This is a genomic window from Rhodococcus sp. AH-ZY2, assembly GCF_030916465.1.
Lineage (GTDB): Bacteria > Actinomycetota > Actinomycetes > Mycobacteriales > Mycobacteriaceae > Rhodococcus > Rhodococcus ruber.
The window spans coordinates 1,187,131-1,417,816 of record NZ_CP126458.1; the positions used below are offsets into that span (position 1 = coordinate 1,187,131).

The 230,686-nt window shown below is 69.9% G+C and carries 205 protein-coding genes, 3 pseudogenes, 1 riboswitch and 1 other annotated feature (1 of these 210 cut by a window edge); of the genes and pseudogenes, 111 read left to right on the forward strand and 97 right to left on the reverse strand.

The annotated features are described in order from the left end of the window. Together QNA09_RS06570 and QNA09_RS06575 are read left to right on the forward strand one after the other, a co-directional pair. Window positions 1-364, forward strand: partial view of an MFS transporter gene (locus QNA09_RS06570; RefSeq protein ID WP_017681877.1) — the final stretch only. The gene continues 977 nt to the left of window position 1, outside the view; only the last 364 of its 1,341 coding nucleotides appear in the window; its start codon lies off the left edge, out of view; the stop codon is at window positions 362-364. A gap of 3 nt (window positions 365-367) precedes the next feature. Continuing rightward, on the forward strand, window positions 368-2,338 hold the full coding sequence (locus tag QNA09_RS06575) for an FAD-dependent monooxygenase (protein ID WP_248957497.1): 1,971 nt from the start codon (window positions 368-370) through the stop codon (window positions 2,336-2,338). Window positions 2,339-2,397: 59 nt separating this feature from the next. Here the strand turns inward: QNA09_RS06575 and QNA09_RS06580 are convergent, their stop codons facing one another. The 5 genes from QNA09_RS06580 to QNA09_RS06600 all read right to left on the reverse strand — a co-directional run bounded on the left by QNA09_RS06580 (window position 2,398) and on the right by QNA09_RS06600 (window position 6,528). Beyond that, complete coding sequence (locus QNA09_RS06580) at window positions 2,398-3,417, reverse strand: alpha/beta hydrolase family protein (RefSeq protein ID WP_064065903.1); 1,020 nt, start codon at window positions 3,415-3,417, stop codon at window positions 2,398-2,400. Window positions 3,418-3,838: 421 nt separating this feature from the next. Beyond that, window positions 3,839-4,369 carry a flavodoxin domain-containing protein gene (locus tag QNA09_RS06585; protein WP_017681874.1) on the reverse strand — a complete coding sequence of 177 codons (531 nt, stop codon included), beginning with the start codon at window positions 4,367-4,369 and terminating at the stop codon, window positions 3,839-3,841. A gap of 57 nt (window positions 4,370-4,426) precedes the next feature. Further along, window positions 4,427-5,275 (reverse strand): alpha/beta fold hydrolase, encoded by an 849-nt coding sequence (locus tag QNA09_RS06590; RefSeq protein ID WP_238424135.1) that lies wholly within the window; start codon window positions 5,273-5,275, stop codon window positions 4,427-4,429. Further along, window positions 5,272-5,793, reverse strand: coding sequence for a flavodoxin domain-containing protein (locus tag QNA09_RS06595; protein ID WP_010592353.1), 522 nt, complete (start codon window positions 5,791-5,793; stop codon window positions 5,272-5,274). Before QNA09_RS06595 ends, QNA09_RS06590 begins: the two co-directional genes overlap by 4 nt. 81 nt (window positions 5,794-5,874) lie before the next feature. Next, entirely contained in the window at window positions 5,875-6,528 is a 654-nt protein-coding gene (locus tag QNA09_RS06600; protein ID WP_017681872.1) for an SDR family oxidoreductase, read from the reverse strand. 158 nt (window positions 6,529-6,686) lie between these two features. On the opposite strand from QNA09_RS06600, the gene QNA09_RS06605 reads away from it, so the two are divergent. Then, window positions 6,687-7,394, forward strand: a complete 708-nt coding sequence (locus QNA09_RS06605) for a type 1 glutamine amidotransferase (RefSeq protein ID WP_010592351.1) — start codon at window positions 6,687-6,689, stop codon at window positions 7,392-7,394. Between the two features lie 88 nt (window positions 7,395-7,482). Further along, window positions 7,483-8,130, forward strand: coding sequence for a dihydrofolate reductase family protein (locus tag QNA09_RS06610; protein ID WP_010592350.1), 648 nt, complete (start codon window positions 7,483-7,485; stop codon window positions 8,128-8,130). A gap of 10 nt (window positions 8,131-8,140) precedes the next feature. Here QNA09_RS06610 and lhgO read toward each other — a convergent pair whose 3' ends face one another. The 3 genes from lhgO to QNA09_RS06625 form a co-directional block, all read right to left on the reverse strand. Next, complete coding sequence (gene lhgO, locus QNA09_RS06615) at window positions 8,141-9,346, reverse strand: L-2-hydroxyglutarate oxidase (protein ID WP_010592349.1); 1,206 nt, start codon at window positions 9,344-9,346, stop codon at window positions 8,141-8,143. A gap of 109 nt (window positions 9,347-9,455) precedes the next feature. After that, window positions 9,456-10,652 (reverse strand): FAD-dependent monooxygenase, encoded by a 1,197-nt coding sequence (locus QNA09_RS06620; protein ID WP_017681870.1) that lies wholly within the window; start codon window positions 10,650-10,652, stop codon window positions 9,456-9,458. Window positions 10,653-10,689: 37 nt separating this feature from the next. Continuing rightward, window positions 10,690-11,940 carry an aromatic acid/H+ symport family MFS transporter gene (locus QNA09_RS06625; RefSeq protein ID WP_248957498.1) on the reverse strand — a complete coding sequence of 417 codons (1,251 nt, stop codon included), beginning with the start codon at window positions 11,938-11,940 and terminating at the stop codon, window positions 10,690-10,692. 48 nt (window positions 11,941-11,988) lie between these two features. On the opposite strand from QNA09_RS06625, the gene QNA09_RS06630 reads away from it, so the two are divergent. From QNA09_RS06630 to QNA09_RS06645, 4 genes are all read left to right on the forward strand, one after another. Beyond that, window positions 11,989-12,831, forward strand: coding sequence for an IclR family transcriptional regulator (locus QNA09_RS06630; RefSeq protein ID WP_248957499.1), 843 nt, complete (start codon window positions 11,989-11,991; stop codon window positions 12,829-12,831). A 124-nt stretch (window positions 12,832-12,955) separates the two neighbouring features. After that, on the forward strand, window positions 12,956-14,026 hold the full coding sequence (locus tag QNA09_RS06635; protein WP_010592345.1) for a cupin domain-containing protein: 1,071 nt from the start codon (window positions 12,956-12,958) through the stop codon (window positions 14,024-14,026). A 6-nt stretch (window positions 14,027-14,032) separates the two neighbouring features. Further along, window positions 14,033-14,854: a fumarylacetoacetate hydrolase family protein gene (locus QNA09_RS06640; protein WP_010592344.1), complete on the forward strand. Its 822-nt coding sequence runs from the start codon at window positions 14,033-14,035 to the stop codon at window positions 14,852-14,854. 10 nt (window positions 14,855-14,864) lie between these two features. Next, window positions 14,865-15,581, forward strand: coding sequence for a maleylpyruvate isomerase family mycothiol-dependent enzyme (locus QNA09_RS06645; protein WP_283108483.1), 717 nt, complete (start codon window positions 14,865-14,867; stop codon window positions 15,579-15,581). Between the two features lie 88 nt (window positions 15,582-15,669). Here QNA09_RS06645 and QNA09_RS06650 read toward each other — a convergent pair whose 3' ends face one another. Next, window positions 15,670-16,026: an excalibur calcium-binding domain-containing protein gene (locus QNA09_RS06650; RefSeq protein WP_010592342.1), complete on the reverse strand. Its 357-nt coding sequence runs from the start codon at window positions 16,024-16,026 to the stop codon at window positions 15,670-15,672. 203 nt (window positions 16,027-16,229) lie between these two features. Here QNA09_RS06650 and QNA09_RS06655 point away from each other — a divergent pair, with 203 nt between their 5' ends. Then, a complete protein-coding gene (locus QNA09_RS06655) occupies window positions 16,230-16,592 on the forward strand; it encodes a hypothetical protein (RefSeq protein WP_040275664.1) in 363 nt (120 codons plus the stop codon). A 57-nt stretch (window positions 16,593-16,649) separates the two neighbouring features. Here QNA09_RS06655 and QNA09_RS06660 read toward each other — a convergent pair whose 3' ends face one another. The 3 genes from QNA09_RS06660 to QNA09_RS06670 are packed head-to-tail and all read right to left on the reverse strand — an operon-like array spanning window position 16,650 to window position 19,108. Next, entirely contained in the window at window positions 16,650-17,315 is a 666-nt protein-coding gene (locus QNA09_RS06660; protein WP_017680492.1) for a response regulator transcription factor, read from the reverse strand. Then, window positions 17,312-18,787 carry a cell wall metabolism sensor histidine kinase WalK gene (locus tag QNA09_RS06665; RefSeq protein ID WP_248957501.1) on the reverse strand — a complete coding sequence of 492 codons (1,476 nt, stop codon included), beginning with the start codon at window positions 18,785-18,787 and terminating at the stop codon, window positions 17,312-17,314. The genes QNA09_RS06660 and QNA09_RS06665 overlap by 4 nt, the downstream gene beginning before the upstream one ends. A gap of 9 nt (window positions 18,788-18,796) precedes the next feature. Then, window positions 18,797-19,108: a hypothetical protein gene (locus QNA09_RS06670; protein WP_248957502.1), complete on the reverse strand. Its 312-nt coding sequence runs from the start codon at window positions 19,106-19,108 to the stop codon at window positions 18,797-18,799. A 78-nt stretch (window positions 19,109-19,186) separates the two neighbouring features. Between QNA09_RS06670 and QNA09_RS06675 the strand changes: the two genes are divergently transcribed. Further along, window positions 19,187-19,963, forward strand: a complete 777-nt coding sequence (locus tag QNA09_RS06675; protein WP_248957503.1) for an alpha/beta fold hydrolase — start codon at window positions 19,187-19,189, stop codon at window positions 19,961-19,963. A gap of 96 nt (window positions 19,964-20,059) precedes the next feature. On the opposite strand, the gene QNA09_RS06680 is transcribed toward QNA09_RS06675, so the two are convergent. The 3 genes from QNA09_RS06680 to QNA09_RS06690 all read right to left on the reverse strand — a co-directional run bounded on the left by QNA09_RS06680 (window position 20,060) and on the right by QNA09_RS06690 (window position 29,182). Further along, window positions 20,060-21,925, reverse strand: a complete 1,866-nt coding sequence (locus QNA09_RS06680) for a 3-oxoacyl-ACP synthase III family protein (protein WP_010592337.1) — start codon at window positions 21,923-21,925, stop codon at window positions 20,060-20,062. A 50-nt stretch (window positions 21,926-21,975) separates the two neighbouring features. Next, the gene (locus QNA09_RS06685; RefSeq protein WP_010592336.1) at window positions 21,976-22,809 is read right to left on the reverse strand and encodes a 3-oxoacyl-ACP reductase family protein; all 834 of its coding nucleotides are present in this window, start codon (window positions 22,807-22,809) and stop codon (window positions 21,976-21,978) included. 889 nt (window positions 22,810-23,698) lie between these two features. Next, entirely contained in the window at window positions 23,699-29,182 is a 5,484-nt protein-coding gene (locus tag QNA09_RS06690; RefSeq protein WP_248957572.1) for a carboxyl transferase domain-containing protein, read from the reverse strand. 808 nt (window positions 29,183-29,990) lie between these two features. On the opposite strand from QNA09_RS06690, the gene QNA09_RS06695 reads away from it, so the two are divergent. The 9 genes from QNA09_RS06695 (at window position 29,991) to QNA09_RS06735 (ending at window position 44,507) form a co-directional block, all read left to right on the forward strand. Then, window positions 29,991-30,443, forward strand: coding sequence for a GyrI-like domain-containing protein (locus QNA09_RS06695; RefSeq protein WP_010592333.1), 453 nt, complete (start codon window positions 29,991-29,993; stop codon window positions 30,441-30,443). 53 nt (window positions 30,444-30,496) lie between these two features. Next, a complete protein-coding gene (locus tag QNA09_RS06700) occupies window positions 30,497-32,344 on the forward strand; it encodes an acyl-CoA thioester hydrolase/BAAT C-terminal domain-containing protein (protein ID WP_248957504.1) in 1,848 nt (615 codons plus the stop codon). 70 nt (window positions 32,345-32,414) lie between these two features. Continuing rightward, entirely contained in the window at window positions 32,415-33,593 is a 1,179-nt protein-coding gene (locus QNA09_RS06705; protein WP_119699578.1) for a hypothetical protein, read from the forward strand. Between the two features lie 131 nt (window positions 33,594-33,724). Beyond that, window positions 33,725-34,192, forward strand: a complete 468-nt coding sequence (locus QNA09_RS06710; protein ID WP_010592330.1) for a hypothetical protein — start codon at window positions 33,725-33,727, stop codon at window positions 34,190-34,192. Between the two features lie 115 nt (window positions 34,193-34,307). After that, complete coding sequence (locus QNA09_RS06715) at window positions 34,308-35,360, forward strand: zinc-dependent alcohol dehydrogenase family protein (RefSeq protein WP_017680486.1); 1,053 nt, start codon at window positions 34,308-34,310, stop codon at window positions 35,358-35,360. Further along, complete coding sequence (locus QNA09_RS06720; RefSeq protein WP_308072330.1) at window positions 35,360-35,926, forward strand: hypothetical protein; 567 nt, start codon at window positions 35,360-35,362, stop codon at window positions 35,924-35,926. Before QNA09_RS06715 ends, QNA09_RS06720 begins: the two co-directional genes overlap by 1 nt. A gap of 225 nt (window positions 35,927-36,151) precedes the next feature. Continuing rightward, entirely contained in the window at window positions 36,152-38,311 is a 2,160-nt protein-coding gene (locus tag QNA09_RS06725; RefSeq protein ID WP_162919288.1) for a hypothetical protein, read from the forward strand. Between the two features lie 170 nt (window positions 38,312-38,481). Further along, entirely contained in the window at window positions 38,482-41,304 is a 2,823-nt protein-coding gene (locus QNA09_RS06730; RefSeq protein WP_119699580.1) for a PD-(D/E)XK nuclease family protein, read from the forward strand. Continuing rightward, a complete protein-coding gene (locus QNA09_RS06735) occupies window positions 41,301-44,507 on the forward strand; it encodes an exodeoxyribonuclease V subunit beta (RefSeq protein WP_119699581.1) in 3,207 nt (1,068 codons plus the stop codon). The genes QNA09_RS06730 and QNA09_RS06735 overlap by 4 nt, the downstream gene beginning before the upstream one ends. Window positions 44,508-44,523: 16 nt before the next feature. On the opposite strand, the gene QNA09_RS06740 is transcribed toward QNA09_RS06735, so the two are convergent. After that, window positions 44,524-45,744: a patatin-like phospholipase family protein gene (locus tag QNA09_RS06740; RefSeq protein ID WP_119699582.1), complete on the reverse strand. Its 1,221-nt coding sequence runs from the start codon at window positions 45,742-45,744 to the stop codon at window positions 44,524-44,526. Window positions 45,745-45,830: 86 nt separating this feature from the next. Then, window positions 45,831-46,898 (reverse strand): TIGR03842 family LLM class F420-dependent oxidoreductase, encoded by a 1,068-nt coding sequence (locus QNA09_RS06745; protein ID WP_010592326.1) that lies wholly within the window; start codon window positions 46,896-46,898, stop codon window positions 45,831-45,833. A 175-nt stretch (window positions 46,899-47,073) separates the two neighbouring features. Here QNA09_RS06745 and QNA09_RS06750 point away from each other — a divergent pair, with 175 nt between their 5' ends. Then, entirely contained in the window at window positions 47,074-47,742 is a 669-nt protein-coding gene (locus QNA09_RS06750; protein WP_010592325.1) for an HAD family phosphatase, read from the forward strand. 44 nt (window positions 47,743-47,786) lie between these two features. Here QNA09_RS06750 and QNA09_RS06755 read toward each other — a convergent pair whose 3' ends face one another. Both QNA09_RS06755 and QNA09_RS06760 read right to left on the reverse strand, forming a co-directional pair. Then, window positions 47,787-48,767, reverse strand: coding sequence for a hypothetical protein (locus tag QNA09_RS06755; RefSeq protein WP_048773054.1), 981 nt, complete (start codon window positions 48,765-48,767; stop codon window positions 47,787-47,789). Between the two features lie 154 nt (window positions 48,768-48,921). Beyond that, complete coding sequence (locus QNA09_RS06760; protein ID WP_119699583.1) at window positions 48,922-50,457, reverse strand: hypothetical protein; 1,536 nt, start codon at window positions 50,455-50,457, stop codon at window positions 48,922-48,924. Between the two features lie 76 nt (window positions 50,458-50,533). Between QNA09_RS06760 and QNA09_RS06765 the strand changes: the two genes are divergently transcribed. Then, window positions 50,534-50,800 (forward strand): hypothetical protein, encoded by a 267-nt coding sequence (locus QNA09_RS06765; RefSeq protein WP_010592321.1) that lies wholly within the window; start codon window positions 50,534-50,536, stop codon window positions 50,798-50,800. Window positions 50,801-50,827: 27 nt separating this feature from the next. On the opposite strand, the gene QNA09_RS06770 is transcribed toward QNA09_RS06765, so the two are convergent. Beyond that, on the reverse strand, window positions 50,828-50,986 hold the full coding sequence (locus tag QNA09_RS06770) for a hypothetical protein (RefSeq protein WP_003936233.1): 159 nt from the start codon (window positions 50,984-50,986) through the stop codon (window positions 50,828-50,830). Window positions 50,987-51,129: 143 nt separating this feature from the next. Between QNA09_RS06770 and QNA09_RS06775 the strand changes: the two genes are divergently transcribed. Together QNA09_RS06775 and QNA09_RS06780 are read left to right on the forward strand one after the other, a co-directional pair. Next, entirely contained in the window at window positions 51,130-51,930 is an 801-nt protein-coding gene (locus tag QNA09_RS06775) for a DUF429 domain-containing protein (protein WP_248957506.1), read from the forward strand. A gap of 55 nt (window positions 51,931-51,985) precedes the next feature. Beyond that, on the forward strand, window positions 51,986-52,903 hold the full coding sequence (locus QNA09_RS06780; RefSeq protein WP_248957507.1) for a pseudouridine-5'-phosphate glycosidase: 918 nt from the start codon (window positions 51,986-51,988) through the stop codon (window positions 52,901-52,903). Between the two features lie 68 nt (window positions 52,904-52,971). Here the strand turns inward: QNA09_RS06780 and QNA09_RS06785 are convergent, their stop codons facing one another. Next, on the reverse strand, window positions 52,972-53,388 hold the full coding sequence (locus tag QNA09_RS06785; protein WP_010592318.1) for a CoA-binding protein: 417 nt from the start codon (window positions 53,386-53,388) through the stop codon (window positions 52,972-52,974). A gap of 201 nt (window positions 53,389-53,589) precedes the next feature. Between QNA09_RS06785 and QNA09_RS06790 the strand changes: the two genes are divergently transcribed. Beyond that, window positions 53,590-54,381, forward strand: coding sequence for a hypothetical protein (locus QNA09_RS06790; RefSeq protein ID WP_010592317.1), 792 nt, complete (start codon window positions 53,590-53,592; stop codon window positions 54,379-54,381). 132 nt (window positions 54,382-54,513) lie between these two features. Continuing rightward, entirely contained in the window at window positions 54,514-55,434 is a 921-nt protein-coding gene (locus QNA09_RS06795) for a phosphodiesterase (protein WP_010592316.1), read from the forward strand. Here QNA09_RS06795 and QNA09_RS06800 read toward each other — a convergent pair. From QNA09_RS06800 to QNA09_RS06825, 6 genes are read right to left on the reverse strand one after another with little or no spacing between them, the layout of a single operon-like run. Next, window positions 55,418-56,401, reverse strand: a complete 984-nt coding sequence (locus tag QNA09_RS06800; protein ID WP_374121869.1) for a dioxygenase — start codon at window positions 56,399-56,401, stop codon at window positions 55,418-55,420. The two genes, QNA09_RS06795 and QNA09_RS06800, sit on opposite strands and share 17 nt — an antisense overlap. Next, window positions 56,398-57,486, reverse strand: a complete 1,089-nt coding sequence (locus tag QNA09_RS06805) for a maleylacetate reductase (RefSeq protein WP_210062683.1) — start codon at window positions 57,484-57,486, stop codon at window positions 56,398-56,400. The genes QNA09_RS06800 and QNA09_RS06805 overlap by 4 nt, the downstream gene beginning before the upstream one ends. Window positions 57,487-57,489: 3 nt before the next feature. Beyond that, on the reverse strand, window positions 57,490-59,289 hold the full coding sequence (locus tag QNA09_RS06810; RefSeq protein WP_248957508.1) for an FAD-dependent monooxygenase: 1,800 nt from the start codon (window positions 59,287-59,289) through the stop codon (window positions 57,490-57,492). A gap of 34 nt (window positions 59,290-59,323) precedes the next feature. Next, window positions 59,324-59,776: a MaoC family dehydratase gene (locus QNA09_RS06815; RefSeq protein ID WP_010592312.1), complete on the reverse strand. Its 453-nt coding sequence runs from the start codon at window positions 59,774-59,776 to the stop codon at window positions 59,324-59,326. Then, entirely contained in the window at window positions 59,773-61,356 is a 1,584-nt protein-coding gene (locus tag QNA09_RS06820) for a class I adenylate-forming enzyme family protein (protein WP_040275718.1), read from the reverse strand. Before QNA09_RS06820 ends, QNA09_RS06815 begins: the two co-directional genes overlap by 4 nt. A gap of 25 nt (window positions 61,357-61,381) precedes the next feature. Beyond that, on the reverse strand, window positions 61,382-62,629 hold the full coding sequence (locus QNA09_RS06825; protein WP_248957509.1) for an FAD-dependent monooxygenase: 1,248 nt from the start codon (window positions 62,627-62,629) through the stop codon (window positions 61,382-61,384). A 201-nt stretch (window positions 62,630-62,830) separates the two neighbouring features. Between QNA09_RS06825 and QNA09_RS06830 the strand changes: the two genes are divergently transcribed. Both QNA09_RS06830 and QNA09_RS06835 read left to right on the forward strand, forming a co-directional pair. Further along, window positions 62,831-63,628 (forward strand): IclR family transcriptional regulator, encoded by a 798-nt coding sequence (locus tag QNA09_RS06830; protein ID WP_248957510.1) that lies wholly within the window; start codon window positions 62,831-62,833, stop codon window positions 63,626-63,628. A gap of 28 nt (window positions 63,629-63,656) precedes the next feature. Further along, window positions 63,657-64,280: a TetR/AcrR family transcriptional regulator gene (locus QNA09_RS06835; RefSeq protein WP_010592308.1), complete on the forward strand. Its 624-nt coding sequence runs from the start codon at window positions 63,657-63,659 to the stop codon at window positions 64,278-64,280. A 29-nt stretch (window positions 64,281-64,309) separates the two neighbouring features. Here QNA09_RS06835 and QNA09_RS06840 read toward each other — a convergent pair whose 3' ends face one another. Further along, window positions 64,310-65,953 (reverse strand): helix-turn-helix domain-containing protein, encoded by a 1,644-nt coding sequence (locus tag QNA09_RS06840; protein ID WP_010592307.1) that lies wholly within the window; start codon window positions 65,951-65,953, stop codon window positions 64,310-64,312. 220 nt (window positions 65,954-66,173) lie between these two features. Between QNA09_RS06840 and QNA09_RS06845 the strand changes: the two genes are divergently transcribed. From QNA09_RS06845 to hcaB, 7 genes are all read left to right on the forward strand, one after another. After that, window positions 66,174-67,430 (forward strand): NAD(P)/FAD-dependent oxidoreductase, encoded by a 1,257-nt coding sequence (locus QNA09_RS06845; RefSeq protein WP_248957511.1) that lies wholly within the window; start codon window positions 66,174-66,176, stop codon window positions 67,428-67,430. A 115-nt stretch (window positions 67,431-67,545) separates the two neighbouring features. Then, on the forward strand, window positions 67,546-68,403 hold the full coding sequence (locus QNA09_RS06850) for an alpha/beta fold hydrolase (protein WP_248957512.1): 858 nt from the start codon (window positions 67,546-67,548) through the stop codon (window positions 68,401-68,403). A gap of 22 nt (window positions 68,404-68,425) precedes the next feature. After that, a complete protein-coding gene (locus QNA09_RS06855) occupies window positions 68,426-69,328 on the forward strand; it encodes a VOC family protein (RefSeq protein ID WP_248957513.1) in 903 nt (300 codons plus the stop codon). Further along, window positions 69,321-70,652, forward strand: a complete 1,332-nt coding sequence (locus tag QNA09_RS06860; RefSeq protein ID WP_010592303.1) for an aromatic ring-hydroxylating dioxygenase subunit alpha — start codon at window positions 69,321-69,323, stop codon at window positions 70,650-70,652. The genes QNA09_RS06855 and QNA09_RS06860 overlap by 8 nt, the downstream gene beginning before the upstream one ends. Beyond that, a complete protein-coding gene (locus QNA09_RS06865; protein WP_248957514.1) occupies window positions 70,649-71,209 on the forward strand; it encodes an aromatic-ring-hydroxylating dioxygenase subunit beta in 561 nt (186 codons plus the stop codon). Before QNA09_RS06860 ends, QNA09_RS06865 begins: the two co-directional genes overlap by 4 nt. 11 nt (window positions 71,210-71,220) lie before the next feature. Next, entirely contained in the window at window positions 71,221-71,595 is a 375-nt protein-coding gene (locus tag QNA09_RS06870) for a bifunctional 3-phenylpropionate/cinnamic acid dioxygenase ferredoxin subunit (RefSeq protein WP_248957515.1), read from the forward strand. Further along, window positions 71,582-72,379 (forward strand): 3-(cis-5,6-dihydroxycyclohexa-1,3-dien-1-yl)propanoate dehydrogenase, encoded by a 798-nt coding sequence (gene hcaB / locus QNA09_RS06875; protein WP_026137689.1) that lies wholly within the window; start codon window positions 71,582-71,584, stop codon window positions 72,377-72,379. The genes QNA09_RS06870 and hcaB overlap by 14 nt, the downstream gene beginning before the upstream one ends. A 76-nt stretch (window positions 72,380-72,455) precedes the next feature. On the opposite strand, the gene dmpG is transcribed toward hcaB, so the two are convergent. The 3 genes from dmpG to QNA09_RS06890 are packed head-to-tail and all read right to left on the reverse strand — an operon-like array spanning window position 72,456 to window position 75,273. Further along, entirely contained in the window at window positions 72,456-73,481 is a 1,026-nt protein-coding gene (gene dmpG, locus QNA09_RS06880) for a 4-hydroxy-2-oxovalerate aldolase (RefSeq protein ID WP_248957516.1), read from the reverse strand. Next, complete coding sequence (locus QNA09_RS06885; RefSeq protein WP_040275751.1) at window positions 73,478-74,455, reverse strand: acetaldehyde dehydrogenase (acetylating); 978 nt, start codon at window positions 74,453-74,455, stop codon at window positions 73,478-73,480. The genes dmpG and QNA09_RS06885 overlap by 4 nt, the downstream gene beginning before the upstream one ends. Then, entirely contained in the window at window positions 74,452-75,273 is an 822-nt protein-coding gene (locus tag QNA09_RS06890; RefSeq protein WP_040275753.1) for a 2-keto-4-pentenoate hydratase, read from the reverse strand. Before QNA09_RS06890 ends, QNA09_RS06885 begins: the two co-directional genes overlap by 4 nt. A 171-nt stretch (window positions 75,274-75,444) precedes the next feature. Between QNA09_RS06890 and QNA09_RS06895 the strand changes: the two genes are divergently transcribed. Both QNA09_RS06895 and QNA09_RS06900 read left to right on the forward strand, forming a co-directional pair. Further along, on the forward strand, window positions 75,445-76,227 hold the full coding sequence (locus QNA09_RS06895) for an IclR family transcriptional regulator (protein WP_308072333.1): 783 nt from the start codon (window positions 75,445-75,447) through the stop codon (window positions 76,225-76,227). A 117-nt stretch (window positions 76,228-76,344) separates the two neighbouring features. Continuing rightward, a complete protein-coding gene (locus QNA09_RS06900) occupies window positions 76,345-77,289 on the forward strand; it encodes a DUF1214 domain-containing protein (protein ID WP_308072335.1) in 945 nt (314 codons plus the stop codon). A gap of 71 nt (window positions 77,290-77,360) precedes the next feature. Here the strand turns inward: QNA09_RS06900 and QNA09_RS06905 are convergent, their stop codons facing one another. The 12 genes from QNA09_RS06905 to QNA09_RS06960 form a co-directional block, all read right to left on the reverse strand. Continuing rightward, on the reverse strand, window positions 77,361-78,851 hold the full coding sequence (locus QNA09_RS06905; protein WP_308072336.1) for a stealth family protein: 1,491 nt from the start codon (window positions 78,849-78,851) through the stop codon (window positions 77,361-77,363). A 286-nt stretch (window positions 78,852-79,137) separates the two neighbouring features. Further along, a complete protein-coding gene (locus tag QNA09_RS06910; protein WP_308072337.1) occupies window positions 79,138-79,986 on the reverse strand; it encodes a hypothetical protein in 849 nt (282 codons plus the stop codon). After that, complete coding sequence (locus QNA09_RS06915; protein ID WP_040275759.1) at window positions 79,976-80,758, reverse strand: hypothetical protein; 783 nt, start codon at window positions 80,756-80,758, stop codon at window positions 79,976-79,978. The genes QNA09_RS06910 and QNA09_RS06915 overlap by 11 nt, the downstream gene beginning before the upstream one ends. Next, window positions 80,751-83,024 carry a hypothetical protein gene (locus tag QNA09_RS06920; RefSeq protein WP_210062695.1) on the reverse strand — a complete coding sequence of 758 codons (2,274 nt, stop codon included), beginning with the start codon at window positions 83,022-83,024 and terminating at the stop codon, window positions 80,751-80,753. The genes QNA09_RS06915 and QNA09_RS06920 overlap by 8 nt, the downstream gene beginning before the upstream one ends. Then, complete coding sequence (locus QNA09_RS06925) at window positions 83,021-83,368, reverse strand: hypothetical protein (protein ID WP_010592290.1); 348 nt, start codon at window positions 83,366-83,368, stop codon at window positions 83,021-83,023. Before QNA09_RS06925 ends, QNA09_RS06920 begins: the two co-directional genes overlap by 4 nt. Before the next feature lie 65 nt (window positions 83,369-83,433). Further along, window positions 83,434-84,570, reverse strand: coding sequence for a DUF3322 domain-containing protein (locus tag QNA09_RS06930; protein WP_308072340.1), 1,137 nt, complete (start codon window positions 84,568-84,570; stop codon window positions 83,434-83,436). Continuing rightward, window positions 84,567-87,866 (reverse strand): ATP-binding protein, encoded by a 3,300-nt coding sequence (locus QNA09_RS06935; RefSeq protein ID WP_308072342.1) that lies wholly within the window; start codon window positions 87,864-87,866, stop codon window positions 84,567-84,569. Before QNA09_RS06935 ends, QNA09_RS06930 begins: the two co-directional genes overlap by 4 nt. Further along, on the reverse strand, window positions 87,863-88,468 hold the full coding sequence (locus tag QNA09_RS06940) for a DUF4194 domain-containing protein (RefSeq protein WP_040275769.1): 606 nt from the start codon (window positions 88,466-88,468) through the stop codon (window positions 87,863-87,865). Before QNA09_RS06940 ends, QNA09_RS06935 begins: the two co-directional genes overlap by 4 nt. Beyond that, a complete protein-coding gene (locus QNA09_RS06945; protein ID WP_308072345.1) occupies window positions 88,465-89,976 on the reverse strand; it encodes a DUF3375 domain-containing protein in 1,512 nt (503 codons plus the stop codon). Before QNA09_RS06945 ends, QNA09_RS06940 begins: the two co-directional genes overlap by 4 nt. Window positions 89,977-90,071: 95 nt before the next feature. Beyond that, a complete protein-coding gene (locus tag QNA09_RS06950) occupies window positions 90,072-90,704 on the reverse strand; it encodes a DUF3558 domain-containing protein (RefSeq protein ID WP_308072346.1) in 633 nt (210 codons plus the stop codon). Beyond that, window positions 90,701-91,033: a hypothetical protein gene (locus tag QNA09_RS06955; protein WP_010592283.1), complete on the reverse strand. Its 333-nt coding sequence runs from the start codon at window positions 91,031-91,033 to the stop codon at window positions 90,701-90,703. Before QNA09_RS06955 ends, QNA09_RS06950 begins: the two co-directional genes overlap by 4 nt. Before the next feature lie 172 nt (window positions 91,034-91,205). Beyond that, window positions 91,206-92,489: a hypothetical protein gene (locus tag QNA09_RS06960; RefSeq protein ID WP_052455379.1), complete on the reverse strand. Its 1,284-nt coding sequence runs from the start codon at window positions 92,487-92,489 to the stop codon at window positions 91,206-91,208. Window positions 92,490-92,828: 339 nt separating this feature from the next. On the opposite strand from QNA09_RS06960, the gene QNA09_RS06965 reads away from it, so the two are divergent. Continuing rightward, window positions 92,829-93,992, forward strand: a complete 1,164-nt coding sequence (locus QNA09_RS06965; protein WP_308072347.1) for an HNH endonuclease — start codon at window positions 92,829-92,831, stop codon at window positions 93,990-93,992. 38 nt (window positions 93,993-94,030) lie between these two features. Here the strand turns inward: QNA09_RS06965 and QNA09_RS06970 are convergent, their stop codons facing one another. The 3 genes from QNA09_RS06970 to QNA09_RS06980 all read right to left on the reverse strand — a co-directional run bounded on the left by QNA09_RS06970 (window position 94,031) and on the right by QNA09_RS06980 (window position 97,830). Beyond that, window positions 94,031-95,749, reverse strand: coding sequence for a plasmid pRiA4b ORF-3 family protein (locus tag QNA09_RS06970; protein ID WP_308072348.1), 1,719 nt, complete (start codon window positions 95,747-95,749; stop codon window positions 94,031-94,033). A gap of 129 nt (window positions 95,750-95,878) precedes the next feature. Beyond that, window positions 95,879-96,673: a replication protein gene (locus QNA09_RS06975; RefSeq protein WP_308072465.1), complete on the reverse strand. Its 795-nt coding sequence runs from the start codon at window positions 96,671-96,673 to the stop codon at window positions 95,879-95,881. Between the two features lie 221 nt (window positions 96,674-96,894). Further along, window positions 96,895-97,830 carry an SDR family oxidoreductase gene (locus QNA09_RS06980; RefSeq protein ID WP_308072350.1) on the reverse strand — a complete coding sequence of 312 codons (936 nt, stop codon included), beginning with the start codon at window positions 97,828-97,830 and terminating at the stop codon, window positions 96,895-96,897. Between the two features lie 112 nt (window positions 97,831-97,942). Between QNA09_RS06980 and QNA09_RS06985 the strand changes: the two genes are divergently transcribed. The 3 genes from QNA09_RS06985 (at window position 97,943) to QNA09_RS06995 (ending at window position 101,905) form a co-directional block, all read left to right on the forward strand. Continuing rightward, window positions 97,943-99,787, forward strand: coding sequence for a TerD family protein (locus QNA09_RS06985; RefSeq protein ID WP_308072466.1), 1,845 nt, complete (start codon window positions 97,943-97,945; stop codon window positions 99,785-99,787). A 392-nt stretch (window positions 99,788-100,179) separates the two neighbouring features. Beyond that, window positions 100,180-100,557, forward strand: coding sequence for a very short patch repair endonuclease (locus tag QNA09_RS06990; RefSeq protein ID WP_308072351.1), 378 nt, complete (start codon window positions 100,180-100,182; stop codon window positions 100,555-100,557). Between the two features lie 64 nt (window positions 100,558-100,621). Further along, window positions 100,622-101,905 carry an ATP-binding protein gene (locus tag QNA09_RS06995; protein ID WP_308072353.1) on the forward strand — a complete coding sequence of 428 codons (1,284 nt, stop codon included), beginning with the start codon at window positions 100,622-100,624 and terminating at the stop codon, window positions 101,903-101,905. On the opposite strand, the gene dcm is transcribed toward QNA09_RS06995, so the two are convergent. Then, on the reverse strand, window positions 101,902-103,551 hold the full coding sequence (gene dcm, locus QNA09_RS07000; RefSeq protein ID WP_308072355.1) for a DNA (cytosine-5-)-methyltransferase: 1,650 nt from the start codon (window positions 103,549-103,551) through the stop codon (window positions 101,902-101,904). The genes QNA09_RS06995 and dcm overlap by 4 nt on opposite strands. On the opposite strand from dcm, the gene QNA09_RS07005 reads away from it, so the two are divergent. Then, a protein-coding gene (locus QNA09_RS07005) for an IS3 family transposase (protein WP_119699219.1) occupies window positions 103,492-104,765 on the forward strand; the annotation gives its coding sequence in 2 pieces (ribosomal slippage) (window positions 103,492-103,768 and window positions 103,768-104,765; 1,275 coding nt in all). The genes dcm and QNA09_RS07005 overlap by 60 nt on opposite strands. After that, window positions 103,764-103,895, forward strand: a sequence feature (AL1L pseudoknot). Its footprint overlaps the gene before it by 132 nt. A gap of 27 nt (window positions 104,766-104,792) precedes the next feature. Here QNA09_RS07005 and QNA09_RS07010 read toward each other — a convergent pair. Continuing rightward, window positions 104,793-105,350, reverse strand: a complete 558-nt coding sequence (locus QNA09_RS07010) for a DNA cytosine methyltransferase (protein WP_308072356.1) — start codon at window positions 105,348-105,350, stop codon at window positions 104,793-104,795. Window positions 105,351-105,859: 509 nt separating this feature from the next. Beyond that, window positions 105,860-106,746 (reverse strand): annotated as a pseudogene (locus QNA09_RS07015) (IS5 family transposase). Window positions 106,747-106,978: 232 nt separating this feature from the next. On the opposite strand from QNA09_RS07015, the pseudogene QNA09_RS07020 reads away from it, so the two are divergent. From QNA09_RS07020 to QNA09_RS07055, 8 genes and pseudogenes are all read left to right on the forward strand, one after another. Further along, a pseudogene (locus tag QNA09_RS07020) lies at window positions 106,979-107,854 on the forward strand (ATP-binding protein). Between the two features lie 665 nt (window positions 107,855-108,519). Further along, a complete protein-coding gene (locus QNA09_RS07025) occupies window positions 108,520-110,526 on the forward strand; it encodes a Z1 domain-containing protein (RefSeq protein WP_308072357.1) in 2,007 nt (668 codons plus the stop codon). 18 nt (window positions 110,527-110,544) lie between these two features. Continuing rightward, window positions 110,545-111,743 (forward strand): IS3 family transposase gene (locus QNA09_RS07030; protein WP_141764068.1). Its coding sequence is split into 2 segments (ribosomal slippage): window positions 110,545-110,800 and window positions 110,800-111,743, totalling 1,200 coding nucleotides; the frame shifts between segments, so codons are not numbered across the junction. A gap of 145 nt (window positions 111,744-111,888) precedes the next feature. Continuing rightward, a complete protein-coding gene (locus QNA09_RS07035; protein ID WP_308072358.1) occupies window positions 111,889-112,494 on the forward strand; it encodes a hypothetical protein in 606 nt (201 codons plus the stop codon). Beyond that, window positions 112,491-113,489, forward strand: coding sequence for a PD-(D/E)XK motif protein (locus tag QNA09_RS07040; protein ID WP_308072360.1), 999 nt, complete (start codon window positions 112,491-112,493; stop codon window positions 113,487-113,489). Before QNA09_RS07035 ends, QNA09_RS07040 begins: the two co-directional genes overlap by 4 nt. A 2-nt stretch (window positions 113,490-113,491) precedes the next feature. Next, window positions 113,492-115,507, forward strand: coding sequence for a hypothetical protein (locus tag QNA09_RS07045; RefSeq protein ID WP_308072362.1), 2,016 nt, complete (start codon window positions 113,492-113,494; stop codon window positions 115,505-115,507). Further along, window positions 115,504-116,397 (forward strand): hypothetical protein, encoded by an 894-nt coding sequence (locus QNA09_RS07050; protein ID WP_308072363.1) that lies wholly within the window; start codon window positions 115,504-115,506, stop codon window positions 116,395-116,397. The genes QNA09_RS07045 and QNA09_RS07050 overlap by 4 nt, the downstream gene beginning before the upstream one ends. Next, complete coding sequence (locus QNA09_RS07055) at window positions 116,394-117,569, forward strand: hypothetical protein (protein ID WP_308072364.1); 1,176 nt, start codon at window positions 116,394-116,396, stop codon at window positions 117,567-117,569. The genes QNA09_RS07050 and QNA09_RS07055 overlap by 4 nt, the downstream gene beginning before the upstream one ends. A gap of 10 nt (window positions 117,570-117,579) precedes the next feature. Here the strand turns inward: QNA09_RS07055 and QNA09_RS07060 are convergent, their stop codons facing one another. Continuing rightward, entirely contained in the window at window positions 117,580-119,211 is a 1,632-nt protein-coding gene (locus QNA09_RS07060) for an IS1634 family transposase (protein WP_203011628.1), read from the reverse strand. Between the two features lie 344 nt (window positions 119,212-119,555). Between QNA09_RS07060 and QNA09_RS07065 the strand changes: the two genes are divergently transcribed. From QNA09_RS07065 to ribB, 13 genes are all read left to right on the forward strand, one after another. Next, window positions 119,556-119,663 (forward strand): hypothetical protein, encoded by a 108-nt coding sequence (locus QNA09_RS07065; RefSeq protein WP_308072366.1) that lies wholly within the window; start codon window positions 119,556-119,558, stop codon window positions 119,661-119,663. Between the two features lie 753 nt (window positions 119,664-120,416). Next, on the forward strand, window positions 120,417-121,469 hold the full coding sequence (locus QNA09_RS07070) for a LacI family DNA-binding transcriptional regulator (RefSeq protein WP_308072369.1): 1,053 nt from the start codon (window positions 120,417-120,419) through the stop codon (window positions 121,467-121,469). 127 nt (window positions 121,470-121,596) lie between these two features. After that, window positions 121,597-122,682, forward strand: coding sequence for a pyrimidine utilization protein A (gene rutA, locus QNA09_RS07075; RefSeq protein WP_308072370.1), 1,086 nt, complete (start codon window positions 121,597-121,599; stop codon window positions 122,680-122,682). A gap of 73 nt (window positions 122,683-122,755) precedes the next feature. Further along, complete coding sequence (locus QNA09_RS07080; protein WP_308072371.1) at window positions 122,756-123,724, forward strand: carbon-nitrogen hydrolase family protein; 969 nt, start codon at window positions 122,756-122,758, stop codon at window positions 123,722-123,724. After that, entirely contained in the window at window positions 123,721-125,373 is a 1,653-nt protein-coding gene (locus QNA09_RS07085) for an amidase (RefSeq protein ID WP_308072372.1), read from the forward strand. Before QNA09_RS07080 ends, QNA09_RS07085 begins: the two co-directional genes overlap by 4 nt. Further along, window positions 125,366-126,859: an MFS transporter gene (locus QNA09_RS07090; protein WP_308072373.1), complete on the forward strand. Its 1,494-nt coding sequence runs from the start codon at window positions 125,366-125,368 to the stop codon at window positions 126,857-126,859. The genes QNA09_RS07085 and QNA09_RS07090 overlap by 8 nt, the downstream gene beginning before the upstream one ends. Further along, on the forward strand, window positions 126,856-127,494 hold the full coding sequence (locus QNA09_RS07095; RefSeq protein ID WP_029542763.1) for an isochorismatase family protein: 639 nt from the start codon (window positions 126,856-126,858) through the stop codon (window positions 127,492-127,494). The genes QNA09_RS07090 and QNA09_RS07095 overlap by 4 nt, the downstream gene beginning before the upstream one ends. Before the next feature lie 209 nt (window positions 127,495-127,703). Then, window positions 127,704-128,882 carry a sugar ABC transporter substrate-binding protein gene (locus tag QNA09_RS07100; RefSeq protein ID WP_237210960.1) on the forward strand — a complete coding sequence of 393 codons (1,179 nt, stop codon included), beginning with the start codon at window positions 127,704-127,706 and terminating at the stop codon, window positions 128,880-128,882. Continuing rightward, window positions 128,869-130,407 carry a sugar ABC transporter ATP-binding protein gene (locus QNA09_RS07105; protein WP_308072374.1) on the forward strand — a complete coding sequence of 513 codons (1,539 nt, stop codon included), beginning with the start codon at window positions 128,869-128,871 and terminating at the stop codon, window positions 130,405-130,407. Before QNA09_RS07100 ends, QNA09_RS07105 begins: the two co-directional genes overlap by 14 nt. Further along, entirely contained in the window at window positions 130,407-131,438 is a 1,032-nt protein-coding gene (locus QNA09_RS07110) for an ABC transporter permease (RefSeq protein ID WP_203011599.1), read from the forward strand. The genes QNA09_RS07105 and QNA09_RS07110 overlap by 1 nt, the downstream gene beginning before the upstream one ends. A 24-nt stretch (window positions 131,439-131,462) precedes the next feature. Then, window positions 131,463-131,966 carry an NADPH-dependent FMN reductase gene (locus tag QNA09_RS07115; protein WP_017680420.1) on the forward strand — a complete coding sequence of 168 codons (504 nt, stop codon included), beginning with the start codon at window positions 131,463-131,465 and terminating at the stop codon, window positions 131,964-131,966. Then, the gene (locus tag QNA09_RS07120; RefSeq protein ID WP_017680419.1) at window positions 131,963-132,448 is read left to right on the forward strand and encodes a flavin reductase family protein; all 486 of its coding nucleotides are present in this window, start codon (window positions 131,963-131,965) and stop codon (window positions 132,446-132,448) included. Before QNA09_RS07115 ends, QNA09_RS07120 begins: the two co-directional genes overlap by 4 nt. 5 nt (window positions 132,449-132,453) lie before the next feature. After that, on the forward strand, window positions 132,454-133,665 hold the full coding sequence (ribB, locus tag QNA09_RS07125; RefSeq protein WP_203011855.1) for a 3,4-dihydroxy-2-butanone-4-phosphate synthase: 1,212 nt from the start codon (window positions 132,454-132,456) through the stop codon (window positions 133,663-133,665). 90 nt (window positions 133,666-133,755) lie between these two features. On the opposite strand, the gene QNA09_RS07130 is transcribed toward ribB, so the two are convergent. The 3 genes from QNA09_RS07130 to QNA09_RS07140 form a co-directional block, all read right to left on the reverse strand. Further along, window positions 133,756-134,379, reverse strand: a complete 624-nt coding sequence (locus tag QNA09_RS07130; RefSeq protein WP_119699612.1) for a DUF3558 domain-containing protein — start codon at window positions 134,377-134,379, stop codon at window positions 133,756-133,758. Further along, window positions 134,376-134,708, reverse strand: a complete 333-nt coding sequence (locus QNA09_RS07135; RefSeq protein WP_017680414.1) for a hypothetical protein — start codon at window positions 134,706-134,708, stop codon at window positions 134,376-134,378. Before QNA09_RS07135 ends, QNA09_RS07130 begins: the two co-directional genes overlap by 4 nt. A 1,224-nt stretch (window positions 134,709-135,932) precedes the next feature. After that, on the reverse strand, window positions 135,933-136,970 hold the full coding sequence (locus QNA09_RS07140) for an HNH endonuclease (RefSeq protein ID WP_119699614.1): 1,038 nt from the start codon (window positions 136,968-136,970) through the stop codon (window positions 135,933-135,935). Window positions 136,971-137,670: 700 nt separating this feature from the next. Between QNA09_RS07140 and QNA09_RS07145 the strand changes: the two genes are divergently transcribed. The 3 genes from QNA09_RS07145 to QNA09_RS07155 all read left to right on the forward strand — a co-directional run bounded on the left by QNA09_RS07145 (window position 137,671) and on the right by QNA09_RS07155 (window position 140,582). After that, complete coding sequence (locus QNA09_RS07145; protein ID WP_244213237.1) at window positions 137,671-138,621, forward strand: excalibur calcium-binding domain-containing protein; 951 nt, start codon at window positions 137,671-137,673, stop codon at window positions 138,619-138,621. A gap of 211 nt (window positions 138,622-138,832) precedes the next feature. Then, on the forward strand, window positions 138,833-139,171 hold the full coding sequence (locus tag QNA09_RS07150; RefSeq protein WP_244213238.1) for an alpha/beta fold hydrolase: 339 nt from the start codon (window positions 138,833-138,835) through the stop codon (window positions 139,169-139,171). Window positions 139,172-139,484: 313 nt separating this feature from the next. Continuing rightward, window positions 139,485-140,582, forward strand: a complete 1,098-nt coding sequence (locus tag QNA09_RS07155; protein WP_119699617.1) for a protein kinase — start codon at window positions 139,485-139,487, stop codon at window positions 140,580-140,582. A gap of 31 nt (window positions 140,583-140,613) precedes the next feature. Here QNA09_RS07155 and QNA09_RS07160 read toward each other — a convergent pair whose 3' ends face one another. The 3 genes from QNA09_RS07160 to QNA09_RS07170 all read right to left on the reverse strand — a co-directional run bounded on the left by QNA09_RS07160 (window position 140,614) and on the right by QNA09_RS07170 (window position 142,113). Continuing rightward, window positions 140,614-141,063, reverse strand: a complete 450-nt coding sequence (locus QNA09_RS07160) for a hypothetical protein (RefSeq protein WP_119699618.1) — start codon at window positions 141,061-141,063, stop codon at window positions 140,614-140,616. Window positions 141,064-141,160: 97 nt separating this feature from the next. Beyond that, a complete protein-coding gene (locus QNA09_RS07165; RefSeq protein WP_017680415.1) occupies window positions 141,161-141,784 on the reverse strand; it encodes a DUF3558 domain-containing protein in 624 nt (207 codons plus the stop codon). Then, window positions 141,781-142,113, reverse strand: a complete 333-nt coding sequence (locus QNA09_RS07170; RefSeq protein WP_017680414.1) for a hypothetical protein — start codon at window positions 142,111-142,113, stop codon at window positions 141,781-141,783. The genes QNA09_RS07165 and QNA09_RS07170 overlap by 4 nt, the downstream gene beginning before the upstream one ends. 243 nt (window positions 142,114-142,356) lie before the next feature. On the opposite strand from QNA09_RS07170, the gene QNA09_RS29175 reads away from it, so the two are divergent. The 5 genes from QNA09_RS29175 to QNA09_RS07190 all read left to right on the forward strand — a co-directional run bounded on the left by QNA09_RS29175 (window position 142,357) and on the right by QNA09_RS07190 (window position 145,902). Continuing rightward, entirely contained in the window at window positions 142,357-142,653 is a 297-nt protein-coding gene (locus QNA09_RS29175; protein ID WP_082752459.1) for a type VII secretion target, read from the forward strand. Beyond that, window positions 142,650-144,029 (forward strand): hypothetical protein, encoded by a 1,380-nt coding sequence (locus QNA09_RS07175; protein WP_234420180.1) that lies wholly within the window; start codon window positions 142,650-142,652, stop codon window positions 144,027-144,029. The genes QNA09_RS29175 and QNA09_RS07175 overlap by 4 nt, the downstream gene beginning before the upstream one ends. Then, window positions 144,026-144,337 carry a hypothetical protein gene (locus QNA09_RS07180; RefSeq protein WP_048772945.1) on the forward strand — a complete coding sequence of 104 codons (312 nt, stop codon included), beginning with the start codon at window positions 144,026-144,028 and terminating at the stop codon, window positions 144,335-144,337. Before QNA09_RS07175 ends, QNA09_RS07180 begins: the two co-directional genes overlap by 4 nt. Next, a complete protein-coding gene (locus QNA09_RS07185) occupies window positions 144,337-144,621 on the forward strand; it encodes a hypothetical protein (protein ID WP_048772943.1) in 285 nt (94 codons plus the stop codon). Before QNA09_RS07180 ends, QNA09_RS07185 begins: the two co-directional genes overlap by 1 nt. Window positions 144,622-144,687: 66 nt before the next feature. Then, window positions 144,688-145,902, forward strand: a complete 1,215-nt coding sequence (locus QNA09_RS07190) for a GNAT family N-acetyltransferase (protein WP_010595782.1) — start codon at window positions 144,688-144,690, stop codon at window positions 145,900-145,902. A gap of 88 nt (window positions 145,903-145,990) precedes the next feature. Here QNA09_RS07190 and QNA09_RS07195 read toward each other — a convergent pair whose 3' ends face one another. The 4 genes from QNA09_RS07195 to QNA09_RS07210 form a co-directional block, all read right to left on the reverse strand. Further along, a complete protein-coding gene (locus QNA09_RS07195) occupies window positions 145,991-146,671 on the reverse strand; it encodes a DedA family protein (protein ID WP_040275827.1) in 681 nt (226 codons plus the stop codon). 56 nt (window positions 146,672-146,727) lie between these two features. Beyond that, window positions 146,728-147,876 carry a serine hydrolase gene (locus tag QNA09_RS07200; protein ID WP_017680408.1) on the reverse strand — a complete coding sequence of 383 codons (1,149 nt, stop codon included), beginning with the start codon at window positions 147,874-147,876 and terminating at the stop codon, window positions 146,728-146,730. A gap of 105 nt (window positions 147,877-147,981) precedes the next feature. Continuing rightward, on the reverse strand, window positions 147,982-148,167 hold the full coding sequence (locus QNA09_RS07205) for a hypothetical protein (RefSeq protein ID WP_124258589.1): 186 nt from the start codon (window positions 148,165-148,167) through the stop codon (window positions 147,982-147,984). Continuing rightward, window positions 148,157-148,609: a DUF5994 family protein gene (locus QNA09_RS07210; protein WP_010595785.1), complete on the reverse strand. Its 453-nt coding sequence runs from the start codon at window positions 148,607-148,609 to the stop codon at window positions 148,157-148,159. The genes QNA09_RS07205 and QNA09_RS07210 overlap by 11 nt, the downstream gene beginning before the upstream one ends. A 190-nt stretch (window positions 148,610-148,799) precedes the next feature. Here QNA09_RS07210 and ppk2 point away from each other — a divergent pair, with 190 nt between their 5' ends. From ppk2 to QNA09_RS07225, 3 genes and pseudogenes are all read left to right on the forward strand, one after another. Further along, window positions 148,800-149,747: a polyphosphate kinase 2 gene (ppk2, locus tag QNA09_RS07215; RefSeq protein WP_010595786.1), complete on the forward strand. Its 948-nt coding sequence runs from the start codon at window positions 148,800-148,802 to the stop codon at window positions 149,745-149,747. 135 nt (window positions 149,748-149,882) lie between these two features. Continuing rightward, on the forward strand, window positions 149,883-150,053 hold the full coding sequence (locus QNA09_RS07220; RefSeq protein ID WP_308072376.1) for a hypothetical protein: 171 nt from the start codon (window positions 149,883-149,885) through the stop codon (window positions 150,051-150,053). Window positions 150,054-150,086: 33 nt separating this feature from the next. Next, a pseudogene (locus tag QNA09_RS07225) lies at window positions 150,087-150,775 on the forward strand (alpha/beta fold hydrolase). 13 nt (window positions 150,776-150,788) lie between these two features. Here QNA09_RS07225 and QNA09_RS07230 read toward each other — a convergent pair. Beyond that, window positions 150,789-152,876, reverse strand: coding sequence for an elongation factor G-like protein EF-G2 (locus tag QNA09_RS07230; protein WP_119699619.1), 2,088 nt, complete (start codon window positions 152,874-152,876; stop codon window positions 150,789-150,791). Window positions 152,877-153,025: 149 nt separating this feature from the next. Here QNA09_RS07230 and QNA09_RS07235 point away from each other — a divergent pair, with 149 nt between their 5' ends. The 3 genes from QNA09_RS07235 to QNA09_RS07245 all read left to right on the forward strand — a co-directional run bounded on the left by QNA09_RS07235 (window position 153,026) and on the right by QNA09_RS07245 (window position 156,176). Beyond that, window positions 153,026-154,099, forward strand: coding sequence for an alpha/beta hydrolase family protein (locus QNA09_RS07235; protein ID WP_010595789.1), 1,074 nt, complete (start codon window positions 153,026-153,028; stop codon window positions 154,097-154,099). Window positions 154,100-154,195: 96 nt separating this feature from the next. Continuing rightward, on the forward strand, window positions 154,196-155,620 hold the full coding sequence (locus QNA09_RS07240; protein ID WP_010595790.1) for an aldehyde dehydrogenase family protein: 1,425 nt from the start codon (window positions 154,196-154,198) through the stop codon (window positions 155,618-155,620). An 88-nt stretch (window positions 155,621-155,708) separates the two neighbouring features. Beyond that, on the forward strand, window positions 155,709-156,176 hold the full coding sequence (locus QNA09_RS07245; RefSeq protein WP_010595791.1) for a hypothetical protein: 468 nt from the start codon (window positions 155,709-155,711) through the stop codon (window positions 156,174-156,176). Between the two features lie 74 nt (window positions 156,177-156,250). On the opposite strand, the gene QNA09_RS07250 is transcribed toward QNA09_RS07245, so the two are convergent. Continuing rightward, the gene (locus tag QNA09_RS07250) at window positions 156,251-156,547 is read right to left on the reverse strand and encodes a chorismate mutase (RefSeq protein WP_010595792.1); all 297 of its coding nucleotides are present in this window, start codon (window positions 156,545-156,547) and stop codon (window positions 156,251-156,253) included. A 412-nt stretch (window positions 156,548-156,959) separates the two neighbouring features. On the opposite strand from QNA09_RS07250, the gene QNA09_RS07255 reads away from it, so the two are divergent. After that, window positions 156,960-157,772, forward strand: a complete 813-nt coding sequence (locus QNA09_RS07255) for a hypothetical protein (protein ID WP_010595793.1) — start codon at window positions 156,960-156,962, stop codon at window positions 157,770-157,772. A gap of 114 nt (window positions 157,773-157,886) precedes the next feature. Then, entirely contained in the window at window positions 157,887-159,071 is a 1,185-nt protein-coding gene (locus tag QNA09_RS07260) for a thiolase family protein (protein WP_017680402.1), read from the forward strand. A gap of 63 nt (window positions 159,072-159,134) precedes the next feature. Here QNA09_RS07260 and QNA09_RS07265 read toward each other — a convergent pair whose 3' ends face one another. Further along, complete coding sequence (locus tag QNA09_RS07265) at window positions 159,135-160,691, reverse strand: long-chain-fatty-acid--CoA ligase (RefSeq protein ID WP_064066415.1); 1,557 nt, start codon at window positions 160,689-160,691, stop codon at window positions 159,135-159,137. A 113-nt stretch (window positions 160,692-160,804) separates the two neighbouring features. Beyond that, window positions 160,805-162,079 (reverse strand): hypothetical protein, encoded by a 1,275-nt coding sequence (locus QNA09_RS07270; protein WP_119699620.1) that lies wholly within the window; start codon window positions 162,077-162,079, stop codon window positions 160,805-160,807. A gap of 493 nt (window positions 162,080-162,572) precedes the next feature. Between QNA09_RS07270 and QNA09_RS07275 the strand changes: the two genes are divergently transcribed. Together QNA09_RS07275 and QNA09_RS07280 are read left to right on the forward strand one after the other, a co-directional pair. Beyond that, a complete protein-coding gene (locus tag QNA09_RS07275; RefSeq protein ID WP_010595798.1) occupies window positions 162,573-163,067 on the forward strand; it encodes a MarR family winged helix-turn-helix transcriptional regulator in 495 nt (164 codons plus the stop codon). Then, window positions 163,060-164,850 (forward strand): long-chain fatty acid--CoA ligase, encoded by a 1,791-nt coding sequence (locus QNA09_RS07280; RefSeq protein WP_119699621.1) that lies wholly within the window; start codon window positions 163,060-163,062, stop codon window positions 164,848-164,850. Before QNA09_RS07275 ends, QNA09_RS07280 begins: the two co-directional genes overlap by 8 nt. Before the next feature lie 43 nt (window positions 164,851-164,893). Here the strand turns inward: QNA09_RS07280 and malQ are convergent, their stop codons facing one another. Genes malQ through QNA09_RS07295 form a run of 3 tightly spaced genes read right to left on the reverse strand, consistent with a single transcriptional unit; the run spans window position 164,894 to window position 169,497 of the window. Further along, window positions 164,894-167,020: a 4-alpha-glucanotransferase gene (gene malQ, locus QNA09_RS07285; RefSeq protein ID WP_119699622.1), complete on the reverse strand. Its 2,127-nt coding sequence runs from the start codon at window positions 167,018-167,020 to the stop codon at window positions 164,894-164,896. 48 nt (window positions 167,021-167,068) lie between these two features. Further along, a complete protein-coding gene (locus QNA09_RS07290) occupies window positions 167,069-167,734 on the reverse strand; it encodes a response regulator transcription factor (protein WP_010595801.1) in 666 nt (221 codons plus the stop codon). Then, window positions 167,731-169,497 carry a sensor histidine kinase gene (locus QNA09_RS07295; RefSeq protein WP_228287166.1) on the reverse strand — a complete coding sequence of 589 codons (1,767 nt, stop codon included), beginning with the start codon at window positions 169,495-169,497 and terminating at the stop codon, window positions 167,731-167,733. The genes QNA09_RS07290 and QNA09_RS07295 overlap by 4 nt, the downstream gene beginning before the upstream one ends. Window positions 169,498-169,644: 147 nt before the next feature. On the opposite strand from QNA09_RS07295, the gene QNA09_RS07300 reads away from it, so the two are divergent. After that, window positions 169,645-171,309: a protein kinase gene (locus QNA09_RS07300; RefSeq protein WP_010595803.1), complete on the forward strand. Its 1,665-nt coding sequence runs from the start codon at window positions 169,645-169,647 to the stop codon at window positions 171,307-171,309. A 52-nt stretch (window positions 171,310-171,361) separates the two neighbouring features. Here the strand turns inward: QNA09_RS07300 and QNA09_RS07305 are convergent, their stop codons facing one another. Both QNA09_RS07305 and QNA09_RS07310 read right to left on the reverse strand, forming a co-directional pair. Beyond that, window positions 171,362-172,744: a hypothetical protein gene (locus QNA09_RS07305; RefSeq protein WP_119699623.1), complete on the reverse strand. Its 1,383-nt coding sequence runs from the start codon at window positions 172,742-172,744 to the stop codon at window positions 171,362-171,364. Window positions 172,745-172,895: 151 nt separating this feature from the next. Further along, window positions 172,896-173,891, reverse strand: a complete 996-nt coding sequence (locus QNA09_RS07310) for an alpha/beta hydrolase (protein WP_010595805.1) — start codon at window positions 173,889-173,891, stop codon at window positions 172,896-172,898. Between the two features lie 290 nt (window positions 173,892-174,181). Between QNA09_RS07310 and QNA09_RS07315 the strand changes: the two genes are divergently transcribed. Then, complete coding sequence (locus QNA09_RS07315) at window positions 174,182-175,555, forward strand: wax ester/triacylglycerol synthase family O-acyltransferase (protein ID WP_017680394.1); 1,374 nt, start codon at window positions 174,182-174,184, stop codon at window positions 175,553-175,555. Between the two features lie 6 nt (window positions 175,556-175,561). Here the strand turns inward: QNA09_RS07315 and QNA09_RS07320 are convergent, their stop codons facing one another. The 4 genes from QNA09_RS07320 to QNA09_RS07335 all read right to left on the reverse strand — a co-directional run bounded on the left by QNA09_RS07320 (window position 175,562) and on the right by QNA09_RS07335 (window position 178,866). Then, on the reverse strand, window positions 175,562-176,350 hold the full coding sequence (locus tag QNA09_RS07320; protein ID WP_010595807.1) for an ABC transporter ATP-binding protein: 789 nt from the start codon (window positions 176,348-176,350) through the stop codon (window positions 175,562-175,564). Further along, window positions 176,347-177,141 (reverse strand): ABC transporter permease, encoded by a 795-nt coding sequence (locus QNA09_RS07325; RefSeq protein WP_026137675.1) that lies wholly within the window; start codon window positions 177,139-177,141, stop codon window positions 176,347-176,349. The genes QNA09_RS07320 and QNA09_RS07325 overlap by 4 nt, the downstream gene beginning before the upstream one ends. Continuing rightward, window positions 177,122-178,150 carry an ABC transporter substrate-binding protein gene (locus QNA09_RS07330; RefSeq protein WP_308072378.1) on the reverse strand — a complete coding sequence of 343 codons (1,029 nt, stop codon included), beginning with the start codon at window positions 178,148-178,150 and terminating at the stop codon, window positions 177,122-177,124. The genes QNA09_RS07325 and QNA09_RS07330 overlap by 20 nt, the downstream gene beginning before the upstream one ends. Then, a complete protein-coding gene (locus QNA09_RS07335; RefSeq protein WP_017680393.1) occupies window positions 178,147-178,866 on the reverse strand; it encodes a TenA family protein in 720 nt (239 codons plus the stop codon). Before QNA09_RS07335 ends, QNA09_RS07330 begins: the two co-directional genes overlap by 4 nt. Continuing rightward, a riboswitch (TPP riboswitch) is annotated at window positions 178,859-178,957 on the reverse strand. It overlaps the preceding gene by 8 nt. A gap of 112 nt (window positions 178,958-179,069) precedes the next feature. Between QNA09_RS07335 and QNA09_RS07340 the strand changes: the two genes are divergently transcribed. The 5 genes from QNA09_RS07340 (at window position 179,070) to QNA09_RS07360 (ending at window position 182,781) form a co-directional block, all read left to right on the forward strand. After that, window positions 179,070-180,611, forward strand: coding sequence for a carboxylesterase/lipase family protein (locus tag QNA09_RS07340; RefSeq protein WP_010595811.1), 1,542 nt, complete (start codon window positions 179,070-179,072; stop codon window positions 180,609-180,611). 134 nt (window positions 180,612-180,745) lie between these two features. Further along, window positions 180,746-181,480, forward strand: a complete 735-nt coding sequence (locus QNA09_RS07345) for a FadR/GntR family transcriptional regulator (protein ID WP_064066354.1) — start codon at window positions 180,746-180,748, stop codon at window positions 181,478-181,480. Further along, entirely contained in the window at window positions 181,477-182,148 is a 672-nt protein-coding gene (locus tag QNA09_RS07350) for a sterol desaturase family protein (RefSeq protein ID WP_119699624.1), read from the forward strand. Before QNA09_RS07345 ends, QNA09_RS07350 begins: the two co-directional genes overlap by 4 nt. Before the next feature lie 123 nt (window positions 182,149-182,271). Further along, window positions 182,272-182,481: a DUF2945 domain-containing protein gene (locus QNA09_RS07355; RefSeq protein ID WP_010595814.1), complete on the forward strand. Its 210-nt coding sequence runs from the start codon at window positions 182,272-182,274 to the stop codon at window positions 182,479-182,481. Window positions 182,482-182,502: 21 nt separating this feature from the next. After that, window positions 182,503-182,781 carry an MGMT family protein gene (locus QNA09_RS07360; RefSeq protein WP_225222916.1) on the forward strand — a complete coding sequence of 93 codons (279 nt, stop codon included), beginning with the start codon at window positions 182,503-182,505 and terminating at the stop codon, window positions 182,779-182,781. 239 nt (window positions 182,782-183,020) lie between these two features. Here QNA09_RS07360 and QNA09_RS07365 read toward each other — a convergent pair whose 3' ends face one another. After that, entirely contained in the window at window positions 183,021-183,671 is a 651-nt protein-coding gene (locus QNA09_RS07365) for a hypothetical protein (RefSeq protein ID WP_010595816.1), read from the reverse strand. Window positions 183,672-184,127: 456 nt separating this feature from the next. Between QNA09_RS07365 and QNA09_RS07370 the strand changes: the two genes are divergently transcribed. Together QNA09_RS07370 and QNA09_RS07375 are read left to right on the forward strand one after the other, a co-directional pair. After that, complete coding sequence (locus tag QNA09_RS07370) at window positions 184,128-185,258, forward strand: hypothetical protein (protein ID WP_010595817.1); 1,131 nt, start codon at window positions 184,128-184,130, stop codon at window positions 185,256-185,258. 18 nt (window positions 185,259-185,276) lie between these two features. Then, the gene (locus QNA09_RS07375) at window positions 185,277-188,111 is read left to right on the forward strand and encodes an FtsW/RodA/SpoVE family cell cycle protein (protein WP_308072379.1); all 2,835 of its coding nucleotides are present in this window, start codon (window positions 185,277-185,279) and stop codon (window positions 188,109-188,111) included. Here QNA09_RS07375 and QNA09_RS07380 read toward each other — a convergent pair whose 3' ends face one another. From QNA09_RS07380 to QNA09_RS07390, 3 genes are all read right to left on the reverse strand, one after another. After that, entirely contained in the window at window positions 188,112-189,101 is a 990-nt protein-coding gene (locus QNA09_RS07380; RefSeq protein WP_308072382.1) for a rod shape-determining protein, read from the reverse strand. Window positions 189,102-189,273: 172 nt separating this feature from the next. Next, window positions 189,274-189,552, reverse strand: a complete 279-nt coding sequence (locus QNA09_RS07385; protein WP_010595821.1) for a GNAT family N-acetyltransferase — start codon at window positions 189,550-189,552, stop codon at window positions 189,274-189,276. 162 nt (window positions 189,553-189,714) lie between these two features. Continuing rightward, window positions 189,715-190,236: a hypothetical protein gene (locus tag QNA09_RS07390; RefSeq protein WP_119699625.1), complete on the reverse strand. Its 522-nt coding sequence runs from the start codon at window positions 190,234-190,236 to the stop codon at window positions 189,715-189,717. Between the two features lie 128 nt (window positions 190,237-190,364). Here QNA09_RS07390 and QNA09_RS07395 point away from each other — a divergent pair, with 128 nt between their 5' ends. Further along, a complete protein-coding gene (locus QNA09_RS07395) occupies window positions 190,365-190,682 on the forward strand; it encodes a hypothetical protein (RefSeq protein WP_010595823.1) in 318 nt (105 codons plus the stop codon). 22 nt (window positions 190,683-190,704) lie between these two features. Here QNA09_RS07395 and QNA09_RS07400 read toward each other — a convergent pair whose 3' ends face one another. The 6 genes from QNA09_RS07400 to QNA09_RS07425 are packed head-to-tail and all read right to left on the reverse strand — an operon-like array spanning window position 190,705 to window position 193,961. Continuing rightward, entirely contained in the window at window positions 190,705-191,328 is a 624-nt protein-coding gene (locus QNA09_RS07400; RefSeq protein WP_040275862.1) for a Type 1 glutamine amidotransferase-like domain-containing protein, read from the reverse strand. A gap of 11 nt (window positions 191,329-191,339) precedes the next feature. Then, the gene (locus tag QNA09_RS07405) at window positions 191,340-192,212 is read right to left on the reverse strand and encodes a maleylpyruvate isomerase family mycothiol-dependent enzyme (RefSeq protein ID WP_119699626.1); all 873 of its coding nucleotides are present in this window, start codon (window positions 192,210-192,212) and stop codon (window positions 191,340-191,342) included. Further along, a complete protein-coding gene (locus QNA09_RS07410) occupies window positions 192,209-192,649 on the reverse strand; it encodes an HIT family protein (protein ID WP_017680384.1) in 441 nt (146 codons plus the stop codon). Before QNA09_RS07410 ends, QNA09_RS07405 begins: the two co-directional genes overlap by 4 nt. Before the next feature lie 4 nt (window positions 192,650-192,653). Further along, window positions 192,654-193,424, reverse strand: a complete 771-nt coding sequence (locus tag QNA09_RS07415; RefSeq protein WP_017680383.1) for an NAD-dependent deacylase — start codon at window positions 193,422-193,424, stop codon at window positions 192,654-192,656. A gap of 4 nt (window positions 193,425-193,428) precedes the next feature. Continuing rightward, on the reverse strand, window positions 193,429-193,599 hold the full coding sequence (locus tag QNA09_RS07420) for a hypothetical protein (RefSeq protein WP_010595828.1): 171 nt from the start codon (window positions 193,597-193,599) through the stop codon (window positions 193,429-193,431). Further along, window positions 193,596-193,961, reverse strand: coding sequence for a DUF488 domain-containing protein (locus QNA09_RS07425; protein ID WP_017680382.1), 366 nt, complete (start codon window positions 193,959-193,961; stop codon window positions 193,596-193,598). The genes QNA09_RS07420 and QNA09_RS07425 overlap by 4 nt, the downstream gene beginning before the upstream one ends. Window positions 193,962-194,220: 259 nt before the next feature. Here QNA09_RS07425 and QNA09_RS07430 point away from each other — a divergent pair, with 259 nt between their 5' ends. The 4 genes from QNA09_RS07430 (at window position 194,221) to QNA09_RS07445 (ending at window position 197,855) form a co-directional block, all read left to right on the forward strand. Next, a complete protein-coding gene (locus QNA09_RS07430) occupies window positions 194,221-195,333 on the forward strand; it encodes a Re/Si-specific NAD(P)(+) transhydrogenase subunit alpha (RefSeq protein WP_102030811.1) in 1,113 nt (370 codons plus the stop codon). Further along, complete coding sequence (locus tag QNA09_RS07435; RefSeq protein ID WP_010595831.1) at window positions 195,334-195,681, forward strand: NAD(P) transhydrogenase subunit alpha; 348 nt, start codon at window positions 195,334-195,336, stop codon at window positions 195,679-195,681. Beyond that, window positions 195,678-197,108: an NAD(P)(+) transhydrogenase (Re/Si-specific) subunit beta gene (locus QNA09_RS07440; RefSeq protein WP_010595832.1), complete on the forward strand. Its 1,431-nt coding sequence runs from the start codon at window positions 195,678-195,680 to the stop codon at window positions 197,106-197,108. Before QNA09_RS07435 ends, QNA09_RS07440 begins: the two co-directional genes overlap by 4 nt. A 123-nt stretch (window positions 197,109-197,231) precedes the next feature. Beyond that, a complete protein-coding gene (locus tag QNA09_RS07445) occupies window positions 197,232-197,855 on the forward strand; it encodes an NADPH-dependent FMN reductase (protein WP_010595833.1) in 624 nt (207 codons plus the stop codon). On the opposite strand, the gene QNA09_RS07450 is transcribed toward QNA09_RS07445, so the two are convergent. The 4 genes from QNA09_RS07450 to pdhA all read right to left on the reverse strand — a co-directional run bounded on the left by QNA09_RS07450 (window position 197,852) and on the right by pdhA (window position 202,417). Then, entirely contained in the window at window positions 197,852-198,958 is a 1,107-nt protein-coding gene (locus QNA09_RS07450) for an MFS transporter (protein WP_244213250.1), read from the reverse strand. The two genes, QNA09_RS07445 and QNA09_RS07450, sit on opposite strands and share 4 nt — an antisense overlap. 96 nt (window positions 198,959-199,054) lie before the next feature. Then, window positions 199,055-200,323 carry a dihydrolipoamide acetyltransferase family protein gene (locus tag QNA09_RS07455; protein WP_010595836.1) on the reverse strand — a complete coding sequence of 423 codons (1,269 nt, stop codon included), beginning with the start codon at window positions 200,321-200,323 and terminating at the stop codon, window positions 199,055-199,057. Window positions 200,324-200,333: 10 nt separating this feature from the next. Continuing rightward, on the reverse strand, window positions 200,334-201,317 hold the full coding sequence (locus QNA09_RS07460) for an alpha-ketoacid dehydrogenase subunit beta (protein WP_010595837.1): 984 nt from the start codon (window positions 201,315-201,317) through the stop codon (window positions 200,334-200,336). Beyond that, window positions 201,314-202,417: a pyruvate dehydrogenase (acetyl-transferring) E1 component subunit alpha gene (pdhA, locus tag QNA09_RS07465; protein WP_010595838.1), complete on the reverse strand. Its 1,104-nt coding sequence runs from the start codon at window positions 202,415-202,417 to the stop codon at window positions 201,314-201,316. Before pdhA ends, QNA09_RS07460 begins: the two co-directional genes overlap by 4 nt. Window positions 202,418-202,584: 167 nt before the next feature. Between pdhA and QNA09_RS07470 the strand changes: the two genes are divergently transcribed. Beyond that, window positions 202,585-203,055, forward strand: a complete 471-nt coding sequence (locus tag QNA09_RS07470) for an Lrp/AsnC family transcriptional regulator (protein WP_010595839.1) — start codon at window positions 202,585-202,587, stop codon at window positions 203,053-203,055. A 116-nt stretch (window positions 203,056-203,171) separates the two neighbouring features. Here QNA09_RS07470 and QNA09_RS07475 read toward each other — a convergent pair whose 3' ends face one another. From QNA09_RS07475 to QNA09_RS07485, 3 genes are all read right to left on the reverse strand, one after another. Then, window positions 203,172-204,344, reverse strand: a complete 1,173-nt coding sequence (locus tag QNA09_RS07475) for a thiolase family protein (protein ID WP_017681728.1) — start codon at window positions 204,342-204,344, stop codon at window positions 203,172-203,174. A gap of 93 nt (window positions 204,345-204,437) precedes the next feature. After that, window positions 204,438-204,914, reverse strand: coding sequence for a thioesterase family protein (locus tag QNA09_RS07480; protein WP_010595841.1), 477 nt, complete (start codon window positions 204,912-204,914; stop codon window positions 204,438-204,440). Next, complete coding sequence (locus tag QNA09_RS07485; RefSeq protein WP_119700294.1) at window positions 204,911-206,092, reverse strand: benzoate/H(+) symporter BenE family transporter; 1,182 nt, start codon at window positions 206,090-206,092, stop codon at window positions 204,911-204,913. Before QNA09_RS07485 ends, QNA09_RS07480 begins: the two co-directional genes overlap by 4 nt. Window positions 206,093-206,179: 87 nt before the next feature. On the opposite strand from QNA09_RS07485, the gene QNA09_RS07490 reads away from it, so the two are divergent. Next, window positions 206,180-207,016: a sulfurtransferase gene (locus QNA09_RS07490; RefSeq protein WP_102030809.1), complete on the forward strand. Its 837-nt coding sequence runs from the start codon at window positions 206,180-206,182 to the stop codon at window positions 207,014-207,016. A 10-nt stretch (window positions 207,017-207,026) separates the two neighbouring features. Here QNA09_RS07490 and QNA09_RS07495 read toward each other — a convergent pair whose 3' ends face one another. From QNA09_RS07495 to QNA09_RS07505, 3 genes are read right to left on the reverse strand one after another with little or no spacing between them, the layout of a single operon-like run. Beyond that, window positions 207,027-207,851, reverse strand: a complete 825-nt coding sequence (locus tag QNA09_RS07495) for a shikimate 5-dehydrogenase (RefSeq protein ID WP_017681726.1) — start codon at window positions 207,849-207,851, stop codon at window positions 207,027-207,029. Between the two features lie 46 nt (window positions 207,852-207,897). Next, a complete protein-coding gene (locus tag QNA09_RS07500; protein ID WP_372462642.1) occupies window positions 207,898-208,599 on the reverse strand; it encodes an HNH endonuclease family protein in 702 nt (233 codons plus the stop codon). A gap of 48 nt (window positions 208,600-208,647) precedes the next feature. Further along, window positions 208,648-208,974 (reverse strand): hypothetical protein, encoded by a 327-nt coding sequence (locus QNA09_RS07505; RefSeq protein WP_010595846.1) that lies wholly within the window; start codon window positions 208,972-208,974, stop codon window positions 208,648-208,650. 146 nt (window positions 208,975-209,120) lie between these two features. Here QNA09_RS07505 and QNA09_RS07510 point away from each other — a divergent pair, with 146 nt between their 5' ends. From QNA09_RS07510 to QNA09_RS07540, 7 genes are all read left to right on the forward strand, one after another. Then, window positions 209,121-211,928 (forward strand): DEAD/DEAH box helicase, encoded by a 2,808-nt coding sequence (locus tag QNA09_RS07510; protein WP_208643868.1) that lies wholly within the window; start codon window positions 209,121-209,123, stop codon window positions 211,926-211,928. Beyond that, on the forward strand, window positions 211,925-212,683 hold the full coding sequence (locus QNA09_RS07515) for an SWIM zinc finger family protein (protein ID WP_010595848.1): 759 nt from the start codon (window positions 211,925-211,927) through the stop codon (window positions 212,681-212,683). Before QNA09_RS07510 ends, QNA09_RS07515 begins: the two co-directional genes overlap by 4 nt. A 189-nt stretch (window positions 212,684-212,872) precedes the next feature. Next, window positions 212,873-214,378 (forward strand): CoA-acylating methylmalonate-semialdehyde dehydrogenase, encoded by a 1,506-nt coding sequence (locus tag QNA09_RS07520; protein WP_010595849.1) that lies wholly within the window; start codon window positions 212,873-212,875, stop codon window positions 214,376-214,378. A gap of 13 nt (window positions 214,379-214,391) precedes the next feature. Further along, window positions 214,392-215,546, forward strand: a complete 1,155-nt coding sequence (locus QNA09_RS07525) for an isobutyryl-CoA dehydrogenase (RefSeq protein ID WP_119699629.1) — start codon at window positions 214,392-214,394, stop codon at window positions 215,544-215,546. After that, the gene (locus QNA09_RS07530) at window positions 215,543-216,604 is read left to right on the forward strand and encodes an enoyl-CoA hydratase/isomerase family protein (RefSeq protein ID WP_040275886.1); all 1,062 of its coding nucleotides are present in this window, start codon (window positions 215,543-215,545) and stop codon (window positions 216,602-216,604) included. The genes QNA09_RS07525 and QNA09_RS07530 overlap by 4 nt, the downstream gene beginning before the upstream one ends. Before the next feature lies 1 nt (window position 216,605). Then, entirely contained in the window at window positions 216,606-217,514 is a 909-nt protein-coding gene (gene mmsB, locus QNA09_RS07535; RefSeq protein WP_010595852.1) for a 3-hydroxyisobutyrate dehydrogenase, read from the forward strand. After that, window positions 217,511-218,287, forward strand: a complete 777-nt coding sequence (locus QNA09_RS07540; protein ID WP_010595853.1) for an enoyl-CoA hydratase — start codon at window positions 217,511-217,513, stop codon at window positions 218,285-218,287. The genes mmsB and QNA09_RS07540 overlap by 4 nt, the downstream gene beginning before the upstream one ends. Before the next feature lie 56 nt (window positions 218,288-218,343). Here the strand turns inward: QNA09_RS07540 and QNA09_RS07545 are convergent, their stop codons facing one another. Then, the gene (locus QNA09_RS07545) at window positions 218,344-218,871 is read right to left on the reverse strand and encodes a MarR family winged helix-turn-helix transcriptional regulator (protein ID WP_010595854.1); all 528 of its coding nucleotides are present in this window, start codon (window positions 218,869-218,871) and stop codon (window positions 218,344-218,346) included. Between the two features lie 177 nt (window positions 218,872-219,048). Here QNA09_RS07545 and QNA09_RS07550 point away from each other — a divergent pair, with 177 nt between their 5' ends. After that, entirely contained in the window at window positions 219,049-219,594 is a 546-nt protein-coding gene (locus QNA09_RS07550) for a protein-tyrosine-phosphatase (protein ID WP_010595855.1), read from the forward strand. Here the strand turns inward: QNA09_RS07550 and QNA09_RS07555 are convergent. Genes QNA09_RS07555 through QNA09_RS07565 form a run of 3 tightly spaced genes read right to left on the reverse strand, consistent with a single transcriptional unit; the run spans window position 219,579 to window position 222,750 of the window. After that, window positions 219,579-220,727, reverse strand: coding sequence for a sulfotransferase (locus QNA09_RS07555; RefSeq protein ID WP_017681719.1), 1,149 nt, complete (start codon window positions 220,725-220,727; stop codon window positions 219,579-219,581). The genes QNA09_RS07550 and QNA09_RS07555 overlap by 16 nt on opposite strands. A 59-nt stretch (window positions 220,728-220,786) precedes the next feature. After that, entirely contained in the window at window positions 220,787-221,587 is an 801-nt protein-coding gene (locus QNA09_RS07560; RefSeq protein ID WP_308072383.1) for an SDR family oxidoreductase, read from the reverse strand. Further along, window positions 221,584-222,750 (reverse strand): hypothetical protein, encoded by a 1,167-nt coding sequence (locus QNA09_RS07565; RefSeq protein ID WP_203011616.1) that lies wholly within the window; start codon window positions 222,748-222,750, stop codon window positions 221,584-221,586. Before QNA09_RS07565 ends, QNA09_RS07560 begins: the two co-directional genes overlap by 4 nt. 83 nt (window positions 222,751-222,833) lie before the next feature. Here QNA09_RS07565 and QNA09_RS07570 point away from each other — a divergent pair, with 83 nt between their 5' ends. The 7 genes from QNA09_RS07570 (at window position 222,834) to QNA09_RS07600 (ending at window position 230,551) form a co-directional block, all read left to right on the forward strand. Beyond that, a complete protein-coding gene (locus QNA09_RS07570; protein ID WP_010595859.1) occupies window positions 222,834-223,748 on the forward strand; it encodes an IclR family transcriptional regulator in 915 nt (304 codons plus the stop codon). 179 nt (window positions 223,749-223,927) lie between these two features. After that, window positions 223,928-224,845: a sulfate adenylyltransferase subunit CysD gene (gene cysD / locus QNA09_RS07575; RefSeq protein WP_064066608.1), complete on the forward strand. Its 918-nt coding sequence runs from the start codon at window positions 223,928-223,930 to the stop codon at window positions 224,843-224,845. After that, complete coding sequence (gene cysC, locus QNA09_RS07580) at window positions 224,845-226,680, forward strand: adenylyl-sulfate kinase (RefSeq protein WP_119699630.1); 1,836 nt, start codon at window positions 224,845-224,847, stop codon at window positions 226,678-226,680. Before cysD ends, cysC begins: the two co-directional genes overlap by 1 nt. Continuing rightward, window positions 226,677-227,792, forward strand: coding sequence for a 3'(2'),5'-bisphosphate nucleotidase CysQ (locus QNA09_RS07585; protein WP_010595862.1), 1,116 nt, complete (start codon window positions 226,677-226,679; stop codon window positions 227,790-227,792). Before cysC ends, QNA09_RS07585 begins: the two co-directional genes overlap by 4 nt. A gap of 51 nt (window positions 227,793-227,843) precedes the next feature. After that, the gene (locus QNA09_RS07590; protein WP_010595863.1) at window positions 227,844-228,839 is read left to right on the forward strand and encodes an MBL fold metallo-hydrolase; all 996 of its coding nucleotides are present in this window, start codon (window positions 227,844-227,846) and stop codon (window positions 228,837-228,839) included. A 13-nt stretch (window positions 228,840-228,852) separates the two neighbouring features. Next, window positions 228,853-229,233 (forward strand): limonene-1,2-epoxide hydrolase family protein, encoded by a 381-nt coding sequence (locus QNA09_RS07595; RefSeq protein ID WP_010595864.1) that lies wholly within the window; start codon window positions 228,853-228,855, stop codon window positions 229,231-229,233. Between the two features lie 148 nt (window positions 229,234-229,381). Continuing rightward, the gene (locus QNA09_RS07600; protein ID WP_308072385.1) at window positions 229,382-230,551 is read left to right on the forward strand and encodes an MFS transporter; all 1,170 of its coding nucleotides are present in this window, start codon (window positions 229,382-229,384) and stop codon (window positions 230,549-230,551) included. Window positions 230,552-230,686: the final 135 nt, after the last annotated feature.

Here is a 230,686-nt window from a genome sequence, read left to right on the forward strand (position 1 = left end):
CCTGTTCTTCCCGCTGATGGACACCGCGATGCTGCCCGTGATGCTCGTCGCGATGGTCGCCCTCGGCTTCGTCCTCGGTGCCTGCGCCGGACCCCAGTCCGCCCTGTTCGCCGAGTTGTTCCCCGCCCACATCCGGTACAGCGGCGCGTCGCTCGGCTACCAGATCGGGGCGATCCTCGGCGGCGGCCTCGCCCCCATCGTGGCGACCTCCCTCTTCGCGGCCTTCGGCACCTCGCTCGCCGTCACCGCGTACTTCGTGCTGATCGCGCTCGTCAGCCTGGTCAGCATCCTCCTTCTCCGTCACCCGCACGACCCGGCGGTCGCGGTGGCGCAGTCCCGTCGGTCCGAGCAGGAAGTGGCCTGAGACATGTCGACCTACTACCAGCCCCGCAAGTACCCCGCCTCCGACTTCGCGTCGATGCAACCCGACGCCGAGGCGCTGCCCGTGGTCGTCGTCGGAGCCGGACCCGTCGGCATGGCCGTCGCCCTCGGCCTCGCCCAGCGCGGCATCCCCGTGACGATCCTCGAGGCGGCAGACCAGGTCTCCTTCGGCAGCCGTGCCATCTGCATCTCCCGGCACAGCCTCGAGGCCGCCGCACGTCTCGGCTTCGGCGCCGAGCTGGAGAAGATCGTCCTGCCCTGGGTCGGCGGCCGCAGCTTCTACCGTGACCAGCAGGTGCTGCACTTCCGGATGCCGCAGCGCGAGTTCGACGTGCGACCGCCGATGATCAATGTCTCGCAGTCCGAGTACGAGCAGATCGTCGTCGACACCATCGAGCAGAACCCGCTGATCACCCTGCACTGGCAGGCGAGCATCGCCGGCATCCTGCGCGACGACGACCAGGTGACCCTGGAGGTCGACACCGCCTTCGGCAAGCGCCACCTGCGGGCCGCGTGGGTCGTCGCCGCCGACGGCGGCCGCAGCCGCATGCGTGAGCTCGCCGGTCTGCGACTCGAGGGCACCAACTACGAGGGCCGCTACGTCATCGCCGACATCCACTGGGAGTCGGAGCTGCCCGCCGAGCGGATGGTCTGGTTCGATCCGCCCAGCAACCCCGGCTCGACGATCATCATGCACAAGCAGCCGAAGAACATCTGGCGCATCGACTACCAGCTCGATCCGTCCGAGGACGCGGAGATCGAGACCCGCGAGGACGCCATCCGGGCCCGCATCACCAAGCACCTGGACTGGCTGCAGAACGACCTGCCCTGGACGCTCGAGTGGCACGGGTTCTACAGCGCCCGCGCCCTCGCGCTGCGCGAGTTCACCCACGACCGCCTCCTCTTCGCCGGCGACGCCGCGCACCTCGTGCCGATCTTCGGCGTGCGCGGCCTGAACTCCGGCATGGAGGACGCCGAGACCCTGGCCTGGCAGCTCGCCGCCGTCGTCCACGGCAACGCCGACCGCGCGCTGCTGCAGGCGTACTCGATCGAACGACACGACGCGTGGGAGCAGAACGTCGCCAACGCCGGTAAGTCCACGCTCATCATGTCCCCGGGCACCCACGGCTACCGCACCACCCGCGATGCCGTGCTCGCGCTCGCCGTGAACCGCCCCGAATTCGGGGAACTGATCAACCCGCGCCAGTCCAGCGCCACCCACGCCCGCCTGTCGCCGCTGACCTGGCCCGTCGCGGAAGGCCTGACCGGGGTCCTGCCCGGCGACCCCGTCGAGGACCGCCGCGTGCGGGTCGCCACCGCCGGCGGCGGCACCGAGTCGTCGCTCAACGCGGTGCGCGGCAACGGGTTCGCCGTCGTGGGCTTCGGTCTCGACGCCGCCGGCAGCGCCGCGCTCGCGGCGGCCGCGGCCGACCTCGCCGCCGCGCTGGCGCCGGAGAGCGTGCGTGCCGTCGTCGTCGGTGCCGACGGTTCCGGTGCCGACGGTTCCGGTGCCGACGGTTCCGGTGCCGACGGTTCCGGTGCCGACGGTTCCGATGATGTCACGGTGCTCGACGCGCCCGACCTGGCCGAGGCGCTGGGCGCGACCCCGGGCGAGGCCTTCGTGATCCGGCCCGACGGGCTGCTGCTGTGCCGGGTGCCGGTCGGCGACCTGTCCGGCGTCGCCGCCGCGCTCCGCGCCGGCACGGCCCCCGAGGGACCGGCGGTTCCCGCGCGCCCGGCGCAGATCCTCACAGAGGGCGAGCAGCGTCGTGAGAACGTCTGGCTCGGCCTGTCCGACGCGCTCGACCAGGTCGATCCGTCCGACCGGGAAGGGTTCTTGGTGCGGCTCGCGCTGCAGCTCGGGTCGCAGGCCGGTCACCGCGAGTTCGAAGAAGCCATCGCAGCGGCGACCGACACGTCGCCGGTGTCCGCCCGGGAACTGGCGCCACAGGCCTGATTCCGTCCGGCGGCGGCGCCGGCGCCCGGCGATCCCGGGCGTCGGCGCCGTCGTGTCTCTCAGGCACCCACCGAGGCACCGAGCATGGGCCACGCGCGGTGCAGGTCCTCCTGCCAGTAGCCCCACGAATGGGTACCCACGGGCCGGAAGTCGACGGTGGCCGGGATGCCGAGCTCGGCGAGGCGGCGGGCCAGCTGGTGTGTGCACTCGTTGGTGGCGGCCTCGATGATGCCTCCCACGACGACCTGTTCGGCGAGGTTCGCCGGGTCGCCGCCGACGTTCGGATGATCGAGCCGGTCGTACGGACCGGGCAGCCCGGTGCCGTTGGACAGGTAGATCTGTGTTCCGCGTAGCTTCTCGGCGTTGACGTACGGGTCGTTCGCCACCCATGCGGGATCGCCCTCGGGTCCCCACATGTTGTCGGTGTCGCCTCCGCCGCGCACCTCGACGACGAGCTCGACGTAGGTCCGGCCGGGACGGGTGCTGGTCTGGGCGCAGCCGCTGAACGCGCCGACCCCGCGGTACAGCCCCGGTGCGGACTGCACGAGGCTCAGGACCGACGTTCCCGACATCGACAGTCCCGCAATGGCATTGGCTCCCGTGGTGCCGAGAGCCGCGTCGACGATCGGCGGCAGCTCGCGGGTCAGGAAGGTCGTCCACTTGTTCCGGCCGAGGACGGGGTCGTCCTGCTTCCAGTCGGTGTAGTAGCTGAACGCGCCGTCGAGCGGCAGCACGACGTTGACGTCCTTGTCGGCGAAGAAGTCGGCCACGTCGGTGCGGTCGAGCCAGGTGAGGGTGCCGCCGTCGCCGCCGCCCGCGCCGGCGAGCAGGTAGAGCACCGGGCGTGGGGCGCCGGTGTCCCGCGGCGTCAGCACGGCCACCGGGATCACGCGCTGCATCGACGCCGAATACACGAACAGGGTGCGCTGCCGGGCGCCGTGCTCCTCGACCCGCTGGATGTACGAGCCGCCGGGATCGGGTTGGGCGGCCGCGGGTGCACCGACGACGAGGGCGGCCCCGGCCAGGACGGCCGCCAGCGCCGCGGTCGTTCGCGAGCGGGACGATCGCGCACGGCGCATGTGAGTCACCTTCGAGGGTCGGCGGGTCCCGGATCTTCGATGCTGCGACGGGAGAGGGTCCGCACGGGGCGTGTGCGGACCCTCGCTTCTCCGATGATCAACTACCGAGACTGTCCAGCAGGCGCTTCAGGATTTCTCCGAGGTCGAGGGAGCCGAGCAATTCCAGAATTTGCGCTGACATGCGAGTCCTTCCGTTCGATGTGCGGGTGTCCGCTCCATGTGTAACACGGGGCGCGGGCGTGTCGCAGGCGTACGAAGATACCGATCAACCTGTTTTGGCGATCGTCGTATATCGTCGCTGTTCAGGGCGTTCCGCCGGTGAAATACAATTTCTGCCGGACCCGCGCGAAGATGCGCCGGAAAATAGCCGAAATGTGCCTTTCGCGTGAAATACGAGGTCGACCGGAAACGTGATTTTCGGCTACGGCCGGTCGATATTCCGGATGATCCGGGCGGCGAAGGCATCGATGTCGGCCCAGTCCCGGTGATCGCCGTATCGGCCGCCGGCGAGGCGGAACACCACCCGGCCCACGATCCCCGGCCACTGCTCCGGCTCGATCGCGCCCGCGAAGGCCCGGTACTCGCGCACCGTCGCCGTCGCCCGCAGCGTCGCCGCCACCTTCGGTTCCTTCATCTTCGGCCGCACCCAGCCGGCGAGCCGCCCGGAGATCATCGCGCTCGTCGCACCGATGGTCTGCACCGAGAACAACCACGCGGGCTTGCCCGCGAGGTGCGCGCGATGCAGATCCGCGAATCGGGCGGCGGGAGCGAGCCACTGCCCGTTGTGCACCGAGCTGCCGAGCACGACGGCGGCATGGGCCGACGGATCGACCGGCTCGGCGAGATCGTGCAGGTCCGCCTCGTGCCCGGCCTCGGTGAGCCGCTGCGCGATCCGTTCCGCCACGCCGCGCGTCGCCCCGTACGCCGTCGTGTACGCGACCAGTACCTTCACGTGCGCTCCCTCCGCCGGCCTGTCCCGATGATCATCCGGCCACGCCGGACGTGCCGATTATCCGGCCGCGACGGAGGGTGGCTGCCACGTCTCGGGGAAGCCCGGCGCGTCGGGCGTGTCGAGGAAGCTCGACGCGTCCCGCACCCACCGGTCGCCGGTCATCACGCCCAGATGGCCCACCCCGGGCCGGACGACGGCTCGTCCCCGCGGCACGGCGGCCGCCACCTCCCGGAACAGGTCGGCGCCGTAGAACCCGTCCCGGTCACCGCCGAGCACCAGCACCGGACACGTCACCTCGGCGAGCCGGGCGGTCACGTCGAACCGGTCCTCGGCGTCGACCACGACGAGGAAATCGTCGTACCCGTGCCGGGCCCCCGACGGCTCGAGCAGCCATCCCAGCACCCACAGCAGCGCGCGCGACCATCGCCGCGCCCCCGTCGTCGCCGCGAGTTCCGCCATCGCCCGCCGCGGGTGCCCCGCCCGCACGGCCGCCGCGGCCCGACGCTGCACGTCGCGGCCCGGGCCGAGGTGGGCCGCCGAGGCCACGAGCACCAGCCGGCGCACCAGCTCCGGATGGTCGAGAGCCAACTGGAGCGCGACGCTGCCGCCGGTCGAGATGCCGAGCGCATCGACCGGACCGGGGAAGCGGCCGGGCATCGCCACCGCGTAGTCGCGGGCGAGATCGGCCATGGTGGTCCCCGGCGGCAGGCCCGGCCGGCGGTTCACCCACCACACCCGCCGCATCGTCGTCCAGGGCGCGATCTGCGCGAGCTGGGTGCGCCGGTCGAAGCCGCGGGGCAGCCGGTGGTGAGTCGACAATCCGGGCATGAACAGCAGGGGCGGGCCCGTCCCGGCGCACAGGTAGGGCATGCCCGAGTCCCAGGCGCCCTCCTGTGTTGCGATCACGCCAGCGCCCGGACGATGCTCCGCGCCCAGTCCTCGATCTCCTGCCAGTCCCGGAAATCTCCTTCGGGCAGCAGCTTCCGGCCGGCAGGAAGCTTGCGCATCACCCGCGCCCCGACCCCGAGCGTCTTCGGGTCCAGCGCGCCGAAGAAGACGTGATGCTCCCGGGGTGCGATCGCATCGGTCAGCTCCGGCAGTTCCCGCGGGGCCGCGCTCTCCCGCACGTTCTGTCCCTGCTCGTCGACCTCCTCGGTGCCGAGCGGTCCGCTGGTGAACAGCCAGACCGGGCGGGCGACGAGCCCGTCGCGGTGCTCGCGGACGAATGCGCTCGCCGCCTTCTCCCAGTGCCCCAGGTACGCGGAACTGCCGACGACGCACGCGTCGTAGTCGTCCACCGAGGTCGCAGCCGGGAGCTGCACCGTGTCCGCCGTGTGCCCCTCCGCCCGGATCACCTCGGCGATCCGCTCCGCGATCCCGGCGGTGGCGCCGTGCCGGCTGGCGTACGCAACGAGAACCTTCATGGTGGTGCCCCTGTCGTCGAGCCCCGATACTGCCGACGGTGTCCACGATCGGCCTCGCCCGCGGCGTCCGTCAAGGGCGGCTCAGCCGAGCGCGTCGAGGACGTCCCCGATCGGGGTGTCCCCGTTGTTGAACTCGATCGTGCGTCGCACCGTCGCGGGCCGGTGCAGTACCGCGGCCGCGACCGCCGCCACATCCGCCCGCGAGACCTGTCCCTTGCCGGCGTCCGGGCCGGTCTCGATCCGGCCGGTCGGCGGATCGAGGGTCAGCGCGCTCGGGCCCAGAATCGTCCAGTCCAGGTCCGTGCCGCGCAGGTGCGCGTCCGCGGCCGCCTTCGCCTCGGCATACGCGTAGAAGCCGTTGTCCTCGGGAACGCCGTGGTCCGGGCCGGCCCCGAAGTACGACACCATCACGTAGCGGCGGACCCCCGCACGCTCGGCCGCGGTCATGGACCCGATCGCCGCGTCGCGGTCCACGGCGTACGTGCGCTGCGGGTTGCCGCCGCCCGCGCCCGCCGACCACACCACCGCGTCGTGCCCCTCGAGCAGCGGCACGAGGTCGTCGACGCCGAAGTGCTCGACGTCGGCCACGACCGGCGTCGCACCTGCGGCGCGCACGTCGTCGGCGTGGTCGGGGTTGCGGATCACCGCGGTCACCTCGTCGCCGGCGTCGGCGAGCAGCCGCTCGAGGTGCAGGGCCACCTTCCCGTGGCCGCCGATGATCACGATCCGTGCCATGTCGAATCCTTCCGTCGCGGGCCCGCCCGTCGGGCCGCCTTCCCCCATCGCACCACGGCGACGGTCGTCGGTGGGGGAGCACCGACGGCGACGTTCGCTCACCGAACGTTCACGCTCCGGGCACCCGCGGGGCAACGTGCAGCGGGCATGCTGAGGCGATGAACCCTGTCGTCCTGGAACTCCGCCACCTCGACTGCGAGGGCCCGGCCGCGTATCTGCCGGTGCTCGAGCAGTACGTGCAGGTCCACACCGTGCGGCTCTGGCGCGACCCGGTGCCCGCCGCGCTCGACTACGCCGCCGTCGTGGTCATGGGTGGCCCGATGGGCGTCGCCGACGCCGCGACGGTGCCGTGGCTCGGCGAGGAGATCGCCTACCTGCGGGCGGCCGTGGCCGCCGGCATTCCGGTGTGGGGGGTGTGCCTCGGCGCCCAGCTGCTCGCCGCGGCCCTCGGCGCCGACGTCCACACCGGCCCCGTCCCGGAGGTCGGCGTGGGCGAGGTGGAACTCGCGCACGCCTCGGCCGCCGACCCGGTGTGGGGCGAGCTGCCGTCCACCTTCCCGGTGCTGCAGTGGCACGCCGACACCTTCGACCTGCCGCCGGGCGCCACCCTGCTCGCCTCGTCGCGGGCCTACCCGAACCAGGTGTTCCGGCACGGGAGCAGCTACGGGGTGCAGTTCCATCTCGAGGCCGATGCCGACCAGCTGGCCGACTGGCTCGCGATCGACGAGTACCGGGCGTCGCTGGAGGCGACCCTCGGGGCCGGGGCGGCCGACGCCGTCGCCGCCGACCTGCGGTCGGTGCAGCCCGAGACGCTCGCGCACGCCACCGCCGTGATGAAGCGGTGGCTCGAGACGTACGTCGTGTGAACGGACGGATCCCTCGTGCGCCGATGAGTTTGCCCGCCTCGCGGAGTCCGAACCTGTGCAATGCTGTCGACAGTGCAGGAGGTGCCCGGTGGATCAGCTGGTGAGGGTTCAGAACTTCGCCGTCTCGGGGGACGGTTTCGGAGCCGGGGAAGGCCAGAGCCTCGAGCGGCCGTTCGGGCACGCGGACCCCGGTTCGATGTTCGCGTGGGCCGGCGCGACCGCGAGCTGGCCCAACCGTACCGATCCGGGCGGGAGCCGGGGCCTCGACGACTACTTCACGCGGGACTTCGCCCGCAACATCGGTGCCGAGATCATGGGCCGGAACAAGTTCGGTCCGCAACGGGGGCCGTGGCAGGACCACGACTGGCGCGGCTGGTGGGGCGGCGAACCGCCCTTCCACACCCCGGTGTTCGTGCTGACCCACCATCCGCGACCGTCGTTCACGCTGTCCGACACGACGTTCCACTTCGTCGACGGCGACCCGGCCACGGTCCTCACGCAGGCGCGGGAGGCGGCGCAGGGCAAGGACGTCCGGCTCGGGGGCGGGGCCACCACCATCCGGGAATTCCTCGACGCGGACCTCGTCGACACCATGCACGTGGCGGTCGTACCGGCGGTGCAGCTCGGAGCCGGGGTGCGCCTGTGGGAGTCGCCCGACGAGCTGCTCGATCGGTTCCACCTCGAGGTCGTGCCCAGCCCGAGCGGCGTGATCCACCACCTGTTCTGGCGACGGTGACACCGGGGCGTCAGGTCCGCAGGCCCGCCCGTTCGAGGGCCGCGTCCACGAGGTACTCGGCGATCGCCATCGACGACGTCGCGCCGGGGGAGGGCGCATTGCGCAGGTGCACCACCCGCCCGTGCCCGGTGATGACGAAGTCGTCGACGAGCGAGCCGTCGGCGTCCATTGCCTGCGCGCGGATCCCCCGCGGGCCCGGCAGCACGTCGGCGACGGTCAGTCCGGGCACGTACTTCGCGGCCTCGGCGACGAACCGCCGGATGCTGACCGCCGTGCGCAGCTCGCGCATCGCGGCCGGGACGTTGCGTGCGGCGAACCTGCGGAAGCCGGGGAAGAGCACGGCGTCGCGCAGGTCCCGCAGCGACCTCGACCGGCCGTCGTACGCTTCGCGTCCCGGCGCCAGGAATGCGTTGGGCCCCAGCATGATCGCCCCGTCGATCCGTTTGGTCAGGTGGACCCCGAGGAACGGGTACCGCGGATCGGGCACCGGATAGATCAGTCCGCGCACCCGCCCGGCCACGTCGGGCCGCAGCAGGTGGTAGTCGCCGAGGAACGGCACGATCGCGGGCGTCGCGGGGTCCCCGGCGTCGTGGGCGAGCCGGTCCGACTGCAGGCCCGCGCACGTGATCACCAGGTCGAAGCCGTCCGTGCCGGTGCCGGTGCCGACGAGCACCTCGTCGCCGCGGGGGCGGATCGCCGTGACGGGTGTGGCCAGGCGGACGGTGCCGCCCGACGCCGTGACGTCGTCGGCGAGGGCGGTGGTCACCGCGACGTAGTCGACGATCGCGGTGTGCGGGGAGTGCAGCGCGGCGATGCCGCGCGCGTGCGGCTCGATGTCGGTGATCTCCTCCGGCCCGATGCGGCGGATCCCGGGCACGCCGTTGGCGACGGCGCGTTCGTGGATGGCGTCGAGCCGGTCGAGCTCGCTCGCGTCGAGTGCGACGACGATCTTGCCGCACTCGTCGTACGGCAGGGCGCGGGCGGCGGTGAACTCGGCGAGCAGGTGCACCCCGCGCCGGCACAGGCGCGCCTTGAGGCTGCCGGGCGGGTAGTACAGCCCGGCGTGCACGACGCCGCTGTTGTGACCGGTCTGGTGCGCGGCGAGCCGGGGCTCCTTCTCGAACAGCGTGACGTCGGCGCCGTGCGTCGCCAGCTCGCGCGCGGTGGCGGCCCCGATGATCCCCCCACCCACGACGGCAGCCCGCAGTGACCCCATGCGCGCCAGCCTACGAGCCCGTGGCCGAATGTCACACCGGTTCGATTCAATCGAACCGGTGTGACATTCGGCCCGCGCATTCGGGCGATCGGACCGGCGACGGTGGGAGTCAGCGGTGGCGGTCGGAGCTGTAGCCCCAGAGCCAGTCGGTGTACTTGTAGCTCGACGTGTCGCGGGTGCGGAACAGCTCGTTGCGGGCCTCGCGGCCGGCGCCGTCGAGGTGCCACAGGTCGCCCCACATGCGGCCGGTGGTGAGGATGCGGTTGCAGCGCGGGGCGCGTTCGGCGTTGACGTCACGCAGGATCTGCGGCCAGTTGGCGTTGTCGCCCCGGTAGTCCTCGGCGGCGTAGTCGGCCAGGCACTTGGCGTCCTCGAGGGCCATCACGGCGCCGGAGGCGAGGTACTGCAACGGGGGATGGGCGGCATCGCCGAGCAGGATCATGCGGCCGTCGACCCAGTTGTCGATCGGGTCGCGGTCGAACATCGGCCACCACCGGTCGGTCCACAGGTACTTCAGCGCGGTCTGCACGCTCTCGTGGCAGTGGTCGTAGGCGTGCGCGAGTTCTTCGGGGCTGCCCCACTTCTCCTCGCCGCGCAGGAAGGCGGGCGACTGGAAGACGGCCACCTGGTTGAGCATCTCGCCCTGGCGCAGCGGGTACTGGATGAAGTGGCAGCGCGGGCCGATGTAACCGACGACGTCCTCGATCTCCTCCTCGAGGGGGACCTCGTCCATCGGGAACGTGCCGCGGAAGGCGACGTACCCGGAGCCGACCGGCTTGTCGTCGGACAGCTTCGGGCGCAGCCGCGAGTGCAGGCCGTCCATGCCGAGGGCGATGTCGCCGACGTGCTCCTCGCCGCTCTCGAGGATGACGCGGACCTTGTCGCCCTCGGTGACGACGTCGTGCACGGCGGCGTCGGTGCGCAGGTCGGCGCCGGCCCGGCGTGCGGCCTCGACGAGCACCGAGTGCAGATCGGAACGGTGCACGACGAAGTACACCCCGCCGTAGTGCTGCTGGTAGTCGTGGCCGAGGTCGACCTTGGTGAGGATCTCGGCGGTGACGGCGTCGCGGAAGACGAGGTTCTTCGGCAGGACCCCCTTGGAGATGACCTCGTCGTAGACGCCGAGCGCCTGGAGGATGCGGGAGCCGTGCGGGCCGATCTGCAGTCCGGCGCCCACCTCGCCGAATTCCGACGCGCGCTCGAACAGCGTGACCTCGGCACCCCGGAGGGCGAGGGCGAGGGCGTTGGCGACGCCGCCGATGCCGCCGCCGGCGACGAGAACCCGGGCGTCCTTCAGATCGGACATGACACTCCTTGTGATCGGTATCGGGATGAGGGGTGGATCAGTGGGCGAGGATCGGGCCGCGCGGCGCGTCGTTGCTGACGGGGAATCGCTTCCACACGACGGTCAGCAGCAGCGAGGCGATCAGTGCGCTCACGGCGAAGAGGATGAAGTTGGAGTTCGCGCCCAGCCCGGCGGCGAGCAGCCAGCCGCCGATCTGCGGGGCCGCGACGGCGCCGATCCGGCCGACACCCAGAGCCCAGCCGAGCGCGGTGCCGCGCAGGTGGTCGGGGTAGTAGGAGGCCACCGCCGCGATGATCAGGCACTGCGTTCCGTGGGTGCCGACGCCGGCGAGCACGAAGATCGCGTACACGATCGCGGTGGGCGGGGAGAGCAGCAGGGCGAGCAGCGCGACACCGGCGACGAACGCGGCGACGATGCTCGTGGGCACGGTGCCGAACCGCACGCCGCCCCACGCGGTGATGAACGAGCCGGCCACCGCGCCGAGGTTCAGCGCGAGCGCGAAGGTCAGGGCGCTGCCGAGGTCGGTGCCGGTGTTCTGCATGAGCTTCGGCAGCCAGGTGCCCAGGCCGTACCAGGCGAGCAGCGTCACCACGGTGACGAGAGCGAACATGACGCTGATGGTCCGGAACCGCGACCCGAGCAGCTCGCGGAAGCCGCCGCCGGTGGGGGCGTCCGTCTTGGAATGCGTGTCGGGCAGGTACTTCAGCGCCAACGGCACCAGGACGAACAGGGGCACGAGGGCGAACAGGAACATCGGGCGCCAGCCCCAGTGGGGAATGACGGGGATGCCGAGCAGGGCCGCGACGGACCCGCCGATCGGCACGCCCGACATCATCATCGTCGCGACGGCCGCACGCCATCGCGGCGGGACCAGTTCGGCGGCCAGCGCGTTCGACGTGGGGACCAGGCCGCCGAGGCCCAGGCCGGCGATCAGCCGCATCGCCCCGAACATGATGGGGCCGGTGGCGACGGCGCAGAGCGTGGTGAACACCGACAGCACCACGACGCAGCCGATGACGGCCTGCTTGCGGCCGATCGCGTCGGACAGGCGCCCGGCGAGCACCGCGCCGATCATCATGCCGAGGAAGGCGAGGCTGCCGAGGGTGCCGGCGGTCGCGGCGCTGATGCCCCACTCGTCCTGGAGGCTCGAGATGACGTTGCCGTAGACGATGAGGTCGTAGCCGTCGAAGACGACGAACAGCCAGCAGACGATCACGGCGAGCGCTGTCCCGCGATGCAGGACGATCGTGCGGTCGCCGGTGGCGACGGCGTCGGGGGAACTGTGCATGCTTCTACCGTGATGCGCCCCACTCCGCCGCTGCAATAAAGTTCTGTTGTGCAGAAAAAACCGCCGGCGCCGAAGAGGGCGTCCAAGACCATCACCCGGCCGTCGTACGCGCTCGAGTCGGTGGACAACGCGCTGCGGCTGCTGCAGATGCTCCGCGACGTCGGCGCGCTGCGGCTCAAGGACGCCGCGGAGGAACTCGGGACGGCGCCGTCGACGGCCCACCGTCTGCTCTCGATGCTGGTCTACCGCGGGTTCGCCGTGCAGGACGAGAAGCGCCGCTACCATCCCGGGCCGGCGATGGGGGTGGGGCCCGCACAGCAGGGCTGGACGCGCGAGCTCGCCGACCTCAGCAGGCCGCACATGGAGGCGCTGGCGATCCTGACCGGCGAGACGATCAACCTCGTCGTCCGGGTGGGGTCGCAGGCCCGGTTCCTCTACTCCGCGGAATCCGAGTCGATGCTGCGGGTCGGCGACCGGCAGGGCCAGGTGCTTCCCGCGGAGCTCACCGCCGGTGGTCGAATCCTGTTGGCGGAGTTGCCGAGACAGACGCTGGAGCAGCTCTACCTGCGACCGCCCGAGGAGCCGCACGTCGATCCGCGCCCGACGGTGGGCTACGGGGTGGACCGCCGGCTCGCCCCCGGCGAGTTCGAGGTGTTCCTCACCGAGCTCGAGGCGGCCCGCAAGGTGGGGTTCGCCGTCAACGTCGAGCAGACGGAGGAGGGGGTCGCCGCGTTCGGCGTCGCCGTCCGCAACGGGCACGGGCGGGCGATCGCGGCGCTCACGGCGGCGGTGCCGATCACGCGCTACCGCCAGCACCTCGACGGCTCTCTCGTCTCCCGGATGCGGACCGCGATCCGGGGGATCGAGGTCGAGGTAGCGCACATCGAGTGACGCGGGGCGATGCGGCACGGATCGGGCCTCGGATTCCGTATAGCAGAATTGCATGGGCGGCGCGGGACCGGGCGACCTACGTTGAGAGCAACGCCGCAGGTGTCCCGCTTCACGAGGAGAGGTCATGACCGCAACCGAGAACACCGATCCCGAGCTGCAGCAGCTCTACACGGACTTCGAGGCCGAGCACCTCAACCCGCTGTGGACCCAGCTCGGCGACCTGATGCCGATGGTGCCGACGTCGAAGGCCGTGCCGTTCGTGTGGAAGTGGTCGACCCTGTACCCGCTCGCTCAGCGGGCCGGTGACCTCGTCCCTGTGGGCCGCGGCGGTGAGCGGCGTGCCATCGCCCTGGCCAACCCCGGACTCGGCGGCGTCCCCTACGTCACCCCCACGCTGTGGGCGGCGATCCAGTACCTCGGACCCAAGGAGACCGCGCCCGAGCACCGGCACTCGCAGAACGCCTTCCGGTTCGTCGTCGAGGGTGAAGGCGTGTGGACCGTGGTCAACGGCGATCCGGTGGCCATGTGCCGCGGCGACTTCCTGCTCACCCCCGGCTGGAACTTCCACGGGCACCACAACGAGACCGACCACCCGATGGCGTGGATCGACGGCCTCGACATCCCGTTCGTCAACTACACCGACACCGGGTTCTTCGAGTTCGGATCCGACGGCGTGACCGACGAGTCCACCCCCGACGTCTCCCGGTCCGAGCGGCTGTGGGTGCACCCGGGCCTGCGCCCGCTGGTCGGTCTCGACGCCAAGGCCAGCTCGCCGATCGCGTGCTACCGCTGGAAGTACACCGACGCCGCGCTGAACGAGCAGCTCGCCCTCGAGGACGAGGGCTACGCCGCCACCCCCGAACCGGGCCATGCCGCGATCCGGTACACCAACCCGACCACCGGCGGCGACGTCATGCCCACCATCCGCGCCGAGTTCCACCGGCTGCGGGCCGGCGCCCACACCCGCACCCGGCGCGACGTCGGCTCGACCGTGTTCCAGGTCTTCGAGGGCGAAGGCCGGTTCCACCTCGGCGGCACCGACCACGACGTCACCAAGGGCGACATGATCGTCGTGCCGTCCTGGGTGGAATGGTCGCTCGAGACCGACGGCGGCGTCGACCTGTTCGCCTTCTCCGACGCCCCCATCGTCGAACGCCTGCACTTCAACCGCACCTACATCTCCGAAGGAGCCTGACCCGACATGCGACTCGCCACCCTCCGCCTCGACGGCACCACCGCCGCCGTGCGCGTCGATTCCGACACCACCGCCACCGTCGTCGACGGCTACGCCGACCTGTCCGCACTGCTGGCCGACCCGACCTGGAAGACCGTCGCCGAGCAGGCCGCCGGCCGCACCGTCGACCTGACGGACGCCGACTACGCGCCGGTCGTGCCCAACCCCGGCAAGATCGTCTGCGTCGGCCTGAACTACGCCACCCACATCAAGGAGATGGGCCGCGACCTGCCCGAGTATCCGACGCTGTTCTCGAAGTTCAAGGAGGCCCTCACCGGCCCCTACGACGACGTGATCGTCCCCGAGTACGCCGCCGGTCAGCTCGACTGGGAGGCCGAGCTGGCCGTCGTGATCGGCAAGCAGGCGTACCAGGTGTCCGAGGCCGACGCCGAGCAGTACATCGCCGGCTACTCGGTGATCAACGACTACACGATGCGCGACTACCAGTACCGCACGCTGCAGTGGGACCAGGGCAAGACCTTCGAGAAGACCAGCGGCTTCGGTCCGTTCCTGAGCACCGACTACACCCTCGGCAGCCGCATCGAGACCCGGCTCGAGGGTGAGGTCATGCAGTCGGCCACCACCGACGACCTGGTGTTCACCCCGGCCAAGCTGGTGGACTACATCTCCCACATCGTCACCCTGCAGCCCGGCGACGTCATCATCACCGGCACCACCGGCGGGGTGGGGCACGCCCGCAAGCCCGCCCGCTACATCGGCGACGGGGAGACGGTCGAGGTCAGCATCGAGGGCCTCGGTACGGTGCGCAACAAGACCGTCGTCAAGTAGGAGCATGCCTGTGGGGTTCAACGATCTCGACCTGTCCGAGCGGCTGCTGATCGCCCGGCGCGGCACCGCGTACTTCTCCCAGCGGCTCGCCGAACTCACCGACGACGAGCTGGACACCCCGACCGCGCTCGAGGGATGGACCCGCAAGCACCTCGTCGCGCACGTCGGCTACAACGCCGCGGCGTTGTGCCGGCTCATGGACTGGGCGGCCACGGGCGTCGAGACACCCATGTACGCCTCCACCGAGCAGCGCGCCCAGGAGATCGCCGAAGGCGCCACCCTGAACGCCGCGGCGCTGCAAAACCTGTTCGCCCACACCGTGGCCCGGCTCGACGAGAAGTGGCGGCACCTGCCGGAATCGGCGTGGCAGGCACAGGTCCGCACCGCACAGGGCCGGATGGTGCCGGCCGAGGAGACCGCGTGGATGCGCACCCGCGAGGTGTGGATCCACGCGGTGGACCTGGGCAACGGCGCGCGCTTCGGCGACTTCCCGCCCGTCGTCCTCGACTCGCTGCTCGACGACGTCGTGGGCATGTGGCGCAGGAAGGACCTCGGGGCCGGTCTCGTGCTCGAGGTGGAGGGGCGCGCCCCGATCGCGGTCCGCGACGATGCCGCCACGACCGCGAAGGTGAGCGGCCCGCTCGCCGCCGTCGTGCGCTGGGCCGCCGGGCGCGGCGCCGTCGGACTCACCGCCGGCGCCGACGAACAACCGCCGCGCTGGCTCTGACCACCGCGCCGGCTCCGACCACCGCATATTGCAACGGGGGCCTGCGACCGGCGACGGTCGCAGGCCCCCGTTGTCGTGGAGGGCGGTCCTAGCGGGGATCGACCTCGCACGCGACGCCGTCGTCGTCGCGGTCCAGCTTCGGCGCATAGCCGGGCTCGTCCCGGTACAGCGGTGCCACGCCCGCGTTCCACGCCTCCGTGCAGTTCTTGTAGCCGGCGCTCGGCGCAGGGGCCGGGGCCGCCTGGGGCGCCGGGGCGGGGGCGGGAGCCGGCGGCGCGGCCTGGGGTGCCGGGGCGGGTGCCGGCGGCGCGGGCTGCGGAAACAGGAAGTCCGCGGAGCCGGTGGGCAGCAGGTCTGCGAGCGAGAAGGCGTTCGCGGTGGCCGGCGCGGCGACGACGAGGGCAGCGCACCCGGCCGCGGTGGCGACGAGTCGACGAATCTTCATGCGTGTCTCTTTCTCTCGGGACGACGCACGGACCGGGGGATCCGTGCGGTCGATCGATTGTCCGTGCGGCGCCTCGCAGCACAGCACCCACCCCCCGGTTTTCGATCATGAGAACTCCCTCATGCCGGTCTCCCCGAGGTTTCACGCGCGGGATCGAGAGTGGGTGTTGCGCAACAGGGCGCACCACCGACAGGAGGTTGGTCATGGAGTTCGGCAGGAAGTGGATCGCGGTAGGCGCTCTCGCCGCGGCGGCGACCCTCGGTGCCGCGGGGGTCGCGACGGCAGACGATTCCGACGACACCCCTCGCGTCCCGGCGACGTCGGCGCCCCAGCCCGGTGCCGCCGCGGTCGTCGTCCCGCCGGGGGACGGGTGGCCCGCGATCGACGTGACCACCTGCGAGGGGTGGTTCGACGACTGGGACGACGCGTACCCCGACTACGTCGAGGAGCACTTCGAGGCGTGGGACGACCGCTGTGACGACCTCGACGACGACGGCAACGACCGGGACGACGACCGAGACGACGACGGCAACGACGATTGGGACGACGACCGGGACGACGACTGAGTCATCGACGGCGCGGGGGCGCGGCCGCGTGCCGACGCCTCCCGCGCCGCCGGCAGGTCAGGGGTGCGCGAGCAGTCGATAGCCCATCCCGCGCACCGTCTCGATACGTCCGGCGCCGATCTTGGCCCGCAGGTACCGCACGTAGACGTCGACCACGTTGGAGCCGGGGTCGAAGTCGTACCCCCACACCTGCGAGAGCAGCTGTTCCCGGCTCAGCACCTGTCCCGGGTGCCGCAGGAACGCCTCCGCGAGAGCGAACTCGCGGGCCGAGAGGTCGACCGTGCGCCCGTCGACCCCGACCTGGCGGGTCCGCAGGTCCAGGCTCAGGTCCCCGTTGCGCAGCACCGTCGTTTCTGCGCCGCGATCGGGGTTGAGCCGCAATCGGATCCGGGCCACGAGTTCCTCGAACTTGAACGGCTTCGGCATGTAGTCGTCGGCGCCGCCCTCGAGGCCCGCCACCACGTCCTGCACGCTGTCGCGGGCGGTCAGCACGATCACGGGGAGGGTCGAGCCGTCGCGTCGCAGCAGGGCCAGCACCGCGAAGCCGTCCATCTGCGGCAGCCCGATGTCGAGCACCATCAGGTCGTGGTCGCCGCTGCGTGCCCGCCCGTACGCCGTGACCCCGTCGGCGACGACCTCGGTGCTGAATCCGTTGGCGCGCAGTCCCTTCTCGATGAAGGACGCGATGCGCTGCTCGTCCTCGGCGATCAGGATCCTGCTCATGGGTACTCTCCTGCGGCGTCCGGCCCGGTGGCGACGGGCTCGACGGGAACGGTGACGGTGAACGTGGAGCCCTGGCCGGGCACGCTGCCGACGGTGACCCGGCCGCCGTGCGCGACGGCGATGGCACGCACGATGGACAGGCCGAGTCCGGCGCCCTCGGAGCGGACGCTGCCCGAGTCGCCCCGCGCGAACCGATCGAAGATCACGGCCTGATCTGCCGGGTCGATTCCGGATCCGGTGTCGGACACCCAGAAGCGGAGCTCGCGGTCGGAGAACTGTGTTCCGAGGCCGATGCGGTCGCCCGGCCCGGTGTGATGACTTGCGTTGTCCGCCAATGCGAGCACGGCCTGCGTGATGCGTTGCGCGTCCAGTTCGACGGACACCGGCGACGACGTCTCGAGCCGCCAGTCCCGGTCGGCGAGACGACGTGCCTTGTCGAAGATCTCCGCCGTCAACTCCGCGACGTCGACCCGGTGCGGCCGGACGAATGCCGGCTGTTCCGCCCGCGCGAGCAGCAACAGGTCCGACACGATCCGGTTCATGCGTTCGAGCTCGTCGTCCACCAGGGCGACGGTCTGGCGCACGTCCTCGGCGTCCTGGGCATCCATGACCTCGAGGTGTCCGCGCACGATCGTGATGGGCGTGCGCAGTTCGTGACCCGCGTCGTCGAGGAAGCGACGCTGTGCCGCGACTCCCGTTTCGACCCGGTCGAGCATCGCATTGAGAGTCGTTGTCAGAGCGGAAATCTCGTCCCCTGGACCCGGTGGTTCCGGAATGCGGCCGGACAGGTCGGTGTCGGTGATGGATTGGGCGGTGGCCGTGATGTTGCGGACCGGGGCGAGGATCCGCCCGGCGAGCAGCCAGGCGGCGCCGGCCGCGGCCAGGGCGGTCAGGGCACCGCCGAGCACCATGAGCCGGGCGGTGTCCGCTGCGCTCTCGCGTTCCTGGTCGGCGAAGTACGCGGCGACGACGACTCCGCGGGCGGGGTCGCCGTCGAGCCCGACCGGCACGGCGAGGTACAGGACCTCGCCCGCACCGCTCTCGTAGGAGCCCTCCTGGGGCGCGGTGACCGATCCGGCGACCGCGGTGAATCCGGCGTCCTCGGCGAGCCGGATCGGTGCCTGCTCCCGGCTCTGGAACCGGAACTGCCCGTCGACGTAGCCGAGGAACTTCTCGTTGGGGCGCGCGAGGTTGTAGGTGATGACCACCCGGAGTACGTCGGCGACGTTCGCGAAGGGCGCACCGGTGGCGGGGTCCACGCCCGATTCGGTCAGCGCGGTGAACTCGGCGATCTCGGTGCGCAGCGAGTCGAGCATGCGCTGGTCGATGGAGCGGATCATCAGTAGCCACGTCAGGCCGCTGACGACGGCCAGTGCGCACAGCACCAGCAGCAGGACCCATCCGGTGATGCGGGTACGTGCGCTGCGGAATCGAGGTCGCCGGATGCTCGGCAGCGACCGGCCCGGACTCACGTGGCGATCCTACCCGTCCCGATCGTCGAGGTCGTCGTCCCAGTCGTCGTCGAGGTCGTCCTGATCGTCGTCCCGATGGTCGTCGTCCCGGTCGTCGGCGGGCGGGGGCGGGACCAGCCCACCGGGCACGGTGGGGGCAGAACCGCGGGACTGCTCGGCCGGCGCGGAGGGGCTGGGAGCCGGCGCGACGACGGCGGGCGCGACGATGGGGGAGCGGGGCATCGGCTCCGACGGCGGGGACGGCCGCAACGTCAGCCAGGCGAGCAGACCGACGCCCACGGCGGCGGCGACGGCGATCGCGGCGGTCCACACTGTTCGCATGACTCCACGGTGCGGCCGCGGCGTGACGCGCGAATGAGAGAGGGATGAGAAGATTCTCATCCGGAAGGGGTGGATCCCATGACCGAGGTGTGCAGGGTCGCGTTCGACGACGTCGACCTCGAAGTGCTCGTCGACGGAACCGGACCGGCCGTGGTGTTGCTGCCGTCGCTCGGCCGTGACACGTACGAGTTCGCACCGATCGCCCGGGACCTTGCCGAGGCCGGGTTCCGTGCGATCCGGCCCCAGCCGCGCGGCGTGGGCACGAGTCGCGGTCCGCTCGACGACCTCGACCTGCACGACCTCGCCCGCGACGTCGCCGAGGTGATCGAGCGGCTGGGTGCGGGCCCGGCCGTCCTCGCCGGGCACGCCTTCGGCCACTACGTCGCGCGGGTCCTCGCGGCGGATCGACCCGATTTGGTGCGTGGGGTCGCGATTCTCGCCGCGGGTGCCCGTCGATTTCCGGATTCGCTCACCGAGCGCGTCGCCAAGTGCTCCGACCTGTCGCTGCCGGATTCCGAACGGCTCGAGCACCTGCGGGCGGTGTTCTTCGCGGACGGGCACGACCCGTCGGTCTGGCTCGACGACTGGTGGCCGGAGGCGATCGTCGCGCAGCGCCGCGCGATGGCCGCCACCGACAAGGAATCCTGGTGGCCGGTCGCGCCGTCGCCGCTGCTGGACGTGCAGGCCGGCGACGACGTGTTCCGTCCGGCGTCGACGCGGGCGGAGCTCACGGACGAGTTCGGCGCCGACCGGGTCACCGTCGTGCTGGTTCCCGGTGCGGGACATGCCCTGATCCCGGAGGTTCCGCACGAGGTCGCGAGCGCGATCGTCGACTGGGTCCGCACGTTGCCGTAGCAGAGCGCCGGCAGAACACAGCCGCGCGGCCCCCAGTCGTCCGCTGCTGCGATCGCAGTGGCGGACGACTGGGGGCCGAGCGGGTAGCCGGGCCGGCTACTGTGCGATCGCCACGACCGCCGGGTCGATCCGCATCACCGAGTAGCCGGCGACGGCACCGGCACCGAAGCCGGGTGCGAAGATCCGGACGGGCTCGGTGATGACGCCGTCGCGGACCGCGTCGTGGATTGCGAGCGGGATGCTCGCCGACGACGCGTTGCCGACCTGCTCGATGTTGAAGTACAGCCGGTCCGCCGCGAGTCCGGCCTTCGCCGCCAGGTCGATGATCATCGTCTTGTTCGCCTGGTGCGGGACGACCAGATCGATGTCGTCGAGCAGCGACTCGCTCTCGTCGAGGCCGGGCAGGGCGCGGACCTCGTCGAGCATCTGCGTGAGGTAGCGGCCCGCGAGGCTCTTGACCTCCGGCCCGTACACCGTGATCGCGTTGTCGAAGTCCGGGTTGGGCCAGATGATCGAGTTGACCTCGCTGGTGGGTCCACTCGCGTAGGTCTGCAGGTACTCGATGTCGGGTTCGGCACCCTCGGGGGCGACGCCGACGACGAGCGCGGCCGCACCGTCACCGAAGATCATCCGGGACGGACGGACACTGCCGATCTTGTCGGAGAACTTCTCCACGCAGACCACGAGGACGGGACGACGGATATGCTGCAGGATCCGGGTCGCCTCGGCCAGCCCGTACGGCAGTCCCGCGCACGCCGCGACCAGGTCGAACGACGCGTGCGTCTGGGCGATACCCAGTTCGCCGGACAGGTACGTCGCGAGCGAGGGGATGAGCCGGTCGCTGGTGCAGGTGCACACCAGCACCGCCCCGATGTCGGCCGGGCCGACCTGTGCCTTCTCGACGGCCGCGCGGGCCGCCTGCAGGGCGAGCTCGGAGAACGAGCCCGACGTGTAGCGGCGCTGCTCGATCCCGGTCTTGGCGGTCACCTCGTCGGCGGTCATGGCCGACCAGTTGTACGCCGAGTTGCGGATCAGGTCCTCGTTGGTGCACACCACGTCACCGTGCGCGACGGCGAGCGCCTCGATGCGCGGCTGCACCGCGAAGTCGCGGCGCACGTCGATCGTCGGGTACGGCGTGGCCGGCGGGACGGGCTCGACGGCGGCGCGCTGGGGCGCCGGCGCAGTCCGGCCCGAGGTGACCCGCGAGATGAACCGCTGCACGTGCCGGTCGCGGGGGTGGAACACCACGACGTAGTCGTCGTCGCGGAGCTGCCCCACCTCGACGAGTTCGACCTGCTTGCGGTCCCAGGGCTGCTGGTTGTGCAGCACCATCGACCAGCGCCGCAGCGCCTCGAGCGCGGGGACGTCCTCGTGGCAGTCGAGGATCTCGTCGTAGCTGTAGACCCGGAAGTTCGGGTCGTAGCTGCCGAGGCGCAGCGTCATGTTCTTCGGGTCGGCGGTGAGCTGCGCGACGGTCGGCTTGACCGTCGGCAGGGCGCCCGCGACGTGCTTGCGGGCGGCGAAGACGTCGAAGACGGTCTCGAAGATGCAGTCCTCGGCGGCGTCGTCCCAGCCGGCGGGCAGCTGCCGGAAGGCGGCTTCGACCTCGGCGACCTTGCTCTCCTGATCGGGCCAGGGCGTGAGGACCGGCATGTACAGGTCGTCGCGGGTGCGCGGCACGTCGGCCCATCGGGTCGGCCGCTTGTCGAACATGGTGAGCGCGAAACGGTTGGCCCAGTACGCATTCAGTGCGACATCACGCAGGAGTTCGACCTTGTTGCGGTAGTCGCCCCGCGTGTGGCGGGCGAGGATCTCCGAGGCCGTCGGCGCCTTGGTGTCGAAGTCGCGGCGGATCACGGAGTCGAGCTGCTCGACGTCGGTGACGGTCGAGAAGTCGATGTCGGGAAAGAAATTGGACGGGAAGACGATTCGCCCGTGGCGGTTCGTTTCGAAGGGCTGCATGTGCCGGGCCGTTCAGTCGTGGGTGAGTTCGTGGAGCCGGGACGGCCGGGTCACATGTCCAGTCCGCCGTTGACGCCCCACACCTGACCGGTGATGTAGGACGAGGCGTCGGCGGCGAGGAAGTGCACGACGCGGGCGATCTCCTCGGGATCGGCGAGGCGGTTGACCGGAATGGTGCTCTTGATGCGGTCGAGGACCTTCTCCGGGATGGACTCGACCATCTCGGTCGCGACGAAGCCCGGGGTGACGGCGTTGACGGTGACGCCGATGCTGTCCGGGGTGAGCTTGCCGGAGCGGGCCAGCGCGAACGCGGCCTCCTTGGCGAGGGTCTTGGTCAGGCCGAACATGCCGGCCTTGGACGCCGCGTAGTTGGCCTGGCCGATGTTGCCGGTCTCGCCGATGACCGAGGAGATGTTGACGATGCGTCCCGTGCCGCGCTCGAGCATGTGCCGCAGCGCCGCCTGGGCCAGGAAGAACGTGCCGGAGAGGTTGGTGGCGATGACGTTGTTCCAGTCGTCGTCCTCCATCTTCAGCACCGTGCGGTCGATGGTGATGCCGGCGTTGTTGATCAGGATGTCCAGACGGCCGTGCCGCTGGATGACCTCGTCGATGGTGCGACGGCAGTCGTCGGCGTTCGCGACGTCGCCCTTGTGCACGCTGTACTCGACGCCGTCCTGGCCGTGAGCCTGGATGCCCGCGAGGAACTGGTCGGCCTGGGCGGTGTTGCGGCCGTACCCGGCAGCCACCGTGGCGCCCTGGGCGGCGAGGCTGCGGCTGATGGCCGCGCCGATGCCGCGCGTTCCACCGGTCACGAATGCGACCCGGCCCCGCAGCTTGGTGCCGGCGGCGGTGGTGCGGGACGACGGTTCGATGGTGCTGGTCATGTCGGTTCTCCCTCGAATGCGGCGAGCTCGACGGATGCCGTCGAGTACAGATGTGTCGGACCGGTGATACCGGTGTCCCGAGCGTCGGTGCCCGGAATCCGGCCGGCGTGGCTGCTACCGCGCGATGCTGATGTGAGCGCCCCTGCACGCTCCGCGATATTCGCCCCGGCCAACCGAATTCACGTAGATGCTCCGCTCGTTCTCCCCTGTCGACACCAATGATGCAGCATTGCGCCCGGTGTGTCATGTCCGACGGCAAATATCTTGTGCAGGGCCATGACTTACGCTAACGACATTGAATACTGTTGTTCGGCAAGGAGTTACGGTCGAATCTCGGCCGTTGTTCACCTACCGGCCGACTGCATGTCCGTTCCGGGACCTTTGCCACAAAACGCAACGGCCGGAGGGTGGTTCGAAATGGCGCGCGATGCTACCCGGCGGTCAGGACTACGTCGTACATGCAGCCGGTTTGTCGGAGACTCGATGTGATCGAGTTCGAATCGACTGTATGACAACAGCATTCGATAGGGAGCGCCCACGGAGCGGTCCGGCAGCGACCGTGCTCGCTCGGTAGCACCGAGTGCCAACAGGGTGCATGTAGCGGCATCGACCGGGGTCGTGCGCGGTGAAATCCGGTACCCATACCCCCACTTCCTCAAACCTGTGAGCTTGCTCACCATCCAACGATTTTCGGGCCTGGGCCACCCCGATCCGGGGGTGGTGGGCACGAGCGGACCGACTCGACCGGATGTCCCCAGGGCGTCGGACAGCCGCCCCGGGCGGGGGAGGTACCGGGGACGGCCGGCAGAGGCCGTGACGGGCTCCTCGGGGCACGAGAAAGGGCCCCGCACCGGCAATCGGTGCGAGGCCCTTTCGGGGGTCGTGCTGCTTACTGCGCGAGCACCTTCGCCATGCCCCGCTCGACGGCGGCGACGATCTCCGGCCGCAGGCCCGCCGCGGGGATGATCGAATGCACGGAGCCGACCTGCTGGGCGCGCTGGATGTTGTGGATGGCCTCGAACTCCGCAGCCACCTCACCGAGCTTCTCCGACCGCACCGCGGTGCGCTGCGTCGCCAGCTCGACCCGCAGGCGGGCCTTCTCGCCGTCCTCGGCCGCAGCGAGCTGCGCCTCGAGCTCGGTGATCCGCGGATCGGCCGCGGTGCGCGCATTGACGTCGCGGGTGAAGACCACCGCCGCTGCGGGGGCGCCGCCGAGGACGGAGGCGAACGAGCCCTCCACCGCGAGCACCTCCATGTTCTCGTTCAACGCACCGGAGAACACCACGAAGGCACCACCGTGGTAGCGGGAGACCACGACGAAGACGATCGGGCCGTCGAAATTGACGATCGCCCGGCCGATCTCGGCGCCGTTCTCGAGCTGCAGGTTGCGCAGCGACTCGGGGGAGCCGTCGAACCCGGACAGGTTCGCCAGCACCACCACGGGCCGGTTGCCGCTCGCCGCGTTGATCGCCCGCGCGGTCTTCTTCGACGACTTCGGGAACAGCGTGCCCGAGGTCCACTGGTCCGGTCCGTCGGTGGGGAACCAGCCCTTGCGGGAGATCGCGCGGGACTCGATGCCGATCACCGTCACCGCGTTGCCACCGAGGTGCGCGTCGAACACCACCGACGTGTCGGCGTCGGCCATGTCCGCCCACCGCTCGAGCACCGGGTGGTCCTGGTCGACCACCGCGCGCATCACCGTGCGGATGTCGAACGGCTTCTTGCGGTCCGGGTTGGTCTCCGCGGAGAAGATGTCGCCCACCGTCGTGAAGTCGCTCGACGGATGCACGTGCGGGTACACCCGCACGTCGCGGTCGACCGGGTCGACGGTCTCGGCCTTCCGGGGGAACCGCTCGCCCGGGGCGAGGTAGGCGTGCTCGTAGTGCCCGAAGAGCACCTCGACCGCCGCCGACAGGTTCGGTGCCCAGTACTGCGCCTGACCGTTGGGGCCCATGACGCGGTCGTAGCCGCCGATACCGAAGTTGTCCTCGGCCGAGACACCACCGGAGTAGTCGAGGGACTGCTTGCCGGTCAGCACCATCGCGCTGTCCGGGGTCATCACCAGGATGCCCTTGGTGTGCATGAGCATCGTCGCCTCGGCGTTCCAGTACGGCTGGGCGCCGACGTTGATGCCCGTGACCACGACGTTGATCTCGCCGCCGCCCTGGGTGAAGGTGATGATGCGGCGCAGGGCCCGCGACACCCAGTCCATGTTCTCGGTGCCGGACTCCATCGAGATCGTGGCGCCGGAGGACAGCGCGAACCACTCGACGGGCGCGCCGAGCTGCTCGGCGAGGTCGATCGCGGCGACGACCCGCGCGCACTCGGCCTCCGCGACGGTGCCGAGCGCCTTCGTCGGATCACCGAACAACGCCACCCGGGTCATGCCCTCCGGGTACCGCGGCGTCGGGGTGGTGACCAGTCCGACGACGAGTCCGGCCTTGTTCCGGCCGTACGGGCGCTGCACCGGCACCACGGCACCGGACTCGTCGAGGTCGTACTCGACGAAGCTGCCGTTCCTGCCGGTGAGCAGCGGGATCAGCTCGTACGGGTACACGGTGCCGCGGGCGCGCGAGCGCTGCACCTTCTGGGTGTACTCGTCGAGCGGCTGCAGCGGCTCCTTCGGCGGATCGGTCACGCGCACCACCACGCCGGCGCCGGAGCGGTACGAGAACCGCAGGGCCACCTCGCGGGGCTCGGCGTCCGCGGTCTCCCGCCACCAGCCGATGACGGTGATCTCCTCGAGGCCGGCGCCGACGGTGAGCGGGGCCGCCCCACGGCTGACCCGCTTGAGGTCGTCGATGCTCAGGTCCACCTCGGGCCACACGAACAGCACCACGCGGTTCGCGTCGAGGCGGCGCTTGCCGCGCCCGGCCTGCGACCGGCGGATGGCGTCGAGGCAGCTCGACAGGGCCCGCTCGAACGCGGGCAGCCCCACGATCGTGCCGGTCTCGTCGCGCTGCGGGGTCAGGTCCCGCACCTCGGCGAGCGCGATGAGCCGCTCGTCGGACGGGTTCTCGTTCGCCGCAATGTGATACAGGTACGAGTCCGGGTTTGCCGGCAGGCGGGTGCCGACGAAGTTCTTCAGCCGCCACAGGTCCAGACGCTGACCGGTGAGCGGGTGCATGTCGCGGATGTTGGTTTCCTCCGCGTACCCGGTCTCGAACGGGCGGAACGTGAAGACGTGCTCCTCGGCGCGGTCGGTGTGGCACACCGTCACCGTGACCCGGCGGGCGGAGGCGGTGATCGCACGCTCGGACAGCACCGTGTGCAGCGCCGCGGCCTGCGCGTCGGCGTCGGCGGGCGCGTCGTCCCACGCGAGATACAGGTCGATCACCAGGTTCTCGGTGCCGGGCAGGGTGCGCGCCGACTCCTCGACGACGTCCAGCGCCGCCCCGAGCTCGGCGTGCCGGGCCTCGGTGGAGATCAGGTACAGGCGGGTGCCGCGCAGATCGAAGTTGCCTGTGACGAACTGCCGGCCCCCGCGCACGTCGGACTGCACCTGCTCGAGCGTGCGGATCTTGTAGGCGCGACGGGTGATGACCTCGAGCAGCGGCCCCGGCACGGTCTCCGGCCGGGCGATCTGCTGCGCGAGCAGGTCGATCAGCGGCTCGGGCGTGGCCACGAGGGCCTCGACCCGCTGCGCGTAGTCGGCGGCGCCGGGGTTGTCGGCGAGGTGGGCGAGGCTGCCGCGCACCCCGTCGTACACCTGCTCGCGGACCTTGCGGATCACCGGCTCCTCGAAGAGGCGGTAACGCAGGTTGCGGGCCGCGTCGCCGATGACGGGGAAGCGCACCTGGGTGGCGACGATGAGCCGGTCGAGGACCTCGTTGAGTTCCTGCGAGATGCCCGCCGGTCCCTCGGTCTCCGCGAGCCAGCGCTCGAGCAGCGCCGAGACCACCGGAACCTGCGTCTCGATGCGCTGCTGCGCGAGGAACAGCCGGTAGACGGCCTCCTCGAGCTCGGGGGTGCGGTCCAGCTCGGTGACGTCGTAGTGCCGCAGCGCCTGCGCCAGCCGGGCCCGGAAGCTCTCGGGCAGGCCGCCGACCTCGACGTCGAGGGACTGTAGGTAGCCGTGGAAGTGCTCGCGGGGGCTGTGCACCCGCTCGTCACCGGTCTCCTCGTCCTGCGTCGGGCGGTTGCGCGAGAGCTCGCACACGTCGGCGAACGTGGTGAGCAGGGCCAGCTCGGCGCGCACCAGGTCGCAGTTCTCGGTGGTCTCGCCGCGCAGCCGGTCGTACTCGGCGAGCAGCGTCGCGGTGCGCTTGCCGGAGACGTCGTAGCCGGTGACGAGCGCTTCGAGGGCGTCGAGCCGGGCCAGCGCGTCGGCCGCGGCGTCGCCGGTGACGACAGCGGCGGGCGCGGGGAACTGCACGCGCTCGACGGTCTCGGTGACGGCCTCCTCGGCGATCTGGTCCACCCGCAGGAGCGGCGTGCCCGCGTCGACCTGCGAGTTGACCACGGCGAGGACCTCGCGGACGCGGCCGGCGAACGGCGCGCGCACCGCGGTCTCCATCTTCATGGACTCGAGCACCACCAGGGTCTGGCCTGCCTCGACCTCGTCGCCGGGCGCGACCGGCACGGCGACGACGACGGCGGGGGCGGGGGTGCGCACGACGCCGGCCTCGTCCTGGCTGATCTGGTGGCTGATGCCGTCGACCTCGACGAGGTAGCCGGTGGCGCCGGCGATCGAGACGACGTGGTGGCGGCGGCCGGCCAGGACGAGCCGGGACTCGAACTGTCCGAGCCGGTCGACGTCCACCTCGAGTTCGCCATTGCCGGCGTCGACGCGGTAGCGGTGCGGGCCGACCTGTCCGACGAGCAGCTCGTACGCCTGGCCCTGGTAGCTCAGCTCGACCTTGCGGCCGACGGAGTGCCGGGCGCGGGGGCGGCCACCGCGGGCGGAGGTGAGGAACGCGGCGCGCTCGTGGGTCTCCTCGGCGTCGTAGACGTCGACGGCGGTGGCGATCAGCGCGATGTCGGCCACCCGGGACGGCCCGGTGGCGGTGCCGGCGCCGGTGCGGTCGAGCCAGCCGGTGTCGGCCGAGGCGGAGATCACCTCGTCGCGGTCGAGCAGGTCGAGCAGGAACGACTTGGTGGTGGTGCCGCCCTCGAGGACGACGGTGGTCTCGCGCAGCGCGGTGCGCAGGCGGGCCAGGGCCTCGTCGCGGTCGCGGCCCCACGCGATGATCTTGGCGACCATCGAGTCGTAGTCCGGCGGGATGACGTCGCCCTGGGCGATGCCGGTGTCGACGCGCAGGCCGGACCCGAGCGGGAACTTGAGCAGCTGCACGGAGCCGGGGGCGGGGGCGAAGCCGTTGTCGGCGTCCTCGGCGTTGAGCCGGGCCTCGACGGCGTGGCCGAACTCGGGCGGGCAGTCGCCGGGCAGCGTCTCCCCGGAGGCCACGAGGATCTGCAGCTTGACCAGGTCGATGCCGGTGGTGGCCTCGGTGATGGGGTGTTCGACCTGCAGGCGGGTGTTGACCTCGAGGAAGGTGAAGATCTTCAGGTCGGGCTGGTAGAGGTACTCGACGGTGCCGGCGCCGCAGTAGCCGGCGGCGCGCACGAGGTCGGCGGAGACCGAGCGCAGGTGGTCGGCCTGCTCCTTGGTCAGCAGCGGCGACGCCGACTCCTCGATGACCTTCTGGTTCTTGCGCTGGATGGAGCAGTCGCGCACGCCCGGCGCCCAGACGTTGCCGTGGGCGTCGGCGATGACCTGGACCTCGACGTGGCGGGCGTCGGTGACGAGACGCTCGATGAACACCACGGGGTCGCCGAACGAGCGCTCGGCCTCGCCCTGGGTGCGCTCGAGGGCGAGCTCGAGCTCGTCCTCGGAGTACACCTTGCGGATGCCGCGGCCGCCGCCGCCGGAGCGGGCCTTGATGATCAGCGGGTAGCCGATGGCCTGCGCGTGCCGGCGGGCGTCGGCGCGGGTCTCGACCGGTCCACCCGACCACGGGGCGACCGGCACGCCGACCTTCTCGGCGAGCAGCTTGGCCTCGACCTTGTCGCCGAGCAGGCGCATGGCCTCGGCCGACGGGCCGATGAAGGTGATGTTCAGGCGGGCGCAGACCTCGGCGAAGGCGGGATCTTCGGCGACGAAGCCCCAGCCGACCCACACGGCGTCGGCCTCGGCCTCGAGGAGGGCGCGCTCGAGTTCGGCATGGTCGAGGTAGGGGGTGGCGGCCGTGGTGGACGGCCGCAGGGTGACGTCCTCGTCGGCCTGGCGGACGAACATCGCCCGCCGCTCGGCCTCGGTGTGCAGGGCGATCGTCTTGATGTCGTAGTCGTGCTCGGAGTTGAGCTCCCGGACTGCTCTGATGAGACGTACTGCCGCCTCACCTCGGTTGACCACCGCGATCCGTTTGAACATACTCGTTGCCACCGTTCTCCAGGTTTGTGCGCGCTCGTGCGACGCTCGTCGAAGCTTCTCGCCAGTGAGTGAAGAAAGTTAACCGATGCCGAGGCCCACGTCACGGGTTGATAACGCGAGCAAGAACATGTATCGGTCGGCTCCTCGTGTCGGCGTATGCGTGCGGACGTGTGCGCCGACTGTCCCGGCGGGTGCCTGGGAGTCGGCGGACAGGCGGTCGGCCTCGTCCCGCGGACCGTCGTCGTCGACGGCCGAGTGCCCCCCGGTGGGGACGATCCTTCCGCTAACAGCATGAAGGAAACATGAGGGTTTGTCACGTTTTAGGGCCTCGGGGTCCGGGTTCGGTGGCTCTCGTCGGATATACCGGTGAAAGATGTTGGCGGAAGCTGTTTTCCGATCCCGGAATGTGGCGCGGACTCGGTTCGATTCGGCCGCGCTCACGAATACCGTCGGGTAACACCGGGCAGTAACATTCGGCCCGTTGATTTTTCGGGCACGGTGCCGCCGGGCCCGCGAACACCCCCGCCTACGCCAATTGTCCAGTATCGGACCGGCATCCACCCCTCGAAAAGGTCGAAACGGACACGCGCCGGCGGATGCCGGGTCTCTCGCCTCCGCGCTCCGGCGGCGCGAGCGGGCGGAAAACCGCTGTGACGATTGTCACGGCCGCCCGGGGTGCTCGCGGGTGCCCGGGGTGCCCGCGGGTGCGGCCGAATGTCACACCGGTTCGATCACATCGACGCGATGTCACATCGGGCCCACCGGCGCATCGCCTATCGTGACTCCAGGCTTCGACAGGGGAGGATGAATGCCCGAGATCGTGCACGCCCCGGCCAGGCACCTGGCCGCCGTGGAATTCCACACCGACTTGGCCCACATCGGTGAACACATCGGCGAGGCGTACGGCGCCGTCGAGCGGTACCTGGCGGGCGCGGGCACGCCGCCGTCCGGCCCGGCCTTCGCCTACTACCGCAACTTCACCGAGGACGGCTTCGACGGCGCCGCCGGCTTCGAGGTCGCCGACCCCGTCGACGGCGACGGCCACGTGGTCCCGGTCGACCTGCCCGCCGGTGACGTCGCGACCGAGACCCACCTCGGTCCCTACGACACGCTCGAGCACACCTACGAGGCCCTCGCCGCCTGGGCCGCCCGGGAGGGCCACGATCTCGACCTGAGCACCGCGTGGGAGGAGTACTGGAGCCCGCCGGGCACTCCCGCGGAGGAGATCCGCACGGTGATCTACGTACCCGTGAAGACCTGAGGCGTATCGCGGAAGAGCTCCCACGCGTCCCGGCGGCGGGAGACAATCCGCGAATGTCCCTCGTCGTCGGATTCGCGCCGTGGATCCTGTACTGGATCCTCGTCGGCAACACCGGGTTCGTCACCGCCGTGGCTGCAGCCCTCGTCCTCGCCGCCGCCGGCCCGCTCGTGCAGCGCATGCGCGGAAAGCCGTGGCGCTCCCTCGACGTCGGCACCGTCGTGGTCTTCGCGCTGCTGCTCGTCGCCGCACTCACCCTCGACGACGCCGTCCTCGAACGCTGGCTGCAACCGATCGGCAACCTCGGACTGCTGCTCGTCGTCCTCGGCGGCATCCTCGCCGGACGGCCCTTCGTACGCGAATACGCTGTCGAGACAGTCGATCCCGCGACCGCGGCCGCCGGCGGATTCCGGTACGTCACCACCGCGATGACGTGGATGTGGGCCGCCGCCTTCGCCGTGATGACCGTGTCCTCGCTGATCCCACCGATCGTCGACGGAGACGCCACCGTCCGCGACGAGACCGACGCGCTGTCCGTCGTCGGCTACTGGGTCGTCCCGTTCGTCGTCCTGGGCGCGGCCGGGCTGGTCTCGGCCCTGTTCCCCAAATGGTTCGACACGAACTCCGCGCTCGCCGCCACCGCGAACCCGCACCCCGAACCCGAATCCCCGGCCGCACCACCGCCGGACCTCGACTCCGCCCGCGTCCACCTCGTCGCACCGCGGCAGTCCCGGCACGACGAACCGTTCCGGCTCACCGTCGCCGGATCGCGGCCCGACGCGACGATCACCGTCACCGCGGAGGGCACCGACATGTTCGGCGCCCGCTGGCGGTCCTGCCGCACCTACGACGGCAGTGTCGACGTCGTCGACGAACCGTTGTGGGACATGCGGTTCGGCGAACCCGACCGCGTGCCCGACCTGTTCGTCCCCCCGCCCGGCCGGTGGCCGGTCACGCTCACCGTCACCGACGGCCCCCACACCGCGCGACGCACGGTGATCCGCGCCGACGCCGCGCCGGGGGTGACCGTCGAGGACCTCGACATCGACGGCCGCCCCGGCCTGCTGGCCCGCCCGGACGGCCCGACGCCGCCCCGCGGGTGGCCGGCGGTGCTGTGCGTCGGCGGCTCCGAGGGCGGCGTCGACTCCCAGCGCGCCACCATCGCCGTCCTCGCCTCGCACGGCCACGTCGCCCTCGCCTACTCGTGGCTCGACGAGAACTCCGAGGTCGCCGACGTGCCGCTCGAGCGTTTCACCGGCGCGCTGCGCCACCTCGCCGGCCGCCCCGAGATCGGCAGCATCGCCGCCGTGGGCATCTCCCGGGGAGCCGAGGGGCTCCTCGCCGCCGTCGCCGCCGACGGCACGCCGCTGCGGGCGCTGGTGCTGATCAGTCCCAGCTCCGTCGCGTGGCAGGGGCTCGGCCCGGACGGTGAGATCCCGGACACCCCCTCGTGGACCCTCGGTGGCGAGGCCCAGCCCTGGGCGCCGCTGCCGAGCTCCGCGCTGATGCCGCAGATGATCCGCAACGCCTGGCGGGCCGGCCGCGACGTCGCCCGGCACCGGCCGTCGCTGCTGCGCCTGGCCGACGCCTACCGCGCGGGACTGCGCGACGCACCCGGCCCCGCCCACCTGCGGGCCGAGAAGGTCGACGCCCCGATCCTGTGCATCACCGGCACCGACGACCAGCTGTGGCCGTCCACCGACATGGCGGGCGCACTGCTCGCCCGCCGCGGCGACGGCCGCGACCGGCACCTGTCCGTCGACGACGCCGGCCACCTCATCCGTCTCGGCATGTTCCCCGGCGACGCCCAGTGGACCGGCGGCATCGCCTTCGGCGGCACCCCGGCCGGGCAGGGCCGGGCCCAGCGCGCCGCCGTCGACGCCGTCGCCGAATTCCTCGCCTGACCGGCGCCCCCGCCGCGGCACCGGGATTTCTGGAACAGTGGAGAGGTCCGGACGCCACGAGGAGGTCCCGATGTCCGACGCCCCACAGTTCCCGGTCGGGTTCGAACCGGCCGAGCAGCGCCGCGAGCGGATGGCCGCGCAGGTGCGCCGCTGGTGCGAGCAGCACCGGCTCGACGGCCGGCACGCCCCGCTGTCGGACGCCGCCGCCCTGTGCCTGGCCGCCGGCCGTCTCGACGACGAGACCCGCGACATCCTGGCCCGGCGCCGCCGGATCGGGCGCGGGCTGCCGACCCTCGGCGGTTTCGGTGCGTTGCGGCACCTCACGGACGAGCACGCCCGTCTCACGGTGCGGGCCGCCGACCTGCGCCCCGGCGCCGCCCGGCTGGTGTTCGAGTACCGGGCGGGGGAACTGGCCAAGCGGCTGCGCAACGCCCACTACACGCTCACCGTCTCCGGCCGGCACTACGCGCAGGGCGTGCGGGCCGTGCGGCGGGAACGACGCGACGGTGTGCACCTCGACCCGCACCAGCGCGACGCCCTGTTCGCGGCGCTGCAGCACACGCCCGCGCCCGTCCCCGAGAAGATGGCCGATCAGGTGCGCGGTGCGGTGCTCGGCGTGGCCGTCGACCGCGTGACGCGCTGGTCGGACGGCACCGCGGCGGCCGCCGCGGGACGTCGCGCCGCCGACGCCCTCGGCCGGCAGGTGCCCGACGACGACGACCACTTCGTCGACCGGTACGACACCCTGCTGTTCCTCGCCGGCACCCTCTACGACCGCATCGAAGGTTCCACCGCGTGGCGGTCCGAGCACCTCGCGGTGCAGCGGTCCCAGCTCGATCTCGCCGACGAGCTGACCCAGATCGCCGTCGACACCGTCACGCTGCGCGGCCTGCTCGCCGAACTCGCCGACGCCCGCCGCGCGGCCCCGTCCGCTCGTGCGGCCGTCGACGCGCGCATCGCCGCCCTCGAACCGGTGTGGGATCAGCTCCTGGACCGGGTGGCGGCCCTGGCACGCATCGGCGAGCTGCTCACCGTCGCCGAGATGCAGTTGCGCACCGCCGAGGTCGAGGCCCGCACCGCCAGCCTCGACGAGCGGATCGACTCCCTCATCGGCCGCTCGGGAGCGCGGGAACTCTCGGCCGACAACACCCACTTCGTCGGCGATCAGTTCGGGATCGCCGCGGAGCTGATGGGCTCGCTCCGGTCGGAGCTGCACGGCGACATCGCGGAGCTCACCGCGCGGGAGTAGAACCGCCGGATTGTCAGCGGTCACAGACCTTCTCGTCGACGGTTCCGACGTGGCCCGACGCCCCTGCTCCGCGAGCGCCCGGTGCTGTAGCTTTCACGCGTTCTGGAGCGAAGCGACTGGGGGGTGACCGGGTGCTGCACACGATGCCGATGGCGAAGGGCCTGGTGACGGCGGTGCTGCCGGCTGCCGTGCTCGTGCTCGCCGGATGCGGCGGATCGGGTGACACGGTCCGGGTGCAGGACGACCCGATCCTCGAAGCGGAGTTCGACACGGTGTTGCTCAGCGGTGAGCCCCGCTCCCTGTCCTCCGTCGCCGAGGGGGCCGGGCTGCCGCCGGGGTCGTGGGACCGCATGTACCGCTTCTCGATGCCCCTGCTGATGAGCTCGATCAACCGGGACCTCGGCCTGACCGGCACCGTGTGGGAAAACCTCCCGCAGACCACGGGTCAGGGTCTGATCGTCTTCATGTCCGACGGCGCCGTCGTGCGCGCCACCGTCGACCGCGCGCCCGTCGTCGAGGTCGACGGGTACGGCACCCCCGAGGCCCTGGTCGAGGCGAACCCGGGCACCGACCGGCTCGCGATCGTCGCCGGCCACTGATCCGCCCCGGTGGGACCTCCACCCGCCCGATTCGAGGCCCAATGGCCATTTTCCGACGGCGCTGCGGGTGAGACGCTGGACCCGGCACCCACCGATCGGCGAAAGGGCCGAACCAATGAAGGCACTGGTGTTCCACGGTCCGGGCAAACGCTCCTGGGAGGACGTCCCCGACCCCCGAATCACGGACCCCACCGACGCGATCGTCCGCGTCGACGCGGTCACCATCTGCGGCACCGACCTGCACATCCTCGGCGGCGACGTCCCTGAGGTCACCGACGGGCGCATCCTCGGGCACGAGGCCGTCGGCACCGTCGTCGAGGTCGGGCCGAGCGTGCAGAACCTCGCACCCGGCGACCGAGTCCTCGTCTCGTGCATCACCTCGTGCGGCCGCTGCCGCTTCTGCCGCGAGGGTCGCTACGGCCAGTGCCTCGGCGGCGGTGGCTGGATCCTCGGCCACCTCATCGACGGCACCCAGGCCGAACTCGTGCGAGTTCCGTTCGCGGACAACTCCACCCACCGCGTGCCCGAGGGGGTGAGTGACGAGCAGATGCTCATGCTCGCGGACATCCTGCCCACCTCCTACGAGGTCGGCGTGCTCAACGGATGCGTGCGCCCCGCCGACGTCGTCGTGATCGTCGGTGCCGGCCCCATCGGTCTCGCCGCGATTCTCGCCACCCGGCTGCTGAGCCCGAGCCACGTCGTCGCGGTCGACCTCGCCGACAGTCGGCTCGAGGCGGCCCGGGAACTCGGCGCGGACCTGGTACTCAACCCCGGCCGCGACGACGTCGCCGCCGTCGTCCGCGACCTGACCGACGGTCTCGGCGCGGACGTCACCATGGAGGCCGTCGGCGTGCCCGCGACGTTCGAACAGGCCGTCGAGCTGGTGCGACCGGGCGGCCACGTCGCCAACATCGGCGTCCACGGTGCGCCGGCCACGCTGCACCTCGAGAGCATCTGGATCAAGGACCTCACCATCACCACCGGGCTCGTCGACACGCACTCGACCCCGACGCTGATCGGCCTGGTCCGCAGCGGCAAGCTCGACACCTCGCCGATGATCACCCACCGGTTCTCCCTCGACGAGTTCGAGGAGGCCTACGACGTGTTCGGCCGGGCCGCCGAGACCGGTGCGCTCAAGGTGCTGCTGACGGCGAAGCCGGGAGACTGATGGGGCGGCTGCGCTCGCTGTCCGAGTCGGTGGGCGGTGCCCTGCTCATCGCGTTCCACCTGCTCACCACCCGGATCCTGCGGCGGTGGCGCACCACCTGGGGCGCCCCCGCCGGGGAACTGGCCGCGCAGTATCCGGGCGACGACCTGGTCCCCGCCCCGGACTGGGGCTTCACCCGCGCTGTCACGGTCGACGCGCCGCCGGAGCGGGTGTGGCCGTGGATCGTGCAGATCGGTCAGGGCCGCGGCGGCTTCTACAGCTACGAGGGCCTCGAGAACCTCATCGGCTGCCGCATCACCAATGCCACCGCGATCCGCCCCGACCTGCAGCACCTCGCCGTCGGCGACCCGATCCGCCAGCACCCCAAGGCCCCACCGCTCACCGTCGCGGTGCTCGAGCCGAACCGCGATCTCGTCCTGCACGGCGCGACGGAGCAGACCGGCGACGCATTCCTGTGGTCGTTCCACCTGCGTCCGGCCCCGGCGGGGGCACCCGCCTCCTCGAACACGGCCGGGGACGCTACGGTTCGTCGCTCGGGAGCCGGCTCGCGTTCGGCCCGACGCTGATGGAACCGATCACGTTCGTCATGGGGCGGAAGATGCTGCATACGATCGCATCCCACGTGGAGTGAGGACGCAGGTTTCGGTTCACGCACTTCGGGAACTCTGTGCTGCATGCCGCACAGCGAACCAGGACCCAGAACGCACCTGTGTCTGTTGACCCCATGGAGGCAGGCTCTGGCTTGCTATGGGCCCGACGACGACGCGGACATCAGGGATCTGCACTGGGGCATGCCTGACAAGTATTCCGCTGACGACACACTCGTGGTCGTGGTATCCGCGCGGGAACTCGCAATACTCAACGTCGAGGTCCTCACGACCGGATCGGAGGACGACTTCATCGGCACGGAGACCTACGACTTTCCCTTTACAGATGGGATCTCGGTCCGGGCCCTCGAACTCCGGATGCGGGAACCGTTCCCCGCGCCTCCGGTGACCCTGGGCGACGGATATGCCCAGCGCCTGCTCGAAGCTATCGATCGAGAGCGGCACGAGCCGACACCCTGGCAGGTCACCGACACGACCGGCTGCGCGCAGGCGCCACAGCAATCCGACAGCGCCTACGGCCACCCCGGCGAATGCCTGTGCTGCGGTGAAATGGCTGGCGACACCAGTGGCGGGAGCGGACCCGATGGTTTCGAACTCCACTGGTACGACCCCGGTCGGGATGGCGTCGATGCCTGGACTTCTACAAGAGCCGAGCCACTCGGTCGAGCTGCGCAGGCAGCATGGGTGTGCGAAAGCTGCCACAGTACTTTGCATCAGCCGTTCGGTCCGTCCGTCGAGGATCTGATGTACTCCCGCCGCCCGCGCTGCCCGGCTTGTCGAGCCCGGCGCACAGATCTGTGTCTTTGGGGAATGCCACCGGGACCGCCGCCTCCCGGTGTGGCGGCCATGGGCTGCGTGATCCCTGTGGGCACCGGGATGCCCGAATACTCGTGCGCCCAGTGCGGGTTCCTCTGGTCCGAGGACGGCGGCCCAGTTGCCGGGGACGGTGGTCTGCTCTCGGCCCGTCGCCGACCCCGTCCCCGGGAGCGGGTCCGCGCCCGCACCCTTCCACGAGAGCCGGCGGGGGACGACGAACTCGTGATCGGCGAGTACCGCGCCGAACTCGTCGACTCCGCGTGGGGTCCGTACGTCCGGCACTCGGTCATTACTGCAGACGGAGCGCGGTCCGACGTGCAGGGCCATACCGTGCGACGAGAACCCCAGACACCTGGACCGCTGGAACCCGGTCGGCCCTCTACTCCGCTGTCCTCGGGTCCGGTGGTGTGGATGGAGACAACCGACCACGAATGGGACACCCTCGGTGAGACCATCGACGTTCCCTACTTCGAGGAGGAGGGGAAGGTGTGCGCCTCCGCAGCGCTTGCCCAGCGCATGCTGCCCGGCGACGTGGTGTTGCACTGGTGGTGCGGCGACGACGCCCCGTCCGGCATCTGGGGGTGGTCTGTGGTGGTCGACCACCCTGCCCTGTATTACACCGCGACGAATGATGACGCCGAGTCCATCACCCCGAGGCCGGAGCCCGGTGACTCCGAGGCCGAATCACTCGACATCAGTCGCAGCCGATTGTTCGTTCCGTTGTCCTGGCAAAGGGAACTTCCCGAGCCGGTGACCCTTGCCGACGTACGCCGCGCGAGCAAGACCGTCCTCGCCGTCCAAGAGTCGGAGAGCTCGGACGATTCACAAGGCCCGCTCGCTGTCCCATTCGTGAAGAACAAGAAACGCGAGATCAGGAAGCCACGTCCTTATGCGATAGCGTGGTTCCCGACTCCACTGCTGGGAGTTCTTCCCCGGTTGCCTGAGCTCGCGACTCTGACTTCGGGTGCATCGAAGGTACTCCGGAAGCGCTCCGTCGTCCGGGACTTGATCCCGCAGTATCGCGCCGCGATACAGGGTCATGCACTCGAAGCCGCGAGCCGATTCCTCGAGGCTGATGGATACCGGGTCACAGATGTCAGCGGGTTCGCGGGGCACCAACTCGAGGCGGTCAAAGGGAGTGAACGGTGGGCCGTCCATGTCGTCGGCACGGGCGACGCGGAGCCGGCTACGGTCGAACTGCGGATCTCCGACCGAACACCTTCCACCGCTTTGATCGTCGTCGACGATATCGAGATCGTGCCGGATTTCGAGGCTCTGGCGCGCGGCGACGTGGAGACTCTGTCCGAGTGGGAGGACGGAAGCACCCGACTACGTGTGCCACTCGCCGGGTCCAACGGCCGCCTGCGCGCATGGTGGCCGTGGCAACCCGGACCGGTGGACGGCACGGCGACGACATACGACGTCGGTCTCGGTGCATGCGACATCGAAATGGCCGTCCAGCAACCGGATCCGTACTCGTCTCGACCGAGCAACGGTCGCATCCCGGTCGATGGGTCGAACGTCTGAAAACCGACGGCCGTCCGCCGGAAGGAGGGAGATACCGCCCTCTCGGCATGGGGCGGTTTCCCCGACGGGACAGCCGAGGGGTAGTGGATATCCTGCCGGGTTCCATCTTCCCCAGAGTGCGTCGACCGATTCGGACGACCCGTGTCCCACGGGGCGGTCATGATGGGATCGTGATCATCGACGCGTACGACCGGCTCTCGGCCGCCGTCGCCGACGCCAAGGCGGGGCGGCCACTCGCGCCGGTGACGGTTGTCGTCCCCGGGCGCGGCGTCGGCCGCGACGTCACCGCCCATCTCGCGCGCACCGGCGGGCTCGCCAACACCCACGTGCGCACGCTGGAGCAGTTCGTCGAGCACCTGGCCCGGCCGGCACTCGCCCCACGCGCGCCGTTGCGCTATCCGCTGCTCGAGGCCGCCGTGCAGAAAGCGCTTCTGGACGATCCCGGAGTGTTCGCCGATGTCGCCGACCAGTCCGCGACCGCGGAATCGCTCGCGCACGCGTCGTGGCAGTTGTGCGCCCTCGACGTTCCGTGCCCGGAGGACGCGAACCCGCTGGTAGACGGGGTGTTCCGCATCCACCGGCGCTGCATCGCCGCCCACGCTCACCGGTTCCACGTGCAGCACGAGGCATACACGGCTGCGCGCGAGCGTCTCGGCGAGGCCGGCGCGATCGTTGTCTTCCTGCCGTGTGAGGAGGACCCGGCGGCGCGGCTGTTCCTCGAACACCTGCGGGACCGCACCGTCACCGTCGACGTCGAGGATGAAGCTGCCCCGCCCGGCACCCTGGTCGTTCATGCGTCCGACTCCGACGACGAAATCCGAGCGGTCACCCGGCTCGTCCGGCGGCATCTTTCGAACGGTGTTCCGGGGCACCGCATCGGCGTGTTCTATGCGGCCGAGGATCCGTACCTGGTCCTACTGCACGAGCATTTCGGACGGGCCGGCATCGGGTTCCACGGCCCCGAGCACCGGTCCGTCGGTGATCGGGCGGCCGCGCGCAGTCTGCTGCGGTTGCTGCAACTCGACCTCGACGCCATGCCGCGTCGAGCACTGCTCGCCATCCTCGCCGAGCAGGCCGTGTACTGGCGCGACGACAGGGGTGGCGTCCTCGGCGTCCGTCTCGCCGAACTGCTCACGTGCCATGAGATGCCGATCGTCGCCGGCGACGACTGGCACAAGCTGACCACCGTCGAATCGGCGAGCCCCCTGTTTCGGACCGCGGAGCAGTTGCGGGGGCTGATCGATGCGTTGCGCGGAGACCTCGCTGCCGTAGTTGGCGCGGACACGTGGTCAGATGTGGCGACGGGGCTCACCGGCCTGCTCGGACGCTACTTCCGACCGACCGCCGGAGACCCTGACGACCTGGCAGTCCTCCACCACATCGCAACCGGCCTGGGCGATCTCGACAGCATCGCCCCGCCGCCCTCCCCGGAACGCATCGTCGGCGCGGTCGCCGTGCGGGTGCAGGCACACCGCCGAACTGTGGGCACGGGCGGGGCGGGAGTCACGGTGGGTCCGATTCCCATCGGCAGCGGACGCAGCCTCGATGTGAGCATCGTCGTCGGCGGAGCCGAAGGACTACTGCCGTTCGTCCGCCGCGACGACCCGCTGTTGCCCGATGCGGTCACCGGGTTCGGGCAGTCCGACCGGCTCGAGGTGCAGTATCGACAGTTCCTCCGGACCGTCGCAGCGGGACGCCACCACCGCGTGCTCACCTTTCCTCGCGGCAGCCTGCGCGGCGGGGGAGAGCGGGTGCCCTCGCGCTGGGTGCTGCCTACCCTGGACGCCCTCACGGGTATCCGGGTCGGCACCACGAGCTGGGCGAAGGACACGGACAGGTGTGACCACGTCGTGATCGTGCCGTCGTTCGACGCCGCGACACAGAACTCCGACCCCCGGATCGGCACCGGCGCAGCGTCGGCAACCGAATGGCGGCTGCGCGCCCTCGCCGCGGTCCCGGCATCCCGTCGCTCCGGTCTGCTCGACGACGCCGTCGTCGAGCGTGGAATGCAGATGCGCAGCGACCGGCTGTGGGGCAGGTTCACTCGGTTCAACGGCAACCTGGCGTCCGCTGCCGACCTTCTCGGCGTGTTCGACGAGCCGATCGCGCCGACCAGCCTGGAGGCGTGGGTGACGAGCCCGTACGTGTTCTTCATCCGGAAGATCCTGCACGCCGAACATCTCGAAGATCCGGACGAGGTGATCGGAATCGACCCGCTCACCCGCGGCAGCCTCATCCACGAGATCCTGAACAGATATGTGGCCGAGCGTATCTCGGGATCCGACGGCGGACGCACGCGGTTGCGCGAGATCGCGGAGCATGAGCTGTGCAAGGCCCGTGCCGCCGCACCCGGCTGGCTGCCGCAGTTGTGGGAACGCGACAGCGCGGCCATCCGGCACGATTTGGAATCGTGGCACGACCACGACGCCGAGGACCGAGCCGACGGTTGGGCGCCCATCGGCACGGAGATCGAGTTCGGCGGAGCGGACCGACCTGTCGAGTTCGACATCGGTGCCGCAACGCTGATGTTCAGAGGGACGGTGGACCGCATCGACCGGCACCGGCAGGGGCGCCTTCGGGTCACCGACTACAAGACCGGCGGCACGGGCGACTACGAGTCCCTGACGGCTGACGCCCCCACCGCCGGGCGCACCCGCTACCAGCTTCCGGTCTACGGCGTGTTTGCGCGGGCGACGGCCGACGTCGACGACCCGGTCGAGGTCCGCTACTGGTTCATCACCGAGCGCTACCGTTTCGCGGCTATCGGCTACACGATGACCGGCGACGTGTTCGCTACGGTGCGAGACGACCTCGCATTCGTGCACCGTGCGATTTCGGCCGGTCAGTTCCCACCCCGTCCCGGCAAGCGGTACTGCTACACAACGAATGTGATCGGACGGCTCGGTATGCAGCGTTGGTGGCAAGTTCTGCGTGACGACCCGCAGCTCGCGGAGTTCGCCGCCGTCCACGCCGACGAGAGCGAGGCAATGTGACGGCAGTAGGCGAGGACCTTCGTGACCGATGCGAGCGCGAACGCATCGAGAACGACACCGAAGCGAATCTCTTTGTCGAGGCGGGTGCCGGGAGCGGCAAGACGTACGCCCTCGTCGGACGCATCTGTCACCTCGTCCTGCACGACGGGGCCGAACTCGACCGCATCGCCGCGATCACTTTCACGGAAAAGGCCGCTGCCGAGCTGCGGGAGCGCGTGCGGGCGCGCCTGGCGGAGAGTCCCGAATCGGAGCGGCAGAAGGCGGCGCTCGCTCAGGTCGACACCGCTGCGATCGGCACCCTGCATTCGTTCGCGGCACGCCTCGTCGCGGAGCATCCGCTCGACGCGGGCGTGCCCCTGCGCGTCCGGGTCGTCGACGCGATGGGCTCCCACCTGGCGTTCGAGCGACGGTGGCAACGCATCCGCGCCGCGCTGTTCCCGATACAGGAGAATCAGGTGGGGCAGGCCACCCGAGTCCTCGTCGCCGCCGACGTCACGTTCGACCGGTTCCGCGACCTCGCAGACCGCCTCGACCGGCACTGGGACCGGCTCACGCCCGTCGACCCGCCCGTCGCGTTGCCGGTCCCCGATATCGACTTGATCCTGCGACGCGCCGACGTGCTCCTCGACGCCCTCGCCGACTGCACCGACCGCACCGACAGGTTCGCCGCACAACTCGACAAGGTCCGCGAGTGGCGGTCGTGTCTCGCCGCGGCTCGCGACGACGAGTGGGCGGCCGTAGCGGCCGGATGCCCCGGGGTCGGGACCGGCGGGGCGGGAAAGAACTGGCTGGGGGGCACGAACCGGGTCCGGGAACTCAGGGAGGAACTGAAGCAGCTGGGTACGGTCGCACGTGAGGAGTGCGAGCGCTTCCACGCGGCCGCCCTCGAGATCGTCGGCGGCGAGATCATCCGCATCGTCCTCGACGAGGCCCGTGCTCGTCGCCGCAGCGGTGAGCTCGAGTTCCACGATCTGCTGATCCATGCGCGGGACATTCTCGAGGATCCAGGCGTGCGGGCGGCGCTGCACGAGAACTACCAGCGGATCCTGCTCGACGAGTTCCAGGACACCGATCCACTGCAACTCGACATCGCCCGGCGCATCGTCGCCGGCCCCGACCGAACGGGCCGGCTGTTCACCGTCGGGGATCCCAAGCAGTCCATCTATCGCTTCCGGCGCGCCGATATCGCCACCTATATGGCCGCCCGCGACGAGGCCGACCAGGTGGTGTCACTGACCACCAACTTCCGCTCCACCCGCCCGGTCCTCGACTGGGTCAACGACGTCTTCGGACGCCTGATCGTGTCGGACGGACACCTCCAGCCCGGGTACACCCCGCTCGACCCGGCGCCGGGTCGAGCGGAGTGGGACACCTCACAGGGCCCCTTGCCGTTCGTGTTTGCGACCGAAGACCTCGACGAGAAACCGACCGCCGATACAGTACGCGGGGCCGAGGCCCGCGATGTCGCCCGCGTCGTCGCCACCGCTCTCAGGCGCGGCTGGTGCAAGGAGACCGGCCGCGACGGCGACTATTGTCACGAGCCGGTCCGGGAGAGCGACATCTGCGTCCTCATCCCGGCCCGAACCTGTCTGCCGTTCCTGGAAGACGCGCTCGACCGCGCAGGGATCGAGTTCCGCGCCGAGGCGTCCTCACTGGTGTACTCGACCCAGGATGTCCACGACCTGCTGCTCACCGCCCGCGCGCTTACCCATACCGCGGACGAGGCCGTACTCGTGGCCACACTGCGTACTCCGCTGTTCGGTTGCGGCGACGACGACCTGTTGCGCTGGAAGAAGGCCGGCGGTCAGTGGTACCTCGGCGCGGAACCACCGCTGGGGCAGGAGGACTCGCCGGTCGCCGAGGCGCTGAGGTATCTGCGGACGGTGCGCCGGGATCTGTCCCACACCGATCCGGGAAGCCTGCTCGCCCGCCTCGCCGACGAGCGGCGTGTGTTCGAGGTCTCCATGGGTTCGCCGCGGCACCGGGATGTGTGGCGGCGGCTGCGCTTCGTCATCGACCAGGCCTACGCCTGGTACGACGCCGAGCGCGGTGACCTGCGCGGCTACTTGGCGTGGGCTGCAACGCAACAGGAGGAGGACGCTCGCGTCACCGAAGCGGTCCTGCCGGAGGTCGGGGTCAACGCCGTACGCATCATGACCATGCACGCCGCCAAGGGGCTGCAGTTCCCGATGGTCGTCGTGGCAGGGATGAGCAGCGGATTCCGCGCGGTCGACGAGGCCGCCCTGTGGGACGAGCACGGTCGTGTGCGCCTGCGGCTTTCCAAGGCAGTTTGCGCGCCCGGCTACCAGGAGCTGGCCGACGTCGAACGCCGGCACATCCGCGCCGAGCGCATCCGGTTGCTGTACGTCGCATGCACTCGCGCCGAGAGCCTGCTCGCCGTCTCCGGATACCGGTCTGCCCGGGACGGCTGGGGCGCTCTGCTCGCCGCTGGGATCGAGGGACACCCCGATCGGACACCCGAGCTGATCGAGCCCGTCGCCGAACAGCACGACGGCGCCACCGCAGCCGACCACGGTGTCAGCTGGCAGCAGTGGGAGGACGAGAGCGACCAGGTGGAGGCGACGTCGGGGCTACCGGCATCCGTCTCCGCCACTCGCCTCGCGCACGACCCACCCGAGCCGGTCGCCACGCTCGCCGCCGCCTGTCGTGCCCTGGTCCCACCGCCCGTCGGCCCGGAGGTCGTCCCACCGGCCACCGGAGTGCTCGAGAGCGGCACGGATCTCGGCATCGCTCTGCATGCCGCGCTCGAATCCGTCGACCTGCGTGCCCCGACGGACGAATCGGATGCGAGTGCCGCCGCGGTTGCGGTGGCAACCGGCGTGCGGGACCTGGACCGGTTCGTTGCCCTCGTTCGGGCGGCCCTGACCTGTGCGCCTGTGCGACGAGCCGCCACCCGCGAACACTGGCGCGAACTGCCGCTCGCGGGCGTGCCAGCCGATTCGGACACCGTCGTCGAAGGCATCGCGGACCTCGTCTATCGCGAGGACGACGGAACTCTGGTGATCGTCGACTACAAGACCGACGTTGCCGTGACGCATGAGACGCTCGAAGCGTACTGGACCCAGCTCACCCTGTACGCGGAGCTGCTTACCCGAGCCGCTGGGGAACGGGTGGGCGCACTGCAACTGGTGTTCGTGCGGGCGGGAGAGGCGTATGTGCTCGACCGCCGATTCGGCGCTTGAAGACGTAGGGTCCCACCTACGACGACGTCCGAGGTGCTTGTTCGCGGGATGCCAACCGGTGCAACGCCGCGAGTCCGAGTTCGGCTGCGGCGGAGGTGAAGTCCGGGTCGAAGAGCAGGAAGCTCAGCAGGTCGCCGTGGTCCTCGCGGGTCCCTCCCACGAGGCGGCCCAGCACCGACAGCCAGGGGTGGCGCAGGCCGCCCACCCCCGCGCCCTTCTCGCTGTAGATGTCGTAGGCGAGCCGGCCGAGGTCGTATGCCTGCTCGAGCGACGGGCCCGCGAACCGCACCTCGATCTCCCGATCCGAGGTCACGTCCGCGCTGTCCACTCCGGCTGCGCGGATGCTCATCAGCCGGTCGTTGCGGACCTCGAGCTGGTGCAGGTCTTCGATCATGCGGTCCGAGAGGACGGCGCGCAGGACGAGTGCGGCGGCACCGAACACGTCGGGTGGCTCGTCGTCGCCGGGCGCGAGATCGGCGGCAGGCTGTTCGATCCAGTGCCGCGGCTGGGTCGCGACGACTCCGAGGGTGTCCGCGCCGAGGGCGAGGGCCGGCTTCAGCGGGGTGTTGAGCTGCAGACCACCGTCGACGTACCAGCCCGCCCACGCCGCCGGTTCGGTGACCCGGACGGGCCGGAACAGCACCGGCACCGCCGCCGAGGCCAGTACGTGCTCGACGGACAGTTCCGTCTCGACGTAGGTGATGTTGCGTTGTTCGTCGTAGTCGGGCAGCGGCACCGACGGGTGTTTCTCGACGAAGACCACGGTGCCGCGGGTGGCGACGGAGGTCGCCGTCACCGCGACCGCCCCGATGGCCCCGCTGCGGATGTTGGCGTGCAGGTCCTCCCAGCAGATGAGAGATGTCAGCAGGTCGCGCATGCGCTCGGTGTCGAGAAGGCTCGGCAGCGTGACGTCCAGACCGGCGGCCTGACCGAGGTAACGCAGGCCGGTGCCGACCAGCGTGCCGACGGGCCCGAAGACGTCGTCCAGTCCCACCGTCGACCACAGGCTCACGATCTTGTGGGTGGCGGACTTGTACCCGTCCCCGGCGAAGGCGGCCAATCCGACGACGTTCAGCGCGCCGGCGCTGGTTCCCACCAGAATCGGCGGGCGCTCCGACCGCGGCAGGTGGGGCAGCAGCGATGCGATCGCCCCGGCCTCGTACGCCCCCCGGGCGCCCGCGCCGGACACCACCAGCCCTACGGTTTCGCTCACGGTCGTCCCCCTCACGACGTGCATACATCGGAGAACGATACGCGCCGATGCGGCGCCGATCGCGTGATCCGCAGAAGCCGAGCGACGCTCGCAATGAGCGGACGTGCCGGCTATCCGGGCGAACGGTTCACTCGCTCGCCGGCCGGCTGGGCGGTCGTCGCGGCCGGCCGCGGCGCGAGCCCCGGGATCACGGTCTCCCCGTATGCCTCGAGGGTCGACGTCTTCGCGTCGTGCTGCAGGTACACGGCGAACTGGTCCACCCCGATCTCCTCGAGTTCCCTCAGCCGGTTCAGATGCTCCTCCGCGTCGCCGACGATGCAGAAGCGGTCGACGATCTCGTCGGCCACGAACTCCGCGTGCGGGTTCCCGGCGCGGCCGTGCTCGTTGTAGTCGTACCCGGAACGCCCGGCGACGTAGCGGGTGAGCGCCTCCGGCACGTCGCTGTCGGTGCCGTACCGCGCCACCAGGTCCGCGGCGTGATTCCCGACCATCCCACCGAACCAGCGGCACTGCTCGCGGGCATGCGTGAGGGCCGCGGCGGATCCGTCCGTCACATAGGCGGGTGCCGCCGCGCAGATCGTCACCGCCGCCGGGTCGCGACCGGCCGCCTCGGCGGCCGCGCGGACCCGCAGGATCGTCCACCTCGCGATCTCCGGATCCGCGAGTTGCAGGATGAATCCGTCGGCCACCCGGCCGATCAGATCGAGCGCCTTCGGCCCGTACCCGGCCACCCACACCTCGAGCGCCGACGTCTCTGCCCACGGGAAGCGCACTGTCACGTCCCGCACCCGGGCCTCACGGCCGTTGCCGAGCTCACGGATGACCTCGATCGCGTCGCGGAGCGTCGCCAGCGTCGCCGGCGCGCCGCCGAGGGTGCGCACCGCCGAATCGCCCCGGCCGATCCCACAGACGGTGCGGTTGCCGAACATGCCGTTGAGCGTGGCGAAGGTCGAGGCCGTGACCGTCCAGTCGCGGGTCGCCGGATTGGTCACCATCGGCCCCACCGTCACGGTGCGCGTCGCGGCGAGGATCATGCTGTGGACGACGTACGGCTCCTGCCACAGCAGGTGCGAGTCGAACGTCCACACGTGGGAGAAGCCGTGTGTCTCCGCCTGCCGGGCCAGCTCCACGACCCGCGCCGCCGGCGGGTTGCACTGGAATACCACTCCGATGTCCACGGGGCTCCTCCCGCCGCGACGTCATGTCGGATCCGATTCTGCGCGCACAACACCTCGGGTGTCCGGCACTCGGCGGGTTCGGGGATCGCGGGCCCATCTGCGGCGAGGGGCCGGTCGTGCCGCTCGTCTGCGTGTCGGTGTCCTGCCGGCGGGCGGTGTGGCCGAGACTGGTCCTGTGTCCGACAACGGTGGTGTGGAAGCGGTGGTGTTCGACCTGGACGGGGTGCTGGTCGACTCCGAACCGCTGTGGGAGCAGGTGCGTCGGCAGGTCGTGGCCGAGCACGGGGGCCGCTGGACCGACGATGCGCAGAGCCGGTTGATGGGCATGAGTACCCCGGAGTGGGCGAGGTATCTCAGTGAGGGTCTCGGTGTCGGCCTGCCACCCGACGACGTGGCGGCGCTGGTCATCGAGCGCATGGGCGCCCGCTACGCCGAGCGGTTGCCGCTGATTCCCGGTGCGGTCGAGGCGGTGCGCGCGATGGCGGCGCGGTGGCCGCTCGGGCTGGCCAGCTCGTCCCCGCAGGCGCTGATCGAGGCCGTGCTCGACGCCGCAGCGCTGGGGGATGCGTTCGCGGTGGCGCTGTCCACCGAGGGTGTGGCGCGGGGGAAGCCGGCCCCCGACATCTACCTGACGGTGGCCGAGCGACTCGGGACGAACCCGGCTCGGTGTGCGGCGGTGGAGGATTCCAGCAATGGGCTGCGGTCGGCGGCGGCGGCCGGCATGCGGGTGATCGCGATTCCCCATCCCCGGTACCCACCCGACCCGGATGCGCTCGCCCTCGCCGGGCTGGTGCTGCCCGGCTTGGACGGTCTCACCCCGGCCGCGGTGGCAGCGATGAGGTGAAAGGCGGAGGCCGGGGCCCCGCCCCGGTGCGGCCGGTCTCGCCCCTATGCCGGCGGACTCGGCGCAACGCCGACTGGCTGTACCGAAATACGTTCGGGGAAAACGGAAGTGGGCGCCGGGACCGCACAGGGCGCGAATCGCGCGGCCTGGAACAGATTGTCGGTGACGCACTCTCCGTCGACACCGCCGGGGACGGAACCGGCGACGAGACCACGGACCTCCCGGTACAGCGCGGTGGTGTGTTCGACGGCGAGTTGCACCGCGAGCTGGTGGTACGTCGTCCCGTCCTGTCCGGGGACCGGCTCACGGCCGCGGAGCGTGCCCGGATCGTCCTTGTTCAGGGTCAGGTGACACTCCTCGAACGAGGCGGGCGGGGCGGGCGGGCCCTCGCTCGGCGGGACGGACGACCCGGCCGGGGGAGCGGGCGGACCGCTCGGGCAGCCGTCGAGACCGTTGGCCGGGGTCAGCTCGAAGAACCCGGTGTGCAGGCCGGCCGGAAGAGCGGCGGGATCGCACGTCGGGAAGAGCGGAGCGAGCCCCGGGGCCCGGTTCGCGGCGACGGCCAGCTCGACCCAGTTCGAGTGGGAGTAGAAGTCGGCGAGGGCGTGCGTCAGGCCGCCGAAGGCGCTGCGGGCTCCGAAGCCGTTCACGGAGGTGCGGAACTCCGGTGGTCCGGCGGGTTGCGCGCCGGCGATCACGGCGGGCACGAAGAAGTTCCACGCGTCCCGGGCACGGTCGCAGACGTCCGCCGGCCCCGCGGCGTTGTCGAAGTGCCGGAAGGCGTCGCCCTGGAACAGGTCGCTGCCTTCGTTGCCGGTGCCGGTGAGGAGGCTTCCGGTGATCTCGGCGAGTGCCAGGTCGTCGACGCCCCCGTCGCCGGGGGCCGGCGGCAGCGCTGCCCGCAGAATCGTCCCGTGGACGTCGGGCGCGAAGGCCGGGGCGTTCGGTGGCATCGACACGGACAGGAGTGCGGCGGCGGCAACCGTCACGATCGCCGACAGACCGGGGCGGGGAAGCAGTGTCATGGGTACTCCGCAGTCGTTCGTCGTGGCAGTCGTTCGTCGTGGCGGTCGTTGGTCGTGAGCACCGCGCTGCGTCCGGCGATGCCGTTGTTCGGGACCGGTGGTGGCCTCCTCCGAATATCCCCCTCGGCGGCGATCGTCGCGGGGGAATTCGGGATCAGCGCAGCGCCTGCCCGGCCGGCACCCCGAACGGCCGCACGAGCACGGCACCCCAGTCCCGCCACGGCGGGCACGGTGGGGGAGGCCGGCCGTTCAGGAACCGGATGGCGGCGTCCTCGAAGGCCGCCGACTTGGGCAGGTACGGGTGGGCGACGCGGGCGGGACACTCGTTGCGCTCCACGTCGAGCTCCCGGCCGTCCGGCATCAGCGGCAGATCGGTGGCCGAGGGCAGGCTCGAGGCGCGCACCGCCCCAGGCAGCGGCCGAGCGAGGACGGACTCCGCGGCACCTGCCGTGCCGAGCAGGTCCCGGGCGGCCGGGGTCTCCGGATCGAAGTGGAACCGGACGAGGTCGGTGGCCGGTGCGGCGAGGCGCAGCAGGTCGGCGAAGACGCGGCCGGGGGCGTTCACGCCGGGCGGAGGGTAGCCGGTCGGGGTGCTCGGGAACGGGCCGACGAGCAGCAGGGCGTCGACGTCGGCCCGCCCGGTGACGACGGCCTCCCACACCACCCACACCGCGTGCGAATGCGCGGCCACCACCAGCGGACGAGGCAGCCCGGACGCCTGCTCGACGAACAGATCGACCTGTTCCTGGAACGGGCGCTGGGTGTCGCTCGGTCCGTAGGGGGCGCCCGTGCGGATCGGGCACGTCGCGTCCCGCTGCGGCTGCCCGTCGCCCGGCCCGGCATACGAGAAGTAGTACACCTGCTCGCAGCGGTAGCCGAGACGGTGTACGTCCGTCGCGTGGATCGCGCCCCGCCCCGACGCCGAGTTGATCCCCGACAGGATCAGCAGCGAACCCGGTTGCGGCGGGCCGGGTTCCGGCTCGTCGTACCCGCGGGTCGCGACGAACGCGATCGATGCGGCGACCAGCGCCGCGACGAACGCGCTCACGGCCGTCCCCGGCCGGCGCAGTGCCGGGCGGTGCATCGCCCGGATCGCCAGGCCCGTCGTGACGGCCGAGACCGGGACGAGCGGCACCGTCAGGACAGGGACCCGTTCGGCCACCGCACCGAGCGCCAGGACCACTGCGCAGTACGGCAGCGTCACCTCGACGCGCAGCCCCCGCCGCCGGGTCAGTGCGAGCGCCTCCCGCAGCCGTACGGTGCCCTGCCACGGAACCGGACCGAGCGTCAGCACCAGCACCCCGACCAGGGCGACGGCCGGCCAGAACAGCCGGGAGTACAGGACGGCGTAGGCGGTGGCGTCGGCGAATGCCGCCAGCAGCACCGGCCCGAACGCGACCGCGTAGAACAGGGCCGCGAACCGCAGGCGGCGGGCATCGAGACCGCCCAGCAGCCACGCCATGAGCGCGACCCGCGCCGCGGACACGGCGGCGAGCAACATCAGGAACACCGGCCACGACGGCGCCCGCGACAGCAGAAGTCGCAGGTCGGCGAACTGGTCCAGCGGGGGCAACGCCACCAGGTGGATCAGCCCCGGCCACGTCGGAACCGCGTTCGTCACCGCGAGCAGCACGACGAGCGCCGCCGCGGCCGCGAGCGGCCACCAGCGCCACCACCGTCCCTCGCGCACGCGGCCTCCCGTCGCCGACTGCCTCGAATCTAGGGGGTGCGCGGGTGCCCGGCGCCGGATTCGTCCGGGTCCCGGTGTGCCTTGCCGAGCGAGCGAGTGGCGAGGGCGCTGGGGGTGCGGCAAACGTGCCCCGGGGCCCTTCGTTCCGTTCCGTGACGGCGGCGAGGCCGGCCTGCGCGAGAAGCTGGCGCCCCTCGATGTCGAGCAGCTCGAGGACATCGTCGCCGAGCACGCGATGGACCACGACCGCCTCGCCATGCGCTGGCGCACGCCGAAGAAGCTGCAGGACAGGATCGTCGAACGGGTCAGGGCGCTCACGACGAAGGGCGACGCCTTCCGCTGACGCAACCGGACCGGGGAGCGGTCCCGGTCAGGGTGTCCGGGTCCGTCGATCCACTTCCTTCTCGACGGCGAGAGCCAGGTCGTGAACGACCCGGGAGTGCCATTGCTTGTGCGCCGCGAGGTCCGCGGCGAGCGCATGGCAGTCCGGGCATTCCTGGGCGGCGCTGTTCTGCTGGGTGTGCTCCATGGTGTTGCACCTCCTGGAAGAGATATCCGCCTCCACCGTGGCACGGATGCGGAACGTAGTCCACGGCTGTGCGCGCCTGATGATGTACCGGCGGCTTGCACTCCCTGTGGCGTGCTTGCACCCGTTGTGGCGGGACAGAGGGGATGCACGGTGCGCAGTACGGATGCAAGCTCCGGGGACGGGCAGCGGATACCGTGACGTTCGTGAAGACGGTAGGTGTCGATCTCGCGGCCGAACCGGCGAAGACGGCGGTCGCCACCCTCGCGTGGGAGCACGGCACCGCGACGGTGCAGGCGCTGCGGCTCGGCGCGACCGACCCGGAGATCGTGGCCGCGATCGTCGCAGCAGACCGCAGCGGGATCGACGCGCCCTTCGGATGGCCCGACGCGTTCGTCGAGTTCCTCGGCGCGCACCACCGCCTCGAGTACTCGCGCGAACGCGCCCTGAGCAGCCGGCCCGGACGACTCCCGCTGGTGCGACGATCGACCGACCGCGTGGTGCATGCCCGGACGGGGATCGTCCCGCTGAGCGTGTCCGCGGATCTCATCGCCCACGTGGCGCTCCGGTGTGCGGGCCTGCTCGCGGAACTCGATGCCGTCGGAGTGGAGGTCGACCGCGTCGACGGTGCGGTGGTGGAGGCGTATCCCGCTGCCGCGCTGCAGGGTTGGGGACTGCCGTTCAAGGGGTACAAGAGCGCGAAGAACCGCGAGGTGCGCGCCGCATCGGTGGCTGTGCTGGAAGGGGCCCTGCCGGGACTGACGCTCGGCGGCTTCCGGGACCTGTGCGTCGACTCCGACGACGCGTTCGATGCGGTCGTCGCCGGCCTCGTCGCCCGCGCGGCCGCCCTCGGCAGAACCGTCCGGCCCGATGCGGCGCAGCACCCCGTCGCGGTCCGGGAGGGGTGGATCCACTTGCCGGTGTGCGGAATCGGCGAACTGCTCTGAGGTGACCGGACCCTCGGCGCCCCGCCGGTACGCTGCAGGCGACGAGAGGAGCCGCATGGACCCGGTGAGCCGGATATCCGACGAGGTGCGCGCCGCCGTCGCGGCCCGCCGCCCGGTGGTGGCCCTGGAATCGACGATCTTCACCCACGGCCTGCCGCGTCCGCGCAACCTCGAGGTGGCGCTCGAGGCGGAGGCGCGGTTGCGGGCGGCGGACGTCGTCCCTGCCACCGTCGGCGTGCTCCGCGGCGTCCCCACCGTCGGGCTGTCCACCGACGAGATCACCGAACTCGCGACGGCGGAGACGGTGACGAAGCTGAGCGTGCGCGACCTGCCGATCGCCGTCGCACGACGGCTGTCCGGCGGCACCACCGTCGCGGCGACGGCCCTGCTCGCGCACCGCGCCGGTGTCGGGGTCTTCGCGACGGGTGGGCTCGGGGGCGTGCACCGCGGCGCACGGAGCACCTTCGACGAATCCGCCGACCTGGTCGCCCTGTCCACCGTGCCGATCCTCGTCGTCAGCGCCGGCGTCAAGTCGATCCTCGACATCCCGGCCACGCTGGAGCGGCTCGAGACGCTGAGCATTCCGGTCGTCGGCTACCGCACCCGGAGCTTCCCCGGCTTCTACATCCGCGACAGCGGTTGCCCGCTCGAATACTCCGTCGACTCCCCGGCCGAGGTCGCCGAGCTGGTCCGCGCCCGGGATGCACTCGGCCTGAAATCCGCTGTTCTGCTTGCGAATCCGGTCTCGGAGGACGCACAGCTCGACCCCGGACTGCATGCGCGGGTGCTGCACGAGGCGGAGGAGCGGGCCGCGGGCGCCGGGGTCGCCGGCAAGGACACGACGCCGTTCCTGCTCGACCACTTCCACCGCGCCACCGGCGGCCGCAGCCTCGACGTCAACGTCGAGGTCTACCGGGGCAACGTCGCGCTCGGCGGCGCCGTCGCGACGGCACTCGCCGGCCGTCCGACCTGACGACCGCCGCAGCGGTGCGTCCTTTGGGCGGCCAGGGCAGCCCAAAGGACGCACCGCACCTTCAAGCATCAGCCGCGCCGCTTGTTCCACTCGATCGCCGGGCACGTGTCCATGACCATCGCCACCCCGGCCTCGGTGGTGCGCGCGAACGCGTCCTCGTCGATCACCCCGAGCTGGAACCACACGCCCTTCGCGCCGATCGCGACGGCCTGGTCGGCGAACTCGCCCGCCGACTCCGAGCGGCGGAACACGTCGACGACGTCGACCGGGAACGGCACGTCCGCGAGGGATGCGTAACCCTGCTCGCCGAGCACCGTCGGCGCACTCGGATGAACGGGGACGATCCGCTTGCCGCGCTCCTGGAGCAGCCGCGCGATCCGGTACGCGGTGCGGTCCGGGTTGCCCGAGAGCCCGACCACCGCCCAGGTGGCGCAGTCGTCGAGCATCAGGCTCACAGCCTTCGGGTCCTGCCACGTGGTGCTCATGACAGCGAAATTACCCCTCGCCGGCGGAGGCTGTAGGTCGCCTCGGCACCCGGCCCGACCCGCCGGAGGCCGAGGCGGCCCGCTACCGCCGAACCCCTGCCCGTACTCTGGAGTACAGAAACTCGAGTCGTGGCGCGGGACCCCGTCGCAACACAGCTCACCGATGCGTACGGGGCGCAGCACAGGAATGGACGCAGTCGAGTGCACGACACTGCCGGTCGAGGGATCCAGGCCTTCATCTCCGAGGTCATCCAGCGCGGAGGCCGCGCCGAGAAGCTCGAGCACCTGCCGCGCAACCCGGTCCAGGTGTGGGGCGTCGACGGGAGCAGCTGCATCGTCCGTGTCCGCACCAGGATCGACGGGGACTGGCAGGCCCGCCGGCAGGACGCCCTGCCCGACACCGACGACACCGGGTCGCAGTTCTGGGTGTTCGTCGATCTGGGAAGCGACCCGGCGGAGTACTTCGTCCTGCCGTCCGACGAGGTCGCGGCGGGCATCGCCGCCGAGGTCGACATCTGGATGTCCGACGGCCCCGGCCGGACGCACACGGGAAGCCACGCCATCCCCCTCAGCAGCGTCGCCCACGGCAAGGACTGCTGGGATCTGCTCGGCCTGACACCCGCCAAGGACACCACCCGCTACACCGACGACGACGCGGCCGAGGCCGAACAGGAGCGGCTCGCCCGCAACCGCGCACGGAAGGCGAGCGCCGGCGAGGCGCGCGGGTCGGCCGAACCCGAGGTCGTCGAGGATCCGCGGCTGTCGGTGGTGGCCGACCGGGACGGCTACCGCGTCAAGGGACGGTTCGATCCCACCACCGGGACCCTCGAGATCACGGCCGGCCCGATGGAAGGCCGGCGGTTCCCCGACCCGACCACCGCCGCCGTCGCTGTTGCCAGCTACCTCAGCGGCGACACCGAGACCTGCGACGGTGGCACGTTCTGGCGGCTCGACCAGCCGGAATCGACGCCGCTGGGGACGCACCTGGCGTGACGCCACCCGAGGTTCGCGTCCCGTTCGCCGTCGCGTCGACTCCGGGGTGTCCGAGGGCAACCCGAATCCGTTCGACTATCGTCATACTCGACGTGTGCCCCTGAGCACGTCGGCGAACGGAAGCGAGAGATCATGGGCAGCCCTCGTGGGGCCGAGCGAATAGCCGAATACCCGAGGCCGTCGCACACCCTGCTGCACATCACCGACACCCACCTCGTCGGCGGCGACGAGCTGCTCTACGGAACGGTCGATGCCGACGCCCGGGTGCAGCAGATCCTCGCCGACATCCGCGCTTCCGGGGTGCAGCCCGATGCGCTCGTGTTCACCGGCGACCTCGCCGATCGCGGCCAGCCGGACGCCTATGCGAAGCTGCGCGGTCTCGTCGAACCCGTCGCGCAGGCGCTCGGCGCGCAGATCGTGTGGGCCATGGGCAACCACGACGATCGCGCCACCTTCCGGGAACTGCTGCTCGATCAGGCGCCGTCCACCGGCCCGATCGACCGCGTCTACCACGTCAACGGCTTGCGCATCATCACCCTCGACACTTCGGTGCCCGGCTTCCACCACGGCGAGGTCTCGCAGGAACAGCTGAACTGGCTGGCGCAGGAACTCGAGACGTCGGCGCCCTTCGGCACCATCCTCGCCATGCATCACCCGCCGGTGCCCAGCGTGTTCGACCAGGCCGTGCTCGTCGAACTGCGCGACCAGGCCGGCCTCGCCGAGGTGCTGCGCGACACCGACGTGCGCACCATCCTCGCCGGGCACCTGCACTACACCACGACCGCGACGTTCGCCGACATCCCCGTTTCCGTGGCCTCCTCGACGTGCTACACCCAGGACCTCAACGTTCCGGCCGGGTGCCAGCGCGGCCACGACGGTGCCCAGGGCTTCAACCTCGTGCACGTCTACCCGGACACCATCGTGCACTCGGTGGTGCCGACCGGCAGCTACGCGACCGCCGGGCGGCCGTCCACCGCGGAGGACGCCGCGCAGCGTCTCGCCGAGGCCGGGATCCGTATCCCCGAGAACCCGGACGTCACCGTCCGCGTCTAGCAGACGGATGCACCCGGGCGGCCCGCCACTCGGCGGGCGCGAGCACGATGTCGAAGTCGACGCTCGCCCAGCTGCGCCCCGCGACATCGCGTCCGTCCGGCGGTGGCTCCTGAGCCGAGTGCCGGACGAAGTCCTTGACGAGCGAGTCCTCGACACCGAACACGCTGTCGCGGTCGAGGTAGTCGCAGCCGTCGACGAAGATGTGAGTGACGAGCGTTCGAAGCCCCGGCGCGGACACCATGAAGTGCAGGTGGGACGCGCGTATCGGTGAGCGTCCGGCGGCTTCGAGCAGCCGCCCGACCGGTCCGTCGTGCGGAATCGGGTAGGGGGTGGGGGTCAGCCCCCAGAAGCTGTACCGGCCGTCGTCGCCGGTGAACAGGTGAGCGCGCGCCGCGACGCGATCGTCGCGGTACTGCACGTCGTACAGTCCGTCCTCGTCGGCCTCCCACACCTCGATGCGCGCCCCCGGTACAGGCCGGCCGGTGAGGTCGCGGACGGTGCCCTGCACTCGGCACGGTTGGCCCTTCGCGCCGAACGTCAGGTCGCCGCCGGACTCGATGCGCGGTGACCCGTCGACGAAGAACGGCCCGAACACGGTCGCCGCGGTGGCGTCGCCGATGGTCTCGTTGCCGACGGCGATGGTCTGCATCGAGACCCCGAGGACGTCCGACAGGAGGACGAACTCCTGGCGCTTGTCGTCGGTGACGTGTCCGCATTCGGTGAGGAAGGCGACCGCGGTACTCCATTCCTGTTCGGTGAGCCGAACCTCGCGCACGTACGCGTGCAGATGCCGGACGAGTGCCTGCATGAGCTGACGCAGGCGCGGCGACTCGGTGTCGTCGAACGACGCGACGACCCGGTCGACGAGATCCTGCTCGCGTCGTGCCTGTTCGGGCGATACGGAGGGCGCCGGGTCGACCGAACGGGCGGGCGGCTGGAGCGGGTGGTGATCGGATGGGATGGTCACGGAGTCCTCCGGGTCTGCCGACCCGACCACGCCGCGTAGAGCAGCTCGGCCAGGTTCTGCGGCGTGACGGGCATGGGATCGGTGTCGGGAACGGCGGCAAGGCAGCGCTGCACCGCGCCGGGCAGGTCCGCCTCGCGCATCCCCAGCTCGGCGAGGGACGCCGGGGCGTCCAGGCGCCGCCGTAGTTCGTCGAGCGCAGCGAGGGCCGCACCGGGATCCCCCGGGGTCGGGGACCCCAGCGCGACGGCGAGGCGCCGGCCGAGCGTGCCGAGCGACGCGGCGTTGAGGGCCAGCACGTGAGGCAGCACGACGGCGTGGGTCTGCGCATGCGGCAGACCGTATGCGCCACCGAGGACGTGGCAGATCTTGTGGTGCATGCCCGCGCCGGCCGACGCGAACCCCACGGCGGCGAGGTACGCGCCGTACAGGCAGCGGTCGCGGCCGTCGATTCCGTCCGGGTCCGCGACCACCTCCGGCAGGCCGGTGGCGAGAGCGCGGGCGCCCTCGAGGCAGAGCGCGGCGTTGATCGGATCGGCGCGCGGGGCCCACAGCGAGTCGACGCAGTGGGCGAGCGCGTTCAGGCCGCTGGCGACGCTCAGGTCGACCGGCAGGCCGACGGTCAGTTCGGAGTCGTAGACGACCGAGGTGGGCAGGACCGCGCCGTCGGCGCCGGTGGTCTTCACGCCGTTGTCGGTCAGCCCCCACACGTCGGTCGCTTCCGAGCCGGCGTAGGTCGTCGGCACGGCCACGATCGGCAGGGCGGTGGTCATCGCGACGGCCTTGGCCAGGCCGACGGCCGACCCGCCGCCGATACTGACGAGGGCGTCGGCCTCGGCGTCGAGTGCGGCCCGCCGTGCCCGTCGCGCCACCTCGACGGGGACGTGCGGGTGGACCTCCGACCAGTGCCGAACGACCGGCAGGTCCCCGACGACGCGGTCGGCGAGGGCGCCTTCCGCCGCCGATGCCACGAGCATGACCCGCGCGGCGCCGAGCCGGTCGATCTCGGCCGCGAGGTGACGGCGTGCACCTCCGGCTTCGAACACCACGCGCTGCGGACGGGTTTCGTGGGTGAACGACAGTCCCATCGGTCACGCCTGCCGGTGCAGGATGCGGAGCATGGCGTCGCGCAGTGCGCTCACCGGGTCGTCCGTCATGCGGTGTGCGCGCCATCCGATGTGGGTGTCCGGCCGGACCAGGACCGCCCCGTCCTCCGCCACCTCCCGCAGCCTGCCCCAGTCGAAGTACAGGTCCTGCACCAGCTCGCCGGCTCCGATCACGATCGGGACCACGTCGACGCCGAGCTCCTCCGAGACCTTCGCCGCCGCGCCGGCCCACGCCCGGCCGGTCTTGCCGGTGAAGAGCGTGAACTGCGTGTACTGCGCCAGATCGTGCGTCGACATCCTGCTCGTCGAATCACCCACCCAGCAATGCGGCAGGCGCACGCCGGGATACGTGTGCGGCTCGTACTGCAGTTCCGGATCCCGGGTGGGGACGGGCGGGGCGCTCCCGTCCTCGACCACCGCGGGGGAGCCGGCGTAGTTCTGCCCGAGTTCCACGCCGAGGGCGTTGAACTCGTAGTTCTTCAGTTCCATCGCCGCCGCGAGCGCCTGCCTCTTGGCGGCGCCCTCGGGTGTGTCGGCCCGGAGTTCGGCGAGTTCGGCCTGCATGTGTTCGACCGTCGTCGCCCGGGTCGTGCCGAGGGCTTCGAAGATTCCCACGAACTCGCGACTGGACTTGTTGGCCCGCTTGACGATCTGCTCGGCGACGGGGACACGTTCGACCGAGTAGGTCTCGAGCAGTCCCGGACCGGCGCGTCCTTCCAGCACGGCGGCGATCTTCCAGGCGAGGTTGTAGGAGTCCTGGATGGAGGTGTTGGAGCCGAGGCCGTTGCTCGGCGGGTGCCGGTGGGCGGCGTCGCCGGCGATGAAGACCCGTCGGGTCTGCATGTGCGTGGCGTACATCTCGTTGTTGCCCCACAGCGAGTAGCCCGTGATCTCGACGTCGATGTCGTCGCGACCGATCATGGTGCGGACGATCTCCCGGGCGCGATCGTCGTTCATCTCCGGTGCCGGCAGTTCGATGTCGTAACCCCACACGGCGAGCCACTCGTTCCAGGGGCGCACCATGCGGACGAGTCCGGCGCCGATGCCGCCGACATCCGAGCCGGGCTGCACCACCCAGTACAGCACCGAGGGGCGGTGCGCGACGAGGTCGGTGAGGTCGGCGCGGAACGTGATGTTCATCGAACCGGCAATGTCCATCCGGCCCTCGAACGGCAGCCGGAGGGCGTTTGCGATCGTGGAGCGGGCGCCGTCCGCCCCGATCAGATACCTGGCGCGGATGTCGAACTCGCGGCCGTCGAGCCGATCGAGAACCCGGACGGTGACCCCGTCGGCGTCCTCGGAATGGGAGAGGTACTCGGTCGAGAACCGCGTCTGCGTACCGCGGACCGTGGCGTTCTTCACGAGGATCGGCTCGAGGTGCGTCTGCGGGATGTCGCAGTTGAGGGACGGCGAAGCGAGCACGTAGTCGGCCTCGCGGGCGGGGTGGGTTCCCCACGACAGGATCCGCCCGAGTTCCTCACCGGCCAGGGCGGTGCAGAACACGGTGTCGCCCATGATGTCGTGGGGGGACGCTTCCGCAAGGACCTGCTGTTCGATGCCCACGTCACGGAAGATCTCCATCGTCCGCTGATTGGTGATGTGGGCGCGCGGCGTGTTGGCGGTCCACCGGTACTTGGTGATCATGATGTTGTCGATGCCGAGGGTGGACAGGAACAGCGCGGCCGACGCCCCGGCGGGGCCGGATCCGACGACGACGACGTCGGTTTCGACGACCGGGCCGGGGGGAGGAGCGGTCTCGTCGAGACCGTCGTGGAAGACAGGCATGGGTACTCCGAAGGCAGGGGGCGGAAGGTGGGTGTCAGTCGTAGTAGCGGAAGATCACCTCGGCGACGCAGGCGGGTTTGTCGCCGTCCTCGATCTCGATGACGCACCGGTAGACGGCATCGACACCACCGTCGAAGGGCACGGTGTCGGTCAGGTGCAGGTCCAGCCGCACCCGCGAGTCGACCGGAACCGCGGCGGGGAAGCGAACTCGGTCGAGGCCGTAGTTGAGTCCGACGGAGCAGAAGGAGGTATCGATGGTCTGCTGGATGAGCCCGCCGATCAGCGCCAACGTGTGGTACCCGTGCGCGATGATCGAGCCGAACGGGGAGGCCGCGGCGCGCTCGGCGTCGAAGTGGATCCAGTTGAAGTCGTGGGTGGCTTCACCGAATCCGCGGATGTGCTGGTGGTCCATCGTCACCCACGGACTGGAGCCCAGGTGCGTGCCGACGTGGTCGGTGAGGTCGGCGGTGCTGTCGAAGACGATCATCGTTCCTCCTGGGACGGGACGGGGGCGGGCGTATCGGCTCTCGGGTCGAGCATCTGTTGCACGCCCCGGCGGTCGAGCTTGGAGTTGGCGAGCAGCGGGATCCGGTCGCAGAACCGCACGCTCTTGGGGATCTTGTAGGAGCTGAGACGCTCGCGAAGGAACTTCTTCACGTCGTCCTCGGTCGGGGCGTGCCCGGGCGCCGGGATCGCAAGCATGTGGGCGGCCTCGCCGAGGTCGGGATCCGGCACGGCGGCCACGGCGGCGAGCTGGATGCCGGGGTGATTCTCGACGATCTGCTCGATCTCCATCGGCGAGATGTTGTAGCCGCCGGAGCGGATGAGCAGCTTCGAACGTCCAGCCAGGACAAGGTTTCCCGAGTCGTCGAAGTACCCGAGATCGCCGGTGCGCAGCCAGCCCGTCGGCGTGATCGCCTCGGCGGTCTTCTCGGGCTTGCGCCAATACCCTTGCATCAACGGGTTTCGGCGTACGAGGATCTCGCCGGGTTCGCCGGTGTGGTGCCCCGGGATCGGTTCGATCCGGATGTCGACGTCGTCGAGCGGCTTGCCGACGGTGCGGGTCGCATCCGCAGGAGTGATGTCCCGATCGGTCATGGTGATGCACCCGACCTCCGTCATGCCGTAGGAGGCGCCGACGACGGGGATGCGGGCGGCGAGGCGTTCGGCCAGGCTCACCGGCAACGGTCCGACCCACCACAACCGCTCGAGCGAGCCGAGGTCCGCGGTCTCGAACCGATCGTGTGCCATGAGCCTGTTGAGCATGGTCTGGATGACTCCCTGCCAGAGGGTGACCTTCTCCTGCTCGATCGCGGTGAGCGCGGCGCCGGCGTCGAAGCGCGGCAGCTGGACGAGGGTGCCGCCGGACAGAATCGCGGACACGATCTCGTTGCCCTGACCGCCGATGTGGTCGATCGGCATGAGCGACAGGATTCGTGGCGCCTCGACGGGGGTGTGGCGCAGGAGCGCGGAGAAGGTGAGGATGCCGCGATGGGTCACGACGGCGCCCTTCGGGTCCCCCGTCGTCCCGGACGTGTAGACGATCGACAGCGGGGCGTCGGGATCGACGGGCCGCACGACGGATCGTGCGGGAGCCACCTCGAAGGGCAAGGGCCCGCCCGGCTCGTCACCGAGATGGACGACGGCACGAATGTCGTGGCGTTCCGCGGCCCGATCGACGAGGGCACCGAACTGCGTGCCTTCGAATCGGTCCACGGTGACGAGGACGGAGGGTGTGGCGTCCGTGAGGATGTAGTCCAGTTCCTTGTCGTTCACCCGCGTCCCGATCCCGAGGAAGATCGCGCCCAGCCGGGCGCACGCGAGATAGACGGCGACGACTTCGGGGCGCGGGTACGAGAGCATGCCGACCCGGTCGCCGGCGCGCACCCCCAGCGCCTCGAGACCGGCGGCGGTGCGTTCGGCCTGCTCGCGCAGTTCGCCGTAGGTGCAGCGGAACGGACCGTGCACGACGGCCTCGCGATCGGGGTGGGCGGCGGCGCGACCGGCGAACACGTCCCAGAGGCTGGTGCTCGGTGTGCCGGGGTCGGGGTGCGGTTGATCGATCATGATGGTCCTCGGCGTGCGGTGGTGGTCAGAAGCGGGTGGACGGTGAGAAGCGTTCGGCGGAACCGGATGTCACCCGGCTGTCCAGCCACATTCCCGGCCGGCTCCACCAGCGCGCGGCGAACGCCGCGCCCCATTGCGCGGCCCGGTCGAGCACGGTGTTCGCCTCCATCTGGGCGAGCGCGCCACCGGCCGCGTCGGCGTTGAAATGCCCCGCGCGGCGGCGTGTCTCGCCGGCCGCACCGACCTGTTCCCGAGCGGCGGCGTCCCCGCCGTCGCGCGCTGCGGCGGCGAACGCCTCGATCGCGGCTTGCGCGTCGCGCACTCCGGAGTTCAACCCGCGTCCGCCGCCGAACGGTGCGAACAGGTGCGCCGCTTCACCCGCGAGGAACACACGGTTGTGCGGGTCGGTGAATCGCGCGGCGACCGCCCGATGGAATCGGTAGCGCGAGACCCACGCGATGCGGTCGCGGTAGCGTTCGCCGAGGACGGCCGCGACCCAGGCGGCGGTGCCGTCGGCCGACTGGAGGGCCTCGACGTCGTCGTCTCGGCGCGCCTGCAGGTCGAGACGCCACCCACCCCGGAAGGGCAGGACGAGGACGTTGCGTCCCTCGACGGCCGGGTGCCGGTAGTGGAACTCCCGTACGAGGGGCAGCGGGCCGTCGGCCACCTCGTCGACGTCCACGATGACGAAGGACGCGTCGGAACGGGGGCCTTCCATCTCGATTCCCAGTGACGTGCGTACCGCGGAGTGCGCACCGTCGGCGGCGACGACGTAGTCCGCGTCGATCGTGCTGCCGTCGACGAGGTGGACCGCGACCCCGTCCGCGGTGGACGACACGCTGCCGACCCGGGTGTTCCACCGGATCGGAATCCCGGCCGCCTCGACGTGCTCGAGCATCGCCCGCTCCTGCAGTCGCTGCGAGATGCTCGAGCCGAACGCGCCGTGGGGTGCGCGCGGGAAGGTCCGTTCGTACACGGTGCGGCCGTGGTACGTCGAACGGATGCGCGGCCAGGTCACGCCCTCGCGGGCGAGCCGCGCGCCCAGGCCGGGGGAGAAGGTGTCGAGCTGGTCCAGCGTCTCGCGGTAGAGGTAGGTCGCGCGGCTTCCGGCGCGGAGGCGGTCGCTGCCCTCGGCCTCGAGGACGGTCGCCCGGAGACCGTGCGAGTGCGCGGCGAGGGCGGCCACGAGTCCGACGGGGCCGGCGCCGACGACCACGACATGACATCGTGACGCCGAGGTCGGGTCCGGGGGAGCGGGGGATTCGGAGGTCATGGCTTCGACTGTTGCCGGACCCGGGTCGGTGCTCAATGGACGATTCGCCCAGTGATCGGGCCGGGTGTTGTGCGGATCGACCCGAGGCGGTGGGCCCGGCGAGGCGGCGCAGGAGGCGGGCGGATGCGCTCCGTTGACAGGGTGCCGGCCGGTCGCTAGCCTCGTTGGAACGATCGTTCTAGCCAGCTTGGAGGCGTTTCTATGGCAGAAGATCTTCGCCCCGGACTGAGGTGCCGCACAGTCTCGGCGCCGGACGATCGTGCGACGTCCGCATCGTTGCTCGGCCGGGCCTTCGAGATCCTGGGCGTGTTCACCCAGTCCCGGCGGTCGATGACGTTGAGCGAACTTGCGCGCGGAAGTGGGTTGCCCAAGTCCACGACGCACCGCCTCCTGGCCATGCTGCAGGAGGTGGGCGCCGTCGAGCGCATCGACGACCGCTATCAGGTGGGGCTGCGGCTGTTCTCGGTGGGGATCTGCTCCGCCGAGGTCGAACTGCGCGATGCCGCGCTGCCGTTCCTCGAACGAATCCACCGGGCCACCAGGCAGACCGTGAATCTTGCCGTGCTGCGCGGACACGACGTGGTCTATCTGGCGAAGACGACCGGCGGTGCAACCCCGACCCCCGCCTCGGTGGGCGGCAGGTTGCCGGCTCATGCCACGGCGGTCGGCAAGGCGCTGCTCGCTCACACCCCGGTGGACCCCGACGGGTCGCGATCGCACCCCCTCGTCCCGCGAACGCCCGCGACGATCGTGCGTCCGGACGACCTGCACGCCTGCCTCGAGGGCGTCCGCCTCCGCGGGCACGCGATCGACCGTGAGGAGGCGGCGAAAGGCTTGGCGTGCATAGCGGTTCCCGTTCTGGTGGGCGGCGAGGCGATCGCGGCGATCTCGGTGGCGTTCCCGAGCGGGTACGGCAGCGGCGAGCAACTCGTCTCGCCGCTGCGGGAGGCGTCGGCCGCGATCGGCCGGTCGCTCGGGGCGCGCTACGCATCCGCATAGACGAGTCGAGGGAGGGGGGACCGCATCCATGTCCAGCGCGGAGGCGACGTCGCAGAGCAGTCGCGAGTACCTGATGAACGTCGCGGAGCAGTTGATGGCCGCTCGGGGTTACCACCGGACGTCCATCGCGGACATCCGGCGTGCATCGGGGCTGCCCGTCGGGTCGATCTACCATCACTTCAAGAGCAAGTCCGGCCTGCTCGCCGCGGTGATCGAGCGGGGCAGTCGCAGGTTCTTCGCCAATCTGCCCAGGGCGGTGGATATTTCCGGTTCCTCCGAGGAGACGATGCGCGCGTACTGGTCGGCCGCGGCGGCGACCATCGCCGAGCACATCTCGTACTTCCAGCTCGAGGCGGACATCGTATGGCACGGGGCGGCCGACCCGGAGCTCGCCGCCGTGGTGGCCACGGCCACCGACTACGCCCGCGACCAGCTGGTGGCGGTCGTCGAACCGTTCGCGCGGGAGAGCGGAGTGGGAGACCCGCGCGCGCTCGCGGTCGAACTCGCGCTGACCAGCGTGACCTTCGTGCGCGGTGCCGTCATCGAATCCGGGGGGGACGCCGCGTACCTCGAACGCAAGATCGGCGCCCTCTACCGGATGCTGCGCGCCGACATCGTCGTCCAGGGCGCCGACCGCGGCGCCCGCCAGTAAGGTTGGGGGGTACGGTCGCGCGGCCCGCGTCAGTGGCCGTCCCGGCGTCCCACGACGGTGCTCAGCCGCAGCGCGAGCAGCAGGAAGAAGCGCGCATCCGGGTCGTCGAGATCGACGCGGAGCAGCTTGCCGACACGTTCGATGCGGTAGCGCAACGTGTTCACGTGCACGTGCAGTGCCCGGGCCGTTTCCGCCGCGCGCCGGTCCTTCTCCAGATACGTCTGCAGTGTGTGCAGCAGGTCGGAGCCGTCGCGACTGTCCGCGCGGAGCACGGGGGCCAACGTTTCCTCCGCCGCGGCCGCCACGGCGTCGACCCCGCCGACGTGTGCGAAGAGGCGGTACATTCCGAGCGACTCGACGGTGACGACGGTGCGTTCGTGCAGTCCGTGGACGCCCACGCGCAGCGCGAAACGCGCCTCTCGCACGGCCGCCGGATAGTCCTCGGCCCGGCGGCAGACCGGCCCGATGCCGGCGCCGAGCGCGTGGGGGCGGCACTCCTCGACGATCGTCGCGAGGTGCGTTGCGAGGGAGGACGATTCCGCGTGGCCGCGCAGCGGCCACAGCACGAACGCGTCGCCCTCGAACGTGGTCAGCTGCGCGTCGGGGACCCGAGAGCGCACCCGTCGGCTCAGGGTGTCGAGCAGTGCCCGATCCACGGGCCGGTCACCTCCCACGGCGACGACCGCGCGCGGGACGCCGAGGTCGAGCCCGACCAGCAGCGCCCGATGCCACAGTCGGCGCAGCTCGTCCTTCGACCCGTCCAGCAGACTGCGGACCAGGTGATCGGTCAGGCGGATCTCGGTTTCGAGGGCGGCACGGTGCCGCGCCAGGTCCATCCCGACCAGAGCCGCCAGCACGCGCACCGAGTCGTCCCCGGTGGCCGCGGCCCCCCGCAGGGTCAGCGTCGCGTCGCCCGTCCCGGGGACGCGGAACTGCCGCACGCACACCGTCGTGCGGCGCCCGTCGACGGGCGGCTGTGCGGGGCCGGCGTTCGGCCCGTCGAGGTGCAGCGACCCGCCCAGCGTGTCGCCGGCGAGTTCGAGACAGTGGTCGACGCCGGCGCCGGTGAGCATCGATTCGGCTGCGGCCAGGAACAGCTCGCGCTCGGCGCGGGTCCGCTCGCGGTCGTCCTCGAGCGTCCGCAGGGACTGCGCGACCCGCGCTCGTTCCGCGGCCCGCCCGCGCAGTTCCCCGGCCATCGAGGCGAGTCCGGCCAGCGCGCGCAGCTCCGCCGACTCGAACGGCCGGCGTGCGCGCGAGACCACATACAGCACGGAGTCGATGTGTCCGGCGCCGCTGACGGGCACCGCCGCCGCCGAGACCAGTCCCTCCCGTTCCAGCAGCTGCCGCATCCGGGGGATCGCCCGGGGATCCGCGCCGTAGTCGGGTGTCGACACCGGCCCGCCGCTGCGCAGCACCTCGCCCCCGAGCCCCCGGTCGGGCGGTATGTGGCTCAGCGCATGGGCTTCGGGCTGACTCAGACCGGACCCGGCCACCATGCGGAGACCGTCCGCGTGGGCGTCCATCCAGAACGCCGCGTCGGCTCGCGCGGTGGCGCGGGCCGAGGTGAGTGCGGCGCGCACCACGGCGTCGGCGCTGTCGGCCGCGACGATGTCGCGAAGAGCCGTCAGGATGTCGGTGTACTGAGCGCGCCCGGATCGTTCGACAGGCATGCGGTGAGCATACGCCCGGCCACGGCCACGCTCCGGCGGATCCGTGCGTCCAGGGCTCGGAAAAACGAAGCCACGTAACACTTCACGCCGTCGTCGCGAAAGGAGTTCCGGCGCACGGAACAGTCGATGGACGGCGGTGCCCGCCCGGACCTACTGTGACCCGTACAACATGCCTGCGGAGTGGGGTACATCCCAACCGCTCCGTGAAGGAGATGGCACTTTGACCCGTATCGAGCACCACGTCGTCGTCGGAGCCGGCGCTGCCGGCCTGGCCGCGGCATCGGCGATGAGAGACAACGGCTTCGCCGGCCGAATCACCGTCGTCGACGCCGACCCCCACACCCCCTACGAACGCCCGGCGCTGTCGAAGGAGTACCTCGCCGACCGCAGGCTGCGGGAAATCGTGGCCGAGACGGAGTACCGGCGTCTGGACATCGAGTTGCGCCTCGGTGTCGGGGTGCGCCGGTTGCGCCCGGCGGACCGGCAGATCGACACAGCCGACGGGGACGCGCTGGCCGCGGACCGGGTGCTGCTTGCCACCGGTGTGTCGGCACGACGGCTGGACGTCCCCGGGGCCGATCTCGGGAACATCCTCACGCTGCGGGATGCGGACGACGCCGCGGCCCTGGCCGCCCGGCTGAGCGCGGGGGGACCGCTCGTCGTCGTGGGCGGCGGCTTCGTCGGCCTCGAGGTCGCCGCATCCGCGGCGGACCGCGGAATCGACGTCACCGTCGTCGAACTCGGCGATCTTCCGCTCCTGGCGGTCGTCGGCCCGGACATCGCCCGACGCATCTGCCGGCTCCACACCGAACGGGGGGTGCGCATCCTGACGCGCCGGACGGTCGACGCGTTCGTGGGCTCGTCCGCAGTGGAGGCGGTGCGGCTGTCGACCGGGGAACGGCTGGACGCGGCAACCGTCGTCGTCGGATGCGGTGTCGTCCCCAACGACGCGCTGGCGAGGCAGGCGGGCACAGCCTGCGCCGACGGCATCACGGTCGACGACCTGGGCCGCAGCAGCGACTGGATCTGGGCGGCCGGAGACGTCGCGGCGCACGTCAATCCCCACCTGGGTCGCCGGGGGCGCATCGAGCACTGGGACGTGGCCCGCCGGCACGGTGCGGCCGTCGGGGCCTCGATGGCCGGCACGGCCACCGTCAATCGTGAGATCCCCTACTTCTGGTCGCACCAGTACGCGCACACCCTGCAGATGTACGGGCGCGGCCGGCCCGGCGACCGGGTGGTCGTCCGGGAGTCCACCACCGAACCGGGATTCGTGGCCTTCTGGGTGCGCGACGGACGTGTCGCCGCCGCAGCCGCCCTGGACGAGCCGCGCGACGTGCGGTCGGCAAAAATCCTGGCGGAGAACAGAAGTGCGGTCCCGGACGAGGTTCTGCGGTCCGCGGGTACCGATCTGCGCCGGGTGGCCCGGCAACTCGGTCGTTCGGGCGCCCCGCGCGCCGCCGATGTCGCCGGGTGATCCGCGACAGACCGGACAATTCTTCCCATCCACATCCGGCCGGGCCGGGGCGCGGCTGCCGCGCACCCCGGACCGCGTCGAAGCCTGTGCCCCACCGCACGCAGAGAGGACGACGATGACGACGACGATGGAGACCTCCGACGTGGAGGCCGGCGGCTTCCGCATCCGCCTCAACCGGGCCGGCCCGCGCACCGGGGAGGCGATCCTGTTCCTGCACGGATCGGGACCCGGCGCGACCGGCCTGTCGAACTACGCCGCGACCGTTCCGGCATTCGCGGACGACTACGACTGCCTCGTGATCGACCAGGTGGGCTGGGGCGACTCGAGCCACCCCGCCGAGCTCCCCCCGAGCGGACGTGTCCGGCAGCTCGTGCTGAGCAACCTGGCACTGCTCGACGCCCTCGGTCTGGACCGGGTGCACCTCGTGGGGAACTCCCTGGGCGGGGTCGTCGCCCTGAACATGGTGACCGCCGCGCCGGAGCGGATCGGGAAGGTTGTCGGCATGGGCGCCGGCGGCGGCGGGAACACCGCTCCGACCGGGGAACTGCTCAAGCTCATCGAGTTCTACAACGACCCCACGCTCGAGAGCATGAAGCAGCTGATCTCGTACATGGTCTACGACCCGGACCTGTTCGGCGCCGAGATCGACGCGATCGCCCGGGATCGGCTCGAGACGGCGCTGCGGCCGGACGTGCGCCGATCCCACCTCCTCACCTTCGGGCTTCCCGGGCCCGGACCCGGTCTGCCCGGCCTGCGGGTCCCGGAGACGTCGTTGCGGCGGATCGACAACGACGTCCTGCTCGTCCACGGCCGCGAGGACTCCGTGGTTCCCGCCGAGAGCAGCGAATGGCTCGCCCGGCGAATCCCCAACGCACGCCTGCACATTGTGCCGCACTGCGGTCACTGGGCGCAGATCGAACAGGCCGACCGGTTCGTCCAGCTCAGCACGCTGTTCCTGCGCGGCCGAATCTGAGATGTCAAGGAAAGGAAGTCCCGTGAGCACTGTGAATGCTCTTGCATACCTGCGGGTGCGCGGCCCCGTCGACGAGTGGAGGGAGTTCGGCACGCGCATCGTCGGAGCCCAGCTCGCCCCGTCCGACGACCCCACCGAGGCCCGCTTCCGGTTCGACGAGCGCGAGTACCGGCTGACGGTCGAGGACGGTCCCGCCGGCGAGGACGCCCTGCTCGCCCTCGGGTTCGAGACACGGACCAGTGCGGACCTCGACGCGCTCGTGCGCCGACTGGACGAGAACTCGGTCCCCGTCTCCGAGGACGCCGATCTGGCACGCGCGCGGAACGTGCAGCGGCTCATCGCCTTCGCGGATCCCGACGGCAACTCGATCGAAGTCGTGTTCGGCCATCCGCACGACCACACGCCGTTCGTGTCGCCGCGAGGAATCGACTTCGTGACCGGCGATCTCGGCCTCGGGCACGTGTTCCTCTTCGCGTCCGACGCGCAGGGATCCGCCGAGTTCTACCAGTCGATGCTGGGCTTCCGCCCCAGCGACACCATCGCCTTCGGACCCACGAACGCGGTCTTCCTGCACTGCAATCCGCGTCATCACACCGTGGCCCTCGCCACCATTCCGGGCCCCGGGCCGGGGATCGGCCATCTGATGCTCGAGCTCAGCCGCCTCGACTCCGTCGGGCGTGCGCTCGACCTGGCGATGGAGACGCCCGGACAGGTCGTGCGTGCCCTGGGGGAACACACCAACGACGCGATGACCTCGTTCTACCTGGCCACACCGTCCGGATTCGCCATCGAGTACGGGTGGAACGGCAGACTCGTGGACGACGACTCGTGGACCGTCGGCCACTACCGGTCGGCCAGCACGTGGGGCCACCAGGTTCTCGCCGACGTCCCCAGCGCCGTGGCAATGGGAGCCGACGATGAATGACATCCATGCACTGGTCGACCCCGCCGGCGGCCGGCTCAACCCCACCGTCTACACCGACCCGGACATCTACGAGCTGGAGCTCGAGCGGGTGTTCGGCCGCACCTGGCTCTTCCTCGCGCACGACAGTCAGTTGCCGAAACCCGGGTCGTTCGTCCAGACCTACATGGGGGAGGATCCGGTTCTGGTCGTGCGCCAGCGAGACGGCTCGGTGAAGGCGTTCCTCAATCAGTGCCGGCATCGGGGAATGCGGATCTGCCGCTCGGACGAGGGCACCAGCCGCGCGTTCACCTGCACCTACCACGGCTGGTCGTACGACCTCGAGGGCAACCTGATCAACGTGCCGCAGCAGCAACGCGGATACCGTGACCGGATCGACAAGTCCTCCTGGGGCGCCACGAAGGTCCCCCGCATCGCGAGCTACCGGGGCTTCCACTTCGGCACCTGGTCGGAGGACGTGCCCGACTTCGCCGAGTATCTGGGCGAGATGGCCTACTACTTCGACGCGACCATCGATCGATGGGACAACGGTGTCGAGTTCGTCAAGGGCGCCGCGAAGTGGGTCATCGACTGCAACTGGAAGCTGCCGGCGGAGCAGTTCGCCAGCGACATGTATCACGCGGCGATCTCGCATTCGTCGGCGATGCTGGCCCTGCACGAGGATCCGGCCTTCCACGGCCTGCTCAATCCGCCGCCCGACGCGCCGGGCCGGCAGTTCGCCGGCAACGGCCACGGATCGGGCAGCTTCTGGCTCCCCGAATTCGGCCCCGACCTGCACGCAGGTCCCGAGTACAGCGCGTGGCAGACAGCCAACCGCGACGAAGTCTTCCGCCGGATCGGCGCCGACCGCGCCGTCAAGGTCTGGGGACACAATCTGATCTTCCCGAACTTCTCCTGGCTCGGGCCCGTGAACACGATGCGGGTGTGGCATCCGCGCGGACCCGGCCAGATCGAGGTGTGGGCATGGACCTTCGTGCCGAAGGACGCCTCGCCGGAGGCGAAGGCGGGCATGCGGCGCGGCACCCAGCGCTCCTTCAGCCCGGCCGGGGTCTTCGAGACCGACGACGGTGAGAACTGGACCGAGGTTCAGCAGGTGCTGCGCGGGTGGAAGTCGCGCAGCACGGAGTTGAACGTCCAGATGGGGATGGGATTCGAGGAACGAGACAGTCACGGCCTTCCGGGTCTGTCCAACGACGTCTACAGCGAAACCGCCGCCCGGGGGTTCTACCAGCGGTGGCTGGATCTCGTCGACGGCCTGCCGTGGGACGAGATCCTCCGCCGGGCCGACGAGGCGACGCGCTCCGAACACGCAGGAGAGAACCGATGACCACCGACACCCGCAGCACCGAGGGGTTGCCCGCGTCCGTCCGGCGCGCCGACGTGCATCTGCAGCACGCGGTCGAGCAGTTCCTGTACGCCGAGGCGGAACACCTCGACAACCACCGCTACCACGACTGGCTCGACTTCTTCGGGGAGGACGTGCACTACTGGGCGCCCACCCGCATGACCCGCACGTTCCGCGAACGCGACGCCGAGATCTCCGGCCCGGACGAGGGCGCGTTCATCGACGACGACTTCCACTTCCTGCGGGGCCGGGTCCGGCGGCTCACCTCGGGCCTGTCCTGGTCGGAGGAGCCCCCCTCGCGCACCCGGCGGTTGCTGACCAACGTCCGCGTCGCGCACCGCGAGGACGGTGATCTCGACGTGGTGTGCAACTTCAGCGTCTACCGCAGCCGCCTCGAGCGGCACGAGGACTGGTTCGTCGGCGAGCGCTTCGATGTGCTGCGCCACCACGGCGGCGCCCTGCCGTTCAAGATCCGCGAGCGCCGGATCGTCCTCGAGCAGACCACGATCCTCGCCCCCAGCATCAGCATCTTCCTGTGAGGTATCCGACGATGACGGTGGAATCATCCAGTGAGAACACGCGGTGGGTTCGGGTCTGCGCGGTCGGCGACCTCGACGACGACGACGCGGTGCGGCTCGACTCGCGTCCGCCGGTGTCGGTGTTCAGGTCGGACGGGGAGTACTTCTGCGTCGACGACACGTGCACGCACGAGACCTACTCCCTCGCCGACGGATGGATCGAGGACTGCGTCGTGGAGTGCCCGCTCCACCTGGCGAAGTTCTGTCTCCGAACCGGCCGGCCCCTGAGTCCGCCCGCGACGACCGCGGTCCGCACACACCCGGTCCGGATCGAGGGCGGCGAGATCCACGTCGGTCTTCCCGGCGCGTACGAACTGAAGGAAGGAGCCTGCAGTGGGACGGCTTGACGGAAGGTCGGTTCTCGTGACGGGCGGCGGATCCGGGCTCGGCCACGCCCTGGTCAGACGGTTCGTCGAGGACGGCGCTCGCGTGACCGTGCTCGACCGGTCGGAGCCGAAGCTCAGCGCGCTGCGCGAGGCGTTCGGCACCGGCGTGCGCACCCTGGCGGGCGACGTCACCTCGTTCGCCGACAACAAGGAGGCGGCCGATCTCGCCGTGCGCGAGTTCGGTGCCCTCGACACCTTCGTCGGCAACGCCGGGGTCTGGGACTTCGGCCGGTCGCTGCTCGACGCGTCGCCGGACGAACTCGGGACCGGGTTCGACGAGCTGTTCTCCGTCAACGTGAAGGGCTATCTGCTCGGCGCGAAAGCCGCAGCGCCGCACCTGAAGTCCTCCCGCGGCAGCATGATCTTCACCCTGTCCAACGCGGCGTTCTTCCCGGGCGGCGGTGGCCCCCTGTACGTCTCGTCCAAGCACGCCGGTGTGGGACTCGTGCGACAGCTCGCGTACGAACTCGCCCCGGAGGTCCGCGTCAACGCGGTCGCCCCCGGCGGCATGGCCACCGACCTGCGCGGGCCCGGCGCGATGGGACTCGCCGACCGCTCCGTGGCCGATGCCATTCCGATCCGGCAGATGGTGCGCGACAACGGCGCGCTGCAGATCGAGGTGGAACCCGACGACTACGTCGGTGCCTACCTCTACCTCGCGTGCCGTGACGACTCCGCGACCGTGACGGGAACGGTCGTGGACGTCAGCAGCTGGGGAACACCCAAGCGGACCGGCGCCGTCTGACGGGCGCCGGCGCAGGGAACCGGGGCGGGTCCGTCGTTCGCGACAGACCCGCCCCGGCGCGTGTGCGGATCCCGGGTCACGCCGGGCTGCCGGCACGTTCCCCCAGCAGGTCGAGGGCGATGTCGACGATCATGTCCTCCTGCCCGCCGACGAGCGCGCGCCGCCCGACCTCGAGCAGGAGGGTGCGCACGTCGATGCCGTAGCGCTCGGACGCGGCCTCCGCGTGCCGGAGGAACGAGGAGTACACGCCGGCGTAGCCGAGCGTGAGGGTCTCCCGGTCCACCCGCACCGGCCGGTCCTGAAGCGGCCGGACCAGGTCGTCGGCCGCGTCCTGCAGCGCGAACAGGTCGCTGCCGTGCGTCCAGCCCTGCAGGTCGGCGACGGCGACGAACGCCTCGAGCGGGCAGTTGCCGGCGCCGGCGCCGTGCCCGGCCAGGGAGGCGTCGACGCGGGTGACCCCTTCCTCGACGGCGACCACGGAGTTCGCCACCGACAACGACAGATTCTCGTGGGCGTGGATCCCGAGCTCGGTGCCCGGATCGAGCACGTCCCGGTAGGCGCGGACCCGTTCGCGTACCCCGTCCATGGTCAGCCGACCGCCGGAGTCGGTGACGTAGACGCAGTGCGCGCCGTACGACTCCATCAACTTCGCCTGCCGCGCCAGCTCCGCGGGCGGTGCCATGTGGCTCATCATGAGGAACCCGGAGACGTCCATGCCCAGCTGGCGGGCCGTGGCGATGTGCTGGGCCGAGACGTCCGCCTCGGTGCAGTGCGTGGCCACGCGCACCGAGCGGACCCCGAGCCGGTAGGCGTGCTCGAGCTCGCGGATCGTGCCGATCCCGGGCAGCAGCAGGGTGGTCAGGCGCGCCCGGGACACGTTCGCGGCCGCGGCCTCGATCCACTCCCAGTCGGTGTGGCTGCCCGGTCCGTAGTTGAGGCTGCCGCCGGCCAGGCCGTCGCCGTGGGCGACCTCGATGGCGTCGACACCGGCCGCGTCCAGCGCGGCCACGATGCGGCCCACGTCCTCCGGGGTGATGCGGTGCCGAACGGCGTGCATCCCGTCCCGCAGCGTGACGTCCTGGATGAACAGTTCGGTCGTCATCGGGTGGCCTCCAGTTCTGCCGCGCGTGCGGTGTCCGTCTCGGCGGCGGCCTCCGCGAACCGCAGGGCCGCCGAGGTCATGATGTCGAGATTGCCCGCGTACGCGGGCAGGTAATGGGCGGCACCCTCGACCTCGAGGAACACCGACACCTGGTGGGTGGGGGTGGCCGGGGCGCCGTCGGCGAGCAGGGTATGCACCGGTTGCCCCTGCGGGACCGGGGTGATCTGCACCTGCTGCTTGAGCCGGTAGCCCGGCACGTAGGCGGCGACGTCGGCGACCATCCGCTCGATCGACTCCCGGACGGCGTCGTGCACGACCGCGCTCGGCTCGGAGATCAGGCAGAACACGGTGTCCCGCATGATCAGCGGCGGCTCGGCCGGGTTCAGAACGATCACCGCCTTGCCCCGGGCCGCCCCGCCGACCGACTCGATCGCGTGCGCCGTCGTCTCGGTGAACTCGTCGATGTTCGCGCGGGTGCCGGGTCCGGCGGACTTCGACGCGATGGACGCGACGATCTCGGCGTAGGCGACGGGCGTGACGCGCGAGACCGCCGCCACGACGGGAATGGTTGCCTGCCCACCGCAGGTGACCATGTTGACGTTCGGGGCGTTCCGGTGGGCGTCGAGGTTGACGGCCGGAACGACGAAGGGGCCGATCGCTGCGGGGGTGAGGTCGATCAGCCGCTTGCCGTAGGGTTCGAGCGCCCGGGCGTTGGCCCGGTGCGCCTGCGCCGACGTCGCGTCGAACACGACGCCGATCTCGTCGAAGTTCGGCAGGCCGATCAGGCCCGCCACGCCGTCGGCGGTGGTGGGGACACCCAGCCGGCGGGCGCGGGCCAGGCCGTCCGAGTCGGGGTCGATGCCGACCATGGCGCCCATCTCGAGGTTGGTCGAGTTCCGGATCACCTTGATCATCAGGTCGGTGCCGATGTTGCCGGAGCCGATGACGGCCACCTGTGTTCTAGGGGTGCTCATGCGTTGTCCTCCTGGGTGAAGGTCGCGGTCACCGAACCGAGTCCGGTGATGTCCGCGGTGACGGTGGAGCCGGGGTGGACGGGCGCCATCGGCCCGAGGGCCCCGGACAGGACGATCTGCCCGGCGCGGAGCGGTTCGCCGAACCGGCGGGCGGTGTCGGCGAGCCACGCCAGGGCCCGCAGCGGGTCGCCCAGGCAGGCCGCGCCGTTCCCGGTGGACACCGCCGCGCCGTCGACACGCATCTGCATCTCGGTGTCGACCGGTTCGAACTCGTCGAGCCGGCGGCGCCGGGTGCCGAGGACGAACAGCCCGGACGAGGCGTTGTCGGCGACCGTGTCCCCGAAGGTGATGTCCCACCCTGCGATCCGGCTGTCGACGATCTCGAGGGCGGCGACGGCGTAGTCGACGCTGTCGCGGATACGCCGGTCGTCGAGTGGGCCGTCGGTGAGGTCCTGCCCGAGCACGAAGGCGATCTCCGCCTCGACCTTCGGTTGCAGCAGGCGCTGGAAGGGCACCGGTTCGTCCTCGGTGTACTGCATGTCGTCGAACAGGACGCCGAAGTCGGGCCGGTCCACGCCGAGTTGCCGCTGGACCGCCGGTGACGTGAGCCCGATCTTGCGACCGACCACCCGCGCCCCGGCATCCGCGCGTGCGGCGTTCAGCTTCGTCTGGACCGCGTAGGCACGCTCGATGTCGGTGCTGCCGATGAGGTCACGCACCGGCGGGCAGGGCGTGCGGGTCTGTACCGCGTGGTCGAGTCGGACGAACGCCGCATCGACAGCCGGATCGTCCGTCGCGGCGGAAGGCGGAGCCGGCATTCGGTCGGTTCCTGGGGAGGGGGTCATGGCGGTCCCGGAAAGTCGAAGGGAATGGACCTGCCCACTGTCACCGGGCGAGCCGGCATCCGGCCAGGAAGATGTTCGACTCAGTGGAACGTACAGTGGTGGGTGACCCGAATCTGCAGGTCACCGGACGAAAGGGGGAATGCGGTGCCCACTCCCGGCGACGCGCAGATCGACCCGAACACCGTGCTCGGCAAGGTCGTCACCGTGCTGTATGCGTTCACCGTCGACGACCACGGGCTCAGCCTCGCGGAACTCGGCCGGCGCACCGGCATCCCCAAGGGCACCCTGCATCGGCTGCTCTCCGACCTCGTCAAGGTGCGCCTCCTCGACCGCACCCGGGCCGGCTACCGGCTGAGCGGGCAACTGTTCGAACTCGGCATGCGGGCGTCCACCGAGCGCAGCCTGATCGAGGTCGCCACCCCGTTCCTGGAGGACCTGTACGAGCGGACGCACGAGACGGTGCACCTGGGCATCCTCGAGGGCACCGAGGTCGTCTACATCGCCAAGATCGGCGGACACCGGCAGGCCCGCTCCCCGTCCCGTCTCGGCGGCCGAATGCCGCTGCACTGCACGGCCATCGGAAAGGCGCTCCTCGCGCACTCCGATCCGGAGATCATCGACAGGGTGCTCGCCGAGCCACTCGAACGGCGCACCCCGAAGACGCTGTCCGGGCCCGGACTGCTGCGCGCACAGCTCGAACGCATCCTCGACGAGGGGGTCTCGTACGAACGCGAGGAATCCGCGATGGGCATCACCTGCGTCGCTGCGCCGGTGCTCGACACGGACGACCGGCCGATCGCGGCCCTCAGTGTCACCGGTCCCGTGGCCCGGTTCCATCCCGAGCGGCACACCACGTCGGTGCGCGCGGCCGCAGCCGGGGTCGCCGCCACCCTCGCGCGCCGCGCGCGGATGGCGGAGCCGGAATGAGACGGGCCGCATGTGCCCGGCGGCCGGCCCGGCAGTCCCCGCTGGGGAATTCCGGTCCGTCGCGGAGGCGGACGAATCGGACAGCGCGCGGAGCGTGCGTCGTCTAGGCTGCCGCGCATGACATCGGTGAATGTGGACAATTTCGTTCGCGCGGAGACGGATCGGATGTTTCTCGATCTTCAGCGGGACGCCGGGGGCATCAATGTGCTCCGGCACAACCGGGAGCCCGCCTCGGTCGAGCAGCAGACGGTGATCCGGATGAACCGCGACACCCTCTACAGCCTCGCGATCGTCGACACCTCGGAGGGCGCGACCCTCACCATCCCCGACGGCGGTCGACGGTACCTGTCCGTGATGGTGGTCGACCAGGACCACCACGTCGATCGGATCCTGCACGACCCGGGAGAGCACAGGCTCACCGCCGACGAGTTCCCGACACCGTACGTCGCCGTCGCGGTGCGGATTCTCGTCGATCCGTCCGATCCGGACGACGTGCAGGCCGTGGCCTCGCTCCAGGACCGGTTCCGTCTCGACGCCGGGTCGTCGACACCGTTCACGGCGCCCGACTACGACCGGCCGAGCTTCGACGCGACGCGGGAGGCGCTGCTGGCGCTGGCGCGAGGACTGACGGGTTTCGACCGGATGTTCGGCGCCCGGGATGAGATCGACCCGGTCCGGCACCTGATCGGCACCGCCGCCGGCTGGGGTGGCCTGCCGACCACGGAGGCCGCCTACATCGGCGTCGATCCGGGACTGCCGGTCGGCGAGTACGAGCTGACCGTCCGCGATGTGCCCGTCGACGGGTTCTGGTCCGTCTCGGTCTACAACGCGCAGGGCTTCTTCGAACCGAACGCACAGAATGCCTACAGCGTCAACAACATCACGGGCGTGCCGAATGCGGACGGCTCGATCACCGTCCGTTTCGGGGGCGGCGGCGATGCGGACCGTGCCAATTACCTTCCCGTCACGGAGGGGTGGAACTATCTCGTGCGCCTGTACCGCCCGCGCCCGGAAGTCCTCGACGGAAGCTGGACATTTCCCACCTTGTCGAACGGGCGGTGACCGGATTCGCGTTCCACCCGGCCGCCCCGCGGAAAGCGGGGCGGCCGGATCGAGGGGCTACGCGGTGCGGGTCACGACCGTCCCGGGTAGTCCGTCTCCCACGGCGCCGGGATCGGGTAGTACCGCTCCAGGAATTGGGTGACCTTCGCGGTGCGCAGCTCGAGGTCGACCTCCGGTGTGCTGCCGTCGTTGAGGCAGAACAGGTCGGTCGTCCGCTTCGCCAGCAGCGTGTCCAGCTCCCGTAGCCCCGACCTCACCGTCGTGTCGACGTACTTCACCCGCGCCGCGGTCTGCTGCACCGCCCGGCCGGTCATCAGCGCGTAGTAGTGGTAGAAGGAGTTCGTCACCGAGATGTTCTCCGCGGCCCGGAACGTGCTCGCCGCCGTGGCCGCGAACTCGTCCGCGAACTCCCGCTCCATCTCCGCCATGATGCTCTTGCGCAGCGGCACCGGCGTGTGTTCGAGGTGCCGGGTGATCGTCACCCCGAACCGCTCCTCGAGCAGCCGGCGATTGACGCGGGCCGCGTTCTCGAAACCGCTGCGCTTCTTGTGGTTCCGGCCCAATCCGATGCGGGTGTCCGCCTCGATGAACTTCGTGACCCCACCGGCGGAGAAGAACATCTGCGGATCCACCGGGCGACCGAAGAACATGTCGTCGTTCGAGTACAGGAAGTGCTCGGACAGACCCGGGATGTGGTGCAGCTGGCACTCGACGGCCTGCGAATTGTGGGTGGGCGGCACCGACCGGTCGGCGAAGAACTCCTCGCTGCGCACGAACGTGACCTGCCCGTCGTCGGCCAGCCAGTCCGGCCGGTCGGAGTCGGTCGCGACGAAGATCCGCCGGATCCACGGCGCATACATGTGCACGGAGCGCAGCGCGTACTTGAGCTCGTCGATCTGCCGGAAGCGGGCGGGGGAGTCGTCGCCCTCGCCCACCACGTAGTTCTGCAGGCGTTTGGCGCGCTCGGCCTGCCACTCCTTCGACGAGCCGTCCACCCACGAGAACACCAGGTCGATCTCGAACGGGACGTCCGACGGGTGCGCCGCGAACATCCCCTCGATGGTCGGCCACGTCTGTCCGTAGCGTTCCACGGTGCCGCGCGTGACCTCGTCGCGCAGCACGCTGCGCCGGGTCAGCGCGTTCTCCCTCGGCAGGAGGATCTCGTCGTCGGTGTGCGACCACAACTCGATCTGCACCCCGTTCGACGCCCCGTACCGCAGGCCGCTGGTGAGTTCCACCCGCGGCCGGAACAGGCGGAAGATTCGGGCCTTGGAACTGCGGGAAAGCCGGCCGTCCGCGACGAGCACGGGACGGTGCCGTTTCGCACCCACGGTCTTGGAGTAGAACGGCTCGTCGGTGCAGGCGCCGACCAGCGCGGCACGCAGCTCCTTGCGGTCGGCCCAGTCCACCGCCAGGACCGGGCGGGTGCCGTCGCCGCGGACCAGCAGATAGTCGATGCCGGCGTCGTCGAGGACCCGGCGCACGAACTGCAGATCCTCGAGCATCGCCTGGCGCGGCGTGGTCGTCGAGATGGGGATCGCGTAGCGGTCCCGGAACCACACGATGTGCGGGTGGCCGTGCAGCCGGGCCGCTCCGAGGCGAGCGGAGGAGTATCTCCGACGCTGTGGGGCAGGGAGACGAGATGAACAGTGTGGGGGGCTGGCGTGTGCGTCGGAGTGCTCCTTTCCTGTGAAGGGAATTTCCCGGGCGAGAACCCGGGAACGAGAAGTTCGATTCTAGTTCACTATTGCAACTTCAGGCACATCGTGAAGGCGCAGGTGGTGAGGCGTCTCCGGAATCGGTGGCCTGTGCGGGGTCCAGTTTCGGGACTGCGGCGTTCGTGGCGACTCAGCCGGCACTCGCCGGTCCGATCCATTCGGGGTATTGCTGGGCGACGGGCATGGTGGGTGGTTCGAAGCCTCGGGGTGGCGAGAGCAGGCCGTCGCGGAGTTCGAAGGTGGGGAAGCGTTCGTGCCACCACGCCGTACACGTGTCCGGTATGACCCAGTTCGGTCCCCCGGTGCGGAGCTGGACGATCTTCCAGGTGCCGAAGACGTTCCAGTCGGGGGCGATGGCGGCGCGGGGATCGTGTCCTTCCGGGTCGGTGTCGGGGATACCGGCCGCGCCGGCGGTTTCGACAGTGTTGCGCAGGGTCACGGCCCACACCCACTTCATGGGATCGAAGGAGAGGTTGAGCCCGGGTTCGGTTTTGACTCGGTATTCGCATACTGCTGCCGTGATCTCCGAGTTGCCGGCAGACAACATCGTGAGATGGTGAAAGTACGTGGCTCGCCACGGTGGTGGATCGTGGCGACTGGGACGTACCAGATGAGCCCACACCTCGGCGTGGTCGAAATCGTACGGTGCGCCGATGGCGTCGAAGTATCCGGGGAATGTGAACTTCGTACCGTAGTTGAACGTGCGAAGTCCGGATTCGACTGCGGCGCGGACCAGTTCGGCGCCGCGACCGAAAAGGTCGATGTCGGGGTCCACGGACCACACGTGCGTGTACGCGACCGGCGGCTCGGGAACGGGAACCGGACGTGGATCGGTTGGGCTGTCGGTGCCGCAGCCGGTGACTGCGAGTAGGGCAGTGGTGACGACGGCAATGACGCGCCGCCGGCGCGGTGCGTTCATCGGGGCCCTTCGCTGTTCGCTGGCGGTGCGGCGGTGCCGCGTTATGGGTTCAACCGGCATTCGCCGGTCCGATCCATTCGGGGTATTGCTGGGCGACGGGCATGGTGGGTGGTTGGAAGCCTGGGGGTGGCGAGAGCAGACCGTCGTGGAGTTCGAAGGTGGGGAAGCGTTCGTGCCACCACGCCGTACACGTGTCCGGTATGACCCAGTTCGGTCCCCCGGTGCGGAGCTGGACGATCTTCCAGGTGCCGAAGACGTTCCAGTCGGGGGCGATGGCGGCGCGGGGATCGTGTCCTTCCGGGTCGGTGTCGGGGATACTGGCCGCGCCGGGTGTCTCGGCAGTGTTGCGCAAGGTCACCGCCCGGACCATTCTCAGGGGATAGACCGAGTACTCTTCTCCCGGTTCTGTGCCGACGCCGTACTCGCACACGGCTCCAGTGACTTCCGTGGCCGTCGCCGACAGTGCCGTGAGATGCATGAAGTACGTGGCTCGCCACTGTGGTGGATCGACGGGACCGGGGCGTACCAGATGATCCCAGACCTCGGCGTGGTCGAAATCGTACGGTGCCCCGATGGCGTCGAGGTATCCGGGGAATGTGAACTTCGTACCGTAGTTGAACGTGCGAAGTCCGGCTTCGACTGCGGCGCGGACCAGCTCGGCGCCGCGGCTGGACAGGTCGATGTCGGGGTCCGCGGACCACACGTGCGTGTACGCGACCGGCGGCTCAGGAACGGGAACCGGACGTGGATCCTCCGGCGCGCGGTCCCCGCACCCGGCGGTGAAGGCGAGCAATGCGACGCATCCCAGGGCCGACAGCCGTGTCTCAGCCATTCGTGCGCACCACCGTGTCGTAGGCCTCCTGCATGGCCGTCTCGTGCCCGTCGGTCGGGTTTCCGTACTCGTTGAACGCCTCACGCAACATGGCATGTCGCACCTCCTTGTCCGATTCCGAACCGACGATTTCGTCGTACGGCTCGAGCCGACCCGCCTCGTCGAACAGGTTCCGATGGTGGGCACGGATCGGTACCGGCACCTCCGGCGCGGCCGCAAGCACGTTGTAGTACTGCCGCACCAGGTTCGGGCCCGTGAGCTCGGCTGATTCCTCCGTGCCGGGCTCCGGGCCGATGTGCAACTCCTTCAACGGATCACCGCCTGCTTCGTAGAGCGTCGCGATGTACTCACCGCCGGGGAACTTCTCCAGGCCGAACGCGCCGAGGGCAAGGACTGCGTCGTAGGCGGCGGACTTGCGGTCGTAGATCGCCTGCTGCCGCTCGGTCTCGTCGTGGAAATCGTCCTGGGTCGACAGCATCAGCCCCCGGTCGGTCAGCCCCAGGATGCGACCGGCCGTCGAGAGCTCCGCCGTCGTGCCCGAGGTGTACGGGTCCTGCGCGTACCGGGTCTCGGCCGCCACAACGGACGCGAATGCACTGCCGGTGAAATGCGTGCCGGCCTCGGGATCGGTGTTCATCGCGGCGAAGACGTTCGCCGAGCCGCGATAGCTGCTGTTGTCCTTCGGATCCGCCCAGTCGCCGACGTCGAATCCGGGCCGATCCGCCTGTGGGGATCCCGCCAGGTCGGGAATGTAGGGGCTCAGGCCGTGCGAAACCGTCCGCAGCAGATCAGGATTCAGCTGACCCACCGACTGCCCGTCGGTTTCCGGGATGGCGGACAACGTCTTCCACGCCTCTCCGGAACTCATCGCGCCCGCGACGGCGGCCATGATCGCGCCGTGACGGGTCGCTGCGGCGACGTCGGCGGCGTTGTGAGGATCGTCGACCACTCCGTCCTTCACGTCGGCGCGGAACAGCGACGACACCGCCGCACCGTCGTCCGACCAGTCGTGCACCAGTACGTTCCGCACGAAATCGGTGCCGTGCTCAGGGTCGGTGACGGCCTGTTCGACCGCGATGCGGTCGTCCGCCACCGCGGTGAGGATTCCGGCCGTCAACGCACCGTCGCCCGTGCCGCGTCCGTCGACGGTGAAGAACTCGAAACTGCGGTTGGGGTCCTGCGCGAACGCGACCTGGGCGTCGAGATATCGGCGACCGACATCCAGGAGATCCCGGTCGAGCGTGCTGCCGGACCGGTACACCGCATCGCCCTCGGCCACGGTCCCGGCGAGGGCCTGGTTGTCGGCGACGCCGTTCAGTTCGGTGCTCGTGTAGGTCGTGCCGCCGATCGTCCGGAAGCCGTGAACAACCAGATCGTCGCGGTCGAGTGCCGCCCGGATCCCGTCCGGTAGCAGGTCCGCCCCGCCACGCGGGGCGATGTCACCGTCGGCGACGGCGACGGCGACGTTCTCGGTGGAGACGATCTGCAGCGCGTTGGCCAGCGCGCTGCGAGCCCCGGCCGGCAGTCCGGCCATGAGGTCGGCGATCTCCCGGGGCGTCCTGCCGTCCAGGGACCGGCTGAGGGCCACCAGGTACTCCATGTGCGACGACGGGATGGTCGCCGCTGCGCCCGCGCGCAGGGCGTCGACCTGTTCCGGTGTCAGCGCACCGGCTTCGAGTAGGCGCCGCAGCGCCTCCGGCGTCACCGATCCGTCGACCAGCCGCGCGCCGTCCGCGTGCCCCTGGTCCGTGCCGAGCGCAGCCACCGAGGTGAAGTCGGCTCGCAGCAGGGCCCGCGCGGCGCTCAGTTCCTGCTGCAGCGCCCGGTCGGCGTTCTCGACGGTCGACACCGCCTCGGCCAGGTACGCCTGCAGGCCGGCTCGGGCCGCTTCCCGGTCCGGGTCCGGCGCCGGATCGCGCACCGTCAGGTCCTCGCCGACGACGAACCCTTGGGCCTCGGCGTCGAGGATCGTCGCCCGGGCGCGCTGGAGTGGCGCGTCGACCTCGTGAAATCCCTGTTCGAGCCGACGAGCGAGCGTGTCGAGCCGATCGACCAGGGCGACGACGGTCCGTCTGTCGGCCGCGGCGCGTTCCTGCGCGGCCTCCGCGGTACGTCCCTCCCAGTACGTGCCGCCGACGTCGGTGACGGCGGCGACGTATCGATCGAACAGCTCCTCGATCCGGCCCCCGGCGTCGCGCCACGCGCGACCGATGTCGTCGAGTTGTCTCGGATTCCATTCCCGAACCTGCCCCTTGGTCAGGGTCATGCCGGATCCTCGTCGACGCGCCAGTCGCCGGTGGCCGAGAGATAGGCCGAGACCAGTCGCGTCGCCGACGTGTCGTCCTGGTCGCGGTACTCGCGCGCGGTGGCGCGCATGACGTCACCGGTCTCGCCGAGACGCTCCGCGAGCGCGGGAATCAGGGCACTGTCGACGATTTCCTGCGAGAGGCGAGCCGCCTCCAGTACCGACGGCATGAGCGCGTCCAGGGCCGGCGCATACGGTCCCGCCGCGGGACCCACGCGCAGCCGCGACGCCTCCGCGGCCAGGCCGTGCAGTCGTCCGCTCAACTCCTCGAGACGCGCCACATCGGCGCGCAGTTCCCCCACCATTCGTCCCCCCTACGAATCGACGCGGGGACTCTAACACCGGCGTGCGACAGGCTCGACGTCCGCGGCTACAGTGCCGCGAGATGCGCGACGACGTACGGCCACGGGATCCGCTCCTGCTCGAGCCGAAGCCCTTCGGTGCGCACCGCGTCGAGGGCGTTGCGTTCCGGCCCGGTCAGGTGCGCGGGCACGTGCGGAGCGGGGGACGCCTCGGGCACGGCGAGGTCACGCCACCGCTCGACAGTGCCGCCATCCATGAGCAGGCTGCGCACGTGCGGGAGGTGGCCGCGGAGCCGGTCGAGGATCGCGAAGCCGTGCGTGTCCAGGTCGCCCCAGTACACGACGTCGGAGGCGGCGAGCCACGGCACGTCCGCCAGTTCGTGCACCGCGTAGCCCCCGCCGTGCACGGCCACCGTCGCCGGCAGGTCCGGCAGCGCGTGCAGGCCCTCCTTGTTCTCGAGGATCAGGGTGCGGGCCGGTGTCACCGGCAGTGCCGCCAGCTCGTCGAGCGACGTCGCGAAAACCCGCGGCGCCGCGGGCAGCAGCGTCCGGTCGCACACGGCCACCTCGCACATCCGCGGCAGCGACCGCACTCCCAGGTCGCGGTCGCCGCGCACTCCCTCGAGCAGCGTCTCGACCAGACCGCGGTGCCGCGACACCCATTTGGTGTCGACGCCGGGCACCGGCAGCTGACGGATGAACAGCCCCGACGACGGATGCTCGGCCAGCCAGCGCACAGCCGCGACGAGCCGGGAGAAGTCCGGCTCGTCCAGCTCGAGCCAGCGGGCATGCGTGGCGGCGATCGCGGTCGCGAGCGTCGCGGTGCCGGGGCCGAGTCCGTCGAGCAGTCGCGCCCGCCGTTCGGTGAGGGTGCGCCACTCGGGTGCGCGTGCGGCCGCGGCGGCGATCTCGGTCGCGCCCGAAAGCATCAGGCGCACCGGCACTTCCTGCGTGCCGAAGCTCGGCCAGCGCCGCGTCTCCCACTCGACCCGGCCGGCGCCCCGGTAGCCGTGCCAGGCCCGCACCCACGCCACGACGGCATCGGGATCCTGCGCGACCCGCCGCTCGGACGGCGAATGCAGCACAATCGACAGCGAATCCGACTCGGCCGCAGCGGGATCAGTGATCCATCGGGCGCGGCGGCTGCGGTAGGTGGCCTGGGCCTTACCGGCGACCTCGGACGGCGGCACGCACAGTGCGCTCACGTGCCGTCCCCGCGGATCGGCAACAGGGCGATCTGCGAGTAGCGCTTGTCGCGGATGCTCACCGCCGCCACGCCGTCGATGTAGTCGTCGAGAGTCTGCAGCAGCTTGAGCGGAGTGGCGAGCACCATGTGGAACCCGAACTGGGTGAACACGTCCAGCGCCCGCCGCGAGTACGCGGGGTCGGCGCGGTCGAACGCCTCGTCGAGGATCACCGTGCCGTAGCGCGGCAACTCCTCGCCGGCGGCGGCCAGCTGATAGCGCAGCGCGGCCGCGAGGCAGAAGAACACCAGCTTCTGCGCCTGCCCACCCGACAGGCCGGAGCTCGAGTCGTGATAGTTGGCGTCGTTGCCCTCCGGGTCGACCTCCACCCCGATGAAGCCGACGTGCAGGCGGGTGTCGAGCACGAGGCGCTTCCACCGCAGGTCGGCGGGCTCGCCGGAGTCGAGCCGTTCGAGCACCGCCGCCATCTGTTCGAACCGCCGCTCCGCCGCGGCCCGGTCCTCCTCCTTCCACGCGCCGCTCGTGATCTGCAGCAGCTCCGCCAGGAACTCCGACGCGGCGGGGGAGCGCCGGTCCTTGACGTCGATGCGCAGGATCCGGTCGGTGTCGAACGGCGAGCGGCGCAGCGATTCGTTCACCGGCTCGATGCGCGAGCGGATCTCGCCCGGCGCCTTACGGATCGCGCGCGCCAGCTCCCCGATGTTGCGGTGCGACTGCTCGCGCAGCAGCCGGAAGAACTCGTCCTCGTAGGCGGGCAGGCCGTCGCTGCGCAGCCGGGCGAGTACCGCGAGGGCGTCGTCGACGTACTCGGCCTCGGAGCGCATCTCGGCGCGCCGCGCCTCCCACTCGGCGAGGTAGCCGGTGAGGATGGCGGTGATGCGGCGCTCGGCGTCCGCGGTGTCGCGCTGCGCGGACCGCATCTCCTCGTTGATCGTCCGACCCACCGTGCTCAGGGCCCGGTCGATGTTGTCGACAGTGACGCGGCGGACCGCCACCGCGAACCGGGCCCGGATGCGCACGGCGATCGGGTCGGGCACCGCCGTGCCGGCATGCGCCTGCGCGTCGTCGAGCCGCGCCTGCACCCGGGTCAGCTCGTCCCGGTGCTGTTCGAGCTTGGCCAGCGCCGCGGTGTGCGCCTGCCGGGCGGCGCGTTCCTCGCTCTCGGCGCGAGCCAGATCCGCGGTGAGCGTGGCGTATTCGGTGTTGCCCTGCATCCACTCGCGCAGCCGCTCCTCGATCGCGTCCACCGCGCTGCCCGCCGCCGCGACGTCGACGTCGGCCCACGCGGACTCGCGGATCACCGCGGCGGCCTGCCGGCGCTGCTGGATCCCGGACTCGGCGCGCTCGAGCGCCTCCTGCCGCCGTTGCAGCGCGTCGACGTCGGTCTCGGCGTCGCCGATGCGCCGGCGCAGGTCGGCGAGCTTGGCCTCGTTGTCGAAGCCGAGGACCCAGCGGCTGCGGTCGTCGATGCGCCGCCGGTCGTCCTTCTCGTGCCGGTCGCCGCCGTGCTTGACCTGCCCGGCCCGGGTCACGCCCCGCGGGACGCGGCGCAGGTCGTCGGCGGTGTCGACGCACGCGTAGTCGAAGCGGTCCGCCAGGTGGTGGTGCAGCCACGCGGCGAGCGGGCCGGGGCGCACCTCGAGCTTGCGGACGAGCGAGCCGTCGGCGGTGGTGGGTGCGTCCGGCGCGCCGACGCCGGTGCGGACCCGCCGGTACACGAGGCGGGCGCCGAGGTGGTGTGCGTCGACGGCGGCGGCCACCCGCGGATACAGCTCGTCGGGCACCAGCAGGGTGCGCCCGAATCCGCCCAGGACCCGCTCGATCGGACCCGTCCACTCGGCGTGCTCGGCGCGCACCGCGATCAGCTCGCCCGCGAAGTGCAGGGCGTCCTCGCCGAGGCCGGCCGCCGAGCACACCAGTTCCCGGGCGCGCAGCAGGTCGGGATCGAGGTTGGAGCGGCGCCGGGCCAGGACCTCCCGGTCGGCGATCAGCTCGCGGATCGTCTTCCGGCGTTCGGCGAGCGCACCGGCCACCTCGTACAGTTCCGCCTTGCGCGTGTCGGCGGTGGCGTCGAGCTCGCGCAGTTCCCGCTCCAGCTGGGCCTGCAGATGCGCGAAGTCGTCCGCGGTGCCCGGTGTCTCCGCCTCCCAGTGGGCGAGGGCGACGTCGAACCGTCTGCGCTGCTGGGTGATTCGTTCGAGTGCGGTCTCGGCGGTCTCCTTGTGCACGCGGAGGGTTGCGAGCCGGCCGTCGCCGGCGCTCTCGGCGCGCACCCGCAGATCGAGGGTGCGTTCGCCGGCGCGGTCGGCCTCGTCGGCGGTCTTGTCCGCGGCGGCCTGCAGCAGACCGGTCTGCGCCCGCGTCTCGTCGAGCCTGTCGCTGAGCAGGTCCACCGTCATCCGGGCGTGCACCGCGTCGAGGTGATCGGTCTCGTCCTGCAGGTCGCGCTGGGCCTGCAGCCCGGTGCGACGGGCGTCGGCCAGCGCGACGAGCGGCTCGAGCGTCTCGACCTGACGACGAGCGTCGACGACGACGCGATGCGCCTCGCGCAGCTCGCGGAACTGGGTGGTGGCCCGCTCGGCCATCGCGAACGTGGCCGGCTCGTCGAGCATGTAGTCGCGCAGCAGCTGGTCGAGGCTGTTCAGGCTCTTCGCGGACAGCGTGCGGTGCAGCAGCCGCTGCGCGGCCTCCGACGAGATGCCGAGCTTGGACCGGAACGCGCGGGCGAACGGCGCGTAGCTGGGGTTCACAACCGCATCGGGCCAGCGCTTGCGGATGCCCCGGGTGTCGATGCCCCGCGCGACGAACGGTTCGAGGTCGGTCAGCTCCAGGTCGGTGTCGAGGATCAGGTGCAGGTGCGAGATCTCGTTGTTGGCGTTGGCGCCCCGACGCAGGTGCATGAGCTTGACCAGGGTCACCGGGGCCGTGCCGTCGGCGGCGTCGTACGTCAGTGCCACCGCACTCCACGTGGCGCCGGTGCGCAGATACGAGGCGGTGAGCGCGTCGGTGTCGGCGTCGGCCTCGCGCCGCCACGCCCCACGGATGTAGCTGACGAAGTTGCGGCCCGACCCGGCCGCCGACTCCTGCGCGGCCGCGTTGAACCGCACGCTGCCGCCCGGCATGAGCACCGTCGAGATCGCGTCGATGAGCGTCGACTTGCCCGAGCCGGACGCCCCGGTGATGAGAAAACCCTTGCGGGCCACGGGAATGTCGTGATGCCCGTGCAAAGTGCCCCAGTTGACCACCTGCACCCGCGCGAGCCGGAACTGGCCGGGGTGGACGGGTGCGGCGCTCACGGCGCGTCCTCCTCGACGATGCGCCGGAACTCGGCCTCGACGGCGGCGACCTGATCGGCGTCGAACAACTGCCGCAACACCGGCGAGACCTCCATCCGGCCCTCCGTGGACGTCGATGCCAGCAGCGTGTACTTCTTCAACTTCTCCCACGACGCGTTGACCCGTTTACGGAAGCCGGCCGGATCGGTGCTCGTCGCCGCGCGGTACATCTCCAGCTGCCCGGCCACCTCGTCGAAGTCGACGATCACCCGCTCGCCCGGCTGGGCGCGCAGCAGCCGGTGCCGCAACGCCAGCAGCATCACGGTGTCCATGAACGTCAGGCGCTCGGTGCGCAGCACCGTCGGGGCCTTGTGATCCCCCGTGTCGGCGGGGCGGGTGAACGCGAGCTGATCGTCCTCGTCGACGACGAGATCGAGGAACACGTCCGCGAGCCGGGACCGCAGCACCCGCTCGTCGCGGATCACCGTCCGCCACACCTCCGGGTGCTTGTCGGCGGTGACGAGCGGGCCCTTGAGCAGCTGCACCAGCGCGCGGCGGGTGTCGAGGTCGAGTTCGCCGGTGTCGCCCGGATACAGCCCCGTGCGGGTGGTCGATTCGGTCATGACGCGTCCTCGGTGATGCGGGCGGTGAACTCGGTGTCGGTCGGGTCGAACAGGTGCCGGCGCACCGTCGCGACGCGGGTCGCGCCCGACGGGGACGTCCACGCGATCTCCTCGGTGCCGTCGACGCGGTGACCGTGCTCCGCGGCGAGCACCAGCAGACCCACCGCGCTGGCCAAGCCCTGGGTGGCGGGATGATCGCGCAACACGTCGCCGATCGTGGCGCTGCCGCGGGAACGCAGCGTGGCGGCGACGTTGCCGGCCAGCTCGTCCATGTCGATCTCCGATTCACGGACGATGCGGCGCAGCTCCGCGAGATCCACCTCGCCGACCGGCTGGGTCACCACCGGCTCGGCCACCAGGTCGTCGGCCGGGTTGTGCAGCTGCAGCGCCGCCACCGAATCGATGCCCATGCCGACCCGCACCAGCTCGAGGTCCAGCAGGTCGTACGGTTTGCGGCGCTGCGCCACCTGCAGGGCCTGCTGTTGGGCCGAGCGCAACAGCCGCTGCAGACGCCGGTGCTCCTCGTAGTGGCGGGACTGCACGAAGTGGCGCAGCGAACGCGACAACGACGTCATCGTCGCGTGCACCTCGCCGCCCGCGTCCTCCATCTCGGTGAGCAGGGTGCGGAACCGGCCGCGTTGCTCGGTGGTGAGCTGCTGCGCGAACGGGCGTTGCAGCACCGCCTCGATCCAGTCGTCGAGCTGCGACGACCGCTCCGGGTCGATGATCATGTCGTAGAAGCCGGCGAAGCTGCGGCCGGCGTCGGAACTGCCGATCAGATCGACCCCGCGGAACACCTCGCCGAGAGTGTCGCCGCGGTCGCCCTCCTCGTCGAGGATCCGGGCCCGCAGCTCCCGGTTGAGCGCCTCCAGCTCGGCGCGCACCCGCGCGAAATCGCCCGGGATCTCCCCGGCCAGCGCCAGGATCTCCGCGGACCGTTCCACCGCCCGGTTCCCGTCCAGCACGGGAAAGTCCCCGGATTCGACGGCGGCGATCTGCCGGTCCAGCTCGTCGCGCTCGGCCCGCAACGCCGCCAGGCGGCTCTCGCTGCGTGGATCCGAGTCCCGTGCCAGCGCCTGGAGCTGGCTCGACAGGGTGGTCAGCCGCGACTCGGTGACCGAGCTGGTAGCGGTCGTCAGGCCCGCGACGAACGTGAGCGCGGCGAACGTCGCCTCGGTCGGCTCGAGGGTCTCCTCCCGGGCGTCGGCGCTTGCGCGGCGCAGCAGGAAGCCCGCGCGCACCCAGTCCGCACAGTAGGCCTGACCGGTGCGCGGCAGCTCGAAGCCCTCGTCGCGCAGTTCCTGCAGGTCCGCATCGAGGCGGGCGAACAGCTCCGGGGCCGGCAACCGTCGCGTGCCGCGGTCGAAGTGCCGGCCCAGCAGCGCCAGCACCGCGGCCGCATTGTCCGACCGCAGCAGCACCCACGCCGGGTGCTCCTGGCGCAGACGCGTCAGGCGGTGCAGGTCGGCGGTGGACACGACGCTCCCTCCGAGATCGGGTTCGACCATGCTGACACACGGGGGAGACAGCGTCGCGGGCGTGGTCCGGCGAACTCGGGCGGGTTCGAGGTCGGCTTCCAGGGCGAAGCCAGATGGGTACCGAGTCAGCGGGTGTGTGACTCGAAGTCGTCGAGGACGGCGACGATGCGCTCGGCGGTGTCTTCGAGTCCGGTACACCATTGCGCTTCTGGTACGCGGGCGCCTCCCTTGCCGAAGAGGACCTGCGCAAAGATGAGCACCCCGTAGGACGTCTCGATGCTCAAGCCGCAACGTTCGGGGAGGGACTGGTTGGTTTTCAGCAGTGCGCGTCGGCCCGCGATCTCAGATGGGATGACGTCGTCGCCGTTGTCGGCGGTCTTTTGGAGTTCGATGGCCCAGTCGAAGTTGGCCGATCTCACCGTCAGTCCGTAGGCGGCAACGTCGGGAAACTTCAAGACGCCGTCGTAGGAGCAGCCGAGCATCGTGTAGTGGGTCGCCGCGAAATCCGCGTTGTCTTCGGAGTTCGGGTCATAGCCTGCCGCGGCAAGCACGTCGTCGGGGATGTCGAGGCACGGGTCGAAGGCGACGAGAGGTCGGTCGGACTCGTCCACCAGGCGCGGCACTCGTGTCGTTGTGGTTGGGGCACTCGGGGCCTCGTCTGGGGAGACCGAGTTGGGAGACGAGGCAGTGCACGCTGAGAGCGTTGCCAGCACAATAAGTGCGCCTGTGATTGCGACACCGGTACGGCCTGCGGTCACAACTCGTCCTGGTTCAGGGCGTGCAGACGGGTGGCCCAGTTGTATTCGGCCGCGAGAAATCCCTCACCGCCGGCGGCGAACGCTTCTCGCATGCCACTGAGCACCGCCTCGAATTGCTCCAGGCGTTCGTAGAGCGATTCGGGTGTGCCGCGGGCTTTGCGAACGAAGCCGGCGCGGAGGTCTTCGGCCGACTTGAAGCCCCCGAAACTTGGTGCATCGGTCAGGTCGCTTGCATGGCGTGCCGCTTCACGAAGCGTCGTCAGCATGGTGTCGCAGATGGCGACGATCTCCTCGATCGTCTGCGGAGTCAGACGAAGTCCCTCGGCCATGAATCCCCCCCCGGTATCAGTTGGCCCGGGAACTGTAACGCACTCGTTGCGGCGCGGGTGCGGGTGCGGCCTGCCGAACCCACGAAGCTGGGAAAGCGACGGCGGTCGACCTGCACCCGGCGCCGAGGGCGCCTTGCCCAGCCGGGCTTTTCGTCTCGATATGCCCTGCGTCCTATTCGGCCTGATGCCCCGGGGGATCGATGTCCTGGAGTTCGGGGGTTCGTTGAGTAGCTTGCTTGATGCGCTTCCCAAGGAATCCGAGACCGGCGGCGCCGGCGTCGAGGCCACGGCTCCCGATCGCCACAGCGGTCCCACCGATCGCTTTGAAGTTGCGGCCGAGTTCCCCCAAAGCGTCACCGATGGTCGGATCCTCATGGTCCTGCCACCCCTGAACATCGGCCCGGCGAGCAGCAGCGAAGGAATCCAGGTCCTCGCGCAGCTGCAGCATGTCGGTCTTCAGCTGGGCGGTCGACATCCAGCGCACGATCTCGAGTGGCTTGATGGCGGCGTAGGCAGCCAGCTCGGTGCGTGCCTTCAACAGCAGTTCGCCGTCGGCAGTGAGGTGGTCGGCCAGCATCCGACGAGCCGACGTGACAGCCAGCTCCAGGTGGTCGGACTCGGACTGGCGGACTCGCTCGATCCTGAGGCGCTGCCAGAGGTAAAGGGACTGTTCGGCGACCGCGAGGAGTTCGAGGCTTTCGCCGAGCTTGTTGTGCTCCATGAGGCGGTGCAGGATTTCGGCGCGGTCCTGCACGGGCAGACTTGCGTCGAACCTGTCGATCGACTTTCGGATGTGTGCGCGCAGCCGCTCCACGACGACTTCGAGGGTGGGTCCGAGCGGCGCAACGGCATCCCAATCCGTCTCTGGTAGGGCTCCGGTCTCGTCGAGAGTCCGGACGGTGCGCTGCAGGTACTGATGGTGGCCGAGAACGTCACCGATCATCGAGGCGTTCACCAGCGACAGAATCGCCTCGACCTTGCCCTCGACGCGTTCGACGGCCTTGGTGGTTTCTGCGATTGCCGTCTGCAGCGCCATGGTGGCGATCGTCAGCTGAATCGAGATGGCCCGAGTACCGGCGAGCGATGCCTGCTGCCATTGCATTTGCCCGCGGAATTTCCCCGCGGCGTCGGTGAGAGTCATTCGATTGAACCCTGGATCGCCGGGAATGACGCGGAACTTCGCGAGCATCTCGACGCTCTTGGGGTCGAGGCGGACGAAGGTACCGTGCTGCGCGCCGATCGCCGCGAGACCCGAGGCCAGGGCTGCTGCGCCGGTCACCGATTGTGCGTCGCCGCCGACCACGTCGAGTGCACCTTCGGTGTTGAATCGCAGCTTGGTCAGGAACGCCTCGACGGCGTTCTCGTCCCCAGCTACGAGCATGCCCTCATGTTCGACAATTGCGATCAACTCACCCTGATTCGGTGGCTGAGAGTCGGGGTTCGTCGATGCGGTCACAGCGGCCTTTCTGGTGATATGGACGTGCCGCACCCGCTCGGGGGTACGGCACGTCGAACTCCGGATGCAAGTTCGAGCGCGGTGATGCCGATGAAGCGAGTCGAAGCGACCCGCTCGCGTCGATCGACTATAAGTCGACGTTCTGACATCGCTTGCCCTCGGCACATTTGTTACTCATGGAAATCAGTGGAGGTGCCGACGGTCGCCGAGTCTGCATTCCAGACCTTTACAACGATGACGACCCCGGTGGACCGGAGCCGGTGACGGTGAGGAGCTGTGCCGCATCCGCGACACGACAAACAGATCGTTGCGCGAATACACGGACGTGGAACGAGCCCGGTGATCGGGTTCGCCCTCTCGGCGCAGAGAGGTATCCGGGAGTCACGCAAGATCAACGTGGTGCATGATCGGGGGCAACTACAGGTTGGGGAGGTTTCGATTTCGGTGAATCGACGCGGCGCATACGGCATCGGTGACTTCCTTGATCCCTCCGATGCCGCACTCCGCGAGCAGTGGCGATCGGTCCTCGCTCGGCAGCCAGTTCTTCGAGGACAGCGGCAGGTGAACTTCGTCCCAAGCGAGGTCGTCCTGTCGCTGTGTGCCTCGTTGCTCGTCGACCACAGCCGGTTCGGCAGCAGCAGCGCGCATCGTGCCGGCTTTCCAGTCCAGCACCTCGCCCGCCTCTACAAGCGGCCGCCGTCGAGCATCCTCGCCAAGATGGCCAACCTCGACGGCTCGCGCAGTCACGGCGGCCGCCACGAACTCGAGGTGTCGGCGCGCATGACGTCCGACAGTGCCCTGCTGCAGGACGTGTACCTGCGGATTCTTCGGGCGGCACGCGCCGAGGGCATAGGGCGGGACGCGCTGCCGGATTTCCTCGAGCTCGAGGACGGAGGCTCGCTCTGGTTGGTGGGGCAGGAGGAGCTCGTCGAGAGCGAGGTCGAGCGGGAACTCGAGGGCATTGTCGAGAAGTGGGCGCGTGAGCGGCAGGATGTGCCGGTCGAGATCACGCAGCGTTTGCTCACCTCGACCGTTCGCATTGGTCAGCACCGCTTCGCCAAGGCAGTGCTGACCAACCATGGCAACCGGTGCGTATTCTGCGGCATGGGGAGCGAAATTGGGGGACGTCGCCGGCCGCGACTGCTCACCGCGAGCCACATCAAGCCGTGGCGAGACAGCACCGACAAGGAACGCCTCGACCATCTGAACGGACTGACGGCCTGCCCCACACACGATGTCGCATTCGACACGGGCCTCCTCACCGTGTCCGAGGACCTCTCGATCGCATACGCAACCGACCTCGAACGCGCACTGCCGAGAGACGAACCGCTGCGTCGTGCCTTCGGCAAGCCACCGTTGGCCGACCGGTTGATTCTCCCGGCGAGCGCGGATCGGCCCGACACGGCGTACCTCGGGTGGCACCGAACCCAAGTTTTCGTGTCGCCACCCACGGCTGCCGAAGGTGTACGACCGATAGGGGAAAAGAGCTGCGCGCTCGAATGATTATGCGCGATTCGCCCGCAAGCCGTTCGACCGCAACGCTATCCGAATAGGGCGCGCAACTGCTCGTTGGCGTCGTCGCGGTCGAACCAGTCCGGGTCGACGCGCTCACCCGGCCGCAGTCCCAGCCACTGCCGCACCTCGTCGTGGCGTTCGTGGCTCGGGTCGTCGGCTGCCGCCAGCATGTCCGACCAGCCCCAGGTCCCGCCGGAGTCCTCGGCCGGCGCCACGCCGTGCCCGTCGACGCAGGCGGCGCGCGGCGCTTCGGCGTCGAAGTCGGCGACGGACTCGACGACGATGTCGTGTGTCCACCCGTCGCCGTAGTCGTACAGGTAGGTCAGGGTCGCGCTTACCTTCGGCAGCACCGTCCCGATGGTCACCGTGCCCTCGTCGACGACCTCGTCCTGACCGTTCGCGAGCTCGTCTTCGACCTGATCGTCGGGCACGTACACGCGACCACGGGTGAACGGCTCGCCCTTCGTGAACTGGTGCAGGTGGTAGTCCTCCCAGGCGAAGCAGCTCTGGATGACGAAGTGCAGATGCAGCAGACTCAGGGAGTTGTCGACCACCACCCGTCGCCACACCGCAGGCTCGCTGTCGCGCAACGAGATTCGCAGGGTGCACCGCGCGGGTGGGTGGATGGCGACGGGTGTCGCGTCGCCGAGGAGGATGCGCACGGCGGCCCGCACGGCAGGACGGAGCGGTGTCGGCACGTGGTAGCCGTCCGCGTCGTCGAGGAGGCCGTCGGCGACGAGGTCGTCGAGGCGGTCGACGAGCATGCTGCCGAGGAAGCTCGGTTCGACCGGCATGCCGGGGAACAGCACGGACAGCGCGTGCAGGCGTTCCTCGGGGTCGGACGGCAGCGGGTGCTCGCCGAGGCCGGCGGACAGGACGGCGGCGGTCGCCTCGTCGAGGGCGGAATGGAACACCTCGAGGCGCCCCTCGCCGCGCCGACCGAGGGCCACGATGAGGGAATGCGTCACCGCGTCCCGGCACAGGGGGAGGTACTCGTCCGGATTCCGGTCCGGATCCCGCCACACCGGTGCGGCAGGACCGGGCTTGACGACGGTCTTGCCGATCGAGATCAAGTCCACCATGGCTGCAACGACCCAGGTCTGTTCCAGCACGGGAAGATCCCACATCGACTGGACCTTGCGCGGTGCCAGGTCCGCGCGCTTGCCGCCGACGGCGTCGAAGGCCTCCATGACCAAGGCGCGCTTCAGCGCTCCGGTCGCGGTCACGGGCCGGCGCTCACCGATCCAGCCGAGCAGGGCGTCGAGCCGTGCGACGACTGGCAGGGCCGTCAAGGCGGCACGCTCGACCTCGGGCTCGACCGGCGACTCGTCGACCGGTGGGAGGGACGCGAGCTTCGATTCGACGTAGGACACGAGCGTGGACAGGCCGTACCCGAGGTCCTCGTCAGTGCCGGTCCACCGGTTCGTTGCCTCGAGGAACCGCAGGAAGGCGGTGGCATCCCTGGCGATGTGCGCCCGCGTCTCGTCGTCGTCCTCGACGAGGTCGCTGGTCAGCACACGCTCGAGCAGGTGGTCCACGTCGCGGCTGCGCCAGTGTGTGGCTACGAATCCCGGATTCGCCTGCGACAGTGCGTCGATCGCATTCGCGACGCTCACCACGAGCGGCTCCAGCCGATTCGGCGGGCAGACGGCGTTCTCCACGAGCCACCCGGCGAACGCCGGCGCCAATGCGCGGTACTGCTCGCCCGGTGTGCCCGCCGGGCGGCGACGCTCGGCCAACGACACGACGTTGTCTGGCAGCGGCTGAGAGGAGGATCCGTGACTCGACCCTGAGCGCTTGCGGGACATGGGCCTCCGACCTCGGTGGTCACGGAACAATTTCCGCAGATGCTACCGCTCGCCGCCGACGGATGCTCACGCGGCAAGCGGGTGTTCGGTGCGACGGCACGGGCACCGCACGGCGCGGCCGTGCGGGTCGTCGGGCAACCAGCCGTACTCGTCGCACCGGCCGCATCGGGGCGGCAGAGGAGCGCGGGGCAGGGGCAACGACTGCCACAGCGGGATCCACGCGTGCGCGAAGCGCGTCAGATTGTTCGGTCGATGCGCCGCTCGTGCCGCCGCGACCAGGCGCGGGATTCCGTGGGAGTCGATCAGCGCGGCAATCTGGGAGCGCGCCGCGGCGGGCAGATAGTCGAACGTCGCGGTCAGGCCGCCGGCGCGGCATGCGGTCGCGAGCTCGTCGATCTGCTTCTTCTCCGGAATGCTGCTCACCCCTCGTTGCCGCGCGGGTGGGGCCGTCGGCTCGGCGGCCGGTGAGGGGTTTGTTTCAGTCTCTTGGTCTTCAGTACTTTGTTCAGCGCCGGGTTGTCCGGTGTCCGGCTCGCCGGGGTTCGGATTTCCAGGCCCCGGCTCGGGCCGGACCGGTACTTCGTAGACGGTCTGGACGGTGATCCACTGGCCGTGCTCGTTCTGGCGACGCTCGGTGACGAGGTGGCCGTGCGCAGCCAGTTCCCGCATCGCGGACCGGATGGCGTCGCGGCCCTCGGACGGTGATTCCGCGGCGATCGCGTCGGAGCGGATGCGCCAGTCGGCCGGCTTCGACAGCAGCCAGATCAAGACCGCGCGGGCGCGGAAGGAGAGGACCTTGTTGCCGATCGTCTCGTTGCGGACGACGGTGTAGTTGCTCGTCGGGCGCGGCGCGCGGCGCACGCCTCCGACGAGGGTATTCTGACCCACGTTCGACTCCTACATAGTCGGACATCCGGCCCGTCGGGAGTTGCCGCTCCTGGCGGGCCTTCTTCAGTTGTGACCCTCGCGGGCGCGGGGGATGACACATGGTGGCATCGTGCTGCGGACGCGTCAATCAATTCATATTGATTGTGTGGAATGCATTGTGGGCGAGCGGTAGTCGCTCTATCGGCGTGTCGCAGTCACCGATACCCGGTCGCATCCGCGGGCAGACCCGGATCTTGAACCTCCACCATGTAGCGCCAGCAGTCGGGCTGCGACCCGTCGACGTCGGTGAAGCCGTACTCGCGCGCCAGACCGCCCGACGAAAAGGACCCTCCGTTGCGGCGATGCACATCCGGATCGGCGGCCAGCGCCGCGACCGCTCGCCCGACGAACCGCGGCGACTCGGAAATCGCGACGAAGTGCGGCACGGCGGCATCGCGCCAGTTCTCCTCCGTGACCCCGAAGTGCTCGAGCATCATCTCCGACCGCATCCAGCCGGGAGTCAGCGCGATGGCCGTGCACCCGTGCGGCGCCAGCTCCTTCGCCTGCGAGAACGCAAGACGAAGCATCGAGGACTTGACGAGGTCGTAGAACACCGAAAGCCGAAAGTTCTTCGCGTTGTACTCGGCTGTCCCGTCGGTCATCTCGACGACGAGTCCGCCCGGGTTCCGGATCAGAAGCGGCAGCGCGAAGTGGCTGGTGATCAGGTGCGTGTCGACCGAGAGATGCACCATCCGTAGTCCGCCAGCGAGGTCGTGCTCCCACAACGGCGTCTCCCACTCGATCAGCTTCTCGCCGCCCCAGATGTCGTTGACCAGGACGTCGAGGCGGCGGTGCTCGTCGTCGATGCGCTGCACGAGCCGTCGCACCTGCTCGGGATCGAGGTGGTCGACGGCGACGGGAACGCCGACCCCGCCCGCGGCCGTCACCAGCTCGGCGGTCTCCTCGATGGTCTCCGGCCGGTCGTACTCGGAGCGGCGCTCGCGGGTGGTGCGGCCCGTGCAGTAGACCGTCGCGCCGGCCTCGCCGAGAGCGACTGCGGTCCCGCGGCCGGCGCCGCGGGTGGCGCCGGCGACCAGGGCGATCTTGCCTTCGAGTGGCTGTGCCCTGGCTGGAACGGTACTGCCCGGCACGGGTTCAAGGCAGGCGCGTTCGGCGTGGCGCGGTCGGCGGTGTCGTGAGCATCAGTCACTATGTTCGGGTGCGCCGGTGGGGCCGGCAGCAGAACAGTCGGAGGTAGAGCAGGTGCAGGTGATCGACACGCTGTCGCACGCGTCGGGTTCGCGGACGCTGCCGAAGGGTCATCGCTGGGTGGTCGTCGACGTCGAGACCTCCGGCCTGCGCGCCTATTCACATCGGGTCCTCAGCGTCGCCGCACTGGTGTTGGGGGAGGACGGCCGCGTCGAGCAGGAGTACTCGACGCTCGTCGATCCGGGTTGCGACCCCGGCCCGGTTCACGTGCACCGGTTGACGCGCGAACGGCTCGCCGGTGCCCCGCGCTTCGAGCAGATCGCCGGTGAGCTCGCCGAGGTGCTGGCCGGCGGGACGATCGTCGCCCACAACGCGGCCTTCGACTACGGATTCCTCGACGCTGAGTTTCGGCGCGCTGGAGCCGAGATCCCGGTCAAACACCGGCTGTGCACTCTCGCCCTGTCGAGGCGGCTCGAGTTGGACGTGGCCGATCACAAGCTCTCGACCCTGGCCGCGCACTGGCAGGTCCAGCAGTTGCTCGAGCACGACGCCTACGACGACGCCCGCGTCCTCAGCGAGGTCTTTGTGCGCAGCGCTTCGCTCGCCGAGAGCCTGCAGCTCCCGCTGCCAGTGGTCGACTGCCTCAGTCGCAGGTCGGCGTACCCGGACTCCGTGCCGCGCGTGCCGTGCGAGTGGAAGAATCCCGGACGGCTGTCGCTCGACGTCGGTCTGGTGCAGGGAATGAAGGTGGTGATCACCGGCCACACCACCACGCCGCGGGTCCCACTCGCCGGCCGGATGACCGACGCCGGCCTCGACGTGATGAACTCCGTCAGTCGCCAGACGAGCGTGGTCGTGTGCAACGACCCCGGCGTACAGACGGGCAAGATCCGCAAGGCGATGGCCGAGGGCATTCCCGTCGTCACCGAACGGCAGCTTGAGGACATGCTCACCCGGGTATTGCCCGGCGAACCGAAGACGCGTCCCGTGGTCGAGGTGGCCGCGCCCCCTGCCGAGCCGGTGATCGAACCTCCGCCGCAGCCGGAGACTGCTGAGTCCGTTGCTCCGAGCCTTCCGGAGCGGATGCTCACGGGTCAGAAACCGAAGCTGTGGCAGGGTCGACGAGTGCTGCTCCTCGGCGGTACCCATCTCGACGCCGTGCTCATGCGGTCCCGACTCGTCCAGCTCGGCGCACGCCCCTCACTCAACCTCACCGCCGCCGTCACGGACGTGCTGATGCTCGAAGGTGGCGACAGCGACCGGCGCATGCCACGCATCACCGCGCGCGAGCTCCCTGTTCTGACCAAGACGGACGTCAGCGCCGCGGTGGAGAAGGGCGTTGTGCCGCCGCACATGCGGATCGAGGCCCGCATCTCGGCGCCGGCGCTCGCACGAGGCGAGGTCATCGACCTGCCGGCACGAAAGATGTCGTGGACGGTCAACGTCGCCTGGCGCGCCGAGACGGACGACTTCGACGTGGACGTCGTCGCTTTCCTGCTGGGGGAGGACGAAAAGGTCGACAGCGACGACGACTTCGTCTTCTACAACAACCCCACCTCCGAGGACGGCGCAGTCGGGCTGTCCATCGACGGCAGCAGCGAACAGAGCGTACGGCTCGACCTCGCCGCACTGCCCGACGAATGCGCGCGCATCGCGATCGCCGCAGCCATCGACGGCGAACGCACCTTCGGTGATCTGGGTGCGGTGTCGGTGAGCGTGGACGGTGAGGACGACACGGCGGCGACGTTCGTGCTCGACGCAGGGACCACCGAACGGACAATGGTCCTCACCGAGATCTATCGGCGGGCGGGGAAGTGGCGGCTGCGCGCGGTGGGGCAGGGGTACGACGACGACTTGGCTGAGCTGGCGGTGATGTACGAAGTTGCCGTGGATGACTGAGAGATTTCCTTTACTGTGGCGTCCGTGTTTCCACTGAGGAACCCAAAGCAATGTCACAAAAAGTTCGATGCCGTCGACATCAGCCTCATCTCGTGGTTGACGTCACGTATCCGGGGGCTCGGTCCTTGGAGGGTTTGATGGTCCACCATGTGCCGGCGTCTTGCACACGGTGCTCCGTCGGAGCGCGCAGGTTGCCATGGAGTCTGGGGCGACGCGCCGTCGGCGCAGACTTGTACCGTGAAAGAAACCAGCGTTATCCCCGGTGCAAGTGCGTCGAGCAACCATATATGGGCACCGCTTGCGATACGTGAAGGGCATTCGTCGCCGTGGATGAGAACCGGGAGAATCCTACTCGAACGCCTTCTCCGCTGAACCCGCACGTCCGAACGCAGATGCAGAAGATGCCTCGGAGGGATACTAATCCGGAAGTGCAACTCCGCCGTGCGCTCCATCAAAGGGGCTTACGGTTTCGGATCCATGGCACAGAGCTCCCTGGTCGACCCGATATCGTGTTCCCTCGAGCTCGGATCGCAGTATTTGTCGACGGGTGCTTCTGGCATTACTGCCCAGATCACGGGACCTTGCCGAAGAACAACCGAGACTGGTGGGCGGCGAAGCTGGAAGCGAACGTCGTCCGCGATCGAGCCAAGGATGACGCCTTGCGAGCCCCTGGCTGGTTGCCCGTCCATGTGTGGGAGCATGATGAGCCGTCAGATGCTGCCGATACGCTTCGTTCGATCTGGGAGGAACGCCGGAACCGCATTCGGTGACCTGCTCATACGACTTGACGCTGTATGAGATCCTGGGGATGGCAGGTAGGTGGAGAGGAACCCGGTGAGTAAATCAACGTTCAGCGTGACCCCGTCGGCAGCGCGTCTTACAGCGTCTCTGCGTGACATCGGATACGACTTCAGTGCCGCCGTGGCCGACTTGGTCGACAACAGCATTACGGCAGGTGCATCGCGAATCGATATTCTCATCGAATTTGACGGTGAGGACTCGCGCGTATTTGTCGCGGACGATGGGATGGGAATGACGCCGAATGGGTTGCTGGAAGCGCTCCGCTTCGGTAGCCGTCGCGATTACGGGGTTGGCGATCTCGGACGGTATGGTTTGGGCTTGAAGACCGCATCGCTTTCTCAGGGGCGGTGCCTGACAGTGGTAACCAGACGTGCGCAAGATAAGAAACTGATTCATGCCCGTCAGTTGGATCTAGATCTGGTAATTGAGTTCGACGATTGGTTGGTCATTGATCCGCAGCGGACCGAGGCCATTTCCCGAGCGCGGCGGATGCTTGAAGAGTCTCGGGGTACCGTTGTTGTCTGGGAAAACCTCGACCGCGTCCTACCTGAGAAAAATGCTTCGGGGGGGTGGGCTAAGCGGCGGATGGAAAACTTAGTTAAGAAGACGGAAGAGCATCTTGCCATGGTGTTTCACCGGTTTCTCTCCTGCGACCCAAAGGCTGGAGAACTCGTAATTACAATAAATGGCAAGAAATTGGAGGCATGGGATCCGTTTGCACTGGAGGAGAAATATACCAAAGAATTGCCGGTCCAGCGCTTTGAGATTGTGCGTGGAGAAACTTCGGGCTGGGTGACGCTTCGTCGTTATGTCCTCCCTGGGCGGGATCGGTTCAGTTCGCAGGCCGAATTCGATCGGTTGTCGGGTCCTTTGAAATGGAACCGGCAGCAGGGCCTGTATACATATCGGGCAGATCGGCTCGTTCAGTGGGGTGGCTGGTCGGGAATTCGAGCGATTGACGAACATACTAAGCTTGCTCGCGCAAGCTTAGACTTTGATACAGACTTGGACGAGGCTTTCAATATTAATGTTGCCAAGATGCGTGTCGCTGTTCCTGCTCAACTACGCCACATGCTTGAGCGCCCAATAAATGAACTATGTTTGCTCGCGGACGATGCGTATCGGAAGACCTCCAAGCGGCAAGGCGATAGAGTAATCGATTCTCGCCCTCCAGGACAAATTACTGCTTCGATGCCCGATGTGGGACTGGCGCTGAAGTCGGCAGCCGCTCAAGTGGGCGAGTATCCAGCTCTTCGGAGGATTATTACGCAACTTAGAGAGGACATGCCCGAGATTGCGACCACCCTAGGGCTCTAGAGCAATCGGTCTAGGAGATCCTCAACGCCGTCTTTTGCGCAATGATCGACCAGTGGGCATTCAGTGCAGAGGGGAGCCTCCGGTTTGCAGAGACTATTAGCTAGTTCAATCAGTCCCTTTTGTGCATCTCTGGAGTTGGGGCTGAGCCCAACCATACGCGCAATTGCTAGTCGTCCATCAGTCAACTTATTGCGACGATCGACAGCCGTCGCCTGAAAGCGGCTAGCTACCCGAAGTACACCCTTGGTGACGAGAACGGGCTCCTCGGATTCGGTCTGAGAGAGACTTTTGCCATCGGGGGCCGTCGCAGTCGCTAGCAGTGCAAGGTTTGCAACAGTTGTAGACAGTCCTGGAGCGCTGTCGCTACTTAAATCCGGCCCGTCGAGTGCGTAGGGCGAATTCATCAAGTGACGCACAAGTCCGACCAAGACCTGCGCTCGTTGGTTCCGTCCTATGCCATTCGCCATGTCGACAAGAATTTCGACAATTGAGGAAGTGCTTCGTGCATCCCAATCCTTAGGGGCACCGAGCTTCTTGATGAGCGGCCACATAGATCGAATTGCTGTGGGCGATCCGCGCTCCAAGAGGATCTCGGCCGCTACGAATTGAAATCGTATCTCGGCCCTCAGCCATGGGATGGCCAGGTTTCGCTGCCTGCTTTGGAACCAAGCGGCCAGAAGGCTCGCGGTGTCCCGAGTTGAGATGGCGGCAGCAGTGTTATCCTCCAACGACGCGCGGATTGCCTCGCCTAGGACATGCCCTAGACGAGGCGGAACTGCATTCCCAATTTGCCGGAATGCGGCAGAGGGAGGGCCGTCGAATCGAAAATGATCCGGAAAAGTTTGGAGGCGCGCCGCCTCGCGGACCGTGAGGGTTCGATTCTGTCGGGGGTGAATATACCAATACCCATCCTTCGCGATATGGGCGGTAATTGTGCGAGATAGATCATTTTCGTTCAACCGCTTGTATTTGTCGTCAAATATGTCGTTTCGGTACCGCTGATGTCTCTCGGCCAAGTCGGTGTACTTTGTCGCGTGGGTCATGCTCTCAAAGGCTTCGCGATCGTCATCCCTTACAGGACGTGTGATGTGGTCAAAGAGTTTTCGCGAGTTTTCTTGGCTCACTCCTCGTCGCATCTCGACTTGGAACTTTGTTATTGGTCCCTCATAGTCGGCCCATCCGTACTCGCCGCCGTCTGGGCGCCAACCGCCTTCCACCTCTGGCATATCGCCGATTGCATTCCAGACCGTTACCTTCTCCTCAGACTCTGCCGGCCACTTGAATCGGAGGCCGTTTCGGAGCGCGACCAAGATGAGCCTCTGGCGGAACTGGGGTACGCCATACCGCCAAGTGTCAATCACTCGCTCCTCGACGCTGTATCCAAGCTGTTCCAGTTCCTCCACCATGCTTCGAAGAATGAACATTTCTCGATCAAGAGCCATGTCTGGAACGTTCTCCATGACGACAGCTCTCGGCATGGCGATCTGTACCACTTCAAGGAATGAGCGCCACAAGTCTCTGCGTTCATCGTGGGGTGAATCGTCCCGGGTTTGATGCACACCTTCTTTCTTGGGAAGGTGAACCTTATGCCGAATGTCTATCCAGCCGAGGTACGGGAGAAGGCCGTGCGCCTGGTCCTCGAGCACCGTGGTGACTACGCCTCGGAGTACGAGGCGATCCGCACAATCGCCGAACGGATGTCACTGAAGACGGAGACCGTACGGGTGTGGGTCCGCAAGGCCGAAGCGGCGGGTGACGGCACCCATGCCGCGTCGGCGTCCGAGGCGGAGATCGAACTGCGGGCATTGCGCCGGAAGAACGCCGAGCTCGAAAAGACCATCGAAATACTCAAAGCCGCAACATCTTTCTTCGCGCGGGAGTGCGACCCGCCACGCAAGTGATCTGCCGATTCATCGCCGAACACCGCGATCAGTTCGGGGTCGTACCGATCTGCCGCGTGCTCACCGAGCACGGGTGCACGATCGCCCCGAGAACCTTCTACGCCTGGCTGGCGCGCCCGCTGTCGAAGCGCGCCTTGTGGGACGCCACCATCACCGCGGTGCTGGCCTCGTACTACGTCGAGCGGGACGAGTACGGCAGACGCAAACCGGAGTCGTTGTACGGCTCGCTGAAGATGTGGGCCCACCTGCGGCGTCAGGGCATCGAGGTGGCCCGCTGCACCGTGGAGCGGCTGATGCGCGTGGGCGGGTGGCGCGGCGCCACCCGGGCGAAGAGGGTCCGCACCACGATCGCGGAGCCGTCGGCGCCGCGGCCACCGGACCTGGTCGACCGGAACTTCCGGGTCGACCGGCCCGATGCGCTCTATGTCGCCGACTTCACGTACGTGCGGATGGTGCCCTGCTTCGCGTACACCGCGTTCGTGATCGATGCGTTCGCCGGCACGATCGTCGGTTGGGAGGTGTCGACGTCGAAGGAAACCGCGTTCGTAGAGCGGGCGGTGAATCAGGCCTGCATGCTGCGGTCGATGCAAGGCAATCCGTTGCGCGAGAGGACTATTCACCACTCGGATGCGGGCTCTCAATATACGGCTCTGCGCTTCGGGGAAACCCTGTTCCTGCAAGGACTTCGGCCGTCGATCGGGTCGGTAGGTGACGCCTACGACAACGCCCTCGCGGAGACGACGATCGGGCTCTACAAGGCCGAGTGCGTCGCCGATGATTCCCCGTTCCGCAAGGGGCCGCTGCGCACCATCGGTGACGTCGAGGAGGCCACCTCGGCGTGGGTGCATTGGTATAACACCGGCCGGCTCATGCATCGTCTCGGGCGGATCCCACCGGCCGAGTACGAAGCCAAGTACTACGCTGAACACGGTGCCGATCAACCGGTCGCACACAAATGACAGTGTGTGCATGAGACCCGGGATGGTTCAGGGATCCCGTTCTCCGGCTTGAACCCGGTACCGGATCATGGATCGACCAGCTTTGGAGAACGGTTGGCACGGTGGTCCGCCCGCGAGTAGGTCGATCTGGGCGGTGCTCATCAGGTTTCCCACTCGGGCAACTACGTCCGGGTCGCTCAAATCCCAGCCCACGGACATGCCTCCGAAGTGGTGACGGTGTGTCCGTATCGCGGACTTGTCATGATCGACCGAGAGAACAACTCGGAATCCAGCATCCTCCAATCCAAGACTGAGGCCACCAGCACCGCTGAACAGATCTGCAGCAAGCGGTGTTCCAGATTCCCTTATGCGAGCTGCGTACTCTAGGAAGGTCGCTTCGTCTTCGCAATGATCAGCATGGGGCGGAAGGCTCAAGAATGGACCCCGTACGAGCTTGACGCCATACGACTGGGGCTTGCGGGTGGTGCTGGGTCGGTCAATCACGCACTTACGATAGTGGGGGAGTCCGACAGGGCTCATGGCAGCGTGCTGTGAGGTGCTATGAGGTGAGTTAAGTGCATGCGGTGGCCGGATGTACTGGATCATCAGTGATGGCGGGCACTGTGTAGCCCCTCAGGAGCGTCTGGTACGAGAGTAAGACTTTTGGGTCAAGTCCCGAGAGCCATCCAGATCCTGCGGATCGGGCCCGAGAGCTGGGGCCTGCGCCTCCCCCTGCCGCCGGATGCGGCTCCGCGCACAGGGCATCTGCCGGGTGAGACCGGCCGGTGCGACCTGAGGGAACCCCTTGCACGCAGTGCCTGGTGGTAAATTCGGGACCTCAACCTGCCGTTCGGATGCCGTCAGCACCGCACCGCTACCGAGTTGCCGGTGCTGGTGATGGTCGCCGGCTATTCACGCACGCTGATCGCCCGGCTGATCCCGTCCCGGATCGCCGAGGACCTGTTCGTGGCTGGTGGGAGGTGTTCGGTCCTCCTCGGGCCGGTGCCCACCACCCCGCTGCTGGGCCAAGCACCAATCGTTGACGGAGCCCGTCCTCGCCGCCGTGGCGAACGCCCTGCGCCAGCGCCTAGGGCGTGTTTCAAATGTCCGCTGATTCATAGCCACTGGTTGAGGGCGGCGACGTGGACGGTGGCCAGATAACGTACGGCGAGCTTGTCGTAGCGGCTCGCCATCGCCCAGTGCTGTTTGAGCTGGTTGATGCCGCACTCGACCGCGTGCCGCTGCCGTTACACCTGACGGTCGAACGCTGGGGGACGTCCACCTCGCGAGCCTCGTCTGCGGCGGTGCGCGAGCTGATCGGACGGGATCGCGATCGTCGCTCTGATGCCACGTCGACGCAGGTAGGAGCGGTTGGCGCGGGAACTGTAGGCCTTGTCCGCCCGCACCCGCACCGGCCGGGTGCGGGCCCGACCCGATCCGAGCCGCGGCACCCGGATCCGCTCGAGTACCGCGGTGAACTGCGGACTGTCGCCGTGCTGACCGGGAGTGAGCAGCACCGCCAGCGGCCGGCGGTCCTGCTCACAGCCCAGATGCAGCTTGGTGCTCCACCCACCGCGCGAGCGCCCGAGAGCATGGTCGTCGGGTTCGGTTTCGACGCCGCCGGCCGGTTCGAGCTGCAGCGACCGGCGGGCACCGGCCGCGTGCTGGTGGGCGCGCACGACGGTCGAGTCGACGCTGACATCTCACACGATCCGGCCGGCGGCGTCGGTCAACGATTGCAGCGCGGTCAGGATCTGTGCCCACACCCGGCGCGTTGCCAGCGGCGGAACAGCCCGTACACCGTCTGCCAGGGCCCGTACCGGGTCGGGACGTCGCGCCACGGGGCGCCGACGCGGGTGCGCCAGCGGATACCGTCGATGAGCTGGCGTTTCGTCCACACACAGGGCCGTCCCGGCCTGATCGGGCGCGGCAGCAGTGCTTCGAGCACCGCCCACTGCGCGTCGGTCAGGTCCGCTCGGCCCGTCACCGCTACGCTGGTCACGAGGTCTCCGGTATTCAGGTTTCTCTTGGTCGATAAACCCTCTACCGGAGACCCCGCTTATTCAGTGCTCACGACACACCTCTACGCCTGAACAGCCTGGTGATCTCCCACTCTTGAAACACGGCCTGGCGGTGGTCACCGACCCGGGTCGAGCAGCGTCAACTGACCGACTACGACGCGGTGTTCGAACTCGAGGAAGGAACGATGTGATGCGCCCTACGCCCGCACCGCAGTGGAGTTGACCGTCGAGATTATCTATCGCACCCGCGCCTTGAAGGCCCCGACGCTACGGGACTCGGTCGACCCGCTCGTCGAACGCGCCCGCACCGACTTCTGGAGCCACCTCGAATTCCTCGTCGCCTGCCTGCAACGGAGGTCGCCGCCCGCGAGGCCTACGATGGGGACAGACGCATCCGCACCGCCCAGTTCCCGGCCCGCAAGAGCCTCGAGGAGTTCGACTTCGAGTACGCCCGCGGGCTGCCGCCGGGACGTGATTGCGCATCTGGGAACCTTGGATCTCGTCGCCGCCAGGGACAACCTGGTCTACCTCGGACCACCGGGCACCGGCAAGACCCATCTGGCTATCAGACTGGGGATCCGGGCATGTCAGGCCGGTCGCCGCACCTTGTTCGCCACCGCCGCCGAATGGGTCGCCCGAGTGGCCGATGCGCACCACCACGGCCGGCTGTAGGACGAACTCGTCCGCCTGGGCCGCTACCCACTGCTGGTCATCGACGAGATCGGCTACATCCCGTTCGAACCCAAGGCCCCAGCCTGTTCTTCCAACTCGTCTCGTCCCGTTGTGAACGCGCTTCGCTGGGTGGTGACCTCCAACAAGCCGTTCGGCCGCTGGGGCGAGGATTTCGGCGACGACATCGTCGCCGCCGCGATGATCGACCGACTCGTCCACCACGTCGACGTCGTTGCGCTCAGAGGTGACTCCTACCGGCCCAAGGTCCGAGACCTCGGCCGTGTCCCCGCGGCCAGCCCGGAGGAACTAGAACCAAGGCTCAAGTTTCCGCTACGGGGTAATGGATCGGGTTCTGGCCCACTTCCCATGGCGCACGACGGTTCGCGTGTCGCCCCGGAACGGTTCGTCCGCTGTTGACAGCGCGCGGTTGTGACTCGGGCAGCACGACACGCCGACAGCGATAGACCGGGTAAGTAACGAGTGCCACAGTCCTGACGACTACTGTGCATACGGAATTCGAGCGCGGTCCGGAAGGAATAGGATGGCAACGTCGCGGGAACAAGAGTGGGAGATCGCTGAGCCGCGCGCAGAAGCGACGATCGAATCTGTGCGTTCCTCTAGCTACTCGCCTGAGACGGCGATCGTTGACCTAGTAGACAACGTGGACATGGGAAGACATCCCCGGACCCCTGCAAATAGGAATGAGGCAGCAAGGCGCTGCTCGGAATCGGCCGCACTGACACTGCCCCGCGGAATCTCGCACGATGAAAAGAGACTGGAACGAGACGTAGGCGGGCGTTCCCAAGCGATGGGACATCCACCGAGGGGCGTATTGCGATGGCACTAATCACGGGGTTCAAGTTCCGAAGCGACAGGTCCGTCAGTTATAAGACGCGCGTGGACTGCGGATGGACCTATGACAAGTCCGAGGGTCTCCTGCAACTGGAAACCTACGCATCGGATGGAACCACAAGCCAGATCCTACAGATTGATGAGCAACGTGCCGGCGAACTAATGCGAATCATCGTGCAGGTATTCCCTGGGATTTTTCCACACTCAAGCCAATCGGGTAAGGGGAGCTGATGGACCTTTCGATCGACGGTCCAGAAAGTCTCGACGTCCTTGCGGCGGAGGACGCACATGTAAGGGCGCTGGCGCGGATTATTCGCGACACACCCTCATTGACACTCGAGCAGGCGGTTGCTGAGCTTGCCGAGACGGGCGATCCGCAGAAAGCGCAGGCTGCAGCCCAACGAATCCGCGAGCTCAGCGAGCAGATTCGCAACGCTCAGATTCCGACTTCAGTCGTTGCGGGCAACATCGAGTCCTGGTATCCGGGACCGCGGGCCGCGGACAAGAACTGGGCGGCACTCGTCGAAATTCTCAACGACGATGGTTGGAACGACGACATGATCGCCGACCTCGACAAGTCGTCGACCAAGGTCGTCGCAAACCTCCCGAACCCTGCAGGTCAAGGCGAGTATCACTGCTGCGGCCTGGTGCTTGGCTATGTCCAGAGCGGCAAGACCACCAATTTCACTGCCGTAATCGCGAAGGCCGCGGATGCCGGCTACCGAATGTTCATTGTGCTTTCAGGCATCCACGATGCCCTTCGGCAGCAGACACAGGACCGCTTGAACGAGCAGCTCTGGGAGCGGAACAGCAACATCTGGCATCGCCTTACCGACGAAGAGGACTTTCGTCCAACTGCAAATGTCGACGCACTGCTTTCGACGCGGCGTCAGTGCGTTCTCGCGGTGGTCAAGAAGAACGGATCGCGACTCAGAGCCCTCAAGAGCTGGTTGTTCTCGGCACGCCCCGAGGTGCTTGCGGCCTGTCCTGTGTTGATCATCGATGATGAGGCCGACCAGGCAACCGTCAACACCGCCAAACCCGATCGGCAACCATCGCGCATTAACGGCCTCATCCGAGAAATCGTGAATAAGGTCCCGAAATCTGCGTACGTGGGTTACACTGCGACTCCATTTGCGAACGTTCTTATCGACCCAGGTGACTACCAGGATCTCTACCCTCGTGATTTCATCGTCGACCTCCCGCGGCCGCTCCCCTACATCGGTCCCGAGGCCATCTTTGGCCGCGAACCCCTAGATTTCGATGACTCCGAGATCGGCGACGACGGGCACGACTTCGTTCGCTCTGTTCCCGTCAACGAATTGGACGATCTTAAACCCAAGGGCGCGGCCAAGCGGCACGAATTCGATCCCCGAGTGACCGACAGCCTCGATGAGGCGTTGCGCTACTTCCTGATGAGCACGGCCGCACGACGCATCCGCGGAAAAGGAAACCGCCATGCAACGGCACTCGTTCACACTTCGCAGCACATCGACGTCCACGAACGAACCGCAGACGCCATCCGCGACCACTTGGACCTACTGATAAGACAGCTCCAGCGTGGTGATGAGGCCCTATTGCAAGCACTTCGCACGCAGTGGAAGACCGAATGCGACCGAGTACCAGCCGCCGATTTCGACCTGGACAGCGTGAGCTGGGAGGCAATCGCCGGTGCCCTACCCGCGGTCGCCGAAGCGGCAGAGGTAATTGTGGACAACTCGAGGAGCTCGGAACGCCTATCGTTCGACGATGACAATCCCCGTGTCATCGTGGCGGTCGGCGGCAACACCCTCTCCCGAGGACTCACTCTGGAAGGACTGGCGGTTTCGTTCTTCGTTCGGACCGCGTCGGCCTACGACACCCTGCTGCAGATGGGTCGCTGGTTCGGCTATCGGAACGGGTATGCGGACTTGACTCGCATCTGGATGACTGACGAGATGCGCGGCTGGTTCCACCATCTCGCCACTGTCGAGCAGGAGATCCGTTACGACGTTGAACGACTCGAGGTCGAGCACCTCACGCCTGAACAGTTTGGCGTGAGGATCCGCACGCACCCCTCTTTGGCCGTCACCTCTGCCGCGAAAATGCAGCACGCGCGTACCGCAGAGGCTTCGTACGCCGGCCGCCGCCTCCAGACCATCCTCTTCAACCACCGCGATCGAGAGTGGTTGGCAGACAATATCAAAGCGGCGCAGACACTACTTGGGGTGTATCAAAGATCTTGGACAACCTCTTGAGGCGAGAGGATCGAGATCATGGCAGCGAGTTCGAGGCGGAAGTTCAGTCCGCAGTTCAAGACCGAGGCGGTGCAGCTGGTCCTGCAGAGTGACCGCTCGATTGCCGAGGTGGCCGGGGAGTTGGCGATCAACCCGGGCACTCTGGGCAACTGGGTTCAGAAGCACCGGCAGGCCAATCCGGAGCCGGACACGTCGATGAGTCCGGCCGACCACGGCAGGCTGGCCGAGCTCGAGGAGCAGAACCGCAAGCTGAAGATGGAAAATGAGTTCCTAAAAAAAGCCGCGGCCTTCTTCGCCCGGGAGCAGGACTGAACGAGAAGTCAGTCCTGATCGAGGCGGAGAAGGCGAACTTTCCGATCGACTGGATGTGCGCCCAGCTCGGCGTGGCCCGCTCGTCGTTCTACGCGTGGCGCGCCCGCGCCGGGCAGGTTACAGCCACCCAGGCGCGCCGCGAAGCGCTGAAGATGGAGGTCGAGCGCGTTTTCCATAAGCAGCGCGGCACTGCCGGGTGCCGGCGCATCGCTGCCATTCTCAATGACGAGGGGCACCCGGCCTCGGTGGGGCTCGTGGCCGACCTGATGCGCGAGCTCGGCCTGGCGGCGATCCAGCGCAAGGCCTACAAACGCACCACCGTCCCGGACGAGAAAGCCCAAGTCTTCGCCGACAAGCTGGGCCGCGACTTCGCCCCGAGCAGTCACCGCCCCGGCACCGCACTGGTCGGCGACATCACCTACCTACGCACCGGCCAGGGGTGGCTGTACCTGGCCACCGTGATCGACCTGGCCACGCGCAAGGTGATCGGATGGCAGACCGCTGAGCACATGCGCGCCAGCCTGGTCGTCGACGCCCTGGAAATGGCCCGTACGCAGGGCCAAGCCGCCGAAGGGGCAATATTTCACTCCGACCACGGGTCTCAGTACACCTCCGACGAATTCGTCACCTACTGCACCCAGCACGGGTTCGTGCAGTCGATGGGCCGCACCGGGGTGTGCTGGGACAACGCCGCGGCGGAGACGTTCTTCGCCACCCTGAAAAACGAGATGTACCACCAGCAGGTGTTCCATACCCGCGCCCGAGCACGGTTCGCCGTCGCCGAGTACATCGAGGTGTTCTACAACCGTCAAAGACCGCACTCCAGCCTGGGCTACCGCACCCCGGCCCAGGCATGGGCCGACGCCCACAATCCCGCCGCCGAGGACCTAACCGAGGCGGCCTGACACACCCGAAATCACCGAGGACCTGTCCACAATCCTTGACACAGCCCAACTTACAACTATTCAACCCGAAAAGGTGTGGAGTCCCCGCGAGGGCATAACGATTCTCGAAGGTATCGATTCGCAACGTATCGTCAGCTTCTTGTCGATGTACCACTTCCATGAGAACAGCCGCGATCTCGACAGCCCACTGATCAGCCGCTATATCCTCGACCGGCGTGACGGAGGAGAACTCCTCCGCTTCAATGTTGCGATTATGGGCCGATCGTCTCATTCGGACTACTTGGGATCCATCGACCTGGGAACCGGTAGTCACATCGGCTGTATTAACCGAGCAAGGCTGCTTCGGATCGGAACAAACAACTACGCGGACATCAAAGCACTGATGAGTCGACACGATCGCGTCATCGATATTCGCCTCCCAGAGGGCGCCCTGACCGCAGACACGAGACCTGCAGAATTAGCGAAGTACCGGAGCAGTCCCGCGCGCGGAGGCTACGGAGATGATTCGGGCCTCCTACTGCTCTATCCTGTGTCAAGAGACAGCCGACCAGTGCGGGGTACCGCCAAGACCCGAGAGCCCTTGGACGCGGTGGACCACATTGTCGGCGTCGGGTTCGTTTTCCCCGAAAGCGGTTCCACAAGAGCCAACGTCGAGTACATAACCGCCGACGTAGCCTCTATGCCCGAAGTCGAAGTCGAGGTTCCCGACGAAGGCGACGAACCGATCGAGATCGAGGCGGGACTGGGGTGATCGACGAAGTTCGCTTGGCATACGCGGCACTTGCCACACATGGGACCGCTAAACACGGCGGTCTGGTCACACTCGGCATCGACTCGGTCGAGGGCACATACGTGGCGATGGACGAACATTCACGCCAACATCTGCTCCTGCAGACGGAGTCCAAAATCGAAATCGACCCGGGGGTGACGACTCTTGGCATTTCCACCCGTACACTGCAGCTCGTGGGCGGAGAGATCCTTGTCCTCGATGTCACATGCCTTTTCGCATCGCTGTCCGAAGTATTCGACCATTTCGCGGCAGCCGTCATCCAGCGGATAGCAGATGCCGCCGAGAGCCCGGCCGACGCGGTGATAAGCGTGCTCGCCGCATGGAGAAATTTCCTCGTTCCACCAGCCGGCCCGCCGAGCCTCGACAAGATTGCGGCCACTCTCGGGGAGCTTCTTGTCGTGAGGGACGCGGTAAAAAACTCTGGACGCGTAGATATCGGGTTCTGGTCGGGCCCCTTCGGCCAACGCCATGATCTACGTGGCGGAAGAACCGCCATGGAAGTAAAGACAACGCGCGCTCACACCGGCTACCGCGTCACCATCCACGGAGAGGACCAAATGCTGCCGCCAGAAGATGGCCACCTCTACCTCCACTTCTTCCGTCTTGAGTCGGTCCATCAAGGGAAACTGCGCCTGACGGCCGTGGTCGATGAACTGCTGGACGCCGGGGTGTCAGCAGAACAACTCTTTCGCGCACTGTCCGCCAGCGGAGTGCCACCCGGGGATCTGTCGTCCACCGACAACACTACATTTGACGCGTTGGAACGCGTGACATTTCCAGTCGATGATCAGACACCCCGCATAGTTCCATCGTCGTTTAGCGGCGGCCAACGTCCGCAGGGAGTCGTGGACATCACCTACGTCGTCGACCTCTCCCACACGGCGGGACGTGCGCTGGGGGAGGATGAGTACAAGGCGGTCACAGCGACCTTGGCTTTGGGGCCAACCGCATGGTGACTATGGAGCGGTATTCCGAACCGTACAACGCAACAGGCGGATTGGCTGCCATCGGTGTACTGAATCAGCTCGGGCGGCCGGACACCGAGCCACTCGAAGTGTTGGTACGTGAGGCCATTCAGAACTGCTGGGACGCCAAGCGGCCGGATTCACCGGGGATTCGTGTCACCATCGGACGGTCGACTCTCGATCGGGCTGGCGTTTCATTCTTGAGGGACCACGTTCTCGTCAACCCCCCTCCGGGCCTCAGCCTTCGGGATGAGATGCGCGAGGGCATGCACACGCTCTACTTCGCGGACTTCGGTACGCGCGGTCTCGCCGGACCGACGCGCGCCGACCGTCCCGGTGAACCGCGAGACTTCGTCGATTTCGTTCGTAACATTGGTCAACCCCCCGACAAAGATTTCGGTGGCGGGTCGTTCGGTTACGGAAAGGCTGCGTTCTACATCGCAAGTGCTGCCCGAACGGTTGTCATCGACAGTCTGTGCAGAACTGGTGGCGGCAAACTGGAACGCAGGCTGTTGGGCTGCGCGCTTGGGCAGACGTTCGATGTCGATGGAGTTCCCTTCACGGGCCGGCATTGGTGGGGCCGAATGGAAAACGGTGTCCCCGAACCGGTGACCGGAAGCGACGCCGAAGAGATCGCGAAGGGCTTGGGCCTGCCGCCACGCAACGGCGCGGACGACCTCGGCACGACCGTGCTCATCGTCGCGCCAGGGATAACTATCGAAACTGGTGAGGGGACCGACGCCACCATGGACTTCATTGCGGAGGCGGTTACCTGGAACTTCTGGCCCCGAATGATCGACACGCCCGGCGGCGCGCAGCGAACGATGAAGTTCTCGATTAGCGACAGCGGCAAGACAGTGCGCATTCCCAATCCGCGCACACACCCCCAGCTCCGGGGATTCGTCGAAGCGATGGACCGAGTGCGTCAAGAACCTGACGCAAACGTCGCGGACGAATTCGTCATCGACTCTGTGGTCAGTAGCCTGCGACCCGCCAGGAAGTTGGGAAGACTGGTAATCCAAAAGGGTCCGGTGGCTCCGGCTGATCTACCTGACAGACCGGTACCCCTCGGAGCTCGACGTACAAAGGTATCCGTTCATCACATTGCTTTGATGCGCGCACCGGAGCTCGTCGTCACCTACTTGGAGGGAGCTACGCCCACGGCTGGCCGGATGGGATATGCAGGCGTATTCAAACCTGCACTCGATATGGATGGCGCCTTCAAGGCGGCGGAGCCTCCCACCCATGACGATTGGGTGGCACGGTCAGTCGTCGACAGGCAGTCCCGTTCCTTCGTCAAGATCGGGTTGGACCGCATCCAAGCACAGTGTCGACTGGCCGCCGGCTACAATGCCACGGTCCGCCACCTCAGTGACGCGGATGCCATCCCTCTGGGGGAGTTCGCAGATGCGCTCGCAGCACTCATGCCCGGCCAGGAAGGCCCCGGAGCGCGACGCCCGGCCACGCAGCGATCGTCAACCAGACGCCGGCGTCGCGCCCCTGGCCACAAAGAAGTCGATGCGGTCGCCGAGGACATCTGGGTCGACGGCAACCCTACGGACGCGGCGCCACAGTCCGGGATCGCTGTGACGGGAAACGAGCGCGGAAATGATGCAACGGGCGGCGACAGCCAACGCGCATCGGAAAGTCCGCCACCCCAGAAGCCAATTCCCCTACCCCAAACGAAAGCCGGCGGTACACCAACCCCTGCGATATCCGCCGACGGGTCGGCTGTAATCGCGTATCCATTCGAACTGAGAACGAAGGGCAATTGTGTTCGCCTCCAAGCTACCGTTGAGATCATGACGAATGACGGCGGCCAAGTGGAAGTTGAGCCGCCTGTCGGCTACGAGCCACCAGCAGTCCATGCCTGGGTCGCACCTTCTGGACTGCGATACAGCTCGCCGGCAATTATTGTCGGGCCTGACGACGCGGATGGTCACTGGACTGTGGAGATCGGTCTCCGAGAGGAAATGATGCGTGTCGACTTGGCGGTGGAGCGCGCATGAAGACACCCAAAGCAGTCCCATACCTCTTGCCTCCAGACGTCGTCGTTGCCGTCCAACCTTGGTGCTTCACCGACGGATCTGAACTTGGCGATCGACTGGATCACTGGGACCCCTTTGTCGAACTCGACTTGGTACGAATCGTTGAGGTTGACCTCGATGAAACACGCCGTTCCTGCCAGCTGCCGGAAGACGCCGCCTTCGCCTTGGTCGGGACGTGGTTCTCCAATAGGACGCGCATTACGGGCGATGGAACGGTCGTCGAACTGGGGGACCTCCGTGGCACGGTCCGGACTGCACTGACGCTGACCGTTCCCGGCAGTGAGTCCGGAGGCCGGCTGACGTTGCGAACACGCCTAGTCCTTCGGTATCCAGGTGACGAACCTTCACCGATCTCTCCCCGACGCATCGGTGCCATTCTTTGGGAAGAAGAATGCCATATCGCCGTCGAAGGCGGAGCTGCGCGATTCCCGATTACCGCGGCAGATTTCAAGTCCATTCCACACTTTCCCGATACGGCGGCGTGGTTTCTTGAGTGGGATTCCAACGACTTGGAAGCGCCTGTGCTGGGGGGGATGCGCCTGCTGGTCAATTCAGGCCACGAGTCAATTCCTGATATGTTGCGGTCCGGCAGCTCAGATCCCCGCGCAGGGATGCTCCGATCCTTCGTCACCTTCGATGTCGCCAAATCCCTTATCGCGGGCGCCCTTCGAAATGACCGTTTCGTGGATGACCCGGAATGCTTCGAAGACGGCACCGTCGGCCGCATGATTTTCGAACTCATTGCACTCTGCTGGCCAGGAATGCCGATTCCCACGATGCGGTCCCGCATCAACGAGGATACGGCCTTGGTGAACGCCGAAATCCAAGCCCACTTGGGAATCCTCGCATGATCGTCCTGCCGCGAATCGCCAAACACTCGGCCTCCGAGATTCTCAAGGCGCACCTTAGTAGTGGGCTGGTCGAAATCTCAAGCCGCATGCCAGATCTCACTCCGCCAGTCACTTACACACCTGTCGGTGGCCAGCGCATTGAAACGCATCAACTTGAGCACTTGAGAGGAGGCGTTCTGGACCTCGCCCATGAGCACGGTATGCCCAACCGGATCGTCGAGCCCTCAGTCTTCGAAGGGCGTGGGGCTCGGCTCCTGCGCGAAGCACTGCCGATGTCTGCGAACGAAGCCTCTCATGAGGAAGTGTGGAGCTACCTGACCTGCTGCTGGTTGCTTGATGTGGCGGTCTGGCGATTCGGCCTCGATGCCGACGAACGACGATTCATCGGCAATGTCAACCGCAATACCTTCCGTCGGCTCTGGTGGCGAGCCGAAGTACTGGGTCCCGAAATTGATTTGACGAAGCTGGGTGAGGACGAGCTCGTCAACATAATGGAACGCCCAACCATCGCCAGCGATCGCCGATTAGCGCGAACTGTTGCCCTCGAATTCTTGGCCCGCGTCGACGAGGGAGCGGCCGACTCCCGCATGCAGCTCATGCGGGAAGCTATGAAGAGGCTTCTCCGGCTAACGCCACTGGTGGCGTTCCCTGCGCTAACTGATGACGAAGTGCGCGCAGTGGTGGAACACTGTTTCACAGCCGCTGCCGACGGCCTTTCCGGAGGACAATCCAAGGGCGCAGGAAGGCACCGGCAAATGACCAGCTTTAGCGCTGCAGCGGGTGCACGCAAGCTACTGCCCGCAAGCCCCGGAGTAATTGAAGTTAAGCGTATGACAATCTCTGATGCAGATTCAGCCGGTACTGCGACGGAGGGAGTCAGTCCTGACTTCGATAGTGCCGCAAGTAAAGCGCTCTCCATTGCGCGGCGTGTCGGCCGCGTCACCAATTCGAGTTTGCGCGAGCTCGTACCCATAACATCAGGCGAAGCCCGCGAGGTTCTCCGAAGTCTTGTACGGGACGGCCTGCTCGCCAGCCGCGGTGTGCGAAGGGGCACCTATTACATCCTGAGCGATTCGGCGGGAGCTGTTGACCGGGCGTGGCCGCCGGCCACGGCTCCTGTGGTCGGTCAACAGCCTGAAACCGAGCAGAGCCAAGCGTTGAACCTGAGTTAGGACATTTGGCTTAGTGTCCCGATTCGAACCCGAGACGGGTGAGAATCTCCAGCTCGGCAGCAGGGATCTGCGGCGGAAAGTCCTGGACGGCACCGTTGATGGCGATGGTCGAGGTCCGCAGCGGCCGCAGTTGCTTGACCAGCCTCGCGACCGCGACACCGGTGTGGTCCTGGGCGCAGCGGGCGACGGCCAGAGCGGCGAACACGATGGTCAGGTGCGCCTCGATGGCGTCGCGGGTGCGGTGGAACATCGGCCGTGCCCGCAGATCGGTCTTCGACATGCGAAACGACTGCTCGACATGCCAGAGGTCGTGGTACTTGCCGATCACCTCGCCCGGTTCCATGAGCGTGACCGGGATGTTGGTGACGTATCCCTTCAAGCCGACCAGCGATCGAGCTCGTGCCAGCGCGGCATCATCGAGTCGCTGACCTGCGCTGGTGGTCTTGACGAAGCGCGTCGCCTTCGACTTCTGGGTGCCCTCGACCACCGCCCGCGCCCTCGCCTCCTGGGCATTGAGAGTCTGGTTGTCGCGCACGGCACGTTTGCGGGTGTACTGCCAGATCGCCCGCCACGAGGTGGGATGCCGAACCGGATCCCAGACCGGTTCGGCCCGCCTTTTCACGGTGTTGACCACGCTGCGGGCGTGCCGGGGGGTGACGGTGTCGATGATCTGCCCATCGGTGAACACATCACCGTGCCAATGGAAATGGGACGTCAGATCAGCGGGCGCCTTCGTCACCCGGGAGCCGACGATGAACTTCAGGCCGGCCTCGTCGAGAGCGGTGAGATTCGCCGCCGACAGCATGCCGGCGTCGGCGGCGATGACCATCTCCACGCCCTCGAGGTCGTGCCGGGCCTGGAACTGACGCACCATGGGGACCAGGGTGTGGGTTTCGGCCTTGTTGCCTTCGAAACAGGCGATCTCCAGTGGGAACCCGGTGCGGTCGACGAGCAACCCGACCACGATTTGTGGATCGACCCGGCGCTCTTTGGAGTAGCCGACCTTGCGCAGGTCGTCTTCCTTCTCGGCCTCGAAGTACAAGGTGGTCACATCGAACAGCAGCAATCCCAACCCGCCGGTGCTGGCCGCGTACTCGAAGCAGCGGCGGGCGATCCGGTCGCGGTAGTCGCCGGTGATGATCTGCGCGAGGTGGCGTTGAATCGTTTTGTACGACACCGGATCAGCGCCGAGATCGCCGAGGACGCGCAGGGCATCGATCTTCGAGGTCGGTTCGACGATCCGGGCGATGACCAGGTCTTTGAACACCGCGTCGTCGATGATGTCGAAGCCGAGCCCGTCGTAGACGAAGGTGAGCACGTCGTAGAGCAACCGGGCGCTGGTGCGCACGGTTCGTCCCGCCCCGGCGAGCTCGCCACCCTTGCTCGTCGTCGGGCCGGGCAGTTGGCCGGTCCGCCAGTCGGCAACATCGGCGATCTGCTCGACGGGCGTCGGCACATCCAGCTCCAGCACGCCTTGATCGCCGTGCAGCAGGTGTCGGGCTCGTTCGAGCAGAATGCCCAGCTCGACGTCGGTATGCGCGGACCCGACGTGAGCGAGGATCTCGTGCCGGCCGCGGTGTTTGCGCACGACCTGCACCGCGACCGCTCCGGATGCGGTGCGCACTTTCCGCACGAATGCCACGGCCCGAACCTACCTGCTTAGTGTCCCGATCCGCTTCGTCGACGTCGTGAATGCGCAGGTGGAAGCCTCGACAGGTGTTCTACCCGCCAGTAATGTCCTAACTCAGGTGGCCGCCGGCCACGGCTCCTGTGGTCGGTCAACAGCCTGAAACCGAGCAGAGCCAAGCGTTGAATTGAGCGCCGGTTCTGCGCCGTCGGCGGCGCCCAGAGGGAAAGGAACTGGCGGGTTGAAGCGCCCAAGGGCCGACGCCCACAGCGAAGTAGTCAGCCGCCAGATGAGCGCCATGTCAAGCAGGGGATACCGACACAGAGAAGCCGCTTCGACGGGAGGTCTACAAACGCGGCATGCGCTACCGAACCTACCTCAAGTCCGTTCTTGGCAAGCCGGACAGAGCGGTCATTCGCGCGCGCCTCGCTGTCTTTGTCGACGGTTCTGGCACCGCTGCCCTTTGAGTTAGGATATATCGCGTCAATAGCTCAAACGCTAGATGTGTAAGCGCGTAAACTTGGACCTGTTCCGCAATCGCGTCATCCACGCCGTATGGCGAAACCTCCCAGCGGAATCACGAAATGTGCGCCAGATTCTCCATCTTCCCCAGATTCGGACGTAGGCGATGTTCTCTTTCGATCGGCGAGGGCGAATCCGTTCAGGTCGTCGGCTGGTGAGAGCACGCAGCGCATCAACGTCCCAGACGGTGTCGTGGTTGGTGTCCAGGGAAGAGTACCGGCGGGGCCTAGGGGGCATTGGGTCCCACGCCGCCCCGCACGGAGATCGATGCCTGCGCCGAGGTTGGGAAGCATGTCGGTGAGGATGGGTGGATGCTCACGACCGCCGGCAGTTCGTCCCCCGTCAATTGCGCAGCGAACAGCCTGCCGGCAACATTCCGGGCGGGCTGAACGTCGACATGACGGCCGAGATGTGGTGCGAATCTCGGCGTCGTTCCTAATGGTGCCCAGCGACGTCGTCGACATCGACGACGAGCAGCTGACGGCGTTGCCCGGCAGTTCATCGTGCCGATGGTGGGACGAGTCTGCGGATAGTAGTCGCGGGCATCCGTCTCGGAACCGCGCGGTCGCTGTCGCGTACAACTCGGCGCTCGTAGTAGACAGCTTGCACCCCTGCAGCCTGCGGAAATCGGCCTAAGCCGTCGCCGACGGGTGCAGGCCTGAGGACTGGGAGGGACGGTGCGCGCCTAGAATCCGTGCGTGGGCAACAAGGCGGTCACCAGCTACGACGTCGCACGCGCCGCGGGCGTGTCGCAGTCGACGGTGTCGCGTGCCCTGCGGGGTGACCCGCGCGTCATCGAGGAGACCCGCGAGCGCATCCAGGGCCTGGCGAAGGAGATGGGCTACGTCCCGCACATCACGGCGCGGAGTCTGATCACGCGGCGGTCGTCGTCGATCGCGGTGGTCAGCGGTGACCTGCGGAACCCGTCGTATCCGACGCTGGTGAACACGCTGCAGGACCGGTTCGCGCAGCACGACTACCGGGTGCTGCTGATGAGCGACCGGACCGAGGGGTCGTTGGAGAAGGACATCCTGGCGCTGCGGGGCGGGCTGGTGGACGGGGTGGTGTTCATTTCGGCGCGGCTGGACTCGCCGATCGTGTCGGAGATGATCGACTGGAAGATCCCGCTGGTGATCCTCAATCGCGACGTCGACGGCAGCCAGGCCGGCCGGGTGGACCGGGTGACCTCGGACAACGTCGGCGGGGGCCGGCTCGTCGCCGACCACCTGATCGAGCTGGGGCACCGGCGCATCGGGCTGATCTCCGGCCCGCTGGAGAACCCGAGCGTGAAGCTGCGTGAGACCGGCTTCCGGGAGGGCCTCGACAGGCACGGCATCTCGCTGGACGAGACGCTCGTGCACCGCGGCGCGGTGGACGCGAAGACCGGCTTCGAGGGCGGCATGGAGCTGCTGAGCCGGCCGGACCGGCCGACGGCCGTGTTCTGCGCGACGGACTACATGGCCTACGGCACCCTCGACGCCACCAAGCGGCTGGGTCTGCTCGTGCCCGACGACGTGTCGATCGTCGGCTACAACGACCTCGACGCGTCGGGCTGGTCGATGTTCGACCTGACGACGGTGCGCCAGCCCCTCGAGGACATGGCCTCGGCCGCCGCCGAACTGCTGCTCGCGCGGATCGACGGTGCGGCGGGCGCGCCGGTGCACCGGAACTTCGCCGTGGAATGGGTGCAGCGGGGGAGTGCGGCCCCGGTCGCTCACCTGGGCCGTGCGGAGTCCGTCAAAGATCGTTAACCGGGGCAACAAGTCCGTTACCCACGGGCTCCGATCCGGCAATAACCCCTGCATACATTCGAAGTCATAGCGAGCAGGGCAGTGTTGCCCACCGCTTCCTCGAATCCCCCGCAGCTTCAGGAGCGACATGGAAATCGGCGTCTTCATCCCCATCGGCAACAATGGCTGGCTCATCTCCAAGAGCGCCCCGCAGTACATGCCGTCGTTCGAGCTCAACAAGACGATCGTGCAGAAGGCCGAGAAGCACGGCCTCGACTTCGCCCTGTCGATGATCAAGCTCAAGGGCTTCGGCGGCGAGACCGAGTTCTGGGATCACAACCTCGAATCGTTCACCCTTATGGCCGGCCTCGCGGCCGTCACCGAGAAGATCAAGCTGTTCGCCTCCACCCCGATCCTCACCCTGCCGCCGGCCATGGTGGCCCGCATGGCGTCGACCGTCGACTCGATCGCCCCCGGCCGCTTCGGGGTCAACATCGTGACCGGTTGGGCGCCCAATGAATACACGCAGATGGGCCTGTGGCCGGGCGAGGAGTACTTCGGCTACCGCTACCAGCAGGCCACCGAGTACGTGACCGTCATGCGACAGTTGTGGGCCGACGGCGTCAGCAACTTCAAGGGCGAGCACTACACGATGGACGAGTGCGTCCTCTCGCCGAGCCCCACCGGCGGTGCCGTGCCGATCGTCGCGGCCGGACAGTCCAAGAGCGGCATGAAGTTCGCCTCCGAGATGGCCGACTACAACTTCATCATGGGCACGGGCATCAACACGCCCACCGCGATCTCCGACGCCACCGCCACCCTCGTCGAGGCGGCGAACAAGACGGGCCGCGACGTCGGCGCCCTGACGTTGTTCATGATCATTGCCGACGAGACCGACGAAGCGGCCCAGGCGAAGTGGCAGGACTACCACGACAACGCCGACCTCGCCGCCCTCGGCTACATGGCCGACCAGTCCGCCGCCGACGCCACCGCGGACGACGTCTCGACGGCCAAGACCATCTCCCTGCCCGAGGGCGCGGTGAACTTCAACATGGGCACCCTCGTCGGCTCGTACGAGACCGTCGCGAAGATGCTCGACGAGGTCGCCGAGATCGAGGGAATCAAGGGCATCATGCTCACCTTCGACGACTTCGTCGAGGGCATCGAGAACTTCGGTACCCGCATCCAGCCGTTGATGAAGAGCCGCACCACCGTTCAGGCCGAAGCCGCCTGACCCCGAGCGGCGGGGGGGGGGGCGGGGCCCCCGCCGCCCCCCCCCCCGCCACCCCACACCCGGAGGTTCCCTCTTGCATCCGCGCACCCTCGACGTCGCGATCGTCCAGGCCGGCGAACTCACCGAGGACCTCCTCGGCAACCTGGCCCGGCTCGCCGCCCTCGTCCGCACCGCTGCCGCACCCGACGCGACCGGCGCCGTCCCCGATCTGGTGGTGCTGCCCGAACTCGTCACCACCCCCTACTTCTGCACCAGCCACGACGTGGACCGCACCCCCTGGGCGCAGACCGTTCCCGGCGCGGCCACCACGCTGTTCGGCGACCTCGCCCGCGAACTTGGCTGCGCCATCGCCTTCGGGCTGTACGAGCGCACCGCCTCCGACGTCACCCACAACTCCGTCGTGCTCGTCGACCCGACCGGCGAGGTCGTCACCTGGCGCGCCCCCGACGGCGGCGCGGTGCCCGCCTACCGCAAACTCTCGCTGCCGGCGAGCAAGGTCGGCGACGTCGACATCGACGAGAAGTACCACTTCGCGCCCGGCCAGGCCCCGGCGACGGCCGACCTGTTCGGCACCCGCTTCGGCTGCGTGATCTGCTACGACCGCACCTTCCCCGAATACTGGGCGGTCGCCCGCGCATTGGGAGCCGAGGTCATGCTCGCGATCGTCTCGTCCCTCGGCACCCGCGAAGACCTGTTCCTCGCCGAGCTGCAGACCCGCGCCCTCGAATCGCAGATGTGGATCGTCGCCGCCAACCGGGCCGGGCCGGAAACCCTCAACGGCGTGACCGTCGACTACTTCGGCCTCTCGTGCGTCATCGCCCCGAACGGCGAGATCGTCGCGCAGGCCCCCGCGCACCGCGCGGGGGAGACGCTGCGCTTCACCCTCGACCTCGACGCCGTCCCGGCCGTGCGCGCGGCCTTCCCGCTGGCCCGCGACCGTCGTCCCGACGTGCTGCGCCTGCTCGCCGACCTCACCGCCGGCACCGGCCGGCCCGCGCCGCTGCCCCGGCCGAGCGCCCTACCGCTGGAGGTGAGCGGGTGACCACCACCGACTACCCCGACCTCACCGCCGCCGCGGCCACCACCGTCGACGACCTGCTACTGCAGGCCCGCGCCGACATGACGCCCCTGCTCGAGACCTCCCGACTCGCGCCGCTGCCGCCCGCACCCGACGCACTGGCAGCCGAACCCGCCCATTCCGTCGCCCTGCTCGCCGCGAGCCCCGTCCCGGCCCCGCCCCTCCCTGCCCCGGAATACACCCCGCGCACCGACGCGGCGCTGCACGACCTCGGCGTGCTCGATCTGCTCGCCGCCTACGCCGCCAGCACCACCACGCCCACCGCGGTGCTCGCCGCGCTGCGCGCCCGCTGGGCCGACCCGGCGCTCGTCGGCGGGGCGATCCTCGCCGTCGTCGACGGCGCCGACGCGGCCGCCGCCGACTCCGGCCGTCGCTGGCTGGACGGCACCGCCCGCCCGCTCGAGGGCGTCTTCTTCGGCGTCAAGGACATCGTCGACGTCGCCGGCGCTCCCGTCACCGCGGGCTCGCACACCACCGGCGACCGCATCGCCGGCACCGACGCGACGGCCGTCGCCCGGCTGCGCGCCGCCGGCGCCATCCCCGCCCTGATCACCGCGACCACCGAATTCGCCTGCGGCGCCCCGCACAACGCCCGCTACGGCGCCGTCACCAACCCGTGGGACCGCAGCCGCTGGACCGGCGGCTCGTCGACCGGCTCGGCCGGCGCCCTCGCCGCGCGCCTCGTCCCGCTCGCCCTCGGCACCGACACCGGCGGCTCAATCCGCGTGCCCAGCGCCCTGTGCAACCTCACCGGCATCAAGCCCACCTACGGCCTCGTCCCGCGCACCGGCGTCGCGTCGCTGTCGTGGACCCTCGACCACATCGGGCCCATGGCCCGCTCCGCCGCCGACCTGCGCGTCGTCCTCGACGTCCTCGCCGGACCCGACGGCCTCGACCCCGCCGCGGCCCCCGACGCGGTGGCGCGGCAGGTGCAGGCCGGCCTCGCCGACCCCGGCACCCCCGGCGCGCCGTCGCTGGCCGGGGTGCGGCTCGGCGTCCCCACCGCGTGGTTCACCGAATTGTGCGACGCGGGCGTGCTGGCCGCGTGGGATGCGGCCGTCGCCGCGCTGCGGGGCCTGGGCGCCGAGGTGGTGCCCGTCGACGTCCCCGACGCCCACCGCCTGCACGACGACGTCACCATCGTGCTCACCTGCGAGCTCGCCGCCAACCAGGAGGGCGCGCTGGAGCGGTTCGCGCAGTACGACATCGGCACCCAGGTGCGCATCGCGCGCGGGCTGGTGCCGTCGGCGGTGGACTACCTGCGCTCGCTGCGCCGCTGCGCCGGCGCCCAGCGCGCGACGGTGCAGGCGTTCGACGCCGCCGGGATCGACGCGTTCGTCACCCCGGGCATCGGGGCGACGGCCGCGCGGCTCTCGGACGTCACCGTCGAGATCGACGGCGTGCGCCACCCGATGCAGTCGATCGTCGGCCGCAACACCGGCCTGTTCGACTACCTCGGCCTGCCCGCGGTGATGGCGCCCGCCGGCTTCGTCGACGGCCTGCCCGTCGGCGTGCAGATCGTGGGCCGGCCGTGGGCCGACGACACGTGCCTGCGCCTGACGCAGGTGCTGCAGGCCGTCACCGACGTCCACGAGCGTCGCGCCGATGGATAGCGTTGCCGCACAGCATCATCCGTATCCGTGGCGGGTGTTCGCGGCCACCAGCATCGGCGTGGTCGCGGTGTTCCTCAGCATCAGTGGCCTCACCGTCGCGCTGCCCACCGTCACCCGCGAGCTGGGTGCGTCCGCGGCGCAATCGACGTGGATCCTGCTGGGCTACATGCTCGTCACCACCGCGCTGATCCTCGTGTTCGGCCGGCTCGCCGACATCGTCGGCCGGCGCCCGCTGTATCTGGCGGGGCTGGCGGTGTTCACGGTCGCGACCGGGCTGTGCATGCTCGCGCCGACCGCCGGGTGGCTGATCGCGGCGCGGGTGCTGCAGGGCGTCGGGGCGGCGGCCGTCGTCACCAACAACACGGCGCTGCTCACCGACACGTTCCCGCCGCACAGCCTGGGCCGTGCCCTCGGCTGGAACGCGACCGTCGCGGCCGTCGCGCAGGTCGTCGGGCCGGTGATCGGCGGTGCCGCAACGGCCGCGTTCGGCTGGCGCGGGCTGTTCGTCGTCGTGCTGCCGGTGGGGGTGCTCGCGATCGCGTCGTCGCTGCTGGTGATTCCGCGTGGCACCCGACGGCGCGTCGAGCGTGAGCCGTTCGACCTGGCCGGGGCGGTGCTGTCGACCGCGCTGCTGACCGCCGTCGTGCTGGCGCTGACGCCGGGGGTGACGTCGTCGCCGTGGTTGCCGTGGGTGTGCGGCGCGGCGAGCCTGGTGCTCGGCGCGGTGTTCGCGGCGGTGCAGATCCGTCGCACCCACCCGCTGGTGGACCTGACGCTGTTCCGCAACCGTGGCATCGCGCTCGTCCTCGTCGCGGTGCTCGTCAACGCCGTCGCCACCTACGCGGTGACGCTGCTCGTGTCGCTGTACGGGCAGGCGGTGGGCGGGATCTCGGCCGTCGCGGCCGGGCTGCTGGTGATGCCCGTCGCGGTGGGCACCGTCGTCGCGGCCGCCGCCGCGGGCTCGCTCATGCTGCGCTTCACCCCGCGCACCCTGACCGCAACGGGCATGGCGCTCAACGCCGTCGGACTGCTCGGCGTCACCCTGATGCTCTCGCCCGACGGCGGCTCGCTGGGGGCGACGGCGCCGTTCCTGTTCGTCCTCGGCTGCGGCACCGGCCTGTTCATGACCCCGAGCACCAGCGCACTGATGCTCACCGCGCCCGCGGAACGTCGCGGCATCGCCAACGGGCTGCGCTCGACGCTGCAGAACGTCGGCTACCTGCTCAGCACCGCGCTGGCGCTGGCCGTCGCGACCGTCGGGCTCAGCGCCACCGCGCGGCAGGCCGCGTACGGCGGCACCCTCGGCACGCTCGGCAGCGCCGAACTCGCGCGGTTCGTCGACAACGTCCGCGCGGTGGGTCTCGCGCTCACCGTCGTCGCCGCCGCGGGTGTCGCCGTGTGCCTGGCCTTCCCGCGCCGGAACGTCGCCGCGCCCGCCGCCGTGCGTCCCCTCGAACCCGTCACGACCCTGAAGGACATTGCATGACCCTCGCCGACCGCACCGCCCAGGCGGCCGACTACGCCCGCGCCGGCTTCGGGCAGGAACTTCAGCCCGGCACCCGCCCGGCCCTGATCGTCGTCGACCCGGCCCGCGCCTACATCGACCCCGACTGCCCCTTGTATGCCGGGGTGGAGGAGAACGTCGCGGCGATGCGCACGCTGCTCGCCGACGCCCGCGCCGCCGGCATCCCCGTCGTGATCACCGAGGTGCGACTGCGCGCCGACGGTGCCGACGCCGGGGTGTTCTTCAAGAAGTCGGGCACGCTCGTCGCGTTCTGCGAGGGCAGCCCGTACGGGGAGCTCATCGACGGCCTCGAGCCGACGTGCGCCGAGCTGCTGGTGACGAAGAAGTACGCGAGCGCGTTCTTCGGTACGTCGCTGAATTCGTACCTGACGTCGCTCGGGGTGGACACCGTCCTTATCGCCGGCCTGTCCACGAGCGGCTGCGTGCGCGCGACGACCCTGGACGCGATGCAGCACGGCTACATCCCCATCGTCGTGGAAGACGCCGTGGGCGACCGGGATCCGGCCATCCACCACTCGAACCTGTTCGACATGCAGCAGAAGATGGCTGAGGTCTGGCCCCTGACCCGCGCCCAGTCCTACCTCGCCCGTGCGTGATTCCGGTAGCTCTGGCTACCAGAAACGCGCACGGGCGGCGAAGCCGCACGGCAGTTAACACGAACGAACCAACGGTGTTGCCGGACGCAACACGACGATCGATACATTCGAAGTCATCGACCGCAACGGCCGGCTCCGCAACGTCGCGCCCCCGCCTCTCGTCGAACGCAGCCTCTTGTCGAACCTCCTCTTCCCCTCCAGGAGAATTCATGCGCCCCTCCCTTCCCGGCCGCGCCGCGATCGCCGCGCTCACCCTCACGGCCGCCCTCGGTCTCGCCGCATGCAGCAGTTCCGGCTCCGGCGGCGGCGACGTCTCCGATGCCGACGTCGCCGCCGGCATCGAGTACGCCCGCGCCCAGCTCGCGAAGTACGAGGGCGACCCGGAGTTCACGCTCGTGGCCGAGCCCTTCCCGATGCGGAACATCGCCGGCAAGACGATCTTCGCGATCCCCACCAACAGCGAGAACCCCTACAACGTCGCCGTCGACGAGGAATCGAAGAAGGTCGCCGAACGCTACGGCGCCACCTGGATCGAATACACCAACCAGGGTCAGCCCGCCCAGTGGGCCACCGGCGTCGAACAGGCCGTCAACCAGGGCGTCGACCTGATCATCCTCTCGCAGGGCATCGACGCCTCCCTCATCAAACCGGCCCTCGAAAAGGCGGACGCGGCAAATATTCCCGTCCTGCTCACCCACACCATCCTGCGCGGCGAACCGCTGCCCACCGGCCTCGAGGGCCTCGTCGACGCCACCACCGACGCCCCGCTCGCCGAGGCCAACCGCCTCACCGTCGACTGGATGATCGATCGGACCGACGGCGAGGGCAACGCTCTGATCATCACTTCCAACGAGGTCCCGCCCGCCAAGGCCGAGGTCGCGGCGATGGAGGACGAGATCGCGCAGTACTGCCCCCGGTGCGAATACAAGATCGTCAACGTGCCCGTCGCCGAGTGGGCCACCAAGATCCAGTCCGAGGTGCAGTCCGCCCTCTCCGCCGACCCCACCATCGACTTCGTCCTGCCCATCTACGACTCGATGTCGCTCTACGCCCAGTCCGGCATCAAAGCCGCCGGCAAGACCGGCCAGGTCGAGATCTCCTCCGTCAACGGCACCCCCGCCGTGCTGAAGATCCAGCAGGACGACGGCATCGTCACCATGAACGTCGGCGAATCCATCCCGTGGCTCGCCTGGGCCACCATGGACCAGGCCGGCCGCCTGCTCCTGGGCTACGACCCCGTCCCGAACGGCGCCCAGCAGACCCCGCTCAAGCTCATCACCGCCGACAACATCGACGAGACCGGCACCCCGCCGCAGCCCGACAAGGGTTACGGCACCGCCTACGTCACCGGCTACGAGGCCCTGTGGGGGTCCAGTGAGCAGCCCTGACCCCATCGTCAACATCGTCGGCCTGTCCAAGACCTTCGGCAGCCACACCGTCCTGAACGACGTCGGCCTGACGATCCACGCCGGCGAGGTGCACGGCCTGCTCGGCGAGAACGGCTCCGGCAAATCCACCCTCATCAAGGTCCTCGCCGGGTTCCACGCCCCCGACCCCGGCGCCGCCCTCCAGGTCCGCGGCCGCGACGTGCCCCTGCCCGTCCCGGCCGGCGGGTTCCGCGAACTCGGCATCAGCTTCGTCCACCAGGACCTCGCGCTCGTGCCCGACCTGTCGGTGGTGGAGAACCTGCGCGTCGGGCCCGTCGTCGCCAGCTCGAGGCCGTGGATCTCCTGGCGGCGCGAGAAGTCCACCGCCCGAGCCCTGTTCGACCACTTCGGCCTCGACGTCGACCCGGACGCCGCGGTGTCGAGCCTCGGCGAGACCGACCGCGCACTCGTCGCGATCCTGCGGGCCGTGGAGGAACTCGGCGAGCGCCGCACCCTCCTCGTCCTCGACGAGCCGACCGTCTTCCTGCCCCGCGAGGGCACCGACCTGCTGTTCACCGTCGTCCGCGAGATCGTCGCCGACAAGAAGGCCGCGGTCCTGTTCGTCTCCCACGACCTCGACGAGGTGCTCGACCACACCGACCGCGTCACCGTCCTGCGCGACGGCGTCTCCCAGGGCACCCACCGCACCCGCGACCTCACCGCCCCCAGGCTCATCGACCTCATCGTCGGCCGCAGCCTCGACTCCGCCGACCCCCGCGTCGCCGGGCCCGTCCGCGACTTCGACGACGCGGCGCCGCTCGCCCGGATCGAGGAACTCGAGACCGCGACCGTCGACGGGATCGGCTTCGACGTGCGCCCCGGCGAGATCGTCGGGCTCACCGGCATCGCCGGCTCCGGCTACGACGACGTGCTGCCCGCCCTGTACGGGGCCCGCCCGGCCCGCGGGGGACGGTTGACGATCGGCCACGACATCGTTGCGCTGCAGACGATCACCCCGATCGACGCGCTCGCCCGCAAGGTCGTGTACGTGCCGCCGGACCGCAAGGTGGAGGGCAGCGCGCCGGAGCTGACCGTCGCCGAGAACGTCACGCTGCCGATCCTCGGCGCGGGCTGGGTGAAACCGGGCGCGCTCAGGGCCGTCGCCGCGTCCCTCGCCGACCGCTGCGACGTGCGGCCCCGCGACCCGCAGGCCGTCTACGGTTCCCTCTCCGGCGGCAACCAGCAGAAGGCCCTGCTCGGCAAGTGGCTCCAGACCGACCCGGCGCTGGTGCTGCTCGCCGAACCCACCCAGGGCGTGGACATCGGTGCCCGCGCCCGCATCTTCGAGATGCTCCGCGAGACGGCGCGCGGGGGAGCGGGCATCGTCGTCGCCAGCTCCGACTACGAGCAGCTGTCGGTGCTGTGCGACCGCGTCCTCGTCTTCTCCCGCGGCCACATCATCGCCGAACTCACCGGCGACCGACTTTCCAAGCACCACATCTCGGACAGCGTCCTCGGACTGACCCGACAGGAAGTGAAAGCCTGATGTCCGTCACCCTCGACAAGACCACCACCACGAAAATGCCTGCCCCTGCTGCAGATTCGACCCGGCCGCGCGTCGTGCTCGGCCCGCTGGTCGAGAAGTACGCGCTCGTGCTGGCCCTCGTCGCCGTCGTGCTCGTCTTCAGCGCGCTGCGCCCCGAGATCTACCCGACCGCGAACAACGTGCAGAACATCCTCGGCTCCCAGGCCGTGCTGCTCATCCTCGCCCTCGGGCTGATCGTGCCGCTCACCGCCGGCGAGTTCGACCTCTCGGCCGTGTCCACCATGTCCCTCGCCGCGATGACCATCGCGGTGCTCAACGTCCAGCAAGGCTGGTCGCTGCTGCCGGCCATCGCCGTCGCCGTGCTCGTCGCGCTGGTCGTCGGCGTCGTCAACGCCGTGCTCGTCGTGCGGCTGCACATCGACTCGTTCATCGCGACGCTCGGCAGCGGCACCGTCGTCCTCGGCGTGGTGCAGTGGATCTCCGACTCCACCTCGGTCACCGGCATCGACGCCGGACTCGTCGACGCGACCATCGGCACCCGCCTATTCGGGGTGTCGCTGCAGTTCTACTACGCCCTCGCCCTCGTCGTGCTCACCGCGGTGATCTTCCAGTACACCCCGATCGGTCGGCGGCTGCTGTTCGTCGGGCGCGGACCGCAGGTCGCGCGGCTGAGCGGCCTGCACGTCGACCGCATCCGCGGCGGCGCACTCGTCACCTCCGCGCTCGTCGCGGCCCTGGCCGGCATCGTCTACGCCGGCATGCTCGGCGGCGCCGACCCGTCGTCCGGCCAGTCGTTCATGCTCCCGGCGTTCGCCGCCGCGTTCCTCGGCGCCACCGCGATCGTGCCCGGCCGCTTCAACGCCTTCGGCACCCTCGTCGCGGTGTACTTCCTCGTCGCCGGGGTCGTCGGCCTGCAGATGCTCGGCGTCGCCAGCTTCGTCCAGCAACTGTTCTACGGCGGCGCCCTCGTCGTCGCCGTCGCCCTCTCCGGTGCGGTCCGTCGCCGCACCGCCTCCCGATCCGCGCGCTGAGCGCCCGACCGAAGGACACCCGTCATGAAGACCACCGTCGTCGCCGGCAACCCCAAGCCCGGCTCCCGCACCCTCGACGCCGCCACCCTCCTGGCCACCGAACTCACCGGCTCCGCCCCCGACCACGTCGTCGACGTGATCACCCTCGGACCCGGCCTGCTCGGCTGGGGCGACGACGCCGTCAAGGCGGCGGTGGACACCGTCGCCGCCTCGGACCTCGTGGTCTTCGCCAGCCCCACGTTCAAGGCCACCTACACCGGCATCCTCAAGCTGTTCCTCGACCAGTTCGCCACCGGCGACGGCCTGCGCGACGTCACCGCCGTGCCGCTCATGCTCGGCGCCGGCCCGGCCCACGCCATGGCCCCCGACCTGCTGCTCAAGCCGGTGCTCGTCGAACTCGGCGCCACCACCCCGGCGCCGGGGCTGTACCTGCTCGACTCCACCTACACCACCGACACCCGGATCGCGGACTACGCCGAGCGCTGGGCGCCGGTCCTGCGTTCCACTCTCCGGACGGAGACCCGATGACCACCCTGACCCTCGACGGCGCCGCGCTGCGCCGCGCCTTCGCCCACGTCCCGTCCGGGGTCGTCGCGATCTGCGCCGACACCGGCACCGAACGCCTCGGCATGGCCGCGAGCACGTTCGTGCCGGTGTCGTTGGATCCGCCGCTGGTGGCGTTCTGCGTGCAGAACACCTCCACCACGTGGCCGAAGCTCGCGGCACGGCCGCGACTGGGCATCAGCGTCCTGAACTCCGACGGTGCCGCCCGGGGGCTCGCGGCCAAGGACGGCGACCGGTTCGCCGGCCTCGACACCGAAACCCGGGACGGGGGAGCGCTGTTCGTCGCCGGCTGTAGCGTCCGGATGGACGTGTCGATCGAGCAGCAGGTCCCCGCTGGCGACCACGCCATCGTAGTGTTGCGGGTCCACGAACTGCACTGCGACGACTCCGGCACAGAGCCGATCGTGTTCCACCGCAGCGCCTTCCGCAGGCTGGTGGCGTCGTGAGCCGGATGGAGGCGGCGCTCGCCGCACTGCGCGCGGGGCGTCCCGTCCTCGTCGCCGACGACGCCGACCGCGAGAACGAGGGCGACGTGATCCTCGCCGCCCACCACGCGAGTCCGGAGTGGATCGCGTGGACCGTGCGGCACACCTCGGGCCTGCTGTGCGCGCCGATGACCGGCGCCCGCGCCGACGCCCTGGACCTGCCGGCGATGGTGACCGACAACCAGGACCCGAAGCAGACCGCGTACACGATCACAGTCGACGCGGCGCGCGGGGTGAGCACCGGCATCAGCGCTGCCGACCGTGCCACCACGCTGCGGGTACTCGCCGACCCCACCGCCACCGCCCGGGACCTGATCCGGCCCGGGCACATCTTGCCGCTGCGCGCCCGGCCCGGTGGTGTGCTCGAACGTCCCGGCCACACCGAGGCCGCCGTCGACCTGTGCGCGCTCGCCGGCCTGCCGCAGGTCGGGGTGATCGCCGAGCTCGTCGCCGACGACGGATCCATGATGCGCCTGCCCGGCATCGAGGACCTCGGCGCCCGGCACGACCTGCCCGTCCTCACCGTCGCGGAGCTGATCAACTACCGTGCCGCGCACGCGCTGCCCGCACCCGTCGCGCCGACGGGACGGGTGCTCCGCGCCGCCGAGACGGTGATGCCGACCCGGTTCGGCACCTTCCGCGCCGTCGGCTACCAGGATCGGCTCACAGGCGCCGAGCATCTGGCGCTGCTCGCCGGCGAGCCGGGCGACGGCGCGCTGGTGCGGGTGCACTCCGAATGCCTGACCGGGGAGTCGTTCGCCTCCCAGCGCTGCGAGTGCGGCCCCCAGCTCGACGCCGCGCTCGAGCGTCTCGCCTACGAGGGCGGGGTGCTGGTGTACCTGCGCGGGCACGAGGGCCGTGGCATCGGTCTGCTCAAGAAGCTCGCCGCCTACCGGCTGCAGGACGGCGGCCTGGACACCGTGCAGGCCAACCTCGAACTCGACGAACCCGCCGACGGCCGCGAATACGGCGGCGCCGCCGCGATCCTGCACGACCTCGGTGTGCAGTCGGTGCGGCTGCTCACCAATAACCCGGCCAAGATCTCCGGGCTCGAGGCCAACGGCATCGTCGTGTCGGGGCGGGTGCCGCTGCACGTGGGCAGTGCCCCGGCGAACGTGCGGTACCTGGAGACGAAGCGGCGGCGGATGGGGCACCTGCTGCCCGCGGCGGAAGGCTGAGGCGCAGAACGGTATCCGCGCGTCGCGCAGTCATCCGCACGTTCAATTGTGGGAGCGTATGACTGACGGTGGAGCGGCTGTGAATGTCACTCAGCGGCTGCGTGACTCGAACTCGCCTAGGGCGGCGACGATACGCGCGACGGTGTCTTCGATCCCGGTGCACCACTGGGATTCCGGTAGGGGAACGTTCCGGTCGCGAAAGTGGATGCGACCGAATATCAAAACCCCATAGGAAGTTTCGATGCTCATCCCGCAGCTGTAGGGCAGGGACGAGTTGGTCTTGAGCAGCGCGCGTCGTCCCGCCAGTTGGGTGGGAACGATGTCGTCCCCGTTGCTAGTTGCTTTCTGCCGCTCTTCTTCGAAGGTGAAGTTGGCTGACAACACAGAGAGGTCGTAGCGATCCAGGACTCCGGGGATATGGACGGTGCCGTCGTAGGAGCAGCCGAGCATCGTGAAGTGCGTGGCGGCGAAGTCTGCATTGTCTTCGGACATCGGGTCGTAGCCCGCGGCGGTGAGCACGTCGTCGGGAATGTCGAGGCAGGGGTCGAAGGCGACGAGGGGTCGGTCGGATTCGTCGACCAGCCGGGGCACGCGTGCGGTGGTAGTCGCTGGGGTCGGCGGCTCGTCCGTGGCGATGGCGGAGTGTGAAGGCACCGCGCAGCCGGCGAGCACCCCGACAGCGAGCAGGGCACCGGCGGTGCGGCGGCCGGTCACTGCTCGTCCGAACTCGCGCCGTGCAGACGCTGCACCCAGTCGTACTCGGCGGCAAGAAAACCCTCGCCGCCGGCGGCGAACAGATCCCGCATGCCTTTGAGCACTACATAGAACTGTTCGAGCCGTTCGTAGAGCGATTCGGGTGTGCCCTGAGCCTTGCGCACGAATCCGGCGCGGAGAGCCTCGGCCGATGCGAAGCCACCGAAGCTGGGCGCATCGGTCAGGTTGCCAGCCTCCTCAGCCGCGTCTTTCAGCGTTCGGAGCATGGTGTCGCAGACCGCGACGATCTCGTCGATCGCCTGCGGATCCAGACGAAGTCCTTCGGCCATGAAATCCCCCCCGTGATGTCCATCGGCCCGGGTACTGTAGCGCGCCGGCGGAAATGATCGGCCTGTCGGTCCCGAATGCCCTCGAACCGGCGCAGATCCTCAACCACTGGGAGCGCGGCCGCACGCTCGGCGACGGGAGATTGTCGCGACGGTGAGTCGGCGTCGAGCGGGATTGTCCTGCCTGGCGGCCGACGGTGTCGAACCTCGCGGTGACCGACGTCGGATGCCGGCGTGAGGGGTCGACCAGCACCACGCGGGGAACCTGCTGCCACGTATCGAGGACGCCACGTCATCGAGTCCTGGCGTACCCGCTGCGCAACAATCGCCGTACGCCGGTGCTGGCCATGGAGCAAGCAGATCGACGCTGCCCAGTCCGCGGTCGCACGTGCTCGACCCACTGCATATGGTCCGGAAGTCTGAGCCCGCGCGCTGGTCCTCAACAGCAAGCTCCGCGAACGACCAGTCACGATCGCACCGAATCGTCACCCGGCATCAGATATCACCTGATGACGCCCGATCAGCAGGTACCGACAGTCTCCCGTCGGTCTGCATTCGTGTGCGAATTCCGGTTCCTCCGGACCCTGTTCGGCTAGATCCATGTAGGCGACGAATTCGTTGTATCGCCTCGCGGTGTGCTCGAGAATGCCGTGGGCGGCCACTGCTCACGCCGCCAGAGCGTCGGCGAACGCCACCTCGCGAGCCATCGCTGATTCGCCAGGTTCCTGGCGGGTTCATGCCGATACTCCCGTTATTCGGTTCCGAATCGGTTCCGGACGCCCTGCTGGGTGTTGACCGAGGTCTCATCGGACCGAGCGTGTTCCTCTGGGTTCCGTGTGGCTGGTACACGCTTGTCTCGAAACCAATCTTGCGAAGCTGTGCCAGGGCGTCATGGGTGTTGTAGCGGAACGCGGTAGGCCACTCAGCGCTTCCCAGGCCTGCGTCGGAGGGTACTTGACGCCTCCCACATCGACCCAAGGTTCCTGCGCGTCTTCCGGTGCCATGGGACGGATCGCAGCGATCGCGGTGGGCAACTCGTCGGGCAGGACGCGTTTGTCATGCAGTTTGGACCAAACGGGCCTGGAATGTCGTGCGAGGTCTGAACGAGTTGGTGACGACCAGTCATAGAACGTTTGTGGCGTCGATTCGGTCGAATAGGTGACCGAGACCGCGAACGGAAATGATCAAACGTCCGAACGCAACTCCATGCTGGGTGCCGTATCGTCGTCAACCCGTATGGAGCTCGTAGTCCTTGACCTGCCGCCACAACAGGGATCCGATGGGTAACGATCCGTACATGCCTTCAGCTGCCGAAGCTGTTCGCCGGAACAGTACCGGCATCTGTGCGGCAGCCGCGACGTCGTCGAGATGAGTACGGTCCAGTGCCCGCTCGACATGTATTCGGGCCGGTGCGCTGGCAGACTTGTCGACGTTGCAGCGAGCGTCGGCTGCGACGAGATTCGCGACGCCGTCGATCGGGACGAGGGACCACGGCACGACGTGATCGATCTGTACGTTGTCGCGCATGCGGGTCGCGCAGTAGAAGCACCGATCGCGTTGTAGATCGCGGAGTGGATCGACGAGGGCTCTCAGTGCGGCGCGATCGGCGCCGAACAGAAAGCCGTCGAGGTCCTCCGCGTCGAGCTCAGCACGGTTCAAGGCGATCACGTCTTGCGCCCACAGTGAGCGCAGGAATGTCCGCAGCAACGTCGAGGTGCGTCGCAGACCCTCGTGGACACCCGGACGCAGGACGATCATTGCGACCCGGTCGACGTCGGCGACTGTCATCTTCTTGTGGAACGCGGAAGCATCGAACAGGAAGTCGTCGCGAATACGGGTGTGTGGAACGGTCTGCAGGTGCGTGAGCGGTTGTTGCGCGACGGTTTGCCGCAACGAGCGCACCAAAGCGTGATAGGCGGGTTGCGAAGCGTCGCGAGCTGCCTCTGCAGTTCGCAATCCCTCACCGATCAAGACGTTCCGCGTCTCCGCAATTCGATCCGGCATCGAACGGCCCCTCTTCACCTGAGTGAGCGGACCATGCTGCTGAAAGGGTCGGACTTGTCGCCAGTAGTAGGCGACGATCCGGTGGGCGATCTCGTCGATCGGAACTGCAAGGCTCCCGTCGGGCGCCGGCGTGTTTTCGACGCAGATGTCCACGAGCGCCATGACTGTTGCAGGCTTGTACGTGGACTCGCGTCGACCTGTTTCCAGCAACTGCACGACGCGACCTGCGACATCGAGCGGGTCCAGGCTCGCGGAGCTCATGGTCGGAACTCTATACGCGGTCAGTTGACGACCGCGTCCTGAGATTCGAGGGTCTCGAGGCAAGCCTGCACGCGCTGACGAGGCCGGCGCACGCGCGATTCCGGTTGCTCATCCACATCTCGGCGAAGAACTTCGGACACGGGGAAATGGCATGAGGCGCCTCCCTTCGATTTCGTCGCTGTCAGCACCGGGGTCCGGAGAGGGGCTGGGACGACTCGAGGTCGGTGGACCCGCGGTCGACGAAGACGGGATCCGCTACGAACTCTGCGAGCAGATCGGCGAGGGCTGTCGATGAACAGGCGGGTGGGAGGACGAAGCCTTGATCCCCTGAATGGTGCTCCTCGAACGACGGCGGACATGACTCGGAGCAAGCAGAATCTTCGCAGTTCAGGATGCCATTCTTCGTTCGCTACACCCTGTGATCACAAAGCGCCCTGTAAGCGGGTTAGCGAAGCGGTCCAAGAGAGATGGCAAACGCCCGTCCCCTCGACGTCTGCCGGTGCGTAATGGCCTATTCGTACCCAACGATTACTTCAGTGAGTGAAGCAGCGTGCATGCGCTTTCGCATCGATGATCTTGAAGTAGGACCGGCGAGGGCATTATGGCCGAGAGCATGACTCCATCAGAGGCGAAGACCATCGCTGAGCGCCACCTGAGGTCTCTCGGGTTCGTCCCGACTGCCGGCGGTGGATCGAGCCGCATGAGTATTCGGGCGCCGGGGTTGGTTGCGAAGGTAACTGTTCGTGCCGCCCCCGTCAGCCGATCCGAACTGACGAGCTTCTACATGGATCGCGATATCGGTACGGCCGAGGCACGAGCGTACTTTGCGGTGAACGGCTACGGACCAACGGCGGTCGACTATGCAAGAACGCATCGGATCCAACTGTTCGAGATCGATCGTGCCGGTCGCGTCACTGAGCGCAACAAGGTAGGACTCCGCGCGCCCGATTCGGTGGCGCCGCCGTCGTCGCCTTTGCAGAAGAAGGTCGAGTCTCGTCGTGAGCGGCCGTCCGACCCTCGAGACCAGGCGATAGGGGCCTGGGAGCGTCCTGAAGCGGAGCAGGTCAGGAGACTGCTACTTGCGGTCGCCAGGTCTGTCGGTGCCGCGATCTTTGCCCGCTTGTCGAAGTTGGCCGAGGCGGTGCCAGAGCGGAGGACGCGGAAGACCTCAGCGAATCAACGTGCAAACAGGGGGCTCCTGGCGGTCGGTGTGGTGATTTTCATTGTTGTCGGCGGAAGCGTGTTGGCCAGCGTGAACAGCTCGAACTCCGACCGCTCCGTAGAACCGCCGCACGTCTCATCCACGACCCCTCCTCGTGAACTCTCCTCGGCGGCCACGACACAGCAGACCACGCCAGAGGTAACTCGCACACCGTCGGAGATCGTGTCATCGAGCGCTGTACCGACGACCACCGTGTTCAGGCCGCCGCCTCCTGAGTACATGCCGTCGGAGACTGCGACGTACGTGCCCGCACCGCCGGTGAACACGCCCGAGGACACCCCGCTACCGCCCGCGCCTGAATCATTCGCCTATTACAAGAATTGCGACGCTGCCCGCGATGCTGGCGTTGCACCGCTCTTGCGTGGTCAGGCGGGCTATAGACCCGAACTCGATCGGGACGACGACGGCGTAGCGTGTGAGTGGAATTGATCGTCCCAGGAACAACGCAAGCGCTGAGTGCGGCCGACCACCAAAGTCGGCAGTCACCGCGGGTGCCGCATCCTGAACATCTGCTTCGCGAGCTCGGGGACGTTGACCGCGACCAGGGCCGGGGGCGGCCAGGGCCGTTCCACCGTCACCGCGTGCGGCCGACTGAGTTCGCATGGGCCGTCCGCGCGGTGGATCCTGCCGATCTGCTTCAGTGGCTCGCGACCTCGAGAACAACGGCATCGCCCCGATGCGCCGCCCTGACATCGACGGCGCGGTGCGTCCACTCCTGGGCGGCATGGTGCTGCCCGAAGCTGTGCGCATGGCACGGGGGGTCTACCGACGCCGGCGGTTCACGGTGCCGACCCTCGTCGTGGTCGGCCGCCAGGACCGCCCGTGGAACCGACAGCTGGGGCGCATCTGCCGCAATCCGGAGCGGTACGCCGATCGCATCGAGTTCGCCTACGTCGACGACGCTGCGCATTTCATCACCGACGACGCTCCAACCGAGGTCGCCGACCTCGCGATCGACTGGTTCGAACGAGCTGCATGACGTAGGGCTCACTACTCGGTCTTCCGCTCACCGCTCCGAGTGCTCTTGCGCGTCTCACTGGACAGAGCGCAGCGGCCTCGGGGGCGTGGTTGCTGGGCATCGCCGTTTCGAGTTTCCGGGGAGGCGGCGCCGGCCTGGACAGGACGCGCCGGGGGGTCGTCGCACGACTCGAGGCAGACGTGCACGCACTGACGAGCCGGGCGCGCGCTCGATCCGATTGCTCATCCACATCCCGGAACCTCGGACGCGAGAAAGGCGATCGAGCGTCTTTCTTCGATATCGTCGCTGTCGGGACCGACGGGCGGGAGACGGGGTGGGACGACTCGAGGTCGGCGGATCCGTGGTCAACGACGGGATCCGCTACGAGCTGTGCGAGCGGATCGGCGAGGGCGGATTCGGTGAGACCTACCTGGCCTACCGCCTCGCGCGGAATTCGGGTCGGCGGGTCCGGAGAGTGTGCGTCAAGGTGTGTCACAACATCGAGGATTGGCACGGGGAGGCGTTCTTCGGTCGATTGCTCCACGGCAACGACCGGGCCGTCGCGCTACACGACTCGTTCGTCGTTGCCACCGGTCGTGGCGGGCGACGGCGCCTGCACCTGCTCGTGTTCGAGTACATGCCGGATGGAACCGTCGCCGATCTCGTCGAGGCGAACGGTCGCGGGTGGAGTCCGTCGCGAGTACGCACGGAGGTCGGCGCCCTACTGACGTTGCTCGCGACGATGCACAACGTCGGCATCACGCACCGCGACATCACACCCCAGAACGTCTTCCTCCGGGGTGGACGGCTCGTCCTCGGCGACTTCGGTATTTCCCGGATGACACTCGATCCCCGCCAGGCGAAGGTCACCGCTTTCACGCCGGACTTCGTTCCGGACGCGGTGTGGGTCCACCACAACTGGGGCCCCGGCGACGACGTGTTCCGACTGGGACTCCTCGCGTGCACCCTGCTGAGTGGCGAGATCTGGACGGCACGCGACGTGAAGCGACTGCGAACTCTGGAGGCGCCGGACGATCTGAAGTGCTGGATCTGGCACGCGACGGCCGCCAAGGCGAAGAAGTACGTCGACGCACTCGACGCACGTAAGGCATTGACGACGCTGGCGAAAGTCAGCATGCGGTCGGGGCGAGGCCCCGCGTCCTTGGAGGGCCATCGGGTGGTCTTCACCGGCAAGCTCCAGAGATGGACCCGGAACGAGGCCGCGGAGCTCGTCCGGCGCGCCGGCGGACACGTGCAGGCTGCCGTCGGCGACTCGACCACGCTGCTCGTGCGAGGGGACGTCCGCAACGGACTGAACGAGTCCGAGGGACGCAAGCTGTACGCGGTGCGGGAGCGCCTGCGGCTCGGGCAGAGGATCTCGATCATCGGGCAGACGGGCCTCGAGCGTCTGCTCGGACAGCGGCACGGCTGACCGGAACGAGCCACGGGGATCACGCCAGGGGCTACGTGCCGGTCGGAAGCGTGTCGGGGAACTCGTACTCGCATCCCAGTTCGTCGAGCGGGGGCGCGTCCGGGTTGTCGCGGAACCACGAAACACATGCGTCGGCAGCCAAGGTGACGTCGCGGGTGAAGAGGTAGCCGTCGGTGCAGTCGTCGAAGTGGCCGTCGAAGAACCACCGGTCGAGCTCGAGCCCGTCCACAGCGTGAGTGTCCAGCCGCAGCCGGCCGAGTACGGTCCGGGAGCGGCGGACCATCAGCACACCGTCTGCCAGCACGTGTACCTGCGCGCACACCACCAGATCCTCGTCCTCGTCCTGGTCGAGCGGAGCGACGTAGCCGCTCGGTCCCAGGTCGATGACGAGACCCGTCGGCTTGTCGGTGAACGAGTCGACGAGCCAGTCGATCATTCCGTCCCAGGTGTTGATCTCCGGGACGTCCGTGCTGTCGTTCACTGGCCGCCTCCTCTGTGGTTTCCTCCAGTGTGATCAACCGTAGCGCGGGATGCCGACACAAGAGCGGTGCTCTCTGCCTGAATCCTGCGGATGTCGTTCAGCGCGATGCCGATTCGAAGTCGTCGAGAACCGCGACGATCCGACCGACGGTGTCCTCCAGGCCGACGCACCACTGGGATTCCGGTAGGGGAGCGCTGCTGTCGCGGAAGTGGATTCGGCCGAATATGAGCACCCCATATGACGTTTCGACGCTCAAGCCGCAACGGTACGGCAGGGACGTATTGGTCTTCAACAGTGCTCTCCGGCCGGCGAGTTCCGTGAGCACCAGGTCATCACCGTTGCCGCTGGCCTTTTGCCGTTCCTCCTCGAAGTCGAAGTTGGCGGATAGCACGGACAGACCATAGTTGGCCAGGACTCCGGGGATGTGCACGGTGCCGTCGTAGGAGCAGCCGAGCATCGTGAAGTGCGTGGCGGCGAAGTCTGCATTGTCTTCGGACATCGGGTCGTAGCCCGCGGCGGTGAGCACGTCGTCGGGAATGTCGAGGCAGGGGTCGAAGGCGACGAGGGGTCGGTCGGATTCGTCGACCAGCCGGGGCACGCGTGCGGTGGTAGTCGCTGGGGTCGGCGGCTCGTCCGTGGCGATGGCGGAGTGTGAAGGCACCGCGCAGCCGGCGAGCACCCCGACAGCGAGCAGGGCACCGGCGGTGCGGCGGCCGGTCACTGCTCGTCCGAACTCGCGCCGTGCAGACGCTGCACCCAGTCGTACTCGGCGGCAAGAAAACCCTCGCCGCCGGCGGCGAACAGATCCCGCATGCCTTTGAGCACTACATAGAACTGTTCGAGCCGTTCGTAGAGCGATTCGGGTGTGCCCTGAGCCTTGCGCACGAATCCGGCGCGGAGAGCCTCGGCCGATGCGAAGCCACCGAAGCTGGGCGCATCGGTCAGGTTGCCAGCCTCCTCAGCCGCGTCTTTCAGCGTTCGGAGCATGGTGTCGCAGACCGCGACGATCTCGTCGATCGCCTGCGGATCCAGACGAAGTCCTTCGGCCATGAAATCCCCCCCGTGATGTCCATCGGCCCGGGTACTGTAGCGCGCCGACGGCATGGGAACGCCGCCGCTCGAACGCGAGGCACTGGCGACTGATGGGCGGGACGACCGGGAGTCTGCCGACTCGGTGAGCGTTGCCGCGGAAGCCGTCAGGTTTTCGGCATCGGGTCATCCGACAGTCGCAAGTAGGGGCGGTCTTTCTGTGTAAGGTGCATCGGGCAGGTTGGGGACACAGGGGGCAACTGCATGGGGGAGAGCGTTTTCGTCGTGCCGGAAGAACTCCGGTTGCTTGCAGCAAGGGCTGCCGACGCCGGTGCCGCACTGGAGAAATGCACCGACAGGTCGGAGGTCGGGGAGCTGCTTTCCGGATCGTGCACCGCGGTGGCATGTGAAGAGGTGTGGGCAGCCGTGGTCGCATCGACGTCCCAGTTGGCCGCTCGTCTGCGCGACGTGGCGATGAGGGCTGATGCTGCTGCGAACTCGTATTCGGAGGTGGATCGTGCGTCGGCCGACGCATTGCGCGACCTGCGGGGCAGAGTGTGAGTCCGGCGACGAGAGAGCAGGCCCAACGCTGGGACACCGCTTCGCTGGTCGTGATCGCAGCTGCATGGGAGGAACTTTGTGACGAGATCGACCGGCGTAAGCGCGACGTGGAGCGCGACTTCGACGACTCGCACCGGTTTTGGCGAGGAGCAGCCGGCGATCAAGAACGCGCCAGGATGCAGCGATTCGTGGATGCGGCGAATCGCGCGGCAGGAGCGCTCGAACGTTGTGTCGATGTTGCTCACCGCGGAGCCTCGAGCATCGAGGCCGCGCGATCGTACGTACTGCATGTCATCGCGTCGGCGGAACGTGAGGGGTTTCGGGTTGCGAACGATGGGCGTGTCTCGTCGGTGGGTGTGGCCGGAGCCTCGAAAGAGGTCGCGAGCCGACACGAGACGGAAATTGTCCGCGCGTTGACCGTACTGGGCGACGAAGACGCGCGGGTTGCAACGGCGATGCGGAGAGCGCTCGAGTCGCTCTCCGCGATGCAATCGGACGAGGTTCGGTTTCCGGCGGACGTGGTGCTCGCAGGACCCGCGCCTGCCCCGGGGGCAGACTCCGGCGACGAGCGGCGGGCGGATGCCGCCGATGCATTCGAACGACTTACAGGTCGGCTCCCGCTCGACCCGGTGGACTGGGCGACGGCGTACATCCTTGTGGCGAACAGCTTCGCCGAGAAGTACGCGGGCGTCGGGCCGGAGGTCGTCGCGGGTCGGATCGAACCCGTGCCGGGTCAGGGCGTAGTGCGGATCGGGCTCTACATCCCGTCCGAAACGGTGGTGAACCTGCCGCAGGATCTGGGTGACCATCGGTCCGAGGATCCCCGATTCGACGTCGAGGACACACGAGTCGCGATCTACGTCGACTACGAGAACGGCATGGTGATCGCCCGTCAGAATCCTTCGGTGTCGGTCGACGGTGACGTACGGGTCGGTGTGCCGACCGTAGACGTCCAGCAGGCGGCCGACGGTGCCGTTCGGATCCAGTACCACGCGAGAAACCCTCTCGCTCCGGATGTGTCGACACCAACGCATACGGTCAACGGTGACATCGTGATATCGCCGCGGCCGGAAGGAATTGCTGTCGACGGTGTGATCACGGACTACCCGGCGCTCGAGGTCTATCGGGATACGCCCATGGGCGGTACGGAAACTGTCACGATCGACCCTGCCGACAGCGGCAGCGAATACGGACCGCTCATCAACCTTCCGTTCCATCATTCGATCGGGGTCGGAACGGAAGCGTTCGAGCGTTTCAGGTCTGCGTACGCTCAGTTGCCGCCTTACGAGGCGGGGACACGTCCGGATGCGGATCCGCACCAGCCCACGAGGCTCGGTGGTACGGAGGATCCGCTTCGCGTGGTGGTCGTCCGATGATTCGGCCGGTCCTTCCGTCGGGAATCTCGCAACGGCTCGATCGGATCGGCTTCTGGGAGGCCGCCACGTGGTCCCTGCCGCTCGCCGCAGGCGGCGGAGCGTCGTTGTTCCTCGGGATCGTTGCCGCGATCGGCACGATCGACTATCGGGCGAACCCGCCGGAAGGGTGGATTCTCGTTGTCGTCGCCGCGGTCATGGCTGCCATCGCTGCTGTGCTGGCGCGCTCACGCGTCGAACGTCGCCGCGGCATTGCGCTCGGAGTCGGTGGGGCCGCGGTAGTTCTCTGTGTCGTGTGGTCGTTGTCGTGATGAGCCGTGAGTCGCGGTGGACCGATCGCATCGACTGGTTCGGCCCGGAGAGCTTCGCCGGGGCGCTGTGCGGACTGGTGTGCGTGGCGTCGGTCCCTCTCGGCATTGCCGGCAGCGACGCAGCGTGGCCGTACCTCGGTCCCCTCGTCGGTGGTGGAGTGCTGACGGCGTTCCGCGGGCCGGTCCGTCGATTCGGCACAGGGTTGGCCATCTCCAGCGTCGCGGTCCCGTCGCTGCTGGTCGGTGTTCTGTTGTTCGGTGGGGTGGCGGCGGCACTTCGATGAACGACAGCCCAGGGCGGAGGGCACGTCCGGGCGGTCCCGTCGCCGCGATCCCCGTATGCTGCGGTAATGCCGGAGATCCGGGTCCTCGAGACCGAATCAGAGCTGCTGTCGGCGGCGAAACTGTTCCGTACCGCGATGATCGGGATGCCCGCCCCGAACCCGCTCCAGCCGGGGCAGATCCTGACCCAGCGTGAGCAGGGCCGCACGCTCGGCGCGTTCGTCGACGGGCAGTTGGTGGGCACCGTGGAGTCGGCGTCGAGCGGGATGATCCTGCCGGGCGGGCGCCGCGTCCCGCATGCCGCCGTCACGCACGTCGGGGTGCTGCCCACGCACACGCGTCGGGGCGTGCTGTCGGCGTTGATGCGGCACCAGCTGAGTGACGCCCAGGAGCGGGGTGAGGTGGTGACGTCGCTGCGGGCCTCCGAGGCGACGATCTACGGCCGTTTCGGGTACGGCATCGCGACCACGACGCACACCGTCGAACTGGACGTGCGGCGGGCGGCGTTGCGCCCGTCGGTGGGGGAGGGCGGGCCGGTGCGGCTCGTCGACCCGCACGACGCGTGGGACCTGCTCTCGCGCATCGCCGACGACAATCCGTCGTCGCGGCCCGGGAGCATCGACCGCATCCCGCCTTGGTGGCGGTCGCAGGAGCACCGGATCGTCGGGGACCGCGAACCCCGGTACGTCGCGGTGCACGGCGAGCCGGGAGCGGAGACGGGCTTCGCCCGCTACCGCCCGATCGGCACCGACACCTGGTTCGGCAGCCGGGAGCGCACGGTCGTCGTCGAGGACTTCTTCGCGCCGACCCGCACGGCCTACCTCGGTCTGCTGCGGTTCCTGCTCAACTTGGATCTGGTCGACACGTTCGTGTTCGTCGCGATGCCGCAGGACGACCCGTTGCCGTGGTTGCTGACGGACTCCCGGGCGGTGCAGCTGCGCCGCGCCGGCGACGAGACGTGGCTGCGGATCGTGGACGTGCCCGCCGCGTTGCGGGAGCGGACGTTCGCCGGCCCCGGTGAGGTGCGGTTGGCGGTGGTCGACGACCGGCTGCCGGAGAACTCCGGCACCTACCGGATCTCGGCGTCGGGCGCGGACCGCGTGGACGAGCCGGCGCAGCTGGAGGTGGACGCGTCCGCGCTCGCCGCGACGCTGCTCGGCGGGACCCGCTGGCATCAGCTCGAGGTCGCCGGGCTCGTGCAGGTGCACGACGCGGACGCGCTGCCGGTGGTCGAGCAGTTGTTCGCGACGGCCTCGGCGCCGTTCGCGGGCGTCATGTTCTGAACCCGAGCTTGCGCCCGTTTCTGCTTGCTCGCACCCGTTTCGTCGCGCCGGAACGGGTGCAAGCCGACCGGAACGGGTGCAAGGTCGGCTAGTTCGCGTCGGTCTGCGCGCGGCGCTTGCGCACCCGCTTGACCACGGCGTACCCGGCGACGAGCACGACGCCACCGATCACGATGTTCTGGAACACCGACGCGTACGGCTCGACGCGGGACCAGTTCGCGCCCAGGCCGTAGCCGGCGAAGACGAAGATGCTGTTCCAGATGAGGCTGCCCGCGGTCGTGAAGAGGACGAATCGCCACGCGGGCATGCGGGTGACGCCCGCGGGGATGGAGATCAGGCTGCGGAAGAGCGGGACCATGCGGCCGAAGAACACGGCCTTGCCGCCGTGTCGTTCGAACCAGGCGGTGGTGCGGTCGAGGTCTGCGACGTCGACGAGGGGAAGCCGGTCGACGATCCGCCGGATCCGGTCGGGGCCGATGCCGCGTCCGGCCGCGTAGAGACCGAGGGCGCCGACGAGCGAGCCGAGGGTGGTCCAGAACAGGGCGCCGAAGAGAGTGAAGCTGCCGAGGCTCGCGGCGAACCCGGCGAGCGGCAGGATGACCTCGCTGGGCAGCGGCGGGAAGAAGTTCTCCAGCGCGATCGCGATCCCCGCTCCGACGCCGCCGAGCCGGTCCATGAGGGACAGCGCCCAGCCGGCGAGGCCGTCGGTGGGGGCGCCGGCGTCGGCGGGTATGGCGGCGAGGAGTGCGGCAGTCACCTGATCCACCATAACGACCGATCACGCCGGATCCGGCCGACGTGAGGGCCGCCACGGCCGTCGTGCGGTCAGGATCCGGCGAGCGCGGCCTGCAGTTTCTGCACCACGGTGGGTGCCGGGTTCTGGTTCTGGGCGTTCGGGATGTCGCTGTTGACCGCGACGAGGATGATGTCGCGGGTGTCCTGGTTGTAGCCGAAGTAGGTGTTGAAGCCGGGCAGTTCGCCGGTGTGGCTGAGCCAGCCGTCGGCGTCGCCGAGCCCGAGCCCGTACGCCGCGGTCGCGGTGTTCGGCGGCAGCCCGTACAGGAACGACGACATCCGCACGTCCTGGGTCTGCTGGTCGTAGAGTCCCTCGCCGGTGCCGATGGCCTTCGCCCAGATCTGCAGGTCGTCGAGGGTGGAGATCATCGCCCCGGCCGCCCACGCCCACGACGGATCCCAGTTGGTGGCGTCGGTGGTCTGCCCCTCCGGCTGTCCCTGTTCGGTGACGCCGTCGAGATGGGGGGAGGGGATGTCGGTGCCGTCGGGGAACGACGTCTCGCTCATGCCGATGGGCTCGGTGATCCGCTCAGTGATGTAGTCGCCCAGGCTCTGCCCGCTGACCTGCTCGACGACCAGGCCGAGGGCGATGAGGTTCGAGTTCGAGTACTCCCACTTCTCCCCGGGCGCGAAGTTCGGCGGGTCACCACGCACGATGTCGAGCAGCTGCTCGGGAGTCCAGGGCTTGGTGGGGTCGCCGAACAGCTGGTTCTGGAAGTTCTCGTCGAAGGTGTAGCTGGGGATGCCGCTGGTCATGTCGGCGAGCTGGCGCAGGGTGGCGGTGTCGCCGTTGGGCAGGCCCGGCACGTACTTGCCGATGGGATCGTCGAGGGAGAGCTTGCCGTCCTGCATCAGCTGGAGGATCGCGGTGACGGTGAACGTCTTGGTGATGCTGCCGATGCGCGTGTGGTCGGAGGCGGTCGGGGGCTCGGTCGAGTCCCGGCCGGCGGTCCCGGAGCTGCCGGTCCACTCGTAGTCGGCCGTGATCACCCGCGCGACGACGCCGGGGAACTTGAAGTCGTCGCGCACGTCGTCGAGCGCGGCCTGGAACTGCTCGGCCTGGGCCGAGTCGGGCGCGCGGGTGGTCGTCGTCGCGGAGTCCTCGGTGCCGCTGTCGGAGCCGCAGGCGGCGGCCGCCAGAACGAAGGTGGTCATCGCAAGGATCGACAGCCGGCGCATGGCGTCTCCAGAGTTCGGGGGATTTCTCCGGATTTCAGTGTGACGTCTGCGCCGGGGTCCTGCGCCGGATTCGATCATGTTCCCCCCGCAGCGGGGATATGCCGGTCAGTTCGGAGCCGAGAAGAGCCCGGAGTAGTCGTGCGGTCCGTGCCGGCGGGGATCCGTCTCGGCCTCGGTGGGAGTGTCCGCGTCGGCGGGGGTGCCGGGCTGAAGGAAGATCGGGTACTCGTGGTGCTGCATGGTGTCCTGTTCTGTGGTGGTAATCGTCGGGGGAAGCGGGTCAGTGTTCATCGGGCACACCGGCGACGGTCCGCATGATCTCGTAGGCGCGGTCGGGGTCGGTGTGGGGCGCGACGATCGTCAGCGCGAGCCGGGTGCCGTGTTCGCCGAACAGATACATCAGAGTCGACGGCTGGCCGGGGATCGGACCGGTGATCTCGATGCCGTCGACGTCGTCGATGCGCCGCTGGGCGGAGCTGACCGCATTCCATTCGAACGCGATCCGCACGACGGGCCCGAGCCTCGGGGCGAGCGCCGAGACCAGGTCGTGCAGCTCCGAGGTGATGTTCTGGGTCCAGGGGAACCAGGCGCCGTCGACGGACGACGTGGGTGCCCCGGCAGGACGCAGCAGCAGCCGCGGGGTGCGGGTGGGTTCGGGGAACGGTTGCGTTCCCGGCTGCGCCGGCACACCCCGGTCGGTGCCGCGCTGTCCGGGCCGCGGTGTGTGCGTCACGGGACGCTCCTTGGTCGGCCGCGAATCAGCCGGAAGATGTTCCAATCGGGGCCCACCGGGCGGGAAGCCCGATGCGAAATGCCCATCGATGACTCGAAGCCTACAGGGTGGGGTGGAAACGGGCGAATGCGCCGCGGGTCGCACCGGCGTTCGGACCGCGACGGGCCGGTGGCGGCGGTAATCTCACGGAGTGGACGAGTTGAACGAGAAGGGCGAACCGTTCGAACTCGCGTCGGACGGTCAGATCGACGTCACCCCGGAGATCGACGAGATCGGCGAGCTGCTGCGGAAGTCCGGCCGCAAGAATCGGATCGCCGACGTCGACGAACCGTGGCGGAACGGCTATCCGTACGACACGAAGATGACGCGGCGGCAGTACGAGGCCCGCAAACGCAAGCTGCAGATCGAACTGCTCAAGCTGCAGGCCTGGGTCAAGGAGCACAACGAGAAGATCGTCGTCATCTTCGAAGGGCGCGACGCGGCCGGCAAGGGCGGGGCGATCAAGCGGTTCACCGAACATCTCAATCCCCGCGGTGCGCGGGTGATGGCGCTCGAGAAGCCGACCGAGCGGGAACGCACGCAGTGGTATTTCCAGCGCTACGTCGAGCACCTGCCGGCGGGCGGGGAGATCGTGCTGATGGACCGGTCCTGGTACAACCGGGCCGGTGTCGAACGGGTGATGGGCTACTGCACCCCCAACGAGTACCGCGAATTCACGCGCTCCGCACCGGAATTCGAGCGGATGCTGGTGCAGTCCGGGATCCACCTGGTCAAGTTCTGGTTCTCGGTGGGCCGCGAGGAGCAGCACGCGCGGTTCGTCGCGCGCAGCACGGACCCCGTCAAGCAGTGGAAGCTCTCGCCGACGGACCTCGCGAGCCTCGACAAGTGGGACGCGTACACGGAGGCGAAGGAGGCGATGCTGTTCTACACCGACACCCCGCACGCCCCGTGGACCATCGTCAAGGCGAACGACAAGAAGCGTTCGCGGATCGAGGCGATGAAGTGGGTGCTGCATCGCTTCGACTACACCGGCAAGAATCCGCGCGTGGTCGGCACCCCGGATGCCCAGATCATCGGCTCACCCGAGACGGTCTACGACGAGGGGGAGCGCCCCTCGGAGACCTTCCCGACGGTGTGATGTGCGCCCGGTGCGCGGTTTCGGGGCGCGGGCGACCGGGTAATGCGGGAGGGCTGCACCGACCGAGGTCGGCCGACATCGAAAGGACGTCACACCGTGGGAAGTCCGGAACAGCGCGATGACCGAGAAGAGCCCGTGGAGGCCACCGACCGTCCCGCCCCGGTCACCGGGGAGGACCTGGAGAACCTGGTGGACGACATGGAGAAACGGGTCGAGAGCGAACGCGAGGAGGAGGGCGTCAAGGGCAGCGTTTCGGACCGCGAGGAGCAGCGTCCGATCGAGACCGGCGACGAGGCGCCGGACTGACCGGCCCCTCTCGTGACGGATCGGCCGCCGACGATGCCCGGTGCCACGACCCGCAGCTTCGTCCTGTTGCCGGGGGCGGGGTCGGACTCGTGGTACTGGCACCGGGTGGCGCCGTTGCTGCGCGGGCACGAGGTCGTGCCGGTCGACCTCCCGTACACCGACCCCGGCGCCGACCAGTACGCGTACGCGGACGTCGTGGTGGCGGCCTGCCGTGACTTCGCGCGCCCACCGACCCTGGTCGCGCAGTCGATGTCCGCGTTCACCGCGGCGATCGTCGCCGAGCGGATGCCGGTCCACGCGCTGGTCCTGGTGGCGCCGATGATCCCGGCGCCGGGCGAGTCGCCGGGACAGTGGTGGTCGGCGGTGGGGCAGGCCGAGGCGAAGCGCGCGCAGGACGTCGCCGACGGACGTGACCCGGACGCGCCGCTGGATCCGCGCGCGTTGTTCTTCCACGACGTGCCGGACGACGTCGTCGACGAGGCATTCGCGCACGAGCAGCCGGACATGGCGGAGTCGGCGTTCGAGCCGGCGTGGCGGGCGCAGCGGTGGCGGACGTGCCGGTGCGGGTGATCGCGGGCCGGCACGACCGGCTGTTCCCGCTGCCGCTGATCGAGCGGCTCGCGCACGAACGCGTGGGGGTGGAGCCGGAAGTGATCGACACCGGCCACCTGCCGGCCCTCGCCCGCCCGGCCGAACTGGCGTCGCTGCTGCTGCGGGAATGATCTGCCCGGGAGGCTACCGGTTTCCGTTGCGGGACTTGCCGTTCGACGTGGACTCGCGCTGCCCGCCGGTGAACTGTGCCGCCGCCGCGGCCGGCATGGGCTCGTAGCGCAGGTGCATTCGGGAGAACTCCGCGGTGCCCTGCGTGAGCGACCGCAGATCCACCGGGTAGCGGGCGAGTTCGAGTTCGGGGACCTCCGCGCGCAGCAGAGTGCGGCCCGGCTCGGCGCTCTCGGTGCCCAGGACCCGGCCACGCCGGGCGGACAGGTCACCGAGGACGGCGCCGAGGTACTCCTCGGGCAGGATCACCCGCACCGCGGAGACGGGTTCGAGCAGCGTGACCTCGGTGTGCGTGGCGGCGTCCCGCAACGCCAGCCCGGCCGCGGTCTGGAACGCGGCGTCGGAGGAGTCCACCGAGTGCGCCTTGCCGTCGACGAGGGTGACGCGGACGTCGATGAGCGGGTTCCCGGTGGCCACCCCCTTGGTGGCCTGCGCCCGCACGCCCTTCTCCACGGACGGGAAGAACTGCCTGGGCACGGCGCCGCCGACGACGCGTTCGGCGAATTCGATGCCGCCGCCCAGGGGCAACGGTTCGACCTCGACGTCGCACACCGCGTACTGGCCGTGGCCGCCGGACTGTTTGACGAGCCGGCCGTGGCCCTTGGCCGGGGTTGCGAACGTCTCGCGCAGCGCCACCCGGTAGGGGACGGCGTCGACGTGGACGCCGTGGCGGGTGCGGAGCCGGTCGAGGACGACCTCGGCGTGGGCCTCGCCCGTGCACCACAGCACCAGCTGGTGGGTGTCGGGGTTCTGTTCGAGGCGCAGGGCCGGATCCTCGGCGGTCAGCCGGGCGAGGGCCTGGGAGAGCTTGTCGTCGTCGCTGCGGGTGTGGGCCTCGACGGCCACCGGCAGCAGCGGCTCGGGTAGCGGCCAGCGGTCCAGGAGGGTCGACGCCCCCGTGTCGGAGAGGGTGTCGCCGGGCTGGGCGGTGAGCAGCTTGGCGATGCAGACCAGGTCGCCGGCGACGGCCTCGGGCACCGGGCGCTGTTGCCGGCCGAACGGGCTGGTGAGGGTCGCGACGCGTTCGGTGGTGTCGTCGCCGGCGGCTCCGGCCAGCCGGATCGTCGTGTCGGGCCGCAGGGTTCCGGAATACACCCGCACGAGGCTGATGCGTCCGACGTAGGCGTCCCCGGCCACGCGGATCACCTGCGCCGCCAGCGGTGCCTCGGGGTCGGCGGCGGGGGCGGGCGGGCGACGGTGGGTGGGGTCGGGGAAGGCCATCGCGAGGAGGTCGAGGAGCTCGGCGGCGCCCACCCCGTAGTCGGTGGTGGCGAGCGCGGGATGCAGTGCGCAGTCGACGATCTCGTGCCGCAGCCCCTCGTCGAGGGATTCGGTGTCGAGGGCTTCGCCCGCGAGGTAGCGCTCCATGAGGGTGTCGTCCTGGCCGGAGATCGCCTCGACGAGGCTCTCGCGTGCGGCGCCGGTGTCCGGCACGGCGGCAGGATTGCCGTAGCCGCGGCCGGTGAGCAGATCGATCGAGCCGCAGGGGCGGCCGCCGTCGAAGACCGGCACGTAGACCGGGCGCAGGGTGTCCGGGCCGAGGTCGAACGCGTCGTGGCACGCGGTGAGCATGTCGTCGAAGCCGGTGCGGGCGACGTCGAGCTTGGAGACGACGATGGCGCGGGGGATCGCGGTCTCGGCGCACTCGCGCCACAGGGTGCGGGTGGCGGCGGAGATGGGATCGGTTGCGGAGACCACGAATACGGCCGCGTCGGCGGCGTGCAGTCCCGCGCGGACCTCGGCGTCGAAGTCCGGGTGCCCGGGGGTGTCGATGATGTTGATCTTCACCCCGTTCCACGCGAGCGGTAGCACGGCCAGCTGCACCGAGCGACGGTGCTGCTGTTCGATCGCCTCGTAGTCGGAGACTGTGGTGCCGTCGGCGGTCCGGCCGGCCCGGCCCACGGCGCCGGCGGCCAGCGCGAGGGATTCGGCGAGGGTGGTCTTGCCGACCCCGCTGCAGCCGACGAGGACGACGTTGCGGAGCTGTGCGGGGCGCTCGACGGCGGGCGCCCGTTCGGTGCGTGCGGCAGAGCGGTCGGGCATCGGCGACTCCTCCCGTGGCCTGTGCCAAAAGTGTAGGAGGCGCCTCCGTCGCCGTGGCGTCTTTCGGGCACGCCGACGATCCGGAAAGGCACCACGAAGCCCGCGCGTCGGCTACTCTCAACCTGAACTTGAGGTTTAGGGAGGTCCTCGTGGTGGTTGCCCGGCGTCCGGCACTCGTCCGCCTGCTCACGACCGGTACGGCCCTCGCCGCCGTGACCGTGCTGGGTGCGGGAGCCGCCGTCGCGGCACCCGGCACCGGGTCGAACTCCGGCTCCTCGGTGCCGGCCGCCTTCCAGGAGGACCCCGGCCCGCTGCCCGAGCTGCGTGACATCGAGACCGCGGCCATCGTGGGGGAGACCCCGATCGCCGAACGCGCGGTGCGGCTGACGGTCGCGAGCCCCGCCCTGCGCCGCGACGTGGGCGTCGAGGTCCTGCTCCCCGCCGACAACTCCGTCCCGCGTCCCACCCTGTTCCTGCTCGACGGGGTCAGCGCCCGCAACCACACGAGCGGCTGGATGAACATCGGCGGCGCGCCCGCCTTCTTCGCCGACAAGAACGTCAACGTCGTCATGCCCAACGGTGGGCGCGGCAGCCTCTACAGCGACTGGCTGCAGTCCGACCCCAAGCTCGGGCTCAACAAGTGGGAGACCTTCCTCACCCAGGAACTGCCGCCGCTGCTCGCCGCGCGGCTGAACAGCAACGGGGTCAACGCGATCGCCGGGAACTCGATGGGTGGGCAGGCGGCGATGATGCTCGCCCACCGCCACCCCGAGCTGTACCGGGGCGTCGCCGCGTTCAGCGGCTGCTACTCGACCGTCGACCTGCTCGGCAGCGCCGTCGTGCAGACCAGCACCTCGTCGCAGGGCGGCGACGCCGTGAACATGTGGGGGCCGCCCGGCAGCCGGGAGTGGGCCGAGCACGACACCGTCGCGCACGCCGAGAACCTCGCCGGCAAGGAGCTGTACCTGTCCGCCGCGACCGGCGTGCCGGGACCCCACGAGACACCCGACACCCCGGACCTCGCACGCACCCTCGTCCTCGGCGGCATCCTCGAGGCCGGCTCGCGGATGTGCACCCAGCGGCTCGAGGAGCGCCTCGGGGCCCTGAAGATCCCCGTCACCGTCACCTACGAACCCGTCGGGGTGCACGCGTGGGGCTACTGGCGCGACCAGCTGCCCAAGGCGTGGCCGACGCTCCAGCGCGCCCTCGAGACCCGGCCCTGACCCGCCGCGGCGGGCCGGACCGGCTTCCCGCTGCGCGTCGGACCCGCGTCGTACGCTGCCTGTGAAGCACATCACTCAGGGGAGAAGGACCGACACATGAACAACGTGCTCGATCGCACGAAGATCTACATCGGCGGCGAATGGGTGGACTCCGACGGCACCGGCCGGATCGACGTGATCGCCCCGGCCACCGAGGACGTCATCGCCGTCGTCGCCGAAGGCACCGCGCAGGACGTCGACCGGGCCGTCCGCGCCGCGCGTGCGGCGTTCCCGGCGTGGTCGGCGCTCAGCGGCGCCGAACGGGGCGCCCACCTCGGCAAGGTCGCGGCCCTCATGGCCGAGCGCATCGACGAGCTCGCCGAACTGGTCTCGCGCGACATGGGCATGCCGGTGGCGCTGGCCAAGCCGGTCCAGATCGGCATGCCGCTGAAGAACATCACCCGCTACGCCGAACTCGCCGCGACCTACGACTTCGACGCCGGGGAGGTGGGCAACGCCCTCATCGTCCGGGAACCCATCGGCGTCGTCGGTGCCATCACCCCGTGGAACTACCCGCTGCACCAGGTGGTCCTGAAGGTCTTCGCGGCCCTCGCGGGCGGCTGCACCGTCGTGCTCAAGCCGACCGAGGTGGCGCCCCTGATCACCTACGCGCTCGTCGACCTCTGCGACGAGGCCGGGCTGCCGCCCGGCGTGTTCAACCTCGTCAGCGGATACGGTCCCGTCGTGGGGGAGGCCATCGCCGCGCATCCCGACGTGGACATGGTGTCGTTCACCGGCTCCACCCGCGCGGGCAAGCGCGTCGCCGTCGTCGCCGCGGAGACGGTGAAGAAGGTCGCGCTCGAACTCGGCGGCAAGTCTGCCAACGTCATCCTCGACGACGCCGACCTGACCCGCGCCGTCACCGACGGCGTCGCCCAGTGCTTCCTGAACTCCGGGCAGACCTGCTCGGCCCTGACCCGCATGCTCGTCCCCGCCGAGCGGATGAACGAGGTGGCGGCCCTCGCCGAACAGGTCGCGCGCGCCTACACCGTCGGCGATCCCGCCGCGGCGACCACCCGCCTCGGGCCGCTGGTCAACGCCAACCAGTTCAAGCGGGTGCGGTCCTACATCGACAAGGGCATCGAGGAGGGCGCCGAGCTGGTCCTCGACGGCCGCGAAACCGGCCTCGGCACCGGCTACTTCGTCGGACCGACCGTGTTCGCGAACGTGACCGAGGACATGACGATCGCGCGCGAGGAGATCTTCGGGCCGGTGCTGTCGATCATCGGATACCGCGACGAGGACGACGCCGTGCGCATCGCCAACGACAGCGACTACGGGCTCTCCGGCGGCGTCTGGTCCGCCGACCGCGCCCGGGCCGAGCGAGTCGCTCGGCAGCTGCGCACCGGGCAGGTCTACCTCAACGGCGGCGCCTTCAACACGGACGCACCGTTCGGCGGCTACAAGCACTCCGGTGTCGGCCGCGAGGCAGGCGTCTTCGGCCTCGAAGAATTCCTGGAGGTCAAGGCACTGCTGCGGTGAGAGGTCCGTCACGTTCGGGCCTCGCCGAACGATAGACGGGGAGACGGCATCGGTTTCCCCGGGCCGGAATGCACGGAGGGAGCGGACGATGTACATCATGCCGCCGGAGCCCAGTGGCGGGTCCACGGGCGACCCGAGTGGTCGTGGTCTGCGCGAGGTGCTCGAAGGCCGGCTCCCGGACCTCGCCGCGTGCGCTCGGCTGCTGTCCGTCGGCTCCGAGCGGGCGGCTCCGATCCTGGACCGGGCGCTGGCACGGGCGGTCGCGACCTGGCGCGGCCCGATCGGTCCCGAACTGTGCGCGTACGCCGTGTCGTGGTTCGTGTACCTGTTGCACGCGGAGGGCCGGGCGCCCCGGCGTGCGGAGGGCTGCGGTGACGACGCCGTGCTGTTCTCGACGTTGCCGCCGATCGAGCAGATCGCCCTCGTGCTCGGCGAGTTCGAGGAGCTGCCGCCGGCGGGCATCGCCGCCGTCGCGGGCCGCGCGCTCGCCGAGTTCGAGCTCGAGGCATCTCGGCCCGCTTCGGTGCGGGAGGGTCTGCTGCACGCGAGGCACTGAACGTTCGTGTTCCGGCAGTGCCGACGACGCGGCCCCCGCACCGATCGGTGCGGGGGCCGCGGAAGTCGTCAGGTCTAGGACAGGCGGGTGCGTCCGAGGCGGAGCAGCGTCATCGCCAGGGTCTTGCCGTCGGCGCCGAGTTCGGCGAAACGGTCGAGGACTCGCATCTCGAGGTTCTGGGCCTGCCGAGCAGTCCCGGACTCCTTCGCAGCGATGCCCGCCCGGCGCGACAGCTCGCTGCGGCGCTCGATCGCCTCGAGAATCTGCGCGTCGAGCTCCCCGATCTCGTCGAACAGTCGACCGAGGTCTTCCTGGGTCGAAACCACCTCGCGGGCGGACTCGAAGCCAGGCGAATCAAGCTGGACAGTCATGCAGATTCCTCCGGTCTCGTCTGGATCGTCGATGATTGTGTCGTTCCCGTCGGCGCCAGTGTTACTCATCCGTAGACAAGATTTTCGTGTCCCGCCGCCCGGGATCGACGGCCACGAGATGAACACCTCTTGAACTGGGCTTTATGTCCGTCCTGGGGCGTATGTGGCAATGGTCACACCGCGGCGTGCGGGCCCGGATCCGGCCCCCGGGCGTAGGGTCGAAGGTCCCTTCGGCGGGCGACCGCGGTCGCGGTGCGTGTCGTGCGCCACGATCGGTGAGCCCTGCGGTAGCGTTCCCCACCTACCGGCAACCGGTCGGGGCGGCGGGGTCCCCGGCGCTTCCGGAAGGGGAACGCAGTGGGACGGGTGTTTCGTGCACGGCACCGATGAAGACGAGTCCGCCTCCGCGCGAATGATCCGCCCGGAGGAGTGGCCGCCTCCCAAGGTCAATACCCGGGTCGCCGCCGCGATAGTCCTGGCGGGTGTCGTGATCCTCGTCTCCCTCTGGCGGGCTTGGGATGCCGGTCACGCGGGGGCCTGGGCGGTGATGCGGTTCTTCCTCATCCTGTCCGGCCTGATGGCCCTCACCGCGCTCTTCGGATACGTGTTCTGGCGGCCACGGCGCGGCGACCCGGAGATCCGTCTCGTCGAGGCGTGGGGCCGCGGGGCCACCGAGATCCGCGCATCCGGCCCGGTCTTCCATCTGATGGGCGCCATGACGACGAGTGCGGCGTTGCTCTCCCTCGGCGCTGCCGTCGAGATCGTGCTGTTCGCCCCCGGCGTTCCGTGGGTGAGTGTGCTCCTCGCGGCATTCGGGCTGCCGTGCGCGGCGTTCGTCGTGGAGGTGCTGCGCGGCGGGATCCGCCGGGGGGCGCTACTGCTGACACCGGACGGGATCCGGCAGCGCGGCTGGACCATCGAGTCGTATCTGCCGTGGGTGTCGGTGGCCGGGGTGCATGCCGTCCACCACGGCTTCCCCGAGATCTGGGTGCTGGGCACGCCGGCCGCGGCCTGGGCGCGACGACGGACCAGCCGGCTGTTCCGCCTGGACCGGTTGCCTCCCGAACCGGTGATCGAGATCGACTCCCGCAAGTTCGACTGCGACCCGGTGCTGCTGTTCCGGGTGCTCGAGTTCTATGCGAGCAATCCGCAGGCCCGCACGGAACTCGGGTCGGCCGCGGCGACCGAGCGCGTGCATCGGCACGACCTCGGCGATCCCACCTGACAGTGCCCGCCTTGCGTCGCAGTGCCACCCGACTGTGTTGCGGCTCACTGCTCCGGTATCGTCGACCGCAAGATATGGCACTCGGTGCCGCTCCTGCGAGAGATGGGACGTGAGATGAGCACAGCGGAACGGATCGTCGTCGTCGACGGCGCGCGCACCCCGGTCGGCAGCTTCGGCGGCGCGTTCGCCGGCGTGCCGGCCCACGAACTCGGCGCGACCGCCGCGAAGGCGGCCCTCGAGCGTGCCGGCGTGGCGGCCGAGGACATCGACGAGGTCGTCATGGGCTGCATCGGGCAGGTCGGACCCGACGCCTACAACGCCCGCCGCGTCGCCCTCGCGGCCGGACTGCCCGTCTCGACCCCCGCGTACACCGTCAACCGGCTGTGCGGCTCGGGCCTGCAGGCGATCTGGTCGGCGGCGATGCAGATGCGCTGGGGCGGGGTCGATCTGGCCCTGGCCGGCGGCGACGAGAACATGTCCCGCATGCCGTTCTACGACTTCGGCGCCCGCTCCGGCTACAAGCTCGGCGATCGCACCCTCGTCGACGGCACCGTCGGCATGCTCACCGACCCGTTCCACGGCATCCACATGGGTGTCACCGCCGAGAACGTCGCCCGCGAGTACGGCATCGACCGCGTCGCGCAGGACGAGTTCGCCGCCGAGTCGCAGCGCCGCGCCGCCACCGACGCCGCCCGCGCCGCGTTCGCCGAGGAGATCACCCCCGTCGAGATCGGCGGCCGCAAGCCCACCGTCGTCACCACCGACGAGCATCCCAAGCCCGACACCACCGTCGAGACCCTGGCGACGCTGCGCCCGGCCTTCGTCAAGGACGGCACCGTCACCGCCGGCAACGCCTCGGGCATCAACGACGGCGCCGGCGTCGTCGTGCTCGCCCGCGAGTCCGTCGCGGTCGAGCGGGGCCTGGGCGGGCTCGCGGTGCTCGAGTCCGTCGCCACCGCCGCCCTCGAGCCGGAGCTGATGGGCTACGCGCCGGTGCTGGCCCTGCAGAAGCTGTTCGAGCAGACCGGCACCACCCCGGCGGACATCGACACGATCGAGCTGAACGAGGCGTTCGCGTCGCAGGCCGTCGCGGTGATCCGGGACGCCAAGCTCGACCCGGCCCGCACCAACCCGTACGGCGGGGCGATCGCCCTCGGCCACCCGGTGGGTGCGACCGGCGGCATCCTGACTCTGCGGGTGGCCAAGGACCTGGTGCGCCGCGACCTCGAGCTCGGCATCGTCACCATGTGCATCGGCGGCGGCCAGGCCCTGGCCGCCCTGATCCGCCGCATCCGCTGAGCCGGGCCGCTCCGCGGCCGGTGCGTCCTTTGGGCTGCTGCAGCCGCCCAAAGGACGCACCGCTCAGATGGTGCGTTCGTGCCCGGCCCAGTACGGGGCGCGCAGGGAGCGCTTGAGGATCTTGCCGGTGGGGTTGCGCGGGAGCATGTCGACGATGTCGATGCTCGACGGGCACTTGAAGTGCGCGAGGTGCCGGCGGGTGTAGTCGACGAGTTCCTGCTCGTCGGCCTTCTGATCCGGGGCGAGGACCACCACCGCCTTGACCGTCTCACCCCACTTCTCGTCCGGGACGCCGATGACGGCGACCTCGGCCACGGCCGGATGCTCGACGAGGACCCGCTCGACCTCCGGGCAGTACACGTTCTCGCCGCCGGTGATGATCATGTCCTTGAGGCGGTCCTCGATGAACACGAACCCGCCGTCGTCGACCCGGCCCATGTCGCCGCTGCGCAACCACCCGTCGGGGGTGATCGTCTCGGCCGTCGCGTCGGGCCGGTTCCAGTAGCCGGGTGTGGTCTGCGCCGAGCGCCACCACAATTCGCCGATCCCGCCCGGCGCCACGTCCTCGAGCGTGGCCGGATCGACGACGCGCATCTCCACCCCGGGGATCGGGGTGCCCGCCGACGCCATCCGCCGTTCCTGTGCCGGGTCGCGGTGCACGTCCGGCAGCAGCGCGGTGATCACCCCGGCGAGTTCGGTCATGCCGTACACCTGGACGAACTCGGTGTCCGGCCACGCGGCGAGCGCGCCCCGCAGCAGCGGCAGCGGCATCGGCGCGGCGCCGTAGGTGATGCGCTTGAGCCGCGCGAACGCCCCGATCGCCCGTTCGCCGGCGGCGAGGACGGCCGCGATCACGGGGGGCACCAGGAACGCGATGTTCGCTCCCGCCGCCAGACCCCCGAACAGGGAGGGCGCATCCGCCTCACGGGTGAACACGCAGCGGCGGCCGTCGTGGATACCCATGACGGCGTAGCAGGTGCCGCCCACATGGAACAGCGGCATCGCCACGAGCAGGCAGTCGCCGTCGGTGAACGGCAGCACGGCGAGCACGTCCTCGGCATGGGCGAACAGGTTGCGGTGCGTCAGCTGGACGCCCTTGGGCCGGCCGGTGGTGCCGGAGCTGTAGAGCAGCAGCGCGGTGGTCTCCGCCGCGACGTCGGGCAGGGTCGCCGGAGCGGCGGCCGCGAGCCACGGTTCGAACTCGTCGTTCTCCCCGCCGACGACGACGATCTTCTCCACGGAGGACAACCGCGACCGCAGCGACGCGATCTCCTGCGCGAACTCCGCTCCCACGAACAGGATCCGCGCCCGCGAGTCGTTGATCACGTAGTCGAGTTCGTCCCCGGCGAGCCGGAAGTTCGGGATCGCGTTGGCCGCGCCGAGCGCGGACGCGGCGTAGGTGACCTCGAGGCAGGCGAGGTTGTTCTTGTCGACGAACGCGACGGTGTCGGCCGGCCCGATCCCCTCCGCGGCGAGAGCACCGGTGAGGTGGAGCAGCCGCTCGTGCCATTGCGCCCACGTGTGGGTGCGGTCGAGGTACTGCACCGCGACCTCGTCCGGCTTGGTCTGCGCCCAGTGCGCGACGCGGTCGAGGATGACGGACGGAGCGGGGACGGACATGCGGGGGCCTCCTGGAAGAACAGCTGCCCGCCCTGTGGCGGGTGTCACACAGGTTATTGCCGGGGCGGCGCGGCGTCTCGGAATCGGGCGTATCGCCGCGGACCCCAGCGGCCTCACTGTCCGGGCAGGCAGGCCGCGACTCCGCCGGCCTCGAAGGTGGAGGTCTCGCAGTAGGCCCCTCGGGGGTAGTAGGGCCCCATCGTGGCGGCCGGATCGCCGCCCTGCGCGGACTGCACCGACTGCGGCAGGAACTCGTCGGACGGGAGCATGTTCCGGTAGAGCAGGGTCTTCTTCGGGACCTCGGTCGAGCCCCACGGCAGGACCGTCACCGTCGGATCGGCCGTGGCGCGGGCGGGCACGTCCTCGGGCGCGGCGACGACGTAGGTGAACCAGCCCTCCGCGTCGACGGCCGTCTCGAAGTCGGCTGCGCACGCGACGACCGGGTACGGGGTGACCTGGTCGTTCTGGCACATCGACCAGTACCGCACCTGACGGCCCGGTGTGGTGACCGGTTCGCCGGCGCGGGTGTCGGGGAACGTGGGGGCCTTGCCCCGCACGACGGCGATGCGGCCCGGCTGGTAGGTCAGGACGGTGCCGATGTACTTGTTGTCGCCGTTGGGAAACAAACCGGACGTGGTGGCGGGGCTGACGAACGTGGTCTCGGGAACGTCACCGGGGAAGGCGCCCGAGGCGGCGCTCTCGACGATGCGGTCGACGGCCGCCTCGGCGGCGCGCTCGACCGGTCCGCTGCCGTAGTCGGCGGGGTCGAACTCGGCGGTGCACGTGGGTACCGGCACGGCGCGCCCGCCCTGGTGCAGGGTCACGTCCGGCAGGGGAACCCCGCCGGACGCGGAGGCCGGGTCGTCGGGCACGTACACCCGGATGATGAGGAATCCGACCGGTGCGGTGGGCGACCCGGTGGGGAGCGCGGCGATCTCGTTGCGGGCGGGGTCGGCCGGACCGGTGACGACGGTCGCGCTCCAGCGCCGCGCCGACGGGGGCAGCGCCTCGGCAGCCGCGTCCGCGAACGGATTGCCGCTGCCCGGGTCGGGTGCGATCTGCGCGTCGCGCAGGGTGTCGACGGTGTCGAAGTTCGTTCCGTAGGTGTTGAGCGAGAAGTACCGCGCCGCCGGATACGTGCCGTGCAGTTCGATGCTGTCGCCGGGGGTCAGCGCGTACGGCAGCACCCAGTAGGTGGCGGCGGCGTCGGGGAACGCGATGTCCAGCACGGTCGCATCGGACCGGAACTGCCACGCGCAGGACCCGACGGGTTGCTGCGCCGCAGTGACCGTCGGCATCGCCAGGGCGTGCGCTGCCGCGAGCACGCCGACGAGCACGGTGGTCAGGCGACGGCCGCGCCCGGCCGTCGACGGAGCGCGTACGGCCATGGGAACTCCTCACGCGAGGGAGAGTCCTGTCGCATCATCTGTACCCGACCCGGGCCGGCCGCACCGGCGGTTCGGGCGAATCCGCGGTCGGTGGTGCGGCCGGGGCCGGCTGGGACCCCCGGTGGTTCCGCACCGCTCGCGCGGCCGCGGAGGGCGGCATGTCGGCGGGCTCATCGTCGGCGGGATCCACACCCGGGCCGTCGCCCGGCGCCCGAGCGTGGCGGCCGCCTACGGGTGCCGGCGCGTCGTCGCCGGACGGGTCTGCGCGAGGTGCGCTTCCGGCGTCCGAGGCGTCCCGGCGACGCCCTGAGCGGCACCGATGCGATTGACGACGTGCGTCTCGACGACCGCGGCCGGGGCCTGGTGCCGGCGACGGTGCGGCTCGTCGACGGCGCCGGCGACAGGGTGCTCGATCGGGGCGTCGAGTCGAATGTGCGGCGCCGCGGGTAGAGGCGATTGGGGTGTCGAGCGGCACAGGGCTTACAGTTGCGTCGTGCAACACAAACGGGAGGTTGCGGCGCAGTCCGCAGCGACCGGTGTATCCGAGGTCTACGACGAGTTCGTGTACCTGGTTCGCCATCTCACAGCGGGGGAGCGCGCCCACGACGACGTGCTGTCCCTGGCGCAGCATTCGATGCTCGGCTTCATCGACCGCAACCCGGGCTGCCGAGCCACCGACATCTCGGATGCGTTCAGCGTGAATCGGTCCACCGTCTCCCGTCAACTGCGCAGCTGCATCGACGCCGGCTGGGTCCACGCCGAGGCCGGACCCACCCGGCTCGGCCATCCCCTCCGGCTCACCGACCGGGGCCGCGAGATCCTCGCCCGCACCGTCGCCGGACGCCACGACGAGATCCGCGCGGCGCTGACCGGCTGGGACCGGGACGACATCGACCGGTTCGTCGACATGCTGCGCCGATTCCGCCAGGGAGTGGAACACCGGTCCACTGCCCACCCCGACCACAACGAGGGAGACGCTCGTGCGTGAGTACACCACCCCCGCCCAGTTCACCGTCGGCGACGACGAATCGGTCGTCCGCACGGTCTTCACGCACGCGGAGAAGACGCCGCACCGCGTGATGTACTCCCGCCCCGAGGGCGAGGACTGGGTCGCCGTCACCGCCCGGCAGTTCGCCGAGCAGGTCTCGGGGGTCGCCAAGGGCCTCATCGCGGCGGGCGTGCAGCCCGGCGACCGGGTCGCCCTGCTCTCGGCCACCCGCTACGAGTGGGCGCTGTTCGACTACGCCATCTGGGCCGCCGGCGCCGCCACCGTGCCGATCTACGACTCCTCGTCCACCGAGCAGATCCGCTGGATCCTGCAGGATTCCGAGGCCGGCATCGCCGTCGTCGAGACCGCACGCCACGAAGCGCTGTTCGTCGACATGCCGGACACGTTGCGCCGCACCCTGCGGATCGACGGCGGTGCGGTGGAGACGATGATCGCCGAGGGCGCCGGCGTCGACGACGCGACCCTGCAGGCCCGCCTCGACGGCATCCGCGCCGACGACCTCGCCTCGCTCGTGTACACCTCGGGCACCACCGGCCGGCCCAAGGGCTGCATGCTCACCCACCGCAACTTCTACAGCGAGGTCCGCGGCATCCTCACCGCGTCGATCGGTGAGGTCGCCAAGCCGGGCAGCCGGGTCCTGACCTTCCTGCCGCTCGCGCACGTGCTGGCCCGGGCCGTGTCGCTGGCCGTCTTCGAAGGTGGTGCGGCGCAGGCGCACTGGTCGGACTTCGGCACCATCTCCGCCCAGTTCGAGCGGTACGCCCCGAACACGATCCTCGGCGTGCCGCGCGTCTTCGAGAAGGTGCGCGACGCGGCGGCCCGCAAGGCCGCGGCCGGCGGCCGGTTCAACGCGGCGATCTTCGCGTTCGCCGAGGAGACCGCCATTGCCTACAGCGAGTCGCTCGACCGGGGCGGTCCGTCGTTCGCGCTCAAGGCCAAGCGCAACATGGCCGACAAGCTCGTCTACACCAAGCTGCGGCAGGCGATGGGCGGCGAGTGCTGGTTCGCGATCTCCGGTGGCGGCGCCCTGAGCCCCCGCCTCGGCCACTTCTTCCGCGGCGTCGGCGTCCCGATCTACGAGGGCTACGGCCTGACCGAGAGCACCGCCGCGCACAGCGTGAACGTCCCCGGCGCCCAGAAGATCGGCACCGTCGGACAACCGATGGGCGGCAACAGCACCCGCATCGCCGACGACGGCGAGATCGAGCTGCGCGGCGGGGTCGTGTTCCAGGGCTACTGGCGCAACGAGAAGGCCACCGCCGAGGCCTTCCACGACGGCTGGTTCCGCACCGGCGACCTCGGCGAGATCGACGAGGACGGCTACGTGAGCATCACCGGCCGCAAGAAGGACCTCATCATCACCGCCGGCGGCAAGAACGTCTCCCCGGGTCCGCTCGAGGACCGGATGCGCTCGCACACGCTCGTCTCGCAGGCCGTCGTCATCGGCGACGGGCGCAGCTACATCACCGCGCTGCTCACCGTCGACCCCGAGGTGCTCGACAACTGGAAGGCCGAGAACGGAAAGCCCCCCACGGCCACCATCGCCGACCTGCGCCGCGACCCGGCCCTGCACGACGCGCTGCAGTCCATCGTCGACGACGCCAACTCCATGGTCTCGCACGCCGAGGCCATCAAGAAGTTCGTCGTCCTCGACCGGGACCTCACCGAGGAGACCGGTGAGCTGACGCCGACGCTGAAGATCAAGCGCAACGTCGTGACCGAGCGGTTCGCCGCCGACATCGAGAGCATGTACGCGAAGTGACGCTCGGCCGGCTGCCGGATCCCCGGCAGCCGGCCCGAGGCGTTCAGGCCTTGTCGGCGGACGACTCGGGGGCCGCCGCGGCGAGCAGGGCCGCGAACCGCGCGTTGCCGGGCAGGTCCTCGAGCAGCACGGTCCGGCCGTTCTCGTCGGCCAGCGGGATCCGCCAGTTGGGGTACTCGTCGGACGTGCCCGGCTGATTCTGGCTGCGTCGCTCCCCGACGGCGTCGGCCAGCGACACCCCGATCAGCGCCGACGGGCTCGCGGCGACGAACCGGTGCAGCGCCTCGACGATGCGCTGCTCGTCGGCGTCCGCGTCGAGCAGTCCGCGCTCCCGCAGCGCCGCCAGCACGGCGTCGCGTTCGGCGGCCGCGTCGGCGGCCTCGGTCTCCAGGTCCCGCTCCAGCAGGCCCAGTTCGGAACGCAGCGTGATGTGTTCTCCGGCAAGGAAACCCGCCGTCGGCGGCAGGTCGTGCGTGGTGACCGACGTCAGGCACAGCCTGCGGTAGCTCTCCGGGGGCCGCGGATCGTCGCCGTCCCGCTCGAACCACAGGATCGACGTCCCGGCGATGCCGCGGCGCGACAGGTACTCCTGCACCCAGCCCTCGAACACGCCGAGGTCCTCGCCGATCAGCACGGCGCCCGCCCGGTGCGCCTCGAGCGCCAGGATCCCGATGAAGGCGTCGTGGTCGTACTTGACGTACGTGCCCTGATCGGGCGTGCAGCCCTCGGGAATCCACCAGGTACGGAACAGGCCCAGGATGTGGTCCACGCGCAGGCCCCCGGCGTGGCGCAGCGCGGTGCGCACCACGTCGCGGTACGGTCGGTAGCCGAGCTCGGCGAGCCGGACCGGATGCCAGGGCGGCTGGGTCCAGTCCTGACCCTGCCGGTTGAAGTCGTCCGGCGGCGCCCCGACGGTCATGTCGCGGATGAGCGCGTCGCCGAGTGTCCAGGCATCCGCGCCGTCGGGCCGGACACCCACCGCCAGGTCGTGCACGATCCCGATGTCCATGCCGGCCGCGCGCGCTGTGGCCTGTGCCTCGGCGAGCTGCTCGTCGCACAGCCACTGCAGCCAGCAGTGGAACTCGATGCGCTCGGCCAGCTTGGTCCGCTGGCGCGTGACGTACGGCTCGTCCGGGGTCGCCGCCAGGGTCTGCCAGCGAGTGCTGCGCTCACCGAACTTCTCGCCGAGGGCGCACCACAACGCGAAGTCGGTCAGCGCGTCGCCACCCGCGGCGCGGAACGCATCGAACTGCGCCTGCCGTGCCGGGCTGCGCGGCACCCGGAACACGTGCCCGAGCACCTCCAGCTTGGCCCGGTACGCGGTGTCGCGGTCGATGCGCTTGTCCTTGCGGTTCGACTTGGCGAACTTCCCGGTGTACGCCTCGAGCGTCTTGCGGTGCTTGCGCGGCAGGAACGCCGCCTCCCGGATGTTCTCCACGCGCAGGTAGATCGGGTGCACGAACCGCCGTGAACTCGGCAGGTACGGCGACGGCTCGAGCGGCGGCTCCGGCTCGCCCGCGTGGACGGGATTGACGAGCACGAAGTCACCCCCGTGCACGGAGGCGGTGATCGCCGCCAGGTCCGCGAGGTCCGCGAAGTCGCCGACGCCCCACGACCGCGTCGACCGCACCGAGTACAACTGCGTGGCCAGGCCGCGGCGACGTCGCTCGAGGAGCCGGTCGGCGGTGGCGAGGCGGGCGGGCGTCACCACCAGGGTGGCCTCGGCCTCGGTGTCGTTGCTGCGGGCGTGCAGGGTGTGCCACCCGAGCGGCAGATCCGGCACGGCGAACGTCGCGCGGCCGACGAGCCGGCCGTCGACCTCCCGGGGATCGACCCACACGTCCCGCTGCGCGACGTCGACGACGTCGCCGTCCTCGGTGCGCACCTGCACCCGCACGGGATCACCGTGGGCCACGTGCACGGGGAAGGTGTGCTCCTCGCCCTGCACGACGACCAGCGCGGGCGGCAGCATCCGCCGCCACGGCTGATTCGGCACATCCGCGAGGGCGGCGTCGATCTCCGCCTCGGTGCCGGCGGGCACCCCCAGGGAGGCCAGGACCCGGCGCAGCGTGTCGTCGCTCGCGTAGTGGTCCTGCTGATCCCACCCCACGTACGTGGTGGCGATCCCGAATCGTTCGGCCAGTTCACGCAGCTTCACCGTCGATGTCACGACACCCGATCATGCCAGGTCGCGGACGGGTCGGCAGACCTGGCGAGATCAGCTGCGGACCGTGGGGCCGAGGTAGCCGAGCACCGCCCGGACACGGTGGTGGTCGTCGGGCTCGGGTGGCAGACCGAGCTTGTCGAAGACGGCACGCACGAGCACGTCCACGGAGCGTTCCCCGAGGGCCAGGGCGGCTCCGATCATCCGGTTCGAACAGCCTTCGACCACGAGGGTGAGGACCTCCCGCTCCCGGGGGGACAGCTCGTCGAGGGCCCCCCGGTCGCGGTGCGGCCGGGAGATCAACCGGCCGGCCACGTCGGGATCGAGTGCCGTTCCGCCCGCCGCGACGCGGTGCAGCGACCCGAGGAACCCGTCGATGTCGGAGAGGCGGTCCTTGAGCAGATATCCCAGGCCGGCGGTCCCGCCGGCGAAGACGTTCATGACGTTCTCGGTTTCGACGTACTGGGACAGCAGCAGCACGGCGGTGCCCGGGAAGCACCGGCGAACGGTGAGGGCGGCGTCGATGCCCTCGGTGGTGTGGGTGGGCGGCATCCGGATGTCGACCACGGCCAGGTCCGGATGGTGCTCTTCCACCAGGTGCAGCAGACCCTGCCCGTCCGCGGCCTGGCCGACCACCTCGATTCCCTCGTCGCGCAGCAGGCCGGCGATGCCCTCGCGGAGCACCGCGGAGTCGTCGGCGAGCACCACCCGCAGGTTCATGACGGCTCCCCGGATGTCCCGGCGGTGAGGGGAAGCGACAGCGTCAGGGTCGTCCCGCCCCCCGGGGGACTGTGCACCCCGAGCACCCCACCGAGGGCCGCGGCGCGGTCGCTCAGTCCGCTCAAACCGCCGCCGGCAGTCAGCGTCGCACCGCCGCACCCGTCGTCGGTGACGACCATCCGCAGCATCCCGCCGTCCCGGCGGAGGTCGATCTCGATGTGCGTGGCGCCGGAGTGCTTGGTGGCATTGGCGACCGCCTCGGCGGCGATGAAGTAGGCGGCGAGTTCGATCGACGCGGGAGCTCGCCCGGTCAGGGTGTCGACGATCTCCACCGGCAGCGGAGCACGCTCGGCCAGAGCGGTCAGCGCGGCGGCGAGACCGTGTTCCTGCAGCACCGGCGGATAGACGCCCCGGGCCAGTTCCCGCAGCTCCACCAGCGCCGAGTCCAGTTCGGCCGTGCCCTCGGTGAGCAACTCCTGCTTGCGCTCCGGCTGGGACGTCCGCTGCGCGCGCCGCAACAGGATCGTCGCAGCGACCAGGCGTTGCTGCGCACCGTCGTGCAGGTTGCGTTCGAGTCGCCGCCGCTGCGCGTCCCCGGCGGCGACGATCCGCTCCCGGGACCGGCGGACCTCGGCGAGCTGAGCCTGCAACTCGAACTGGAGCCGCTGGTTGTCCAGCGCGAGGGTCGCCGCGCTGCGCACCGCCGCGAGCAGTTGCGGCTGATGCCGCAGCGACCGGTCGTACACGAGCGCCCCGACCGGGACGCCGTCGCGTTCCAGGACGGTCGCCGCACGGGGGTCGCCGCCGCCGGGCAGGCGCTGCGGGTCCCCGTGCGCGTCGAGGTAGCTGTTCGACCGCGGCGACCACGACCACAGGACCAGACCGGGGTCGCGCAGCGCCTTGCGCAGCGCGTGGACGAACTCCTCCCCGAGCGGGGCCGCACCGACCTCGACCATCACGTCGCTGACCGCCCCGCGGGCCACCCGGTAACGCCACAACCCCACCAGCACCGCGATCGGAAACAGCGCGGTCGCCAGGTAGCCCACGTAGGCCGTCCACACGTTCCCCACGCCGGACGAGCGCGCCGTGACCAGCCCGGTGCCGATGACCGTGGCGAACCCCAGGATCCCCGCGATCCACAGGGGTGCGAACGCGGCCCGATAGGCCGGAGAGCCCGACCGCCACCGGGCCAGCAGCACGCCGATCACGACCACACTGATGCCGATGGCCACCGCTCCGAACACGAGCTGCAGCGCCGCGAAGATCGTCGGATCGTCCCGGACCAGCAGGAGGTTGGGTGCGGTGAAGCGGTCGGTGCCGATCATCACGGAGGGGTTGTAGAACATCAGGTCGAGCAGCACCGAGGCCAGGAAGTACACGTAGCAGCCACCCACGAACCACCGTTCCCACCTGCGGGTCAGTCGTCCCGTCGGAAAGCCGAGCAGTACGTGGATCAACACCGGCAGGTACATCACCGTCAGCGCTGCCCCGACGGTGAAGACCACCGGGTTGCGGGCCGCGGCGCCCCCCTTCACCAGCCACAACAATCCGGCCAGCACCATCAGCCGTCCCGTGTTGTCGTCCGGCCGGCTCTGCCACGCGACGACGCCCGCCGCGACGAAGGCGACGCCCACCGCGAGAAACGCGATCAGCTCCGCCGGTCCCGCGGGCGGACCGCCCGGCCAATCGACCGACACCACCGCCACCCCGACAACCAGCAGGGTGGTCACGGCGACGACCGCCGGCAATGTTCGACGACTCACGACGAGGCCTCCGATCCTCGCTCTCAGCATCCCGCTTCGGGTCCCGGCCGACCACCGTGCTGGCACTGTTCGAACATCTGGGATTCGGCCTCGGTTCCGCCGACGATCCCCGAGGGGTTGAATAGAGGAGACGGGCCGCTTCGGGAGGTGGTGGCGGTGAACGGGAACGGGGCTCCCGGGCCGGGTTCGGTGTTTGCCGGATACACCATCGAACGGCTGCTCGGCGCGGGCGGCATGGGGTCGATCTACCTCGCGCAGCACCCGCACCTGCCACGCAAGGTAGCCCTCAAACTGCTCCACCCGGTCCTGACCGCCGACGACAGCGTCAGGGCCCGCTTCGAACTCGAGGCCGACCACGCCGCGCGGCTCGAACACGCCAACATCGTCCAGGTCTACGACCGCGGCTGCGAGGACGGCCGGCTCTGGATCGCGATGCAGTACGTCCCCGGCACCACCGCCGCCGCGTTGCTCCGGCACGGCCCCGTCCCACCCGAGCGGGCAGTGCACATCGTCTGCGAGATCGGCAAGGCCCTGGACTATGCGCACCAGGCCGGGGTGCTGCACCGCGACGTGAAACCGACGAACATCCTGCTCGCCGAGCCCGCCGGTCCGGGCGAGCCCGAACGGGTGCTGCTCACCGACTTCGGCATCGCCAAGGCCCTCGACGAGGCGAGTGGGCTCACCCGCACGGGGACGTTCGTCGGCAGTCTGCAGAACGCCGCACCCGAGCAGTTCGACACCACCGTCGCGCTCGACCACCGCACCGACATCTACTCGCTCGGCTGCACCCTCTACCACCTGCTCACCGGCCGGCCCCCGTATTCCGGTGACACCCTGCCCAAGCTGTGGCACGGGCACGTCCGCAGCCCGATACCCCGGCCGAGCGAGGCCCGGCCCGACCTGCCGACCGCGTTCGACTCCGTCGTCGCGCGCGCGCTCGCGAAGGACCGCAACGACCGCTACGGCACCTGCCGGGAACTCACCGCCGCCGCCCGCGATGCCCTCGCCACCGAGGCCACGGCCACCGTCCCCACCCCGGTTCCCGGTGCGGCGGGCGACGACACGCTGGCCCGCACGGTGGCGGTGGACGCCGCGGCACCGACCCAGGTGGCCGCGACGCGGCGCGCCGCACGGCGCGGCGACAGTGCGGCACCCCTGCGGGTGGTGCTCGCCGACGACTCCGTACTCCTGCGCGAGGGCATCTCCCGGCTGCTGTGCGACGAGGGGATCGACGTCGTCGGCGAGGCCGGTGACGCCGCCACCCTGCTCGCTCTCGTCGCCGACGAACGTCCCGACGTCGCCGTCGTCGACATCCGGATGCCCCCGACCCACACCACCGAGGGCATCGGTGCCGCCGCGACCATCCGAGCCGACCACCCCGACACCGCGGTGGTGCTGCTGTCGCAGTACGTGGAAACCGACCACGTCATGAACCTGCTCGCCGACGGGGCCGCCGGCTTGGGCTACCTGCTCAAGGATCGGGTCTCCGACATCGACGAGTTCGTCGACACCCTGCACCGGGTCGCCGGGGGCGGTTCGGCCATCGACCCCAGCGTGGTGAGCCGGCTGGTGGCCCGCCCGCACCGCGACAGCCGTCCCATCGACACGCTGTCCACCCGCGAACGCGAGGTCCTCGCGCTCATGGCCGAGGGCCGCTCGAACCGGGCGATCGGGGCGGCCCTGTTCCTCGGGGAACGCACCGTCGAGGCGCACGTCCGGGCGATCTTCCTCAAGCTGGGTCTGCACCCCGAACCCGAGGACCACCGGCGCGTCCTCGCCGTGCTGAAGCACCTCGAGGCGACCACGCCCTGAGCCGTCCCGGGCACGGCCCGACCCTCGGAAACGGAAGGCCGGCGTGAGGTGCTCAGTCGGAAAGTTCGTCGAACAGGGTCGGCTCGTCCGGATTCTCGAACAGCTCGATCTGCTCGGGCGGGGACGACCGGCGCCGGCGCCGGCGTTTCCCGGTGGTGCCGGCCGGGGGCACGAGCAGCCGCATCGCCGCCGTGAGCGACCGGCAGGTCGATTCCCACTCCTGCGCCTTCGCCTCGGCCCGTGCGGTACCGGCGCCGTCCCCGGCCGCGGCGCGTCCCATCGCCTCGGCCTGCCAGCACACCTGCGCGTCCACGCTCATCCGCAGGAAGCGCAGCAGCTGGTCCGGTTCGTCGTCGGCCATGCGGGCCACCGTGCGGGGCTCGACCGCCACCTGTCCGTCGAGATGGAAGTCGCGCAGTGCCAGCAGCGTCAACGGAAGATCCGCCTCGGACTCCGCCGTCCACGGCGGCAGCTCGTCCGCGGGCGGCGGCACACCGTCGTGGTCGATCTCGTGCAGCAGCTCGCCGCCGAGACGGGTGCCGAACCCCTCGTCCAGTCCCTCGAGGAACTGCGCGACCAGGTCGAGCGTGACCAGCAGGTGGGCCGGCACGAACGGCGACGCGGGCAGGTGTGCCGCCACCGCCACCCGGTCCTCGACCAGCACGAACTTCAGGTGCGGCCACCGCCGATTGAGGTCCGCGACGACCTCGGCGGCGCGGGTACGTCCGGTGATCTGGTGGACGATCGGGGCGAACACGTCGACGGTGCGCTCGTGCGGTCCGACACCGACGAACACGACCATCCCCGCGACCCGCAACGCCAGGTCGCCGTCCTCGTCCCACAGCGGGACGTCGCCGATCCGCTCGCGCAGTGTCGACTCGATCAGCTCGCGTACGTGCTCCTCGCCCGCCGTCTGGACGGCGAGGGGGAGCGCAGCCTGCGGCGGGATCTCCTCGGCCGGCGGGGGTAGCTCGAAGTCGGCCCGGCCGGTGCCGAACGTGTCGGTGCGCAGGAACAGCGGATGCGGCACCCCCCACACCCGCCGCAGCGCCGTCACCGCGACGGCCGCGAGCTGGTCCGCCCACGCCGCGGGCCGGTCCATCCAGTAGGCGGGCGACCCGCCGTCCTCCGGGTCGTCGGGTCCCCGGGACGGTGCGCGCCAGCCGAGCTCGGCGAGCAACGCCTCGTCGCCCGGGCCGAGACGACGATCGGGGTCGAGGTGGGCATTGGACGGCACCTCGCACCGAACCTGGCCCTCACCCCACGCGTAGAACTGCACGCACGGTCCGGCCGGGCCGGTGTCCTCCTCGACGAGTGGCTCGAGGACCAGCCCGTCGCCGTCGCTCATCGCCGCCACGTGGTCGGCGAGACGTGCCCGGAACTCGTTCCAGGACCGGTCGACGTCGCGGTCGAATCGGCTCTCGGTGTCGGTCACGATCCACCCCCTTTTCCGCTGTCGCGGGACCGTGTGACGACACTAGCCGGGGGGACCGACAGTCGCCGGGCGGGCAGCATCACTCGGTGGCGGGCCCGGAACATCCGGCCGCCCGGGTCGCCGTCGGCGCAGGCTGCGGGCAGCCGACCCGTCAGCGCAGGCTGCGGACGAACACCCCGATCGACGCGACGGCCCGTCCCGCCTCGGGCACGATGCCCGCCGCGGCCTGGAACACGTGCACCTGCCGCTCCCACACCTGCAGTTCGCAGTGCACACCCGCGCCCGCGAGACGCGCGGCCATCAGCTCGGCGTCGACGTACGTCATCTCCTCCGAACCGGTCTGGATGAGGGTGGGCGGCATGGCGGTCAGGTCGGCGTCGACCGGGGACACCGCGCGCGGACCAGGCCCGCCGGCGGCGGCGTCGATGCGGGCGATCACGTCGGCCAGGGCCGGAACGGCGCGGCGCGGGAACAGGGCGCACCGATACGAATTGGGATGCGCGAGCTTGCCGCGGGTGTCGAGGTCGGTCAGCGGCGAGAGCGCCACGTTGCCGGCCGGACGGCCGAGGCCCAGCCGCAGCGCCTCGAGCGTGACCTGGAAGGTGAGGAATCCACCCGCCGAGTCGCCGGCCACCACGATCCGCTCGGCCGGGTAGCCGTGCGCGATCAGCCACCGCAGCCCCTCGATGCCGTCCTCGACCGCGCTCTCGATCGGGTGCCCCGGCAGCATGCGGTAGGCGACGCTGAGCACGGGGGCCCCGGCTGCCGACGAGATGCGGGAGACCATCTGCCGGTGGGTGGTCAGCCCGCACACCAGGAACGCCCCGCCGTGCAGGTACAGGATCGCGGTGGAGCCGTCGGCGCCCGGCGCGGCGAGGAACTCGGCGCGGCAGGACGGCAGCCGCACCGCATGCCGGTGCGTGCCGGGGACCGGCTTGAGGGGAAACGCGAGGCGGTCCACCACACCGGTCGGCCAGGGCAGGTGCGGGGCGCGTGCCCACGCGTCGATGACCGGCTTGACGGTGCTGCGCACCGAGAAGGTCAGCGCCTGGGACGGAATGCTCACCCCGGCGATCTCACGTCGCAGCACCGGCCGCGGTACGGGCGGATACGACAACGACGGATGGTTCGACGCGGTGCTCGTCACCGGAACCTCCTCGTCCTCGTCCGCTCGGGCGGAGCTGCGCTCGTCGGCTCCGGCTTGTCCTCCGCGGCCCGTCCGCCGTGGCTTTCGCAACGTTCGTCCGGGTCGGTTGATCGACAGTACGACGACGATCCGCCGGGGCGAAGCACCGTGACTCGATGGAGACCGGGCATCGTGATTTCCGCAGGTCGCGGGCCCTTCTGTTATCTATTCGGTACGGCATGCGCGGGACCGACGTACGATCCATCCCAGCGTGCGACGGCGGACGAAAGGGGGCAGTCCCCGTGGGGTACATGCCGGTGACGGACTCGATGTTCCTGCTCGCCGAGTCGCGGGAGCGCCCGATGCACTTCGGTTCGCTGGAACTGTTCACCCCGCCGCCCGACGCCGGCCCGGGGTACGTCACCGACCTCTACAACCGGCTCGTCGCCGACGCGCACGTCGACGAGCTGTTCCGCAAGCGACCGGCCGATCCGGTGTCGAGCCTCGGCTACACCTGGTGGACCGTCGACGACGAGATCGACCTCGAGTACCACGTCCGGCACTCGGCGCTGCCGGCACCGGGCCGGATCCGCGAGCTGTTCACCCTCGTCTCCCGCCTGCACAGCGGGCTGCTCGACCGGCACCGGCCCCTGTGGGAGGCGTACCTGATCGAAGGACTCGCCGACGGCCGGTTCGCCGTCTACACGAAGATGCACCACGCGCTGCTCGACGGGGTCTCGGGGCTGCGGCTGTTGCGGCGCACCTACACCACCGACCCGAGCGCGCGCGACTTCCCGGCGCCGTGGCACCTGCCGCCCCGCCCCCGATCCGGGAACGGATCCGGGACGCACGCGCGGACGTCGACCGTCGGTACGGTGCGCTCCGTGGCCGGCGACGTGCTCGGCGCGGCGCCCGTGGCGCTGCGGATCGCGCGGACCGTGCTCGGCGGCCGCCGCGTCGCACTGCCGTACGAGGCCCCGCGATCGATGTTCAACGTCCCGATCGACGGGACGCGGCGCTTCGCGGCGCAGTCCTGGAGCCGCGCACGCATCACACGGGTGCGGTGCGCGGCCGGCGTGTCGAGCAACGACGTCGTCGTCGCGATGTGCGCCGGCGCCATCCGCGCCTATCTCCTCGAGCGGCAGGCGCTGCCGGAGACCCCGTTGATCGCGATGGTCCCGGTGTCGCTGCGCGCGAAGGACACCCCCGAGTCGGACTCGGGTGGCAACAGCGTCGGGGTCACGCTGTGCAACCTCGGCACCCATCTCGAGGATCCGCTCACCCGGCTGTCGACGGTCAGCGATTCGATGGCGGAGGGCAAGACCCTGTTCGGCGGGATGACGCCGCTGCAGGCGACGGTGTGGTCGGCGCTCAACATCGCCGGACTCGCGCTGGCGCCGATCTCGGGCGCGGTCGCCCTGGCGCCGCCGCCGTTCAACCTCATCATCTCCAACGTGCCGGGACCGCGGGAACCGGTGTACCGGGGTGGATCCCGGCTCGACGGCATCTATCCCGTGTCGGTCGTGCTCAGCGGTCAGGCGCTCAACATCACGCTGACCAACACCGCGGACACCGTCGACTTCGGCGTGGTCGGGTGCCGCCGCACCGTCCCCGCACTGCAGCGACTGCTGGGACATCTCGAGGACGCCCTCACGGAACTCGAACTCGCACTAGATATTTCGTGAGCGGTGTCAGTCCCGCAGCGACGAGCTGCGCGGGTCCTGGGGTGTCGAACCCCGCGCGCCCGTGCTGTGTAGGACGTCGACGAGTTCGCCTTCGAGCGCCACGAACTCCGGAGACGTCAGCGCGTCCAGGCCCCGGGGGCGCGGCAGCGGCACCGACACCTCGTGGCACACCCGCGCCGGGCGGGGCGTGAGCACCAGCACCCGATCCGACAGCAGCAGCGCCTCCCGCACGTCGTGGGTGATCATCAGCACCGTCCAGCGGTCGCGCTGCCACACCTGCTGCAGCCACAACTGCATCTCGGTGCGGGTCAGCGAATCCAGGGCGCCGAACGGTTCGTCCAGCAGCAGCACGTCGCGGCCCTGCAGGACGGTCCGCGCGAGTGCCGCACGCTGCCGCATCCCACCCGAGAGCTGCCGCGGCGCGGCCTCCTCGAACCCGGCGAGACCGAAGGCGGGGAACAACTTTCGTGCCCGGTCCCGCGCCTCACCGCGGGGCGTGCCCTGGACCTCGAGGCCGAGCGCGCAGTTGTCGAGCACGCTGCGCCACGGGAACAGCAGATCCTTCTGCGGCATCAGCGCGGCGCGTCCCGGTGCGGCCGGCCGACCGGCGACCGTGACGGCGCCGGTGTCGGGCACGTCGAGGCCGGCGACCAGCCCGAACAGGGTGGACTTGCCGCAGCCGCTCGGGCCGATGAGCGAGACGAACTCGCCGTCGGCCACCGCGAACTCGGCGCCGTCGAGGACGGTGCGCCCATCGAACGCCTTGTGCACGCCGGTGACGGCGACGGCGTTCACCGCAGGCTCCTCGTCGCCAGCGCCCACGGGGCCACCACCCGCTCGGCGGCATAGGTGAGCAGGTACAACGCGAGGGAGAGCACCGCGGTGACGAGCACCGCCGCGAGTACCAGATCGGTCCGGAACGAGTTCTTCTGGGTGCTCATGTAGATCCCGAGTCCCGACGTGGCGCCGACGTACTCGGCGAAGACCGCGCCGACCACGGCGTAGGTGACCCCGATGCGCAGCGCCGTGAAGAATCGGGGCAGCGCCGACGGGAGCCGCACGTACCGGAACTCCTGCCGACGCGAGGCGCCCATGCTGCGCAGCAGCGCCCCCGCCTCCCGGTCCGCGGCCGCGAAGCCCTCGATCAGGCCGATCGCCATGGGGAAGAACGTGGCGAGCGCGATCACCAGGATCTTCGGCAGCAGCCCGAATCCGAACCAGATGATCATCAGTGGCGCGATCGCGATGATCGGCAGGGTCTGCGACACCACGAACAGCGGCACCAGGGCCCGGCGCAGCCACGGCGAGAAGTCCACGACGATCGCCAGCGCCCAGGCGACCGCCAGGGACACCGCGAAGCCGACGAGCGTGACCTGCAGCGTCGACCAGGCGTGACCGGCGATGTCGGTGCGGTGCGCCCACCCCTGCTCGAGGACCCGGGCGGGGGAGGGCAGCACCTGCGGGCGGATGCCGCTGACCGCCACGTACAGCTGCCAGCCGAGGGCCAGCGCGGCGACGGTCAGCGCGGCCGGGGCCACGCGCCGCGCCCAGGAATTGCGGGTGGGGTCAGGGGGTGAGGTAGTCATCGGTGAAGTGGGTCGACCAGTCCGGCTCGGTGGTCAACGGTGCGCCGTCGGGACCGGAGAGCAGGCCCTTCTCGAACAGGAACCGGGAGTACCCGGTCCATCGCTCGAGGGTGAGGGTGCCGACGCGGCCGTTCTCGTCGCGCAGGTAGTCGGTCGACAGCATCCGCTGGCTCTCGTAGACGAGGTCCTCGTCGGAGAAGGCCCCCGGGTTCGCCTCGATCAGCGCGCGAGCGCCGCGGTCGGGGTCCTGCGCGGCGATCTCGTAGCCCCGCTGGACGGCCTGCACGAAGGCCCGGGCCTGGTCCGGGTGTTCGGCCAGCCAGTCCTCGTTGCCGTCGACCACGATCGCGTAGGCGTCGGGGAACCCGTAGTCGGTGTAGCGGAAGTAGCGCATCGGCAGCCCGCGGTGCTCGGCCTCGATGCCCTCCCATGCCAGGTAGGAGACGGTGAAGTCGGCGGTGCCGGAGTACACGGCCTCGTACGCGGAGGTGCCGAGGGTGACCGAGGTGAAGTCGCCGCGCCCGCCGTCGTTGCGGATCACCTGGGCGAGCGTCTCCTCGTCGCCCGGGTCGCCGAAGCCCGCATAGGTGCGGGAGTCGAGGTCCGCGGGCCGGGTCAGGTCGGCGCGGTCCGCCTTGACGGCGATGCCGGTCGCCCAGTGCTGCAGCGGCGCGAGCACCGAGACGGTGCGCGAGCCGGCCGCCCGGGAGAACGTCGCCTGCGCCTGCGTGGAGATGCCGAACTCGGCGTTGCCGGCGTCGACGAGGGTGTCCGGGGTGGTGTTGTTGTAGGGCAGGAACTCGACGTCGAGACCGGCGTCGGCGAACAGGCCCTCCTGCTGGGCGACGTACAGGCCGGTGTGGTTGGTGTTCGGCGTCCAGTCCAGGGCGAATCGGATGGTGTCGCCGGACTCGTCGCCGTTCCCGGCGCAGGACGCGGTGAGCAGCAGCGCGGCGGTGACGGCGGCCAGGACGGTGAACCGGCGGCGCAGCCGGGGGAGCGTGGTCATGAGGCCGGCCACTCCTGGGTGTTGAGCGCGGTGTCCCAGAACAGCAGCTCGTAGCGGGTGGCGATGGTGAACGCCTCGGCCATGGCGTCGCGCTCGGCGTCGGTGGCGGCTGCCGCCGCGGCGTCGACGAGGTCACGGGCGCCGGCGACCGCGGCATGGAACTCGGGCGCGTCGTAGGTGGTGACCCACTGGGCGTAGGGGTGGGCGGGATCCGCGGCGAGCACGTCGGCGGCGCGGACGGCGAGGTCGCGGCCGACCTCGGCGTAGATCCAGAAACAGGGGAGTACCGCGGCGGCGCCCACCGGATACGGGTCGGTGGCGACGGTGGCGGTGAGATAGGAGACGTAGCCGAGGCAAGCGGGCGAGTGCGCGGGGGTGTCCTCGGCGGGCGGCAGGACGCCACCGGTCAGCAGACCCCGGTGCAGGGCGGATTCCTCGGTGGCGGCCGTGGCCGCGCTGTTCGCCCAGAACGCGGCGGTGCCCGGGTCCGGGGCCTTCGCCGCGAGCAGGGCGAGTGCCTTGGCGTACCCGGCGAGGTACAGGGCGTCCTGCTCGATGTAGAAGCGGAACGCGTCGAGCGGCAGCGTCCCGTCGCCGAGGCGGCGCAGGAACTCGAGGTCGTCGATGGCCTCGCGCAGGACCTTGGTCCGGTCCCACAGCAGATCGGTGAAGCGGTCGGTCCCTGCCGGGACCGACGCGCGGGCAGGCATGGTCATGCCAGGACATCCCTTCGTCAGCATTACCTGATCAGGTTCGACGGGTGTGATCTCAGCCCCGCGCATGTGCGGAGCACCCCGTGTCTACGGAGCCGACGATAGCACTCGGCGCAGACCGCCTCCGCCGCCCGGGCCACCGGGCTCCGCATGCAACCTGTCTGTTGTTGGTACCTTGGCCCGAGACCGTTCGTTCGGGAGGAACCGTGGACGCCGAGACGCTCATCGTCGGCTGCAAGTACGGCGACGTACGCGGCTACCGCGACGGCTCCGTCTACACGTGGAAGGGAGTCCCGTACGCCGCGCCGGCGTCCGGCGACCTCCGGTTCCGCGCCCCCGAACCGCCGGAGCCGTGGACCGACGTGCTCGACGCGCGGCGCTTCGGGCCCATCGCGCCGCAGGGACGCAACAACCCGATCCCCATCGATCCGGGGCTGACGATCGGTGAGGACTGCCTCTCGTTGAACATCTGGGCGCCGGAGCCGGACGGGGAGCCCCGGCCGGTGATGGTGTGGATCCACGGCGGCGCCTACGTCCTCGGTTACTCGGGTCAGCGGATCTACGACGGACGGTTGCTCGCCGAGCGCGGCGACGTCGTCGTGGTGACGGTCAACTACCGGCTCGGCGCGCTCGGGTTCCTCGACTTCTCGTCGTTCTCGACCGCCGGGACCACCTTCGAATCCAATGTGGGGCTGCGCGATCAGATCGCCGCGCTCGAGTGGGTCCGCGACTGCATCTCCGCGTTCGGAGGCGACCCCGACCGGGTCACCGTGTTCGGCGAGTCGTCGGGTGGCGGGTCGCTGACCACACTGATGACCGTGCCCCGCGCCGAGGGTTTGTTCCACCGGGCCATCGCGCAGAGCCCGCCGGCGACGTCGGCGTACGGGTCCGAGCGGGCTGCGCGGGTCGCCGAGCGGTACCTCGAGATCCTCGACCTCACCCCGGCGCGGGTGTGGGCGCTGCGGGACATGCCGCACGAGGCGCTGACCGATGCGGGGGACGTGCTCGTCGGCGAGATCCCCACGAAGTTCCCCGGCACGCTCGCGATGGCGCCCGTGGTCGATCGCGACCTGGTGCCGAAGTATCCGGTGGCGGCGTTCCAGAAGGGGCTCGCGCACCGGATCCCCCTGATCATCGGCTCCAACAAGGACGAGCCGTCGATCTTCCGCTTCATGAAGTCGCCGTTGATGCCGGTGAGCGACGCCTCCGTGCAGGCGATGCTCGACGCCCTCGCCGAGGACCACCCGGAGTTGCCGCCCGACCGCATCGCGGAGATCATCTCCGCGTACCCGGATGTCACGAAAACGTCCGGGGCGATGGCTCTTTCGCGGGACGCGGGGTTCCGGATGCCGGTGGTGTGGATCGCCGACGCGCACAGCGCCCACTCGCCGACGTGGGTGTACCGGTTCGACCATGCGACCCCGATGCTCAAGGCGGCACGGATCGGTGCCGGCCATGCCACCGAACTGCCCTACGTCTTCGGCAATTTCGGGACGCTCGATCGCGATCCCACGTTCTGGCTCGGCGGGCGCAAGGCTGCGACGACGATCTCGGGCCGGATCCAGCGTCGCTGGCTGGCCTTCGCGCACCACGGCGTGCCGGCCGCCCTGGACGGATCCCGGCACTGGGCGCCGTACGACACCGACAAGCGCATGACCCTCCTGATCGACAACACCGACACCCTCGTCCCGGACCCCGACAAGATACTGCGCGAGGTGTGGGGCGACCAGGTGATGGGCTTCAGCTGACCGCTCGGGGCGGCCGAATGTCACACCGCGTCGGTCTGACCGAAGCGGTGTGACATTCGGCCACTCCCGACGGTGGTGGGAACTGGTCTTACCACTTGACCTCTGTCCGGATGGGGGCTTACGGTCGGGTCGTGATGTTCGAGCCGATCGCCCGCAAGTCCGCCTCCGGCGAGGTGTACGACCAGATCGCCGCCCGGGTGCTCGGCGGCGACCTCGCCGCCGGGGCGTCGCTGCCGAGCGAACGCCACCTCGCCGAGGCGTTCGGAGTGTCGAGACCCGCTGTGCGAGAAGCCCTCTCTCGGCTCGCGCACGCCGGGCTGGTGGAGGTGCGCCAGGGGGAGGCGACCTCGGTGCGCGATTTCCGCACCCAGGCCGGGCCGGAACTGCTGCCGCGGCTGCTCGTGCGCGACGGTCGGCCCGACTGGGGTGTCGTCCGCAGCGTCCTCGAAGCCAGGCAACTCATCGGCCGTCAGGTCGCCCGCCTCGCGGCCACCCGCGCGACGGACGAGACGCAACCCCGATTGCGCGAGTCCGTGGCACGCCTCGCCGCGGGGGACGACCCCGTCACGCTGCAGGTCGCCGCCCTCGAATTCTGGGAACACGTCGTCGACGCCGCCGACTCCCTCGCGTTCCGGCTGATCTTCAACAGCCTGCGCAACGCGTACGAGCCGGCCATGACCGCGATGGCCGGGGTGCTGATCGTCGAGGTCGGGCGCGCCGACCTCTACGAACGGCTCGCCGACGCGATCGTCGCGCGCGACGAGGACGGCGCCGAGCACGCCGCCGGCGAACTGCTCGACCTGGGCACGTCGGCCCTGACCACCGCCATCGACCAGGCCGAACACGGAGAGGCGAGGAACCGGACATGAGCACGAATCGGACCGAGGGACGGGGCCGTCGCGCCTCGATCGGCCTGCGGGACGCCGCCGTCGAGTTCATGCGGCACCCGTCGCCGTGGATGATCGGCGGGTTGCTCGCTGCTGCGGTCGTCGCACGGATACTCGCCGGCGACTGGCAGGTCACCGACGCGCTGGTCCCGCTGGTCGCCCTGCTGGTGTTCCCGCTGGTGGAGTGGGTCATCCACGTCGGCATCCTGCACTGGCGGCCGCGCCGGATCGGTGGGCTGACGCTCGACTCGCTGCTGGCCCGCAAGCATCGCGAACACCACAGCGATCCGCGCGACGTGCCGCTGGTCTTCATCCCCTGGCAGACCCTGGCGTGGCTGCTGCCGGTGCTCGTCCTCGTCGCGTGGCTGGTCTTCCCCCGGCCCGGACTGGGACTGACATTCCTGGTGACGCTCGGTGTCCTGGGCCTGACCTACGAGTGGATGCACTACCTCATCCACACGGACTACCGCCCCGGCTCGCGGCCCTACCGCGCGGTGTGGCGCCATCACCGGCACCACCATTTCAAGAACGAGCACTACTGGTTCACCGTCACCACCGCCGGCACCGCCGACCGGATTCTCGGCACCGAGCCGGACCCGGCCACGGTCGAGACCTCGCCGACCGCCCGGAACCTGCACGCGACCCGGTGATCCGGTGCGCGAACCGCGCTCGCGGGGAGGTTGCCGGCGAGAGGCGGTGACCTTGTGATGCCGTCGCCGAAACCGTGCACCGGGTAGCATCCCCAGAACCAGCATCCAGACCAGGGAGGGGCTGTGGCGAGCGATTTCTCCGTCGGTGACCATGTCCGGTGGAACTCCGAAGCCGGATACGTCGAGGGCGTCATCGTCAAGAAGCACACCGAGGACGTGGAGTTCAAGGGACGTACTCGGCGGTGCAGTGAAAGTCACCCTCAGTACGAGATCAAGAGCGACAAGACCGAGCACATCGCGATGCACAAGGGCGATGCACTCACCAAGCTGTAGCGCACCCGAATATCGATGAGCATGATCGACGCTGTCCGTGAGGCAGTCCTCGCCATCCCTCCGGGCTCGGTGGCCTCCTACGGAGACATCGGCAGGAGAATCGGGGCAGGTCCACGGCAAGTGGGCCGAGCGATGGGCATGCTCGACGACAACATTCCCTGGTGGCGAGTCGTCTACGCCGACGGAACAACGGCCTCGTGTCACGGCGGTCGTGCGTGGGCACTGCTCCTCGAGGAGGGCACCCCCGTCTCGGGGAAGCGGGTAGACATGCGACGCGCTCGGCAGCGAGGGACGGCCTGACGATCGCCCCGACGCTGCCGGTCGGATGTCCGATTCCGGCCCCGCCTCGCGGCTGCAGCGAGCCGGGGTCACTGCTGCTCGGCGGTCTCGCGTCGGGTGCCTGTCGAGGCCGTGTGCCGGTGACTCGGCTCGGGAACGACGCGACGCTCCACGTCGTGCAGGCGCCGACAGTCCGGGCAGGCCACCCTTTCCCGGGTCGGTCGACCCGGCTTCGGTTCGTCCCGGCAGTGGCCGCACCCTCAGGCGCTTTCCGGCCGCGAGGGCATGCGCTGTGCCGTGACGGTCCCGGTGGAGCCGATGGCGGGGGCGAGCCGAAACAGTCCGGCCGCGGCGAGAAGATGCCACAGCGCGTGGCCCTGAAGGATACTGCTCGGCCGGCAGAGCGACGTCCGGTCGCCGAGGGTGCCCAGCACGGCACCGGACGCGAGGAGCAGTGCCGCGACGATCGTCGACCGCCGCAGGTCCGGACGGATGCGGGCGCGGTCGAGCGCGAGTCCGACTGCGACGACGGCCAGCAGCGCCTGCACGCCGGTGGAGACCGACGGCCCGGCGGCCACGACGGGAACCATCAGCAGCGGAACGACGCGCCACCACCACGGCGACAGCCGGGAGCCGAACCGGTCGGAGGCGGCGTCGACGGCGACGTAGGCGAGCAGTGTCGCAAGCGGGAGGTCGTGTGCGTACGCCTGCCACGGTGGGTTCGGTCCGTGCGCGACGAGGGATCCGGCGCCGACCGCGACGACGAGCAGGCCGTAGGTGACGCTCGCCGTGCCCCGGCGTGCGAGGACCGCGAGGCCGGCGACCACGAAGGCCAGGCTGCTGACGGTGGCCGCGGGCTGGCCGACGAGACCTGTGCCCCGATACAGCTCGCAGGCGTTCGCCAGCATCATGGTTCGAGGCTAGCCGCCGCGGGCCGGTCGCAGACGTGCGCAGTGGAACGGGGAATGGGATGCCGCCACCGGTCCGGGACGCGACGCGGTGCCCGTTTCGGGCGGGCTGCGCGGATCGGGAGCGAACGCGTGTGCCCGCCCGGCGGACGACCGGTCGGACATACAGCCCGCATGCAGTCGGTGGACGGGACCGACCGGGTCTCGGATGAGTAAACAGCATGTCCGCCAGCGCGAGTCGGAGTTGAATGGAGACCCCAGGGGTAGTGGAACTCGACAACGACCAATCCCAAGTCATGGTTCACCGTCGCCCGTCCCGGTTGAGACCTGTACGGGCGGCGCAGCGGTTCGGGGTGCACGATGAGCGAAGCGGTGACAGAGCTCCCGGGGAGAAGGCGTGAGCCTGTCGAGCCCCGATGGGACCCGTCCGTCCTCGGCGACGAGACTCGTGGCGACGGTGTGACGCTCCGGCGTCTTCTCGCGGTGGCCGCGCTGACCCGAGCGCAGACCGCACTGCTCGTCGACGATCTGATCTGCCGGGTCGAACGCCGTCAGCGCGGCGGTCCGAGCCGGCTGCGGGACGACGCCGTGACGGTGTCCGAGACCGGACGGCTCACGATCGCATGGAACGGGAGCGCGACGGACGGGCACGCAGCCGACGAGTCGGTGGCGAGGCTGCTCGGCAGCATCGTGACGAGCTGCCGCTGTCCGGAATGGGCCGACCGGGTGAGCGAATCGATCGGCGAAGCAACAGATCTCGAGGACCTGATGCACCGGGTTCGTCGCGTGGTCGCAGCCGACCGCGACCCGGCCGAGGAGTCCCGGGTGCGGAGCCAGCTCGCCGCGCTCGTCGCGGTGGTGGCGGGGCGCCGCGTTCCGGACGATCCGGTGGTGGCGCGGGCGGCTGCACCGCGGGGCCCGGGCAGCGGGGCCGGAACGTCCCTCGCACCGGCCGGCTGGTATCCACCGGCCGGCAGTGGGTGGCATCGCCGGCGGAGACGGCCGTCGCGACGGCAGGGGGTTCTCGGTCTCGTCGCACTCCTGATTCTCGTCGGGACGCTGTGGGCGGCACCGCGGGTGTGGGCGGAGCTGCGCCGCGGCTGGGATGCCGTCCTCAACCCGGTGGATACGGCGGAGCCGAACCGGATCGAGCCGGTCTCGCCTCCGCCGCCCGAACCCGTGGGCGGTCGAGACGAGCCGGCAGCAAGCGCAGGCACGACGGCCCCCGGACCGGTCCAGGTCGGTGCGCCGGCAAGCGCGGGACCGATCAGGCTGGTCACCGCCACCTTCGCCAACGGCGAGTGCGCGCCCGGACGCATGTGCGCCGTCCGCGTCGACGTACACCTCGACTCCGCGGCACGTGTCGGCACCGTGACCTGGGCGCTGAACGTCTACGACAGATGTTCCGGCGCGGTCGGCGCGAGCGCCGAGGTCTCGCTGGCCGCCCAGCCGGGCGATGAGGAGGTGTACGGAATCAGCTGGGCGGATCTGCCACCCGGTGGGGCGCTGGCTGTCGCCGCGGTGACCAGCGCCCCGGCAACAGCCGCCTCGGAGCCGCTGTCGGTGCCCGCCGAGAACGCGACCTGCTGAGGCGGCGGAGGAGGGGACATGGCCGAACGCCGGCGGGAATCCGATCCGTGGCTCGTAACCGCGGCCGTGGTCCTGGTCGTGCTCGGCCTGTTGAATCTGACCGCGATCGGGATGACGTCGCACGCCGTTCGGCACGCACTGTTCGCCGCGGCCGGTCTCGTCCTGATGCGCGTCGTCTCTCGCCTGCGGACGAGTGACCTGCGAGCATTCGGGTGGACGGTGCTCGCCGTGGCGACCGTGCTGTTGGCCGCGGTACCGCTCGCCGGGGTCGCGACGAAAGGCGCCCAGCGCTGGCTGGATTTCGGCGTGTTCACCGTCCAGCCCGCCGAACTCGCCAAACTCGCTGTCGTGCTGGTCCCGGCCGGCATATTGGCCGGTGGCTTCACCGTCGGCCGGTTCGTGGCAGCCCTGACGGCCACCGGCGTGCCGATCGCGCTCGTCGCGCTGCAACCGGACCTGTCGACTGCCCTGGTGCTCGTCGCGACGGTCATGGTCATGCTCATCCTGGCCCGGGTGCCGCTGCTGCCCCTGCTGCCGTTGTTCGCGGTGGGAGTCGCGTCGCTGCCGCTCGCCGTTCTCGTCCTCCGCCCCTATCAACTCGAACGCGTGCACGTGTTCCTGTCGAGCAACGTCGACCCGAGCGGGGCGGGGTGGGCCGCGCTCCAGGCGGACATCGCCATCGGCAGCGGCGGCTGGTGGGGTCTGGCGCGAGACCCCCTCTACGAGGTGAGAGCCGACTATCTCCCGGAATCGGAACACGATCTCGCCTTCGCGAGCGTCGTGTACGGATGGGGACTGTTCGCCGGCCTGGCAGTCGTGGTGGCCACCACGGTGATCGTATGGCGGGCCGTCCTCGCCGCCCGCACCGCCCGGACCCGTGAGGCGGCGCTGGTCGCGGCGGGGATCGGCGCGTCGTTCGGGATCCACGCCCTGGTATCGATCGGTGCGAGTCTGTCGCTGATCCCGCACACCGGCATGCCGATCCCCCTGTTCAGCTACGGGGGGACTGCCGCGGTCGTCGCATTCGTGGCAGTCGGACTGGTACTCGCGGTGCGCAGGGACGGCGTCGCGCGGCCGCTGTGGCGTCCGGACCCGCGACGGCACCGTCGACTGCGAGGGGTCTCGGCAGGGGCCGTCGGCCTGACAGCGTCGCTCGTCGCGATGTCGATGGTCACCTGGCAGCTGCAACACGTCCGCGGTGCGGAGCTGCGCACCGCGGGCGAGGCGCAGATGATGCGCTGTATCCGGCTGCCCGCCGAGCGCGGTCTCATCGTCGACCGCAACGGTGTGCCGCTCGCGCTGAACGCCGCGGAGTACGCCGTCGCCGTCCTGCCCGAGGTGTTCGACGAGCACGATGCGGACTCGCGCCCGCGACTCGCTGCGCTGATCGGCCTCTCCCCGGACGAACTGGCCGAGGTGATGGGTGGACGTGCCGAAGGGGATCCGCAGGTCCTCGTCGGCAGGGTCGCGCCCGAACAGGCTCGGCAGGTCGTGAATGCGCGACTTCCCGGGATCCTCGTCGCCCCGTCCGGCCGCAGGACGTACCCGCACGGCGCGACGCTCGCGTCGGTACTCGGCCATGTCGGGGTCGCCGACCAGCAGGACATGCAACGCTGGCCGCATCTCGCGCTCGGATCGCGGGTCGGCAAGGCCGGACTCGAGAAGCAGTACGACGCGTTGCTGCGCGGCAGCGACGGCAAGCAGTGCATGTACGTCGATCCGACGGGACGTCCGGTCGCCCCCGGCACGCGGGTGGACCCGATACGGGGACACGACCTGCGGTTGCACCTCGACATCGGTCTGCAGGACCTGGCGACCACTGCGTTGACCGAGGCCGTCCGCACCAGCGGAGGCGACCTGGGCGCCGCGATCGTGATGGACGCCCGCACCGGAGCGGTACGGGCGATGGCCAGCGTGCCCGGATTCGACAACAACGCCTACGGCCCGCCGGCCGACCTCGTCGCCCTCGCGGCGCAGGCTCAGTCGTCCGGACCGGGGGCGATGGTCAACCACGTCGCCCAGACCGCCGCACCGCCCGGGTCGACGTTCAAGATCGTCACCGCCGCCGCGAACGCCGAGAACCCGGTTCTGGCACCGGAGACCGTGATCGCCACGGGCGCGGCCTACACCTACGGCGGGCACACCTTCCGGAACTGGCAGCCGATGGGGCCGCACGACCTGCTGCAGGCGATCCAGTGGTCCGACAACGTCTACTTCTACCGCCTGGCCGAGCTCCTCGGTCCCGAGCGGATCGCCGCGGTCGCCGGGCAACTCGGCGTGGGGCAGCGATCGGGAATCGACCTGCCGGGCGAGGCCGAAGGTTTCCTCGGCACGCCGGAGTCGGTGGCACGGATCGGGGCCACCTGGTATCCGGGCTCCACCCTGCTGATGGGCATCGGCCAGGGCACCGTCAGCGCGACCCCGCTGCAGGTGGCGCGGTGGACGTCGGGCATCGCCACCGGTGCGATGGTCACCCCTCGGCTCGCGGCGGCGTACGGGTCCGAGGACAACATCCCGATTCCCACGGCGCAGCCGCGCCGGCTGCCCTTCGCCGACCGGCTCGACCCCGTTCGAGCGGGGATGCGGGCGTCGGCGTCGGCCGGTACGGCCGGGCAGCTGGCCGATCTGCCGGTGCAGGCGGGCGCCAAGACCGGCACGGCGGAGGATCCGTCGGCACCCGGGGAGGGTCTGAACGCCTGGTTCTCCGCGGTCGCGCCCCTGGACGCGCCCGAGATCGTGGTGTCGGTGCTGGTGCGCGGCGGCGGGTTCGGGTCGGCGACCGCCGGGCCGGTGGTCGAGAGACTCCTGCGGTGGTACTTCCCGTCACCGCCGGTCGTGGAGTCGAATCGGTGATCAGCTGCTGTACGCCGCCACCACCTCGGGGTGCTCCAAGCAGGCCTTGGCGCCTTCCGCGACGCAGGTGAGGGGACGCTCCGCGGTCTTCACCGGGAACCCGAAGGCCTCCTCGAGCAGCTGCGACAGACCGCGCAGCATCGCCCCGCCACCGATGGTGAGCAGCCCCTCCGACATCACGTCGCCGATCGCCTGGGCGGGCAGGTCCTCGAGGCAGTCGGTCAAGGTCTGCACGATTCCCGCCGTCGTGGGTCGCAACGCATCCACGATCTCCTCGGTCTCGAGCGTGACCAGCCGGGCGCGGCCGGTGACGGCATCGCGTCCCTCCACGACGAGGGCCTGCCCGTCGGGCGTTCCGGGGGTGGCCACCTTCGCCCGCTCGGCGGTGAGCTCGCCGACGACGATCTTGTGCTCCGCGCGCAGGTACTGGTACAGCGCGTTGGTCAGTTCGTCTCCGGCGAGTCGGCAACTGCGATGGGAGAGGATGCCGCCGAAACAGATCGCGGTGACTTCCGAAGTGCCGCCGCCGATGTCCACGACGAGGTGGGCACGTGCCTCGAGCGGGTTGATGCCGCAGCCGAGGGCGCCGGCGACCGGCTCCGGCACCAGACCGACCTTCCGAAGGCCGGCCTCGTGTCCGACCTCGAGCACCGCGCGACGCTCGAGGGGCGTGGCCCCTGCGGGAACCGAGATCACACCCTTCGGTCGCAGACCGTAGGACCGGTGCGGGGCAACCCGTTTGACGACGGCCGTGACGAAGGTGCGGGCCGACTCCAGATCCACGATCACGCCGTCGCGCATCGGGCGAACCGGGGTGATGCCGACGGGGGTGCGACCGACCAGATCACGCGCATCCTGACCGATCGCGAGTGCGCGATGCGGGTCCTCCGTGCGAACCAGCAGGAACGACGGCTCGTTGAAGACGACGCCGTCTTCGGGGGTGGCGACGACTGTGTTGGCAGTGCCGAGATCGATTCCGAGTCCACCCATGTCGGCCTCCGAAGGGTTCGAACCGAGACCGTCTCGATGTTACGCAGCACTGGCTCCGCGGGGGCGGATATGGCGTGTCACCGACGAGGACGTCCGTTCGTCGCCGACCGTGCCCGTGCCCGAGCCCGAGCCCGACGCCGCCGGGAACCCGCGTCCCGGGATCCGCTGCGGGTCAGTTGCGGTATTCGGGGTTCGCGTCGAGGAACTTCGCGACGTACCAGCACGAGGCCGCGATCTTCAGACCCTCCGAGCGGGTCGTGTCGAGAGCGTGGCGGACCACCTCGGCGGCGAGTCCGTGGCCGCGGAACTGGGGCTGGGTGACGGTGTGGTCGAAGTCGCGCACCCCGTCCGAGTCGGTGTAGTCGGCGAACGCGGCGAGGGTGTCCCCGGTGTACAACGCGAACCTGGACTGGCCGGGGTGATGTTCGATGCGGTGCTCGTCGTTGGTCACACCATCGACCCTACCGGCCTGCACGCGGGCAGTGGGATCTGCCCGAGCCGGTAATGGGCCCGGGGTGGGATGCGATGTTCTGGTTGTGGACCTGTGTCGCGGGCGGGCCGGTACGAGTGGTGACGTGGTGGTGACGCGATGCAGGCGACGGCGGCGACGGGGTCAGGCGGGGACCTGGCCGGCGGGGGGGTGGGCCGCGCGGACGGCGTCGACGAACGCGGACTTGCGCGCCAGGTAGCGGTCGCGGAACTCGTCGAGATCGTCGGTCCCGTCGCTCGAGACGGCGGTGAGGTAGCCGAAGAGGGCGACCGCGGCGGTGAGCACCGGCTCGGGGGCGGACAGCCGCATCTCGTTGACGATCGCGTCGAGGTCGACGATGCCGCGGGCGACGGAACGCAGGTGCAGGTCGTCGGACTGCAGGGCTTCGGCGAGGTCGGCCTCGGCGAGGGCCGAGTGATCCGCCTCGAACAGATGGTTGTAGACACTGTCGGCGGCGTGCAGGAAGCGGACCTGCAAGGCGCGATCGGCCGCCCGCAGGGGCGCGGCGACGGTGGCGGCCCGCCGCGACGGTCGCGCGCCGATCCGGGTGGCGAAGACGCCGAGCAGGACGCCGGCCGCGAGTCCCACCGGTACGGCCCACCAGGGCGCCGCACCGCTCGTGAGCAGGTCGGTCAGTGTCTCCACCGTAGGAATGCTAACAGCGGAAGTCACATCAGTCGCACCAGTCACTCTGTTACCGAATCGTGCCGCCGGTGCGATCGGGTGGTTGTGGCAGGTCACTAACGTCAACGGTCGTTCGAAGGAGGTGCCGTATGACTGCATCCGTGCTGTCGGACGCACGACTCGTCCGCGCCCTGTCCGACGAATTCCTCTCGCGGCGGGTCGATTACCAGGCTCTGGAGAGCCTTCACCACGGGAACGTGGCGGACTGGGCCGCGGCGGCGAGCCGGGTCGCGGCGCTGTCGGACGAGGAGGAACGGCAACTCGTGCTGCGCTGGCGGGACAATCCCCGGGAACTGCTCGACATCCTGCTCGCCCGCGCCGACGAGGTCACCGCCCGCCGGTGCCGCACGGCCTGGGTCTCCCTCGACCGGTTCGCGCCGTTCGTCCACGCGAGCAGCGGCCCGTGAGCGACCGCGCCGGTACGCCCACTCACGCCTCGTCCACGACGATCACCTCGTCGTCGTCGAGTGCCCGGAACGGCAGCCGCTGCTGCGCGAGATATTCCAGCGTCCGTGCGACGCCCGCGTCGGCCAGGGCCGAGTCCCCGGCGTGCGGGACGATCGCGTAGTCCACCCACCCCAGACCGTCCCAGCGGGCCGGAACCCCGCAGACGACGTCCGCCTCGCCGGGGTCGTCGGAGAATTCGAGACCGCGCAGGGACGGCGTCACCAGGCAGGCCCCCGCGCTGTACCCCGCGTAGGCCGTCCGGCCGGAACGGACCAGGTCCGTGAGGATCTCGTCCCCGCCGCACAGGGCGAGCCGCGTGCGCAGCACGAACGTGTTGCCGCCGCGCACCCACAGCGCCCCGAACCGCGACAGCGCGGCTCGCAGCGACTCGGGCGAGCCGACGTGGTCCCGCAGGTCCACCTCGGCGGGTTCGTATCCCAGTGCGCGCAACGGCGCCAGCTCGCTCGCCACCGCCGAGTCGCGGGCCCGGGGAGGCCACGCGTCGGCCGCGTTGGCGATCACCGCGATCGGGCATGGGCCTCGGGTGACCCCGAGCAGCAACCCGGGGTCCGCGCCGAACCGGTAGGACGACAGGAACAGCCGCACGGAGCTGCCGCTCAGATCACGAAGGCGAGGTTGTCCACGATCCGCCGGCCGACCGTCGTGTCGCCGCCGAGGGTGATCTCGTCGAGGCGTTCGAACGCGTGCACACGGCCGCCGGCGAGCCGCACGAACAGGCGCGAATCCATCGCGACGGTGCTCGTCGCCGGACCGGACAGGGCCGGCACGACCGCGGCCCGGCCGTCCACCTCGACGTGAACGGTGCGGGCGAGCGGGCCGCTCAGCTCGAACGTGATCCGTGACCCGGCGGGAGCCTTGCCGAGCTTGCCGACAGCGAATGCGAGGGCCCCGAAGATCTCCGCGGACGCGAGTTCGGCGCGCGCGCCGCCCTCGTCGCCGGGGACGCCGAGCGCGTCTCGGAGGTCGAGTTCGTGCATCCAGCAGTCGAAGATGCGGATCCGCATGAACCGGCCGTAGGTCGCCTGGCCGACCGGGGTCGTCGCCGGTGCCTCGAAGTCCGCCTGGGTCATGGCCGCGAGCTGCTCCCGGCGACGGGCGACGATCTCCCAGTAGCGGGCCAGGACCTCGTCGCCCGGCGTGCCGCGCAGGGACTCGATCCAGCGTTCGTTGAAGGCGCCGATCTCGTTGCGGACGTGGCCGAGGGCGTGCACGTCGATCGCGACGTGCGGCGTCTCGACGCCGGCGAGCATCGACTCGGTTCCGATCAGGTGCGCCGTGATGTCCTTGACGGTCCAGCCGGGCAGGGAGGTGGGCGTGTACCAGGTGTCCCCATGGACGTCGGCGAGCAGCCCGTCGATGGCGTCGAACTGCTCGAGGAGCAGCGTGCGGATCGGTTCGACCGGGAACTCCGGCGTCTCCTTCGTATCCGGCGCAGTGCTTCCGGGAGCCGGGGTGTTTCCGTGTGTCACAGTGCGTCCTCCGCTTCGAGACGGGCCAGACCGGCGCGGATCGCCGCGCCGGTGGCCTCCGGGTCGTGGGGTCGGCGCCGCAGCAGTCCTGCCGCAAGGCGCAGCTTGTCGCCGCGCCGTCGCGGCAGCACGTGCAGATGCGCGTGGAAGACGGTCTGGAAGGCGGACCGACCGTCGTTGAACACCAGGTTGGCACCGTCCGCGGCGAGGTCCGAGCGTTGCATGCCGCGGGCGATGCGCTGCCCGGCGCGGAACAATGCGGCGCCGTGCCCGGGATCGAGATCGTCGAGCCGGGGTGCGTGAACCCGCGGCACCACCAGGGTGTGGCCCCGGGCGATGGGCCGGATGTCGAGGAAGGCCAGCACGTCGTCGTCCTCGTACACGCGCACTGCCGGGCCGTCGCCGCGGACTATGGCGCAGAACACGCAGGAGTTCACCCGCTCACTGTAGGCGGGGCGTCCGATCGGCGGCGACTGCGGCGACGAGTTGCGGCAGGCCCACTGCCGCGGTGGTGCGCCAGACCTCGTCCATCTGATCGGACAGGCCGGTCTCCTCGGGGTTGACCTCCACGACGGGGATGCCGTGCCGGCGAGCCAGCGAGGGCAGGCCGGCCGCGGGGTACACGATCCCCGACGTGCCCACCACGAACACCAGGTCGGCGGCGAGGACGGACGCGGTGGCGGCCTCCCAGGGGCCGGTCGGCAGCGGCTCGCCGAACCACACGACGCCGGGCCGCACGTCGCCGCCGCACGCGCCGCAGTCCGGTGGGTCGAGGCGGGCGACCGGCTCGGTGGGGGCCTCCGGGGGATCGGCGGGCGTGCCGCAGTCGGCACACCGCGGCGAGAACAGGCTGCCGTGCAGGTGCGAGAGCACGGGACTGCCGGCGCGCTCGTGCAGGTCGTCGACGTTCTGGGTGACGATCGACAGTTCCACGGCCTGTCCCCAGTCGGCCAGCGCCCGATGGCCGTCGTTCGGCTGCACTCGCCGGACCAGGGCCACGCGCCACTGGTACCAGGCCCACACGGACGCGCGGTCGCGCTCCCATGCCTCGGGGGTCGCCAGGTCGGCCGGGTCGAAGTGTTCCCACAGACCGGTCTGTGCGTCGCGGAACGTGGGCACGCCGCTCTCGGCGGACATCCCGGCGCCCGTGAGCACGGCGATCCGTCGTGCACGCCGGGCCAGACGGAGGATCCGCGGAGGGGGAATGGTCATCGGTTCAGGGTAGGGGGCCGGGACCGGACTCGTCGGTCCCCTTCTCGTCGTGGAGGAGGACGGCGCCGCAGCGCGGGCACGGGGCCTCCGGTTCCTCGAGGAAGAAACCGCAGTCGGGACAGACGCGATGCATCCAGCAGACGGGGTCGCCGCCGGCGTCCGGCACATCGTTCATCGCGCACCCCGCATCCGTTCCGCGAGGACGGCGGCGCCGCTGTGCTCGACGTCCCGGGTCGCGGTGAGCAGGACGATCGACCGGCCGTCGGCCAGGGCGTCGACGCGCGCCAGCGCGGCCCGCGCGTCCGGGCCGTCCAATTCGGTCAGGTACCGGTCGCGGAACTCGGCGAACTGCGACGCGTCGTGCGAGTACCACTTGCGCAGTCCGGTCGACGGCGCCAGGTCCTTGGCCCAGTCGTCGTGGTGGAACGCGTCCTTGCGCAGGCCGCGCGGCCACAGCCGGTCGACGAACACCCGGAACGCCTCCTCGTCGCCCGGATGGTCGTAGACGCGCTCGACGACGACACTGCGACGTGCCATGGACTCGTGCCTCCTCCCTCACGGCCGATACGGCAGAATTGTGAAGTGAACTACCTCACATTCTGGCACCGACTCACTGTTCGGACTCGATTCAGACGAAACCGAACGGTTGCGCCCCCGACCTGGGCGCGGTACGTCTGACTGGGCTCATCGCCCATAGTGCACGGCCCGAGTCGGCCGCTCGTCGCACATGACCCGCCGCTCATCGCGGTGAGGTGCCGATTCAACGCAGGAGTCGAAAACTTTGGAAACCGAGGATATGGGTACGGGACGTGCGGTGACAGCGCGACCCACCGTCGGCGTCGTTCGGGAAACCAACGACGGCGAGCGGCGGGTCGCGCTGGTGCCGATGATCGTGCCGTCGTTGATCAAGAAAGGGCTCGACGTGGTCGTCGAGTCCGGGGCCGGGCTCGGTGCGCTGATCCCGGACGAGGCCTACGCCGAGGCCGGGGCGCGGATCGGGGATGCCTGGTCGGCGGACGTGGTGCTCAAGGTGGCGCCGCCGTCGGACGCGGAGGTCGCGCGGATGCGGTCGGGGCAGACCCTGATCGGGTTCCTCGCCCCCCGTAACGCCGAGAACCAGATCGGGGCGCTCACCGCGGCCGGGGTGCAGGCGTTCGCCGTCGAGTCGATCCCGCGGATCTCCCGCGCGCAGGTGATGGATGCGCTGTCGTCGCAGGCGAACGTCGCCGGGTACAAGGCGGTGCTGGTCGCCGCGTCGGAGTCCACCCGGTTCTTCCCGATGCTCACCACCGCGGCGGGCACGGTCAAGCCGGCGACGGTGCTGGTGCTCGGTGTCGGGGTGGCCGGGCTGCAGGCGCTGGCCACGGCCAAGCGCCTCGGTGGGCGCACCACCGGGTACGACGTGCGTCCGGAGGTGGCCGACCAGGTCCGCTCGGTCGGGGCGCAGTGGCTCGATCTCGGGATCGACGCGGCCGGGGAGGGCGGGTACGCCCGCGAGCTCACCGAGGACGAACGCGCGCAGCAGCAGGCGGCGCTCGAGGAGGCCATCAAGGGCTTCGACGTGGTGATCACCACCGCGCTGGTGCCGGGCCGGCCCGCACCGCGGCTGGTGACCGCCGCCGCCGTGGAGGGCATGAAGCCCGGTTCGGTGGTGGTGGATCTGGCCGGGGAGACCGGCGGCAACTGCGAGCTGACCGAACCGGGGCAGACCGTGGTCAAGCACGCGGTGACGATCTGCTCGCCGCTGAACCTGCCCGCGACCATGCCCGAGCACGCCTCGCAGCTGTATTCGAAGAACGTCGTGGCCCTGCTCGAGCTGATGCTCGACGAGAACGGCGGGCTCGCCCCGGACTTCTCCGACGAGATCCTCGCCGGCGCGTGCGTGACCCGCTCGAAGGAGAACGTCTAGATGTATACGGAACTGTTGGCGAACATCGCGATCCTGGTGCTGGCCGGGTTCGTGGGCTTCGCCGTGATTTCGAAGGTGCCCAACACGCTGCACACCCCGCTGATGTCGGGCACCAACGCCATCCACGGCATCGTGGTGCTCGGTGCGCTGGTGGTCTTCGGCCACCTGCCCGCCGGCGCGCCGTGGAGCATCAAGGTCATCCTGTTCGTGGCGCTGGTGTTCGGCACGCTCAACGTCGTCGGCGGCTTCGTCGTCACCGACCGCATGCTGGGCATGTTCAAACCCAAGAAGCCAGTGACACCGCAGACCGCGCCTGCGGTGGCGGAGAAGGGAGCCGACGCGAAATGAGCTACCTCGTCTCCGTCCTGTACATCGTCGCGTTCGCGATGTTCATCTACGGTCTGATGGGCCTGACCGGCCCGAAGACCGCGGTGCGCGGCAACTACATCGCCGCGGCCGGCATGTTCGTCGCGGTCGTCGCCGTGCTGATCGACATCCGCGAGACCGACAACTGGCTGTGGATCGTCGCCGGCCTGGCCGTGGGTGTGGTCCTGGGTGTGCCGCCGGCGCTGCGCACCAAGATGACCGCGATGCCGCAGCTGGTGGCGCTGTTCAACGGTGTCGGTGGCGGCACCGTCGCGCTGATCGCGTGGGCGGAGTTCCTCGACTCGGACGGGTTCACCACCCTCGCCGAGGAGCCCACGGTGCACGTGGTGGTCGGCTCGCTGTTCGCCGCGATCGTCGGCTCGGTCTCGTTCTGGGGTTCGCTGGTGGCGTTCGCCAAGCTGCAGGAGCTGCTGAACAAGAACCTCGAACGCCGCCTCGTCGGCGCGGCCAAGGCCTTCCAGCTGGCCAACATCGTGCTCGCGCTGGCCTCGATCGCGATCGCCGTGTACATCGGTCTCGCGGCCGATCCGGCCAACGATCCCACCTCGGCGCTGTGGATCGTGGCGCTGCTGGTCGTGGCCGGGCTGATGGGCCTGTTCGTGGTGCTGCCGATCGGCGGCGCCGACATGCCGGTGGTGATCTCGCTGCTCAACGCCCTGACCGGTCTGTCCGCGGCGGCCGCGGGTCTGGCGCTGAACAACCAGGCGATGATCGTCGCCGGCATGATCGTCGGCGCGTCGGGTTCGATCCTGACCAACCTGATGGCCAAGGCGATGAACCGGTCGATCCCGGCGATCGTGTTCGGCTCCTTCGGCGGCGACGGCGGCGCCGGCGCCGGCCCGGCCGGGGCGGGCGGCACCGTCAAGGCCACCTCCGCCTCGGACGCGGCGATCCAGATGGCCTACGCCAACCAGGTCATCGTGGTGCCCGGCTACGGCCTGGCCGTGGCGCAGGCGCAGCACGCGGTCAAGGAGATGGCGGCAATGCTCGAGGACAAGGGGGTGGAGGTCAAGTACGCCATCCACCCGGTCGCCGGCCGGATGCCCGGGCACATGAACGTCCTGCTCGCCGAGGCCGAGGTGCCCTACGAGGCGCTCAAGGAGATGGACGACATCAACGGCGAGTTCTCCCGCACCGACGTCACCATCGTCATCGGTGCCAACGACGTCACCAACCCCGCCGCCCGGCAGGATTCGTCCAGCCCGATCTACGGCATGCCCATCCTCAACGTCGACCAGTCCAAGTCGGTCATCGTGCTCAAGCGCTCGATGTCCTCCGGCTACGCCGGCATCGACAACCCGCTGTTCACCGCCGACCAGACCTCCATGCTGTTCGGCGACGCGAAGAAGATGGTCTCCGAGGTCACCGAGGAACTCAAGGCGCTGTAAGCAGTTCGGCGCGCCCGGGGCGTCCGCACGGAACACCGTGCGGACGCCCCGTTCGTGTGCGACCGTCGAAGGCGGCAGGCGGGCCGCGCCCGGCCCGTCGCACCGACGGAAAGGACGCGTCCCGTGACCGAGCACCCCGCGACCGAGCCTTCGGGGACCGAGCAGCCCCGGACCGGCACCGACAGGACCTACAAGGTCGGCTATTTCGTCGGCAGCCTGTCGTCCACCTCGATCAACCGGATCCTGGCGAAGACACTGATCCGGCTCGCGCCGTCCGATCTCGACTTCGTCGAGATCCCCATCCGGGACCTGCCGCTCTACAGCCCCGACTACGACGCGAACTACCCGCCCGAGGGGGCGGCGCTCAAGGACGCGATCGGCGCCGTCGATGCGGTGCTGTTCGTCTCACCCGAGTACAACCGGTCGATTCCCGGCGCCTTGAAGAACGCCATCGACTGGGCGTCGCGGCCGTGGGGGCAGAACTCGTTCGATCACATCCCGGCGGCCGTGATCGGCGCGTCCATCGGCGCGATCGGCACCGCCGTCGGGCAGCAGAGCCTGCGCGCCGTGCTGAGCTTCTGCAACGCCCGGCAGATGACGTCGCCGGAGGCGTACATCCACTACACGCCCGAGGTCTTCGGCGACGACGGCAGCGTGCACAACGCCGGCACCGAGGACTTCCTCCGCAACTACATGCGCGAGTTCCGCGACCACGTCGTGCGGGTGCTGACCGTGCTGCCGCGTTAGCCGACCGATTCGTCCACCCGCTCGAGCGCGCGCCGGCTCCGCGCACCGACGGAGCCGGCGAGGGCGGCGGCGGCGAGCACGCACGCCAGCGGCACCGTCATCGCCACGGTGAGCGAGGTCGCCTCCGACAGCCAGCCGATGGTGGCGGGGCCCGCCAGGAACCCGATGTATCCCATGCCGACGACGCGGGACATGTTGCGGCCCGGGGCGCGGGCATCGATGTTCCCGGCGGCGCTGAAGATCTGCGGGACGGCCCCGGACAGGCCCAGCCCGAACAACGCCCACCCGGCGAGCGTCACCGGCAGCCACGGGGAGGCGATGACGGTGCCCATCCCGGCCCCCGCCAGCAGCGTGCCGTACCGGACGACGGCGACGGCACCGACGCGGGCGCTGACCCGGTCCGCGACGAAGCGCCCGAGCGTCATCGTCGCGGAGAACGCCCCGAAGGCCAACGCCGCGACCGCGTCCGGGCTGCCCAGCTGTTCCTTGACCTGCAGGGCACTCCAGTCGTTGGCGACGCCCTCGCTGAGCATCAGCATGAACGCGAGCCCGCCGAGCAGCAGCACCCGCCGCGAGTATCCGCCGCGCGGGCCGGACCCGTGCCGGTGCTCGACCCGCGGCACCCGCACGAGGTGCGGCGCCGCGACCACGACGACGAGCATGCCGACGAGGCCGGCCCCGCCCAGGGCCACCGCCGGGGCGAGCCCGGCCGCCAGGGTGCCCGCCCCCACCAGCGACCCGGCCACCCCGCCCACCGAGAACAGCCCGTGGAACGCGGCCATGATCGGCCGCCGGTAGCGTTGCTCGACCGCGACGGCCTGCGAGTTCATCGACACGTCCAGCGCGCCGTTGGCGAACCCGAACACCGCGAGCGCGGCACCCAGCTGCCAGGCCGCGCCGGCCAGACCGGGGCCCACGGTCGCCGCCGCCAGCAGCACTGCCGCGGTGACGGTGGTGCGGTCGCTGCCGAACCGGTCGGCGAGCGGACCGGTGGCCTGCATCCCCGCGATCGCGCCCGCCGCGAGGACCAGCAGCAGGGAACCGAGCGTGGCGTGGTCGATGCCGACGCGCTGCTCGATCGCGGGGATGTGCACCACCCACATCGCGAGCAGGAACCCGTTGACGCCGAAGGTCGCGAACACGGCCGCGCGGGCACGGCGAAGATCGTGAGCGCTCACATGTCCCGACGCTACCGGCCCTCAGATGCCGGCGAGCAGTTCCGGCACCGGGTCGGTGAGGATCGCGCCGATCTCGGCCAGCGCCCGCGCGGCCTGCTCACCGTCGACGAGCCGATGGTCGAACGACAGCGACAGCGTCGTGACCTGCCGGACGGCGAGCTCGCCGTCCACCACCCACGGACGCGGGCCGATCGCACCGAGCGCGAGGATGGCGGTCTCCCCGGGATTGAGGATGGGGGTGCCGGTGTCGACCCCGAACACGCCCACGTTGGTGATCGACACCGTGCCGCCGGTCAGCTCCGCCGGGGTGGCCCGGCCCGAGCGGGCCGTCTCCGCCGCCCGGGCGACGGCGTCGGCGAGGTCCGGCAGCGACAGGCGGTCGGCGTCGTGGATCACCGGCACCATCAGTCCCGCGTCGGTGGCGGTCGCGATGCCCAGGTTGACGTAGTGACGGGTGACGATCTCCTGGTGCTCCTCGTCCCACGCCGCGTTGAGGACCGGTTGGTGCGCGAGCACCCGCAGCAGCGCCTTGGCCACCACGGTGAGCGGCGTGGGATGCCGCCCCTCGAAGGCCGCCGCGCCGCGGAGCCGGGAGACGAGCTCGACCGTCGCCGTGACGTCGCAGGTGAGGAACACGGTGACGTGCGGGGCGGTGAAGGCACTGCGCGCCACTGCGGCGGCGGTGCGTCTGCGGATCCCGTGGATCGGGGTGCGGGTCTCGCGCGGCGGTCCGGCTTCCGGCGGCTGCGTGTCGCGGGCCTCCGCGGCCCGGCGCACGTCGGGCACGGTGATCACCCCGCCCGCACCGGTGCCGGTCACCCCGGTGAGATCCACGCCGAGCTCCCGGGCCTCGCGGCGGGCGGACGGCTTGGCGTCCGGCCGGTGCCGCGCCCCGGCCGGCGCCTGCGGGGACGGCGCCGCCGCGGCGCGTGCCGCGCGCCTGCTCGCCGGGGCCGCGCCCGGACCGTAGCCGACGAGCACCTGCACGGGTCCGCCGCCGTCGCCCGCGCCGGGGAGAGTGAACCGGATCAGCGGATTCCCCACGGGCACGCTGTCGCCGGGTTCGGCGAGCAGTTCGGCGACCGTCCCGGCGTACGGGGACGGCAGTTCCACGGTCGCCTTGGCGGTCTCGACCTCCGCGATCACCTGGTTGAGCTCGACCCGGTCCCCGACGGCCACGGTCCACGACACCAGTTCCGCCTCGGTCAGGCCCTCACCGAGGTCCGGCAGCCGGAACACCTCGCTGTGCCCGCCCGCCACGTCGCCGCGCTCGCTCACGCTCTGCTCCATGTCCCGGTCCTCACGCCGCGAGGCTGCGGTCGACGGCGTCGAGGATGCGGTCCGGGTCGGGCAGGTGGTGCGCCTCGAGTTTCGCCGGGGGATAGGGGATGTCGAATCCGCCGACCCGCAGCACCGGCGCCTCGAGCTGGTAGAAGCAGCGTTCCGAGAGGCGGGCGGCGATCTCGGCGCCGATGCCGCAGAACAGCGGTGCCTCCTGCACCACGACCAGGCGTCCGGTGCGCCGCACCGACGCCTCGACGGTGTCGAAGTCGACGGGCGAGACGGACCGCAGATCGATCACCTCCACGGAATGCCCCTCGGTCTCGGCGATCTGCGCGGCCTGCAGGGCGGTCGCGACCATCGAGCCGAACGTCACGACGGTGACGTCCGTGCCCGCGCGGGTGACGCGGGCCCGGTCCAGCGGCAGCTCCGGCTCCGCGTCGAGATCGACCTCGGCGCGGTCCCAGTACCGGCGCTTGGGCTCGAGGAAGATCACCGGATCGTCGAGGGCGACGGCCTGCTGGATCATCGCGTAGGCGTCGGCCGGGTTGCTCGGGCTGACCACCCGCAGTCCGGCGGTGTGCGCGAAGTACGCCTCGGGTGACTCGGAATGGTGTTCGACCGCCCCGATCCCGCCGCCGTAGGGGATGCGGATGGTCAGCGGTGCGGTGACCCGCCCGGCGGTGCGGTAGTGGATCTTGGCGACCTGCGAGACGATCTGGTCGAACGCGGGGTAGACGAAGCCGTCGAACTGGATCTCGCACACCGGTCGGTAGCCGCGCAGCGCCATGCCGAAAGCCGTTCCCACGATCCCGGATTCGGCGAGGGGGGTGTCGATGACGCGGTTGTCGCCGAAGTCCTTCTGCAACGTGTCGGTGACGCGGAAGACTCCGCCGAGCCGGCCGACGTCCTCTCCCATGATCACCACCTTGCGGTCGTGTTCGAGGGCCCGGCGCAGTCCGGCGCCGAGGGCGGCGCCGAGGGCCAGGGTGGTGGTGGTCATGACAGCGCCTCCTCGTGGGTCGCGTTCTCGAAACCGGCGAGGTAGTCGCGGTAGCGGGTGCGTTCCTCGGCGATCGCCGGGTGGTCGGTGGCGTAGACGTGGTCGAACATGCTCAGCGGCTCCGGATCCCGGGCGCCGAGGGTGCCGGCGCGCAACCGGGCCGCGGCCTCGTCCGCGGTGGCGCCGACCTCGTCGAAGAACCCGGCATCGGCGTGGCCCTCGCGCTCGAGCAGCCGGTGGAGCCGGTCGATCGGATCCCGCATCCGCCACAGTTCGGCCTCGGCCGGGGTGCGGTAGCGGGTGGGGTCGTCGGAGGTGGTGTGCGGGCCCATCCGGTAGGTGACGGCCTCGACGAACGACGGGCCGCTGCCCTCCCGTGCGTGCCGGGTGGCCTGGCGGGTGACGGCCAGCACCGCGAGCGCGTCGTTGCCGTCGACCTGCACGGCCGGCATTCCGTACCCGGCGGCGCGCTGCGCGATCGGGACGGGACTGTGCGAGTGGACCGGGTTGCTGATCGCCCAGTGGTTGTTCTGGCAGAAGAAGACCACGCCCACCCCCCATGCGACGGCGAAGCCGAGCGCCTCGGCGATGTCGCCCTGACTCGTCGCGCCGTCGCCGAAGTAGACGACGGTGGCGATCTCGGCGCCGTCGAAGTGGGCGCCCATCGCGTAGCCGGTGGCGTGCAGCCCCTGGGAGCCGACGACGATCGCGGGGTTGGTCATGTTCACGGCGGCCGGGTCCCAGCCGGAGTGGGCGCAGCCCCGCCACAACCGGGTCATGTCGGCGGGGTCGACGCCGCGGCACCAGGCCACGCCGTGCTCGCGGTAGCTGGTGAAGACGTAGTCGTCGCGGTGCAGGGCGTGCGCGGAGCCGACCTGAGCGGCCTCCTGGCCGAGCAGTGGTGCCCACAGTCCGAGTTCGCCCTGCCGTTGCAGCGCGGTGGCCTCGGCGTCGAGGCGGCGGACGACGACCATGTCGCGGTACAGGGCCCGGAGTTCGTCGGGTCCGACGTCGGCGACGAGCGCGGAGTACTCGGGATTGTGGACCCGTCGACCGTCGGGCTGGATCAGCTGGATCGGGTAGGCAATCTTGTCGACCACCGTGCACCACCTCGCTATGGCGGGACCGGTCGCCCTCGTGAGGCGCCCCGGACAAACCTGTGTTGTACATCACATGATCCACGCGGGGTGCAGGTGCGCAATCGATCGTCGCGTGATTGTGCAGCAAGCACGGTTTCGGGGGGTCCGGCGCTGTCATACTGCGAAACATGACCAGTCTCGATGCCACCGACGCCCGGATGCTGCTCGAGCTCGCGCGCACCCCGCGGGCGACCGGGGTGGAGTTGTCCCAGCGTCTCGGGCTGTCCCGGAACACGGTGCAGGCACGGCTCGCGCGGTGGGATGCGGAGGGGGTTCTCGGCTCGTTCGAGCGCCGGGTGGATCCGCGGGCGCTCGGCTACCCGCTGGCCGCGTTCGTCGCGACCCGGGTCGATCAGCACCGGCTCGACGCCGTCGTCGCGGCCCTCGGGCAGATCCCGGAGGTCACCGAGGTGTACGGCATGACGGGGCAGACGGACCTGTCGGTGAAGGTGGTCGCGCGGGACGCCGACGATCTCTACCGGCTGGCCGGGCAGATCCTCGAGATCCCCGGTGTCGAGCGCACCAACATGGCGCTGGTGATGCGCGAACTGGTGGGTCCGCGCACGGCGCCGCTGCTCGAGCGGCTCGCACAGCGCTGAAGCGCCCTCTGCACAGCGCTGAGGCGTCTTCTTCTGCACAGCGCTGAGGCGTCTTCTTCTGCACAGCGCTGAGGCGCCTTCCGGGACCGAACCCGGAAGGCGCCTCGGCGTGCGGGCTAGAGGATTTCGTAGATCGTGGCGTTGGCGGTGCCCCCGCCCTCACACATGGTCTGCAGACCGTAGCGGCCGCCGGTGTGGCGCAGGTGGTGGATCAGGGTCGCGGCGAGACGACCGCCCGAGGCGCCGAGGGGGTGGCCGAGGGCGATCGCGCCGCCCAGGGGGTTCAGCTTCTCGCTCGGTGCGCCGGTCTCGCGCTGCCATGCGAGCGGCACGGAGGCGAAGGCCTCGTTGACCTCGAACGCGTCGATGTCGCCGAGCGAGAGTCCCGACCGCTTCAGCGCCAGGGCGGTGGCCGGGATCGGACCGGTGAGCATCTTGACCGGGTCGTCGCCGGTGACGACGGCGGTGTGCACGCGCGCGAGCGGCGTCAGCCCCAGAGCCTTCGCCTGCTCCGACGTGGTGATCAGCAGCCCGGAGGCGCCGTCGGAGATCTGCGACGCGTTGCCGGCGGTGACCACGCCGTTCTCCCGGAAGGGGGCCTTCAGGCCGGCGAGCTTGTCGACGGTGGAGCCGCGCCGGATGCCCTCGTCGGAGTCGATCACGGTGCCGTCCGCCAGCGTGTAGGGCGCGATCTCGTCCGCGAACCGGCCCTCGTCCTGGGCCCGGGCGGCACGCTCGTGCGAGCGGACGGAGTACTCGTCGAGTTCGGTGCGCGAGATGCCCCACTGCTCGGCGATGATCTCGGCCCCGACGCCCTGGTTGAAGCGGCCGTTGAAGCCGGGCGCGGTGAGCTCGTCGGCGTACCGTTCGCGCGCCGGGCCGCCCATCTGCCCGGTGCCTTCGGGCGCGGAGGAGCCGAGCGGGATCGCGGACATGATCTCCACGCCGCCGGCGACGACGAGGTCGGCCTGGCCGGAGATCACCGCGGCGGCCGCCGTCGAGACGGCCTGCTGGGACGATCCGCACTGCCGGTCGATGGTGAAGCCGGGCACCGACTCCGGCCAGCCCGCACCGAGCACCGCCATGCGGCCGATGTTCCCGGACTGCATGCCCACGGACTGCACGGTGCCCCAGTGCACGTCGTCGACGAGGCTCGGGTCGATGCCGGTGCGCTCGGCGAGGGTGCGCAGGACGTGGGCGGACAGCTCGACGGCGTGAACGCCGGACAGGCCGCCGCCCCGCTTGCCGATGGGGGTGCGGACGGCTTCGACGATGACTGCATCGCGCATCTTCGGATCACTCTCTGTCGGGGACGTGCGGATGCCCCGGAGTGTAATCCGGTAGATGAATATGATGCCAAGCGGATGCTTGGTGGGTGGGAACTACTCCGCCGGGGGCGTCACCAGTTGCGCGACCGCCTTCTTGATCTCCTTGGGGATCGCCACGGGACGTCGCGTGCGGGTGTCGACGTACACGTGCACGAACCGCCCGGTCGCAGCCGCCTGCAGACCCCCCTCGCCGTCCTCCCGGAAGATCGCCAGCGAATAGGTCACGCTGCTGGTTCCCAGCCGCTCCACCGCCAGGCCCACGCGCAGCCGGTCCGGGAACGACAGCTCCGCCAGATACCGGCACGACGTCTCCGCGACCACGCCGATCGCGTCCAGCTCCCGGATGTCGACCCCGGTCGTGGCCATCAGCCACCCGTTGACGGCCGAGTCGAAGTACGAGTAATAGGTGACGTTGTTGACGTGGCCGTAGTGGTCGTTGTCCGCCCACCGGGTCTGCATCGGCCACAGGACCGGAAACCGGGCGGGAACGGGTGGGTCGGCGGCGGGCGTCGTCGGCTGGCGGTTCGTCACCGTCCTGACGATAGTCCCACGCGGACGGCAAGTCCGACCATCAACGCCCAGAATGCCGATCCGATACCGAACATGCTCCAACCGGACGCCGCGACCAGGAACGTCACGACCGCTGCTTCGCGTTCCGGCGCGTCGCGCAGAGCCGAGGCCAGCGCCCCGCCGAGCGTCGCGAGCAGGGCCAACCCGGCCACCGCCTCCACCACACCGTCGGGCGCCGTCGCCACGACCGTCGCGAGCCCGGTCGAGCACACCGCCAGCGCCAGGTAGGACCAGCCCGCGCACCACGCGACCACCCATCGGCGCGCCGGGTCGGGCTCGGCCTCGGGCGCCGCCGCCAGCGCGGCGCTGATCGCGGCGAGATTGATCGCGTGCCCACCGGCCGTCGCTCCCGCGACGGTGCCGAGCCCCGTGACCGTCATCGCCGCCCGCCACGGCGTGGCGTAACCGAACGAGTCGAGCACGGCCGTGCCCGGGATGTTCTGCGACGCCATCGTCACGATGTAGAGGGGGAGGGCGATGCCGAGCAACGCCTGCCACGTCCACGCCGGGGCCGTGAGCTCGAGCGCCGGCACCAGCTCCCGCGCCGCCGGCGCGGTTCCCGAGCGCACCAGATGGATCGCGACGACCACGGCCGCGGCCCCGAACGCCCCCGGCACCGCCCAGCGTGGCCGCAGCCGCTGCAGCACCAGCCACGTCGCCACCACCGGCAGGATCGCGGCGGGCGCGTCCATCACGCCCTCGACCGGGGCGAGGCAGAGCGGCACGAGAATCCCGGCGAGCATGGCCTGCGCCAACGATGCGGGGATCGCCGCGATCAGCGCGCCGAGGCGCGGCCACAGCCCCGTCAGGACGATCGCGGCGCCCACGACGACGAACGCGCCCACCGCCGCCGGCCAGCCGCCCGCCACCACGCCGGTGCCCGCGAGCAGCGCGGCGCCCGGCGTGGACCACGCGAGCGTGATCGGCGTGCGGAACCGCCGTGCCAGCCACAGGATGCCGAGACCCTGGGTCAGGCAGAGCGCCGACAACCCCGAGGCCGCCTGCGACGGCGACGCCCCCACCGCCTGCAACCCCGTCAGCACCACCGCGAACGAACTGGTGAACCCGACGAGAGCGGTGACGACGCCCGCCCCGAGCGGCCGGGTGAGCGAGTCGGGACGACTGGGCGCGGGGGGCATCGGACACGGGCGGCAATTCTGCCGCAGCGGACCGGCACCGCCCGCGCCGCCCGGCACCGCCCGCGCCGACGTGTCAGGATCGGGGGCATGGTTGCCGATCCCGTGCTGATGACCGTGGACGAGCTGGCCGGCCTCGTCGAGGCGGGCACGCCTCCGGTGCTGCTCGACGTGCGATGGTCGCTCGAGGACCCGGACGGCGAGGACCGCTACCGCGAAGGCCACATCCCCGGAGCGGTGTACGTCGACCTCGCCACCGAACTCGCCGACCGCGGATCCCCCGGCCGCGGCCGGCACCCGCTGCCCGACGTCGCCCGGCTGCAGGACCATGCCCGCCGGTGGGGGATCGACAACGGCGACACCGTCGTCGTCTACGACGACACCGGGGGCCTTGCCGCCGCCCGCGCCTGGTGGCTGCTGCGCTGGGCGGGTCTGAAGGACGTGCGCCTGCTCGACGGCGGGCTGCCGCTGTGGACGGCGACGGGCCGTGCTCTGGCGGCGGGCCCCGGCGAATTCGTCGAGTCCGGCTCGGTGACCCTGCGCGGCGGCTACCTGCCCACGGTCGACATCGACGAGGCCGGGCGATACCCCGCGCGGGGAACCCTGCTCGACGCGCGAGCCGCCGCGCGCTACCGCGGCGACGAGGAGCCGGTCGACCCGCGCGCCGGGCACATCCCCGGCGCGGTCAGCGCCCCCGCCACGGACAACCTCCGGGCGGACGGCACGTTCCGATCCGCCGAGGAACTCGCCGCACGATTCACCGCACTGTGCGGGGACCGTCCCGTCGCCGTGTACTGCGGGTCCGGGATCACCGCGACCCACGACATCGCGGCACTGGCCGTGGCGGGTATCGAGGCCGCGCTGTTCCCGGGGTCGTGGTCGCAGTGGTGCCAGGACCCGGCCCGGGAGGTCGCCACCGGGGCGTGAGGACCCGCGATCACCCCTGCGAGCGGGAGAACTCCGACGCGCGGCGCACCTGCTCGGGCGTCGGGGTCACCCCGGTGTACAGCGCGAACTGCTGCGCCGCCTGCAGGGCGATGACCTCGGCGCCGGTGATCACCGGCAGCCCGTGCGCGCGGGCCGCACGGATCAGTGGTGTCTCGGGGGGCATCGCCACGACGTCGAACACCGTCGACGCGGCGGCCACCGCGGCCGCGGGGAACGGCAGCTGCTCCGATTCGCGACCACCGGTCATCCCGACGGGGGTGGCGTTGACGAGCAGTCCCGGCGTGCGTCCGTCGAGCTCGGTGCGCCAGTCGAACCCGTACTGCCGAGCCAGGGCGGCTCCCGTCTCCTCGTTGCGGGCGATCACCGACACGTCGGTGAACCCGCTGTCGCGCAGGGCCGCCACGACGGCCTTGGCCATCCCGCCGCTGCCCGCGACGGCCGCCGGCATCCCCGGGTCGACCTCGTGCTCGCGGAGCAGGTCCGCCACCGCCTGGTAGTCGGTGTTGTAGGCGTGCAGCACGCCGTCCTCGTTGACGATCGTGTTGACCGACTCGATGGCGCGCGCCGAGTCGTGCAGCTCGTCGATCAGCGGAATCACGGCCTCCTTGAACGGCATCGACACCCCGCACCCCCGGATGCCGAGGCCGCGGATCCCTGCCACGGCCGACGGCAGGTCGGTGGTGGTGAACGCCTTGTACACGTAGTCGAGGCCGAGCTCGTCGTAGAGGTAGTTGTGGAAGCGGGTGCCGATGTTGCTCGGCCGTCCCGACAGCGAGATGCACAGACGGGTGTCCTTGGTGATGCGCGAGAGCATGCGTGCCACGCTAGTTCCCGTCGCGAGGACGCGGGGCACGGCGCTTTCAGCACGCGGCGATCGTCGCCGCCAGCGCCTCCCGGTCGGCCGCCGTGATCGGCAGCCCGTACCGCACCGCCACCGACAGGTACTTGCCCGCGAACCAGCAGCGGTACGCCACCGCGGGCGGCAGCCACTCGGCCGGGGTGTGATCGCGCTTGTCCTGATTCGCCGGCCCGTCCACCGCGATCAGGTTGAAGGCGACGTCGTTGGCGAACTGCCGGCGCCGCTCGACCGGCCACTCCGCCGCACCGAGGTCCCACGCCGCCGCCAGGGGATAGATGTGGTCGATCTGCACGGCCCGGCCCTCGGCGCGACGGAACTCGAGCCGGGCACCGGTGTAGGGGTCGGACAGCGTGCCCGACAGCACGATGCAGTCGCCGGTGCCGGGCCGGAACGCCACGTCGCGCAGATCCCGGGCGAGCACGTTGTTGCGGGTGTCGCACCCGTCGCGCCCACCCGGGCCCGGATGATCGTCCGACCACGCCTCCCCGAACACACATCCCTCGCCCGGCCCGCACCCGCGCTCGTACCCCGGCACCTGCGGCCGGTGCGGCACCACCGCCGCCCGCGCCAAGAGTTGTTCGAGCGCGCCGCGTGCGGGGCTGCCCGGTGCCGGTGGCGCGTTCGACTCGATCCGGTCCCACCCCCACGACACGGCGATCGCGACCGCCACCACCAGCCCCCAGAAAACTGCGCCCCCTCGCACGCGGACATTCTCACCGATCGCCCCGACAGCGCCGGCGCCGGCGCCGGCTCAGCCGTCGGTCGTCAACGGAAACCGGACCGCGTGGATGGATTCGATGGTGCGGCCGTCGTGCCCGACGATCCACGACCCGCCGTGCTGCTTGCACTCGGCGACCCGGTCGAACACGGTCAGCAGGAAGAACACCGCCTGCTCCGCGGTCGTGGTGGCGGCGAGCCGATGGGACTCACCGTGTTTCGTTCCGTCGAGCCACACGCCGCACTGTCCGTCGAGTCGCATCGCGGTGACGTGCTCGGAGTCGACGAACGCGTACTTGACCTGCTCCCACGGGGTGTGGGCGCTGTAGGTCTGCTCGAGGACCTGGATCATGATCGACATCGCAGTCTCCTGGTGGGTGCACCTGCAGCCCAGTGTCCTCCGGGGGCCCGGCCCGATCCAGGGTCGATCGTCCCCGGCGCACGCCCGCTCGTCCCGCGCCCCGGCCTGCGCCGGCGGTGTCGGGCACGACTGGCACCATGGTGGGCATGCTGCACGGGTTGTGGTCACCGGGGGCGGGCCTGATGCTGTGGCGCGACGACGAGCACCCGGCCGACGACACACCGGCTGTCCTGCGCCGATGGATCGACCGCCCGTTCCGGCACCGCGTCGAACTGCGACTGCCCGGCGACGACGCACCGCGGCCGCTCCCCGCGGTGGCGATCGCGCCTGCCGACGCCGCGGAGCTGCTGCTGGCGTTGCCCCGGCACGCCGAGACGGTGGCCGGGGACCTGCGGTACCTCGCCCACGTCGCCCGCGGCATCGAGCGGTGGGCACAGGCCGGGCGGGTGGCCCCGGAACTGCACCGCGCCGACGGGCAGTGGTGGGCGCGGTGGCGCCTGCTCGGCGGCGACCGGATCCGAGCCTGGACGGCCGAGCTGTCCGCCGCGATGCCGCCGGTGCAGCGGCAGGCCGGGCGGCCCGCGGCGCTGCTCGACGACCTCGTCACCGAACTCACCGATCCGATCACCCGGTCCCTGATCGGCAACGTCGGTACTTCCCTGCACCCGTTGATCGCGGCCCTGGCCGAGGGGCAACCGCACCACAGTGGCACCCAGCGCATGGCCGACGCACTGGACGAATGGCGGTCCTCGCTCGCCGGAAACGAGCCCGACCTGGTGCTGCGACTCGTCGAGCCGGAAGACGACGAGGACGAGGCCATCGGCGCCGACACCCTGTGGCGGCTCGAGGTGTGTCTGCGCTCGGAGGGACAGGCACCGGCGCCGGTGCCGGTGGACGGCTCCGACGCGCAGCTGCTGCAGATCGGGATCCGCAAGCTCGGCGCTGCCCTGAAGGCGTATCCGCGGTTGCAGGACGTGCCGCGCGACCCGGACAGCCTCGACCTGTTGCTGCCGACCGGGGTGGTGACAGATCTGGTGGAGCACGGCGGCCGAGCACTGGCGGACGCCGGCGTGGCGCTGCTGCTGCCCCGCGCCTGGGCGCGGCTCGAGCCGTCGCTGCGGCTGCAGGTGTCCTCGCCGGTGGCGCCCGTCGCCGCCGAGGACGACACCGTCGGCATGAACGCGCTCGTCTCGTTCGACTGGCAGCTCGCCGTGGGCGACATGCTGCTCACCCCCGCCGAGATGGAACGGCTGATCGCGGCCAACAGCGACCTGGTCAAGCTGCGCGGCAAGTGGGTGCAGGCGGATCCGCTCGCGCTCGCCCGGGCCGCCCGCTACGTCGCCGGCCAGGGCGCGACGGACGCGACGCTGGCGACGTTGTTCGGCCGGTTCACCGGCGACGAGCCACCACCGGTGGAGGTCACCGACGTCGCCGCGACCGGCTGGGTCGCGACCCTGCTCGACGGGCAGGTCCGGCCCGAGGCGGTGCCGTCCCCGCCCGGCCTGCATGCGACCCTGCGCCCGTACCAGCAGCGCGGCCTCGAGTGGCTGGCGTTCATGAGCGGCCTCGGGCTCGGCGCCGTGCTGGCCGACGACATGGGTCTCGGCAAGACCGTGCAGGTGCTCGCGCTGCTCGCCCACGAACGGGCCGGCGACGTCGCCACCGATCCGACGCTGCTGGTGTGCCCGATGTCGGTGGTGGGCAACTGGCAGCGCGAGGCCCAGCGGTTCGTGCCGGGCCTGCGCGTGCACGTCCACCACGGCCCGGCGCGGCTGCGCGACGCCGCCCTGGCCGCGGCGGTCGCCGACAGCGACCTGGTGATCACGACGTACGCGCTCGTCGCGCGGGACGTGACGCAGTTGCGGTCGCTGCGGTGGGGCCGGGTGGTGCTCGACGAGGCCCAGCACGTGAAGAATGCCGCGACCGCGCAGTCCCGCGCGACGCGGGCGGTCCCCGCGCGGCACCGCATCGCGCTCACCGGCACCCCCGTCGAGAACCGGCTCGAGGAGCTGCGCTCGATCCTCGACTTCGCCAATCCCCGCCTGCTCGGTTCGCCGGCGACGTTCCGCGCCCGGTTCGCCGTTCCGATCGAGCGGGAACGCGACGCGGCGGCCGCCGCGCGGTTGCGGGCGCTCACGTCGCCGTTCGTGCTGCGCCGCGTCAAGACCGACCCGTCGGTGATCTCGGATCTGCCGGAGAAGTTCGAGCAGACGGTGCGGGCCAATCTCACCGCCGAGCAGGCGGCGCTGTACCGGGCGGTGGTCGACGAGATGATGCGGCAGATCCGGGACAAGGAGGGGATGGCCCGCAAGGGCGCGGTGCTCGCCGCGCTGACCCGGCTCAAACAGGTGTGCAACCATCCGGCGCACTACCTGGGCGACGGCTCCGGGGTGCTGCGCCGCGGCCGGCACCGGTCGGGCAAGCTCGGGCTGGTGGAGGACATCGTCGAGTCGATCCTCGCCGACGGCGAGAAGGCCCTGCTGTTCACGCAGTTCCGGGAGTTCGGCGACCTGATCGCGCCGTATCTGGCCGAGCGCTTCGGCACCACGGTGCCGTTCCTGCACGGCGGCGTGTCCAAGGGCCGGCGCGATGCGATGGTCGCCGCGTTCCAGGGCGACGACGGTCCGCCGATGATGCTGCTCTCGCTCAAGGCCGGCGGTACCGGTTTGAACCTGACGGCCGCGAATCACGTGGTGCACCTGGATCGTTGGTGGAACCCGGCGGTGGAGAACCAGGCCACCGACCGGGCGTTCCGCATCGGCCAGCGCCGCGACGTGCAGGTCCGCAAGCTCGTGTGCGTCGGCACCCTGGAGGAGCGGATCGACGAGATGATCTCGGGGAAGCAGGAATTGGCGGAGCTCGCCGTGGGAGCCGGCGAGAACTGGATCACCGAGCTGTCCACCGAGCAACTGCACTCGCTGCTGTCCCTGGGCGACGAGGCGGTGGGCGAATGAGCCCGGCGGGCGGGTTCGATCGCTACGGCAAGCGCCGGCGGGTCGTCGGCGGCATCGAGGCGCGGACCAAACGCGGCTCGATCGGACGCACCTGGTGGTCGAAGGAGCTGGTTGCGGCGATGGAGCAGGTCGCCGACAAGGGCCGGCTCGCGCGGGGCCGGACCTATGCCCGGTCGGGTCAGGTGGTCTCGATGCGGCTCGAGCCCGGCGCGGCGGTGGGGGAGGTGCAGGGCAGCCAGCTGCGCCCGTTCACCTCGACGGTGACCATCCGCACCCTCGACGAGGACGCGGTCGCGGACCTGATCGACCGGGTGCGGTCCGCGCCGGGCATGCTGGTCCGGCTCGCGGGGGGTGCGCTGCCGGAGGAGCTGGGTCCGCTGCTGCTCCCGCGGCGTGCCGGTGAGCTGGACTTCGATTGCACCTGCCCGGACGACGGGTGGCCGTGCAAGCACGCGGCGGCGGTGGCCTACCTGCTGGCCGAGCACGTCGACGAGCAGCCGCTGGCGGTGCTCACCCTGCGCGGGGTCGACCTGAGCACGGTGATCGGTGGGGTGGACGAGGCCGAGGCCGGCGACGAGGATTTCTACGGGAACGAGATCCGGTTGCCGGATCTGCCGGCCGAGCCGTACCGGCCCGCGCCCGAGGATCTCGATCCGACGCTGCTGCGCCGGGCGCTGCGGGCGGGCGGCACGGACGAGTCGGTCGTCCTCCGCGGCACGTCGGACCTCGAGGAGATGTACCGGCGGCTGCGATAGGCCGCTCCGCGGCCCGTGCGTCCTTTGGGCGGCTGGGGCAGCCCAAAGGAGACACCGGCGGCGAAGCCGCCTATGGACATACATGGACTTCCAACTATAGGATGAGCACACATTGCTGGGGGTGCCGCCCGCTGCCCCCGATCATCCCACCGAAACACCAGAATTCGACCAGTTAGGACGGATCCGGACATGAGCGTTCGAGAACTCACCCACTTCGTCGGGGGCAAGCACATCCCCGGCGCCTCCGACCGGTTCGCCGACGTCTTCGACCCCAACACCGGTGAGGTGCAGGCCCGCGTTCCCCTCGCCGACGTCGCCGAGACCGAGGCCGTCATCGCGAACGCCGTCGAGGCGCAGAAGGAATGGGCGGCGTTCAACCCGCAGAAGCGCGCCCGGGTGCTGATGAAGTTCCTGCAGCTCGTGCAGGACGACATGGAGAACCTGGCCCGGTTGCTGTCCTCCGAGCACGGCAAGACCGTCGCCGACGCCAAGGGCGACATCCAGCGCGGCCTCGAGGTGATCGAGTTCGCCACCGGCATCCCGCACCTGCTCAAGGGCGAGTTCACCGACTCCGCCGGCACCGGCATCGACGTCTACTCGATGCGCCAGCCGCTCGGCGTCGTCGCCGGCATCACCCCGTTCAACTTCCCCGCGATGATCCCGCTGTGGAAGGCCGGCCCGGCCATCGCGTGCGGAAACGCGTTCGTGCTCAAGCCTTCCGAGCGCGACCCGTCCGTGCCGCTGCGCCTGGCCGAGCTGTTCATCGAGGCCGGGCTGCCCGCCGGCGTGTTCAACGTCGTCAACGGCGACAAGACCGTCGTCGACGTGCTGCTCACAGACGAGCGCATCAAGGCCGTCGGCTTCGTCGGCTCCACCCCGATCGCCCAGTACATCTACGAGACCGCCGCCGCCCACGGCAAGCGCGCCCAGTGCTTCGGCGGCGCCAAGAACCACGCGATCGTCATGCCCGACGCCGACATGGACCAGGTGGCGGACGCCCTCGTCGGCGCCGGCTACGGCTCCGCCGGTGAGCGCTGCATGGCGATCTCCGTCGCCGTGCCGGTCGGCGAGGAGGCCGCCGATGCGCTCGTCGCCAAGCTCACCGAACGCGTCGGAAAGCTGAAGGTCGGCCGCAGTGACGACCCGAACGCCGACTTCGGCCCGCTGGTCACCGCCGAGGCGCGCCAGCGGGTGCACGACTACATCCAGTCCGGCATCGACGAGGGCGCGCAGCTCGTCGTCGACGGGCGCGACTTCGTGCTCGAGGGCCACGAGAACGGCTTCTTCTCCGGCGCCACCCTGTTCGACAACGTCACCCCCGAGATGAAGATCTACCGCGAGGAGATCTTCGGCCCCGTCGTGATCGTCGTCCGCGCGCACGACTACGAGGAGGCCCTGCGGCTGCCCTCGGAGCACGAGTACGGCAACGGCGTGGCGATCTTCACCCGCGACGGCGACACCGCCCGCGACTTCACCAACCGTGTCAACGTCGGCATGGTCGGCGTGAACGTGCCCATCCCGGTGCCGATCGCGTACCACACCTTCGGCGGCTGGAAGCGGTCCGGCTTCGGCGACCTCAACCAGCACGGACCGGACTCGATCCGCTTCTACACCAAGACCAAGACGGTCACCCAGCGCTGGTTCTCCGGCGTCAAGGAGCACGCGGATCACTTCGTCATCCCGACGATGGACTAGGCAGAGGTAGCAGATGTTCACCCTCACCGACGACGACCGGGCGATCCGCGACACCGCCCGCGACTTCGCCGCCGAGTTCCTCGCCCTGAACGCGGTCGAATGGGACCAGAACAAGCACTTCCCGGTCGACGTCCTGCGCAAGGCCGCGGCGCTCGGCATGGGCGGCATCTACGTCCGCGAGGACGTCGGCGGGTCGGGCCTGCGCCGTCTCGACTCCGTCCGGATCTTCGAGGAACTCGCCAAGGGCTGCCCGTCGATCGCCGCGTACATCTCCATCCACAACATGGTCACGTGGATGATCGACCGGTTCGGCAACGACGAGCAGCGCCGCCGCTGGGTCCCCGGACTGTGCACGATGGACCAGCTCGCCAGCTACTGCCTGACCGAGCCCGGCGCCGGCTCCGACGCGGCGGCCCTGAGCACCAGGGCCGTCCGCGACGGCGACGAGTACGTCCTGACCGGCGGCAAGCAGTTCATTTCCGGCGCCGGCACGTCGGACGTGTACGTGGTGATGGCCCGCACCGGTGAGCCCGGCCCGCGCGGCATCTCCGCGATCATCGTCCCGAAGGACACCCCCGGGCTGTCCTTCGGTGCCAACGAGAAGAAGATGGGCTGGAACGCCCAGCCCACCCGTCAGGTGATCTTCGACGGCGCCCGCGTGCCCGCCGAGAACCTTCTCGGCGAGGAGGGCAGCGGCTTCCGCATCGCCATGCACGGGCTCAACGGCGGCCGGCTCAACATCGCCGCGTGCTCGGTCGGTGGCGCCCAGGCCGCGCTCGACAAGACCGTCGGATATCTCGCCGAGCGCAAGGCGTTCGGCGAGCGGCTGCTCGACTCGCAGGCCCTGCAGTTCCGGCTCGCCGACATGCGCACCGGCATCGAGGCCTCCCGCACGCTGCTCTGGCGCGCCGCCGACGCCCTCGACCGGGGTGCCGACGACGTCGTCGAGCTGTGCGCGATGGCGAAGCGGTTCGCCACCGACGCCTGCTTCGACGTCGCCAACGACGCGCTGCAACTGCACGGTGGTTACGGCTATCTTGCCGAGTACGGACTCGAGAAGATCGTGCGGGATCTGCGCGTACACCAGATCCTCGAAGGAACCAACGAGATCATGCGGGTGGTCGTCGCGCGCAGCGTGGTGGCCGCGGCGCAGAACGGAGCGAAATGACCGAGACGGAAGACGTCCTCGTCCGGGTCTCCGGCGGCATCGGCCGGATCACCCTCAACCGGCCCAAGGCCATCAACGCCCTGAACTACGACATGGTGAAGGCGATGGCCGCCGCGCTCGACGAGTGGGCCGGGGACGACTCGGTCCGCGCGGTCGTCGTGGACGGGGCGGGGGAGCGCGGCCTGTGCGCCGGCGGCGACATCGTCTCGATCTACCACGACGCCCGCGACGGCGGCACCGGCTCGCAGGACTTCTGGCGCGACGAGTACATCCTCAACGCCGCCATCGGCCGCTACCCGAAGCCGTACGTCGCGATCATGGACGGCATCGTCATGGGCGGCGGCGTCGGGATCGCCGCCCACGGCAACGTCCGGATCGTCACCGAACGCTCCACGATCGCGATGCCCGAGGTGGGCATCGGCTTCGTCCCCGACGTGGGCGGCACCTGGCTGCTCTCGCGCGCCCCGGGCGAGCTCGGCACCCACCTCGCGCTGACCACCGGTCGCATGAAGGCCGGCGACGCCATAGCCCTCGGTTTCGCCGACCATTTCGTGCCGTCCGAGGCGCTCGACAAGTTCGTCGCCGCCCTCGAATCCGGCACGGTCGACGAGGCGCTCGCCGAATTCGCCCGACCGGCCCCGGAGTCGCCGCTGCTCGCGCAGCGCTCCTGGATCGACGCCGCCTACTCCGCGCCGACCGTCGAGGAGATCGTCGCCCGCCTGCAGGCCGCAGAGGAGCCCGAGGCCCACGCGGCCGCCGAGCAGATCCTCGGCAAGTCGCCCGTCGCGCTGAAGGCGACCCTGCGCTCGGTGCGGCACGCCCGCGAACTCGGCAGCCTCGAAGAGGTGCTGAACGAGGAGTACCGGGTCTCGCTGGCGTCTCTGCGCTCGCACGATCTCGTCGAGGGCATCCGCGCGCAGGTGGTCGACAAGGACCGCAACCCGGCGTGGTCGCCGGCGACCCTCGCCGACGTCACCGACGCCGACGTCGACGCGTACTTCCAGCCCCTCGGCGAGCTCGAACTCGGCCTCGCCGCACCCGAGAAGGAAACCGCCTGACATGAGCACTCTGCCGAACGTCGCCTTCCTCGGTCTCGGCCACATGGGCGGGCCGATGGCCGCGAACCTCGTCAAGGCCGGCTACCCGGTCACCGGCTACGACCCGGTGCCCGCCGCCCAGGAACAGGGCCGCGCCGACGGACTCACGATCGTCGAGTCCGCGACCGACGCGGTCCGCGACGCCGACGTCGTGATCACCATGCTGCCCAACGGTGCCCTCGTGCTGAAGCTGTACGACGAGGTCCTGTCGGCCGCTCGGCCGAACACCCTGTTCGTCGACAGCTCCACCATCGACGTCGCCGACGCCCGCGCCGCCCACGAGAAGGCGGTGCAGGCCGGGCACCGCGCGATCGACGCGCCCGTCTCCGGCGGTGTCGCGGGCGCCGCCGCCGGCACCCTGGCCTTCATGGTCGGCGGGTCGGAGGAGGACTTCGAGGCCGCGAAGCCGCTGCTCGAGGTCATGGGCCGCAAGGTCGTGCACTGCGGCGGGTCCGGCGTCGGCCAGGCCGCCAAGATCTGCAACAACATGATCCTCGGCGTGTCGATGATCGCGATCAGCGAGGCCTTCGTCCTCGGTGAGAAGCTCGGCCTGACCAACCAGGCCCTCTTCGACGTCGCGTCCAACGCCTCCGGCCAGTGCTGGGCGCTGACCAGCAACTGCCCGGTGCCCGGCCCGGTGCCCACCACCCCCGCCAACAACGACTACCAGCCCGGGTTCGCCGCCGCGCTCATGGACAAGGACCTCGGCCTGGCCGCGAATGCGTTGCGCGCCAACAACGTCGACGCCGAGTTGGGTCTGCGGGCCGCGGAGATCTACCACCGGTTCAACACCTCGGGTGGCGGCGGGCTGGACTTCTCGGCCATCATCACCGAGATCCGCAACCGCTCGACAGAACAGGAAACCCAGTGACGGACTTCGAGACGATCCTGCTCGACCGCAAGGACCGCGTCGGCATCATCACGCTCAACCGGCCCAAGGCGCTCAACGCCCTCAACAGCCAGCTGATGCGCGAGGTGGTGGCGGCCGTCGAGGAACTCGACGCCGACGCCGGCATCGGTGCCATCCTGCTCACCGGATCCGAGAAGGCGTTCGCCGCGGGCGCGGACATCAAGGAGATGGCGCCGAAGACGTTCTCCGAGGTGTACGCGGAAGATCTGTTCTCCCAGTGGGATCGGCTCTCGTCGATCCGGAAGCCGATCGTCGCCGCCGTCTCCGGGTACGCCCTCGGCGGCGGCTGCGAACTGGCGATGCTGTGCGACTTCATCATCGCCTCGGACACCGCCAAGTTCGGCCAGCCCGAGATCAAGCTCGGCGTCATCCCCGGCATCGGCGGCTCGCAGCGGCTCACCCGCGCCGTGGGCAAGGCCAAGGCGATGGACATGTGCCTGACCGGCCGGAACATGGACGCCGAGGAGGCCGAGCGGGCGGGCCTGGTCTCGCGCGTCGTGCCGGCCGCGGAACTGTTCGACGTGGCGCTCGAGGCCGCGACCACGATCGCGTCGATGTCGCTGCCCGTCGCGATGATGGCCAAGGAAGCGGTGAACCGGTCCTTCGAGACCACCCTCGCCGAGGGCGTGAAGTTCGAACGCCGGGTGTTCCACTCGACGTTCGCCACCGCCGACCAGAAGGAAGGCATGGCCGCGTTCGTCGAGAAGCGTGCACCGAAGTTCGAGCACGCCTGATCGTCCGAAACACACCGGGGCCGTTCCGCACTCGTGCGGAACGGCCCCGGTGTGTTTCACCAGCGGCTGGGCTCGCCGCCGGTGTCGAAGTCGCCGGCGTCGTGGCGCAGGCCCGCCAGGATGCGCAGCAGCGTCTCGAGCTGATCGTCGGGCACGCCGGGGCGCGCGAACACCTCGGCGTTGAGCTTCTCGGTGGTCGCGACGGCCAGCGCGCGTCCCTCGTCGGTCAGTTCCACCAACGTCGCGCGACGGTCGCTCGGGTGCGGGGTGCGGCGCACCAGACCGGCGGTCTCGAGCCGGTCGACGGCGTTCGTGACGCTGGTCGGGTGGACCTGCAGGCGGGCGCTGGCCTTCGCCATCGGCAGCGCCCCGGTCCGGGTGAAATGCAGCAGCGTCAGCAGCTCGTACCGGGCGAAGGTGAGCCCGAACGGTTTGAGGACCTCCTCGACCCGCGCCATCATGATCTGCTGCGCGCGCATCACCGAGGTCACCGCGGCCATGCCGTCCGCGACCTCGCCCCAGCCGTGGGCCGTCCACTGGCGGTGGGCCTCGGCGATCGGATCGAGCGGTAGCGGTGCGGGCATACGTCGATCATCCCACGTGGTGCCGCGTGGAGGTGACGCGGACACAGCTTCCGCGCCCCGCGCGGCCGGCCGCCGAGGGTGAACGACACGCAACGGCCGGAACAACGTCGCATGAACCCGCGAGGACATCCAAATGTGGCCGCCCGCCGCTCGATTCGCGACGGCTAGAGTGCGCGCGTGCACATCCTGTTCGTCTGCAGCGGCAACGTCTGCCGGTCCGTGATCGCGGAGCGGCTGACGCGGGCGTACGCGTGCGAGTCCGGGTGGGCCGACCTGACCGCCGAGAGCGCCGGCACCCGGGCCCTCGTCGGGTATCCCGTCGAGCCGCGGGCGGCCGCGGTCATCGCCGGACTCGGTGCGGATGCGAGCGATTTCCGCGCCCGCCGGGTGACCGCCGCGATGGTCGACGGCGCCGACCTGGTCCTGACCATGAGCGAGGAGCAGCGCGACCGCGTGTCCGGCCTGGTCGCCGGCGCCGCGGCGAAGTCGTTCACCCTCACCGAGGCGCACCGCATCGCGACCGTCACCGGCGCGGCGACGGTCGCGCGGCTCGATGCCTGCCGGGATCCGAGCGGCGCGGCCCGGACCCCGAACATTCCCGACCCGATCGGCCTGTCCGCGCCGGTGTTCGTCGAGACCGGGGACCTGATCGCCGCGGCGCTGTTCCCGCTGCTCGACGTCCTCGCCGGCGCGGCGGTCGCCGTCGGTCAGCGGCAGGCGTAGTCCCCGAATCGTTCGTCCACCTCGGCCGCGCTCAACCCGAAGTCCTCGAGCCGGTAGCGGTGCGCCGGCCGGCGATCCCCGCTGCGGCTCTCGGCGTGCAGCGCGGCCATCGCCTGCTCGGCGCCGGCGGTGAGCCGGATGCCGAGCCGGTCGTAGACCGCGCCCACCGTGCCGAGGGGATCGGCGACGAAGTCGCGGTAGTCCACGTCGACGAACCGGTCCGGGTCGTGCCGGCGCCGGGCCGCCTCGAAGGTGTCGAACCCGCGCGCCCACAGCTCGAGCTGGCTGCGCCCGATGCGCTCGCCGCGGAAGGTGTGCGACCAGCCGTCGGTGGCGTGCGCGGCCAGGCTGCACACCGACGGGATCACGGTGCGCGGGTCGCGGTGGGTGACGACGATCAGCGCGTCGGGGTAGACGGTGAGCAGTTCGTCGAGGGCGAACAGGTGGCTCGGGTTCTTCAGGACCCAGCGCTTGTCGGCGTCCGGCAGCCCGATCAGCTGCAGGTTCCTGCGGTGCCGGGCGTACGCGCCGGTCCAGTCCTGCTGCGCGAGCCACCGCGAGTAGGTGGGCAGATGCGCGAGGCATTCGTACGACACCGACCGGAAGGACTGTCGCAGCAGCTGCCAGCACTCCTCGACCTCGCCCGCGGACATGTAGTGCACGCCCATGAACTCGGGGTGCTCGACGTGATGCTGCGCGAATCCCGCTTCGAGCGCGGCGAACGCCGGGTTCTGGGGCCACGTCTCGCGCGGGGGCCGGGGCTGCGGCATCTCCGTCAGCCACATCTCGAGTCCCTGGTGGGCGGGGTCGGCGGTGAGCAGGCGGTGCAGGGCGGTGGTGCCGGTGCGGGGCAGCCCGGTGACGAAGATCGGGCGCTCGATCGTCACGTCGGCGTGTTCGGGGTGGGCACGCCAGGCCGCCTCGCTCAGCAGGCGGGCGACGAGGGCGCCGCGCAGGAACACCCGCGACATCTTGCTGCCCAGCGGGGTGAGCTGCTCGTCGCGCGCATACGAGTCGAGCAGGACGCCGAGGGCGTCGGTGTAGTCGTCGTCGCCGAAGTCGGTCAGGCCGGTCAGCCGGGTCGCGGAGGCGTGCAGGTCCTCGACGGTGCCGACGCTGGTGCGCTCGGTCATGGATCTCCGATCCCCGTGCGCGGTTTCGGTAGCAGTGGCTACCGAAACCGCGCACGGCTTCAGTGGTGGTATTCGCCGCAGTTCACGTCCAGGCACTGGCCGGTGACGGCCCGGGCCAGGGGGGAGGCGAGGAAGATCACGGTGTCGGCCACATCCTCGGTGGTGGGCAGACGCCCGAGATCGGTGCCGGCCGCGGTGTGCTGATAGATCTGCTCGACGGTGGTGCCGTACTTGTCCGCCTGGTGCTCGAAGTAGCCCTTCAGCGTCTCACCCCAGATATAACCGGGGGCAACGGAATTGACGCGGATGCCCTGGGGGCCCAGTTCGGTGGCGAGGGACTGCGACATCGCCAGCAGGGCGGACTTGGCGAGCTTGTAACTGCCGTAGCGCTCCTGCGAATGCCGCAGCACCATCGAATTGATGTTCACCACCGAGCCCTTCGTCCCGGCCAGGGCCTCGGTGAACAACTGCGTCAGGCGCAGCGTCCCGAGGACGGTGAGTTCGATGCTGTCGCGGATCTGCTGGAAGTCGGTGCGGGCCAGCGGCTTCATCGAGGGCACCGAGAACGCGTTGTTGACCAGCGTGTCCACCCGGCCGAACTCGCGGAGGGTCGTCTCGACGAGCCGGGACGCGGAGTCGGTGTCGGCGATGTCGGTCGGGACCGCCAGGGCCCGTCGGCCCCGGGCCGTGACCTCGGCCGCGACGTCCTCGAGGCGGGCGGTCGTTCGGGCGGCGAGGACGACGTCGGCCCCGTGCTCGGCGCACCGCACCGCGAGAGTGCGGCCGAGTCCCGGCCCGACACCGCTGACCACGACGACCTGTCCGGCGAGCAGGGGGTTCGGGGTGGTCACGGCGCTCACCCGAGCATCCGGTCGGCGATCGCGGTCTGGCGGGCGGCAATCCGCCCGGACCACTGCTCCGGCGTGACGCGGTTGTGGTCGAGGAACGGCAGTGCGGCCGGCACGTCGTCGAACGGGACCACCTCGGCGGTGGGGCTGTCCGCGGCCGTGAGTTCGCGGGCGAGCCGTTGCCAGCGGAACTGCAGGAACCCGCGGCTGCGGCCCAGGGTCTCGACCCAGTTGGCGACGCCGGGGTTGCGGGCGGAGACGACCATGCGGATCATCCCGTCCGGATCCACTTGGGCCTGCGCGTTGTTCAGCGACGTCTGGTGGTGGACGTAGTCCAGGGAGATGTACCAGAGGCTGCCCAGCTGGAAGCCCTGGTAGGGCGCGTCGGAGGCGGGGACGGTGAGGATCATCGCCTCGTCGTCGCCCAGATCGAAGTGCCCGACGGACGAGTACTGCGTGGCCAGGCCACCAGGCGTCGGCCGCGGAGCGGTGACCGTGTTGACCGGCAGGTCGAGGTAGAACCACTGCGGGAACTGCAGCCACGTCTGCACCCGCGACACCAGCGCTTTCCCGGCGCGCCGGTAGCGGGCGGCGGCATCGTCGTGCGTCGGTTCGGGCGGCGGGGTGCCGAGCGCATCGACCCGGTCGATGCGCAGGGTGCCGCGCCGCTGGGACCAGTCGCTGTAGACCTCTCGCACGACGAGCTGCGACGAACCGGGGGTGAGGGTGAAGTAGTTGTTCGCGGGGTCGGCGGGCCCGGGGCCGAACCGCGCCTCGAAGGTGCCGTCGTCGGCGACGTGCAGTTCGCGGTCGTCGAATGCGGTGACGTTGCCGGGCACCTGGGCGTCGGTGTAGTTGCCGGCGAGCACCTGGAAGCTCAGGTCGCAGGTCGTGCCGCGACGGCCGGTGACGACGTACTCGGCGTCGTCGCGGATGCGCGCACCCCAGTAGAGGGTGTCGGGGTTGTCGAGCCCCATCTTCGTGTAGGGGCCCGTGCCGGTGACGAACGTGGGATGGGACGCCTCGACGGCCCACGCCGAGTGCACGCATGCGGCGATCCCGCCGGCGAGGTAGCGGTACCCCTCGATCAGGTCCTGCTCGGTGCGGATGTGCGGCGCCGTCGCGACGAGCTTTTCGGCCTCGGTGATGGCGGACGTGAGCGGATCGGTGAGCACACGATCTCCTTGCGGTTCAAATATGTACCGGTGCGGTAGGCTCCTGGTGCAGCGACGATAGAACGTGTTCCAAGGAGGCGTCAATGACCGAGGCCCCCGCGCCGTCGACCGCGCGGCGTTCGCCACCGACCGAGCGGGTCGTGCAGGTCCTGGACCACCTGGTGGCGCATCCGGAGGCCCGGTTCGGGCTCTCCGAGCTGGCGCGCCGGCTGGGGATGAGCAAGCCGACGTGCCTGGGCATCCTGACCGCCCTGACGGACGCCGGCTACCTGATGCGTCATCCCGCAGACCGGTCGTACGGGCTCGGTCCCGCGCTGATCGTCGCGGGCCGGGCTGCGCAGCGCGGCTTCGCCGTCGGTCCCGTCACCCACCGGCACCTGGCCGCGCTCGGCGCCGAGTTCGGCGCCACCTGCGCCGCGTCGGCCGTCGTGGGCGACCGCATCGCCGTCCTCGACGTCGCCGGGCCCGATCCGGCCGGCGCCGGGGCGAGGGTGGGGGAGGTGTATCCGTTCGCGCCGCCGGTCGGGTTGATGTACGTGCTGTGGGACTCCGACGAGCGGCTCGAGCAGTGGCTCGCACGGGAACCGACGCTTCCGGTGCGGCTGGACCGGGACCGCCTGCGTGACGTGGTCGACGAGTGCCGCGCCGCCGGGTACCTGGTCGAGTCGCTCACGGCCGGTGGCCGGCGGTTGCATGCGCTGATGGCGGGGGTGGCGGCGCACGACCTGCCGGCGGAGCTGCGCGAACTGCTGGGGGAGATGGTGTCCAGCCTGGGGGAGCGCGTGCTGCTGGCCGGGGCGGAACCGGACGATGCCGAGCACCCGGTGAACCTGCTCGCCGCCCCCGTCCACGACGCGGACGGGCGGCAGTCGGTGGTGCTCACCCTCCACGTGGGTGCGACGCTGACCAATCGGGAGATCGCCCGGCGCGGGGTGGCGCTCGTGGCCACCGCCGAAGCCGTCACGCGCGAACTCGGCGGGCGTCGCCCGCCCCGATGACGGCCGAGGCCGCCGCCGGTGCGTCCTTTGGGCTGTCCCCGCCGCCCAAACGACACACCGGCGGCGCAGCCGCCCAGCGGGGGCGTTGACCCGGAACTGAAACTCGTTCTATCGTTCGGGGCGAACCTTTCGACCGAGCCGGTACATATTTGGACCGGCGCTCGTGAGCTGGAGCCCCGATGACCCTCACGCCGTCGTACGAACTGCCCCTGCTGCGCGCCCTCGAGGCCGAGTCCGTGCACATCTTCCGGGAGGTCGCGGCCACCTTCGAGCGTCCCGTGGTGCTCTTCTCCGGCGGCAAGGACTCGGCGGTGATGCTGCACGTGGCGGCCAAGGCGTTCTGGCCGGCGCCGATCCCGTTCCCCGTGCTGCACATCGACACCGGCCACAACTTCCCCGAGGTCCTCGCCTACCGCGACGCCGAGGCGGCCCGGCGCCGGGTGCGGCTGCTGGTCGCGTCGGTGCAGGACGACATCGACGCCGGCCGGGTCGTCGAGGACGTCGGTCCGCATGCGAGCCGTAACCGGCTGCAGACCCGGACGTTGCTGCGTGCCCTCCGCGAAGGCGGATTCGACGCGGTGTTCGGCGGCGCCCGCCGCGACGAGGAGAAGGCCCGCGCCAAGGAGCGCGTGTTCTCCTTCCGCGACGAGTTCGGGCAGTGGGACCCGAAGGCGCAGCGCCCCGAGCTGTGGCAGCTGTACAACGGCCGGCACCGTCGCGGCGAGCACATCCGCGTGTTCCCGCTGTCCAACTGGACCGAGCTCGATGTCTGGAACTACATCCGCGACGAACGCGTCGAGCTGCCGCCGCTCTACTACGCCCATCGGCGACCCGTCGTCGAGCGCGACGGAATGCTGCTGGCGCTCAACGAGTTCCTCACCCTCCTGTCGGGCGACGAGCCGCGTGAGGCGCTGGTGCGGTTCCGCACGGTCGGCGACGCCACCTGCACGGGCTGCGTCGAATCCACCGCCGCCACCCCCGACGAGGTCGTCGCCGAGGTCGCGGTCAGCCGCGTCACCGAGCGCGGCGCCACCCGCGCCGACGACCGCATCTCCGAGGCCGGGATGGAAGACCGCAAGAAGGAGGGCTACTTCTGATGACCCGGTTGCTGCGCATCGCCACCGCCGGCAGCGTCGACGACGGCAAGTCCACGCTGATCGGCCGGCTGCTCCACGACTGCAAGGCCGTGCCCGAGGATCAGCTCGACGCCGTCGCCCGCACCAGCCGCGAGCGCGGCATGGACACCCCCGACCTGGCGCTGCTCACCGACGGGCTGCGGGCGGAGCGGGAACAGGGCATCACCATCGACGTCGCCCACCGCTACTTCTGCACCCCGCACCGCGCCTTCGTCGTCGCCGACACTCCCGGCCACGAGCAGTACACCCGGAACATGGTCACCGGCGCCTCGACCGCCGACCTCGCCCTCATCCTCGTCGACGCCCGCAAGGGGGTCGTCGAGCAGACCCGCAGGCACGCCTTCCTCGCCAGCCTGCTCGGCGTCCCCCATCTGGTGCTGTGCGTCAACAAGATGGACCTGGTCGACTGGTCGCAACAGCGCTTCGACGAGATCTGTGCCGAATTCTCCACGTTCGCAGCCAAACTCGACATCCACGACCTGACCTTCGTGCCGGTCTCGGCGCTGCTCGGCGACAACGTCGTCCACCGCACCACCGTCATGACCTGGTACGAGGGCGCCTCGCTGCTGCACCGTCTCGAGCAGGTGCACGTCGACTCCGATCGCAACCTCATCGACGCGCGCTTCCCCGTCCAGTACGTGATCCGTCCCGGTCACGGCGAGCACCGCGACTTCCGTGGTTACGCGGGCACCGTCGCGAGCGGGGTCTTCGCCCCCGGCGACGAGGTGCTGGTGCTGCCCTCGGGCTACGGCACGCGGGTGCGCGCCGTCCACGGCCCGGGCGGCGACCCGGTGCCGAGCGCCTTCGCGGGCAGCGCCGTGTGCCTCGAGCTCGAGGACGACCTCGACGTGGGACGCGGCGACATGCTGTGCCGCCCCGGGAACCGGCCGCTCGTCGGGCACGAGCTCGACGCGATGGTGTGCTGGCTCGCCGAGGGCCCCGGCCTCGTGCCCGACGCCACCTACACCCTGCTGCACACCACCAACGCCACCGCCGCGCAGGTGGTCCGGCTCGACTACCGGCTCGACGTGACCACCCTGCACCGCGACGGGACGGCACGGTCGTTGACGCTCAACGAGATCGGACGGGTCCAGTTGCGGACTCGCCGCCCCGTCCTGTTCGACCCCTACCGGCGCAACCGGACCACCGGAAGCTTCGTGCTCGTCGACGACGCGACCGGCAGCACCGTCGCGGCCGGGATGATCACCGGCCCCACCCTCGCCGCGGCCCCCGTCGTGTGGCACGCGGCGGAGGCGACCCGCGCCGAACGTCTCTCGCGGGGGGCGACGGTGTGGCTGACCGGCCTGTCGGCGTCGGGCAAGTCCAGCGTCGCCGCGGCGCTCGAGCGGCGTCTGCTCGCGGCCGGAGTGCCGGCCTACCGGCTCGACGGGGACAACCTGCGGCACGGCCTCAACTCCGATCTGGGTTTCGGTCCGCAGGACCGCGCGGAGAACGTCCGTCGGGTGGGTGCGGTGGCACAGCTGATGGCCGACGCGGGGCTGGTGACGATCTGCGCGCTCATCAGCCCGTACCGGTCCGACCGCGACCGGATCCGCGAGCAGCACCGGCAGGCCGGGCTGCCGTTCCTCGAGGTGTTCGTCGACACCCCCCTCGCCGACTGCGAAGCCCGGGACCCGAAGGGCATGTACGCGCGGGCCCGGGCCGGGGAGATCACCGGATTCACCGGCGTCGACGACCCCTACGAGCCGCCCACCGGTCCCGAGCTGGTGCTGCGGCCCCAGGACGGCGATCCGGTCGCGCAGGCCGGACTGATCATGGAATTGTTGGCCCCATGACCGATGACGCCGTCCTCGCCACCGAGATCGCCACCGCTGCAGGAGAACTGTTGCTGACCGTCCGCGCGGCCGAGGCCGACGCGCTCACCGGTCGCGAACTCGGCCGCCACGGCGACCGCGCCGCCGACGCCTTCATCCTCGGCCGGCTCGCCGCCGAACGCCCCGCCGACGCGGTGCTGTCGGAGGAATCCGCCGACGACCCGGCTCGGGTGCATGCGAAGCGGGTGTGGATCGTCGACCCCCTCGACGGATCCAAGGAGTACGGCATGCCGGACCACGAGGACTGGGCCGTGCACATCGCCCTGTGGGAGGCCGGCCGCGGCATCACCGCCGCCGCGGTCGCGCAGCCGGCGGTGGGCGCCGTCTACGGCACCGCGGACGTCGGGCGTGCCGAACTGCGGCCGCTGGGCGGCCGACGGCCCCGCATCGTCGTCAGCGGGAGCCGGCCGCCGGTGTTCGTCGCGGACGTCGCCCGCGCCCTCGGCGCCGACGTGGTGCGGATGGGTTCCGCCGGGGCCAAGGCCATGGCCGTGGTGCGCGGCGACGTCGACGCGTACGTGCACGCCGGCGGGCAGTGGGAGTGGGACTCCGCGGCGCCGGTGGGGGTCGCGCAGGCGGCGGGGCTGTACTGCGCCCGCATCGACGGCAGCGAACTCGAGTACAACCGCCCCCACCCCTACATGCCGGATCTGGTGATCTGCCGACCGGACTGGGCGCCGGCCCTGATGGCGGCGATCGCCGAGCATGCCGGCGCCCCCACCGACAGTGCCCGGGTCGCGATGGCCCGCTCCTACATCCGTTCCCTCGTCAGTCACGACGCGTCGCATGTCCGGCTTGCGGCCGACGCGTGGCGGGTCGAGAACGGCGTGCGCACCGGCGACACCGGCGTCGAGATCCGGGACCGTCTCGAGCACGGCCCCGAGTACCGCCCGATCCGGCGGGTGCGGGAGCTGACGTTCCGCGAATGGGACGACAACGTCGTCGCGCGGTTCCTGCTCGACCTCGACGCCGGGGACACCGCCCTCACGGTGGCGGTCACCGAGCACTTCGCCATCCCCGCGGGGGAGATCCGCTCGATCGTGGCGATCATCGAGCCGCACGAACACAAATAGTTTACTGTTTGTGTTCATAGACGAGCTAACGATCTAGTGCCTGGAGGACCCATGGACCACGCCCGCGACATCGGCGACGGCATCTTCCGCATCCCCGTGCCGGTCGGCGACCTGCCGGTCGGCGACACCCAGGTGTACGCGATGGAGTCGCCGCGCGGACTGGTCCTCGTCGACGTCGGCTGGAACGACGACACATCCTGGACCGCGCTGCAGGACGGTCTCGCTTCCGTCGGTGCCTCCGTCGCGGACGTCGAGGGAGTGGTCGTCACGCACTTCCACCCCGACCACGTCGGCCTGACCGGCCGGATCCGGGAGGCGTCGGGCTGCTGGGTCGGCATGCACGAGGACGACTTCGGCCAGCTCGCCCTCATGACCTCCGACGACGGCAACGCCGAGTGGGAGGCCGAGCAGTGGCGCCGCGCCGGCGCCCCGGACGAGCAGATCGTCACCTATCTCGAGCGGGCGAGCGGGGAACGCGCGACCGGCAAGCCCGACGTCCACCCCGACCGCAAGCTCGCCACCGACGAGCGGATCGCGCTCGCCGGCCGCACCCTGCGCACGGTGTTCACCCCCGGGCACACGCCCGGCCACGCCTGCTTCTACCTCGAGGAGCACGACATCCTCTTCAGCGGCGACCACGTCCTCGCCACCACGACCCCGCACGTGGGCGACTTCGACTTCCCGCTCGCCGAACGCGACGCCCTCGGCGAGTTCATCGACTCGCTGCGCGCCGTCGGCACGCTCCCGGCGCGGCGCACCCTGCCCGCGCACCGGCAACCGATCGACGACCTCGCGGCCCGCACCGGCGCTCTTGTCGAGCACCACGAACGACGCCTCGACGACCTGTACGCCGCCTTCGGCGACGAGGAGCTGACGCTGTGGCAGGCTGCCGAGCGGATGACGTGGTACCGCCCCTGGGACCAGACTCCGCCCACGGGCAAGCAGATGGCGCTGTCCGAGGCGTCGGCGCACGTGCGGCACCTCATCGAGCGAGGCCGCGCGCGCCGGGTCCCGGGCACCGACCCGGCGCGTTTCGCCCGGGCCTGACGGAAGGAACCGTATGACCCCCGACGAGCTCGTCACCGAATTCTGCCGCCGCTGGGCCGATCCCGACCCGGCCGTGCTCGCGTCCTACTTCACCGACGACGCCGTGTACCACAACATTCCGATGGAACCGGTGCGTGGGCGCGCGGCGATCGAGGAGTTCATCGCCGGGTTCGTCGCCTCGTTCGGCGGCATCGATTTCCGCATCCGGCACCAGGCCGTCCACGGCGGTGTGGTGCTCAACGAGCGGGTCGACGTGTTCACGCTCGGGGGGCGGACCGTGGAACTGCCGGTGATGGGGGCCTTCGAGGTCGTCGACGGCAAGATCGCCGGCTGGCGCGACTACTTCGACCTGGCGCCGATCACCGCGGCGGCGCAGCAGGATCCGGCGGGCTGATACCCGGTCTCGCGGTCGTCGGCCGCAGGTGACTGAGGTTGACCCGGCCGTGGGAGAGTCGGTGCATGCACGCAGTGATCGTCGACGCTCCCGGGAGTCAGCCGAAGGTCCGTGACGTAGCCCGGGCCCACGGCATGCGGGGGAATTCATGACGCTCTCCCCAGGCGGGCGGATCGGCCTGGCCGGAGCGGCGGTGGTCGGGGTCGCCTTCGGCATGGCCCGCTACGCCTACGGCCTGACGCTGCCCGACATCCGGGAAGACCTGCGGCTCTCCGAGCTGGCCCTCGGCCTCATCGCCAGCGCAACGTTCGCGGGCTACCTGGCCGGCCTGGTGCTCGCCGGACGGCTCGCGGCCCGTCACGGATCGCGCGCTCCGACGACCGTGGGCGGGGTGTGCGGCGCCGCGGGGGCGGTGATCGTGACCCTCGCGCAGTCCCCGGGGCTGCTCGCCGCCGGTGTCGTCCTGGCCGGCAGCGCCGGCGGCTGGGTCTGGGCGCCCTACTCCGACATCGTGACCCGATCGGTGCCCGCGCGGCAGCAACCCCGAGCGTTGGCGATCATCACCACCGGCACCAGCGGCGGACTGGTACTGCTCGGTGGGCTGGCCGTCCTGGCCGCGGTGGGCTCGTGGCGCCTGGTGTGGGCCGGCATCGCCCTCGCCGCCGTGGCCGCGGCCCTGGCGAACCTGCGCCTGGTGCCGCGGACCGGGCCGGCCCCGCGCCCGGAGGCACGACCCGGTGCCTCCTCGCTGGTGGCAGCGCTGCGGGTCCCGGCAGCCTACTCCGTGGTCTACTTCGCGGTCGTGGTCGTCTACTTCACCTATGCCGCCGACGTCCTGGACCGCGGCACCCTCCCGGCGGCCGCCGTCCCGGCTCTCTACGCGGCCGTCGGCCTCACCGGCATGGTGGGGGTGGCGACCGGGGCCCTCGCGCAGCGAGTGGGCAGCGTCCGGGTCGCCGCGCTGTGCCTCGCGACGGTCGGTGCGGCGCTGGCGCTGCTCGGGCTGGCCGACGGCTCCGTGGCCGCGACCGCGGCCTCGGCGTGCATCTTCGGCATGGGGTACATGACGGGATCCGCGGTGCTCGCGGTCTGGACCGCCGAGTTGGTACCCGAGCGCGCGGGCGCGGCGTTCACGGCCTGCCTCGTCGTGGGAGCGCTCAGCTCGGTCGCAGCACCGGCCCTCGCCGGTGCCGTGATACCCGCCCTGGGGCTGGGGCCGGTGCTCGTGGTCACCGCCGCGGTGTCACTGTTCAGCGCGGCGGCGCTGGTGCTGTGCGGGTCCTCGCGAGGGGCAGCCGTCGGTGACACCGGACCGTGAACACGAGAGCTCCGCTCGTGGCCGGCGCGCACACCCTGCGTTGTGAGGAGCCTGTGTTTCGTGACGCATGGTCTCACGCCGCTCTGCGGCAGTCCGGACCGCAGGAAACGGAACGGCCCCGCGTCGCACTGCGAC

What these genes read in the sequence shown, in the direction of transcription:
- QNA09_RS06575 (WP_248957497.1), top strand. Translation starts at nt 368, where the DNA reads ATGTCGACCTACTACCAGCCCCGCAAGTACCCCGCCTCCGACTTCGCG.
- QNA09_RS06580 (WP_064065903.1), bottom strand. Translation starts at nt 3,417, where the DNA reads ATGCGCCGTGCGCGATCGTCCCGCTCGCGAACGACCGCGGCGCTGGCG.
- QNA09_RS06595 (WP_010592353.1), bottom strand. Translation starts at nt 5,793, where the DNA reads ATGAAGGTTCTCGTTGCGTACGCCAGCCGGCACGGCGCCACCGCCGGG.
- QNA09_RS06600 (WP_017681872.1), bottom strand. Translation starts at nt 6,528, where the DNA reads ATGGCACGGATCGTGATCATCGGCGGCCACGGGAAGGTGGCCCTGCAC.
- QNA09_RS06605 (WP_010592351.1), top strand. Translation starts at nt 6,687, where the DNA reads ATGAACCCTGTCGTCCTGGAACTCCGCCACCTCGACTGCGAGGGCCCG.
- lhgO (WP_010592349.1), bottom strand. Translation starts at nt 9,346, where the DNA reads ATGGGGTCACTGCGGGCTGCCGTCGTGGGTGGGGGGATCATCGGGGCC.
- QNA09_RS06620 (WP_017681870.1), bottom strand. Translation starts at nt 10,652, where the DNA reads ATGTCCGATCTGAAGGACGCCCGGGTTCTCGTCGCCGGCGGCGGCATC.
- QNA09_RS06625 (WP_248957498.1), bottom strand. Translation starts at nt 11,940, where the DNA reads ATGCACAGTTCCCCCGACGCCGTCGCCACCGGCGACCGCACGATCGTC.
- QNA09_RS06635 (WP_010592345.1), top strand. Translation starts at nt 12,956, where the DNA reads ATGACCGCAACCGAGAACACCGATCCCGAGCTGCAGCAGCTCTACACG.
- QNA09_RS06640 (WP_010592344.1), top strand. Translation starts at nt 14,033, where the DNA reads ATGCGACTCGCCACCCTCCGCCTCGACGGCACCACCGCCGCCGTGCGC.
- QNA09_RS06650 (WP_010592342.1), bottom strand. Translation starts at nt 16,026, where the DNA reads ATGAAGATTCGTCGACTCGTCGCCACCGCGGCCGGGTGCGCTGCCCTC.
- QNA09_RS06655 (WP_040275664.1), top strand. Translation starts at nt 16,230, where the DNA reads ATGGAGTTCGGCAGGAAGTGGATCGCGGTAGGCGCTCTCGCCGCGGCG.
- QNA09_RS06660 (WP_017680492.1), bottom strand. Translation starts at nt 17,315, where the DNA reads ATGAGCAGGATCCTGATCGCCGAGGACGAGCAGCGCATCGCGTCCTTC.
- QNA09_RS06670 (WP_248957502.1), bottom strand. Translation starts at nt 19,108, where the DNA reads ATGCGAACAGTGTGGACCGCCGCGATCGCCGTCGCCGCCGCCGTGGGC.
- QNA09_RS06675 (WP_248957503.1), top strand. Translation starts at nt 19,187, where the DNA reads ATGACCGAGGTGTGCAGGGTCGCGTTCGACGACGTCGACCTCGAAGTG.
- QNA09_RS06680 (WP_010592337.1), bottom strand. Translation starts at nt 21,925, where the DNA reads ATGCAGCCCTTCGAAACGAACCGCCACGGGCGAATCGTCTTCCCGTCC.
- QNA09_RS06685 (WP_010592336.1), bottom strand. Translation starts at nt 22,809, where the DNA reads ATGACCAGCACCATCGAACCGTCGTCCCGCACCACCGCCGCCGGCACC.
- QNA09_RS06690 (WP_248957572.1), bottom strand. Translation starts at nt 29,182, where the DNA reads ATGTTCAAACGGATCGCGGTGGTCAACCGAGGTGAGGCGGCAGTACGT.
- QNA09_RS06695 (WP_010592333.1), top strand. Translation starts at nt 29,991, where the DNA reads ATGCCCGAGATCGTGCACGCCCCGGCCAGGCACCTGGCCGCCGTGGAA.
- QNA09_RS06700 (WP_248957504.1), top strand. Translation starts at nt 30,497, where the DNA reads ATGTCCCTCGTCGTCGGATTCGCGCCGTGGATCCTGTACTGGATCCTC.
- QNA09_RS06705 (WP_119699578.1), top strand. Translation starts at nt 32,415, where the DNA reads ATGTCCGACGCCCCACAGTTCCCGGTCGGGTTCGAACCGGCCGAGCAG.
- QNA09_RS06715 (WP_017680486.1), top strand. Translation starts at nt 34,308, where the DNA reads ATGAAGGCACTGGTGTTCCACGGTCCGGGCAAACGCTCCTGGGAGGAC.
- QNA09_RS06720 (WP_308072330.1), top strand. Translation starts at nt 35,360, where the DNA reads ATGGGGCGGCTGCGCTCGCTGTCCGAGTCGGTGGGCGGTGCCCTGCTC.
- QNA09_RS06725 (WP_162919288.1), top strand. Translation starts at nt 36,152, where the DNA reads ATGCCTGACAAGTATTCCGCTGACGACACACTCGTGGTCGTGGTATCC.
- QNA09_RS06740 (WP_119699582.1), bottom strand. Translation starts at nt 45,744, where the DNA reads ATGCACGTCGTGAGGGGGACGACCGTGAGCGAAACCGTAGGGCTGGTG.
- QNA09_RS06755 (WP_048773054.1), bottom strand. Translation starts at nt 48,767, where the DNA reads ATGACACTGCTTCCCCGCCCCGGTCTGTCGGCGATCGTGACGGTTGCC.
- QNA09_RS06770 (WP_003936233.1), bottom strand. Translation starts at nt 50,986, where the DNA reads ATGGAGCACACCCAGCAGAACAGCGCCGCCCAGGAATGCCCGGACTGC.
- QNA09_RS06775 (WP_248957506.1), top strand. Translation starts at nt 51,130, where the DNA reads ATGCACGGTGCGCAGTACGGATGCAAGCTCCGGGGACGGGCAGCGGAT.
- QNA09_RS06780 (WP_248957507.1), top strand. Translation starts at nt 51,986, where the DNA reads ATGGACCCGGTGAGCCGGATATCCGACGAGGTGCGCGCCGCCGTCGCG.
- QNA09_RS06785 (WP_010592318.1), bottom strand. Translation starts at nt 53,388, where the DNA reads ATGAGCACCACGTGGCAGGACCCGAAGGCTGTGAGCCTGATGCTCGAC.
- QNA09_RS06795 (WP_010592316.1), top strand. Translation starts at nt 54,514, where the DNA reads ATGGGCAGCCCTCGTGGGGCCGAGCGAATAGCCGAATACCCGAGGCCG.
- QNA09_RS06805 (WP_210062683.1), bottom strand. Translation starts at nt 57,486, where the DNA reads ATGGGACTGTCGTTCACCCACGAAACCCGTCCGCAGCGCGTGGTGTTC.
- QNA09_RS06810 (WP_248957508.1), bottom strand. Translation starts at nt 59,289, where the DNA reads ATGCCTGTCTTCCACGACGGTCTCGACGAGACCGCTCCTCCCCCCGGC.
- QNA09_RS06815 (WP_010592312.1), bottom strand. Translation starts at nt 59,776, where the DNA reads ATGATCGTCTTCGACAGCACCGCCGACCTCACCGACCACGTCGGCACG.
- QNA09_RS06820 (WP_040275718.1), bottom strand. Translation starts at nt 61,356, where the DNA reads ATGATCGATCAACCGCACCCCGACCCCGGCACACCGAGCACCAGCCTC.
- QNA09_RS06825 (WP_248957509.1), bottom strand. Translation starts at nt 62,629, where the DNA reads ATGACCTCCGAATCCCCCGCTCCCCCGGACCCGACCTCGGCGTCACGA.
- QNA09_RS06830 (WP_248957510.1), top strand. Translation starts at nt 62,831, where the DNA reads ATGGCAGAAGATCTTCGCCCCGGACTGAGGTGCCGCACAGTCTCGGCG.
- QNA09_RS06835 (WP_010592308.1), top strand. Translation starts at nt 63,657, where the DNA reads ATGTCCAGCGCGGAGGCGACGTCGCAGAGCAGTCGCGAGTACCTGATG.
- QNA09_RS06840 (WP_010592307.1), bottom strand. Translation starts at nt 65,953, where the DNA reads ATGCCTGTCGAACGATCCGGGCGCGCTCAGTACACCGACATCCTGACG.
- QNA09_RS06850 (WP_248957512.1), top strand. Translation starts at nt 67,546, where the DNA reads ATGACGACGACGATGGAGACCTCCGACGTGGAGGCCGGCGGCTTCCGC.
- QNA09_RS06860 (WP_010592303.1), top strand. Translation starts at nt 69,321, where the DNA reads ATGAATGACATCCATGCACTGGTCGACCCCGCCGGCGGCCGGCTCAAC.
- QNA09_RS06865 (WP_248957514.1), top strand. Translation starts at nt 70,649, where the DNA reads ATGACCACCGACACCCGCAGCACCGAGGGGTTGCCCGCGTCCGTCCGG.
- QNA09_RS06870 (WP_248957515.1), top strand. Translation starts at nt 71,221, where the DNA reads ATGACGGTGGAATCATCCAGTGAGAACACGCGGTGGGTTCGGGTCTGC.
- dmpG (WP_248957516.1), bottom strand. Translation starts at nt 73,481, where the DNA reads ATGACGACCGAACTGTTCATCCAGGACGTCACGCTGCGGGACGGGATG.
- QNA09_RS06885 (WP_040275751.1), bottom strand. Translation starts at nt 74,455, where the DNA reads ATGAGCACCCCTAGAACACAGGTGGCCGTCATCGGCTCCGGCAACATC.
- QNA09_RS06890 (WP_040275753.1), bottom strand. Translation starts at nt 75,273, where the DNA reads ATGCCGGCTCCGCCTTCCGCCGCGACGGACGATCCGGCTGTCGATGCG.
- QNA09_RS06900 (WP_308072335.1), top strand. Translation starts at nt 76,345, where the DNA reads ATGACATCGGTGAATGTGGACAATTTCGTTCGCGCGGAGACGGATCGG.
- QNA09_RS06910 (WP_308072337.1), bottom strand. Translation starts at nt 79,986, where the DNA reads ATGCCGGTTGAACCCATAACGCGGCACCGCCGCACCGCCAGCGAACAG.
- QNA09_RS06915 (WP_040275759.1), bottom strand. Translation starts at nt 80,758, where the DNA reads ATGGCTGAGACACGGCTGTCGGCCCTGGGATGCGTCGCATTGCTCGCC.
- QNA09_RS06920 (WP_210062695.1), bottom strand. Translation starts at nt 83,024, where the DNA reads ATGACCCTGACCAAGGGGCAGGTTCGGGAATGGAATCCGAGACAACTC.
- QNA09_RS06925 (WP_010592290.1), bottom strand. Translation starts at nt 83,368, where the DNA reads ATGGTGGGGGAACTGCGCGCCGATGTGGCGCGTCTCGAGGAGTTGAGC.
- QNA09_RS06940 (WP_040275769.1), bottom strand. Translation starts at nt 88,468, where the DNA reads ATGACCGAATCGACCACCCGCACGGGGCTGTATCCGGGCGACACCGGC.
- QNA09_RS06945 (WP_308072345.1), bottom strand. Translation starts at nt 89,976, where the DNA reads ATGGTCGAACCCGATCTCGGAGGGAGCGTCGTGTCCACCGCCGACCTG.
- QNA09_RS06955 (WP_010592283.1), bottom strand. Translation starts at nt 91,033, where the DNA reads ATGGCCGAGGGACTTCGTCTGACTCCGCAGACGATCGAGGAGATCGTC.
- QNA09_RS06990 (WP_308072351.1), top strand. Translation starts at nt 100,180, where the DNA reads ATGCAGAAGATGCCTCGGAGGGATACTAATCCGGAAGTGCAACTCCGC.
- QNA09_RS07010 (WP_308072356.1), bottom strand. Translation starts at nt 105,350, where the DNA reads ATGATCCAGTACATCCGGCCACCGCATGCACTTAACTCACCTCATAGC.
- QNA09_RS07025 (WP_308072357.1), top strand. Translation starts at nt 108,520, where the DNA reads ATGGACCTTTCGATCGACGGTCCAGAAAGTCTCGACGTCCTTGCGGCG.
- QNA09_RS07035 (WP_308072358.1), top strand. Translation starts at nt 111,889, where the DNA reads ATGTACCACTTCCATGAGAACAGCCGCGATCTCGACAGCCCACTGATC.
- QNA09_RS07045 (WP_308072362.1), top strand. Translation starts at nt 113,492, where the DNA reads ATGGAGCGGTATTCCGAACCGTACAACGCAACAGGCGGATTGGCTGCC.
- QNA09_RS07050 (WP_308072363.1), top strand. Translation starts at nt 115,504, where the DNA reads ATGAAGACACCCAAAGCAGTCCCATACCTCTTGCCTCCAGACGTCGTC.
- QNA09_RS07055 (WP_308072364.1), top strand. Translation starts at nt 116,394, where the DNA reads ATGATCGTCCTGCCGCGAATCGCCAAACACTCGGCCTCCGAGATTCTC.
- QNA09_RS07065 (WP_308072366.1), top strand. Translation starts at nt 119,556, where the DNA reads ATGCGCTACCGAACCTACCTCAAGTCCGTTCTTGGCAAGCCGGACAGA.
- rutA (WP_308072370.1), top strand. Translation starts at nt 121,597, where the DNA reads ATGGAAATCGGCGTCTTCATCCCCATCGGCAACAATGGCTGGCTCATC.
- QNA09_RS07090 (WP_308072373.1), top strand. Translation starts at nt 125,366, where the DNA reads ATGGATAGCGTTGCCGCACAGCATCATCCGTATCCGTGGCGGGTGTTC.
- QNA09_RS07095 (WP_029542763.1), top strand. Translation starts at nt 126,856, where the DNA reads ATGACCCTCGCCGACCGCACCGCCCAGGCGGCCGACTACGCCCGCGCC.
- QNA09_RS07100 (WP_237210960.1), top strand. Translation starts at nt 127,704, where the DNA reads ATGCGCCCCTCCCTTCCCGGCCGCGCCGCGATCGCCGCGCTCACCCTC.
- QNA09_RS07110 (WP_203011599.1), top strand. Translation starts at nt 130,407, where the DNA reads ATGTCCGTCACCCTCGACAAGACCACCACCACGAAAATGCCTGCCCCT.
- QNA09_RS07115 (WP_017680420.1), top strand. Translation starts at nt 131,463, where the DNA reads ATGAAGACCACCGTCGTCGCCGGCAACCCCAAGCCCGGCTCCCGCACC.
- QNA09_RS07120 (WP_017680419.1), top strand. Translation starts at nt 131,963, where the DNA reads ATGACCACCCTGACCCTCGACGGCGCCGCGCTGCGCCGCGCCTTCGCC.
- ribB (WP_203011855.1), top strand. Translation starts at nt 132,454, where the DNA reads ATGGAGGCGGCGCTCGCCGCACTGCGCGCGGGGCGTCCCGTCCTCGTC.
- QNA09_RS07135 (WP_017680414.1), bottom strand. Translation starts at nt 134,708, where the DNA reads ATGGCCGAAGGACTTCGTCTGGATCCGCAGGCGATCGACGAGATCGTC.
- QNA09_RS07140 (WP_119699614.1), bottom strand. Translation starts at nt 136,970, where the DNA reads ATGAGCTCCGCGAGCCTGGACCCGCTCGATGTCGCAGGTCGCGTCGTG.
- QNA09_RS07145 (WP_244213237.1), top strand. Translation starts at nt 137,671, where the DNA reads ATGAGTATTCGGGCGCCGGGGTTGGTTGCGAAGGTAACTGTTCGTGCC.
- QNA09_RS07170 (WP_017680414.1), bottom strand. Translation starts at nt 142,113, where the DNA reads ATGGCCGAAGGACTTCGTCTGGATCCGCAGGCGATCGACGAGATCGTC.
- QNA09_RS29175 (WP_082752459.1), top strand. Translation starts at nt 142,357, where the DNA reads ATGGGGGAGAGCGTTTTCGTCGTGCCGGAAGAACTCCGGTTGCTTGCA.
- QNA09_RS07180 (WP_048772945.1), top strand. Translation starts at nt 144,026, where the DNA reads ATGATTCGGCCGGTCCTTCCGTCGGGAATCTCGCAACGGCTCGATCGG.
- QNA09_RS07185 (WP_048772943.1), top strand. Translation starts at nt 144,337, where the DNA reads ATGAGCCGTGAGTCGCGGTGGACCGATCGCATCGACTGGTTCGGCCCG.
- QNA09_RS07190 (WP_010595782.1), top strand. Translation starts at nt 144,688, where the DNA reads ATGCCGGAGATCCGGGTCCTCGAGACCGAATCAGAGCTGCTGTCGGCG.
- QNA09_RS07195 (WP_040275827.1), bottom strand. Translation starts at nt 146,671, where the DNA reads ATGGTGGATCAGGTGACTGCCGCACTCCTCGCCGCCATACCCGCCGAC.
- QNA09_RS07200 (WP_017680408.1), bottom strand. Translation starts at nt 147,876, where the DNA reads ATGCGCCGGCTGTCGATCCTTGCGATGACCACCTTCGTTCTGGCGGCC.
- QNA09_RS07205 (WP_124258589.1), bottom strand. Translation starts at nt 148,167, where the DNA reads ATGAACACTGACCCGCTTCCCCCGACGATTACCACCACAGAACAGGAC.
- QNA09_RS07230 (WP_119699619.1), bottom strand. Translation starts at nt 152,876, where the DNA reads ATGCCCGACCGCTCTGCCGCACGCACCGAACGGGCGCCCGCCGTCGAG.
- QNA09_RS07240 (WP_010595790.1), top strand. Translation starts at nt 154,196, where the DNA reads ATGAACAACGTGCTCGATCGCACGAAGATCTACATCGGCGGCGAATGG.
- QNA09_RS07245 (WP_010595791.1), top strand. Translation starts at nt 155,709, where the DNA reads ATGTACATCATGCCGCCGGAGCCCAGTGGCGGGTCCACGGGCGACCCG.
- QNA09_RS07250 (WP_010595792.1), bottom strand. Translation starts at nt 156,547, where the DNA reads ATGACTGTCCAGCTTGATTCGCCTGGCTTCGAGTCCGCCCGCGAGGTG.
- QNA09_RS07255 (WP_010595793.1), top strand. Translation starts at nt 156,960, where the DNA reads ATGATCCGCCCGGAGGAGTGGCCGCCTCCCAAGGTCAATACCCGGGTC.
- QNA09_RS07260 (WP_017680402.1), top strand. Translation starts at nt 157,887, where the DNA reads ATGAGCACAGCGGAACGGATCGTCGTCGTCGACGGCGCGCGCACCCCG.
- QNA09_RS07265 (WP_064066415.1), bottom strand. Translation starts at nt 160,691, where the DNA reads ATGTCCGTCCCCGCTCCGTCCGTCATCCTCGACCGCGTCGCGCACTGG.
- QNA09_RS07270 (WP_119699620.1), bottom strand. Translation starts at nt 162,079, where the DNA reads ATGGCCGTACGCGCTCCGTCGACGGCCGGGCGCGGCCGTCGCCTGACC.
- QNA09_RS07290 (WP_010595801.1), bottom strand. Translation starts at nt 167,734, where the DNA reads ATGAACCTGCGGGTGGTGCTCGCCGACGACTCCGCGGTGCTCCGCGAG.
- QNA09_RS07315 (WP_017680394.1), top strand. Translation starts at nt 174,182, where the DNA reads ATGCCGGTGACGGACTCGATGTTCCTGCTCGCCGAGTCGCGGGAGCGC.
- QNA09_RS07325 (WP_026137675.1), bottom strand. Translation starts at nt 177,141, where the DNA reads ATGACTACCTCACCCCCTGACCCCACCCGCAATTCCTGGGCGCGGCGC.
- QNA09_RS07330 (WP_308072378.1), bottom strand. Translation starts at nt 178,150, where the DNA reads ATGACCACGCTCCCCCGGCTGCGCCGCCGGTTCACCGTCCTGGCCGCC.
- QNA09_RS07335 (WP_017680393.1), bottom strand. Translation starts at nt 178,866, where the DNA reads ATGACCATGCCTGCCCGCGCGTCGGTCCCGGCAGGGACCGACCGCTTC.
- QNA09_RS07345 (WP_064066354.1), top strand. Translation starts at nt 180,746, where the DNA reads ATGTTCGAGCCGATCGCCCGCAAGTCCGCCTCCGGCGAGGTGTACGAC.
- QNA09_RS07350 (WP_119699624.1), top strand. Translation starts at nt 181,477, where the DNA reads ATGAGCACGAATCGGACCGAGGGACGGGGCCGTCGCGCCTCGATCGGC.
- QNA09_RS07360 (WP_225222916.1), top strand. Translation starts at nt 182,503, where the DNA reads ATGATCGACGCTGTCCGTGAGGCAGTCCTCGCCATCCCTCCGGGCTCG.
- QNA09_RS07365 (WP_010595816.1), bottom strand. Translation starts at nt 183,671, where the DNA reads ATGATGCTGGCGAACGCCTGCGAGCTGTATCGGGGCACAGGTCTCGTC.
- QNA09_RS07375 (WP_308072379.1), top strand. Translation starts at nt 185,277, where the DNA reads ATGGCCGAACGCCGGCGGGAATCCGATCCGTGGCTCGTAACCGCGGCC.
- QNA09_RS07380 (WP_308072382.1), bottom strand. Translation starts at nt 189,101, where the DNA reads ATGGGTGGACTCGGAATCGATCTCGGCACTGCCAACACAGTCGTCGCC.
- QNA09_RS07395 (WP_010595823.1), top strand. Translation starts at nt 190,365, where the DNA reads ATGACTGCATCCGTGCTGTCGGACGCACGACTCGTCCGCGCCCTGTCC.
- QNA09_RS07415 (WP_017680383.1), bottom strand. Translation starts at nt 193,424, where the DNA reads ATGACCATTCCCCCTCCGCGGATCCTCCGTCTGGCCCGGCGTGCACGA.
- QNA09_RS07420 (WP_010595828.1), bottom strand. Translation starts at nt 193,599, where the DNA reads ATGAACGATGTGCCGGACGCCGGCGGCGACCCCGTCTGCTGGATGCAT.
- QNA09_RS07425 (WP_017680382.1), bottom strand. Translation starts at nt 193,961, where the DNA reads ATGGCACGTCGCAGTGTCGTCGTCGAGCGCGTCTACGACCATCCGGGC.
- QNA09_RS07430 (WP_102030811.1), top strand. Translation starts at nt 194,221, where the DNA reads ATGGGTACGGGACGTGCGGTGACAGCGCGACCCACCGTCGGCGTCGTT.
- QNA09_RS07435 (WP_010595831.1), top strand. Translation starts at nt 195,334, where the DNA reads ATGTATACGGAACTGTTGGCGAACATCGCGATCCTGGTGCTGGCCGGG.
- QNA09_RS07440 (WP_010595832.1), top strand. Translation starts at nt 195,678, where the DNA reads ATGAGCTACCTCGTCTCCGTCCTGTACATCGTCGCGTTCGCGATGTTC.
- QNA09_RS07450 (WP_244213250.1), bottom strand. Translation starts at nt 198,958, where the DNA reads ATGTGGGTGGTGCACATCCCCGCGATCGAGCAGCGCGTCGGCATCGAC.
- QNA09_RS07455 (WP_010595836.1), bottom strand. Translation starts at nt 200,323, where the DNA reads ATGGAGCAGAGCGTGAGCGAGCGCGGCGACGTGGCGGGCGGGCACAGC.
- QNA09_RS07460 (WP_010595837.1), bottom strand. Translation starts at nt 201,317, where the DNA reads ATGACCACCACCACCCTGGCCCTCGGCGCCGCCCTCGGCGCCGGACTG.
- QNA09_RS07470 (WP_010595839.1), top strand. Translation starts at nt 202,585, where the DNA reads ATGACCAGTCTCGATGCCACCGACGCCCGGATGCTGCTCGAGCTCGCG.
- QNA09_RS07475 (WP_017681728.1), bottom strand. Translation starts at nt 204,344, where the DNA reads ATGCGCGATGCAGTCATCGTCGAAGCCGTCCGCACCCCCATCGGCAAG.
- QNA09_RS07485 (WP_119700294.1), bottom strand. Translation starts at nt 206,092, where the DNA reads ATGCCCCCCGCGCCCAGTCGTCCCGACTCGCTCACCCGGCCGCTCGGG.
- QNA09_RS07490 (WP_102030809.1), top strand. Translation starts at nt 206,180, where the DNA reads ATGGTTGCCGATCCCGTGCTGATGACCGTGGACGAGCTGGCCGGCCTC.
- QNA09_RS07495 (WP_017681726.1), bottom strand. Translation starts at nt 207,851, where the DNA reads ATGCTCTCGCGCATCACCAAGGACACCCGTCTGTGCATCTCGCTGTCG.
- QNA09_RS07505 (WP_010595846.1), bottom strand. Translation starts at nt 208,974, where the DNA reads ATGTCGATCATGATCCAGGTCCTCGAGCAGACCTACAGCGCCCACACC.
- QNA09_RS07510 (WP_208643868.1), top strand. Translation starts at nt 209,121, where the DNA reads ATGCTGCACGGGTTGTGGTCACCGGGGGCGGGCCTGATGCTGTGGCGC.
- QNA09_RS07515 (WP_010595848.1), top strand. Translation starts at nt 211,925, where the DNA reads ATGAGCCCGGCGGGCGGGTTCGATCGCTACGGCAAGCGCCGGCGGGTC.
- QNA09_RS07520 (WP_010595849.1), top strand. Translation starts at nt 212,873, where the DNA reads ATGAGCGTTCGAGAACTCACCCACTTCGTCGGGGGCAAGCACATCCCC.
- QNA09_RS07525 (WP_119699629.1), top strand. Translation starts at nt 214,392, where the DNA reads ATGTTCACCCTCACCGACGACGACCGGGCGATCCGCGACACCGCCCGC.
- QNA09_RS07530 (WP_040275886.1), top strand. Translation starts at nt 215,543, where the DNA reads ATGACCGAGACGGAAGACGTCCTCGTCCGGGTCTCCGGCGGCATCGGC.
- mmsB (WP_010595852.1), top strand. Translation starts at nt 216,606, where the DNA reads ATGAGCACTCTGCCGAACGTCGCCTTCCTCGGTCTCGGCCACATGGGC.
- QNA09_RS07545 (WP_010595854.1), bottom strand. Translation starts at nt 218,871, where the DNA reads ATGCCCGCACCGCTACCGCTCGATCCGATCGCCGAGGCCCACCGCCAG.
- QNA09_RS07555 (WP_017681719.1), bottom strand. Translation starts at nt 220,727, where the DNA reads ATGACCGAGCGCACCAGCGTCGGCACCGTCGAGGACCTGCACGCCTCC.
- QNA09_RS07570 (WP_010595859.1), top strand. Translation starts at nt 222,834, where the DNA reads ATGACCGAGGCCCCCGCGCCGTCGACCGCGCGGCGTTCGCCACCGACC.
- cysD (WP_064066608.1), top strand. Translation starts at nt 223,928, where the DNA reads ATGACCCTCACGCCGTCGTACGAACTGCCCCTGCTGCGCGCCCTCGAG.
- cysC (WP_119699630.1), top strand. Translation starts at nt 224,845, where the DNA reads ATGACCCGGTTGCTGCGCATCGCCACCGCCGGCAGCGTCGACGACGGC.
- QNA09_RS07585 (WP_010595862.1), top strand. Translation starts at nt 226,677, where the DNA reads ATGACCGATGACGCCGTCCTCGCCACCGAGATCGCCACCGCTGCAGGA.
- QNA09_RS07590 (WP_010595863.1), top strand. Translation starts at nt 227,844, where the DNA reads ATGGACCACGCCCGCGACATCGGCGACGGCATCTTCCGCATCCCCGTG.
- QNA09_RS07595 (WP_010595864.1), top strand. Translation starts at nt 228,853, where the DNA reads ATGACCCCCGACGAGCTCGTCACCGAATTCTGCCGCCGCTGGGCCGAT.
- QNA09_RS07600 (WP_308072385.1), top strand. Translation starts at nt 229,382, where the DNA reads ATGACGCTCTCCCCAGGCGGGCGGATCGGCCTGGCCGGAGCGGCGGTG.